Below are 223,448 nucleotides of genomic sequence, written 5' to 3'. Positions count from 1 at the left end.
GCGCCGCGCCCGGACCCTCGCCCGCCAGCGTGATCCGCGAGGCGGGCGTGCCCTCGTCGAGCAGCGCCTGGTAGGCGGCGGCCACGTCGCTCGGCCCGGCGGGGCCGACCTCCACCACGCCGCAGCCGAGGTCGGCGGCTCCCCGCTCGTCGTGGCCGTGGATGTAGAGGACGGTTCGCATGCTTCTCCTCGTGACGTTCAGTGGTTGTCCATCGTGAGCTGGTACTCGTGGGTACGCCGATGGGCGACGAAGCCCAGGCGCTCGTCGACCGCGAGCATGTGCGCGTTGCCGTCGGCGTTGTCGGTCTCGATCTCGGCGATCGACGGGTGCCGGGCGCGCGGCGACCTGACCGTCGCCGACTTCGGCCACAGGCCGACCCCATGGCCTCGATGCGGCGTCTCCTGTGGCAGGTCGCGGGCGATCGAGGCGACGGCGGCGGCGGCGGGCCAAGCGGCCGACTGCTCGGCCGACACCGAGGCGACCTGGGTGATACGGATCATGACGTCCACCCTAGGCGGCCCGCCGGGCCGCTTGCGACCTCCAACCGTATGATGTACGGTACAGCGTACCGAACATCGGAGGAGAGCGTCTTGCGACAGAACGACATCCGGCCCTTCCGCCTCGACATCGCCCAGGCCGACCTGGACGACCTGCGCGAGCGGCTCGACAGGGTCCGCTGGCCCGACGAGGTCCCCGGGCTCGGCTGGCAGTACGGCGTGCCCCTCGACCACCTGCGCGAGCTCGTGGAGCACTGGCGTACCGGCTACTCCTGGCGCGCCGCCGAGGCCGAGCTGAACACCCACCCGCAGTTCACCACCGAGATCGACGGGCAGAACGTCCACTTCCTGCACGTCCGATCCGCCAACCCCGACGCGTTGCCCCTCCTGATCACGCATGGCTGGCCCAGCTCCCCCGTGGAGTACCTCGACGTGATCGAGCGCCTGTCGGCCGACTTCACGCTGGTGATCCCGTCGCTGCCCGGCTACGGCCTCTCGGGCGGGACCAGGGAGATCGGCTGGGGCTCCACCCGGATCGCCCGGGCATGGCTCGAGCTGATGACGAGGCTCGGCCACGACCGCTTCGGCGTGCAGGGCGGCGACTGGGGCACCTGGATCTCCCGCGAGATCGGCGTCCTGGCCCCCGAACGCGTGGTCGGCATGCACGGCAACGGCATCATCTGCTTCCCCCTGGGGCTGCCGGGCGAGCTCGACGGGCTCACCGAGGTCGAGCAGGAGCGGATGGCCTTCCGCGAGCGGTACATGACCGAGCAGTACGGCTACAAGCTGATCCAGTCCGCCCGCCCGCAGACCTTCGCGTACGGCATGGCCGACTCCCCCGTCGCCCTGCTGGCCTGGTTCGCCGGCGTCTTCCACGAGTGGAGCGACGGCGGGATCCCGCGCGACCGGCTACTGACGACCGTGATGCTGTACTGGCTGACAAACACCGCGGGCTCGGCAGCCCGCTCGTTCGTGGAGACGCCGGACACCTCGGAGGACACCTCGATGGAGTGGGAGGTGAAGCCGGCGACCGTGCCGACGGGCGTCTCGGTGTTCCCGAAGGACATCCTGCGCCCGATCCGCCGCTTCGCCGAGCGGGACAACAACGTGGTGAGCTGGGTCGAGCACGAGCGGGGCGGCACGTTCGCCGCGCTGGAGCAGCCGGACCTCTACGTGGAGGACGTTCGCGCCTTCTTCCAGCGGCTCTGATCTGCCCGACAGGCCGGGGCCCGTCCACACGCCGAGGACGGGCCCCAATTAGAACAAAGCATTCCGTTCTGATACTATGGATCCATCGAACGCCGAACGCGAAGGATGGACCCCATGGCAACGCAGTTTCCCCCCGCCCCCGAGGGCTACACCACCGTCACGCCCTGGATCGTCACCAAGGACACGGCGGGCCTGCTCGACTTCCTCAAGGCCGCGTTCGACGCGGAGGAGCTCGGCCGCGTCGAGGTGGAAGGCGGCGCGATCGGCCACGCCGAGGCGCGGATCGGCGACTCCATCGTGATGATGTTCGACTCGCCCTTCCCCGTCGAGACCCCCGGCCTCCTGCGACTGTACGTGGCCGACGCCGACGCCGTCATCGAGCGGGCCGTGCGGGCGGGCGCCACCGTGGTGACCCGGCCGACCGAGCTGTTCTGGGGCGAGAAGGTCGGCCGCCTGCGCGACCCGCTGGGAAACATCTGGTGGGTCCAGGAGCGCGTCGCCGACCTGAGCCCCGAGCAGATCGGCGAGCGGGCCCAGGACCCGAAATACACCGAGGCCATGACCTACCTCCAGTCCACTCTCGGCCCCGCCCTTCCCGCGCCCCGCTAGCCTGGACGGGCGGCGCTGCCGGAGAGGTCGTCCGATCAGAGCCGCACGAGCATCTTGCCGACGTTGCCACCGCGTGCCACGTCCAGGAGTGCCGCGGGCGCCCGCTCGATTCCCTCGGCCACGGTCACCTCCGCGCGCAGGGAGCCGTCGGCCAGCCAGCCCGAGGCCCCGCCGATCCACTCAGCGCCGGGGACCGCGGCCGGATCCCGGCCCGCGCCGTCACCCGCCCAGGTTCGCCGACATCCTGGTCAAGACGTCCACGGTGGACAGGTACTCCTCTGGACTGATCCCGTCGGTCACCTTCGCGCGGGTGGCCGAGACCCGGTCCAGCAGGGCCGCGTGCGCCCGCCGTCCTTCCTCGGTGAGGTCGACGGGCTCGGCCCGCACCAGCCAGCCCTTCTCGCGCAGCTCCTCGACGTACGGCAGCAGCGACGGCTCCTCCTCGCTGAGGAAGGGGCTGAGCTCGGTGTCGAGGTCGGCCACGCTGCGCGCCCGCTTGGACAGGACGTTCATCACCTGCCAGTGGCGGCGCGTCAGCCCCTGCGTCGTGAGCAGGTCGTCGAGCGAGCCCTCGAACAACTGGTGCAGGTGCTTGATCCAGTAGCCGATGGGCCTGTCCATGTTCCGCATGTCTCCTCCACTGGTGCATGTGTTATGACAACTATATGTACAAATACATGTAGAATGGCAAGCATGGATGAGCCTGTCGCCGCCGTCGAGCGGGCCATGGTCGAGATCCGCCGCCGCCAGAGCCGTCGCAGCCTGCACAGACTTGGCGGCGGCGGTCTCGACCCCGCGCTGTTCGGGGTGGTCGACGCGGTGGAGGAGGAACCGGGCGCCACCGTCACCTCGATCGCCGACCGGCTCGGCGTCGACCAGCCGCGGGCCAGCCGCCTGGTCGCCAGGGCCGTCGACGAGGGGTTGCTGCGCAGGGTCGCCGACCCCGCCGACGGCAGGCGCAGCACGCTGGAGCTCACCGAGCTGGGCGTCGAGCAGGCCGAGCAGGTGCACAGGCTGCGCCGCCAGGTGTTCGGCGACGCGATGAGCGAGTGGTCCGAGCGGGATCGCCGCGAGTTCGCCCGCCTGCTCACCGCCTTCGTCGCCGCGCTGCGTCCCGGCTAGGCGAGCACCGGATGGTTGCTGCGGAAGACCCCGTCCGGGTCACGGCGGCGTTTGATGTCGCGCAGCCGCGCAAGGACCTCGCAGGGGAAGGCCGAGGCGGCCTTCTCGCCGTACCCGAGGTAGTTGAACGGCTTGCGGCCGGTGGCGTACGGCGTCAGCGCCCGCGAGATCGCCGCATGCCGCTCCTTGACGGCCTCCCCGACCTCGGGCGAGACCACGTCCCCGACCATGACGAGCAGGTACGGCTCGGCGAGGTGTCCGCAGGCCCCCTCGTTCTCGGCCCGGACGCGAAGCGCGCCGCCGAGGTGGCGCACCTCGACCCGGACGAGGGGGTCGACGGTGCCCGACTCGATGGCCGCCGACAGCAGCGTCGTGGCGGCGGCGTCGTCGAGCCTGGTCAGCACCTCGCTGCGCCACAGCGCAGGTCCGGGCTCGGCCGGCTCGGTGGAGACGCTCCCGAGCGCGTCCACGGGAAGCGCTGCGCGGGTGTCGAGAATGACGTCCGGGATCCGCTCCAGCCGGTGCAGCAGAGCCCGTCCCTCGGCCGGGTCGCCGAGGTAGGCGGCGTCGATCGCCACCGCGGACCGGCCTCGCAACGGCCCGGGGAGTTCCGGGAGCGGCGGGAACCGCAGAAGCACGAACCACACGGTCAGCTCCTGCGGAGCAGCCGCCGAGATGTCACGGAAGGCCGAAAGGACCTCCTCCGCGCGCGCCACCGGCCAGAGGACGCGTCCGCCGTACAGCTGAGGCGCGGGGAAGAGGTCGAACTCGATCGCGGTCACGAGCGCGAAGTCGCCGCCGCCACCGCGCAGCGCCCAGAACAGGTCAGCGTCGGCGTCGGCCGTCACCCGGTTGCGGGCGCCTTCCGCGTCCACCACGTCCAGCGCCCGAACGCGGTTGGCGGCGTAGCCGTACCTGCGGCTGAACCAGCTCAGGCCGCCCCCCAGGGAATAGCCCGTGGCGCTCACCGCGGGGGAGCTCGCCGCGAGCCCCGCGAGTGCGTGCTTGCTCGACGCGGCGAGCACCTCACCCCACTGGACGCCCGCCTCGACGCGTGCCAGCCGTTCGTCGGGGCGGATCTCCAGTCCGCGCAGCCGGGCGGTGTGAATGAGGATCGTGCCGTCGAGTTCGGCCGACGCGCCATGCCCGCTGGGCTGCGGGGCGACGCTGAGTCCGGCGAGCCTGGCGCTGCGGATGACGGCGGCCGCGTCCGTGGCGTCCTCCACCTCCACGACGGCACGGACCCGCTGATTCATGGAGCGGGCCCAGGGCAGCCGCGCGGTCTCGGATCCTTCGTCGCCCGGCGTGAGAACCCGGCCGCGGACCGTACGCCGAAGGTCGTCCCCGATGGTTGTCATGACTCCTCCTGCCGTGGAGGCGCTCCTGATCAACGTCTTCGACGACACCGCCGAGGAAGGCCTCAAGCCGGTGGTTTCGCGTTCAGAACTCGACGCGGCGGGATCACCTTCGATATTACCTGGCCGCGTGCGGGACGGCCGTCTCATGAAGGGGACCGCCTCGCCGTGGGCGCGTGGCTAGCGGGATGGAAGGGCGTCGGCGTGCGCGAACGCGTCGAGCAGGCAGCCGGTGAGGTTGCCTCGCGCGCTGCGGTCCGGGTCGAGCGCCGGGTTGTAGATCGTCACGTCGAAACCCGCGACCCGCTCGTCGGCCAGCAGCGTCCCGGCCAGGACGGCGAACTCCCGCCTGGTGAACCCGCCGGGCAGGCGGTAGTCGACCGCAGGCATCAGGGCGTCGTCGAGCACGTCGGCGTCGACGTGCAGGAGGAACCCCTCGACGCCGGCGCCGTCCAGGTGGGCGAGGGCCTGCCGCGCCGTGCACTCGGCTCCCGTCTCGCGCATCTCGGCGAGGGAGATGACGAGGGCGTCGGTGGCACGCAGGGACGCGCCGGTGTCGCACTGTTCGTCCTGGTCGCGGTGGCCGATCACCGCCGTGGCGCGGCTCTGGACGAGCGGCCGCGAGCCGTCCGGTCCGGCGATCAGGTCCGCGCCGAATCCGAACGCGAGGTACAGCTCGGAGTCCGACGCCTCACCGGTCGGCGAGTCCCCGGGCGGGTAGAAGTCGGTGTGCGCGTCGAGGAACACCAGGCCGTAGGCCCCTCTGCGGCGCAGCGCGAGCAGGCTGCCGAAGATGACGCTGTCGTCTCCGCCGAGCACGACGGGGAACCCGCCCGCGTCGAGCGCGTCCGCCACGGCCTCGGCCTGGCGCAGCGCCACGTCGGCGATCGCGTCGGCGTTCAGCAGCCGGCTCGGATGGGTGCGGTCCCTCGAGTACGGCGGCGCCTCCACCACCGGCCCGAGGCTCGCGCCGAGCGCCTCGGCGAGGCCCGCGTCGAGCAGCGCGCCGCCGAGCCGCTCCACACCGGGAACCAGGCCCAGGTTGGTCCGCACGTGGATGATCATCGGACGGTCAGGGCGCGACATCCCGCCTCCTCTCCCCTGCCCCCTACCCGCACCCGGCGGCCCGACTCCGGTCTCCCGAGCGGAGCGGCCGAACCCGACAGGGCCTGGGCCACGCAGGCGACCGGGGAGCGATCACCCGCGCAGCGACTCCAGCAGCCGCGACAGCGCGGCCTGGGTGTCGGCCAGGTCGCTGGGGTCGGCGGTGGAGGCCAGCCACAGCGCCGCCTCGTTCATCGCTCCCGACAACAGCCTGGTCAGCGGCGCGACCGGCTGCGCGACGATCACCCCCGCCGCCATCAGCTCGGTCAGCGCCTCGGCCAGGTGGCGGGCGGAGGCGGCCTCGTCCAGCGCCCGCCACTCGTTCCAGCCGAGCACGGCGGGGCCGTCGACGAGCATGATCTGCTGCACGTCGGGGTCGGCGCTGGCGGCGAGGAAGGCCTGGCAGCCTGCCACGAGCTGCGTCCACGGGTCCTCCTCGGCGTCGGCGGTGGCGGCCACGCGCTCGCCCACCTCCTGCTGCACCTGCTCGAGCACCGCGCGGAACAGCTCGGCCTTGCTGTCGAAGTGATGGTAGAGCGCGCCCTTGGTGACGCCCGCGGCGCGCACGATCTCCGACAGCCCGACGGCCGCGTAGCCGCGGGAGGCGAACAGCCGCCTGCTCTCGCGGAGCAGGGTCCGCCTGGTCTGCTCGCGCTGTGCCGCCCTGACGCTCTGCGTCGTCATCGTCTCGAACCCCTTTGACGTACCGCCGGTACGCGAACTAGGGTACTTCACCTACCAACGGTATGCGAAAGGGCCACCATGAAGGTCAGCAGCTTCTACCCCGTCCTCTGCACCAACCGCCTCCAGGAGTCGCGCGACTACTACACAGGGCTGTTCGGCTTCGAGATCACCTTCGAGGCCGACTGGTACGTCAGCCTGCGCCGCGAGCAGCACGAGCTGGCGCTGCTCGACCCTGCCCACCCGACCATCCCCGCCGGCTTCCGCGGCTCGGCGGCGCAGGGCCTGCTGCTCAACTTCGAGGTCGACGACGTCGACGCCGAGTGGGAGCGCCTCGTGGTGCGCGGCGGGCAGCGCGCCGAGCTGGAGCTGCGCACCGAGGACTTCGGCCAGCGCCACTTCATCGTCGCCGACCCCAACGGCGTGCTCATCGACGTGATCACCAACGTCCCGCCCGTGGGCGAGTACGCCGAGCAGTACCTCAGCTGAGCCCCGGCAGCATGGCGAGCTCGTCCGTGCCGAGCTCCAGGTCGGCGGCCGTCGCCGAGTCGCGGATGGAGCCGGGCCTGCTGGCCCCGGGGATCGGGACGACCCCTGGCGACAGGGACAGGTGCCAGGCCAGGCACACCTGCTGCGGGCTCACCCCGCGCTCCTTCGCGACGGTGTGGAAGGGCGTCTCGCCCGCCGGGCCCTCCTCCTCCAGCGCGCTGCGCGAGATGCCGCCCAGCGGGCTCCACGGCAGGAAGGCGATGCCGAGCTCCGCGCAGAGCAGCAGCTCGCGCGCGCTCTGCCGTACGGCGGGCGAGAACCGGTTCTGGACGGAGACCAGCCGCGCGCCGAGCTCGCGGCGCGCCAGCAGGATCTGGTCCGCGTCGACGTTCGAGATCCCCGCCATCCGGATCTTGCCCTCGTCGAGCAGGTCGCGCAGCGCGCCGACGGACTCGGTGAAGGGCACATGGGGATCGGGTTTGTGCAGCTGGTAGAGGCCGATGGCCTCCACGCCGAGCCGCTGGAGCGACGCCTCGCACGCCCGCCTGAGGTGGCGGGGATCGCCGTCGACGCTCCACGAGCCGTCGCCGGGACGCCCGCGTCCGCCTTTGGTGGCGATCAACACGTCGCGGCCGCGGGTGGCGCGGGCCACCAGGCGCTCGTTGTGCCCGACCTCACCGGCGTGCCAGTGGTAGGAGTCTGCGGTGTCGATGAGCGTGACGCCCGCGTCGAGGGCGGCGTGGACGGTGGCGATCGCGCGGGCCTCGTCGGGGCGGCCCTCGATGGACAGCGGCATCGCGCCCATGCCGACGGCCCCGACCTCCACGTCGCCGATCAGACGGCGGCGCATGCCACGGCCTCCTCGACGACGCCCGGGAGCCAGTCGCCGACCTGGGAGAAGGCGAATCCCAGGCCGGTCGCGCGGCTCGTGTCCATGGTGAAGGCCCGCTCGAAGGAGTACGGCGAGACGTCCTCGCCCGTGGTGTACGCGGCCCGGCCGATGGCCGCGCACAGCCGCCACACGTCCAGGTCGCCGTGCGAGGCGGCGTTGACGGGTCCGGTGAAGTCGGCGCGCGCGGCCCATGCGAGGAAGCGGGCGATCTCCGGTTCGTGGATGAACGACGACGGTTTCGGGTTCTCGTGCACGATCACCGGCAGGCCCTCGGCGATCCGCCTGACGTAGTGCTCCAGCCGCCCGGTGAAGTCCTCGCCGCCCAGCACGTGACCGCTGCGCACGCTGACGAAACCGAAGTCGCGCTGGGCGGCCAGCACCGCCTCGGCCTGGCGCTTGGCGCCGCCGTAACTCGCGTCGGGCGCCCCCTGCGCGGCCAGGTCGACCGCGTCCTCGGCGAACGGCGCGCCTTCGAGGCCTGCGTAGACCTCGATGGTGGAGGTCATCACATAGCGCGCCGTCCTGCCCGCGAAGACGCGCGCGGCGATCGCCGCCTGCCGCGGCGTGTAGCAGATCTGGTCGACGACGGCGTCGAAGCTCCTGCCCGCCAGCGCGCGGCGCAGCGCCTCCTCGTCGTCCCTGTCGGCCACCAGGTGGGTCACACCCTCGGGCGCGGGCGACGACCCCCTGTTGATCACGGTGACGGCGACTCCCTCGTCCCTGAGGTTCTCGACCATCCGCCTGCCGAAGTACCTGCTGCCGCCGATGACGCACAACTCGTTCATGCCGGCCAGCGTGCCCGTCCTATAGTCATCACCGGTAGTGGCGACTTCCTTAACCGGTCATAAGGAGAGCTGTTGATCGACGTGCATCGCCTCGGCATCCTGCGCGAGGTGGCGGGCCATGGCAGCTTCAACCGTGCCGCGACCGCCCTGCGCCTGACGCCCTCGGCCGTCTCCCAGCAGATCGCCGCGCTCGAACGCACCCTCGGCACCCCTGTCGTCGAACGGAGCACCCGCGGCGTCATCCTCACCGAGCCGGGCCGCCTGCTGGTGGAGGCGGCCGAGGCCATCGCCGCCGAACTGAGCGACGCCCAGGCGCGCATCGACCGGCTGGCCGCGGGCCGCGCCCAGCTCACCATCGCCTCCTTCGCCAGCGGCGGCCGTCCGCTGCTGCCGCCCGCGCTGGAGCGCTTCGTCGCCGACCACCCCTCCGTCGAGCTGACCATCCTCGAGCGCGAGCCGGAGGACAGCCTCCCGCTGGTCCGGCAGGGCAATGCCGACCTGGCTCTGGCCTACCACTTCGACGGACCGCCACCCGCCAGGCCCGGCGACCGTTCGGGCATGGACTGGAGGCCGCTGAGAGACGATCCGTTCCGCGTCGTCCTCCCGCGTGCCCATCGGCTGGCGGAACGGGCGAGCGTGCACCTGGCCGAGCTGGCGGGCGAGCGCTGGGTGCTCGGCTGCCTGAAGACCGTGGACCTGCTGCGGCACTACACCGACCTGGCGAGCTTCGAGCTGCGCGTCTCGTGCAGCGCCACCGACTACTTCTTCGCCCAGTCGCTGGTCACGGCCGGGGTCGGCGTCGCCCTCATTCCCGAGATCGCGCTGTTGCGCTCCCCCGACCTGGTCGCCATCCCCCTGGAGGCGCCCAGCCCGTCCCGCTTCATCGGAATCGCCACCTCTCGCCGCCACCGCGGGGCGGCGCAGCCGTACGTGGACATCCTCGTCGAGCTCCTGACTGCGGCTTGACGGGCCGCCTCGATCGCCACTCGTCGCTCTACCGCCGCGTGTCCGGCAGGACGCGCTGGTCACCGTGGCTGGAGACGGCCGTCCTGCTGGTCGACACGGTCGTGGACTGGCAGCCGACGTACAGGCGACAGGCGAGCGCATCGGGCGCAGTCGCGAGCTGCTGTGCGCGTCGTGGTCGAGCGAGCGGGCCGACGGTCCCGCCGACTTCCAGGCGCCGGTGCGCGATTCGATGACGGTCAGCCCGCGGGAGTGGTTCACCCACAAGCTGGCCCTCGTCCTCGACGGCGCCGCGACCCGCCGCACGGGTGAAGGGTGATCGACCAGATTCGAACTGGCCCGGCCAGAGTCACCGGCTACCTACAGCGTGGAGGCCCCGTCCTTAAAGGCGGGGAAGAAACGCGGAACGGGGGCACTTTGGTCTCCCGGTTTTGTCGGTGACGGTCGGTAGGTTGATCGATGTGTCCCGCTACCGCCTCCAGCCGACGCCTGCCCAGGAGGCGGCGTTGCTGGAGCATTGCGGGCACGCCCGGTTCGTGTGGAACCTGGCCGTTGAGCAGCAGGCGCATTGGAAGCCGGGCCGTAAGGGCGCGCCGGGCTTCGCCGAGCAGTGCCGACAGCTGACCGAAGCCAGAGCGGAGTTCGCGTGGCTGCGGGCGGGCTCGATCGTCGTGCAGCAGCAGGCGTTGAAGGACTTCGCGCAGGCGATGGCGAACTATTTCGGCAAGACCCACCGCAAGCCGACGTGGCGCAAGCAAGGCCGGGGTGAGGGTTTCCGAATCGTCGCCGTCAAGCCCGGGGATGTGCGGCGCTTGTCCCGCCATGTGGGCGAGGTCAAGATTCCGAAGGTGGGCTGGGTGCGGTTGCGGTGGAGCCGTGCCGTGCCCGAGGGCGTGAAGTCGTTCCGGATCACCCGCGACTCGGCGGGGCGCCGGCAGGTGGCGTTCGCCGCCATACCGGGTCCGATCCCGGCACCCGGCACGGGCGAGGTGGTGGGCGTAGACCGTGGCGTGGCTGTGTCGGCAGCGCTGTCCACGGGCGAACTGGTTTCCGCGCCGGCGCTGCGAGAGGCGGAGAAGACGCGCCTGTCGCGGTTGCTGCGCAAGCTCGCCCGCGCCAAGCGCGGATCGAACCGACGAGCGGAGGTCAAGCTGGCGATCGCCCGCTTGAAGGCCCGCGAGAGTGACCGGCGTAAGGACTGGATCGAGAAGACCACGACGGATCTGGCCCGCCGATTCGACGTGATCGCCGTCGAAGACCTCAACATCCGGAACATGACCCGCTCGGCGAAGGGCACCCTCGCCGAGCCCGGCCGCAATGTGCGGCAGAAGGCCGGACTCAACCGGGCGATCTTCGCCGCTGGGTGGGGCGCTCTGGTCAAGCGGCTGGAGCACAAGGCACCCGGCAGGGTGGTCAAGGTCAACCCGCGTTACACGTCGCAGACCTGCAACGCCTGCGGGCATCGCGCGGCCGAGTCGAGGGAGAGCCAATCTCGATTCGCCTGCGCCGCCTGCGGACACCAGGCGCACGCCGACGTGAACGCGGCCAAGAACATACGCGATACCGCCGCAGGGCATGCGGTGGCTGCGCGGGGACGCTCCGGGCTGCCGAGGCGGATGAACCGCGAACCTCGACCTGTCCTCCTCTCACTGTGAGATGGGTTGGAATCCCCGGCCTTCAGGCGGGGGAGGATGTCAAGGTCTGGAGTGCTTCCGCGACGCGACGATCACCGTACCGCCCCAGGGATTCGAACCCTGACTGTCCGCGCCCTGAACGCGGTGCCTCCTGCCGTTGGGCTAGAGCGGCTTGCGTGCTTTCACCGTCGGCCGGTGAATGCCCGTCGCGGCGCCCGCTCGGCAGCGGGCACCCACGGGCTCTGCCGATGCCGCCGCGTGGCCGGCGAGCGCTGGCAGCCATCGGGCAGCTCAGGAAACGGCAGATGCCGCCACCGCCCGGGCCTGGATCTCGCGCGCCCACTCACCGGGACATGGAGATCCGTCGAAAGGCATTCGCTATGGAGTTTCGTCAGACGAAAAACAACGGCCGCCGGGAGGATTCCCTGGCGGCCGTCGGGTGCGCTCAACCCTTGGGGGTTCACCCGATATGCCGCCAGAACAGGAGGGCGAGGCCGCCCGGGATCAGCTTGGCGTGAATCACGGCTCGTCCTTTCCTGAAATATCCGGCTTTCGACAAACTCGAGATTAAACGCGGCATTTCCCGAGCGCCACCCATTTAACGGCGGCCGTGCGGGACGCACGGAGGCGGCGGGAAGGCCGTGCACCCCGCACACCCGCGGGCGGCCAGGACCGCATACGGTGCCACCATGACTTTTCGCGTCGCCATGGACATCGGCGGCACCTTCACCGACGTGGTCTGCTACGACGAGCAGAGCGGTGCCGTCCTGGCCTCGAAGGCGCCGACCACCCCTGGAGACCTCGCCGAGGGCGTATTCGCCGCTCTCGGGCGCGTGGTCGACGACCCCTCCCAGATCTCCTTCTTCGTGCACGGCACCACCCAGGGCCTCAACGCCCTCCTCGAACGCAAGGGCGCCAAGGTGCTGCTGCTGACCAGCGGCGGCGCGCGCGACGTCTACCAGATCGCCCGCGGCAACCGCGACCGCATGTTCGACCTGCGCTACCGCAAACCGACCCCGCTGGTGCCCCGCGGCGACGTCATGGAGGCGGCCGGCAGGCTCGACTGGCGCGGCGAGGAGCTCCAACCGCTCGACGAGCGGGCCGTACGGCAGGCGGCCGACCGCGCCAGGTCCGAGGGCTTCGACGCCATCGCGGTCACGCTGCTGTTCTCCTACGCCAACCCGGCCCACGAGATCCGCGCGGGCGAGATCCTCAGGCAGGAGCTCGGCGACGACGTCCTCGTCGTGCTCAGCCACGAGGTGGCCAGGGAGTGGCGCGAGTACGAGCGGACGTCGTCGGCCGTTCTCGAGGCCTACACGGGTCCGGTCGTGCGTGCCTACCTGTCGCGGATCGAGCAGCGCTTCGCCGAGCGCGGCCTCGCCGTACCCGTGCACGTGATGCAGTCATCCGGCGGCCTGGTCAACGCGGGCTACGCGATGAGGCGCCCGCTGCAGACCCTTCTGTCCGGCCCGGTCGGCGGGACGATGGGCGGGGTCGCCGCGGCCCGGCTGCTCGGCCGCGACAACGCCATCTGCGTGGACATGGGCGGCACCTCTTTCGACGTCTCGCTTGTCGTCAACGGCCGCCCGGACGTCAGCGCCGAGGCGCACATCGAGGGCTTCCCCGTCCTGATGCCGATCGTGAACCTGCACACGATCGGCGCGGGCGGCGGTTCCATCGCCTACGCCGAGGCGGGCGCGCTGCGGGTCGGTCCCGAGTCGGCGGGAGCCGTACCCGGGCCCGCCTGTTACGGCAGGGGCGGCGCGCGGCCGACCGTGACAGACGCCAACGTCGTGCTGGGCCGCGTCGACCCCGCCTGGTTCGCCGGCGGCCTTATGGAGCTGGACGTCGAGGCGGCGGGGACGGCCGTCGCGACTCTGGCCGAGACCCTCGGCATGGAACCCCTCCAGCTGGCCGAGGGCGTCTGCGACGTCGCCAACGCCAAGATGGCCCAGGCCATCCGCACGCTCACGGTCGAGCACGGCGTGGAGCCGCGCGAGTTCGCCCTGGTCGCCTTCGGCGGCGCGGGCGCCATGCACGCCGTCTTCATCGCCCGCGAGCTCGGCATCGGCGAGGTGGTCGTGCCGCGCTTCCCCGGCGCCTTCTCCGCGTGGGGGATGCTGGAGGCCGACGTGCGGCGCGACCTCACCCATCCGTACTTCCGCCCGCAGGACGACCTCGACGGCGGGCACCTGTCGGCGCGGCTGGCCGAGCTGGAGCGCGACGCCATGGCCGCGCTCGACAGTCAGGGCGTCCCCGTCGGCAGGCAGCGGGTCGAGCACGCGGTGGACATGCGCTACGAGGGCCAGGACTACACGCTCACCATCCCGCTCAGGGACGCCGGCGAGCCCGCCGAGCCCGGCTTCCTCCAGGCGATCGCCGAGCGGTACGCCGCGGCCCACACCAGCAGGTACGGCCACGCCACCCCCGAGGCGCCGGTCGAGTTCGTCATGGTGCGCAGCACCGGCTTCGGCACCTTCCCCAAGGCCGCCACCGCGGCTCCGCCCGGCGAGACGCACCCGCCCGCCGTACGCGACGTGATCTTCGACGGGCGGGTCCACCGCACGCCCGTGCTGCGCAGAAACGCCATGGACAGCGAGATCGAGGGCCCCGCCATCGTGGTGGAGGAGACGGCCACCACGGTCATCCCGCCCGGCTGCCTGGCCACCCTCGACGCCAACGGCTTCCTGATCATCAAGGTGAACTCATGATCGACCCCGTGACCACAGAGATCATCCGCTGCGCGCTGCTCCAGGCGGCGGAGGACATGAACACCACGCTCATCCGCTCCTCCTACACGCCGGTCATCTACGAGGCCAAGGACTGCGCCGTCGCGCTCATGGACCGCGACCACAACGTCCTCGGCCAGTCGAGCGGCCTGCCGATCTTCCTCGGCAACCTGGAGGTGTGCACCCGTGAGACCGAGCGGATGTTCGGCCGTGACGTCTGGCGGGAGGGCGACGTCTGGGTGCTCAACGACTCCTACATCGGCGGCACGCACCTCAACGACGTCACCGTCTACGGGCCGATCTTCGTCGGCGGCGAGCTCGCGGGGTTCGCCGCGTCGCGGGCGCACTGGCTGGACATGGGCTCCAAGGACCCCGGCGGCTCCATGGACTCCACCTCGATCTTCCAGGAGGGCCTGCGCATGGGCCCGATGAAGATCTACGAGGACGGCGCGCCCTGCCGCGACCTGCACGAGGTGATCGCCCGCAACGTGCGCTTCCCCCACGCCACGCTCGGCGACATGCGCGCCCAGGTCGCCTGCGCGATGACGGGACAGCGCCGCCTGGCCGAGATCGTCACGCGGTGGGGCGTCGAGACCGTCATGGCGGCCCGTGACGAGATCTTCGCCCAGACCGAGCGCCTCGAACGCCAGGCGATCGCCGCCATCCCCGACGGCACCTACACCGCGGGGGGCTTCCTCGACAACGACGGCATCGACGTGGACACCCCGCTGCCGGTCAACGTGACCGTCACGGTCGAGGGCGAGCGCGTCCACGTCGACCTCACCGACTGCGCCGACCAGGCGACAGGGCCGGTCAACTGCGGGGCTGCCCAGGCGGTCGCCGCCGTCCGCGTCGCCTACAAGCTGCTCGTCAGCGCTGACGTGCCGCTCAACGGCGGCTCGTTCCGCCCTCTCGACGTGGCCACCAGGCCGGGTTCCATGCTCGCCGCCCAGTCGCCGGCGGCCTGCCAGTACTACTACTCCCACCTCGGCCTGCTCATCGACCTCGTCGTCAAGGCCCTGGCCCCGGTCGTGCCCGACCGGGCCGCGGCCGCCTCCTACGGCGACTCGCTCATCGTCCAGTTCACCGGCACCGACCCGCGCACCGGCAAGCTCTACGTCTCCCAGGAGGCCACCGTCGGCGGTTGGGGCGCGTGGGAGGGCGGCGATGGCGAGACCTGCCTGATCAACAACGTGAACGGCTCGCTGCGTGACATGCCGATCGAGGTGCTCGAAACGCTCTTTCCGGTCCGCGTCACCCGCTACGAGGTCCGCCCCGACACCGGCGGCCAGGGGCAGTGGCGTGGCGGCAACGGCGTGGTCCGCGAGTACGAGTTCATCGGCGACACCTCGCTGTCGCTGTGGTTCGAGCGCTCCGTCACCCCCGCGTGGGGCCTGGCGGGCGGTACGGCGGGCGCCCCTCCCCGCGTCACGCTCAACCCCTGCACCCCCGAGCGGCGCGAGATGCTCAAGGTCAACGCCCTGCCGGTCAAGGCGGGAGACGTCCTGCGCTGCGAGTCGGGAGGTGGCGGCGGGTACGGCCGGGCGGACCTGCGCGCCCCCGAGGCCGTGGCCGACGACCTCGCCCAGGGCATGGTCACCCGATAGCGCCCGGCACCCCGCCGCGCGGAGACCGTGCGCGGCGGGGGCCTGACCTCTACTCCTTGATCATCTCCACCAGCCTGGTGAGACTGTCGGCGCCGTGGCCCACCTCGACCGCCCTGTCGATCAGCCGCTGGATCGGCAGCAGCACGTCCGGCCGCAGGCCCAGCTCCTTGCTGGCCTCGATGAAGTTGGGGAAGGCCACCTGGTTCATCGCCAGCGCCGACACCTCGGTCGCGTAGTCGCCGGAGACGATCTGCTCGGCCGCCGCGGGCGTGCCCGCCATCATGGCCGACAGCCACGCCGTCAGCATCGGCGCGAACTCCCGCACGTCCCCTCCCGCCGCCCGCACCATCGCGAACGCGTGGTAGACGCCGCCGAACATGCCGTACATGCCGCTGAGCAGCGCCAGGTCGTACAGCGCGGCGGCGCCCGCGTCCTCGCCCATGAACCGCGCCTCGGCCAGCGCCTCCAGCGTCGTCCTATGCTCGGCGAACGCCTTCTCCGAACCGCTGTAGAGCACCAGCGCGCCCGGGCCGGCGATCATCTGCGGCACCGCCATGATCCCGCCGTCCACATACCTGCCGCCGAGCTCCGCCACCCGCGCCGCCACCTCGCGGGCCTGCGAGGGCGTGCCGTTGGTCAGGTTCACCAGCACCTTCCCCTCCAGCGAGCCCGCCTGCCTTACCACCTGGCGCACCGCGTCGTCGTTCACCACGCACACCACCACGAGGGGCGAGGCCGCGACCGCCGCCGCGACGCCGGGCGCGTGCTCCGCGCCGTCCACGTTCTTGCCCGCCGTACGGTTCCACACCGTCGTCCGGTGCCCCGCACGCACGAAGGCGCCCGCGAGCGCCTTGCCCATCAGGCCGAGCCCGATCACCGTCACTGAAGTCATGCCCACCACCCTGCGGCGAGGCCCTCTCGATCCGCTCTCGATACGGTGTCGGCCATGCGCTTCGCGATCCTCGGCCCCTTGGAGGTCCATACCGACGACGGCAGGCCCGTCCGCGTCCGCGAGCGCAAGGTCCGCACCCTTCTGGCCGACCTGCTCGCCCACGAGGGCCAGGTCGTGCCCGCCGACCGCCTCGTCGACGACCTCTGGGGCGACGAGCCGCCCGCCGACGCCCACGCCGCGCTGCAGACCAGGATCTGGCACCTGCGCCGCGCCCTCGAGAGCGCCGAGCCCGGCGCCCGCGACCTCGTCGTCTCCCAGGCGCCCGGGTACGTGCTGCGTGCCGCCGACCTCGACGCCGCCCGGTTCCGCGCGCTCGTCGCCGAAGGCCGCCTCGACGAGGCGCTCGACCTATGGCGCGGGCCCGCGCTCGCCGACTTCGCCGACGCGCCCTTCGCCGCGGCCACCATCACCCACCTGGAGGAGCTGCGCCTCACCGCGCTCGAGGACCAGGCCGAGCGCCGCCTCGCCCTCGGCCACCAGGTCGAACTGGCCGCTCTCGTCGCCGCCCACCCGCTGCGCGAACGGCTGCGCGCCCTCCACATGCGCGCCCTCTACCGCGCGGGCCGTCAGAGCGAGGCCCTCGACACCTATGCCAGGGGGCGCGCCCTGCTGGCCGACGAGCTCGGTCTCGATCCCGGGCGCGAGCTCACCGCGCTCCACGAGGCGATCCTCCGCCAGGACTCCTCACTCGATCCGTCGGCCTCACACCTACCCGCCGCGCTGACCGAGCTGGTCGGGCGCGACGCAGACCTCCTGCGCCTCCGTGCGAGCCTGGACAGGTTCAGGCTCGTCACTCTCACGGGCCCGGGCGGCGTCGGCAAGACCCGCCTGGCCGTCGAGGCGGCGCGCGGCCTGCCGGGCGCCCGCCTGGTCGAGCTCGCCGACAGCGACGACCCCGCCCAGGCCGTCGTCGAGGCCTACGGCCTGCGCGACGAGAGCGATCTGTCCGCCGCGCTCCGCGCCCAGCGTGCCTCGCTGCTCGTCCTGGACAACTGCGAGCACCTCATCGAGCCGACCGCCGCCCTGGCGGCCGCGTTGCTGCGCGCCGTGCCGAGCCTCCGCGTGCTGGCCACCAGCAGAGAGCCGCTCGCCATCCCCGGCGAGCACGTCCACGCCGTCCCGCCCCTCGACGCCGAGGCCGCCACGCGGCTGCTCACCAGGCTCGCCCCCAGCCTGTCCGCGGGCGGGGCCGCCACCCTCGTCCCCAGGCTCGACGGCATCCCGCTGGCCATCGAGCTGGCCGCCACCCGCGCGAGGACCCTCGGCATCCACGCCCTCGCCGAACGCCTCGACCAGCACCTGCTCAGCGCCGAACAGCGCGGCACGCCCTCGCGGCAGCGCACGCTTCGCGCCGTCATCGACTGGAGCTGGGACCTGCTCACCGAACCGGAACGGACCGTGCTGCGGCGCCTGGCCGTACACGCCGACGGGTGCACGCTCGAGGCCGCCGAGCGGAGCTGCGCCGAGCCCGGCGTCGACGTCGCCGACACCCTCGCCCGCCTCGTCGACCGCTCGCTGCTGACGCCGGGACCGCGCCACCGCCTCCTGCAGACGGTCAAGACCTACTGCCTCGAACGCCTCGACGAGGCGGGCGAGCTCGCCGCCGTCCAAGGACGTCACGCGGCCTACTACACCGCGCTCGCCGAACGCGCCGATCCCCACCTGCGCGGCCCCGACCAGCGGGCGTGGCTCGCCACCCTCGACGCCGAGGCCGCCAACCTGCGCGCCGCGCTCGACCACGCGCCCGCCGGCCTCGCCCACCGGCTCGTCGACTCTCTCGCCTGGTACTGGTTCCTGCGCGGACGCCTCACCGAGGCCCGCCGCCACCTCGCCCACGCGCTCCGGCGAGGCCCTGACGCGCGTGCCGCCGCATGGCTGGCCGCCTTCACCCTCCTGTCGGGCGAGCCGGCCGACCCCGACGCCGCGCTCGCCGGATTCCACGACGACGCCGCCGGTCTCGCCCGCGCCCGGTGGTTCCTCGCCTTCGCCCTGCGCGGCATCGGCGACGACGCCACCCACCTCACCGACCTCGCCCTCGCGACCTTCCGCGAGCTCGGCGACCGGTGGGGCCAGGCCGCCGCCCTCAGCACCCGCGCCGCCAAGGCGCTGCTCGCGGGAGACCTCACCGCCCTCCACGACGACGCCCTGGCCGGCCTCGACACCTTCCGAGCGCTTGGCGACCGCTGGGGTCGGACCCGAGCGGCCGACCAGCTGGCCACCCATGCCGAGATCACCGGCGACTACGCCCGCGCCACCGCGCTGCGCACCGAAGGCCTGCGCCTCATCGAGGAACTCGGCCTCACCAGCGAGATCTCCTGGCGGCTGTCGGGGCTGGGCCGTCTCGCCCTGCTGACCGGCGACCACGAACGCTCCCGCTCGCTCCACACCCGCGCCAAGCGGCTGGCCGCCGAGCAGGCCAACAAGCCCGCAGAGGAGTTCGCCCAGACCGGCCTCGCGCTCACCGCCCGCCGCCAGGGTCACCTCGACGAGGCCGAGGCCCACCTGCGCACCTGGCTCGACTGGATGCGCAGGCTCGACGCGAGACCGGGCACCGCCCTCGTCATGGCCGAGCTCGGTTTCGTCGCCGAGCAGCGCGGCGACGCCGCCACCGCCCTCGCCCTCCACCTGCAGGGGCTCGCCGCCGCCCGCGCCAGCGGCGATCCGCGCGCCGTCGCGCTCGCCCTCGAAGGCCTGGCGGGCGCGCACTCCCTGGCCGGGCGCCACGAGCTCGCCGCCCGCCTGCTCGCCTCGGCCGCCGCCACCCGCCGCGCCGTCGGCGCGCCGCTTCCCGCCGCCGAGCGCGGCGACGTCGACAGGATCGAGTCCCGGGTACGGCAGGCGCTGGGCGAGACGCGGGTGGAGGCGCTGCCGCTCGACCAGGCGGTCGCCCTCGCCGAAGGCGCCTAGCCTGCCCTGATCACGTGGCAGGCCAGCTGCAGCGCCAGCCGTGTGGCGCGGTCGTCCAGGTCGTAGCCGGCGTCCCTGATCCTGTCGAGACGGGCCGTCACGGTGTTGCGGTGCACACCGAGGCGTTCGGCGGCCTTCACCGCGCCGCCCTCGCCGAGTACCGCGCCGAGCGTCTCCAGCAGCGTCCCGTCCCTGTCGACGGCCAGCAGCGGCTGGAGCACCACGGTCGCGGGAGCCCTGAGCGCGCTTCCCGGGATGGCGGCCAGCAGTTCGGCCGGGCCCATCCGGTCGGAGCGCGCGACGTCTCCCACCGCCGCGAGGAACGCCGCCGCCTCGGCGCCGAGCAGCGACTCCCCCATCGCCCCCAGGTGGGCGACCGGCGCGCCGACGCCCGCCGCGCACGGCCACGGCAGCGCCCGCAGGGTCGCCTCGAGCCGCTCGCCCAGCCGCTCGGGGGGCAGCGGGGACCAGCCCGCCCAGCCGTCTCCCCTGCTGATGACCGGCGCCTGGCCTACGGTCGCGACGATCACCGCCCTTACCCGTTCGGCGTCGCCCGGTTCCGGTGTCCGTCCCTGCGGCCTGACCGTGAACGCCGCCACAGGCCCGCGCACCGCCCACCCGAGCGCCACCGCCCGCGCCCACACTCCTTCGTCCGCCGGATCGTCCACCCCTCCGGTCTCGGCCTCCTGGCCCCGTTCCGCGACGCCTCGCCCGTCCGGCCCCGCGGCCCCTTTCCCTGTCGCGGCTTCGAGCAGGAGGCGGTCGGCCAGGGCGGACTGGAGGGCGAAGTCGCCGGACGCGGCCAGCCGTTCGGCCGCCGCCCACGCCACGAGCGGGGCGACGGCCAGGCCGAGCACCGTCCGCACCACCGCGGGCCATCCGGCCGACCTCGCGGGGCCGCCGGCCAGCAGCCTGCCCAGCACCGTCCCGTCAGGCGCCCGCACCGCCACCTCGACAGGCCAGGGGCCCGAGGCACCCGGCGACAGCGCGGCCGCCCGCCCCGCCAGCCGCGTGCCGTACTGGTCGACGAAGGCGACCGACGTGCCGGGCAGCTCGGCGTTGAGCACCCCCAGCACCCGCCTGGCCGAGGCCCCCGCCTCGGCCAGCCTCGTCGCGCAGCGAGCGACGAGCTGGGTGCGCGCGGCCGAGGGACGCGCCGCCGCCGACGCCACCTCCACGGCCGTCACCAGCGGGTCGGCGTCCACGAAGATCAACGTGATGCCCAGGCGTTCGGCCAGCACCGCGCTCGACCCCATGGCCGATCCCGCGCCGGCCCCCTCGGCGGGCGCGATCACGCACGCCGCCGCCTGCTCCCACGCCCGCCGCATCGCCATCTCCACCGCCCAGCCGCCACCGGCGGCCTGGCCGATCAGCACCACGGCCGTGTGAGGGGCCACAGCGGAGAACACCGACAGGTCGTCGACGATGCGCACGTGGTGGACGGGGTGCTCGCCGGCGCCGTACATGCGCGCGCCCGCCAGCGGCCCCCCATTGACCAGCTCGGCCACCGTGACCGGCGCCTCCCAGCCCCGCGCCCCGCTCCCCTGCGGCCCGCTCCCGGGCGTCACAGCGGCACCCCGAACGCGCGCAGGCCGCCCAGCGCGCGGCCCTTGTCGGTGTGCCAGGCGGGGGCGGCGGGCAGCACCAGCACCTCGACGCTCATGCCCGGTCCCGCCTTGTCCACGTCCACCACCACCCCGTCGGCCGAGGAGATCATGCAGATCTGGTCGGGCGCCATCGCCACGGCAGCCCCGTCGGCCAGCGCGAGCACGATCTCGTTGTGCGCCTCCAGCCGCACCAGCCTGCCGAGTCCTCCCCTCTCCTCCACCACGATGCTCGACGGGACCGACGGCATCGCCAGGTCGGCGCCATGCCCGCTGCTGCCCTCGACCGCGACGATCCGCCCCTCGCACAACCTGCGCACGCCGTACGGCGCCGCTGCCGAACGCGACGCGCCCGGCAGGCCCGCCGCCATCAGCATCGACACGGTGCCGGGCACCAGCACCCGCGCGAGGTCGGCGGCCCGCATCGGGTAGCAGGCGGCCAGGCCCCACCCGCCGAACGACAGCACCACGGGCCGCAGCGTCTCCTCCACCCTGTCGGGCGCCGTCTCGATCAGCACGAGCTCTCCCCCGGGACCGGCCAGCGCCAGCGGGGTGGAGCTGATGCCGCCGAGGGTGTAGGTGGTCTGCTCCACCAGCGGGAACACCCTGCCCGTTCCGTCGCCGTCGACCAGCGGCAGGCCGAGCACGGCCGCGGTGATCAGCGGGAGGAGCGCGTTCTCGGCGGCCAGGTTCAGTGCCACGATCGCGCCCGCGCGCGTGCCGAGCCTGCGTTCCAGCGCCTGTACGGCTCTCGCGGGCTCGCCCCCTCCGGGAAGCTGCTCACCCAGTGCCGTCGTGGAGCCGACCAGGGTGACGGCGACGCACAGCATGTCCGGCGGGAGGTCGCTCGCCGCGATCAGCCGCACCGGCGTGTCGAGGACCGCGCCGGCCCAGTCGGCCGCCAGGTGGAAGGAGGACTCAGCGGCTCCGGTGGCGAACAGCCTCGACCCCGCGGCGAGCGCCCGCAGCTCCTCCCGCCCGATCACGACCGCCTCCGCCGTCGGGTGAGGTCGCGGGGGCCAGGGCGGCCGGTCATGGGGTGGTTCCCGCGGCGGTGACGCGGACCCGGTAGAGGCCGTCGGGCAGGTAGGACAGGGGGTTCACGGTCATCTCCTCGACGCGGGCCGAGCCGGGGGCGGCTCCCGCGCTCACCACCCGCGTCAGCGCCTCGTCGCGGGCGTCGTCCAGCGCCCTGTCCAGCTCGGCCCTTCCTCTCGCCCGCACGATGCGTTCCACCTCGGCCACCGGCGCCGCCAGCGTCGCGCCGAAGGCCACCGCGGCGCCTGGGCGATCCGCTTCGGAGTCAGAGGCGGCGGGGCCGGCCCCGCCGTGGAGGGCGGCGGCGGTGGCGCCTCTGGCGCACACCAGCGGGTAGCGGCGGAAGTAGTGGGCAGACACGAGGCCCTCGCCGGTCCGCGCGAAGTACACGGGGATGCCGGGCAGCCACGAGGCCGCCATGTCGGCCACCCGTTCCGCCTCGGGGCGCAGCGACGCGTTGCGGATCGCCTCGCGCTCCCTTTCGCGCAGGCCCGGCCTGCCGAACTCGTATGACAGCGTGATGCGTGCTCCCGGCACCTCGGCGGCCACCAGGCCGGCCACCGCCAGCTCGTGGTCGGCCAGCGCGGGTGAGCCGGTCGCCGTCACGGCGAAGTCCACCAGGCCGCACCCTGCGGCGAAGGCCCTGACGGCGTCGGCGTCGAGGGCGGCCAGGGAGCGGCCGGTGAGGCTGTGCCCTCCGCGCACGATCGTGGCCGTTCCGCCGGGGTGCGGGACGTGGGGGGCCAGGACGGGCGGGCACGGCCCTCCCACTCTGATCGCGGCCACCGGCGCGGCCGGCGCGGCGTCGAGATCCACCGCCACGCAGGCCGCGCGGATCTCCTCAGGCAGGCCCCCCGTGCGAGTCCCGGGACCGCCGTCCGGGGTCCAGGGGCGGCCGTCCGGAACGGCGCCCGCGAACGCGTCGAGCGCGCCGGCGAAGAGGGGCTCGGTGCCCACCGTGCCGGGCCAGGACCACGAGGACATCGGGACGCCGTCACGGACGGCCACGACGGTGGTCGCGAGCCGTCCGGGAGCGACGCCGAGGATCATTCCAGCTCGCGCCCCTCGGTCTCCGGCAGCGGCACCGCGAGCAGGGCCGTGACCACCATGAACGCGTTGATCACCAACATCGTCGTGGTGAACCCCGTCGCGTTGGCCAGCAGCGCGCCCACCGCCGACGGGGCCAGCGTCGTGGCCACCAGCTGCGAGGCCGTCGCCCACGAGTAGCCGGTGCCGCGCAGCGCGGTCGGGTAGAACTCGCCGTTCCAGGTGTTCCAGACGCCCCACGCGCCCAGGCTGAAGAACGACAGGACGAAGTTGCCCGCGTACAGCTCGAAGGTGGAGTCGGCCAGCGCGAACCACAGGCCGCCGAGCGCCGCCGCCACGACGTACACGAGGAAGACCTTCTTGCGCCCGAACCTGCCGGTCAGCAGAGACGCGCTGACATAGCCGGGGATCATCATCAGCGCGCTCAGCGCGGCGAAGCCGAGCGAGGCGTCGAGGGTGAGGCCCTTCTCCTGCAGCAGCGACGGCAGCCACGTCTGCAGGCCCCAGTAGCCCCAGTTGAAGGCGAAGTTCAGCAGCAGCATCGCCACGGTGATCTTCGTCAGCCTGCCGCGCAGCAGGTCGAGCGGGTTGCCCACGCGCTGGGTCGCGACGGTGAAGCTAGCGTCGGCGTCGGGGCTGCCCAGCGTGCGCAGCACCTGGCGGGCCTCGTCCTGGCGGCCGCGGGCGGCCAGCCAGTACGGCGACTCGGGCACCCACGCCCTGATCGCGAACGCCCACAGCCCCGCCGCCGCGCTGGCGATGACGACGACGTGCCAGCCGAGGTCGCCCAGCGCGACGGAGGCGCCGATGGCGGCGAGCATGCCGATGGGCCAGCCGATCGACAGGTAGACCGCCGCCCTGCCGCGGCTCCTGGTGGGCAGCAGTTCGAGGAAGTAGGGGAAGGTGATGGTGTAGACGCCCGCGAGGGTCAGCCCCGAGGCGACGCGGAGTGTGACGAGCGTGGCCAGGTTCGGCGCGAAGGCCGAGGCCAGGGCGATCGCTCCGTAGGCCAGCAGCGACCAGAAGCAGGCGGGCTTGCGGCCGATGCGGTCGGCGAGCGGCCCCCACACGAGCGCGCCAGGGATCATGCCGAAGGCCACCGCCGAGAGGGCCACGCCGATGCCCGCCTGGCCGATGCCGAGGTCCTCGCCCAGGTCACCGGAGACGTAGATGAGCGCGAGCTGCTCCCACGACTCGATGACGAAGGCGATGAACAGGGCCAGGGCGATGAGCACGTGCCGTCTGGTGAACGGCATGCGGTCGAACGCGGCCCCGATGGGCAGGGTCCTGGCGTCGGTGGCGGTCATGGGTACTCCTCGGAGGAGGGGGGCGCTGCTGGGATATGGCGCACCATAGGACCGCCCCCTCTCACTCCCTGTGTGCACAGCGCCCATGCGGGACGGGATCGCCTGTGCGCCCTGCCCTGATATTTCAGGATACGGCCAGGTCAGAGGCTGTTCTCGTGGACGTGGACGATGAGCCATTCGCCGTCGAAACGCCGCAGCACGGTCGTGGTCCGCACGATCTCCGGCTCGCCGGTGACGTAGTCGACACGCAGGAGGTAACGCGCCAGCGCGGCGTCACCCCACACGTCCACGACCTCGTCGTAGGCCGTCACACCGGTCTCCTCGGGCCCGTCGGCGGGTCTGGCGTCGCGCACCTTGTCCAGCTGGGTCCTGCTGGTGATCAGGTCGGGCGCCGTGGCGTCGAAGATCGTGGCCTCGGGGTGCAGCAGGCGGTCGATGCCCGCCCTGTCGCCTCTGGCGTAGGCGTCGTACATGCCGGTCACAACCGCCCACACTGCCTGGCGTGTCATTGTTGCCTCTCATTCATGCTCAATGTCCAGTCGACCCAGTCACTTTAGAACGCTTTGTCGGTACCGCCGACCCGGCGGGCCTGATGACCAGCACAGCGAGCAGGCCGGAGACCAGTCCCGCGGCCGCCGCGGCGACGGAGAACACCGTGGCCCGCCGCTACCGGCGTATGCGCGGCGAGGGGGTGCTGCGGGTGGTCGGGCCGTCAACTGCCGTGACACCCACCACCTCGGCCGCTACCTGACCGAGCGGATCGCCGCGCACGAGGGGATCACCGCGATAGAGACCGCCCCGATCGTCCGCACGGTCAAGCGGGCGGGCGCTCCGCTGTTCAGGTGAGCACCCCGAGCAGGTCCCTCAGCCCTTCGTGATGCGAGGGGAAGCGGGGCTGCCAGCCGAGCTCGCGCTTGGCCTTGTCGTTGGACAGCCTGATGCGCGTCGACACCATGAGCGCGTACAGGTAGGGCAGGGCGGCCAGCAGGCGGGCGGGCACCGTGAGCGGCGAGGGCGCGCCCGCGGCCGCCGCGACGGCTCTGACGTGGTCGGCGAAGGTCACCGGCCGGTCGTCGACGATGTTGTACGCCTGGCCGGGCCGCCCGCTGTCGAGCGCGGCGACGGCGGCCGTGGCGGCGTCGTGGACGTGGACGAGCGCCGTCGTCCCCGAAGGGCGCGGCACCGGCAGCGCCCGCCGCCTGGCGAGGGCGGCCAGCTTCAGCGTCGAGGGCTCGGGTCCGTAGAACATGCCGTAGCGCAGCGCGACGCCCTCGATGCCCGGGGTGCCGAACGCCTGTTCCTCGTTGGCGCGCATCGAGCGCATGTGCCGGTCGAACGCCCGGTGACCGGTCGGGCGGGCGAACGGGTGCTCCTCGGTCAGCGGTTGCCTTCCGTGGTCGCGGTAGCCGTACCCGAGGAAGAACGACTGGGTGACGAAGCGGCGGGCGCCCAGGAGGGCGGCGGCGCGCAGCAGGTTGGCCGTGCCCTGCTCGCGCAGCGCGTCGGTGGCGTACAGGTCGCGGTGGAACAGCGGCATGCCGGTGATCGCGGTCGCCTGGTGGATCACCGCGTCGGCCGTGCGCCCCTCGAGCGCGGCCAGCAGTCCGTCGGCGTCCATCATGTCGGCCCTCACCGGCTCGGCGCCCTCCGCGCTCAGCCGCGCGGCGCCGCGCTCCGACCTGGTCAGCCCGATCACCTCGTGGCCCGCCTCGCGAAGAAGCGGCACGAGTGCGCTCCCGATCGTGCCGGTGGCACCGGCCAGCAGCACCCTCATGCCGCCTCCTCCGCCCTCGCCCCGCTGGTACGGCGCAGCCGCAGCCACAGGCCCGCGGCCGCCACCACCGAGATGGCCAGCAGCGTCCACGGGTCGGACGCGTTGCCGCCCTCGGCCAGGTCGAGGGCGTGGTTGACGGCGTGGAAGGTGTTGGTGAACACGAACCCGGCCAGCACGAGCGCGACGACGTCACGCCACCACAGCGCGCAGAGCATCATCACGCCGATGCCGAGCTGGAAGACGCCCGCGTCGTGCAGGAAGTGCTCGTGGTTGGGCCAGTTGGTGAAACGGGCGAAGCCCGCCGGGTCGAGCCTGGCCCATCCGCCCGCGGCCAGCATGGGCAGAGCCGCCAGCACGACGGCGGCCTTGACAAGGGGTTGGGTACGCATGCGCGTCTGTCCTTTCTCCCGATCTGGCAACAGGGACGGGCCGGCGGCCGGTCCCTGTGACATCAGGGGAGTGTGAAGTGGCGCACACGAGATGTGTGATCGATCAGCCGCACCAGAGGCGGTGGAAGACGTAGCCGCGCGCCTTCAGCGTCTTGATGATCTTCGGGAGGGCGGCCACGGTCTGACTCCTGTCGCCGCCTCCGTCGTGCAGCAGCACGATCCCGCCCGGCTCGACCTGCTTCAGCGCCCGCCTGGCGATCGCCTTCGCGCCCGGCCGCGCCCAGTCGCTGGGATCCACCGTCCACAGCCGCAGCCGCTTGCCGAGCGCCGCCGCCCGCTTGCGGACCCTCTTGTCCACCGCCCCGTACGGCGGGCGCAGGCACTGCGGTGTGTAGCCGGTCAGCCTCCTGATCTCGGCGTCGGTGTTGAGCACCTGCCGCTTGAAGGCGGGCCACGACAGCCCGCGCATGTCGGGGTGCGACCAGGAGTGGTTCTGGACGCTGTGGCCCTGCTCGAACACCTTCCCTGCCAGCGCCCTGTGCTGCCTGATGTTGGCGCCGATCTGGAAGAACGTGGCGTGCACGCCCTGCGCGCGCAGGATGTCGAGCACCTGCGAGGTGTACTCGGACGGGCCGTCGTCGAAGCTGAGGTAGACCACCTTCTGCTCCGGCCCCGCGGCCTTCGGCTCCGCGTGCGCGGCGGGCGCCGAGCCCAGACCCGTCACCGTCACCGCCGCCACGACCGGCACCAGCGCACGCCAGCGCACCATCGTCCCCCCTTGCCCCTGCGTCTCGTATCCAGCTTTTCCATCCTCTCTCATACGAAGGGGGTGAATGATCTCCATCTGGACATTAGGTGTGTCACTCCCTGGTGAGCTCGTGCTCCAGCTGCTCCAGCTCGGCCCCTCCCGCCATGAGCGAGGTCAGCTCCTGCCGGGAGATGTCGGCCTTGCCGTACTCGCCGAGGCTGGTTCCCCTGTTGAGCAGCAGGAAGCGGTCGCCGACCGGGTAGGCGTGGTGCGGGTTGTGGGTGATGAACACCACGCCGAGACCGCGGTCGCGGGCTCTGGCGATGTAGCGCAGCACCACCCCCGCCTGCTTGACGCCGAGCGCGGAGGTGGGCTCGTCGAGGATGAGCACCCTCGCGCCGAAGTGGACGGCTCTGGCGATGGCCACCGACTGACGTTCGCCGCCCGACAGGGTGCCGACCGGCTGGTCGACGTCACGGATGTCGATGCCCATCGCGCGCAGCTCGTCGCGGGCGACGCGCCTGGCCGTGGCCACATCGAACCTGCCCAGCGACTTGACCGGCTCGGAGCCGAGGAAGAAGTTCCGCCACACCGACATCAGCGGGATCATCGCCAGGTCCTGGTAGACGGTGGCGATCCCCCTGTCGAGGGCGTCGCGCGGGCTGGTCAGCCGGATCTCGCCGCCGTCGATGAGCAGGGTGCCCGAGTCGTGCTGGTGGACGCCCGAAAGGATCTTGATGAGCGTGGACTTGCCCGCGCCGTTGTCGCCGAGCACGCACGTGACCTGTCCCGCCGCCACGCCCATCGACACCTCCCGCAGAGCCAGCACGCTGCCGAAGGCCTTGCCGATGGCCTGGGTCTGAAGGATCAATGTTTCACCTCTTCGGCGTAGCGGCGGACCATGCGGTTGGCGAGGGTGGCCAGCAGCAGCATCGCGCCGAGGAAGAACATGAACCAGTCGGCGTCCCAGCCGAGGAAGACGATGCCCTTGTCGGCCATGCCGAAGATGATCGCCCCGATGGAGGCGCCGATCGCCGAGCCGTACCCGCCGGTGAGCAGGCAGCCGCCGATGACGGCGGCGATGATGTAGATGAACTCCTGGCCGATGCCCGCGTTGGCCTGCACGGAGGTGAAACGCAGCGCCATGATCGAGCCGACCAGCCACGCCGCGAACGCGGTCGTCATGAACAACGCGATCTTGGTGCGGGCGGCGGGGACGCCGACAGCGCGGGCGGCCTGCTCGTTGCCGCCTACGGCGAAGATCCAGTTGCCCGCGCGCGAGCGCATCAGCACCCAGCTGGCCACGATCGTGACCAGGATCCACCAGATGATCGCCACCCTGAAGCCGCTGTCGCCGATGGTGCCGCCGAACACCACCCGCGCCGACTCGAATCCTGGAGCCTTGCGCAGGCCGGAGACCTGCACGGTGCCGGTGATCATCTTGGTGACGCCGAGGTTGATGCCCTGCAGCATCAGGAACGTGCCGAGCGTGACGATGAAGCTGGGCAGCCTGGTCCTGGTGACGATGAGCCCGTTGGCGAAGCCCACGGCCAGCGCGACGGCCAGGCCGACCAGCATCGCCAGCCAGACGTTGAGCCCGAAGCGGGTGGACAGCGTGACCAGCACCAGCCCCGTGGTGCCGGTCAGCACGCCCGCCGACAGGTCGAACTCGCCGCCGATCATCAGCAGCGCGATCGCCACCGCCATGATGCCGAGGGTGGCGGCGGGGTCGAGCCAGTTGGCGATGCCGCTGACCGAGCGGAACACCGCCGACTGGCTCGCGAAGAAGACGAAGACCACGATCGCGCCGACCACCGCACCGAGCTCGGGCCTGACGAGCAGGCGGCGCACGCGGCCGACCTCGCCCAGTCGTTCGTCGACGGCGACCGAGCTCATCTGGTGCCGCTCTCGGCCAGCTTGGCGACCTGCTCGGCGTTGTCCTTGGTCACGAACCCCGGCCCGGTGTTGACGGGCAGCCCGCCGCCGACGGTGTTGAGGTTGGTCTTGTACAGGTACAGGAACGTGATCGGCAGGTAGCCCTGCAGGTACTGCTGCTGGTCGACGGCGAACAGGATCTCGCCGTCCTTGATGGCGGTCACCACGTCGCCCGACAGGTCGAAGGTGGCCAGCTTGGCCTTCGAGCCCGCGTCCTTCAGCGCGTCGCGCGCCGCGACGGCCACGCCGGGGTTCAGCGCCAGCACGCCGTTGATCGACGGGTCGGCCTGGATGCGAGCGGTGACCTTGGAGCTGACGTCGGCCTGGTTGCTGCCGTCGACCTGCAGCCGTTCGACCGAGCCGCCGAGCGTCGCCTCGGCGCCCTTGCACCGCTGGTCGAGGCCGACGTTGCCGGCCTCGTGGATCACGCACAGCAGCTTGGTGACACCGGCGGCCTTCAGCTGCTCGCCCGCGCCGCGACCGGCCACGTCCTCCGACTGGCCGACGTGGGTGAGCGCGCCGAACTCCTTGGAGCGGTCGAGCCCCGAGTTGATGGTGATCACCGGGATCTTGGCGGCGACGGCCTTGCCGATCGACTCCTTCAGGGCGTCGGGGTTGGCCATGGAGACCACGATTCCGTCCACCTTCTGGGAGACGGCCTGGTCGATGAGCTGCGACTGCTTACCCGCGTCGCCGTCACCCTGGTAGGTGACGGTGACGCTGTACTGCTTGCCTGCGGCCTCGGCGCCGTTCTTCACCACGTCCCAGAACGCGTCGCCGGGTCCCGCGTGGGTGATGACGGCGAAATTCCCCGCGCCTGAGGGTGCGGCCGCGGTGGCCGGCGCGGGGCTCGCGGGTGCGGTGGCGGCGGCCTGTTCGCCGCCGCTTGCCGAGCATCCTGTGAGGGTCAAAGCCCCCAACAGGGCCAGCACGATCGGAGTTCGGTTCATGCGACACCTCCATGACCATCGGCTCGTCCTCGATGTAACCGCCGCATTAACCCCTGCGTCAACACTTTGTCGTGACATTAGGACTTATAGATGTTCTTGTTACCGCCGCGAGCCGAAACGGGCTGGATCGTATATGCGAGAAATGCCCATTGACTGTGCAGAAATGCGCAATGTAGGTTCCCGGACTAATCACCCCCTGCCTTTTTGTGCCAAGGAGAGCCCTGTGTCCTCATTCTCCCGCCGTGACTTGCTTCGCACCGGAGCCGCCGCAGCGACGGCGGCCGCGGGTTCCGCTCTGCTGTCGCCCTCCCCCGCCACGGCCTCGGCGAGGCCCGGCGCCTCGCTGCGTGTGGTGACCTGGAACATCTACAAGGGCGGCCTCGGCGCGGGCGCCGACAACCTGCCGCACGTGCTGGACCAGCTGGTGGAGCTGCGGCCCGACATCTACCTCGCGGTGGAGACCTACGGCGCCGGCGAGACGATCGCCCAAGCGCTGTCCCGCCGCGCGGGCCGGGGGAAGTACACGGGGGTGAAGATCACCGACAGGCCCGCGGGCAAGGACAACCTGTGGATCTTCACGCATCTGCCGATCGTGCACGTCTACCCCAAGCCGGTGGGCGGCCAGCACGTCACGGACTTCAACCTCGGCGGCGTCAGGGTACGGCTCGCGGACGGGCAGCAGCTCAACGCCTTCGTCGCCTGGCTCAACTACACCGACCCGTGGGTCGGCTACCTCATCGACGAGAACGCGGCGGGCATCAGGTCGGGGCTGACCCCCCGCCACACCGCCGAGGAGGTCGTGGCCGCCGACCAGCGCCAGACCGCCCACCTGAGGGAGATCGTCGACCAGCACCTGCCCGCCATGCTCGCGGGCAACGCCGACCCCCTCGTGCTCGGCGGCGACCTCAACACCGTGCCGGCCGAGGACTGGAGCGCCACCTGGGCGGCCGCCCCCAACCACTTCGGCATGAGCTACCCGCTCACCGCGACCAAGGTCGCCACCGACGCGGGCTTCGTCGACACCTTCCGCGCCGCGCACCCCGACGCGGGTGCGGTGGAGGGCAGGACGTGGTCGCCGCTGCCGACCGAGCGGCTCATCACCCCACAGCGCATCGACATGATCTTCGCCAAGGGGGCCGTCACCGTCGACGGGGCGCAGGTCGTCGACCAGCGGATGCGCCGGCACGGTCCCGGCACCTTCTACTCCGACCACGCCGCCATGGTCACCGACCTGCGCCTGCCGCGACAGGGCTGAGCAGGGGAACGGACGGGGCCGCCTCGCCGCCCCCCGGAGGAGGCCGCGGATCGTGGCGTCGGCGGCGAAGACGGCGACCCCGGTCGGCGGGCCCGCCTGCTCGCCCTGCCCCAAGATTGTCGGCGGGCTGCCCTATGGTCCCGATCATGATGAACGCCTGGGATGAGGTCCGCGCGGCGATCGACGCCGAGGACGCTGACGCCGTCGCGACGCTGGTGGCGGGGTTCGACGTGGATCAGCGCCGCCAGGTGGCGCGCGAGCTGCCCGGCCACCTGCCGATCGCGCGCCAGGCCGGGCAGCGCAGGGACGGGGAGCGGGAGCAGGAACGCGAGGCTCGCCGGAAGGAGCTCTACGAGCGAGCGGAGAAGACGGGCCGCTCGGTCTACGAGCTGGCCGAGGCGCACATCCTCCACACCTGGGAGGTGCGCGGCCGCTGGATGGAGCCCATGCGCGTCGCGGGCGCGGGCGTCATCTCGGGCGCCGCGGCCGTCGTCACCTGGCTCAACAAGCGCGACTTCGAGCGCGGGTGGGAACCGGCCGAGATCGACGACGTACCGCAGATCGTGCGGGCCGTGGCCGCCAGGCCGGCCGCCTGGCGGGAGGAGCTGGCCGTACGGCTGGCGCTGCGGCTGCGCGGCCTGCGCCCCCGCGGCGACCGCCGGGGCAGGCTGGCCCTGGAGCTACTGCGCGATACGGGAGCCCGGCCGCCGGAGCACGACCCGCTCACGCTCGCCTGGGTCGCCGCGACCCGCACCGAGGACCTGGCCGGTGACCCGCTGCTGGACGCGATGGTCCCGAGGCTGTTCGAGGCCGAAGGAGTGGGCAGGTTCCTGCGCGATGACCACGACTGGGCCGCCGCTCTCGCCGCGCTGGCCGACGACGGCCGGATCAGCCGCGAGGCTCTGTTCGGCGGCTGCCGCACCCGGTTCCTGTATGGCGGCCAGGCCGCCGACCAGCGGTTCTTCGTGCGCCTGCACGAGCTGCTCGATCCGGCCGCCGAGGAGGTCGCCCCGCACGTCCGCGACTACCTGGCGTTGCTTCCCTCCGCCCCCGCGAACGTCGCCGACCTGGCGTTAAGGCAGGTACGCCGACTGAGCCCGATACCGCCCGCCCAAGCCGGTGAGGCGGTCGAGGGGCTCCTGTTCCGCGCCGAGGGCAGGCTGGTGCGGGCCGGACTGGCCTGGCTCGGCCGGCTCATGAAGGCTCCCGCGGGAGACCTGGACGCCTACGCGCCCGCGCTGGCCGCCGCCATGGTGTGCGAGTCCGGCGGGGCCAGGGAGCGCGCGGTGAAGCTGGCGGTCAGGCACGCGGGACGGTTCGGCCCGCTGGGCGCCGAGACGATCAGGGACACCGTCGCGCTGCTGCCCGCCCGCCAGGGCGCGGAGCTGTCGGCGGTCTTCGGCGGTGAGGCGGTGGCCGAGCCTGAGCCGGTGCGGTTCGTTCCTTCGCCGCTCCCGAGCGTGCCCGAGCCGGAGCGGTGGCCGCCGCCGCGCGAGCCCGAGGCGCTGGCACGGATCAGACTGTCCGAGTTCGACTGGACGAGCTCCGAGATCTGGCTGGACGGCTTCGTGCGACTGGCGGATCAGCGTCGAGCCGGGGCGGAGCGAGCCCGGTTGACCACCGCGTTGGCTCCGCTCGCCGTGAACTGCAGGGACGACAGCTACAGATGGAGGCCGTGGTGGCACACCGCCGACTGGGCCGCGGCGATGGCCAGGGAGCTGGCCGAACCCGGTGCGGAGCGCGGTGCACCGGTGGGCGACCGTGCGACCGTCGCGGAGCGGGTTCCCGACATGGCGCACGGCCCCGCCGAGAAGATCATGCCCCTCGCCCGGTACGCCGAGGTCTACCAGGCGCAGGTGGAGGGGCGGCTGCCGCCGTACCTGCTGAGCACGCCGACGCGCGTCAACGGCGTGCTCGACGCGGACGTGCTGGTGGAGCGGCTGGAAGGCTACGAGCGTGGCGGAGTGGAGGCGCTGCCGCTGGACCTACGGCAGGCGTTGCTGCGGCTCGGCCGTACCGTCTCCGACGAGGTCGCCGCGCGGGCGGCGGGCCTGACAGGAGAGGCGGGCCGCAAGGTCGCCCGCTGGCTCACCGACCGGCCCGCCGAGCCGCGGGTCGTGCTGCGCTGGACGACCCACCAGGGCGACACCCGCATCACCTCCGAGTTCGTCTCAGGGCCGGAGTATCAGGAGGTGCTGGGCGATCTCCTCATCCCCCGCCTGCACGACGAGTCGTGCGCACGGCTGCTCGCCGTGCTGGCCGGGCACAGGGAGCTGGCCGCCGCCCGATCGGCCTACACCCTGAAGTCGCACTGGCCGCTGAACAAGCCCTCGCTCGAGGATCTGGACCTCCTGGTCTCCGCCGACGGACCGGCCGGGCCCGGCCTGGCGCTGGTGCTGGCGCACTACCTGATGGAGGGACCCGATGGCGGGGCCGTACCGCCGCTGCTACGTCTGGCCGCCACCGGCGGGCTGCCGGGCGAGGAGCTCGGCAGGCAGCTGGCCGACCTGCTCAGGCGGAGCGGGAGCAGCCCAGCCGACGCGGTCGCCGCGCTCAGGGCGGCGGCCGAACGGGGCGCGCACCGGGAGGTGTGGCAGGTGATGACGGGCCTGCTGCCCGCCTGTATGCCGGGTGCCGGCGAGCGGGCCACGAGCGCGCACACCCGGCTGATGACGTTCGCGGCCGAGGTGGCCGAATGGGCGGACGCGCGCGGCGAGCTGGCGGTGGTCGCGGAAGTCTCGGGCCGGGCGCGCGGCAGCGAGCTCGTACGGCAGGCCCGTCGCCTGCACGACAGGCTCACCGGCACGACGTGAGCTCGATCTATAGAACGGAATTGTATGTTCCGTTATATGGTGGTGCCATGACAGCTGCACCCATGAGCGGCCGCCGCGCCCAGGCCGCACGCAACGACGAACTGATCCTCCGGGCCGCCAGAGCGGTGTTCACCGCCGACCCCGGCGCCCCGATCGCGGCCGTGGCCGAGCGCGCGGGTGTCGGGATCAGCGCACTCTACCGGCGCTACGGCAGCAAGGAGGCGCTGCTGCAGAAACTCTGCGGCGACGGGCTCAAGCTCTACATCGCCGCCTGCGAGAAGTCGCTGGCCATGGACCACGACCCGTGGGAGGCCTTCGCGACGTACATGGTCGAGATCGTCGACGCCGACAGCAGCTCGCTGACCATCGCGTTGGCGGGCACCTTCCATCCCACCGAGGAGCTCTACCGTGACTCGGCCCGCGCCGCGGAACTGGCCATCGAGGTCCACCGCCGCGCGGTCGAGGCGGGGGTCCTGCGCCCGGACATCACCGTGGCCGACATCGCGCTGCTGTTCGAGCAGCTCGCCTCGGTCAAGCTCGGCGACGAGCCGCGCAACGCGGAGCTGCGCCACCGCTACCTCACGCTGATGCTCGACTCCATGCGGATGCCGCCCGCCCACCGTCCGCTGCCCGGCCCTCCCCCGTCGGACGAGGAGCTGGAGCAGCGCTGGGCGCCCCCCGCCTGAAGCCCGCGCCGGGTCACGACGGGGCGCTCCGCCCCCGGGCGCGGGTGCTCAGGTCGCGAGCCGGTCGGCGAGGGCCAGGGTACGGCGGGCGCGGGCGACCACCGGCGCGTCCACGAACCTGCCGTCGGGCAGCGCCACCGCGCCCACGTCCCCGGCTAGTTCGGCGGCCTCGGCGATCTCCCGCGCCCTCGCCACCTCCTCGGGCGTGGGCGTGAACGCCTCGCGGATCACCGGCAGTTGCCTGGGATGGATGGCCGCCCGGCCGAACAGCCCGAGCCCCCTGCCCCGCCTGGTGGAGGCCAGCAGGCCCCCCTCGTCCGTGACGTTGGCGTACACCGACATCGGCACGGGCGGCAGCCCAGCGGCCGCGGCGGCCAGCACCACCTGCAGCCGCAGGTGGTCGAGGGCCGCCTCGTCGGTGATGGACAGCTCGGCCGCCAGGTCCTGCTCGCCCAGCGCCACCCCCGCCACCCTGGGATGGGCGGCGATGGCGGCCGCGTTCACCACGCCGGCCGCCGACTCCAGCAGCGCGTGGATCGGCACGTCGAGGTCCACCAGGTCCAGCGTCGCGACCGACTCGACCTTCGGCACCCGCAGCGCGGCGAGCGGCAGCCCCGCCAGCGCCCGCAGGTCCCTACGACCCTGCTCCGTGGCGGGGTCGTTGACGCGCACGTGTGCGGCCGGCCGGCCGGCGCCCAGGTACTCGACGACGTTCCGCCTGGCCTCGTCCTTGCGGGCGGGCGCGACCGCGTCCTCCAGGTCGACGATGACCACGTCGGCCCCCGACGCCACGGCCTTGTCGAACCGCTCGGGCCGGTCTCCCGGCACGTAGAGCCAGGTCAGCGTCATGCGACCACCCCGTTCTCACGCAGTTCGCCGATCTCGTCGGGCGTGTAGTCCAGCTCGCCGAGCACCTCGTCGGTGTCGCGGCCGAGACCGCGACCCGTCCAGCGCACCTGACCCGGCGTCTCCGACAGCCGGAACAGCACGTTCTGGACGGTGACCGAGCCGAGCTCCTCGTCGGGCAGCTCGACGAAGGTGTCCAGCGCCGCGTACTGCGGATCCTCGGCGATGTCGCGCACGTCGTAGATCGGGGCGATCGCCGCCTGCGCCTCCTCGAAGCGGGCGATGACCTCCTCGGCGTCGCGCGCGGCGATCCACGCGCCGACCGCCTCGTCCAGCTCCTCCACGTGCTCGACCCGGCCCGAGCCGCTGGCGAACCACGGCTGGGCGATCAGGTCGGGCCGCCCCACGAGGGTGACCACGCGCTCGGCGATGGTCTGCGCGCTGGTGGAGATGGCCAGCCAGCGGCCGTCACGGGTGCGGTAGGTGTTGCGCGGCGCGTTGCTGCTGGAGCGGTTGCCCGTGCGCAGGGGGACCACGCCGAGCGCCTTGTAGGCGGTCATCTGTGGGCCGAGCAGGCCCAGGATCGGCTCGATGATCGCCATGTCGATCACCTGGCCGCGCCCCGTCCGCTCGCGGGCGTGCAGGGCGACCATCACGGCGTAGGACATGGCGAGGCCCGCGATGCCGTCGGCCAGGGCGAGCGGGGGCAGCGTCGGCGGCCCGTCGGGCTGGCCGGTCATCGACGCGAACCCGCTCATCGCCTCGGCCAGCGTGCCGAACCCCGGCTGCCTGGCCATCGGCCCGAACTGCCCGAACCCCGTCATCCTGGCCACGATCAGGCGCGGGTTGAGCTCTATGAGGTCCTCGGGCGCCAGGCCCCAGCGTTCGAGCGTGCCGGGGCGGAAGTTCTCCACCAGCACGTCGGAGCCGCGCACCAGGCGGCGCAGGATCTCCTGCCCCTCCTGCCTGGACAGGTCCACGGCCGCGGCGCGTTTGTTGCGCGACAGCGACTTCCACCACAGGCCGACGCCGTCCTTGGCCGCACCGTGTCCTCGGGAGGGGTCGCCGCGGCGCGGATGCTCGATCTTGATGACGTCGGCGCCGAAGTCGCCCAGCATCATCGCGGCGGAGGGCCCCGCGAACAGTGTCGCGGCGTCGATCACCCGGATATCGGCAAGACTGCTCATAATTCTATATCTTATAAGTTATGCGAGCACCGTTGAGCAAAGCGGACTACGTCTACGAGGCGCTGCTGGAGGAGATCCGTACCGGGCGGATTCCCGGCGGCACCGCGCTGCGCGCCGCCGCCGTCGCCGCCAGGCTCGGAGTGTCGGTGACGCCCGTCCGCGAGGCGCTGCGGCGCCTGGAGAAGGACCGGCTGATCAGCTACGAGGCGCATCACGGCGCGACCGTGGTCGACCTGGGCGACGAGGCGCTGGAGGAGTTCTACGGCGTGCGCGCCGTGGTCGAGGGACTGGGTGCCCGGCTGGCCGCCGCCCGCATCGGTACGGCGGAGCTCGCCCAGCTCAGGCGGCTGCATGAGTCGATGGTGGCCGACGCCGCCCAGGGACGGCACGACCTGCTCGGCGGCAAGTCCGAGGAGTTCCACCTGCGGATCGCCGACATCGGCGGGCCCGCCTTCCTCGGGCAACAGGCCAGGGCGATCAGGGCGAGCTTTCCCGTCCCGCCGGGGGCCTCTCTGTGGCTGGACGTCGAGCTGGCCGGTCGGCAGCTCGACGCGCACGAGAGGATCCTGCGGGCGCTGGAGACCGGCGACGGGGAGACGGCCGAGCAGGTCATGATCGAGCACGTCCGAGCAGGCGCCGCCCACCGCAGGACCTGACCCTCACCCCACGAGCCGAGCTCCAGGACCCTCGGGGGTTCGGTCAGCGGGAGGCGTCGGCGAGGGCCGAGCCCGCCAGGTCGAAGCCGTTCACGTGGGCCAGGTAGTCGCCGGGAACCAGCGGGTCGCCGAGGTAGACGCCGCCCGCCTGCCGTACCAGAAGCGCCCCCGCGGCCACGTCCCACGGGTGCGACAGTCGCCCGTAGGCCACGTCCGCCCAGCCGCCCGCGACGTGCGCCAGCTTGAGCGCCGCGCTGCCCAGGCGCCTGACCGCGGCGAAGGAGGTGATGAGCCCCGCGTAGCGCTCCAGCGCCGCCTGCCCGTGCTGCTCCAGGTCACGAGGGGTCGGATAGCTGCTCAGCAGCATCGCCTCCCGGTCGCGGGCGGCGCCGCGGGAGCGCAGCGGGGTCGCGTTGCACCAGGCGCCCTCGGTCGAGGCGGTGAACTCGTCCTCCCGCACCGGGTCGTAGACGACGCCCGCGACCAGTTCGCCGTCCACCGCCGCGGCGATCGACACGCAGAAGAACGGGATGCCCGCGGCGAAGTTGGCGGTGCCGTCGATCGGGTCGACGTACCAGGTCACCTCGCCGGATCCGGTGGTGCCTCCCTCCTCCCCCACGATCACGCTGTCGGGACGGTGCGAGAGGATCACCTCGCGGATCGTCTCCTCGGCGGCGCGGTCGTGCTCGGTCACCGGGTCGTGGAAGTCACGTTTGGTGTCGACGGGCGGGCGGGAGCGGAACGCCTTGCGCAGCGGCTCTCCCACCGCTCTGGCCGCCTCCGACGCGATGTCGAGTAGTTCCGTCATGTCTCATATCCTTGCCGCTCTGCACGCCAGCTGCAGCGCCAGGCGCTGCTGCGGGTCGTCGAGGTCGGCCTGCAGAAGCGTCTCGATGCGCCTGATGTTCCTGCTCACGGCGTTCCGGTGCATGCGCACCTCCTCGGCGGCCTTGGCGGGCGAGCCGTGGTGGTCGAGATAGGCCCTCAGGATGTCCAGCAACAGCCCTGCCCTCTTCTGTTCCAGTATCGGCTGGAGCAGTTCCCGCACGGCCTGCTGGGCGGCGTCGGAGGAGTACCACTCCTCCAGCATCCGGTCCAGGCCGGCCAGGTCGTAGGTGGCGAGCGCGGTGGAGCCGCGGCGCAACGCCGTACGGGCCTCCGAGGCGGAGGTGCGCAGGCCGAGTACGCCCTGATGGGCGGTGCTGACGCCGCAGCGCAGCTCGACGCCCGCCGGCCGCACCCTGTCGAGGAGCTGCTCGGCGTCGAGGGCGGCGGCGCGCAGGCCGGCCCGGCCCTGATCGCGCGGCGTGGTGCGGACCACGATCAGCGCGCCGTCGGCCATCGCGACGCTCCACTCGGGCCCGACCAGTTCCCTGACCACGCGGCTCGCCCGCGCGGCGACGGTGTCCAGCAGCGCGGAGTCCATGGACATCGACACCGGGTCACTGCCCGCCTACGCCAGGGGCTGCGCCGTCCTCGGTTCCGGCGGCGGCGGCCCTGTGACGATCACCAGGGCCGCCGCCCTCCAGGCCTTGTCCGACCACGGGCCCGTCCGCGTCGTCCAGCCCCGCGACCTCGATCCCGACGTGCTGGTGATGCCGGTCGGCAGCGCGGGCTCGTCCGCGGTGATGTCCGAGCGCGTCGGCGGCGCCGACGAGCCGCTGTACCTGCGCCAGAAGATCGAGCAGCTGTACGGCACGCCGGTCGGCGCCGTGCTGGCCAGCGAGATCGGCGGCGCGAACGGCTGCCTGGCGATGGCCTGGGCCGCCCGCCTCGGCCTGCCCATCGTCGACGCCGACGGCATGAGCCGCGCCTTCCCCCGCATGGACCAGACCGTCATGCAGCTGCACGGCATCTCCCCCACCCCCGCCGTGCTGTGCGACGGCCGCGGCAGGACCGTGGTCATCGACCATGTGGAGGGGCGCTGGCTGGAACGGCTGGTGCGCGCCGCCCTCGAACCGTTCGGCGGCCAGGTGGCGACCACGGAGTACGTCATGCGCGGCCACCAGGTCGCCGCCGCCACCGCGCTCGGTTCGGTCACGCGGGCGCTGCGGCTCGGCGCCGAACTGCCCGCCCCTCTCGTCTCCGGGAAGATCGCCGAGACGGGGCCGATCGTCATCGAGGGCCTGGGGGCCGACCTCGGCCGCCTGGTTCGGATCGAGGCGGGCACCGAGTTCCTGGCCGTCCTGGAGGACGGCGCGCCGCTGGCGGTGGTGCCCGATGTGATCGCGCTGCTCGACGCCCGCACCGGCGAGGTCGTGGACGCCGAGCACGTCAGGTACGGCCTGCGGGTGGACGTGGTGCGCGTGCCCTGCGACCCGATCTGGCACACCGAGGAGGGCCTGCGCCTGGCGGGCCCCGAGGCCTTCGGCCTGCTCGGCCTGCCCGCTCCCGCACGGGCCACGCGCGACTCCTCGTCGAACGCGCCAGGGCGGGTGAGCGCGTGAAGGCCGGAGTCGACGTCGGACCGACCAACACCGACGCCGCCCTGCTCGACGACGCGGGCGTGGTCCTGTCCACCGTCAAGGTCGCCTCCGTCCCCGGCGACCCGGTGGCCAGCGTCGCCGCCGCCCTTGCCGGCCTCGCCGCCCCGCCGCTCGCCCAGGTGGCCGTCGGCCTGCACGGCGCGGCCTCGGCCGTCGACGGCAGGCGCGGGCTGTTCAGGGTGGCGGTGCTGCGCGTCGGCGGTCAGGAGGCGCAGGCCGTCAGGCCGCTGTTCGGCTGGCCCGAGGACCTGCGGCGCGCCGTCGAGGCAGGCAGCGCGATCGTGGACGGCGGCGGCGGGCTCGAGCGCGAGGACTGGACCCCGCTCGACAGGGACGCCGTCGCCCGCTTCGCCGCCAGCGTCGCGGCCACGGCGCAGGCGGTCGCCGTCACCAGCCTCTTCTCTCCCCTCGACGGCGAGCAGGAGCAGGAGGCGGCCGAGATCGTCCGCGCGGAGCTCGGCGACCTCCCGATCGCCCTGTCCGCCGACCTCGGCACGCTGGGCCTGCTCGAACGGGAGAACGCCACCGTCCTCGACGCGGCCCTGTCCGGCTTCGCCGCCGGCGTGGCCGAACGCCTGGCGGCCGCGCTGGCTCCGGTCACCGCCGTCCACGTCACACGTGGCGACGGCACGCTGATGAGTCTGGAGCACCTGGCCAGGCATCCCGGCCTCAGCCTCGGCAGCGGCCCCGCCAGCATGCTGCGCGGCGCGGGCGTGCTGACCGGGCTCGAGGACGCCGTCGTCGCCGACGTCGGCGCCCGCCGGATCAGGGTGGGTGTGCTGGCGGGCGGATTCCCCGAGGAGGCCGTCACCGGCGCCCGCATCGGCGGGGTGCCCGTCGGCCTGCGCATCCCCGAGCTGATCAGGGTGGCCAGGCCCTTCGAGCCCGCCGACCTGGCCGAGGCCGTCGACCGCATGCAGCCGGGCGCGGGACGGTTGCCGCTGGTGGTGGTCGGCGGCGGGGCGCATGCCGTACGCGATGGGCTGCATCCCGAGCACGCGACCACGGCCGGCGCGATCGGCGCGGCCACCAGCCCCGTGGGCGGGCAGTACGAGCGCATCGTGCGCCTGCCCGACCGCGCCGACCTGCCCGCGGCGATGGAGGCGGTGGTCGAGCAGGCCAGGGCCAGCGCCGTCCGCGCCGGAGCCGACCCTCTGCACGTGCGGATCGTCGAGGCCGCCGACACCCGGCTGCCCTACCTCCCCGGCCCCTTCGTACGGCTGCGCGCCAGGGCCGCCGGCCCGCCCGCGCGGCTGTGACCACCCCCTGTGAAAGGCATGTTCTCCATGGCGACTACGACAACGGACGAGGACTACCCGCTGGAGCGGGTGCCACCGAGCGCCCGCTACCCCTGGTTCAACGTGGCGGTGCAGCGCTTCGGTCAACTGTCGGACCTGACCCAGTTCCTGCTCGGCGCCACCCTCGGCGCGGGCCTGTCGTTCTGGGGCGCGTTCTGGGCCTTCACGCTCGGCTCGGTGATCCTGGAGATCGTATGCATCTTCGTGGGCATCGCCGGCATGCGCGAGGGCCTGTCGACCTCGGTGCTGGCCAGGTGGACGGGTTTCGGCCGCTACGGCTCGACGCTGATCGGCGTCGTCATCACCCTCAGCCTGTTCGGCTGGTTCGGCGTGCAGACCGCGGTCTTCGCCGCCGGTCTCCACTCCATCATGAGTTGGCTCCCGCTGTGGACGTGGTCGCTGATCGCGGGCCTCGGCGTGACCGCGCTGGTCATCCGTGGCTTCAAGGCCATGGGCATGACCGCGTTCATCACCGTGCCCGCCTTCCTCGGCCTGGCCGGATGGGCGATGTGGGTGGAGATCTCACGCCACGACCTGGGAACTCTCGTCGCCTCGCCGCCGTTCGGCGAGCCCATCTCGATCGCCACCGGCGCCACGATCGTGGCCGGCTCCTACATCGTCGGCGCGATCACCACACCCGACATGACCCGCTTCAACCGCAATACTGGCGATGTGATCAAGCAGACGCTGGTGGGCATCTCGCTCGGCGAGTACGTGCTGGGCCTGGCCGGCGTCCTGCTGGCCTACGCGGTGAAGTCCTCCGACGTCATCGCCATCATCACCGCCTCCTCCGGCGTGATCGGCGTCATCGTGCTGATCTCCGCCACCGTGAAGATCAACAACTGGAACCTGTACTCCTCGGCGCTCGGCCTGCTCAACGCCGTCGAGTCCACGATCGGCAGCAAGCTGAACAGGGTGGCCGTGACCGTCGGCATCGGCGTGTTCGGCAGCGTCCTGGCCGCGATGGGCATCCTGGAGCGCTTCACCGACTTCCTGCTCATCCTCGGCGTCATCACCCCGCCGATCGCGGGGATCATGGTGGCCGAGTACTTCGTGGTCAAGCGCTGGCGGCCCGCGCTCGAAGCCTCGCGCCAGGAGGGCAGGCTGCCGGAGACCGAGCCGACCTGGGTCCCGGCGACGCTGGTCATCTGGGCCGCGGCGGCGCTGGTCGGCTGGCTGAGCGAGCACCACCAGTGGATCGGCATTCCGGCGCTGAACTCCCTCCTCCTGGCAGGCCTGGCCTACATCGTCGCGGGCAAGCTCGGCCTGGTCCGAGGCACCCGCGAACTCCTCACCGTCTGAAGGAACCCACCTCCATGCGCATCGGCATCGACGTCGGCGGCACCAACACCGACGCAGCCCTCATCGGAGACGGCGGCGACGTGCTTGCCACCGTCAAGTCCCCCACCACGGAGGACGTCACCAGCGGGGTCGCCGCGGCCCTCGCGGGCCTCGGCGCCACCCAGGTGTCCGCGGTCATGATCGGCACGACTCATTTCGTCAACGCGCTCGTCGAGGCGGCCCGCCTGGAACCGGTCGCCGCCGTACGGCTCGGCCTGCCCGCCACGGCCGCGCTGCCGCCCATGGTCGACTGGCCGCAGCGCCTACGCGAGGTCGTCGAGGGCGCCGTCTACCTGTGCCACGGCGGCCACGAGTACGACGGCACCCCCATCTCCGACCTCGACCCCGACGAGCTGCGGCAGGTCGCGGCCGACATCAGGCGCAGGGGACTGCGCTCGGTGGCGATCTCCTCGGTCTTCTCCCCCGTCAGCGACTCCTCCGAGCGCCGGGCCGCCGACATCCTGTCGGCCGAACTCGGACCCGAGGCGCACATCTCGCTGTCCAGCGAGATCGGCCGGGTGGGCATGCTGGCCAGGGAGAACGCCACGATCGTCAACGCCGCGCTGCGCCCCCTCGCCGCGCGCACCGTGGCCGCCTTCGCCCACGCTCTGGAAGTGGCGGGCATCGACGCGCCGCTGTTCCTCTCGCAGAACGACGGCACGCTCATGGACGTCTCCAGGGCGCTGCGCTACCCGGTGGCCACCTTCGCCTCCGGCCCCACGAACTCGATGCGCGGCGCCGCCTACCTGTCGGGGCTGACCGACTGCGCGGTCGTCGACATCGGCGGCACCACCACCGACGTGGGCATCCTGGTCGGCGGCTTCCCCCGGGAGGCCTCGGGTGAGGCGATGGTCGGCGAGGTCCGCACGAACTTCCGCATCCCCGACGTGCTGTCGATCGGCATCGGCGGCGGTTCCGTCGTCGCCGACGACGGCTCTGTCGGGCCACGCAGCGTCGGCTACCTGCTGCCGGAGGAGGCGCTGGTGTTCGGCGGCGGCACGCTGACCGCCACGGACCTGGCCGTCGCGGCCGGCCACGCCGCCATCGGCGACCCCGCGCTCGTCGCCGGCGTCGATCCCGCAGAGCCGCTGAAGGTCATCGCCGGCCGGGTGGCCGACGCCGTCGACAGGATGCGCACCTCGCCCGAGCCGCTGCCGGTGGTGCTGGTGGGCGGCGGCAGCATCCTGATCTCCGACCTGCCGGGCTTCGACGACGTGCGCAGGCCCGACCACTTCGCGGTGGCCAACGCCGTCGGCGCCGCCATCGCCCAGGTCGGGGGCGAGGTGGACAAGGTCTACTCGGGTCCGCGCGAGACCGTGCTGCGGGAGGCGAAGAACGAGGCCGTCGCCCGCGCCGAGCGGGCGGGCGCCCGCACCGGCAGCGTGCGCATCGCCGAGGTGGAGGAGGTCCCGCTGGCCTACCTGCCCGGCGACGCGACCCGCATCAGGGTGAAGGCCGTCGGCGACCTGGACTTGGAGAAGATCAATGCGTGAGATCGGCATCGAGCACCTGGACGACATGGCCAGGGGCGCGGGCATCCTCGGCACCGGCGGGGGCGGCGACCCCTACGTGGGCAAGCTGCTGGCCAGGGAGGCGATCAGGCGCCACGGGCCGGTGATGCTCCACGACATCGCCGAGGTCCCCGCCGACGCGACCGTCGTCCCCGTCTCCGGCATGGGCGCGCCCACCGTGCTGCTGGAGAAGCTGCCGGCGGGCACCGAGGAACTGGCCGCGCTGCGCGCCCTCGAGGCCGTCATCGGCCGCCGCGCCACCCACATCGTGCCGATCGAGGTCGGCGGCGTGAACTCGATGATCCCCATCGCCGCGGCCGCCCAGGCGGGGCTGCCGCTGGTCGACGGCGACGCCATGGGCCGCGCCTTCCCCGAGGCGCAGATGGTGCTGCCCACGCTCATCGGCGTGTCCAACACCCCGATGGCCATCGCCGACGACAAGGGCAACACGCTGGTGCTCGACGCCGTCTCCAACCACTGGGCCGAACGCATCGCGCGCGCCGCGTGCGTCCAGATGGGCTGCCAGGTCTCCTGCGCGGACACGGTGCTGCGCGGCGACCAGCTCGCCGACGGTCTCGTCCCCGCCACGCTGACCCTGGCGGAGGATCTCGGGCGGGCCGTACGGCAGGCCCGCGCCGCCCACGCCGATCCCGTCGCGGCGGCGACGTCCGCGCTCGGCGGCGTCACGCTGTTCACCGGAAAGGTCGTGGACGTCGAGCGGCGCACCACCGGCGGGTTCGCCCGCGGCAAGGCGCTGCTGGCGGGCGACGGGAGCTTCGAGCTGAGCTTCCAGAACGAGCACCTGCTCGCGCGCAGGGACGGCGCGATCGTCGCGACCACGCCCGATCTGATCTGCGTGCTCGACACGGACACCGGCGAGCCGGTGACCACCGAGGCGATGCGGTACGGCCTGCGGGTCACCGTGATCGGCGCGCCCTGCGACCCGCGGTGGGTGACGCCGGCGGGGCTCCAGCTGGCCGGGCCCCGCTACTTCGGCTACGACTGCGACTACCAGCCCCTCCCAATCCCCTGACCCCCTGACCCCCTGGCTCCGGGACCACGCCCCGGAGCCGCCCAGGACCGGGGCCGCAGCGCGACCCTCCACCACGCGATCCCAGCCCCGGGTCCCGGACTCCCGGACCCCCGGCGGGGGTCGGACGTTCACTCGCGGTGTGCAACGTCAACGAAATATTTGTCAGGACATTCTGACCTCGCTAACCTGATCACATGACCGCGAACCTGGCGATCGATCTGGACCGCTCCAGTCCCGTCCCCCTGTACTTCCAGGTAGCCGAGCAGATCGCCGAGGCCATCAGGCGTGGCGATCTGGCCCCCGGCTCCCGGCTCGACAACGAGATCCTGCTCGCCGACCGGCTGGGCCTGTCCAGGCCGACGATCCGCCAGGCCATCCAGTACCTCGTCGACAAGGGCCTGCTGGTCCGCAAGCGCGGTGTCGGCACCCAGGTCGTCCACGGCCAGGTCAAGCGCTCGGTCGAGCTGACCAGCCTCTACGACGACCTGCGCCGCGCAGGCCAGGAGCCCGCCACCCAGGTCCTCGCCCTCGAACCGCGGCCGATCGACGAGCAGGTCGCCCAGGTCCTCGGCCTGTCCCCCGGCGACGAGGCCCTCTATCTCGAACGGCTCCGCTTCGCCTCGGGCGAGCCGCTGGCCCTGCTGCACAACTGGCTGCCGGTCGGCCTGGCCCCCCTGACCCCCGAGGGCCTGCAGGGACGTGGCCTCTACGAACTGCTGCGCGCGGCCGGGGTTCGGATGCGCGTGGCCAACCAGCGCATCGGCGCCCGCGCCGCCTCCGCCACCGAGGCCAAGCTGCTCGACGAGCGCAGGGGCGCGCCGCTGCTGACCATGGTCCGTACCACCTACGACGACCAGGGCAAGGCCGTCGAGCACGGCTCACATGTCTACCGCGCGTCCCACTACTCCCTCGAGGTCACTCTCATCGAGCGCTGAGGCCCTGCTCGCCTTCCTCTTGACGTACCAGGTGGTGCCGATGCCGAACAGCACGGCAGCGGCCAGGCCCACCCACGAGAACCCCTTCAGCCACTTCTCGGCGACGATCCCCAGGGAGTAGATCACCGCCGTGGTGCCGCCCGCCCAGACGATGCCGCCCAGCACGTTCCCGACCAGGAACTTCCAGTACGGCATGCGCAGGGCCCCGGCCAGCGGCCCCGCCAGGATGCGCAGGAGGGCGATGAACCGCCCGAGGAACACCGTCCACATCCCGTAGCGGTGGAAGTAATGCTCGGCCTTGGCGATGTGGTGCGGCCCGAAATGCTTGGGGAAGCGCCTGCCGAGCCGGTCGAAGAGCGGTTTGCCGCCCTTGCGGCCGATGCCGTACCCGATGGAGTCGCCGATGATCGCGCCGACGCTCGCGCACACGCCCACCCAGACGGGGCTGACCACGCCCTTGGCCGACAACAGGGCCGAGCTGACCAGGACGATCTCGCCGGGAAGCGGGATGCCCAGGCTCTCCAGCCCGATCACCAGCCCGACCAGCGCACAGATCCACACCGGCGGGATCGCCTGCAGCCACTCGTCGATATGCATCCGGCCACATTAGTCAGTCGGCCGACCGCGTCGAACACCGTAGCGTTCACGGATGTCCGCCGAGCCGGAGGAGCTACCCTGTGAAAGGGTCTGTTCAGGCCGACTACCTGCGCCGACCGCCGAGAAAGGAGAGGCAGGTGATCGACAAGGTCGCATGGGTCCTCCTTGAGGACGGCAAGCTGCTGGGCACCCGTTCCCACGGCCAGGAGGCCTTCTACCTTCCCGGCGGCAAGCGCGAGCCGGGCGAGAGCGACACCGAGGCCCTGCTGCGCGAGATCGCCGAGGAGCTGACCGTCTCGCTCGTCCCCGGCACCTTCCACCACGTGGGCACCTACGAGGCGCCCGCCCACGGCAAGGCGGACGTCACGGTGCGGATGACCTGCTACACCGCCGACTACACGGGCACGCTCACGCCCAACGCCGAGATCGCGGAGATCGCCTGGCTCACCCACGGCGACCGCGACCGCGTCTCCGCCGCCAACCGCCTGGTCCTCGACACCCTCCACACCCAGGGCCTGCTCATCCCCTGACCGTCAGCACCGCCCCCGCCACCAGCGCGCGCAGCGCGGCCAATGCCTGCTCGGCGTCGACCCGGTCGGGCGCCAGCAGCCACTGCTGATGGATGCCGATCACGGCGCCGATGATCGTGACGGCCAGCGCCTCGGCGGACACCCCGGGCGGCAGCGGGAGGCGCTCCAGCCATCGCCTGCAGTGGCCGCGCAGGGTGTTGTGGATCTCGAAGTAGCGGCCTTGGATCGGCGAGCCCGGCTCCAGCGCCTCCACCAGGAGCGTGACGAAAAGCTTGGTGGTGGGCATGACGAACAGGGCGTTGGTGCCCTCCATCAGGCGGACGAACCCGGCCGCCACCTCCTCCACCGTGTCCATCTCCTCCGGCTCCTCGGTGAGGCCGGCGCGGAGGAGGTCCACCGAGCGTTCGAGCACGGCCAGCAGCAGGCCTTCCTTGCTGCCGAAGTGCCACGGGATGGACCCCCTGCTGATCCCGGACCGCTCGGCCACGTCGGCGAACGTGGTCTGCCTGTAGCCCTTCTCCGCGAACAGCTCCGCCGCCGCCGTAAGGATCAGCTCGCGGCTCTCGTGACTGGTCTGCTCTCGTCGCGTTGTCATGCCACCTCCTTCTGTGCTAGCAATCGTATTCTATGCTGGCCAACACAGGAGGTCATTTTGCGCTTCGTCACCTACACCTCGGCTGACGGCGACAGGGTCGGTGTCATCAACGGCGACCTGATCCACGCGCTGCCCCGGGGCACGACCCTGGTCGAGCTGCTCCCCTCGCTGCGCGAGGCGGGCGCGCGGGCGCTCGCCGAGCCCGACGAGACCGTCGCGCTCGCCGACGTCACGCTGAGAGCCCCCATCCCTAGACCGCCGTCCCTGCGTGACTGCCTCTGCTTCCTCGACCACATGCGCGGCTGCCTCAGAGCCGCCGGCGGCACGGGAACGCTGGAGCAGGTCTGGTACCAGATCCCCGCCTTCTACTTCGCCAACCCCGCCACCGTCATCGGACCCCACGACGACGTGCCCATCTCCCCCGGCAGCGCCTGGTTCGACTTCGAGCTGGAGATCGGCGCGGTGATCGGCGCCCCGGGCCGCGACCTGACCCCCGAACAGGCCGAAGGCCACATCGCCGGCTACACCCTCTACTGCGATTGGAGCGCCCGCGACCTGCAGGGCCTCGAGAGCCAGCTCAAGATCGGCCAGGCCAAGGGCAAGGACGGCGCGACCACCCTCGGACCGTGGCTGGTCACCCCCGACGAGCTGCCGTTCCTCGAGAACGGCAGGCTCGCGCTCCAGGTGCGGGCCGAGGTCAACGGTGAGCCGGTCGGCGAGGGCCGTACCGACGCCATGGACTGGTCCTTCGGTGAGGTCGTCTCCTACGCCTCACGCGGTGTCGAGCTCCAGCCGGGTGACGTCTTCGGCTCGGGCACCGTTCCCGGCTGCTGCCTGCTGGAGCATCTCGACTTCGGCGACCTCGGCGCGTTCCGCGGCTGGCTCAAGGACGGCGACGTGGTGTCCCTGCGCGCCGAGGGGCTGGGCGAGGTTCGGCAGACCGTGCGGGCCGGCGCCGCCCCGCACCCCCTCGCCGCCAGGCCGGACCCGGCCGCCCCGGTGCGCCGGCCCCGGGTGAACCCGGCCGAACCCGCCCTGCCGTACACGAAGGGACTGCACCAGGTCGGCGACGGCGTCTGGGCCTGGCTGCTGCCCGACGGCGGGTACGGCATGAGCAACGCCGGGCTCGTCGCTGGCGACGGCGCCTCCCTCCTGGTCGACACGCTCTACGACCTGCCGCTCACCGCCGAGATGCTCTCGGGCATGCGGCCGATCACCGATCGCCACCCGCTCAGCCACGCGGTGCTCACCCACGCCAACGGTGACCACACCCACGGCGGACAGCTGCTGCCCGGCTCGGTGCGCCTCATCGCCGCCGAGGGGACCGCGCACGAGATGCGCACCGAGATGCCGCCGGAGCTGACCGCGGCCCTGCAGGTCATGGACCTCGGGCCGACGCTCTCGCGGTACCTGCGCGACCGCTTCCGGCCGTTCGACTTCGGCGGCATCCGCCTGCGCATCCCCGACCAGACCTACGATCGGCGGCTCAACCTCGACGTCGGTGGGCGCGAGGTGCACGTGCTCAACCTGGGGCCCGCCCACACCGAGGCCGACACGATCGTGCACGTGCCCGACGCGGGCGTGCTGTTCGCGGGCGACCTGCTGTTCATCGGCTGCACCCCGATCGTGTGGAGCGGCCCCATCGCCAACTGGATCACCGCCTGCGACACGATGATCGGCCTCGACGCCGCCGTCGTGGTGCCGGGCCACGGCCCGGTGACCGACGCCGACGGGATCCGCGCCGTCCGCGACTACCTCCGCCATGTCGTCGAGCAGGCCGACGCCGCCTACGCCAAGGGGCTGGACTTCCAGGAGGCGGCGTTCGGGATCGACCTGGCCGAGTACGCCGACTGGCTGGACGCCGAGCGGGTCGTGGTCAACGTCTACCAGCGGTACCGCGAGCTTCACCCCGACCAGCCGGCGATCGACAGGTTCGCCCTGTTCGGCCTGATGGCCGAATGGGACCGCCGGCGTCAGTCGTGAACCCCGTGGTCCACGGTCTCCCCCGGAGGCGGGCCGACGGCTCGCCGGCCCGAGCCGCCGCGCTCGCCGCCGACGGTGCGATCAAGGGCGCAGTGATCGCATTCGCGGCCAGCGGCGCCGCCGGCGTACTCGGGATTGACCCCCGTGCCACGTACCCCTCTGCACTGAAGGTGGTCCACTAATGAAGATCCCGAATGCCGCACACACCTCGCGTCCCTGGCGGATCCACGCCCTCGCGCCCGACTTCCGGCTCGAGGACGTGTGGGCGCTGCCGACGCCTGGCGGTCCTGACGACCTCGCGCTGCTGGTCCGGCAGATGTCCTCCGGCGAGGGACGATTCTCCGGTGCCACCCGTACGCTCTTCGCGCTCCGCTGGAAGATCGGGGAACTGCTCGGCTGGGACCAACCCGGCACCGGCATCGGCGCACGCGTGCGGACACTGCGCGACAGGTTGCCGGCGGATCTCCGCGACGCCTCACCCGGACCGGACTTCCGTGCGGTCCCGTTCACCTCGGTCTACCTGACGGACAACGAGTGGGCGGCGGAGATGGCCAACCGGACCGTGCACACGGTGATGCACATCGGCTGGGTCCCGGACCAGGCCGGTGGCTACCGCGGCCAGATGGCCGTGCTGGTGAAGCCGAACGGGCTGTTCGGGAAGGCCTACATGGCCGCGATCAGGCCGTTCCGACACCTGATCGTGGATCCGGCACTGGTCCGAATGATCGGACGCGGCTGGCGGATGCGGGCCGGCGATCGAAGCGCGGGGTAACCGTACCCCGCCGAGCCCCACGTCGGCCGACGGCACACCGCCTTCCGAGAGGGCCTCCCCGGCTGGCCGACCGCGCCTCTGCACCCACCGCAACCGTGTCGCTCAGGGCCGCAGCCACCGCGCTAGGGAACCTGACCACTGAGTGGCGGTCCGACCCCACCTACCTGTGACAGCGGGCGTAAGCCGCCGTGGCCGACCACACCACGAACCGGTCCGGCCCAGGCGCCCGCCAACGATCCGAGCCACAACACACCATCGAGAGAGTCCAAGGAGAGCATCATGAAGGTTGGCATGGTGGCGAGCCACTATCCGCACGCTGCCCACCGCGAGGAGTTCATCTCCCGCGTCCACCAGGTCGCCGAGGAGTTCCGTCGGCACCCGGGATGCCTTTCGGCTGACTGCTGGGTGTCCGCCGACGCGGTGATTTCGATTGTGCAATGGGAGTCCGAGGACGCGTTCGCGGCGTCGCTCGCTGCCATACAGGCGGCAGGGCTCGACCTCGCCTATGACGAGCGCGAATCCCGCCCTCGCGAGATCCTTCAACTCGTGGCGTCCTAGCCCTCACATCGAGGCGCGCCGCGACAGTTCTCGCGCGTCTGAAGCCGCCCGCCGCAGAAACCCGCTCGCCCGAACGGCTCACCGGGCGAGCGGGCTCAATATTTGCACCGACCCATGAAACGGTGAACGCCCTGGACTCGCCTGGCCTCGGGTGTTTCATACGTGATCGCTGGTGAAACACAGGGTTCGCCGTGCTTGAGGCTGCGTCACGGGTCCGTGGCCCGCCGGGCGCGGAGAGCCCGGAGCTTGTGGCGGTTGCCGCAGCGCTCCATCGCGCACCAGCGCCGGGCGCCGGGGCGGGACGAGTCGACGAACACCAGCGGGCAGTCGTCGCTCGCGCACTCGCGGATGCGCCCGGAGAGTGGCCCTGAGAGCAGCTCGATCATCTCCCGTGCCAGCGTCGACAGCGCTTGCGTTGCCCGCACCGGCGGCGCCCACCCCGCGGTCGTGTCGGCGGCGGCGAGCTCGGGGACCAGCGGCGCCGCGGCCGCGGCCCGGTTGATGGTCGCGACCGCCGCGGCGGGCAGGGGGCGACGCCCCGCCTGGGCGTGCGCCGCGTCCCAGATCGCCTGGCGGAGGGCCTTGGCCGCGGTCAACTCTCGGGCAGTCACGGGGACCGTCGTGACCGCGGCCAGCGGCGGCTGGGCCAGCCATTCGCCTAGATCTGCAGGCGTATGGAGGGCCTCGAACACCGCGTACCGGCCCTCGCCGCCCGTGTGGGCGAAGTCCAGGCAGACTGCGCCGGCGTCGAACCAGAACGACCCTCCCTTGGGGTCGTGCAGCACGCGTCCGGTTGCACTCGCTCGCATGAAACCACTATAAATGGTTTCGTACGAAACCACTATAACTGGTTTCATTATCCGAGGAGGCAACACATGGGTGTACGGCACGTCAACCCCGAGGGACTCCATCGCAGCCCGGCCTTCAGTCAGGCCGTCGTGGTCGAACAGCCGGCGAAGACGATCTACGTCGGCGGGCAGAACGGCGTCGACGCCGACGGTAAGGTCGTCGGTCCCACGGTCGGGGAGCAGGCCAGGCAGGTGTTCCGCAACCTCGCGACCATCTTGGAGAGCGAGGGAGCGAGCCTGGCGAACATCGTGCACTGGCGCATCGCCGTGGTGGATGGCCACACGTTCGACGAGGGTGTGGCCGCCTTCCAGGAGGTGTGGAACCTGGCCGACCCGCCGCCGGCCATCACGGTCCACGTCGTGGCCGGCTTGGGCCCCGGGTTCCTCGTGGAGATCGATGCCGTCGCCGTCGTGTGACGCCCCGGTGGCGGGACCATCCACCGGTCATCGGGTCGGCCCGGTTTTTGCGGGCGAATGAACTTCTGGCGGGCGCCCAGGGCGGCGCAGGCCTGCTGAAAGGCAGGCTGATGCGGTAGTTCTTGGCGTTGTCGGCCAGCACCCGGTGGATGCGATCGAGCCGGGGGCGAATGTGCCGGGGAAGAAGTAGAGCACGGTCCAGACGCCACCCGGTGCGTTGGGCGCGACCGGCTCGCCGTCGTGTCGTTCCAGAACGACATCCGGCATCTTTCGATTGACCAGCTCATGCACCCGGCGGGTCACGGCCGACCCGTCCTCGCTGGTCGCGGTCAGCGCCCCATCGCCCATCACATGTCTGGTGCCCCAATCCTGTAGCGCGATGAGTGCCGGCAGCAGACCCTCACCCTTCGCGGTCAGCAGGTAGTCGTGGCGCGGCGGGCGATCGGAATAGGGCCGCTTCTCCAGTACCCCGTGTGCGACGAGGTGACCCGCACCTACCGGCAGACGGCCGGTCCGCCCGAACTGCTGCCCCCGGGTGATGGCGACGGTCCGCTTCGTCTCCTGGGGCGCGATCCCGATCGGTGGCTTGATCGCCGGCGCGATCGCATCGTCGGAGTTCGGCACTGACTCCAAACCGGCCTAGTGACTGTGATCGTCGTGCCATTGAGGGCGATCACCAGGGGTCGGTCATGGTCACTCGCGGGCTGCCCCTTGCCCAGGTCGCGGCCGTCTCCGCAGCGCGGCGGGCCGTGATCCGCTCCGCCGCTCCTGGCCGCCCCATCCTGGACCCGCGTCACTGACCGCCGGGATGCCGTGCTTTGCTGATCTCGCCTCAACGGTTTCGTGATGGAGAACGGCAGGGACCCCCGATGACGAGCTTCACCTTCGCCCTCGAACCGTTCGAGGTGCGCGTGGGGAGCCGCACGTACCACCGGTTCGGCCTGCGGGGCGAGTTGGGCCCGTTCGGCCAGGCGGAGGTCGAGTATCCGGTGGCGCGAGACGACGACACGAACCTCTTCGCGACCGAGGTGCGCGGCGAACACCTCCCGACCGCTCGCCTTACCGGACGCGCGTACTCCTACATGCCGTCGTTGGGCAGCGCCAGACTGGACATCGAAGGGCGCCAGGTGACCCTCCGGCGTCGCTGGTGGGCGCTGACCCGCGGCGGCCGCGGTCTCCGTCTCGACCACGAAGGCGCCTGCTACACCTACATCGCGGTGGGGTCCGGCAAGGACTTCGAACTCCGTCGCGCGGACACGCGCGTCCTGCTCCGGCGCCGGGGCTGGACCTGGGGGCGCGTACCCGTCGCGGGGCAGGCGTCAGGCCCGGTCAACGCCGTGGACATGGCGTTAGCCGTCCTGCTCGAAGGCGTCGACACCAGGAACCTCACCCTCACCAGAGCGCTGCGCTGGGGTCCGTACCGCCTGATGTACGCGCTGGTGTGACCCGGAGCCCGTCGGCCGGTTCCACGCTCAGTCGCTCCGCCAGACGTGCGATCGTCCGTCGCGGCACCGTCCCGTAGACGACCCGTTTCCGGGACGGCCGTCGACGACGGCATCCGCTCTGGCGATCGGGAGGACCCGCATCCTGAAGAGGACTCCGGCCGGCATGTAGAGAACGGGCGGACGGCTCCGACCTCCCCTTGAAGGCGGCGCCAGACGAGCGCCCGGAAACGCAGGAGGCAGTGAGATGAGCAAGGTCACCTGTGACATGGCGATGTCCCTCGACGGCTTCGTGGCGGGACCGAACCAGAGCCTGGAGAACCCGTTCGGCAAGGGCCTGGGCGAGCGCCTGCACCGGTGGATGTTCGACGAGCCCGAGCGGCACGCCGCGGTGATCGAGGGCATCACCGCAGCCGGAGCCTTCATCATGGGCCGCAACATGTTCGGCCCCGGCCGCGGCGTCTGGGACATGGACTGGAACGGCTGGTGGGGCGACGAGCCGCCGTACCACGCGCCGGTCTTCGTCCTCACCCACCACCCGCGTGAGCAGTTGACGATGAAGGATGGCACGACGTTCACCTTCGTCACCGACGGGATCGAGGCGGCACTGGCCCAGGCACGTGAGGCCGCCGGCGACCGCGACGTCGCCATCGCGGGCGGCGCGCGGACGGTGAACCAGTACCTGGCGGCAGGGCTCATCGACGAGCTGCGCCTGCATGTCGCGCCCGTGATCCTCGGCAGGGGCGAGCGGCTGTTCGACAACGTCGGGGACATCACTCTCGAACCCCTCAGTGACCCCTCGGGCACCAGCCTCATCACCCATCTGACATACCGGTTGATCCGGCAGAAGGGCCGTGGTCCGGGTCACAACCAGTCGATTCCGGCCGCGAACGTTCACCAAGGCCGGTAGATCACGCGCGCGCAGGGGGTGCCCGAAGTGTCCAGCGCCGCCTACCAGCGGCAATGCCACAGATGGCGGCCGGTGGCGCCAGCCTTACCAACAGGCCGTGCGCGAAGGGTGGCGCCCGTCAGCCGGAATGCGCTCCTTGGTCGAGAAGGGCGTTGATCATCTCCTGGATCCGGGCGTGCCCGGTGCGGCCGAGGGCGCTGCCGAGGGCGTCGGCGAGCTTGCCGAAGGGGTCGTCCATCGGCACCTCCGGTAGTTGCGCGGCGAGTTCGCCGACGGTCCACCGGCCGTCCTTGTGCACGTGCCCGCCACGCGACCAGCCGTGGTTGACCGCGACCGATCCGCCCCGCACCGAGAGCACCTGACCGGTGAGCGGGCACGCGGCGGTGGCCAGGTAGGCGGCGATGGGCGCGCTGGTGGACGGGTGCAACGGGTCGAAGCCGTCCGCCGGTGGCTCCTCACCCATGCCGGGGACCTCAAGGGTGAGCCTGGTACGGGCCATGGAGGGCGAGATGCAGTTGACGCGCACGCCGTACCGGCCGAGCTCGAGCGCGCCGATGATGGTCATCGCCGCGACGCCCGCGTTGCCGGCCGCGTAGGAGGCCTGGGTAGGCAGCGGGTTGAGCAGGCCGGAGCCCGAGGAGGTGTTGATGACGGCCCGGTCGACGCGGATGCCGGCCTCGAACCGTTCGCGCCAGTGCCGGGCCGCCCACCGCGTGACCGAGAACGTGCCCTTCAGCTTCACGGCGATGACGTCGTCGAACTCCTCCTCGTTCAGGTCGACGAGTGCCCGGTTCCGTTCGATGGTCGCGTTGTTGACGACGACATGCAGGTCGCCGTAGGTCCGCAGGGCCGCGTCCACCATGCGCTGGGCGCCGCGCCAGTCGGCGACGCTGTCGGTGTTGGCGACGGCCTGCCCGCCGCGGGCGACGATCTCCTCGACCACTGCGCCCGCGACCCCGGCGTCGCCGCCGGAGCCGTCGATGGCGACGCCGGGGTCGTTGACGACGACCTTGGCGCCCTCGGCGGCGAAGAACAGCGCCTCCTCGCGTCCGATGCCGCGACCGGCGCCGGTGATGAGGACGACGCGTCCGTCCAGGCTTCCCATGGTGACCTTCCCTTCATCAATTCGCTACATTCGATGTATCAATACATAGCATGAAGCAATGCATGGAGTGCAATAGGATGTGGGCATGAGTGAGAGCCTGGGGTTGCGAGAGCGCAAGAAGCGGCGCACGCGGCAGGCGCTGATCGAGGCGGCGGTCCGCCTGTTCGAGGACAAGGGCTACGAGAACGTCACCGTGGCCGAGATCGCCGAGGCGGCCGAGGTGTCCACCCGCACCTTCTTCCTCCATTTCCAGGCGAAGGAGGATGTGCTGTTCGCCAACGCCGACGTGCGGATCGACCTCGCCCTGCGCGTGATCGCCGAGCGCCGGCCCGGCGAGGTGTTCCCCGACGTCCTCGTGCGGGCGATGGACCAGATGATCGCCAACAGCTGGGACAGCGATCTGACCAGCGGGCTCGCTGCGCTACGGGTCCGCCTGGCGGGCTCGGCGCCGGTGCTGCAGGCGCGGATGCTGCAGCGATACGTCGCCGCGCAGGACGAGGTGGCCCAGGCGCTGCACGAGGCCTATCAGGACGACCTGGACGAGATCGCCGCCGCCACTCTGGTGGGCGCGATGGTGGGCGCGGTGAGCGCCGCGACGCTGGCCGCCCTGCGGCGCGGCGACACCCCCGAAGGCGTACGGCGGGCGATGCGGCAGGCCATGGATCTGGTCATGTGCTGCCGCCAGGAGGCGGGCTGAGGCGCCGCCCCGCGGCCATCTCAGGGCCGGCAGGTCGGCACGGGCACCGTCGCGCCGCTGACTGAGTTGGAGGGCGATGTCGGCGCCGACCGCCGAATCCGGAACGGTCATCATCACGGCGTCGGAGCCCGCCTCCGCCGAAGCCGTCCGCGACCGCGAGACAGGGCTGAAGCCCCATTTCGGAACCGTCGGCTGGACGGCTCCGCCCAGCTACCGGGCTTTCCTCGCCGAGCACAACACCTTTGCCTGTAAGCGCTGGGACGTCTCATCCAACGGGTACATCGAGTTCGTCGTCGTCGGTGACGATGCCATCGTTGAGCTGAACTCCGATCTCGTGCATATGCCCGAGCATGTGGACCGCGGCGACGGCCGGTGGCTGTCCACAACCACCTGGTCGGCTTCGCCCTCGCCGACGCAGACAACGAGGCGGTCTGGTGCTTCGATGTCACCCAGCCGGACGCAGACGGCGAATACCCGGTCTACTACCACCACTACGACGATCAGGAAGGGCGCGCACGCTACGTTGAGGGCGGGGACTGGGAGGACCTGGCCAACTCCACCCCAGACTTCCCCACGTTCGCCGCCTGGCTGGACGCGATGGCCAACGCGTTCACCGCGCCTGAGCCACCGAGCTGGTTCGAGCAGCTGGGCTCTACGGCCTTCTACCCGGGGCTGTAGGAGGCCGAACGGGTAGGGGTGCGGTCATGGTCGGCGATTCGGGCGTCCGTCCCAGCGGTGCCGCCGCGCAGCGGCTGACCGGCCGCGGCGGGCATGTGACCGTTCCTCCTGCTGGTGTCCTTCACGGCGCCTCGCCCGACCAATCAGTGCGGATGTGCGCCAGGTGAGCGCTTATCAGTACCTCGGGTTGCCGGGTGGGCGGTTGAGGATGAGGTCGCTGGCGCGGGCGATGACCTGATCGCGGGTGCGTCCGGGGTGGTCGGCGGCGATCAAGTGGCTGCCGATGGCCGCGCCGAAGGCGAGCAGGCTGCGGGCCTCGACCTCGTCGGGGTCGGGGCAGAACGTGCTGATCGCGTCGCGCAGCAGCCGCATGCGCCGGTTGTCCACGCGGCGTAGGCGCTCGGCGACGGCCTGGTCGCGGCGGGCCCAGTCGCGGATGGCCAGGTCGATGGGGAGCAGGCGGCCGCTGGAGAAGGTGAGCTGTCCGGCCAGCCGGACGTTGTCCAGCACGTCGCCGCACTCCCGCTCGACCCGGTCGAGGACGTCGTCGACGCTCTCGCGCTCCCAGGTGTCCAGCATCTCTGTCAGCAGCGCGTCGCGGTCGGCGAAGTAGCCGTAGAAACCGCCCTTGGTCACGCCGAGCGCCTTGGCCAGGGCCTCGACACGCACCGCGTCCACACCACCCTCGGCCAGTGCCTGCAGCCCCTCCTCGACCCAGGTTTCGCGCGGTGTGCGCAACGCACCCATCGTATGACCCACCTCACCCTTTCAATCCGTTGTACGGAGCCGTATAACCGGTCTAGCCTCGACTTATACGTCACCGTATAACAATAGAGGGGACAGTAGTCGTGTCATTCGGTTTCGTCGCCTTCCATTACCCGGCTCCCGGGCACGCCGAGGAGTTAGCCGGCCGCTGCCGCCAGGTCATCGACGCGGCGCGCACGCGGCCGGGCCTCCTGCGCGCCGAGATCTGGGGCGCTCCCGGCGGGGACGCCGTCGTCATCACCGGTGCGCTCGAGCCCGAGGATGCCTGCCGGGCGTCAGCCGACGCCGTCCGCGAGCTGGGCGCGGTGCCCGACGGCTTCAGCGACCGGCAGGTCAAGCCCCGCCAGGCCCAACGCTTCCTATCGCGGTGACGGGGAGGCCGACCATGACCAGGAGACTTCCCGACACCGAGCACACCAGCCGCCCGTGGCGAATCCACGAGATCACGCCCGACTTCCGGGTGGAGGACGAGACCGTTCACACCGTCTGCCACCTCGGGTGGATCCCCACCGACAACGGCGACCATGAGCTGCGGATGGCGGCCCTGGTCAAACCCAACGGCCTGTTCGGACGGCTGTACATGGCCGGGATCAGCCCGTTCCGGTACCTGGTCGTCTACCCGGCGATGACCCGGCAATGGGAACGCGCGTGGCGGGACCACGGTCACGCAGACAACCTCGACGGAGCCACGCGGTTCCGCGAAGAGAATGGAGAGTTCAAATGATCAAATGGGCTGGTTGGCTCATCACACTATTCGGAGCCGCGCACACGCTTCTTGCGCTGACGGTGGAGAAAGCCGCGAGCCACGCCGGGACGTGGTTCAGCGGGGGACTACGGGGGGACGACCTCGCCGCGATGAGCCCGGCGAACAGCGCGTACTGGCTGAGTGTGGCCAGCTTCGGCGTGCCGCTCGTCGTGGTCGGCCTGATCGTGCTGTGGCTGGACCGCCGCCGCATCACGCCACCGCAGTTCATCGCCTGGACACTGGGGATCTGGACCGTGGTCGGCGCCGTGGTCCTCGTGTCCACGCCTTGGCCGATCCTCCTGCTCGCGAACATCCTGCTGCTGGTCGGAGCCCGCCGCACCGCCCGCCACGGCAACCCCGCGCCCCACGCCGACACAACGCGGACCCCGTAGGAGACCGCGTTGTGACCAGCCCCTCAAAGACGACCCGAGCTGACGCCAGACCGCCGCAACCCCACGGCACCACCCCTGAGCAGCACCTGCGGCCCCTTCCGGATCGCTGTGGCGGATTTCTGGCGTATCTCGGAATGACGCGCGCGATCGTCGTAACGGAAAGGAAGTGAAGCCGGCGTCGCCGCGATCTTGCCAGTCGGCGAGCCGTTCAGTTGCGGAGAGTCTCCGGTAGTGAACTCTGTGATCCGCAGGGCGTGCCTCGCCGCGGGCGATACCTCCTACTGTTCGCCGGCGTGCGCGGCGATGCCCTGGCTTCATGGACTGACAGATTTTGAAATCTGTCAATCGATATGCCATAGTCGAGGCCATGAGAACTCTTGGAACCACCGGTCCGCGTGTCTCCGACCTCGGCCTGGGCGCCATGGGCATGTCCGACCTGTACGGCCCAGCCGACGAGGCCGAGTCCATCGCCACCATCCACGCCGCCCTCGACGCGGGCATCACCCTCATCGACACCGGCGACTTCTACGGCATGGGCCACAACGAGCTGCTCATCCACGACGCGCTCAAGGATCGTGACCGCGACGCCGTACAGATCAGCGTGAAGTTCGGCGCCCAGCGCGACTACGACGGCAATTGGCTCGGCTATGACGGCCGCCCCGCCGCGGTGAAGACGTCGCTCGCCTACACCTTGCGCCGTCTGCGCACCGATCACGTCGATATCTACCGGCTCGCCCGCGTCGACCCCGCCGTACCCATCGAGGAGACCATCGGCGCCATCGCCGAGGAGGTCGAGAAGGGCCACGTCCGGCACATCGGCCTGTCAGAGGTCGGCGCCGACACCATCAGGCGCGCGCACGCCGTCCACCCGATCGCGGACCTCCAGATCGAGTACTCCCTGCTGTCCCGCGACATCGAGGCCGACATCCTGCCCGCCTGCAGGGAGCTGGGCGTCGGCGTCACCGCGTACGGCGTGCTGTCCCGCGGCCTGCTCAGCGGCCACTGGTCCAAGGACCGCCAGCTCGCCGCGGGCGACTTCCGCTCGGTCAGCCCCAGGTTCGGCGGCGACAACCTCGCCCACAACCTGACCCTGGTCGACGGGCTGCGCGACCTCGCGGCCGCCAAGGGCGCGACCGTCGCACAGCTCGCGATCGCCTGGGTCCTGGCCCAGGGCGAGGACATCGTCCCGCTGATCGGCGCCCGTCGCCGTGACCGGCTGTCGGAGGCGCTCGGCGCGCTCGACGTGACGCTGACCGCGGACGACCTCGCCCGCATCCAGTCGATCATTCCGGCAGGCTCCGCCGCAGGAGGCCGCTACGCCGCCGCCCAGCTGGCCCACCTCGACAGCGAGCAGCCCTGAGCCGCGCCGCCCGCACAGACCTGCCCTCACACCGCCGCTCGAGCATCGCCTGGTCTTGCCGGTACGCGGGCGGGCTGTACCGCAGCGCACCGTTGGGAATCTCGGCGCCGCTCGTCCGACCCTCGACAACTGACAGAATTGGTCACATGACAGATGGCACCCTGACCGCCGAGCAGATCATCGCCGCCGCCCAGGACGTTCTGCGCAGGTACGGGCCGGCCAAGACGACGGTGGTCGATGTGGCTCGGGCTCTGGGGGTCAGTCACGGCAGTGTCTACCGGCACTTCCCCAGCAAGGCCGCACTACGAGAGGCCGTCACCCAGCGCTGGCTGGACGAGTCGCACTCGCCGCTGATGGCCGCGGTCAGAACCCCGGGGCCCGCTGGTCCTCGCCTGCACAACTGGCTGGCCGTGCTGTTCGCCGCCAAGAGGAAGAAGGCGCTCGACGACCCTGAGCTTTTCGCCACCTACATGGTCCTGGTGGCGGAGTCGAGCGAGGTCATCGAGCGGCACCTGGAGGATTTGGTCGGCCAGCTGGAGCGGATCATCGGCGACGGTGTGGCCAGGGGTGAGTTCACGCCGGTGGACGTGCGGGCGGCGGCGCGGGCCGTGTTCGACGCGACGGGACGCTTTCACGATCCCGTGTATGCGGCGGATTGGAGCAAGCCGGGCATTGAGCGCGCGTTCGACGCCGTGTGGGACCTCATCCACACAGGCCTGGCGAAACGCTGACCGAGAGTGCCCGGTGCCCGGACTCGTCACGGGGAGAGAGAGCGCCACAGGGCGTCACCACGGAGAAGGGCCTCCCGCAGGCGAGCGCCCCTGCAGAAGAGCGTCACAGCTGAAGAGCGTCACAGCTGAAGAGCGTCACAGTCGGCGGGCGTCAGTCACGACAGGCGAGCGTCACCACGAAGCGGGTGTCACCGCAGGCGAGCGTCACCACAAAAGGGCGCCGGCCGCCCTCACCCGATGACGTCGCGGACCGCCGTCTGCGCCACCTCTCTCAACTGCGCGTGCAGGGCCGCGTTCGACTCCCGATCCGTACGGACCTCCACCACGCGCAGGCCCTCCCCGCGAATCGCCTTGGGCAGGTCCGAGATCTCCTCCACCAGCTGGTACGGCGTCCCGCTCGCCGCAGCCACATACCCGAGGTCCACCCCGTGCGGCGTGCCGAACACCCGCTCGAACGGGTCCCTGATCCCCGCCTGCGGCAGCAGCGAGAAGATCCCGCCCCCGTCGTTGTTCACCACGACCAGGCACAGGTCGGGACGCGGCTCCCTGGGCCCAAGGATCAACCCGTTCTGATCGTGCAGGAACGTCAGGTCCCCCAGCAGCGCGTACGAAGGCCCGTTGTGCGCCAGCGCCGCTCCCATGGCCGTCGACACCAGCCCGTCGATCCCCGAAACCCCTCTGTTGGCCAGCAGCCGCAGCCCGCGCCTGGGCCGCATCGCCTGGTCGAGGTCCCTGATCGGCATCGACGACCCGCAGAACAGCAGCGCCCCGTTCGGCAGTGAGTCGGCCAGATCCCTGGCGATCCGCGGCTCGGTCATCCCGGAATCGTCAAGGAGAGAGTCGATCGCCGCTCTGGCCGCGGCGTCGGCCCTGCGCCACGAGTGCAGCCAGGCGTCATCGCCCGCGGCGACGGGGATCTCGACCGCCTGTGCCACCTGGGTCGCCGACCGGGTCGGGTCGGGCCAGTGCGCCAGGTCGGTGGCCACCACGATGTGCTCTTCCGCCCGCCGCAGCCACGACAGCAGCGGCCTGGACAGCCCTGGACGCCCGAGCGTCACGACCACGTCGGGCTGGTGGGCGTCGGCGAAGGACTGCATCCCGAGCAGGAAGTGGTAGGTGGAGATGGCGTGGTCACCGTACCGGCCGCCGCCGTTGGGCTCCGACAGCACCGGCCAGCCGGCCATGCCGGCCGCCGCGATGTAGCGCCGCACGTTCGCCGCCCCGTCGCCGACCACCAGCACGCCGCGCCTGGTCGGCGGCAGGTGCAGCGCCACGGGCGGCGGTGCGACGCGGGCCCGCACCCATGATCCCGCCGTGTCGCCGTCGAGGGACTCGACCCACGAGGTGTCGCCGTCGGGGATCAGGGGCTCCCTGAAGGCCAGGTTCAGATGGACCGGTCCCGGGTCGGAGGGCCCGAGCGCGCGCTGGTAGGCGCGGGCCGCAAGCGACCGCCAGTAGGCCACCTGGCCCGGCCGTTCCTCGGGCGCTCCGACCTCGGCGAACCACCTGGTGGAGTTACCGAAGATCTTCAACTGGTCGATGGTCTGGTTGGCGCCGGTGCCGCGCAGCTCCGGCGGCCGGTCCGCGGTCAGCACCAGCAGCGGCACCCCCGACTCGCTCGCCTCGATCACCGCGGGGTGGAAGTTGGCCACCGCGGTGCCGGAGGAGCAGATCAGCGCCACGGGCCGCTCGGACCTGCGGGCCAGGCCCACCGCCAGGTAGGACGCCGAGCGCTCGTCGATCCGCACGTGCAGCCGCACCCGCGACTCGGAGTGGAGGGCCAGCGCGAGCGGAGCCGAGCGGGACCCGGGAGCCATCACGACATCGGTGAGGCCGCAACGCACGAGCTCGTCCACCAGCACGGTGGCGAGCGCGGTAGCCGGGTTCACAGGTCCGCCTCCTGCATCCGCCGCAGCCACGACGGCGACTCGATCTCAAACTCCGACAAAAGCGAATAATCCACTGCCGGACGGGACACCGGCAAGAACCCGTCGGCAGGCGTCAGGGAGTCGCCCACCACGTCCCCCGACAGCAACGACATGGTCCCGAGCCCGCACGCGTACGGCAGGCTGGGCAGCGCGGCGGCCAGCGCGACCCCGGCCGCCAGCCCCACCGAGGTCTCCACCGCGCTGGAGACCACCGCGGGCAGCCCGCACGCCTCCACCACCCGCAACGCCGCTCTGACCCCGCCCAGCGGCTGCACCTTCACCACCGCGATGTCGGCGGCCTCCGCGGCCCGCACCTTCAGCGGATCCTCGGCCCGCCTGATCGACTCGTCCGCCGCGATCAGCACGTCGACCGCCCGCCGCACCGCGGCGAGCTCGTCCAGCGTCGCGCAGGGCTGCTCGGCGTACTCCAGGTCGAAGGCGTTCAACTTCTTCAGGTGGCGAACGGCCGTCGGCACGTCCCATGCGCCGTTGGCGTCGACCCGCAGCCTGCCCGAAGGCCCCAGCGCGTCACGTACCGCCTCGACCCTGGCCAGGTCGTCGGCGAAGCTCTGCCCCCGCTCGGCGACCTTGACCTTCGCGGTGCCGCAGCCCGCCTGCCGTACCAGCTCATGGGCCCGCTCGGCGGGGACGGCGGGGATCGTCGCGTTGACCGGGATCCGCGAGCGCACAGGTGCCGGCCAGCCCTCGAACGCCGCCTCACGCGCGCACGCCAGCCAGCGCGCGCACTCGCGGGGGCCGTACTCGGGGAAGGGCGAGAACTCCCCCCACCCGGCGGGCCCCTCGATCAGCACACCCTCGCGAACCGTCTGACCGCGGAAAGGGGTGCGCATCGGGATCCGGAAGACCCGCGGCCCAGAACCCATCAACGCACCTTCCCAGCTGACGCCTCGTCTGTCGCCACTAACCTTACGAGCATGTGGAGGAACCCGTCGCATCCGGACCGGCCCCTGCGGGCGCTCGTACTCCCGCCAGGTCCCCGGCTGTTCGAGGCGGTCGCCGCGGCGCTGTCCGGCGAGGGTCCCGCCGTCCTCCCCCTGTCCCCCGACCACGCGGACGCGGCCCTGCGCGCCCTGCGCCCGAGCGAGATCGAGACCGTCGACGGGGTACGGCAGGCCGCGGGCCCTGGCGTGCCCGCGGATGTCGCCGTCGTCATCGCCACCTCGGGCAGCACCGGCGCGCCCAAGGGCGTGATGCTGACCGCCGCCGCACTGAAGGCCTCGGCCACCGCCTCCCTGCGCCGCCTGGAGGCCTCGCCGGGCCAGCGCTGGCTGTGCTGCCTGCCGCCCTCCCACGTCTCCGGCCTGCAGGTGCTCACCAGGGCGCTGCTGAGCGGCACGGAGCCGATCATCCACGACCGCTTCGATCCCGAGGCCGTCGCCGGGTCCGGGGCCGAGCACGTCTCGCTGGTCCCCACCCAGCTCCACCGCCTCGTGGAGCGGGGCGCCGATCTCGGCGCGTTCGCCACCATCCTGCTGGGCGGCGCCGCGCCGCGACCGGGCCTGGTGGAGGCCGCGCGCGCGTCGGGCGCCAGGATCGTCACGACGTACGGCAGCAGCGAGACCAGCGGCGGCTGCGTCTACAACGGCCAGCCCCTTGACAATGTAGATCTGAAAATCCGGGAAGACGGCAGGATCCTCGTCGCCGGCCCTGTCCTCTTCTCCGGGTACCGCTCCGTCGAAGGGTCCCGCTCCAGCGACGGGTCCCGCTCCGGCCACGGGTACCCCTTCGGCGGCGGATCCCACTCCGACGACCGAACCCCCTTCGCCGACGGATCCCGCTCCGGCGGCGGCCCGGCGCAGGGCGGCTGGTTCGTCACCTCCGACCTCGGCACCATCGAGGACGGCAGGCTGCGCGTCCTCGGCCGCGCCGACGACGTGATCAACACAGGCGGCGAGAAAGTCGTCGCCGCCTCGGTCGCGAGCGTCCTGGCCCTCCACCCCGCGGTGGCGGACGTGGCCGTGGTCGGCTGTCCGCACCCGGAGTGGGGCGAGGCGGTCGTCGCCGTCGTCGTGCCCACGGACCCCGGCAACCCGCCCACCCTCGACCAGTTGCGCGCCTACTCCCGCGACCGGCTCCCCGCCTACGCCGCGCCGCGCGAGCTGCGGCTTCTGTCCGCACTTCCGCTGCTGCCAAATGGTAAAACCGATCTCGCGGCACTTCGGACCGGAACCTGACGGCCACCGGCTGCGTCTTATAGGAGCAGCTGGAAGAAGGAGGAGACCTTCATGACCCCAACCCGCAAGATGTGGGTGTCCGCGGCGGCCGTCGGCGTCATCGTCGTCGGTGGCATCTCTGTCGCGGCGGCCGCCTCGGCGGGCAGGCTCGAGAAGGTGAGTCAGGAGACGAGGGCCGACGTGAACACCCCGGCGCCGTCCGACCAGCCCGCTAAGACGAACAACACAGACAACAACAGCAACGACGACACGGTGGTCTCCCACGAGGTCAACCAGGACCCGCAGGAGGCCGTCGACTACTGGACCGACACGCGCATGGAAGGCGCAGAGCCGATGCCCATGCCGGAGGCCTCAGGCAAGCTGAAAGACGTGGACGACTAGACGCTCCACGTCCGACGGGCGGCCGCCGGCTCCGGCGGTCGCCCGTTTTTTCATCTTGTACGGGAACAAATAGCTGCCGACGACGTTATTGATACTGGTGCGATGAGCGGCCGGAGCCGCCCCACCACAAACTTTCTACCGACTGCGACTCCGTATGGAGGAGGTGTCCTCATGCCCCGAACCGCCGTGGCGACCTCGCCCGCAACCCTCGACCAGCTCCTTGACCGAGGGCGAGCTCAGGGTCACCTTTCCCTGGCGGAGCTGCGGGAAGCTTTTGCCGTAGCGGGGATCAGCCCGAACGAGGGCCGTTCCATCCTGCGTGAGCTCACGGAGGCCGGTGTGAGCCTGGCCGCCGAGAACGAGCCCGCGCTCGGGAAGGCCACCAGCGCGAAGAAGGCGACCACCACGCGCAAGAAGACCACGACCACCAAGAGCACCACCAAGACGACCACCACGAAGACGGCGAAGACGGCGAAGACGGTGGCCGCCGACGCGGTCCCCGAGCAGGCCGACCAGCCCGCCGAGCAAGTCGACGCGCCCGAGGACCTCGAGATGGCCGCGGAGGACGCGGACCTCGAGCAGGAGACGCTCGATCTCGACGACAACCAGTCGGTGATGGGCGACTCCGTCCACACCTACCTCAAGTCGATAGGCCGCCGTACGCTGCTGACCGCCGCCCAGGAAGTCGACCTGGCCAGGCGGATCGAGGCCGGGCTGTACGCCGAGTACAAGCTCGACAGCGACCCGAGCATCTCCCCCGCCTACCGCGACGACCTCGAGATGGTCATCGAGGACGGCAAGCGCGCCAAGGACCACATGCTGGAGGCCAACCTCCGCCTGGTCGTCTCGGTGGCCAAGAAGTACACCGACCGGGGCATGGCCCTGCTCGACGTCGTGCAGGAGGGCAACCTCGGCCTCATCCGCGCGGTGGAGAAGTTCGACTACACCAAGGGCTTCAAGTTCTCGACGTACGCGATGTGGTGGATCAGGCAGGCCATCCAGCGCGGCTTCGCCGACTCGGCCCGCACCATCAGGCTGCCGGTCCACGTCCTGGAGATGCTGTCGAAGCTGTCGCGCGTCGAGCGTGACATGCACCAGCGTCTCGGCCGTGAACCCACGCCCGAGGAGCTGGCCGTCGAGCTGGACAGGACGCCCGACCAGATCGAGGAGCTGCTGCGCACCAGCCGCCAGCCGATCTCGCTCAACGCCACGATCGGCGAGGACGGCGAGACGACGATCGGCGACCTGATCGAGGACGTCGACTCCCCCGAGGCGTCGGAGATCGTCGACCGACAGCTCCTGGGCGACCAGCTGCGCGGTGTCCTGGACAACCTGTCGCCCCGCGAGGCGCGCATCATGGCGCTGCGGTTCGGCCTGGTGGACGGCAAGCCCCACACCCTGGACGAGATCGGCAAGCACCTGGGCCTGACCCGCGAGCGGATCCGCCAGCTGGAGAAGGAGTCCCTCTCCAAGCTGCGTCACCCGAGTAACACCCGCCCTCTGCTCGACTGGGCCAGCTAGCCGGCCATCCAAGCGAACGCCTGGCACCACCCGTGAGGTGCCAGGCGTTCTTTCGTGCGTACGGCAGCCGGGGAGTACACGCGCCCGTGGCGACGGTCAGCACGTCCGGCGGCACGAACACCGTGGCGGCGCGCTCACGATCGACCCGTGATGGCAGGTCGGCCACAATGATCCCTGCACGCGCAACGTCGACCTCCTGTTGAGCCACGCCCGCGTCGCCACGAACCGCCCGGATCCGAGGAGAGTCGCATGAGAGCCCGTGACCTGCCGATCACGCTGGACGGTCGTCCCGGCCGCTGGAACGCGATCACCGACGTGCCGGGCGTCGAGGTCGGCTACGTCACCCTGACCGAGGGCGGGGCCCGCACGGGCGTGACCGCGATCCTGCCGAGGGGCCGCGACGCGGTCGGTGTGCCGTGCGCGGCGGCCACTCACGCCCTCAACGGCAACGGCGAGATGACCGGCACGGCGTGGATCGAGGAGATCGGCGCGCTGACCCTCCCCATCACGATCACCAACACCCACGCGGTGGGCACGGTCCATCGCGGGGTGATCGACTGGGTGGCGGGCGCGCACCCGCGCCTGGCCGCCGAGTGGCTGCTGCCGGTGGTCACCGAGACGTGGGACGGCTACCTCAACGAGATCAACGCCCCTCATGTACGGCCCGAGCACGCCGCCCAGGCCATCGAGGCCGCCGCGTCGGGCCCTGTCGCCGAGGGCAACGTCGGCGGCGGCACCGGCATGAACTGCTTCTCGTTCAAGGGCGGCTCCGGTACGGCGTCGCGGCTGGTCGAGCACGGGTCCGAGACGTACACGGTGGGCGCGTTCGTCCAGGCGAACTTCGGCAGCCGACACGAGCTGACCATCGCGGGGCACAAGGTGGGCCCACGGCTGCTCGACGACGACCCGATGGGCACCACGGACTGGTACGCCCCCTCGGGCGCGGGGTCGGTGATCGCGGTGATCGCGACCGACGCGCCGCTGCTGCCCGGACAGTGCAAGGCGCTGGCCCGCAGGGTGCCGTTGGGCCTGGCCAGGACGGGCACGACGGGCAGTCACTTCTCCGGCGACATCTTCCTGGCCTTCTCCACGGCCAACCATGGGGCGCTGACGAGCGGCTTCGTCACCGAGGAGGACTACCAGAGCCTGCGGTTCGTCCCGTGGGGACGGATGGACCCCTTCTACGCCGCGGTGGTGGAGGCGGTGGAGGAGGCCGTGCTCAACGCCCTCACGGGGGCGGAGGAGATGACCGGCAGGAACGGGCACCGCTCCCCCGCGCTCCCGCTCGCCCGCGTGATCGACCTGCTCAAACCCTGACGACGCGCGGCGCCGCCATGGGACAGCGGGGAGTCAACGGGCGGCGGGGACCGGGCGGGGCAGGCGGGGGATTCCGTTGAGCCTGTTGTCCTCGCGGAGCGTGCGGAGCTTGTCGACCTCGGCGGTCCAGCGCGCGCCCTCGGGCGTGGCCTTGGCCTTACGGCGGACGATGCGGTCGTCGTAAGACTTCACGCCGAACGTGGAACGCTGACCGGCCTCGGCTGCGCGCAGGGCGTCGGTGAGCGCCTTGTCGAACAGCAGGCCCGCCGCGCGCAGCTCCATCTCGGGCGCGTCGGCCTCATTCAGGTCGTGCACGACCGCCTCGGCCTGCCTGGCCTTCGCGATCAGGTCCGGGAAGCTCTTGGAGATCTCCAGGTCGGCGTGGAAGCGCACCTCGGCCTCACGGCTCACACGCGGACGGAAAAACGCCATCGGACAGCTCCCTTTCACTCGTTACGAGCGGTAGCGTACGCGGTTCCGTGCCCGAACACCCACTCGGGTGGATCGAAGCGGGCCGTACGAGAGCGCAGCAGCGGCGCGCCGTCCACGTCGGACGCGTGACCGCCTTTACAAAGTATGGCAAGATGATCTCCATGCCAGCCAAGCGACCGCCCGTCCCGCTGTCCCGCGAGCGCATCATCGACGCCGCCCTGCACATCGCCGACGGACAGGGCCTGCGCAGGCTGACCATGCGCAGGCTCGGCGACGCGCTCCAGGTGGAGGCCATGGCCATCTACCACCACCTGCCCCGCGGCAAGGAGGCGCTGATGGACGCGCTGGCCGAACACGTGACCGCCATCCAGGTCGATCCCGCCACCAGCTGGCAGGAGACGGCCAAGCAGTGGTGCAGGGCGCAGCGGGCGGCGCTCAGGGAGCATCCTGGGGTGCTCGCACTGGCCCTGACCAAACCCCCCAAAGGGGCTACGGCGATCGCCATCATGGAGCAGATCGAGCAGCTGACGGACGCGGGGATGCCCGACGCCGCCGAGGCCGTGCGCACGATGCGCGCCTTCGTCTTCGGCAGCGTCGCGGTGGAGGTCCAGCAGTCGGGGTGGGCCGACCCCGAACGGGACACGTGGACCCGCCGCGACGAACGCGCCGACGCCGACTTCGAGCGCGGTCTGGAGGCGATGCTGCGCGGACTGGCCGCGTAACCGAGGGTTTACCAGTCCGTCGGCGTGTCGACGTTGGGTCGTTATCTTGTGTAAGGCACCCTGTGTCGTGGGTCACATGGTCTGAACCACCCGGGGGGTCCTCCTTGAAATCGTCCGAACGGGCTATGTCGGAAAGTGTGACGCACGCCGCACACTTGGCGCAGAATACGAAACAGCCAAAAGCCGCTCCCCCGCCGCTTCCGGCGAAGGAGCAATCGAAGAGATATCGGAGGCACGCCGATGTGCCCGCACGACCCGGCCTGTCCGTCTGCTGAGGCGCCCGACCGCGAGGCGGCACGCACGCTCGCGTCGCATCCCGAGCAGGGATGGAGCCTTCTGTGCAACGGTGTGGTCCTGTTCGAGGACACCGGGGAGCTGCTGCCCAGTGGCGACGTCATCGCCCCCCACAGGCCGATGCCGCTGGTCGGAGCCGCCTGACCGTCAGTACCGCCCCGCGAGCCAGTCGGCGACCAGCTCACCGACCTTCGCGGGGTCTCTCTTGAGGTCGTGTCCCTCGCCCCTCAGCACAACCAGGCGTGCCGCGTCGGCGGCGTCGGGCACCCCGAAGGGATCCCGGTCCCCGTTCACCACCAGCACGTCCACCCCCGCGCCCCGCAGCTCGTCCGCTCGCGACCTTTCCGGCTTCCCCGGTGGATGCAGGGGGAAGGCCAGCGCCACCACCGCGTCCGCGCCCGCCGCCTTGGCCGTACGGCATGCGACCCTGGCGCCGTTGCTCCTGCCGCCCTGCACGAGCGGGATCCCCGGATAGCGCCCTGTCAGCTCCTCGATGACGGCCAGCCACGCCTCGTCCTGCCGGACGGGCGAGCCCGGCGCCCTGGCCCCCGCCCGCCTGAACGGCTGCGTCACCCTGGCCACCAGGGCACCCCTGGCCGTCGCCGCTTCCCGTACGGCCAGCAGGTCGGGCGCGTCCACCCCGCCGGCCGAGCCGTGGGTGAGGACCAGCAGGAACCTGGGCCGCTCGACCTCGTCGACGTCGACCAGTGCCGCCCCCCGCGGCGTCATGATCTCCACCCTCCAACGGTAGCCGCCCAGGTCACCCCCACTGCGCACCGACCCACCCGCTGAGGTCGGGACCGGCGCGGGGGTTCCGGTCTCGGCGCGGGATTCCGGTCCCGGCGCGGGATTCCGGTCCCGGCGCGAGGTCAGGGTGACCCCGTACATCGGGGGAAGGCGGTTCCTTCCGAGGAAGGATGGCGGCGCGTCAAACGCCGTGGGACATTGGCCGCATGTCAGACATTCGTGATGAGCTGCGAGCCACCATGGAGACCCGCAAGGACCTGGGCCCCGACTACGAGGCAGCCCTCGTCGAGTCCTTCGTGGCCAAGCTCGACGCCACCATCGCCGAGCGCGTCAGGGCCGAGGTGGACAGCCGGCGCCCGTCCAAGAAGAAGGGTGACAAGAACAGCGCCCCGATCGTGCCCCTCGCGCTGGGCTCCATGGCGCTGGCCATTCCTCTGTCGGCCATCGCCGGAGGTCAGGCGGGCTTCATCGGCCTGGCCATGGTGTGGATAGGCATCGTCATCATCAACGTGGCCGCCGCCGTCGCGCTCATCCGCCGGGATTGACCGAGTCCCTGTCGAGGTCCCCGTCGAGGTCCCTGCCGAGGTCCCGGTCGAGGCGGAGCCGTACCTGCGCGGCCAGTTCCTCGTCGGCGTGGGTGAGGCCGTAGTCCCAGACCCGCTCGGCGTCGTCGGCGCGCCCCCGCAGCGGCAGCGTGCGCGCGAGCAGCTCGATGGCCAGCGCGCTGGTCTCCGCCTCCTGCCCGAACTCCACCGCGCCCGCGAACTCCGCGCACGCCTGTTCGAGGTGGGCGATGCCGAGCAGGACCCGCAGCCGCCCCTCGTACGCGCCCTCGGCCAGCGGCAGCGCCTCGACGAGCACCGCCGCGGCCTCCCCCGGCTCGCCGCCGTCCAGCAGCAGCTCGGCGAGCTCCTGGGCGGCGCGGGAGCTCAGATCGGGGTCGCCGACGGAGATCGCCGCCCGCAGCTCCTGTTCCGCCTCCTCCTCGCCGGTGGCCAGGTGGGCCAGCGCGAGATGCGCCAGGGGAAGGTAGGCGGCCGTTCCCACGCCGATGACGGCCTGCCACGCGCCCCTGGCCTGCTCGTCGTTCCCTTCCCGCTCGAAGCCGCGCGCGAGGTGGCAGGCTGCCTGTGCGGCGTACTCGGGGTGTCCCGTGGCCAGCGCGGCCCTGGCGGCGGCCCTGGCGCCCGCCAGGTCGCCCCGCTCCTCCAGCACCACGGCGAGCCCGACGGCCGCCTGCGCCCTGTCGTGACCCTCGGGGTCGGCGGAAAGCTCGGCGAAGATCGCGGCCGCGCCCTCGAGGTCGCCGCTCTCGGCGAGACGGCGGGCCTGCTCGAGCGGGCCGGTGGTCAGCGGGGTGTCGAGCTCGGGGGACGTCAACAAGGCTCCTTCGACGGCGACCAACCGATGGCGATCAACGTCGAGCCTAACGATTTCAGGTCGCCGCGTCGCCCGACATGACCATCCTGTGCACCGGTGTTGGCTGCGTCCCAACGCCAGGCGGCGCCAGGATGCCGAACGGGCGGCTCCCCCCAGGGGAAGCCGCCCGTTACCGGTCGCTCAGTCCTCGTACGCCGACAGGGGCGGGCAGGCGCAGACCAGGTTGCGGTCGCCGTAGGCCTGGTCGATCCTGCGCACCGGCGAGAAGTACTTCCCGTCGCGCAGCCCCTGGACAGGGTAGGCGCCCTCGGTCCTCGTGTACGGGTGCGTCCACTCGTCGGCCACCAGCGACTCCGCGGTGTGCGGAGCGTTGCGCAGCGGGTTGTCGGTCTTGTCGTAGGAGCCGTCGGCCACCTTGGCGATCTCGCCGCGGACGGCGACCATCGCCTCGACGAACCTGTCGAGCTCGGCCAGGTCCTCGCTCTCGGTGGGCTCGATCATGAGCGTGCCCGCGACGGGGAAGGACATCGTCGGCGCGTGGAAGCCGTAGTCGATGAGGCGCTTGGCCACGTCGTCGACCGAGACGCCGGTCTCCTTGGTGATCTGGCGCAGGTCGATGATGCACTCGTGCGCGACCAGGCCGCCGCGCCCGGTGTAGAGGACGGGGTAGTGCGGGGCCAGGCGGCGGGCGAGGTAGTTGGCCGACAGGATGGCCTGCTCGGTGGCGGCCTTGAGGCCATCGCCGCCCATCATCCTGACGTAGGCCCACGAGATCGGCAGGATCCCCGCCGAGCCGTACGGCGCGGCCGAGACGGGGCCGACCGGCGAGCCGTTGTGCAGCGGGTGACCGGGCAGGTAGGCGGCCAGGTGTCCGCGGACGGCCACGGGGCCCACGCCTGGCCCACCGCCGCCGTGCGGGATGCAGAAGGTCTTGTGCAGGTTGAGGTGGGATACGTCGGCGCCGAACTCGCCCGGCTTGGCGAGGCCGACCAGGGCGTTGAGGTTGGCCCCGTCGACGTAGACCTGGCCGCCCGCATCGTGGACCTTGGCGCAGACCTCGGTGATCGTCTCCTCGTAGACGCCGTGCGTGGACGGGTACGTCACCATGATCGCGGCCAGCGCGTCGGCGTGCTTGGCGATCTTAGCGTCGAGGTCGTCCAGGTCGACGTTGCCGTCCTCGTCGCAGGCCACGACCACGACGCGCATGCCCGCCATGACCGCGCTGGCGGCGTTGGTGCCGTGCGCGGAGGAGGGGATGAGGCAGACGTCGCGGTGGGTGTCGCCGTTGGCGCGGTGGTAGGCGCGGATGGCCAGCAGCCCGGCGAACTCACCCTGCGAGCCGGCGTTCGGCTGGATGGAGACGGCGTCGTAGCCGGTCACCTCGGCCAGCCAGCCCTCCAGCGTCTCGACCAGCTCGATGTAGCCGCCCGCCTGCTCGACGGGGGCGTAGGGGTGGATGCCCGCGAACTCCGGCCAGGTGATGGGCTCCATCTCGGTGGTGGCGTTGAGCTTCATCGTGCAGGAGCCGAGCGGGATCATCGACCTGTCGAGCGCGATGTCCTTGTCCTGGAGCCTGCGCAGGTAGCGCAGCATCGAGGTCTCGGAGTGGTGGCTGTGGAAGACCGGGTGGGTGAGGTACTCCCCCTCCCTGACCAGCCCCTCGGGCAGCGCGTCCTCGGCGGCCAGGTCGGTCAGCGAGACGCTCACGCCGAAGGCGGCCGCGACCTGCTCCAGGTGGGACAGGGTGGTCTTCTCGTCGCAGGCGATCGAGACGTGGTCGGCGTCGGCCGCCCAGAGGTTGATCCCGCGCTCGGCGGCCGCGGCGACCACCTGGGCGGCCCTGCCGGGCACGCGGGCCAGCACGGTGTCGAAGAAGACGTCGTGGACGACCTCGACGCGGCCCGCGCGCAGGGCCTCGGCGAGCGTGACGGCCATGCGGTGGGTGCGCGTGGCGATCCGGCGCAGCCCCTCGGGGCCGTGGTAGACGGCGTACATGCCGGCGATGACGGCCAGCAGCACCTGGGCGGTGCAGATGTTGCTGGTGGCCTTCTCCCTGCGGATGTGCTGCTCGCGGGTCTGCAGGGCCAGGCGGTAGGCCGGGTCGCCGTCGGCGTCCACCGACACGCCGACGAGCCGTCCGGGCATCTGCCGCTGCAGGCCCTCGCGGACCGACATGTAGGCGGCGTGCGGGCCGCCGAAGCCGAACGGCACGCCGAAGCGCTGCGAGGAGCCGATCGCGATGTCGGCGCCCAGGTCGCCGGGGGCGGCGACCAGCGTCAGCGACAGCAGGTCGGCCGCGGCCACGACGAGCGCGTTGTGCGCGTGGGCCGCCTCGGCGAGGGCGCGGAAGTCACGCAGGCGACCGGAGGCGCCCGGGTACTGCACGAGCACGCCGAAACACTCGGGCAGCTCACCCTCGAGGGAGTCGACGACCAGCTCGATGCCCAGCGGCTCGGCCCTGGTGGCCAGGACGGCCTTGGTCTGGGGCAGCGCGTCGGCGTCGACGACGAAGACGTTGCTCTTGGACTTGCCCGCCCTGCGCGCCAGCGTCATCGCCTCGGCGGCGGCGGTGGCCTCGTCCAGCAGGGAGGCGCCGGCCACGTCGAGCCCGGTCAGGTCGGAGACGACGGTCTGGAAGTTGAGCAGCGCCTCGAGCCTGCCCTGGGAGATCTCGGGCTGGTAGGGCGTGTACGCGGTGTACCAGCCGGGGTTCTCCAGCAGGTTGCGCCGGATCACGGCGGGGGTGATCGTGTCGTAGTAGCCCAGGCCGATCATCGAGGTGAGCACCTGGTTGCGGTCGGCCAGCGCCCGCAGCTCGGCGATCACTTCGGTCTCACTGGCCGCGGCGGGCAACCTCAGCTGGTCCTTGGCCCTGATGGCCTCGGGTACGGCCACCGCCACCAGATCGGCGACCGACTCGAATCCGACCGCCTCCAGCATCTTGGCCTGCTCGGCGTCCGAGGGACCGATATGACGGGTCGCGAAAGGCGGTGCAGCGAGGTTGCTGAGGGGCTCGGTCATGGATCTGCCTCCCAAGGCTGATGGAGAGCGCACGGGCGTATGCCGGGTCTCCCCCTCTGTCATCAACCTGAGAGGTTCGCCCGCAATTCCGCGGGCTTGCACCGTCGGTGAGGCGCGCCTGGCTGGCGTGCCTGCTTTCCAGAGTTGCCTCACCCGAGCGGTACTGGGTGCCTGAGAGATTCCGGGGAGGTTTGCTCCTTCGGCGCCCCGGTCGCCCGGGGACTCTCCCGCACGGGGTCGTCAGCTTCAGCCCTAGGCTACCAGCGTTCGGGGATCAGCCCAGTCGGCGAGCCTTCCGGCGCTGGGCCAGTTCGTCAGCGGGGTGGTCGGCCGGGACGGTGTCCTCGACCGCCGCCCGTTCCCCCGGCAGCTCCGCGAGCGATCCCTCGACCTCGCGCCAGACCCTGCCGAGCGCGATCCCGAACACTCCCTGACCGCCCTGCAGCAGGTCGATGACCTCGTCGGCCGAGGTGCACTCGTAGACGCTGACTCCGTCGCTCATGAGCGTGATCCTGCTGAGGTCGCCGACCCCTCTGTCTCTCAGGTGTTGTACGGCGGTGCGGATCTGCTGGAGCGACACGCCGGTGTCGAGCAGCCGCTTGACGACTTTGAGCACCAGGATGTCGCGGAAGCTGTACAGCCGCTGGGAGCCCGAGCCCTGAGCGGCTCTTATCGTGGGTTCGACCAGGCCGGTGCGCGCCCAGTAGTCCAGTTGCCTGTAGGTGATGCCGGCCGCCGCACAGGCCGTGGGGCCGCGATAGCCGATGTCGGCGGGCAGAGTGGTGGGCTGCTCGTCGAAGAGCAGGCCCTGCTCACCCGCACGCTGGCGCGCACTCTCGCGCCGCACCGGGTCTTCCTGGCCGGCCGTCTTTCCCTCGCCGCTGCTGACCGCCACGCGGACCTCCGGCTTTCTCTCATCCCGTGGTCTGATCTGGGGGTTCGCAAAGGACAACCACAGGTTTCACTTGCACCGTAGGACCGTGACCATCCGCAGTCAACGATCCGGCTCGGCGCGTCGTGAAGCGTAAATGCAGTGAAATGCGTACCCCTGGTGTCGGCCAAGGGCATGAGCCTTCACAAAGGGGGTTCTACCCAGCGCGCCCGAAGTCCTCGGGCGTGATGGTGTCAAGGAACTCCCTGAACTTCTCCACCTCATCCTCCTGGTCATCAGGGATGATCACTCCGGCCTCCTGCACGACCTCCTCGCTGGCGAAGATCCGCGCACCCGTGCGCAGTGCCAGGGCGATGGAGTCGGAGGGGCGCGCGCTGACCTCGACGCCGTTGGAGAACACCAGGTCGGCGAAGAAAATCCCGTCACGCAGAGCGACGATGTTGACCGCGCGCAGGCCGACGCCCAGCGCGCTCAGCACGTCCCTGAACAAGTCGTGGGTCAGAGGCCTCGGCGGCGGCTCCTCGGCTTGGGCGAGCGCGATGGCCGTGGCTTCGGTCATTCCTATCCAGATCGGGAGAAACCTCTCACCCTGCGCCTCCTTGAGCAGAACGATCGGCTGATTTGTGGGCATTTCAACGCGAACGCCCACTACCTCCATCTGCAACACGGGCTGCTCCGAATTCACGATCCATGGGCCGCATCTTCCGCACTTCAACGTAACACCCACTGGGTAGGTAATATCCCCTGCCCCGGAGGCTCCCCGCCAACCTACCCGCCCTCGTGATCCCTTCGGTCGCCGCTCCACCCCTATGGGAGCGGCCGAGCGGGCTTTCCGATCACTTCGGCCGACCGCGTGGGAGCGTGCCAAATTACCTCAAACAGGCGATATCGGCCAGGGCGGCGGGGATCAGCCGCCGAGGAACGAGCGGACGGCGGTCCGCAGGAGAGCGGCGTGCAGGTCGAGGAGCTGTCCCGAAAGGTGCCTGGCCGCCTCGTCGGCCTCGCCGATCGCACCGGGGGCGCGCCGTTTGAGAATGGGGGCGACGGTCTGCTCGACCAGACCGGCCTCGCGCTCGGCCGCGGCCTTGACCGCGCGCAGGTGCCTGGCGTGCAGGCCGTACCTGGCCAGGGCGCCGACGCTGCGGGCCACCTTCAGCGCGTCCTCGTCGTAGCGCCTGGCGACCGGCGCGAGCAGGCCGTAGTCCTCGAGCTCGGTGAGGGTCTCGTCGTCGAGCCCGCTGGCCTCCAGCAGCTCGGCGCGGCTGAACCTGACCTCCTTGGCCTCGGGCAGGGCGCGCGGGCGGCCGAGCTCGTCGGCCATCTTGTCCTTGATGACCCGCAGGGGCAGGTAGTGGTCGCGCTGCTCGGTGAGGATGAAGCGCAGCTGCTCCACGTGCATGTAGGTGAACTTGCGAAAGCCCGAAGGGCTGCGCTCGGGCTCGATGAGCCCCTCGCTCTCCAAGAAACGGATCTTGGAGATGGTGACATCGGGGAACTCGCCCTGCAGGAGGGCGAGCACCTCCCCGATGCTCATGTGCGACCGCGCCGCCTGGGAGCTCATGCGCCCCGCGTGAGGAAGACGAGGCGGAACTTGCCGATTTGCACCTCGTCACCGCTGTGGAGGGGAACCTCCTCGATGCGCTCCCTGTTGACGTAGGTGCCGTTGAGGCTGCCGACGTCGCGGACGGTGAAGGCGCCACCGGGATGGCGGTAGAACTCCACGTGCCGCCGCGAGACCGTGATGTCGTCGAGGAAGATGTCGCTCTCGGGATGCCGGCCCGTCGTGGTCAGGTCGCGGTCGAGGCGGAAGCGGCTGCCCGCGTTGGGGCCACGCGTCACCACGAGCAGCGCCGCGCCCGGCGGGAGCTGCTCGACGGCGGCTCGCTCGGCCAGGAGGGCGTCCGCCGTCTCCGCCTCATACGCCTCGATTCCCGCGACGGAGATCGTCGAGGTGGTGTCCCCGGAGACCTCATGTCTGGTCAGCGGTGACCCACACCGGGAGCAGAAACGGGCATCCTCGGGGTTGGCATGACCGCACTGCGTACAGTAGACGTACGGCATCTATCGGCTCGGCCTCCTACCGCGAGAACGCGGCGACGGTTGATCAGGGCGCCCCACGCCTCTCGCTCGTTCACGATTGCGAATGCCGCAACTTACGCTGATCACTGGCAAAGGTCAAGGCGGGACGCCGCACGACGGGTTCGGACGGTGACAAAGTTACCGCCGAGCCGCCCCCAAGGTCCATGCCGCCGCGCCACTTGTGTTGTCACGTTCCTGCCGCCTGCTCGACGACCCGCGCCCATCTGTCAAGGAATGCCTCCGCTGTGTCGAAATCGTGCGCTTCGGCCCACAGGTCGGTGGCGGGTTCGGAGGCGGCGGGCAGGATCAGCGCCCAGCGTCCGTCCTCTCCGACGACCCGCACGCCGTCGGTGGTGTCGACGCGGAAGCCCTCGGCGGCCTCGATGACCGAGCGCATCACCGCCCCCTTGGTCGCCCACGGCGTCGGGACGGTCCGCTTGAGCAGCTTGGCCTCGGGGATCCGCGCGTCGATCTGGCTGAGCGTCAGGCGGGTGCGGGCCACCAGGCCGAGCAGGCGCAGGAAGGCGGCCAGGCCGTCCACCGTGGGCCCGAACTCCGGCACGATGAAGCCGCCCCTGCCGTCGCCCGCGAAGATCATGTACGGCTTGGCGGCCGCGGCGGTGAGCGCGTCGAGCGAGGTGGAGGTCCACTCGACCTGGACGCCGTGGAAGCGGCAGACCTGCTCGGCCACCCTGGTGGTGGTGACGGGCAGCGCCACCCTGCCGCGGCGCCGTTCGGCGGCGACCAGGTCGAGCACCACCAGCAGCGCCCGCTCCTCGCTGATGAGCTGGCCCATCTCGTCGACCAGGGCGATGCGCTCGCCGACAGGGTCGAAGCGGACGCCGAAGGAGGCGCGGGAGGAGCCGACGAGCTCCGAGAGGCGCTGCAGGTCGCGGCGGCGCTCGGCGAGCGTCTCGGTGGGCGAGGCGGAGTCGAGCCTGGCGTTGACGGTCAGCACCTCGACGCCGAGCCGGCCGAGCAGGGTGGGCAGGACCACCGAGGCGGTGCCGCCCGCGCAGTCGACGACCACCTTCATGTCGTTGACGCCCGTCATGTCGACGCAGCGCAGCAGCTCCTGCGCGTAGTCCTCGACGGCCCTGGCGGGGAAGCTCAGCTCGGCGATCTCTCCGGGGAAGGCCCTGCGGAACTCCTGGCGGGAGAAGACGCGTTCGAGCTTGCGCTGGGCGGCGGGGGTGAGGTCGGCGCCGTGGGAGTCCATGAAGACGATGTCGACGCTCTGCGGGTCGCCGGAGGTGGTGCGCAGCGCGATGCCGCCGCTGGCGGGCCTGCGGGAGGTGTGGAAGCGGGCCACCGGCAGCGGCATGGCCTCCAGGTCGAGCACGTCGATGGCGCCCGCGGTCAGGGCGCTGATCACGGCGCGTTTGAGCGCTCTTGCCGCGCGGGAGGAGTCGCGCGAGGTGATGACCTGGTCGCCCTTCTTCAGGGTGGTGGCGTAGGCGCTGGCCAGCCGTACGCAGAGCTCGGGGGTGATCTCGACGTTGACCAGGCCGCTGACGCCGCGCGGGCCGAACAGGCTGCGCTGGCCGCGCGACTCCCAGATGACGCTGGTGTTGACGACCGCGCCCGCTTCGACGGTCTTGAAGGGGTAGATCTTGACGCCGCTGGAGACGTAGGCCTCCGCCTCGATGACGCACTCGTCGCCGACGACGGCGTTCTCCTCGATGCGGGCGCCGGTCATCACGTCGGTGTTCTTGCCGATGACGCAGCCGCGCAGGTGGGCGCCCGGGCCGATGTAGACGTTGTCGTGGACGACGGCGCGGTGCAGGAAGGCGCCCTCGCGCACGACGGCGTTGCTGCCGAGCACGGTGTACTCGCGCAGCTCGGCCCCCGCCTCGATCTTGACGTAGTCGCCGATGAGCAGCGGGCCCTTCAGGACGGCCTCGGGGTCCACCTCCGCGCCCTCGCCGACCCAGACGCCCGGCGACATCTCGAAGCCGCCGATGTCGAGCTTGACCCGTCCTGACAGCGCGTCGGCCTGGGCCTTGAGGTAGCTCTCGTGGGTGCCGACGTCCTCCCAGTAGCAGTCGGAGACGTAGCCGTAGATGGGCGCGCCGCGTTCGAGCAGGCGGGGGAAGACGTCCGAGGACCAGTCGACGGCCTCTCCCGCGGGGACGTCGTCGAGGACTTCGGGCTCCATGACGTAGATGCCGGTGTTCACCGTGTCGGAGAAGACCTGGCCCCAGGTGGGCTTCTCGAGGAAGCGCTGCACCCTGCCCTGATCGTCGACGATGATGATCCCGAACTCGAGCGGGTTGGGGACGCGCGTCAGACCGATAGTGACGAGGGCCGAATTCTCACGATGAAATCGGATCATGTCCGATAAATCGATATCGGTCAGGGCGTCGCCGGAAATGACGAGGAAGCGGTCGTCGCGGAGTTTGTCGGCGGCGTTCTTGACGCTGCCCGCCGTACCGAGGGGAAGATCTTCGGTGGCGTAGTGCAGGCGCATGCCCAGTTCGTCGCCGTCACCGAAGTAGCTGCGCACCAGCGCGGCCAGGAACTGGACCGTGACGACGGTTTCGGTCAGGCCGTGTTTCCGCAGCAACCGGAGCACGTGTTCCATGATCGGGCGGTTGACAACGGGGAGCAGGGGTTTGGGCTGGTTCGCGGTCATCGGCCGCAGCCGTGTACCCTCCCCGCCTGCCATGACGACCGCCTTCACCCGATCACTCCTTCGTCGCAGTTTGCCCGGGTTCGCGCAGCTCCCCCTTGGCAGTGGTGACGAGCTGACGCACCTGTACCACATACAACACGCCCGCCCACCAGTACAGACCTGTTCCCCAAATGGCGAACGCCCATCCGATAATCCTCGCAATATCGGCATACCAGGAGCCGGTGTGCGAGGCCAGGAAGAGCAGCGGGAAGGCGTACATCAGATTGGCCATGGCTGCTTTGCCAAGGAAATGCACGGGCAGTGCCTTGTAACCGTATTTGCGGAGCACGGGAAAGAAACATCCGACGAAGATTTCCCGCGCCAGGATGATCGCGACCAGCCACCAGGGGATCACGTCCCTGAGCACCAGACCGACGAGGGTGGCGAAGACGTAGAGCTTGTCGGCGGCCGGGTCGATGAGGCGGCCCAGCCTGCTGGTCTGGTTCCACGCGCGGGCGATCTTGCCGTCGAGCCAGTCGGTGAACCCCGCGACCATGAGCAGCCCGATCGCCCAGCCGTCCGCCTTGGGTCCGAGAACCAGCCAAAGGAACACGGGCACGCCGAGGAGACGCAGGAAGCTCAGCAGGTTAGGAACCGTCCAGATCCGGTCCTCCGCTGACGAACGGGCGGAAGTTTCACTCACGCTTGCGACCCTACTGCGTCGCCAACCAGCGCACGCTTCGGCGTAAGACCCTGTTGAGCCCGGCCCAGTCCGGCCCTGGCATTTCGGGCACCCGAAGCAATCGGGGGGTTGCGCGGCACCCCGGTGATCGGGTTACGGTTGCGCCGACCAACGCGGGAGCCCGGTGTGACCGGGCTGAGAGGACGGCTACAGCCGCCGACCGCCAGAACCTGCTCCGGGTAATGCCGGCGAAGGGAGTTGCGCGATGAGTGGCGCGCGTTTTTCCAAGATCTACCAGGGCGAGCTCAGGGTTCCCATGCGCCGGATCGACCTGAGCGACGGAAGGGCCTTCACCGTCTACGACACCTCAGGCCCCTACACCGACCCGAGCGTGGAGACCGACGTCGCCCGCGGCCTGCCTCCCGTCCGGGAGGAGTGGATCCTCGGTCGCGGCGACGTCGCCAGGTACGGCGGCCGCCACGTCCAGCCCCTCGACGACGGCTACCGCGACCAGCGCGCGTGGAAGCGCGCGGGCACGAGCCTGTTCGCCGGTGCGCGCCGCGACCCCCTCAGGGCGGCGGGCGCGCCCGTCACCCAGCTCGCCTACGCCCGCAGGGGCGTGGTGACCAGGGAGATGGAGTTCGTCGCCGTCAGGGAGGGCGTGGACCCCGAGTTCGTCCGCGCGGAGGTGGCCGCGGGCAGGGCGATCATTCCCGCCAACGTCAACCACCCCGAGAGCGAGCCGATGATCATCGGCAGGAACTTCCTCGTCAAGATCAACGCCAATATCGGCAACTCCGCCATCACCTCCTCCGTCGAGGAGGAGGTGGAGAAGATGACCTGGGCCATCCGCTGGGGAGCCGACACGGTCATGGACCTGTCGACGGGCCGCGACATCCACACCACCCGCGAGTGGATCATCCGCAACTCCCCCGTCCCCATCGGCACCGTCCCCCTCTACCAGGCGCTGGAGAAGGTCGACGGGGTCGCCGCGCACCTGTCGTGGGAGGTCTACCGCGACACGCTCATCGAGCAGTGCGAGCAGGGCGTCGACTACGTCACCGTCCACGCCGGCGTGCGGCTGGCGTACGTGCCGCTCACCGTCGGCCGCAAGACGGGCATCGTCTCGCGCGGCGGCTCGATCATGGCCGCGTGGTGCCTGACGCACCACCGCGAGAGCTTCCTGTACGAGAACTTCGAGGAGATGTGCGAGATCCTCGCCTCCTACGACGTCGCCTTCTCCCTGGGCGACGGGCTGCGGCCCGGTTCGATCGCCGACGCCAACGACGAGGCGCAGTTCGCCGAGCTGCGCACGCTGGGCGAGCTCACCAGGCTCGCCCACGCGCACGACGTCCAGGTCATGATCGAGGGGCCCGGCCACGTGCCGATGCACAAGATCAAGGAGAACGTGGACCTGCAGCGCGAGCTCTGCGACGACGCCCCGTTCTACACCCTCGGCCCCCTGGTCACCGACATCGCGCCCGGCTACGACCACATCACCTCAGGGATCGGCGCGGCCATGATCGGCTGGTACGGCACGGCGATGCTCTGCTACGTCACCCCGAAGGAGCACCTCGGCCTGCCGAACAAGGACGACGTCAAGACCGGCGTCATCACCTACAAGATCGCCGCGCACGCCGCCGACCTGGCCAAGGGGCACCCGGGGGCGCAGGCGTGGGACGACGCGCTGTCGGACGCGCGCTTCGAGTTCCGCTGGGAGGACCAGTTCGACCTCTCGCTCGACCCCGACACCGCTCGGGCCTTCCACGACGAGACGCTGCCCGCGACTCCGGCCAAGACGGCGCACTTCTGCTCGATGTGCGGGCCGAAGTTCTGCTCGATGCGGATCTCCCATGACCTGCGGGCGCAGGAGGGGATGCGGGAGAAGTCGGAGGAGTTCGTGCGCAGCGGCGGCGAGGTCTACCTGCCGCTCCCCGAGCGACGCTGAGGCCTCCCCGGCTGTGATGCGCCCGCGCCGCCTGCCACAGGGGCCGGGCGGCGCGGGCCGGCGTCGTCCGGTTGCCAGGTGATGAGACCCTCGACACTGTCGATGGTTCGTGCCTGGAGATCCGGCGGGTACGGCCCGGCCCGTGCGGTGACCCCGCTCAGCCGGTCAGCTCGGCGTCGTGGGCGAGCAGGGCGATCTGGGTCCGGTTGTTGAGGTCGAGCTTGGTCAGCATGCTTGACACGTGCGCCTTCACGGTCGCCACGCTCAGGAACAGTTCTCCGCCGATCTCTGCGTTGGACTTGCCCTGCCCGAGCGCGACCGCGACCGCCCGCTCCCGCTCGCTCAGCCGGCTCAGCATGCTCCGGGCGTACTGCCGGCGGCCGTCCGCGCCGGTGCCGCCGACGTGCGTGAGGACCTGGCGGAGCACCGCCGGCGACAGGAACGGCTCGCCCGCCGCCACGCTGGTGACGGCGCGCAGGATCTCGGCCGGTGGCGTGTCCTTCAGCAGGAAGCCGCCGGCGCCGGCGCGGAGCGCGCGCAGCACGTACTCGTCGACGTGGAACGCGGTCAGCAAGATGATTTCGGGCGGGTCCGGGCGCCGGCGCAGCAGCTCGGTCGCGCCCAGGCCGTCGAGCCCGGGCATCCGGATGTCCATCAGCACCACGTCCGGGGCGTGCGCGTCGGCCGCCGCCAACACTTCCGCACCGTCGGCCGCCTCCCCGACGACGGTCAGCGCCGGCGGGTCGTCGAGGATGATCCGGAGGCCGGCCCGGACCAGCGGATCGTCGTCAACGAGCAGGATCCGCACGCCGTGGGCCGTCATGCCGGCCACGGCAGCCAGGCCCGCAACCGGAACCCGTTCGCGGTACGCCCGTGCTCCAGCCAGCCACCCGCGATCGCCGCCCGCTCGGCCAGCCCCACCAGCCCGGTACCGCTGCCCGGGATCGCGGTCACGGCGGCGCCGACCGGCGCCGGGTTGCGCACCTCGACGGTGATGCCCCCGCCGGCCGTGCCATGCACGGTCACCGTGACCGGCTGTCCGGGCGCGTGCTTGCGGGCGTTCGTGAGCCCTTCCTGCACGATCCGGTACGCGCCGCGTCCGGTCGCCGCCGGTACTGCCGAAGGATCGGCCACTGTGCAGTCGAGCGTCACCTGCTCGCCGGCGCGTCGGGACTCCTCGACCAGTCCGGGGAGCTCGCGCAGCCCGGGCTGGGGGCGCTCCGGTGGCCGGTCGGGCCGGTCGACGCGGAGCACGCCGATCACGTCCCGGAGGTCTTCCAGCACCTGGTGCGCGCTCTCCCTGATGACGCCTGCCGCACGGGCGATCGTCTCCGGGGACGCGGTCGGGCGCAGCTCCAGCGCCCCGGCGTGCAGGCTGAGCAGCGAGATCCGGTGGGCGAGCACGTCGTGCATCTCCCGGGCAATCCGGGTCCGCTCGAGGTGGCGGGCCTGCGCGACCCGCAGCTCCTGCTCGGCCTCCGCCCGCTCGGCCCGGTCCCGGAGCGAGGCCACGAGCTGGCGGCGGGCCCGGACGTACATGCCCCACGCCAAAGCGGCGGTCACGCAGACGATCCCGAGCGACACCTGCGACACGTCGGTCACGGCCGAGTCCGGCCGGACCAGCTGGGACAGCGGCGAGACCAGCGCGTACCCGGCGACGACCGGCGCCACGACGGCGAACCGCCGGTGCGCGGCGACGTTGAACAGCGCGATGAACGACACCAGCGACGCGCTCAGGGCGTACACGCTGAAAATGCCCACGACGACGGCGAAGCCGACCGGCCGGCGTCGGCGCAACGGAATGCCAAGGCAGCTCAATCCGCCGAGAGCGGCATCGACCGTCAGCGTCACCTGGTCAAGGTGCCGCTCGACCCCGTCGACCACTGCCACGGCCGTTAACCCGGCGGCGAGCAGGAACAGCAGGATGTCGACGAGCCAGCCAGGCACCAGGGCGCGCTTGGCCGGGACGACCGCGATAGTCACGCCCGACACAATAGGGCGGCGCGGGCACGGCCGGCATCCGCCCAAAGTCGGTTCCACGGTGCCGACCTCGGACCGAAGCGCCACACCGGCCGCCGGGTCCAGTCTTCTGGCCATGCATTCGAACCCTCGGGCTGCCGCCCGATTCATCGGCGTGCTGTTCCTGACCGCACTGATCGCCAACGGGATCGGCAGCGAGCTCGCCGAATCCACCACCGACCGCACGGTCATCCTGGTCGGTGAACTGCTGGAGCTGCTCTGCGGCGCCGCGGTGGTCGGCGTCGGCGCGCTGACGTACGTGGTGTTCAGGGACTGGAGTCCCGGTCTGGCCACCGGCTACCTCGGTTTCCGGATCACCGAGGCCGCGGTCAACGCGATCATCGTGGTGAGCACGCTCACCGCTGCCGGTCTGCCCCAGGAGTACCGCGACGTGCTGCTGGCGCAGCGGTACCAGGCGCAATTGGTGTACATCTTCGTCTTCGTGTTCGGCGCGGCGGTCTGGTATGTGCTGCTGCACCGGATGCGGGCGGTACCCCGGTTCCTCACGGTGTGGGGCCTGGGGGGCGTGGCGATCCTGCTGGTGGGGGCGCTGTTCGACCTCTTCGGCCTGCACATCGACATGCTGCTCTACGGCCTGCCGCTCGGGGTCAACGAGCTCGTCCTCGGCGTCTGGCTGATCACGCGGGGCTTCACCCCTCCCGCTCGCGCGACCCCGGAGCCCGTATGAGTGAAATCAATCCTCAGCCGAACCGCTCAGCCGACCACATGAAGATCGCGAAAGACCGAGGCTAGGAACGGGCCGCCTGGAGGAAGGAGCGGATGAGGGCGGAGTCCTTCACGCCCCTGGAGATCTCCACGCCGCTGGAGACGTCGACCCCCCACGGCCCCGCCTCGGCGATCGCCTGCCGTACGTTGCCGGGATCGAGGCCGCCGGCCAGCAGCCAGTGGCCCGAGGGCCTGCCGCGCACGGCCGCCCAGTCCCACGGCTCGCCGGCGCCGGCCCTGGGCGCGTCGACGATCAGCAGGTCCTCGTCGAACGCCCCGGTGCGCAGGTCGGCGTCGGCGGGGACGGCGCGCACGAGTGTGAGGCCGAGGTCCTTCAGCGCGGTGAAGTCGGCGTGCGGGTGGCGGCCGTGCAGCTGGACGGCCCGCACCCCCGCGGCCGTGGCGGCCTGCCGTACCTCCTCGACGGGCTCGCCCATGAAGACGCCGACGGTCAGCACGTGGACTGGGACCCGCGCGGCGAGCTCGGCGGCCCGCGCGGGGGTCACCCTGCGCGGGCTCGGGGTGAGCACGAGCCCGATCGCGTCGGCACCGGCCTCGACGGCCGTCTCGACGTGCTCGGGCTCGCTCAACCCGCAGATCTTCACGAACATGGGCAAAGCCTATCGGCGGCGGGTGGCCGAGGGCGACCACGCCCACACCGTGGTGAGGGCCAGCAACCCGAACATCAGGACGCCGTTGGGGACGTGCGCGCCGAGGCCGATGAATATCAGCAGGAAGTGCTGGGCGATGCCGAGCAGGAACAGGGCCAGGCTCGCGAGAGCGGGCCAGCCCGCTCCCCTGCCTGGACGCCAGTAGAGGACGGCGGCGATCACCTGGAGCAGGCCGACCAGGTGGGCGACCATGCCGATCATGACGTGGGTCTCGGCGGTCGCGAGGTCGGCCTCGATCGAGGTCTCGCCGTAGACCAGCGCCTGCCCCGCGAACGAGGCCGCCACCAGCAGCGAGACGGCGTGGGCGAGCACCAGCACGCGCAGGGTGTAGAGCAGGCCCGACGAGACGGGGGCGGACGTGGCTGAGCTCACGTCGTGCATGAGGGTGGTCCTTCCTTCTGAGGTGAGGACCACATCGTGGCCGGGTGGGGCGGGCGGGGTCGTCAGCCTGCCGGGTGACCTCCCGGTCACCCCCTGGGCGGATGGCGCACCGGGCGGAAGGCGGCGTCGACCAGGCCGATGCGGTGGGCGACGACCGCGGCCTGGATGCGGTTGCGCAGGCCGAGCTTCTCCATGGCCGAGCCGACGTGGGTCTTGACCGTGGTGACGCCGACGTGGAGGCGCTCGGCGATCTCGGCGTTCGACAGGCCGGTGCCGACCAGGGCGAGGACCTCGAGTTCGCGTTCGGTGAGCCCGGTGGGGGTGGGCGTGGCCTGCTGCTCGGCGGCCAGCGCCCGCTCGACCACCCTGCGCAGCACGGAGGGGGCGAGCAGCTGCTCGCCGGAGGCGGCCCTGCGCACGGCGTCGACCATGCGTTCGGGCTCGTCGTCCTTGACCAGGAAGCCGAGCGCGCCGACGCGCAGCGCGGCGTAGACGTTGGCGTCGTCGGCGAAGGTGGTCAGCACGACGATCTTCGCGGCCGGCTGGGCGGCCAGGATCCGCTTTATCGCCTCGAGCCCGTCGACCCGCGGCATGCGAAGGTCCATGAGCACGACGTCGGGCCTGTGGTGCTCGGCCAGGCGGACCGCCTCGGCGCCGTCGTCGGCCTCGCCGACGACCTCCATGTCGCCCGCCGCCTGCAGCAACATGCGGACACCCGCCCTGACCAGGGCCTGGTCGTCGGCCACCACCACTCGGATCACGTCGTCCCCTTGGTCTTGGGGTAGGGAAGGGTCACGGCCAGGCGCCAGCCGCCGCCCTCGGGGCCCGCGGTCAGCGTGCCACCGAGGGCCTTGGCCCGCTCGCGCATGCCCGCCAGGCCCTGGCCGGAGGAGGGCAGCGGTTCGCGGAAGGTGGGCGGGCGGCCGTTGGCCACCTCGACGAGCAGCTCGCCGTCGCCCGTTGCCAGCCCGACCCTGACGGCGGTGCCGGGGCCGGCGTGCTTCAGCACGTTGGTCAGGCCCTCCTGGACGATGCGCGCCGCCGAGGCCCTGGCCACCAGCGGCGCCTCGCCGAGCGCGGGATCGAGGTCGAGGTCGACGATCAGCCCGGCGGCGCTCATCCGCTCGGCGGACTCGGTGACCACGTCGGCGGGGTCGGCCGGCAGCATGGCGTCGCTGGCCGGGTCGCGCAGCACGTCGAGCAGGCCGCGCAGGTCCTCGAGCACCTGGTGGCCCGTCTCCCTGATGTCGGCGAGCGCGTCGGCGACGGGGCCGTCGGGCGCGGCGTAGCGGGCGGCGGAGGCGCGCAGCACCATGGCGCCGACGTGGTGGGCGACGATGTCGTGGACCTCGCGGGCGATGCGTTCGCGCTCGGCGAGCTGGTCGGCGCGCAGCTGGGCGATCGCCAGCCGTTCGGACTCGCGCACCCTCAGCCGCTCGGCCTCCGCGGCCGACTGCCTGGCCCCGGCGTACCTGCCGATCGCGATCGGCGTGGCGACGACCACGAGCAGCAGGACGACCCTGAGGGCGGTGACGTTGCCGTCTCCGTTGACCACCACCATCGCGGCCAGCGAGCTGGCGGTGACGTAGACCACGAGGTTCCAGAACCAGGAGGCGACGCGCATCGCGAACACGCCGACGGCGGCCAGCAGCGCGACCTGCACGGTGCTGGTGGCCTCGGGGATGAACTGGTGCCCGCTCAGCAGCAGCACGCCCTCGACCGCGAACACGGCGGCGGGCAGCCGCCTGGCCACGCCCAGCGCGAGTCCCGCCACCACGACGAAGGAGCCGATCACCCATGCGGGCTGGCTGCCGGTGTGCCAGTAGGGCCAGGTGCCGAGGACGGCGACCGCCACCCCCGCTCCCGCCAGCAGCACGTCGGGGGTGATCTCGGGTGCTTCGAGCCGTCCGGCGGGGCCGCGCAGGTAGCGGCCGACGAGGGCGGGAAGCAGGGCGATGCCGACGGAGTAGAACCAGGCGTTGCGGGTGAAGGCGATGCCGGGGTCGGCGATGTTGAACCCGGTGGCCAGCGCTCCCGCGGCCACGACGGCCAGGGTGGAGGGCCAGCCGCGGTGGTAGCCGGTGGCGCCGATCGCCACGCACAGCAGGATCTGCGCGGTGTTGGAGGTGAAGGAGCCGATCTGGTCGGTGAAGACGAGGAAGCCGACGAGGAAGAGGGTGACGTGGACGGGCCGGCGGCGCACCAGCCCCATCGGAGCGCCGACCAGCACCGCGAACAGGGGAACGCGCCATTCGGACTGCGGGCCGCCCGCCTTGCCGGACATCAGCAGGTCCAGGGCGATTCCCGAGACGGCCAGCAGCACGTCCGGGGCCAGACCACGCCATCGCATGGCACAACCGTATCGACGGGCGCGACCTGGTCGATCCTCCCGGCGGAGGAGTTCGCATCCTCCAAGTGGCCGGACCTTCGCCCGTAAGATGGAGTATCCGTCTTGACTCCGCACCGTAACGTTGTCCCATGCCCAACGACACCACGTTGTTCTTCGGCCAGTTCATGCGCTCGCCCGGCACGATCGGCGCCCTGGCGCCGAGTTCGCGGCGGCTGGCAGAGACCGTCTGCGCGCCCGTGCCCGAGCGTGGCGAGCCGACCGTGGTCGAGTTGGGTCCTGGGACCGGTCCTTTCACGGCGGAGATCCAGCGCCGGTTGAACGGGCGTGGCCACCATCTGGCGATCGAGCTGAACCCGAGGCTCGCCACGTTGCTCGCCGACCGTTTCCCCCGGGTGGACGTGGCGCAGGACGACGCGGCACGTCTGCCGGACCTGCTGCGGGAGCGCAATCTGACCAGGGCGGACGTGGTGGTCAGCGGGCTGCCGTGGGCGGCCTTCCCCGAGGAGCTGCAGCGGCGGCTGCTCGGCGCGGTCACCGCCACCCTGTGCCCTTCGGGGGCTTTCACGACGTTCTCCTACGTGCACGCGATGCCGCTGGCCTCGGCGCGCCGCTTCAGGGCGCTGCTCAGCGAGCGGTTCGAGGAGGTCGTCCTGGGGCGCACGGTGTGGCGCAACACCCCGCCCGCGTACGTGCTGCACGCGCGCCGGCCGCGCTGACGTCCCGACGTTCGGGGCACTGTCGAAGGCACAGAACTTCGTTCTACGATTGCGCACGCAACGAGAATGGAGTGATCACGTGGACTTCACGCTTCCCGAGAGCGCACTTGCCGTCCAGAAGGGCGTCGGGGACATCTGCGCACGCTACGACATGGACTACTGGCAGCGCTGCGAGGCCGACAAACGGTGGCCGGAGGAGGTGTGGGCGGAGCTGGCCAAGGGCGGGTGGCTGGGGCTGGCCGTACCCGAGGAGTTCGGGGGCGGCGGGCAGGGGCTGCTGGAGCTGGCGGTCGCGACCGAGACGCTGGCGGCCTCCGGCGCCGCGGGCGGCTCGGCGTTCACCTACGTGCTCACGCCCGGCTTCGGGGCGCTGACGCTGGCCCGGCACGGCAGCGACGAGCAGCGCGCCGAACTGCTGCCCAAGCTGGCCACGGGCGAGATCGAGACGTGTTTCGCGCTGACCGAGCCGGACGCGGGCTCCAACTCGCTGGCGATCACGACCTCGGCCAGGCGCGACGGCGGCGACTACGTGATCAACGGGCAGAAGATCTGGATCACCGGCGTCCAGCGGGCCACCTGGATGATGCTGGTCACCAGGACGATCCCAGCAGCAGAGGCCAGGCCGCGCACCAACGGCATGACGGTGTTCCTGGTGAACGTGCCGGAGGCGGTGGCCGCGGGCCAGCTGTCGTTCCGCCCGATCCCCAAGATGGGCGCCAACACCACGCCGTCGAACATGGTGTTCTTCGACGACCTGCGGGTTCCCGCCTCCGGCGTCGTCGGGCAGATCGACCAGGGCGCCCTGGTGCTGTGGGACATCCTCAACCCCGAGCGGATCCTGCTGGCGGCCTCCGCGCTGGGTGGCGCGGAGGTGGCGCTGCGGGTGGCGGTGAGCTACGCCAAGGAGCGGGAGGTGTTCGGGCGGCCGATCGGCGCGAACCAGGCGATCGCCTTCCCTCTCGCGCAGGTGAAGGCGAAGATCGAGCTGGCCAGGCTGATGCTGTACAAGGCGGCGTGGGCCTTCGACCGGCAGCTTCCGTGCGGGACCGAGGCCAACATCGCCAAGCTGACCGCGTCGCAGGCGGCGTGGGAGGCGGCCGACGCGGCGTTCCAGACGCACGGGGGGATGGCCTACTCCCTGGAGTACCCGGTGGCGCGGCTGCTGACGGACGCGCGGATCGGGAAGGTGGCGCCGGTGACGGAGGAGTTGCTGCTGAACTACCTGGCCACCCAGGTGCTGGGGCTGCCCAGGAGCTTCTGACCCGTTCGGTTCAGGAGAAGGACGGCGGGCGCTTCTCGCGGAGCGCCCTGACTCCCTCCTGGACGTCGGGCCCGGAGAAGCCGAGGAACTCCATGGCGAGGGAGGCGTCGAAGGTCGGCCCGGCCATGCGCAGCCAGTTGTTGAGCGAGTACTTGGTCAGCCTGATGGCCTCCTGCGAGCCCGCGGCCAGCCGTACGGCGATCTCCATGGCCTTGTCGTACACCTCGGCGTCGTCGACGCAGACGCTCACCAGGCCCATCCGCTCGGCCTGCTCTCCCGTGACGGGCTCGCACAGCAGCAGGTGGTACTTCGCCTTGGCCATGCCGCACAGCAGCGGCCAGATGATGGCCGCGTGGTCGCCCGCGGCGACGCCGAGCCTGGTGTGCCCGTCGATGATGCGGGCCGTACGGCCGGCGACGGAGATGTCGGCCAGCAGCGCGACGGCCAGGCCCGCGCCCACCGCGGGGCCCTGGATGGCGCTGACCACCGGTTTGGAACAGTTGAGCACGTTGTAGACGATGTCGCGGGCCTCGGCGAACACACGCAGCCTGGTGGCGTGGTCGCGGGTCATCTCCTCGATCATCGACAGGTCGCCACCCGCGGAGAAGGCCGCGCCCTCGCCCCTGACCAGCACGGCGCGCACCGCCTCGTCGCGGTCGAGGTCGCGCCAGATCTCGGCCAGCTCGCGGTGGCCGGTCATGTCGACCGCGTTGAGCCTGCTCGGCTCGCTGATCGTGATCCGCAGGACGCCGTCGGCCGCCCAGTCGACCTTGAGCTTGTCGTAGCCGTCGTAGCCGCTCATGACTCCAGCGCCGCCCTGAGCCTGTCCGCGACGAACCCGCGGGCCTCCTCCGCCTGGTCGAAGTAGCCCGGCAGGCCGAAGAAGCCGTGCACCATGCCGGGATGGCGGCGCACCTCGACGGGCACGCCCTCGGCGGCCATCCGCTCGCCGTACGCCTCGCCCTCGTCGCGCAGCACGTCGTGCTCGGCGGTCAGCACGGTCGCGGGCGCCAGTCCCGCGCAGGACCCCAGACGCAGCGGGGACAGGCGCGGGTCGAGCGGGTCGGCGGCGCCGGCGTAGCGCTGCACGAACCAGGCCATCTCCTCGGCGTCGAGCCCGTAGCCCTTGGCGTGGTCGCGGTAGCTGGCGGTGTCCATGGCCACGTCGGTGATCGGGTAGACGAGCACCTGGTGGGCCAGGGTGAGACCGGCGTCGCGGGCCTGCCACGCGGCCACCGCGGCCAGGTTGCCGCCCGCGCTGTCGCCGATCACCGCGACGCGGCCGTTGCTCTGGTAGAAGGCGGGGCGGGCGAAGATGTCGCGCACCACGCTCCACGCGTCGTCGGCCGCGGCGGGGAAGGCGTGCTCGGGCGCGAGCCGGTAGTCGACCGACACCACCACGGCGCCGGTCCTGACCGCAAGGTCCCTGCCGAGGGCGTCGTTGCGCCTGACGCTGCCGAACACCCAGCCGCCGCCGTGGAAGTAGACGACGACGGGCAGGGTGTGGTCGCCGGGATCGGCCCGGTAGATCCTGATCGGCACGTCGTCGGCCAGCGCGTCACGGACGAACGGCAGGCGCGACAGCGGGCCGCGCTTGTCGGCCAGGCCGTCGACGGCGCGCATCCGCTCGATCTCCGCCTGGCCGATGCTCGCCGGGTCGAGGCCGAGGTCGGAGGGGAAGAGCTCCAGATAGGCGCCGGCCTGGGGATGCAAGCTCATGATCCGAGCTTACTCATGAGGCACCCCATTTCTCATCAGTATCGGGCGGCCTCCACGAGTGCCTCGAACAGCCGCATATCATCGCCCCGCTCGGGGTGCCACTGGACTCCGACGCCGAACCTGTGCCCCTGCACCTCGATGCCCTCGACGATCTGGTCGTCGGCCCACGCCACGGCCTGCAGGCCGTTGCCGAGCCGCTTGACCGACTGGTGGTGCGGGGCGGTCACCTCGATCCGGTCGCCGATCGCCTTGCCGAGCTTGCTGGAGACGCTCACCTGGATGACGTGCGGAAGGCCCTGCGCGGCGTGCCGTTCGTGGTCGAGGACGTCGGGCAGCCACGGGATCAGCGTGCCGCCCTGGGCGACGTTCAGCACGTGCATGCCGCGCGCCACGGCCAGGATCGGCACGTCGGCCTGTACGGCGGCGCGGGCGAGCGACAGCTCGAACCTGTCGCGGTGCGGCTGCGGCTCGGCCACCCTGTCGTCCTGATCGGCCCCGTAGACGGAGGCGGCCACCTCGGCCCCTCCGGCCAGGACGATGCCGTTCAGGCCCCTCACGTAGTCGTCGATGGCGTGCAGGTTGAGCGGGGGCAGCAGGACGGGCGCCCCTCCCGCCCTTTCGACCGCCTTGGCGTAGGAGGGCGGCCCGAGGACCGCCTCCCTCACCCAGTCGCCCCAGCGGGCGGCCTCGAAGTAGGCGGTGATGCCGATCAGCGGTCGAGACATGCGCGCTCCAGAGGGCAAGCAGGAGGACGGGCGACCCACGTCGAAGATGGCGACCAGGTTCCTGGTCCATCATGGCGCACACGATTTCGGTTATGTCACCTATCCCGGGTATCAGTGCTGTCACTTCCGGCGCATCTGAGCACGGTCCCCGGGCCGATCATCCGGTTCGTCCCCACCCGGCTTCCCGGTGCCGCGTGGAGAGGTCAGGACAGCCGGCGGCCGGTCGAGGCGGCCTCTCAAACGCGCCGACTTTCCACGAAAAAGTGAATGCGATACTCATTCACTTTTTCGCTCGATAATGCATCAGGCGTCGATTGCGGAAAATAACGTTCCCGTTACGGATAGTTGAGGTTCGCACCGTATTGAGGTGAAACGGTTGTGGCTCCAGGGAGCTGGTGTAAGACTCCGAAATGAGCGTACGGACGCGCCGGGGCTCGCCGCACGCTCGCAACCCGGAGCCGTCAGGGAGGTGGAACGACAGACCGGAATCGCATTCTGGTCAAAGAGTGGGGTAAAAGGCATGTCGTTGAATCCGCGCCTCGTCAAGGAGAGTTTCTCCGTCATCGAACCCGTCGCCGACAGGGCGGCGGCCTATTTCTACGGCCGGCTGTTCGCGGAGAACCCGCACCTGCGCGGGATGTTCCCGCCCGCCATGGACGTCCAGCGCGACCGGCTCTTCAGCGCGCTGACCCGGATCGTGTGGAGCCTGGACAGTCCGGACAGCCTCGCCTCCTATCTGGGCCAGCTCGGCCGCGACCACCGCAAGTACGGCGTGATCGCCGAACACTACACCGCGGTGGGCAACGCCCTGCTGGCCACCATCAGACGCTTCGCCGCCGACATCTGGACCGCCGAGATCGAGGCCGCGTGGGTGGCCGCGTACACGGCCGCCGCCAACCTCATGATCGACTCGGCCGACGCCGACTCGGGCGTCTCGCCCGCCTGGTGGCTGGCCGACGTCATCGACCACGAACAGCGCACGGAAGACATCGCGGTCCTCACACTCAAGCCCACGCATCACCTGCCGTACGTCGCGGGCCAGTACATCAACGTGCAGACCGCGCGCTGGCCGCGGGTCTGGCGCACCTTCTCGATCGCCAACGCGCCGCGCGAGGACAACACGATCAGGCTGCACGTGCGCGGAGTGGCGGGCGGTTGGGTCTCGACCACGCTGGTACGGCACACGCGGATCGGCGACACCATCATGCTGGGCCCGCCGATCGGCACGATGATCCCGCACGAGGCGGGCGGAAGGGACGTGTTGTGCGTGGCCGGCGGTACCGGGCTCGCGCCGATCAAGGCGATCATCGACCACATCATCACCTCGGGCAGGCGGCCCAACATCCACCTGCTGTACGGCGCGCGCACCGCCGCCGAGCTCTACGACCTGCCCGACCTGATCCGCATGGAGTCGTCCTTCCCCTGGCTGCGGGTGCTGCCGGTGGTGTCGGACCAGCCGTCCTATGACGGGATGCGCGGGCATCTGCCGGAGGTGATGCAGCGCTTCCACTCGTGGGCCGAGCACGAGGTGTACGTGTGCGGTCCGCACGCGATGGTGCACGAGACGGTGCGCAGGCTGCAGATGGACGGCGTCCCACCGGCCCGCATCCACCGCGACATCGCCCAGGGCGAGCACTGAGCCAGGGCCGTTTCCCTGAGGGCCGGTGGGTCTCGGGTTCGGGGCCCGCGACGGCACCGGCTCTCCGAAGAACCTGAGGGGTCAGCGGAAGGCGGCCGCCGTCTCATCGTCGTTCGGCCAGAACGTCTCGATCGCCAGCTCCGACACCGTCACGTCCACCGGTGTCCCGAATGTCGCGATCGTCGTGAACATCGACAGCACCCTGTCGCCGTGGCTGATCCGCAGCGGCACGATGATGTCCGCGATCCCCGGCGCGTGCGCCACGTTCAGGTCCACTCCCGGGTAGGTATAGGCCGCCAGCTCGTCGTGCAGCTCGGCCAGCCGCCCGTGGCCCGAGGCCTCAGCCTGCCGCCGCAGCCTGTGCAGCAGGTGCGCCCGCACCTCCGCCAGGTTGAGCAGCCGCCCGCCCATCGCCTCGGGGTGCAGCGACAGCCGCATCACGTTGATCGGTTCCTTCAGCAGCTCGGCCGGCGCGCCCTCCATGAACATCGCCGCCGCGGCGTTGGCCGCCACCAGGTCCCACGCCGCGTCCACGACCAGCGCGGGGTACGGCTCGTGCCCGGCCAGGATCTTGTCCAGGGCCTGCCGTACCACCTGCATCTCAGGGGCCCGTACCTCCCGTTCGGGGAAGACGGGGGCGAACCCCGCCGCAACCAGCAGCGTGTTGCGGTGGCGCAGCGGCACGTCCAGTTCCTCCGCCAACCTCATCACCATGTCCCTGCTGGGCTTGGCCCTGCCCGTCTCAAGAAAGCTGATGTGCCGGGCCGACACCTCGGCCTCGATGCCCAGGTCGAGCTGGCTGACCCTGCGCCGCTGGCGCCAGGATCGCAGCAGATCACCAAATGTCTCGTCGTGTACGGCAAGCGCTCCCATGCAGCGAACGTTAGCGACAAAAAGGAATCGTCACGATTACCTGGGACGTCATCACCTCGCGCGGACGGGGGAACGCCCCAGGTCACAGGATCTGCTGCTCCTCCAGGTCGAGCCGGCGCTGCAGGGCCTGCAACGCCTCGTCGCCGATCTCGCCCCGCCGCCACATGCGCACGGCCTCCTCGCGCTCCAGCCGCAGCAGCTCCCGCCGGGCCTCGGAGTAGCTGGCCGCTGCGGTGACCGCCCCCTCCACCAGCTCGGGCAGGTGCTCGTCGTCCGCGCCTGGTCCCAGCATCGCGTGCGCCTTGCGAGCCCGTTCCTCCAGATCCCTGCGCAGGCGCTGTTCGACGTCGGCGGGCAGCGCGCCCTTCGCCGCCATCTGGTCCAGGCGCATCAGGGCCAGCCGGGCCGTGGTGTGCTCGGCGGTCGCCTGCTCCAGCCAGGGCAGATCGTCGTCCATGCCCGCGATGCGCAGCCGGCGGCTGACCCACGGCAGGGTCAGGCCCTGCAGCACCAGCGTCGCCACGATCACCGTGAAGGTCAGGAACAGGATCAGGTTCCGTTCGGGGAAGGGGCCCGCGCCGGCGGTCAGCGGGATGGCGAGCGCGGCGGCCAGCGACACCACTCCGCGCAGCCCGGCCCATGACACGATCGCGGGCGCCTGCCACGGCGGGAACGGATCACGGGCGCGGATGCCAGGGAAGAGCAGGCGCGGCAGGTAAGCGGTCGGGAACACCCACAGGACGCGCACGACGATCAGCGTGAAGGTCACCGCACCCGCGTACAGCGTGAGTTCGGCGGCGGAGTGACCGTGCAGCCCCGCCAAAATCTGCCGCAGTTGCAGGCCGATGAGCGCGAACACGACGCACTCGAGCAGATACGCGATCATCTGCCAGACCGCCTGGCCCTGCAGCCGGGTGGTGCTGGACACGATCAGCGGCGCCGCCCGCGCCACCACCAGCCCGGCGACCACCACCGCGAGCACGCCGGAGCCGTGCAGCGCCTCCGCACCCAGGTAGGCCGCGAACGGGGTCACCAGCGACACGGTGTTCTCCGTCAGCGGGTCGTCGATCCTGCGCCGCACCTGGACGCCGCCACATGGGTCAGGCGTGGGAGAAGAGCCGGTCGAGGTGGGCGGAGAGCAGGGCCACGGCCGCCTCGAGCACGCCGCCCGCGTCAGCCGTCGCTAGCCCGCATATCGGGCACTCCCAGGAAGTTGTCGGTATCGCGTGACACGATGGCCAGCACGTCAACATGGGAGACCAGCATGAGCGACGCACTGCTTGCCGTCGGCACCCGCAAGGGGCTCTTCCTCGCCCGGTCCACCGGCGGAGGCCCGTTCGACGTCGAGCCGATCCAGTTCTCCACGGTCGCGGTCCACTCGGTCGCGATCGACACCAGGGGCGAGCGGCCGAGGCTGCTCGCCGGCATCGAGTACGGCCATTTCGGGCCCTCCGTGATGTACTCCGACGATCTCGGCAAGAGTTGGAAGGAGGCGGAGAAGCCGCCCATCGCCTTCCCCGAGCCCACCGGAGCCACGCTGGAAAAAGTCTGGCAGCTGGCGCCCTCGCCGTCTGAGCCCGGCGTGGTCTGGGCGGGGGTCGAGCCGGGCGCGTTGTTCCGCTCGGAGGACGGCGGCATCACCTACTCCCTGGTCGAAGCTTTGTGGGAGCACCCGCACCGGGCGCAGTGGCAGCCGGGAGGCGGCGGCCTGTGCCTGCACACGATCCTCGGCCACCCCACCGACCCGAAGGTCATGGGTGTGGCGATCTCGTCGGGCGGCTTCTACCGCACGAGCGACGGCGGCCAGTCGTGGGAGGCGGCCAACCGGGGCATCAGGGCGCCGTTCATGCCCGAGGGGCAGCAGTATCCCGAGTTCGGGCAGTGCGTGCACAAGGTGGGCTTCCATCCGGCCAGGCCAGAGCGGCTGTTCCTGCAGCACCACTTCGGCGTCTATCGCAGCGACGACTTCGGTGGGTCGTGGACCGACATCGGCTCCTCGCTGCCGTCCGACTTCGGCTTCCCCATCGTCGTCCACCCCGGCAGGCCCGACACGCTCTACGTCCTGCCGCTGCACGCGGACATGGACCGCACCCCCGTCGGCCACCGCTACCAGGTCTTCCGCAGCGACGACGCGGGGGCGAGCTGGCGGTCCAACGGCGAGGGCCTGCCCGAGGGCCCGGTCTACGCCTCGGTGCTGCGCGACGCCATGACCGCCGCCGACCTCGACGACGGCAGGGCGAGCATCTTCTTCGGCACCCGCGACGGCTCGGTCTACGGCTCGCGCGACGACGGCGACACCTGGGGCGAGGTGGCCACCCACCTGCCCGACGTCCTGACGGTCAGGGCGGCGGTGCTCTAGAGCATGGCCAGGCGCGCCCTGCTCGTCGTCTTCGTGCTGCCCAGCATGCTGCGCCGCTGGGTGAGCGGCCAGAGCGAGGTCAAGGTCTTCGCGGTCGGACCCGATCACGACACGCCGCCCACCCTTGGCTCCGCCCTCGACACGCTGCGCCGTACCCACCCCTCGCTGGAGGAGCGGTTACGTGACGACTACGGCCGGATCAAGAGCCACATCAACATGTTCGTCTGCGGTGACGACTCCCAGGGGCTCGGCGGGCTCGACTACGCCCTTCCGCCAGGCGCGGAGGTCTATGTCATGACCGCCATCTGAGCCCCCGCGCCCCGAGCCGCCCGCGCGCCTAGCCCAGGATCTCCTCCCGCAGCCGCGCCCACTGCAGCGAGTGCGCGATGCCCTCGGCGACGCTGTGCCTGGCCTGCCAGCCGAGCAGCCGCCTGGCCAGGTCGGTGCGGGTGTAGGCCCCTGCGACGTCACCGGGGCGGGGGCCGGTCTCGACGACCTCGATGGGCCTGTCGGCCACCTCGTTGAACGCGGTCGCCAGCTCGCGCACGGTGGTGCCGGTGCCGGTGCCGAGGTTGATGACGTCCTCGGTGAAGGTGTCGAAGCGTTCGAGAGCGGCGACGTGGGCGGTGGCCAGATCCCACACGTGGATGTAGTCGCGGATGCCCGAGCCGTCGCGGGTCGGCCACGTGGTGCCGGTGATCTGGAACGGCTTGCCCTCGTCCCACGCCTCGATCATCTTGCCGAGCGCGTGGCTGGGCCTGCGCAGCTGCAACCCCGTGCGCATCTTCGGGTCGGCCCCGATCGGGTTGAAGTAGCGCAGCGACAGGATCCTGATCGGCTGGGTGGCGGAGATGTCGGCGAACATCGCCTCGCACACGGCCTTGGTGCGGGCGTAGGGGCTCTGCGGAGCCAGGCCCGAGGCCTCGTCGACGGTGAAGTCGGCGCCCGTCTCGTAGATCGACGCGGACGAACTGAAGATCATCTTCTGGCAGCCGTTGCGCAGCAGATGCGAGACGAAGTCGAGGCTCTTGGCGACGTTGGCCCGGTAGTAGCCGACGGGGTCGGCCACCGAGTCGGGCACCACGATGAGCGCCGCGCAGTGGACGACGGCCTCGATGTCGGGGTGCTCGGCGAAGACCCGGTCGACGAGCGCGCCGTCGGCGATGTCGCCCTCGTAGAAGGCGCGGCCCTTGGCGAACTCGCTGCGCCCCGTGACGAGGTTGTCGAGGATGACAGGGGTGATGCCCGCGTCGAGGCAGGCCGAGGCGACGGTGCTGCCGATGTATCCGGCCCCGCCGGAGATGAGGACCTTCACGGGGCGACCCGTCCGTTCGCCACGAACGCGGCATGGGTGAGCGGCATCAGCTCCGCCCACGCGGCCTCCATCTTCTCGGCGACCATCTCGATCTCCCGCTGCGGGAAGGAGGGCACCTTGGCCTGCTCGTTCTTGGTGCGCAGCGACAGGAAGTGCATGAGCGAGCGGGCGTTGCAGGTGGCGTACATCGTGGAGAACAGGCCGACGGGCAGCACCGCGCGGGCGACCTCGCGGGCGACGCCCGCCTCCAGCATCTCCTGGTAGGCGGCGTAGGAGTGCCGGTAGGCGCCCTCCATGGCCTCGGTGACCAGCTTGTGCTGCTCGGGCGTGCCGTCGACGAAGACGTAGCGGCCCGGCTTGCCCTCCTGAACGAGCTTGCGCTGCTCGCCCGGCACGTAGAAGACCGGCTCGAGCTCGCGGTAGCGTCCGCTCTCCTCGTTGTAGGACCAGCCGACCCTGTGCCGCATGAACTCGCGGAAGACCAGGATCGGGGCGCTGACGAAGAAGGTCATCGAGTTGTGCTCGAACGGGCTGCCGTGCCGGTCGCGCATCAGGTAGTTGATCAGGCCCTTGGACCGCTCGGGGTCCTTGTTGACCTCTTCGAGTGACTGCTCGCCCGCCGTCGACACCCTGGCCGCCCACAGCACATCGGTGTCTGACGCGCTGTGCTTGACGAGTTCGACCGTCACGTCGTTCAGGAAACGTGGCTCGTCGCTCACTTGGTGGATCCCCCTTGCACTCACCGTTCTGGCCGCCCGCCATCGTACGCCTGTCCTCCCTGCCGGAAGGTACGGCGCCGGTGGGTGGGCTAGTGTCTCGGGGCGTGAACGTGCTGTGGATCGGCGGGCCTCCGGGGGCGGGCAAGTCGACGGTGGCCAGGCGGCTGGCCAGGCGTCACGGCCTGCGCCTGTACGCGTCCGACGCCCGCACCTGGGCGCACAGGGACAGGGCGGTCATGGCCGGCCATCCCGGGGCGCTGCGGGCCGAGTCGCTGACGCCCGCGCAGCGGGCCGCCCTTCCCGTCGAGGAACAGCTGGCGATGTGGCTGCACGAGGAGCGGGGCCCGATGACGGTCGACGACGTGCGCGGGCTGCCGTCCTCGCCGCTGATCGTGGCCGAGGGGACGCAGGTGGTCCCGGCGATGCTGCCGCACGGCAGCAGGGCGGTGTGGCTGACGCCGCCCGCCGAGGTGCTGCGCGAGCGGCTGACGGCCAGGCACGGGCCCGGCCGGGTGCCCGAGCTCTACCTGCTGCTGGGCGAGCTGATCGCGGCCGAGGTGTCGCGGGCGGGCGTCCCCGCCATCACCGCCGCCGACGCGATGGACGAGGTCGAGCGCTTCTTCGCCGCCGACCTGGCCAGGGGGCCGCTGGCGGCGGGTGCGGAGGAGCGGAGGCGGCTGCTGCGCGAGGCCAACGAGGCGGTCGCCGAGCAGTACCGTGCGGCCTTCGCCCGGCCGTGGAACACCGCCGATTCCAGCGCCGTGGCGCGGCCCTTCGCCTGCGAGTGCGACGGCCACGAGTGCGACGAGGTGCTGTCTCTGGCGATCGAGGACCTCCCGCCCACTCCCCTGCTGGCGGCGGGCCACCGCTAGCGGCGCGGCCCTGGCGCGGTCGTCGGTGAACACGAACCTGGCGTTCGTGGTTCAGAGGCGGTAGACCCGGCGGGCATTGCCAGAGCCGATCATGTGGGCGACGCGGGCGGCGTCGGCGGCGGCCCACTCCCCCGACTCGATCCTGCCCGCCAGCGCCTCCGCCAGGCCCCGCCTGAAGTAGAGGGCGCCGAGGTGGCAGGTCTCGGCCGCGCCGAAGCAGTCGGAGCCGAACAGCTGCTTGTGGAACGGCACCAGCTCCAGCAGCTCGTCGAGCACCCTGGCCGACCCCGCGGCGGTGTGGGTGAGGGTCAGGCCGACGTCGACGTAGACGTGCGGGAACACCCCCGACAGGTAGGCGGCCTGCCGGTGGTAGGGGTAGCAGTGCAGCAGGACGACGGGGACACCGAGAGGCTGTAGCGCCCTGATGAAGCCCGTCATCTGGGCGGGGTCTGCGCGCGACAGGTCGAGGTCGGCGTCGCCGTACCCGGTGTGGAACTGGATCGGCAGCCCGCGCTCGCGGGCGACGTCGACGGCCGTCCACAGCAGGTGGCGCAGCAGGATCGGGTCGACGAGGCGCTCCTTGGGGTCGGAGAGCCTGCGGTTGGCGGCGGCGATGACCGAGCCGCGGCTGGGCCTGGAGGGGTCGAAGTCGAGGCCGCACCGGTAGGCGATGATCGATTTGAGGCCGACGGCGCGGGCCGCCCTGGCGACGAGCCGCTCGGCGAGGCTGTCCATGTAGTCGACGGCGACGGCGGCGCTCTCGGCGATGTCCTGCTCGATCTTCTCCAGGCGGACGATCTCGTCGGCCGCCGCGCCGCCATGGCGCGCCATCTCGGCCGCCGACAGCAGGTCGGGCGCCTCGAGGCCGGTGTCGACGAGGAAGGTGACCACTCCCGCGGCCCTCAGCAGCCGCCTGTTGACCTCGGCCGCGCCGAGCTCCTCGCGCCTCGCGAGGTAGACGGCGGGGGCGACGTGCGGGTCCAGGTCGAGAACGGGCGCGCACCAGCGGCGGATGGCCGCCCCGAGCGGGGTGTCGAAGTGGGTGGTGCCGGGCGGAGCCGGCACGCGTGACTCGCTGATCAGCAGCTCGAACTGGGCGCGGCTGAGGTCGTCGCGGCGCACCCCGTGGCAGTGGTGGTCGACGAGCGGGGCGAGCAGGGCTTCACGCACGGCGTCCGGGAGGGCTACGGGGAGCATGCGCCCGACTCTAGAGCGTGATCGCCGCGCCCACGGGGACTTTGCCGACAGCGAAGATCCCCGAGTGGGCGCTCCGTCCGGCCGTCCCGGAGGTTCAAGTCGCCGAGGGCCGGTCTTTCCCCTGGATCGACCCGCCTCGACGCGCGGCGGCTCCCCTGCGGAGCGAGCGGGACCCCGGCGAGTGCCGTCGCCGGGGTCCTTGCCCGTCAGGGCTTGCGGGCCAGCCGCAGGACGTTCGCGATGATCTTCGCGCCGGCCGCGCCCTCGGCCGTCAGGATCGACTCGGGGTGGAACTGGACGGCGAAGCGCCGGTTGGCCACGTCCTCGATCGCCATCACGTTGCCGTCGGGCGTGAGCGCGGTGGCGGTGAATCCGACCACGCCGGGCCGCTTGGCGTGCAGCGAGTGGTAGCGGGCGGCGACGAACTCGGCGGGCAGGCCTTCGAGCAGGGCGCTGTCGCCGAGCCTGGAGACGTGGCCGCGCTTGCCGTGCTCGGGATAGTCGAGCAGTTCCAGCGTGCCGCCCGCCTGCTCGACCATGGCCTGCAGGCCGAGGCAGACGCCGAAGACCGGCAGGCCCCTGGCGTAGACCTGGTCGATGAGGGCGGACATCCCGAAGTCGGACGGCCAGCCGGGCCCAGGAGACAGGACCACCAGGTCGGGGGCGATCCTGTCGATCATCTCGGCGGGGAAGCCGTGGCGCAGGGTCACGACGTCGGCGCCCTCCTGGCGGAAGTAGTCGGCCAGGGTGTTGACGAAGGAGTCCTCGTGGTCGACCAGCAGGACCTTCATGCCCTGGCCCGGCTGCTCCCGAACCGGGGCGCTCGCGACCGAGGACGGCTGGTTGACGGCGGCAAGGGCGCCGAGCAGGGCGCTGGCCTTGAGTTCGGTCTCGCGCTCCTCGGACTCGGGGTCGGAGTCGAACAGCAGGGTCGCCCCCGCCCTGACGGTGGCCACGCCGTGCTTGATCTGGGCGGTGCGCAGGGTCAGGCCGGTGTTCATGGAGCCGTCGAAGCCGATGAAGCCGATCGCTCCGCCGTACCACCTGCGGGTGGTGGCCTCGTGGTCCTCGATGAACTGCATCGCCCACGCCTTGGGGGCGCCGGTGACGGTCACTGCCCACATGTGGGTGAGGAAGGCGTCGAGGGCGTCGAACTCGGGACGCAGGCGGCCCTCGATGTGGTCGACGGTGTGGATCAGGCGGGAGTAGAGCTCGATCTGGCGGCGGCCGATCACCTGGACGCTGCCGGGGACGCAGACGCGCGACTTGTCGTTGCGGTCGACGTCGGTGCACATCGTCAGCTCCGACTCCTCCTTCACGCTGGACAGGAGGGTGCGGATGGCCTCGGCGTCCTCGACGGGGTTGGAGCCGCGGGCGATGGTGCCGGAAATGGGGCAGGTCTCGACCCTGTCGCCGTTGACGCGGACGTACATCTCGGGGGAGGCGCCGACGAGGTGCTCGCCGTCGCCGAGGTTGATGATGAACTCGTAGGGGGCGGGGTTGGAGTGGCGCAGGCTGCGATAGAAGGCCGAGGGGTCGGTGCAGGTGGCGTGGAAGACCTGGCCCGGCACGACCTCGAACAGGTCGCCGCGCTTGAACTTCTCCTTGGCCGCCGCGACGACCGTGGCGTAGGCGCCCTTCTCCGGGTCCTTCGGGATCTCGGTGGGGACGACCTGCGGGAAGGCCTCGCCGGCCCGCTCCAGGCCTCGGGTGGAGACGCCGTCCACGGTGAACTCGTAGCGGTACTCCACGCACGTCTCGCGCTGGCGGTCGATGACGATGATCCTGTCGGGCAGGTGGAGGACCAGGTCGCGCTGGTCGGCCGGCCGTTCGAGCTCGTGGCGGATCGGCTCGAACTGGAAGGCGAGGTCGTAGCCGAACGCGCCGTAGAGGCCCAGGTGCGGGTCCTCGCCCTTGAAGGCGGCGATGACCTCGCGGATGGCGGTGAACACCGTCGGACGGCGGCTGCGCAGCTCCTCGGGCAGCACCTCGCCAGGGTCCTCGCCAGGTTCGGCGATGTGCACCTCGACGTGGGTGTCCGTCGGTTCGGAGACGGGCTTGCCCGCCGCCAGCAGGCAGGAGGCCAGCGCGGGGAGCACCACCTTGCCGCGCTCGTTGAGCGCGCGGGCCGCGATCGTGCGGCCCCTGGCCACGAGCTCGACGCAGGGGTCCACGTAGCCGAACGCCCATCGGCTGTAGCGGCCCGGGTAGTCCATGCCGGAGGAGAACGCGCCGCCGCGCCGCTCGCCCAGCGCGGTCACGATCTCCTCGAGGGCCGCCTCGGGCACCTCACGTACCTCACGCTCGACGCTGACGCCACCAGCGGTGGTATATCCGCTCGTCTCCACTCAAAGCCCCTTGCTAGCTCATGAGCCCCGGGGCGGAGACAGGAAAGGCCGCCTTCCGGGGCGGCCGTCCGTTGAGGAATGCGAATCTCGCGCCGCCTAGGAGCGGCGCCACCACTGAAGCTGCAAGCGGATTCGCATGCCGCAAGGGTAACCGCCGCATCGGAGATCATGCAACGCGACACCCTGGTGGGCCGCCCCAGGACGGCGGCCGGTCAGGACACTATGTCGAGAGGGGCCAGTTCGGGGCGCTTCGGGTCGACGCCGTCGCCCGAGGAGCGGCCGTTGATCCGCCTGCTGATCCAGGGGGCGAGGAACTGCCTGGCCCAGCGCAGGTCGTCCCTGCGGGCGTGGGTCCACTGCGGCGGCAGCAGCGGCGGGTACGGCTCGCGCCAGTCCTCCCCGACCTCGACCCCGATCACCTCGGCCGCGTGCAACGCCACCCTGCGGTGGCCGTCGGGCGACAGGTGCAGCCTGTCCTGGTTCCACGCCCGCCTGTCGCGCAGCACCGCCATCGGCCACAGGTCGACCAGGAAGGCGTCGTGCCGTCGGGCGATGTCGTGGATGTGCAGGTTGAAGATCTCGATCTTGCTGTGCGCCAGCCGCATCACCGGCACCTCGCGCAGGTCGAAGCCGGTGAACAGCATCACCTTGGCCCCCGCCGCGTTCAGCGCCGCGACGCCCTCTTCCAGCCTGGCCGCGACCACGGCGGGTCCGCTGCCGGGGCGCAGGATGTCGTTGCCTCCCGCGCACAGCGACACGAGGTCGGGGCGGAGCGCGACGGCCCGCGGCACCTGCTCGCCGACGATCTCGTCGATCAGGCGCCCGCGCACGGCGAGGTTGGCGTAGCGCAGGCCGGGCTGTTCGGCCTCGATGTGCTCGGCCAGCCGGTCGGCCCACCCTCGGTACCCCACGTCGGCGGGGTCCTCCAGCCCTTCGGTGAAACTGTCCCCCAAAGCGACATACGAAGTGATTCGTCCCATGACCGGATAGCTTGCCAAGCGGCGAACTCCCTACGCGACCGTAGCCACCGCGCGACAGCGGGAGAATCGCGCGCCCAGGTCGTGCGTCGTGACGGGGGTCACGTTGTCCTGGTCCGATGGCGTATGTTACTGGTAGGTAATGCGAGTTCGAGCTCACAGGGACCTGCCCGTCCCCATGCCGGACGGGGTGACGCTGCTCGCCGACCGCTACGAGCCGATCGGGGCCGAGCGCGCGCCGGTAATCCTGATCCGCTCGCCGTACGGCAGGCGCGGGCTGTTCGGGCTCGTCTACGGACGCGGGTTCGCCCGCCACGGCTTCCAGGTCGTGATCCAGAGCTGCAGGGGCGGGTTCGGCTCGGGAGGGCTGCTCGACCCGCTCGGCGACGAGCACGACGACGGCATGGCGACCGTCGAGTGGATGCGCCGCCAGGAGTGGTACCCGGGTGCGTTCGCGATGCACGGGCCCTCCTACCTCGGCTACACGCAGTGGGCGATCGCGCCCTACGCCGGACCCGAGCTGAAGGCGATGGCCACGCAGATCACCGCCTCGCAGTTCAGGGACGCCGCCTACGTGGGCGGGGCCTTCGCGCTGGAGTCGGCGCTGAGCTGGACCACGCTGACCAACGGGATGTCGCGCAGGTTCGGCGGCGCCTCGGTGTGGACCGCGCCGCGGCTGACCAGAAGGGCGGTGCTGTCGGGGCGGCCGGTGGCCGAGCTCGACCTGGTGTCGGCCGGGCAGGCGCTTCCTTTCTACCGGGACCTCCTGACTCACCACGCCGATCCGGCCGTGCCGTACTGGCACAGGCGGGACTTCTCGGCGGCGGTCGGAGAGGTGGAGGCGGCGGTCACCATGCTGGGCGGCTGGTACGACGTGTTCCTGCCGTGGCAGCTGCGCGACTACCTGGCGATGCGGGCGGCGGGGCGGCGGCCGTACCTGACGATCGGGCCCTGGTGGCACATCGACGTCAGGCACGGGGCGGTGACCAGGGCCGAGGCGCTGGCGTGGTTCAGGGCGCACCTGCTGGGCGACCCGTCGGGGCTGCGGGACTCGCCCGTGCGGTTGTTCGTGACGGGGGCCAGGGAGTGGCGCGACTACCCCGACTGGCCGGTGCCGGGGATGCGCGCCGAGCGGTGGCACCTGCAGCGCGCGTTCGGGCTCGGGCCCGAAGGGCCGCCGGAGTCCGCGCCCGACGGCTACCGCTACCACCCCGGCCATCCGACGCCCGTGCTGGGCGGGCCCGTCCTGCTGGCCGACTCGCGGCCGCGCGACCAGCGCAGGCTGGAGGCGCGCAGGGACGTGCTCGTCTACACCTCGCCCGTCCTGCGCGAGGACACCGAGGCGATCGGGCCCGTGTCGGCCGAGCTGTACGTCAGGTCGAGCACGCCGTACGTCGACGTCGTGGTGCGGGTGTGCGACGTGCATCGGGACGGGCGGTCGATGAACGTCTGCGAGGGCGTGCGGCGGCTGACGCCCGGCGACTCCGGCGAGATCCGCAAGGTGCCGGTGGACCTGTGGCCGATCGCGCACCGGTTCGCCAGGGGACACCGGATCAGGGTGCACGTGGCGAGCGGCGCCTACCCGACCATCGCCCGCAACGCCGGCACGGGCGATCCGCTGGGACTCGCCGGGCCCATGGTGCCCGCCGACGTGGAGGTCTTCCACGATCCCGAGCGTCCTTCCGCGCTCGTTCTGCCGCTTGTGCGCGCTTGAGACTCCTGCCGGGCCGCCCGGGCGCTCGCGTCCTGTGAGCGCCCGCCTTCGTCCGGGACGGCCGGCAGGCGGGCGCGTCCGCTCCGGTTCGCCGGGCGCCGGGGTCGGTAGAGTCGGGGCGTGCGGGCCGCTCGGTTGATGTCGTTGGTGCTCCTGCTCCAGGGACGGGGTGGGATGACGGCGGCCGAGCTGGCCAAGGAGCTGGAGGTCTCCGAGCGCACCATCCACCGTGACGTGCTCGCCCTGTCCGAGGCCGGCATCCCCGTCTACGCCGACAGGGGAAGAGCTGGCGGCTACCGCCTGGTCGACGGGTACCGCACCAGGCTGACCGGGCTCGACAGGGCAGAGGCCGAGGCGTTGTTCCTGTCGGGCGTGCCCGACGCCCTGCGCGACATGGGCCTGCGCGACGTCGCCGCCGCCGCCAGGCTGAAGGCCGCCGCCGCGCTCGCGCCCGGCCTGCGCGACGCTCCGGCCACCGCCGCCCAGCGCTTCCATCTCGACGCGCCGGGCTGGTTCGCCAGCGACACCCCTCCGCCCGAGTCGCTCGCGCCACTGGCCAGGGCGGTGTGGGGCGACCATCCGGTGACCGCGAGGTACAAGGGGGCCGAACGGGCCGTCGAGCCGTACGGGCTGGTGCTGAAGGCGGGCGTCTGGTACCTGGCGGGCCGGGCGGGCGAGCGCCTGCTGGTCTACCGTGTGGACCGCTTCACCGACGTGAGCGTGGAGACGGGCGTGCGCTTCGACCGTGACACCGCCTTCGACCTGGCCGCCTTCTGGGGCGAGCGGTCGGAACAGTTCACCCGCTCCCTACTCAGGACCCAGATCACGCTGCGCCTGTCCCCCACGGGGATGCGGATGCTGCGGCACGTGGCCGACCCCGCCGCGCTGGCCGACGCGCTGGCCTCGGCGACCGACGACGGCACGGTGGTGCTGGCGGTCGAGTCGGTGGGCATCGCCTACAGCCAGGTGCTGGCCTTCGGCCCCGAGGCCGAGGTGCTCGAGCCGGCCGAGCTGCGCGCCCTCATGGCGGAGGCGGCGAGCCGGCTGTCGGCCCTGTACGAACAGCCGTGATCGATGCGGGACGCCGGGTGGAAGCCCGAGACCTCGCGCCCGGCCATCCTGCCCGGCACCACACACGTCACGCTCGCGCACAGGGCCGAAGGGCGCGCACCCGGGTGCGCGCCATCGTCCGTCGCTAGCGGTAGTCGGCGGGGTCGGCGGTCTTGCCTGCCTCGCGGACCTCCACGATCCATCGCCACACGTCGGGCCTGCTGCCGTCCAGGTCGGTGAAGCCGTACTCCTTGGCCAGCTCGCCGCTGGAGACCGAGGAGCCCGACCAGCGCATCCTGTCGGGGTCCGTGACCAGCGCGGCCACGGCCCTGCCAGTGAAGGCGGGAGTTTCGGACAGTATGAAATCCTCGTGAACCTTGGCCCCATCGCGCCAGTTGTCCTCGGTGACGCCGAAATGCTCCAGCATCATCTCCGAGCGCAGGAAGCCCGGCGTGATCGACACCGCGGCGCACCCGTGCGGGCGCAGCTCGTGCGACTGGGCGAAGGCCAGCCTGTTCACCGCGGTCTTGGCCAGGTCGTAGAAGATCGAGTTGCGGTAGTGGGTGCCGTTGAAGTCCGCCGTGCCGTCGGTGACCTCGACGACGAGCCCGCCGGGCCTGCGGATGAGCAGCGGCAGCGCGTGGTGGCTGGTGATGAGGTGGGTGTCGATCGCCAGCCGCAGCAGCCTCAGGCCTTTGTCCAGATCGTGCTCCCACACGGTCGTGTCGAACGTCCACAGCGGGTCGGCGCCCCAGACGTCGTTGACGAGCACGTCGAGCCTGCCCTGCTCGCGGTCGATCCGCTCGATCAGCTCCTTGACCTGGGCGGGGTCCAGGTGGTCGGTCCGTACGGCGATGCCCTTGCCGCCCGCCTCGGTGACCAGCTCGGCGGTCTCCTCGATCGTCTCGGCCCTGTTCATCTCCGAACGCTGCTGACGGGTGCTGCGTCCTGTGCAGTAGACCGTGGCTCCGATGGCTCCCAGCTGGACCGCGATGCCCCTGCCCGTTCCCCTGGTGGAGCCCGCCACCAGCGCGACTGTTTCGTTCATGGGACGATCGTCGCGCGAAAGCCCGACATCCTCTGTCATGTTTTCGACGAGTCCTCTGTGATAAGTAGTTGGTTACTATGAACAGCGAATTCGAGCTCCGCGGCGTCAACCACATCGCGCTGGTCTGCTCGGACATGAAGCAGACCGTCGACTTCTACTCCGGCGTCCTCGGCATGCCGCTGATCAAGACGATCGAGCTGCCCATGGGCTGGGGCCAGCACTTCTTCTTCGACTGCGGCGGCGGCAACGCGCTGGCCTTCTTCTGGTTCCCCGACGCGCCCGAGGGCGTGCCGGGCGTGTCGGCGCCGAAGAACCTGCCGGACAGGGGCGAGCTGCTGTCGGCCGTCGGGTCGATGAACCACCTCGCCTTCGACGTGCCGCCTGACAAGATCGAGGAGTACCGGGACCGGCTCGTCGCCAAGGGCATCGACGTCGGCGTGCTGCTCAACCACGACGACAGCGAGTTCGGCGTCGCCCCAGGCGTGCACGAGGGCGTGTTCGTCAGGTCCATCTACTTCAAGGACCCCGACGGGGTCCTGATCGAGTTCGCCTGCTGGCTGCGCGAGCTCGACCGCCCCGGCGACGTACGGCACGAGCCGAAGACCGCCAACGACAGGACGGTCTGATGCCGCGCCTTCGTCAGGTGCCTCGCGAGGAGGTGAGCGACGAGGTCGTGGCCTTCTTCTACGACCGGCTGCTGACGCCCGAGGGCACCGCGACCGGCTCGCCCGGCGACTGGTGGACGGTGTTCGCTCAGGACCCGGCGATCTTCCGGCACTGCGTGAAGGGCTTCCAGCTCTACCGCGAGTCGAAGCTGGACCCGGTGCTGCGCGAGCTGGGGCAGACCAGGGCGGGATGGGCGCGGCAGTCGCAGTTCGTCTACTCCCAGCACTGCAAGCAGCTGCGCGCGCTCGGCGTGCCGGAGGAGAAGGTGAGCGCGGTCGCGCACTGGCAGGTCAGCGAGGTGTTCGACGAGCTGGAGCGGGCCGTGCTCGCCTACACCGACGGCCTGGTGCTCGACGGCGGCCGCGTGCACGACGAGGTCTTCGCGGTGCTGAAGAGGCACCTGCCCGACGGGCAGATCCTTGAGCTGACCTACGTGACCTGCCTGTACGAGATGCACGCGACCATGGCCAGGGCGCTGCGGCTGGAGTTCGACGACCGCCCCGATCCGATCACCGAGGTGCCCGCCCCCGAGGGGTACGGCATTCGCGACATCGCCGACGAGCTGACCGTTCGGCGCGGGGACTCTACCGTTCGGCGAAAGGAGACCTGACCGAAACAGTTACATATTTACAGTGCCGGGCAACGGAAGGGAGAAGGCCTTGCCCGGCGACAACCGCGATCGCAGCCCCTGGTACCGGCTGCCGCCCACCCCGATCGCCTTACCGCCCATGGCGTTCCTCTCCCACGCCGCCGAGCCCCGGCTGTCCGGATCACCGCGGCCCCACCGGCTCCGGCTCGCCTTCATCTTCCCCGGCGTCGCGACGACGACCCTCGCTGCCCCGATGAACCCGGGCGGGCACCCAGGCCAACGGCGGCAAGCTCACCTCGCCGGTCGTGAAGGCCGGCGCGGCGCCGCTCATCCTGCTCATCGACCCCGGTTCCCCGTCATCCCGCGGACGCCGCTCGACCTGATCGTCGCGGTCGTGGTCACGCTCGTGGCCAGGGCGGCGAAGGCACCCGACGGCCAGACGGGACCGGTCCCGACCAGTGCACCGCCGACAAGGGCGCCGCCCGGTCAAGGATCTGAACCTCGACGCTTCCACATAATGAGACACCCCAGTTTAGGCCAAACCGTAATGTCTCAGTAATTGGGATCTATTACTGGGAAACGTTAGTGTGCGGGAATCTTACTCACGTTCCGGAGGATCTTTTGGTCACCCCCGAATCCGGGCAGAAACGCACCGACCGCAGTCCATGGAACTGGCTGCTGTTCGTGCCGATCGTGCTGCCGCTCCTGACGTTCCTGTTCAACGCCGACGAGCCGAGGCTTGCGGGCTTCCCGCTGTTCTACTGGCTGCAGCTTGCCTTCATCCTCGTCGGCGTGACCTGCACGACCATCGTGTACAGGATGACCAAGTGAGCGGGCACACGACCGAGCTGGTCGTCTTCGTCGTGCTGTTCCTGATCGTCAGCGGCATGGGCTTCGTGGCCGCCAGGTGGCGCAGGCCCGACAACATCGAGAGCCTGCACGAGTGGGGCCTCGGCGGGCGCAACTTCGGCACCTGGATCACCTGGTTCCTGGTCGGCGGCGACCTCTACACCGCCTACACCTTCGTGGCCGTCCCCGCCCTGGTCTTCGGCGCGGGCGCGCTCGGCTTCTACGCCCTGCCGTACACGGTGGTGGTCTATCCGCTGGTCTTCCTCGTGCTGGCGCGCATGTGGTCGGTGTCGCACGTGCACGGGTTCGTCACGCCCGCCGACTTCGTGAGGGCGCGGTTCGGCTCGCCGACTCTGGCGCTGCTGATCGCCATCACCGGCCTGATCGCCACCATGCCGTACATCGCGCTGCAGCTGGTCGGCATCGAGGCGGTGCTGAAGGCGATGGGCATCACGGGACACCTGCCGATCATCATCGCGTTCGCGATCCTGGCGGCCTACACCTACCAGTCGGGCCTGCGGGCGCCCGCGCTGATCGCCTTCGTCAAGGACACGCTGATCTACATCGTGATCCTGGCGGCGGTCATCTACATCCCCGCGAAGCTGGGCGGCTGGGACTTCATCTTCAGCAAGGCCGCGGAGAAGTTCGCCAAGACCCCGGCGCCGGGTGACGGCATCCTGCTCACCGGCGCCAACCAGCTGCAGTACATCACGCTGGCCTTCGGCTCGGCGCTGGCGCTGTTCCTCTACCCGCACAGCCTCACCGGCGTGCTGGCCTCCAAGAACCGCAACGTGATCAAGCGGAACATGTCGGCGCTGCCCGCCTACAGCTTCCTGCTCGGCCTGATCGCGCTGCTCGGCTTCATGGCGATCGCGGCGGGCACCAAGCCGGTCGTCAACCCGGCCACCGGCAAGGACGACAACAACACGATCGTGCCCGTGCTGTTCGACCAGATGTTCCCCGACTGGTTCACCGGCGTGGCCTACGCGGCGATCGGCATCGGCGCGCTGGTGCCCGCGGCGATCATGTCGATCGCGGCGGCGAACCTGTTCACCCGCAACATCTACAAGGAGTACATCAACAAGCACGCCAGCGACGCCCAGGAGGCCAAGGTCTCCAAGCTGGTCTCTCTGGTCGTCAAGGTGGGCGCGGTGCTGTGCATCCTGCTGCTCGACCCGCAGTTCTCCATCGACCTGCAGCTCATCGGCGGCGTGATCATCCTGCAGACGCTGCCGTCGGTGGCGCTGGGCCTCTACACCCGGTGGTTCCACAAGGGCGGCCTCATCGCCGGCTGGGCGGCGGGCCTGTCGGCCGGCATGTGGATGCTCTACCTCATCCCGAACCCCTCCAACGGCAAGCTGCACTTCGGCGGGTCCGCGTTCCCGCTGAAGAACCTCGGCTTCGACACCACGATGACGATCTACGCGGGTGCGATCGCGCTGACCGTCAACCTCGTGGTCGCCGCGGTGGTCACGCTGATCCTGCGCGCGGCCAAGGTGGCCGACGGCGAGGACGCCACCTCCCGCTCGGAGTACTTCGCCGACGAGGGCGACCCGCGGGTCAAGGACCTGGACCTGTCCGGCTCCCACTGATCCCTCCCCCGGCAGGGGGCGGTCCCGCCCGCGCGAGGCGACCACTTCCCGTGGTCGCCTCGCGTATTCATCTGGAGTCAGACGATCTGCGGCTCTACGATGGCGACCATGAACCGGGTGAGCATGGTGACGACGCTGCGAGCCATCGCCGGATACCGGCTCTCCGAGGCCCGGTGGGCGCGCGTGGACAGGGCGCTCACCGCCATGGAGGAGGCGCTCCAGGCGGGGGCGCGGGATCGGGTGACGCGGGCCGTACAGGATCTGGCGCTGATCGGGCCCGTGCGCATCAGCACCAGGTACGGCGACCCGCCGCGGGTGCCCGCCTCGGAGGAGACCAGGGAGCGGCTGAACCGGCTGATCTTCACCCTCAGCGAAGAGGAGCCCGCCGAGGATGGATGAGCGGGCGCTGGTCGTCCACCTGTTCGCGCCGGCCGGCCGGTCCACCGAGCCGCTGGAGAGGCTGTGGCGCGACCTCGGCGACCGGCTCGGCATGACCTGGTCGATCCCCGAGCTCGGGCCGTACGAGCTGCGGCCGGACGAGCCGCCCCGTGGGCGCGTGCTGGCCGCGCGGCAGTCGAGGTCGCGGTCGGAGATCTTCCAGGCGGTGGTGTGGCGCAGGCACGACGTGCTGGCGTTGCTGGTGGCGCTGGCGCCGCCGGCCCGGGACGGGACCGGCTGGGCGGAGCTTGAGGCGCGGTGGGCGCGGGTGGCGGGTGACACCTCGGCGTGGGCGCTGGGCGAGGCCCGCCTGCTGACCTGCGTGGGCCCCGGCCTGGACACTCCCCTCGACGAGGCTCCCCACGGATTCGCCGCCGAAGGGGCGAGGCTGGTGGCGGGCGGGCACACGGCGCTCATGGAGGAGCCGGGCGCCGAAGGACGGGCGCTGCGCAGATTCCTCGCCGTCGCCGCGGCCCGGGAGCGGGCCGCCTCGGACGCGTGGCTGTGGTCGCGCGGCACCGACGACTTCCCTCCGCTGGCCGCGCACCTGCTGCACGCGGCCAAGGTCAGGCACCAGCTGAGGGTGCGCGAGGGCTTCGACGCCGACCGGCTGCTCGGGCCGGCCGACAGGGCGCTGCGGCTCCGGCGCGACGGCGCCGACGGGGCCGACGGGGCCGACGACCTGGTGGCCGAGCGCAGGCGGCTGTCGGAGCTGCTGGCGGGCCCCGAAGGACTCACACTCGCCGCGACCAGGATGCGCGAGATGGAGCGGACGGTGCGGATCGCCGCCGCGAACATGCGCCAGGCCCACGGCGAGCTCGAGCGCGACCCCGGCCCCGTCCGCGACGACCTGGAGCTGGCCGGCTGGCTAGAGCAGCGGCTGGCCGACGACCTGCTGTACCTGGAGGCGGGACGGGAGCGGGTGCGTGACGCGCTCACCGAGGCGATCCAGGCGGCCGACGAGGCCGTGCAGGACCGGCGCGAACGGCTCCAGCGGCGGGAGGAGGCGGCGCAGCGGCGGCGCGAGCGGATCGACCTGCTGCAGACCGCCGTGATCGGCTCGGTGCTGATGGTGCTGGCCGCCGTCCAGGCCTTCCAGTACCGCGTGCCGCTCCCGGGTCCCGTCACTCCCGCCGTGATCGCGGCGCTGGGGTCCCTGGCGTTGCTGCTGGCCACCGTGACGCTGTGGCGGGCCGCCGACCAGGGCCGCGGGGCCGGGATGGCGGTGCGGGTGTTCGGCGGGCTGGCGTGCGCGGCGCTGGCGTGGGTGGGGTGCGCGGTCCTCACCCACCTGCTCGCGGGTACGGCGGCGCCGGTCTGGCTGACGTGGACGGTGGCGGTGCCGTCCTTCGGTCTGGGCGCCGTCCTGATCAGGCCCCGCTGACCGTCATGGGCCGATGTGGGTGAACGGCGCCCAGAGGATCGGGGCGTCGGGGTGCCGCTCTCGTAGCGCTCTGACCGCCAGATGGAGGCCGAGCGCGGCGGCGCGGGGGTCGGGTTCGCGGGTGCCGCCCGCGGTCATCATCGCGTAGACGTCCTCGACCAGGCCCGGCGCGTGCAGGTCGGCGATCGGCCACAGCGTGCCGATCACGCTGGGATATCCGGCGAGCTGCACCGTGGCCGCCAGGCTCACGCCCTCGTCGGCCAGCAGGTCGCCGCCGCGCGAGGTCTCGCACCCGCTGAGGAAGGCGAACTCGGCCCTGTCGAGGCGGGTCGCGGCCAGCTCCCTGACCGTCAGCGGGCCGTCGTGCAGCACCAGCCGTCCCTCCGACGGCGCGGCGGGATCCTGCTCGGCGTGGCAGGCGAAGTGCACCCACGGGCTGGAGGGCAGGGCGTCGAGGACGGCGGCGCGCACGGCGTCGGGCCCCACCAGCGGAAGCGTGTCCCTCAGCATCCGCCGTACCGCCTCGCTCTCGCGCTCGGCGCCCGGCAGGTCCTCCTCGCCTGGCGTGCTCGGCAGCGCGACCAGCAGCGGGCGGCCCTCGGCGTGCGGCCCCGCCTCGCGGCGGGCGTGCGCGAGCGCGCGCAGAGTCGGGGTGTAGGAGGAGACGGCGACGTCGAGCGCGACCGCGTGCAGCGGGAGCAGCGACAGGGCGCCCGTCGGGCACCACCACAGGCGGGGCCAGGTGCCCTCGGGCGGGGCGTGCAGGCCGATGGCGTCGAGGACGGGGCGGCCGACCCGTTCGGCGAGCCAATCGAGAGTGGCGGGGACGCGCTCGAGGACGCCGGGGTCCGGGTCGTCGTCATGGGTGTAGGCGTCCAGCGCGTCGACGAAGGCCGCGGCGCTCTCGGCGACGGCTGCCGAGCTCAGCCCGGGGAGCGGGACCAGCCGGACACCGCCGGCGGTGACGATGAGCGCGTCGCAGCGGTACACGCTGACGTTGACCACGACCACGGGGCCGTCCTGCGCGGCGGCGCGCAGCGTCGCGAAGGGCGGAGGGAGCAGGAAGCCGGCCAGCCCAGGCCGCGCCCTGATCTCGGTGAGCGTCTCCTCCCTTTCGCGGGCCAGGACGTGGCGCGTGTCGAGGTCCTCGACGGTGTCGAGGCCGTCCTGGATGTCGGCGAGCCTGGCGGCCAGCGAAGGGGCGTGGCGTTCGAGCTCGTCATGGACCGGGCGGGCGTCGATGATCTGGGCGAGCAGCACTCCCCTGCCCTGTTCGAGCAGCTCGACCGCGCGCTCGGGCAGGCCCGCCGCGATCGCGCAGGCGGCGGCGTCGCAGGCCAGCCCCTGGAACTCGGCCAGCGCCCGTTCCTGGTCCTGGCGCCGCATGCCGCGCCATGCCGCGGCGTCGAGCAGCCCGACGGCCGCGGCGAAGGCGTCCGCCGCGGCGGCGGGGCCGTCGTTCTCGGCCACGAACGCGCCCCACCGCTTGGCCACGCCCGCCCTCCACGCGGGGGCGGCCGTGGCGACGGCGGCGGCCGCGGCGAACTGCTCGACCGCCTCGATGCGGTCGTGTTCGTCGCCCGAGCGTTCCCACCTGTCGGCCAGCGCCTCGGCCAGGTGCAGCCGCGACACCGAGAGCACGGGTTCGTCCTCCGCCGCGCCGTCGACGGCCTCGCGCAGCGCGCGGATGGCGCTGTCGAGCTGCCTGCCCTTGCCTGTCATCAGCGAGCGCAGGCGCAGTGCCATGCCGAGCTGTCCGGCGGCCGTGACCTTGGCGTGATCGCCTCTGGGCGCCCTGCGGACGACCTCCCGCAGGATGGCGACGGCCTCGTCGAGCAGTTCGGTCTGCTGGAGCCTGCGCCCGGCGACCAGGTCAGGCACCGACGGCGGTGCGTCTTCCCGCAGCAGCGACAGCGCGAGCGCCAGCCGTTCGTCAGCGGTCAGCGCGCCGTCCTCCAGACTCACGAACCGCAGCTGGAGCGCCGTGGCCAGGCCGATCGCCGCCCCGGTGTTGGCGGCGGGCGCGGCGGCGGCCGCCGCGCGCGCCACCTCGACCGCCTCCTCCAGCGCCTCGGGCGTGTCCCGCCTGGTCAGCGCCCTGCCGAGGTTCGTGAGGATCATGTGGCGGTGCAGGTGACCCTTGGGCGCCCGCTCGAGTGCGCGCCGGTAGGTGTCGATCGCCTCCTCCAGCGCTTTGTGCTCCCCCGTCCTGTCGAAGCGCATGATCAGGACGGTCGCCAGCGCCGAGGCCCACCCGCCGCTGTGCGGGTGGACGGGCGGGGTGAGGGCGACGCACTCGCGCATGACGGCGATCGCCTCGTCCAGGTCGGCGACCGAGCCCGTCATCTCGTGCCTGCGGCCGAGGGCGGAGCCGAGGTTGGCCAGGTACAGCGGCCGGTAGTCGTGGCCGACCGGCGTGGCGTCGACGGCGGCCCTGTGGCCCTCGATACAGGCGTCGAGGTCGGCGCGCCTGCCCCACCGCTCATAGACGGCGAACCGCGCGGAGGCCAGCCCGGTCAGCGCGACGCCGCGCTCGGGATGGTCGGCCGCGGTCTGCTCGACGGCCTGCCGGTAGACGTCGGTCAGCCGCTCCAGCAGGGCGTCGCCGCCTTCGACGCCGTGCTTCAGCGCCAGCGCGTTGGCGAGGTTGGCCAGATAGAGGCCGCGCTCGGGATCTCCGGCGGGCGCGGCGTCCACCGCCTGTCCGAGCACGGCGATCATCTCGTCCGCCCCGCCCAGCTCGCCCGACCACTCCATCCGCTGGCCCAGCATCCTGCCGAGGTTGGTCAGCAGCGCGGCTCTGCCCGGATGTCCCTGCGGCGCCTCGGCGAGCGCGTCGCGCAGCATGGCGATCGCGCCGTCGACGTCCTCGATCCGGCCCGACCGCATGGCCTGCGCGACGATCCCGCTGCCCAGATCACTGAGTACGGCGGCGCGCAGCCCCGCTCCCGTGGTGCCCTGCTGCCGCATCGATACGAAGATCTCGCGCATCGCCGCCAGCTGCTCGGCGTCGAGGGAGGGCGGCTCGCCGTACAGAAGGGCGCCCGCGATCAGATGGATCTCCCTGCGCATCGGTTCGGGGACGCCGGGCAGGCCCGCGCGGACGGTGTCGAGAGCCCGCCCGAGCTCCTCCCGCGCGCCCGGCTCGTCGGAGACGAGCACGAGGGCGGAGGCGAGTTTGGCGGTCCTGAAGAGGAAGTAGGAGTCGTCCGCGGGGGTGGCCGCCACCACCGCGCGCAGCTTCGCGGCGTGTTCGCGCAGGTCCGCCATGTCGCCGTCGCGAGCGTAGCGCTGCCGGTGGGCCTCCGCGTGGTTGCTGAGCGCCAGGACGGCGAGCGGGTCACCGTCGGGCAGCAGCGCGACCGCCTCGCCGAACAGGTCGGCGGCCTGGTCGAGGTGCTCGGGCGGACCGCCGACGCGGAAGTCGTTCATCAGGACGATGCCCCTGCCGACGCGCGCCCTGCCCGCCGCAGGGTGGCCCGGAGGGGCGGCCCTGACCGCCCTGGCCTGCAGGACGAGCGCCTCGTCCAGCAGCGCCCTTTCCTCTGTCGAGTCGAAGGTCCTGGATAGGATGTCGCCCAGGTCCGACAGCCACTCGGGGTAGGCGGGGTCGTTCTCGGAGGTGAGCGCGAGCGCCCTGCGGCAGGCCGCCGCGGCCCGTTCCAGATCCCTGACATCGCCGCTGTACGCGAACCGCGTCGCGTGCGCGATGCCCGCCGCCATGGCCGCGCGTGCGCGTACCGCTCTGAACCCGCCCACGTTCATGATGACAGCGTCGGCCAGACGGGCCGTCCGCGCCTGAGTAGCGGGCTACTCAGCGTGCCTCGGGTTGGCCACCGCCAGCTTGTCGCGCACGATCTCGGCCAGCACGCCGAGCAGCGCTCCGCCCTCCAGGTCTCCTTCGCGGATCGCCTTGGCCAGCTCGGCGTCGTCGGCCACGCCGAGCAGCGCCAGGCGTTCGGCGTGGGAGGCGGTGTGAGAGGGGCCGAGCTCGATCTCGCGCTCGACCATGCCGAGAACATTGATCGCCACCCTGGTGTGGAAGCGCACCCGTCCCTCCACCTCCGGCAGCACGTCCGCCTGCAGGAACTCGCGGACGGCGGCGACGAGCTGGGTGGTCGTGGGCAGGTCGTGCGGAGCGCTCATAAGGAACCCCTTATTGACCAAGCAACGATTATCGGTTGTGATCCTGCCATGAGTTCCGCCGTGCCGGACAGCGTCAGGCAGGTCCGCGACGCCGTCCACGCCTTCATGACCGAGCGGGTGGAGCCCGCCGAGCCCGACCTGCTGCGCGACGACGGCTCGCTGCTAGCGCGGCTGCAGCAGGAGGCGAGGAAGGAGGGCCTCTGGGCGCTCGGGCACCCGCGCGAGCTGGGCGGCGGCGGGCTGCCGTTCATGGACTACGTTTACGTCAACGAGGTGCAGGGGCGCAGCGAGTTCGGGCAGTTGGTGCTCGGCACGTTCACCCTGCAGGACTCGCTGATGCTGCACGAGCACGCCTCCCCGGAGCAGCGCGAGCGGTACCTGGAGCCGCTGGTGCGCGGCGAGATCTGGCCGAGCTTCGCGATGACCGAACCTCTGGTGTCCAGCAGCGACCCGACCCAGCTGCGCACCGAGGCGGTGCTCGACGGCGACGAGTGGGTGATCAACGGGCACAAGTGGTTCACCACCGGCGCGTCACGGGCGGCGTACACGACCGTTATGTGCAGGACCGAGCCCGAGGACGCGCCGCCACACCTGGCGTTCTCGATGATCCTGGTGCCGACGGACACCCCCGGGTACACGATCGTGCGCGAGACGCCGGTGCTGGGCCTGTCGGGGGCGCACTGCGAGGTGCGCTACGACGACGTGCGGGTGCCCGCGGCGAACCTGCTCGGGCCGCGCGGACACGGGTTCGTGATCGCGCAGCGGCGGCTCGGGCCCGGACGGATCTTCCACTGCATGCGCTGGCTCGGGCAGGCGCAGCGGGCCTTCGACCTGATGTGCAGGCGGCTGCACGCGCGGTCGGCCTTCGGCGAGCCGCTGGCGCGCAAGCAGCTGATGCGGCAGCACGTCTTCGACTCCTACGCCGAGATCCAGTCGGCGCGGCTGCTGACGCTGCACGCGGCGCAGGCGCTGGACGCGGGCGAGGACGCGCGCGTGGAGATCGGGGCGATCAAGGTCGTGGGCGCGCGGATGCTGCACAACGTGATCGACAGGGCCATCCAGGTGTACGGCGCGGCGGGACTGACGCCCGACACGCCGCTGGACAGGATGTACCGGCACGCGAGGGCGGGACGGATCTACGACGGGCCCGACGAGGTGCACGTCGACTCGGTGGGGCGGCGGATCCTGGGGGCCTACACGGGCGGGGGCAACTGGGAGTTCGGGCTGCGATGATCGCGGAGATCGTGGCGGAGGTGTTCGGGCGGGGGTGCGAGATCCCGTCGCGCGCCCGGCTGTCGGGGGGAGCGTCGCGGGCGACGTGGGCGGTGGACGTCCTCGACCCCGCCGGCCGGCTCCACGAGCTCGTCATTCGCCTCTCCCCCGCTGCCGCGGGGACGCCCTCCGCTCCTCGGGAGGGCGTGGGCGGGATGGGGCTCGGCTTGCTCGAGGAGGCGCGGCTGCTCCGGGCCGCCTCGACGGCCGGGGTGCCGGTGCCCGAGGTGGTCGCGGCGACCGGGTCGTACCTGGTGATGCGCAGGGTCGAGGGCGAGACGATCCCCAGGAGGATCCTGCGCGACGACCTCTACAGCGAGGCCAGGCCCAAGCTGGCCGCCCAGTGCGGGAAGGCGCTCGCGGCGGTGCACAGGATGCCGCTCGACGCCGTGGCGGAGGCCGTACCGGAGGATCCGCTGGCCGCGTGGCGGGAGGTGCTCGATCTCACCGGGCAGCCGCACCCGGTCTTCGAGCTGGCCTTCCGCGAGCTGGCCCGCACCAGGCCGGCGAGCGGCAGGACCACCGTCGTGCACGGCGACTTCCGCAACGGCAACCTCATCGTCGGGCCCGAGGGCGTCAGGGCGGTGCTGGACTGGGAGCTGGCCCACGTGGGCGACCCGGTCGAGGACCTGGGCTGGCTGTGCGTGAAGGCGTGGAGGTTCGGCGCGCGGCCGCCCGTCGGCGGGTTCGGCGAGTACGACGACCTGGTCGCCGCCTACGAGCGGGCCTCGGGCCATCGGGTGGACAGGGACGCGTTGCGCTGGTGGGAGATGTTCGGCGTGCTGAAGTGGGGCGTCATCTGCGTCACGCAGGCGATGCGGCACCTGAGCGGGTCGACGCGTTCGGTGGAGCTGGCGGCGATCGGCAGGCGCGTCTGCGAGACCGAGTGGGACCTGCTCGAACTCCTCCGCGCCGTTCCCTGTCCCCCGGCGCCCGGCCGGCCGGGCGCCGGGCCGCTCAGGTCCGCCGCGCGCGGGGGACGGTCGCGCTCCGCGGGGTGAAGGCCGCCACGATCACGTCGACCAGCCCCTCCACCACCCGCCCGCGCTCGACCTCGGGGTGTTCGAGCCACCAGTCGCCCGTCGTCTGCACCATGCCGACGAAGGCGTGGCCGAGGATCTGCGCGCGCACGGGGTCGGCCACGACCTCCTCGGCCGCCAGCACCTCGCCCAGTTCCTCGCCGAGGCCGCGCACCAGCGCCGTCATGTGGGATCGGACGCTGGTGTCCTCGACGCTGGCCCGGTGGAACAGGAACCGGTAGAGGTTGAGGTTGGCCGAGATGAGGTCGAGGTAGATCTCGATGGCGGCGCGGGCGCGGCGGCGCGGATCGGTCCTCGCCCTGTCGAACTCGGTGCGCAGCTGCGAGATGACCCTGCGCACGTGGCGGTCGGCCAGCGCCTGGTAGAGGCCGCTCTTGTCGCCGAAGTGCCGGTAGAGGATCGGCTTGGTGATCCCGGCCTCCGCGGCGATGGCCGCCATCGACACCTCGGGCCCTTCACGCAGGATGGCCCGGTCGGCGGCGTCGAGCAGCGCCTTGCGCCGATCGGGGTCCCTGCCGTTCACTGGGCCAGGATAGCCCCGCCCACCTCGGCGTCCACCGGGTGAAGGCCGCGTGAGGACCGTCGTCAGCGCCACCTGGCGGGGAAGGCGGCCGAGACGAGCAGCAGGGCGCCGACCACCAGCGACAATCCCGTCACTCCCGCCACCACGCCGGGGGCCTCGGCCGTGCCGGTGAGCGACTCCATCGGCGGCAGCGCGCCCACCACGGGCGTCGCGGCCCACGGAGCGACGGCGAACAGCGCGCCGAGCACGGCCATCGGCAGCCCGCACACCAGCGCCGCGAGCGGCGAGAGCCACGGGCCGTGGGCCAGCACGGCGATGACGGCGACGACCGCCGCCAGGCAGCCCGCCCCGCGAAGGTCCGGCTGCTGCAGCGCGTAGCAGGAGCGCAGCCCCACCGCGCCCGCCTCGGTCAGGTAGTGGACAACGGGCAGCGCGGCCAGCCCGATCACCGCTCCGATCACATGACGCACCCTCCGAGGTTAGGGTCGGATCATGAACAGCGGAACGGGACCAGGAGCCATAACCCCCGATGGATCGCCGGTCGAGTTCTACACCCTGCTGCCTCCGGGCGAAGAGGCGGAGATCATCGGCGGGGCGGTGCCGGCGGGCGGCAGCATCCTGGAGCTGGGGTCCGGCGTCGGCAGGGTCACCCACCCGCTCGTCGCGGCGGGCTTCCAGGTGGTGGCCGTCGACGAGTCGGCCGAGATGCTCGCGCACGTGCGGGGCGTGCGGGCCGTCCACGGCAGAGCGCAGGAGCTGGCCCTCGACCGGCGTTTCGACGCGGTGGTCCTGGGCTCCTACCTGATCAACATCCCCGACGAGGGGCTGCGTCACGACCTTCTGGCCGCCTGCGCGCGACACGTCGCTGCCGGCGAGGCGGTGCTCATCCAATGGCAGCCGCCCGAGGCGCACGCCCGGTGGGCGGTGGGCAGGGGCCGTGAGGACGACGGCATCGGGATCATGATGACGGAGCTGGAAGAGGTCGCGCCGGGGACCTACGCCGCCACCATGCGCTACACGGCGGGCGAACGGGTGTGGACCCAGTCGTTCCTGTCGCAGCGGCTCACCGTGGAGGAGTTGGCGGCGGAGCTGGAGCGCGAGGGGCTCGCGCTCGACGGCTTCCTGACCGAGGACCGCACGTGGGCGCGGGCCGTACCGGCATGACGGGGGCCGACTTCCTGCGGAGCGTCGCCGACGGCACCGTGGAGTCCTCCCCTCATCTGGCGCACCTGGGGTTACGGCTGGTCAGCGTCGATCCCGGCAGGGTCGAGCTGGTCTGGCTGCCGGGGCCCGAGCTGACCAACAGGTCGGGCGTGGTGCACGGCGGCTACATCGCGACCGCGCTCGACGACGCTTGCGGCATGTCCAGCGGGAGTGCCGCCGAGCGGCCCACGCTGCACCTCACGATGAACCTCAACGTGGACTACCTGCGTCCGGTCCAGGCCGGGGAGGTCTACACGGTGGTCGGCTCCGTCACCCATCGAGGCAGGACACGCGTCCTGACGCTCGCGACCGTCACCGACGCGACGGGGCGGTTGTGCGCGCAGGCCACCGCCAGCCTCACCCCCAACCGGCACACCACCCCCGGCTGAGCGTCCGGCCGCTTTTTCCCACACGCTCCCCTCGGGCCGCGAACCACGGGTGGCGGGCCATTCGATCTGTCGGAGCAGGGCGGTAGTCTGCCGCACCAGGACCGCGATCGGAGGTGGACTGTGGCGCCCGAGGTGCCAGGCTACGAGGTGCTCGGCTTACTCGGCCAGGGCGGCTTCGGCGTCGTCTACCAGGCCAGGCAGCTGGCGGTGGGCAGGGAGGTGGCGCTCAAGGTCGACAGCAGGGTGCTGGTCTCCGAGCGCGACCAGCGGCGCTTCATGCGCGAGGTCACCTCGGCGGGCGCCCTGTCGGGGCATCCGCACGTGGCCGCCGTCTACGACGCGGGGGTGCTGCGCGACGGCAGGCCGTACATGGTGCTGGAGCTGTGCCCCGGCGGGTCGCTGTCCGATCGGATGCGGGCGGGCCTGCTGCCCGTGGCGGAGGTGCGCGACGTCGGCGTCAGGATCGCCGACGCGCTGGCGGCGGCACATGCGGCCGGGGTGCTGCACCGCGACGTCAAACCGGCCAACATCCTGATCAACCGCTACGGCCACGTGGTGCTGTCCGACTTCGGGCTCGCGACCATGCCCGAGCCGGGGGCCGAGGTGTCGGTGACGCGGGAGTCGCTGACGCCCGCCTACGCGCCGCCCGAGGCGTTCGAGCTGACCGAGCCGAGCGCGGCGGGCGACGTCTACTCGCTGGCCGCCACCCTCTACGCGCTGCTGTCGGGGCGTCCGCCGCGCTTTCCCGAGTCCGGGGTGGCGAACCTGGCGGTGATCATGGCGCTGCACCGGCAGCCCGTGCCCGAGATTCCCGGCGTGCCCGCGGCCTTCACCGAGGTGCTGCGGCGGGCGCTGGCGACCGATCCGGCCCTGCGCACCCCCTCGGCCGCCGCCTTCCGCGACGCCCTCGCCGCCCTGCCGCCCGACGCCTTCCTGGGCAGCGGCGCGTACGGGTCGCCGGAGGAGCCGGGGAGATGGGGCACGTCGCTGTCCTCGCAGGGCGGGGGCCCGCCGCTCGCCGGCTCGGGAGCGGGCCTGCCCGGGTTCGGCGGCCCGCAGAGCGGATGGCCGCCCGCGCCCACAGGTCCGCAGGGCGGATGGTCGGCGGCCCAGACGGGAGCGGGGCAGGCCGCGGCATGGTCGCACGCGCCCACCGGACCCGGCTCCGCGGGTCCAGGCCATGCGGGCCCCGGTCTTGCGGGCCCCGGTCATGCGAAGGCGCCGGTGGGTGGGTGGGGGGCCGCGCCGACCGGTCCAGGGCAGGGGCTCGGGCAGCCGGGTGGATGGGCCGGAGCGCCGGGCGGCGACCTGCACGGGGCGGGGACCGCGCTGTCGAGGAGGGCCGCGACGCGCGGCTACGCCGCCGCCTCCGCGCTGTTCGCCGTGATGATCGCCGTCGGGCTCGTGCTGATGATGCTCGAGGGCCGGTGAAGACCGTGCCCGACGACCTCGACACCCTCGAACGCCGCATCGATGGGCTGCGCACCCGCGTCCGCGCCGCCGTGCGGGACAGGGACCTCTCCCTCGCCCGCGAGCTGCGCGGCGAGCTGCGCAAGGCGGAGCGGGCATGGGATCTCCAGGTCAGCAGCCCGCCGGAGCCCCGGGGCGAGACGGCCGTCAGGCAGCAGGGCAGGGCCAGGACGGGCCCGCCGGTGCGGGAGCGGGTGCGCGACGCGCTCGGCCTGCTCCAGGTGCCCGCCGCGGGCAGGCTGGTGGTGAGCGTCTACGAGGCGTTCTTCTCCGAGTCGCTGAAGAGCTCCCAGCTCAGCACGCTCAGGCGCGACGAGGAGCGGACCTTTCGCCGCTCGCCGTACGGCAGGCCGCACTACGTGTGCGCGGCGCTCACCGACCGGCTCACCCCCTCGCGCGGGCTGCTCGCGGTGAGCACCTGGCCGCAGGAGCGGAGGGTGGTGGGGCCGCGCAGCCCGCGGGTCGACTTCCTCCTGTCGACCATGCGGGTGGCCGCGCGGGTCGGCGAGCTGGACGAGCCGTCGGAGAAGGCCTGGCGGCTGCTGGCCAGGATGGCGCGCAACGTGCCGGAGGCGGGCGGCGGGTTCGGCGAGCCGGAGCCCGACGTAGTGGTCATGGCGGCGGAGGCGGAGCTGGCCGTGCACCTGGAGGCCGACACGCGGGAACGCGCCGAGCTGGCCGAACGCGCCGGACGGCAGCTTGATGAGGCCGGTCGGCTGTTCGGCGCCACTACGCTGAGCGAGATCGCGAGGAAGGCGGCGTGCGCGTGAGACGGGCACGACCTGGCAGAGGAGCGGAGGCATGAGCGGGTGAACGGGCTCGACGCGCTGAGAGGCACCACCCCCGCCAAACCCCACGACGCCAGGGCCATCGCCGCGCTGGCCGCCAATCCCGGCTGCGCGCGCAGGGCGCTGATGGACGGCGCGGGTGTCGACAAGGACAGGGCTGCCAGGCATCTGGGCTTCCCCGCGCCCTTCGGACAGTCGCCTTTCGCGATCACCAGGGGCAACTCGTTCGAGGCGCTGGTGAAGGCCGACGGTTGCGCGGAGCTGCTGCGGATGCTGCGCGAGCTGCTGCGGCTGCCGATCGACGAGGTGGCCTACCAGGACGTGCACAACGTCGGCGCGCACCTGCGCCACGCGCACACCAGGGCGCTGTTCGACAGGGCGGCGCGGGAGGAGCAGGGCACGCTCTACGACCATCCGCTGCTCAGCCTGCGCATCGCGGGGCACACCGCCTACCTGGAGCCGGACGTGGTGGCCTTCCAGCGCGGCAGGCAGTTCCACATCGTGGAGATCAAGTCGTTCGCGGTGATCGACGGCCAGGCCGACCCCGCCGCGGTCGCGGCGGCGGCCAGGCAGGCGGCGGTGTACGTGCTGGCGCTGCGCACGCTGCTGGAGGAGCTGGGCCACGACCCCCTGCGGGTCGCCCACGACGTGGTGCTCGTCTGCCCGGAGAACTTCGCCAACCGGCCGATGGCGACGCTGGTCGACGTGCGCAGGCAGCTCGCGGTGCTGAAACGGCAGCTGGCCAGGATGACCTCCATCGACCGGTTGCTCGCTGAGCTGCCCGACGGCGTCACCTTCGACCTGCGGCCCGACGAGGAGGGGGTGCCGACCAGGCCGGCCGCCGAGCTGGCGGAGGCGCTGCACCAGGTCGCCGCCCGCTACGCGCCCGACTGCCTGTCCACCTGCGACCTGTGCTTCTTCTGCCGCGACGAGGCCCGCCGCGACGGCTCGTCGGACCTGCTCGGACGGCAGGTGCGCGACGCGCTCGGCGGGGTGGCGACGGTTGAGGAGGCGCTGGCCCTGGCCGAAGGACGCAGGGAGCCCGCCCCTGGGCAGGAGGAGATCGCCCGCCTGCTCAGAGACGCCGAACGGCTGCGCAGGGAGTGCCTGGCGTGAGCATCCTGACCTCGCTGGCCCGGCTGAGGGCTCTCCAGGAGGGGGTGGCGCAGCCGGCGGCCACCGTGCGCCACTGCCACCTGGGCGAGCGTCCGATGGTGTTCGTCCCGCTCAAGCTGTCGGGTGAGGCGGCGGCTCCGCTGGCGGCGATGCTCGGCACCGACCGCGACGCCCCCGAGCTGCTCGTGGTGGCCCAGCCGCGCAACAGGGACCTGCGGTTCGCGTTCATGGCCGAGCTCGCGGGGGTGCTGCTGCCGTACGTCGAGGGCTTCGCGACGCACACCGAGACGGTCGAGAGGAAGAACGCCGACCCCTACGAGCGGGCGCTCGACGCTCCGCAGCTGGTGCTGCCCAACCCGGCGGGCGTGGCGTTCACCAGGCTGCTCGGCCGTTCGACGAGGTTCCGCAGGACCGACGGGCCCTATCCGGTGCCTGAGGAGGTGCCGCTGCTGGGCAGGTGGCTGACCTACTTCGCCGAGCGGGCCGCCCATCCCGGCTCGTCGCTGACGTTGACCGCCACCGAGGAGCTCGGCCGCCACTGGGCCAGCGGGCAGAGCGGTCTTGAGGACGCCAACCTGGCCGCGCTGCTCGGCTGGATCACTCCTCCGCGGGGGCTGAGCGGCCCCGAAGCGGCCGAGGAGGCGGAGGACCCGCTGATCTGGCCGCCCGCCGGGCCCGCCACCGATCCCGGCTTCGACGCCGAGGTGCTCGCGCCCGCGATCGACGGCGGCACCGTCGAACGCGTCACCGAGGCGCTCCGCACCCAGCTCGCGCCGACGTGGGAGCTGCTGTGGCAGGCCATCGACCTGCTGAGGGAGCTGCCCGAGGGGGCGAGCGTGGCGACGCGGTGGGAGGGCGACAGGGGCTCCTTCAGCGCGATGGCCCAGCAGATCTCCGAGGGCGCGCCGCCGCAGGCCCGCCGTGACGGCGCGGTCGCCGCGGCCGCGCGCCTGTCCAGGATGGAGCGGGCGCAGGCGGCCTTCGAGGTGCAGCGCGCCTACGACGATCCGCTGATCATGGCCGAGTACCGGCTGACGGGCGAGGCGTTCGCGGGCGAGGTCATCGAGACCGATCCCGAGCACACCGAGGGCGAGGGCCGCTCCCGCAAGCTGCGCCCGGTCGTCCTGATCAAGACCGACGACCCGGTACGGCTGCAGCCCGGCGCCGTGCTCGGCACCCCCGACCGCCGCGGGCAGGCGGCCGAGCTGGTCGAGGTGCACGAGGGCCTGGTCACCCTGAAGATCACCAAGGGCATGGGCAGAGGCAGAACCCCCGCCCCCGGCTCGGTGCCCGAGCCGGGAGAGCGGGTCTGCTACACCTCGCTGACCGACGACTTCCAGGGTTCGGCGACGCTGCCCGACAGGGAGGCCACCCCGTGGACCCACGGCGGCCCTCCCCAGGAGTACGTCCCGAGCGACGAGGACGCCCAGGAGGAGTGGGCATGAGCCCCGAAGAGGTCATCCAGGCCGTGCTCGCCGACCTGCCCAGGCACAGGGGCGTGGTCGTCGACTCCCCTCCTGGCGCGGGCAAGTCCACCCTGGTCGTGCGGGCGGCCGCGCACCTGGCGGAGACCGGCGAGCCGCTGATGATCGTGGCGCAGACCAACGAGCAGGTCGACGACCTGATCGAGCGCATCGCCGACAAGCACCCCGACCTGGCGGTGGGCCGGCTCTCGGCCTCCGGCTACGTGCCGCCGCTGCGGCTGCTGGAGATCCCGAGCGTCACGGTCGGCACCAGGATCCAGGACCTCAACGACCCGGCCATCGTGATCGCCACCGCCGACAAGTGGGCGTGGATCAGCGGCCGCACCTGGCCGTGGGCGATCGTGGACGAGGCCTACCAGATGCGCTCGGACAAGCTGCTGCGCATCGCCGGGCTGTTCGAGCGGGCGCTGTTCGTGGGCGACCCCGGGCAGCTCGATCCCTTCTCCATCGTGGAGGCCGACAGGTGGGCGGGCCTGTCGTGGGATCCGCTGCAGAGCGCCGTGTCCGTGCTGCTGCGCCACAACCCCGACCTGCCCGTGCACCGGCTACCGGTGTCGTGGCGGCTGCCGGCATCGGCCGCGCCGGTGGTGTCGCAGGCGTTCTACCCGTTCACCGGTTTCAGGGCGGGCACGGGGCCCGGCGAGCGCGCGATGGAGCTCACCACGAAGGGCATGGGCACGGTGCACGACCGCGCGCTGGAGGAGGCCGCGCGGACAGGGTGGTCGCTGCTGGAGCTGCCCAGCCGCCACACGGTCCGCACCGACGCCGAGGCCGTGCGGGCGGTGGCGCTGCTGGCGACCAGACTGCTGCAGCGCGGTGGTGTGACGGTCTCGGAGAAGGGCGAGCGGCCGGTGACGGCCGACAGGATCGCGGTCGGCGCCGCGCACCGCGACCAGGTGGCGGCGATCAGGAACGCGGGCGTGCCGCCCGAGATCACGGTCGACACCGCCAACCGGCTGCAGGGCAGGGAGTACGACGTGACGGTGGTGCTGCACCCGCTGTCGGGCCGCAGGGACGCCACCGCCTTCCACCTGGAGTCCGGGCGGCTGTGCGTGCTGGCCTCGCGGCACCGCCACGCCTGCGTGGTGGTGGCGAGGGCGGGCATTCCCGAGCTGCTCGACGCCCATCCCTCGGCCGAGACGGTGCAGCTCGGCGTACCCGTGAAGTTCCCCGACGGCTGGGAGGCGAACCAGTCCGTCCTGGAGCACCTGGCGAGGCACCGGATCCGCGACGGCGACTGAGATCTCCGCGCTCGGCGGTGCCCGCCGCGTGGGCGACGGGCTAGATCCGCCTGCGCCAGACGTCGAACACGAGGACGGGGCGCATGCCCGCGGAGGTGTACAGGCCGAGGGCGGGCGTGGTGTTGTTCGCGTCGACCTGCAGCAGCGTTCCCCTCCGCCCGCGGGCGGCGTCGGCGGCGAAGGCCGTACGCAGCAGGAAGCGGCCCAGGCCGCGCCCGCGGAAGGCGGGCAGGGTGGCCAGGGTGAAGACGTAGCCGCGGTTCTCGTCCTCGGCGAAGTGGTCGGTGCCCACCAGCAGCGCGGCAGGCTCGCCGTCGACGCGGGCGACGAGCACCTGCGACCAGTCCGTGGCGGCCGAGGCGGCCTTGCGGTCCAGCCACTCCTCGTACGGCAGCGGCACGAAGCCGAAATGGTCGGCGAACCCCTCCTGGTGGATGCGGTGCGCCGCGCGCCTGAGCTCGTCGGTCAGCGCGGGGTGGAGGGTGAGTCCCTCGGGCGGCTCGGGCGTCTCGACGGGCCCGTCGAAGTCGATGCCGAGCCGGTGGAAGCTGGTGGCGGCCTCGAACCCGAGCCCCTTGGCCAGCGCCTGCTTGTCCTCGTCGGAGCGGTAGATGCCGATGTCGAGCGTGACGCCCTCGTGGCCGCGCTCGACGGCGAGCCGGCGGGAGCGTTCCACGACGGCCGCCCATAGCTCCTCGCTCACCCCGTCGCCGGTGCCGGGCCTGACGACGACCTCGACGTCGACCTGGTCGCTGTCGCCCTTGGGGAGAACCCACGCCCAGCCGTTCGGTGTGCCCGTGTCGTCCTCGGCCAGCCACGCGTCCCGCTCGGTGTCGAGTTCGCCGAGCTCGTCGGCGATGTCGGCGAGCGTGATGTCGGGGACGCCGATGACGGAGATGTCGTAGGCGGCGACGAGTTCGTGCACGGCGGCGGCGTCCGCCGGTCGCGGGCGGCGGACGGTGTGGCGATCCATGGCGACGATTGTCCACATTCGCCGGGACTTGCGCCTCTGGTTTTTCCGCTCACCGCGCCGTGCGGGGATAACGGGTGTCGTGGGCTCCCCCGTAGAGCACCACGACGGTGTAGACGGCGGTCGCCTCGCCCGCGTTGCGGTAGGCGTGCGGCCGGTCGCCGCGCAGGGAGAGGGCGTCGAGGGCGGAGACGGTGAAGGTGGCGCCGCCGACGTCGATGTGCAGCGTGCCCTCGGTGACGTGGATGAGCTCCCTCGTGCCCGTCGGGTGCCCGCTGTCGTCGATCTGGTCGCCCGGGTGCAGCGTGTGCTCCCACAGTTCATGGCGGCCGTCGGCGAGCAGCAGCGCGGCGGTGCTGCGGCCGTGGCGGGAGACGGCGGCGTCGGCGCGCCTGGCGAGGGTGCCGAGCTGGGTGGGCGTCTCGACCAGTTCGCTGATGGGGAGGTCGAGCGCGCCGCACAGGCGGGCCAGGGTCGCCACGCTGGGGTGCGTGCGGGCGGTCTCGATCTGGTGGATCATGCCGCGGCTCACGCCGCTGGCCGCGGCGAGGTCGTCCAGACGCCAGCCGCGAGCCGCGCGGGCCGCGCGCAGGTTGGCGGCCAGCGTCCTGCCGACCTCTTCGACCACGTCCACGACGCACTCCACTATGACAAAATAGTGTGATTGACGTCCTGAATACTATGACGGCATGACATGGTCTGGTAGATACGACGCAGTGTTGTTCGACCTGGACGGCGTGCTGGTCGACTCGTTGGACGTGATCGAACGCATCCTGCGGGAGTGGGCGCAGGGGCACGGTCTGGACGCCGGCAGGGCGGTGGAGCTGTCGCACGGCCGCCGCGACATCGATCTGATCGGGCTGCTGGCGCCGCACCTGGACGCCGAGGCCGAGACGGCTCGCATCGTCGAAAGGGAGGAGCACGACACCGCGGGACTGCGGGCCATGCCAGGGGCCGCCGACGCGCTTGCCGCCGTGCCGGCCAAGGCGTGGGCGGTGGTGACCTCGGGGACGCGCGCGGTGGCCGCCGCCCGGCTGTCGGCCGCGGGGCTGCCCGCGCCGGCGTTGCTGCTCGGCGCCGAGGACGTGCCGTGGGGCAAGCCCGACCCGACCGGGTACCTGTGGGCGGCTCGGCTGCTCGGGGTCGAGGCCCCGCGCTGCCTGGTCGTCGAGGACGCCGAAGCGGGGGCGAGGGCTGCGGGCGCGGCGGGCATGGACTGCCTGGGTGTGGGCCCCGCCCTGGCCGATCGCCCCGATCTGGTCCGCGCGCACGTGCCCGATCTGAGCCACGTGCGCATCTCCGCCGAAGGCGGCTCGGTGACCGTCGGTAGGCTGGGCTCGTGCTGATCCGCCCCGCCACCGCCGGCGACCTGCCGGCCGTGGCCGCCGTCTACGCCCACTACGTCGACACCAGCGTCGTCACCTTCGACGAGATCGCGCCAGAGCTGCCCTTCTGGGAGGCCAGGCTGCGGAAGCTCGGCGAGCGCGACCTGCCGTTCCTGGTGGCCGACGCGGACGGCGAGGTGGCGGGCTACGCCTTCGCGAGCCAGTGGCGGCCCAAGCCCGCCTACCGCCACACCGTGGAGGACACCATCTACCTGGCGCCGGGCCGTACCGGACAGGGCCTGGGCAGGGCCCTGCTCGGTGAGCTGCTGCCGCGCTGCGCTAAGGCGGGGGCGCGGCAGGTGGTGGCGGTGATCGCCGACACCGGTCAGGACGCCTCGGCGGCGTTGCACCGGGCGTTCGGCTTCACCTCCGCCGGGCGACTGACCGGGGTCGGCTTCAAGCTCGGCCGCTGGGTGGACACCGAGCTGATGCAGCTCGACCTCACCCGCTAGGGATCAGTCGAGGACCGCGGCCTGGAGCTTGGCCTCGTCCTCGGCGGCGGGGCCGCCGCGCAGCGGGATCTCCTTGATGAAGGCGGCCAGGACGGGTACCACGATCGCGAACAGGATCGCCCACCAGAAGATGCCGGAGATGGCGTCCGCCAGCGTCTCGAGGAAGCCGGTGCGCACCTGTGCCGGCATCTGGCCGAGGGAGGCGGCGTCCATCCTGCCGCCGCCGTTGACGATCTTGTCGGCGGCCTGGGCGCCGAACTTGTCCGTCAGCCCGGACAGCAGCTGGTTGTTGAAGATGGCGCCGAACAGCGAGACGCCGAACGAGCCGCCGATGGAGCGGAAGAAGGTCGAGGCGCTGCTGGAGACGCCCAGGTCCTTCTGCTCGACGCTGTTCTGCGCGATCAGCATCGTGGTCTGCATGAGGAAGCCCATGCCGAGGCCGAGGACGGCGATGAACACGCCGGTCTGCCAGGAGGGGGTGTCGACGCCCATCATCGACAGCAGGAACATGCCGAGCGCCATGACCACCCCGCCGAGCACGGGGTAGACCTTGTACTTGCCGGTGTTGGTGATCGCCTTGCCGACGAACAGCGACACGACCATCGCCGCGCCCATCATGGGCAGCAGCAGCAGGCCCGAGTTGGTGGCCGAGGCGCCCTGCACGGTCTGCTGGTAGAGCGGCAGGAAGTTGATCGCGCCGAACATCGCGAAGCCGAGCAGGAAGCCGACCGCCGAGATGAGCGTGAAGTTGCGGTTGCGGAACAGCTGGAGCGGCATGATCGGCTCGGCGGCGCGCCGCTCGACGGGGATGAAGGCGGCGATGGAGACCACGGCGAGCGCGGCGAGGCCGAGGATCTGCGGCGAGCCCCACTCGTACTCGTTGCCGCCCCAGGTGGTGATGAGAACGAGGGCGGTGATGCCGACCGACAGCAGGACGGCGCCGAGCCAGTCGATGCGGGCCTCGGAGCGGTGCTTGGGCAACTTGAGCTTGAGGGCGAGCAGGACGAGCGCGATGGCGCCGACGGGCAGATTGACGTAGAAGGCCCAGCGCCAGTCGAGGTGGTCGGTGATGAAGCCGCCGACGAGCGGGCCCGCGATCATGGCGAGGGACATGACGCCCGCCATGATGCCCTGGTACTGGCCGCGCTCGCGGGGCGGGACCAGGTCGCCGATGATGGCCATCGCGTTGACCATGAGGCCGCCCGCACCCAGGCCCTGCACCGCGCGGAAGGCGATGAGCTCGCCCATGCCGTCGGCCGGGCCGCCCAGCATCGACGAGCCCGCCATCCCGCACAGCACCGACCCGACCATGAAGATGATGATCGAGGCCATGAAGATGCTCTTGCGGCCGTAGAGGTCGCCGATCTTGCCCCAGATGGGGGTCGAGACCGTCGTTCCCAGCACGTACGCGGTAACCACCCATGACAGGTGCGTCAGTCCGCCCAGTTCCTCGACGATACGGGGCATCGCAGTGCCCACGATCATGTTGTCGAGCATCGCCAGCACCATCGCGAGCATCAGGCCCGGCAGTACCGCCATGACCTCCCGCCGTCGCTCCACGGAATCTCCCCGATCTTGACGTCTCACTTACTTGCCGACCGGCAAGCTCACGCTAAGCTAGAGTCTTACTTGCCGGCCGTCAAGTGAAATTGGACCGAAATGCGAGAAGACACACGGGCGAAGATCCAGGAGATCGCGCTCAGGCTCTTCACCGAGCAGGGCTACGAGGCGACCTCCCTGCGTGAGATCGCCGAGGAGCTCGGCGTGACGAAGGCGGCCCTCTACTACCACTTCAAGACCAAGGACGACATCGTCGCCAGCCTGGCCGCCGACAGGATCGCCGAGCAGGACGAGATCCTCGCCTGGCTGCGCTCCCAGCCGAAGACCGCCGAGACCCGCAAAGAGCTCCTCCTGCGCTACGCCGACCAGCTCGAGCGGTCGCACCACGACCTCGGCCGCTTCCTCGAGCGCAACCAGACCTCGCTGCGCGACCACCCGACCATCAAGGCGATGCGCACGCGGATGCTGGAGGTGGCCGAGGAGCTCAGCGCTCCCGACGACCCCGTCGGCCTACGGCTGCGCCGCTCGATGGCGCTGTTCGCTCTCCACTGGGGGATGTGGCTGACCCAGCAGTACGACATCACCGACGAGGAGCGGCGCGAGGTCTCCAGAAGCGTTGCGCTGGAGATTCTCGAAGACCCCTGCGGCGATTGAGACGCATCTCTCGGGGCACGGGCCATGCCATGACAGGGAAAGAGGAGATCACACGAGTCAAGGAGCTCATCGACGGGCTCTACACCGGCCAGGAACGGCTCAGCCGCCTGGAGATCACCGAGCGTATGACGGCCGCGGAGCTGCCCGCCGACCTGATGGTCTACTTCGATCGGCTGCCCGACGGGGACTACGACGAGGAAGAGCTCGTCGAGGCCCTCAACCAGATGATCACAGACAGGGGCGAGGAGCACGCGGTCGGCCACATCCCCGAGATCTAGGAGGCAGCAGTGGAGGCAACCATCGCACTTCGGCTGCCCAGGGACGCCGCGAGCGTACCGGTGATCAGGCAGACGCTCGACGGCACCCTGCGCTCGCTTCATGTCGTGCAGCCGATCAGGGACGACATCCAGCTCATGCTCAGTGAGGCCTGCGCCAACGTGATCAAGCACGCGGTGCCGAGCGACGAGTACACGGTCAGCGCGGGGGTCTATCACGACCGCTGCGTCATCAGGGTGGTCGACACCGGCGAGGGGTTCGACCCTCGCAGCGTGGCTGAGCCGAGTCCCGGCGCCGAACACGGCCGCGGCCTGCAGATCATGCGGGCGCTGGCCGACGACGTGCGCTTCACCCAGCGCCGGGAGCACGGCACCATCGTCAGCCTGGAGAAGAAACTGCGCTTCGAGAACGGGACTCCTTCGCCGACACCGCGGCCATGAGAGCGAGGATCACCAGGACGACGACGGAAATGGCGACCAGTGCGAGGGCGACCAGCCCGAGGATGATCGCCAGCGAGGCGGCCAGGCTGAGCAGTGTCCACAACATGACGTAGGCGCTGCCCGGTATCGACTAGCTCATGCAGCTATCTAGAGAAGTGTCGTTTCCGGGCGACCTGTCCAGGTCGATCCCACCTTGGACTCAGCCCAGCCGGCCTGGGAGCAGGTCGAGGCGGCGCAGGATGACACCCTCGCGCAGCGCCCACGGGCACACGTCGAGCCTGTCGATCTCGAACAGGTCCATGGTGGCGTCGGCCACGATGGCCCCCGCCGCGAGCTGGGCGGCGCGGCCCTCGGAGACGCCCGGCAGCCCGGCCCGCTCCGCGGCGCCCATCTTCGTCAGCTTCACCGCCCACTCGGCCAGGGCGGCCCTGGTCAGCGAGCGCGACACGTACGGGCCGTCACTGGAGGGCGGGGCTCCGGCGATCCTGGCCAGCTGCTTGAAGGTCTTGGAGGTGGCGACGGCGGCGTGCGGCACGCCGTACTTGACGACGTCGCCGACCCTCCGGGCGATCTCGGCACGCACATGCTTGCGCAGCTTGCGCACCTCGTCGGACGAGGGCGGGTCGGCGGTGAACCAGTCACGGGTCAGCCGCCCCGCGCCCAGCGGCAGGGAGGCGGCCCCGTCGGGCTCCTCGTCCATGCCCGCGGCGATCTCCAGCGACCCGCCGCCGATGTCGAGGGTGAGCAACCTGCCCGACGACCAGCCGAACCAGCGGCGCGCGGCCAGGAACGTCAGCCTCGCCTCCTCCTGGCCCGACAGGACCTTGATGTCCACTCCGCAACTGGCGTTGATCCGGGCCACCACGTCCTCGCCGTTGGCGGCCTCCCTGACGGCCGAGGTGGCGAAGGCCATGAAGTCCTCGACGCCCTTGTCCTCGGCGATCTGCAACGCCTCGGCGACGAACGCGCCCAACCGCTCGATGCCCCTCTTCGACAGGTGATCGCCGTCCTCGATGTGCTCCGAGAGGCGCAGCTCTTCCTTGTGGGAATAGGCGGGGATGGGCCGGGCTCCCCTGTGCGCGTCCACAACGAGCAGGTGAACGGTATTGGAGCCTATGTCCAGAACGCCGAGTCGCATGGGCGAAACGCTATCGTTCGCGCGGCCGTACGGTGAACCGGAGCCTGAAGTGGTCGAGCAGGGGCGGCTTCCCGATCACCCTGACCTCTCGCTCCCTGAGGATCTCCTCGAGCACGCGCGTCGCCGTGAGCATCACCAGCCCCTCCCCCGGGCATCTCGCCGGCCCGTCGCTGAAGGGCACCTGGTCGATGAAAGACGTGACGACCGCGACCATGCTGCCCGCGGGCACGGTGACCCCGCGCCACGTCGTGGGCGCCGTGGTGTCGCGCAGGATGGCCAGCGTCGTGGGCCAGCGCCGCAGCGACTCCAGCAGCGCCGCGCGCAGGCGTTCGGCGTCGTTGGGCCCTTCCTGGCCGGCCAGCAAGGCCAGCGCCCGCCATGCCGCGATGCCGGCGGCGTCGTAGGCGAACAGCCACTGCGGCGCCTGGCCTTCGGGATGCACGGCGGGATCGGCGCGCGTCTGGGCCAGCACGCCGGCCAGGCTGTCCTCCTCCGCCCTGCTCAGGTGCGCCTCCAGCCGCCGCTGGAAGGCCCCCCGCGCGTCGGTGCGGCGCGCCACCAGGTAGGACCAGTTGGCGTCGCCGCGCAGCCGGTCCAGCAGCAGGGTGAGCTGCTCGTCGTCGCGGGCCGAGTCGCCGAGCACGACGCGCCTGGCGATCCGCCAGTGCGCCGCGTGGAACTCGGGCCAGGAGATCACTCCCCGCGTGGGCAGCGTCGCCACCTCGTCGGCGACCTTCGTGCGCACGGCCTCGGCGATCCTGTCGGGCCTGAGCACCTCCTCGTTGAAGGCGCGTCGCTGGGCGCGCAGCTCGGGGTCCCTGGTGATGAGGACGGCGTCGAGCTCGAAGTGGCCGAGCGCCCCCTGCTTCTCCCTGTTGGCAGGGGTGAACTCGGCGCCGTGCAGCGTCCGCCGTACGTCGTCGCCGGTCAGCGGGATCACCGCCCAGCCGCGCAGGGGGATCCGCACCAGCAGGGGTCCGCCGTCGTGGCGCTCGCGCAGCCTGGCCAGCAGCCGGTTGGCCCGCTGGTCGGCCCTGGCCATGGCGGCGAGCCGGACGCCGAGCGGGCGCCGCAGGATGACGCCCTGGACGACGATCGGCAGCGCCACCTCCGCGGCGAGCCGCAGCGTCTCCCAGGGCGAGGTCCTGCCGAGCGTCCTACCGCGCCGCATTCGAAGCGGCCTGGTGGGCCGGAGGGCGGGATGGTGGTTGCCCTCGGGGTCGAAGTCGGGCATTCCGACGGCTCTGTCGCGCAGGCGCAGCAGGGCGATCCTGCGCTCGCCCGCCTTGATGGCGAGCACGTCCCGGGTGAGCCGGTGCGCGGTGAGCCTGAGCTTGCCGTGCCGGTGCCGGTAGCCGCCGGGCAGCGCCAGATCGAGGTCGTGTCCTTCGGCTCCGTCGAGGATCCGCACGAGCGACTTCTGGCCTGCCAGCCGGACGACGGCCTCGCGCGGGCCCGCGTCGAGGGCGGGCACGCCGAGCGGCGGATGCTCCAGGACCTCCAGCGTCGCGGTAAACAGGTCGCCCTGGGTGATTGTCGGCATATCTGGGCGAATACCCTTCCTGATGGGCGTGACACTCGAGGGTTCGCCCCGACCGGCGGGTACCCGACCGGGGCGCGACTGTCCGGCCGCGCCGCAATACTCTGACCTCGTGACACGAACCCTTCGTCTGCTGGTGACCGGTGGCGGCACCGGCGGCCACACCTATCCCGCCCTGACCACCCTGGCCGCGGTGCAGCGGCGACGCCTGCCCCACGACGTCCTCTGGGTCGGTACGGCCAGCGGCCTGGAGGCCAGGATCACCGCCGAGCACGGCATCCCGTTCAAGGCGATCACCACGGGCAAGCTGCGCCGCCGCCCGAGCCTGCGTGAGCTGGGCACCAACCTGGCCGACCTGTTCCGCATCCCCATGGGCGTCATGCAGGCGATCGGCCACGCGGCCCGCTACAAACCCGACGTGGTGCTGTCGACGGGCGGCTACGTCGCGGTGCCCATCGGGGTGGCGGCCAAGCTGCTGCGCCGCCCGCTGGTCATGCACGAGCAGACCACGGTCGTCGGCCTGGCCAACCGCATCCTGGCCAGGATGGCCACCCGCATCGCGCTCTCGCACGAGTCGTCGCTGGACCACCTGCCCGCCTCGGTGCGCGACAGGGCGGTCGTGACGGGCAACCCGGTACGGCCCGAGCTGCTCCACGGCGACAGGGCCGCGGCCTACGACCAGTTCGGGCTGACCTTCGAGGTGCCGCTCATCTACGTGACGGGAGGCGCGCAGGGCAGCAAGCAGATCAACACGATGCTCGCGGAGATCCTGCCGCGGCTGCTGCCGTACGCGCAGGTGATCCACCAGTGCGGGCCCGCGTGGATCGAGCAGATGCGCGCCATCGCGCTGCCGCCCGAGCTGGCCGACCGCTACCACCCGGTGCCCTACGTCGGCGCCGAGCTGCCCGACCTGTTCGCCGCCGCGGACGTCGTCATCGCGCGCAGCGGCGCGGGCACCGTCTCCGAGCTGACGGCGATCGGCAAGCCCGCCGTACTCGTCCCACTCATCCCGACCGGCGGCGACGAGCAGCGCAAGAACGCCTCCTACCTGGCCTCCGCCGGTGCGGCCAAGGCGCTGCTGGAGCCGAACCCGACCGCCGAGCTGCTGCTGGCCGAGCTGATGCCGCTGCTGGCCGACCCGGCGCTGCGTGCCGCGATGGCCGAGGCGGCCCACAAGCTGGGCAGGGTCGACGCGGCGGAGGCGCTGGCCGACTTGCTGCTGGAGGTCGCTCAGCCGTCCAGGTAACGGAAGGCCTCGTGCGCTTCGCCCACGCTCCTGCGCAGCGTCTCCTCCAACTGGTCGGCGTCGTCGGCCAGCCTGGAGATCTCCGGGACGGCGAAGCCGTCCGCGCCCGACTCGGCCACCAGCTCCTCGTAGCGGGGCAGGCGGGCGCGCAGCTCCTCGATCTGGCCGCGGGCGTGGTAGGCGCGTTCGGCGTCGGCCACGTGGCCCGCGTAGCGCTCCAGCGCCTCGACCCTGGCCACGACCGCCGCCTCGCTGTTGGCCAGCGCGCGTTCGAGCGGCTGGACGGCCTGGGCCACCTCTGGCGCGACGCCGCGCGCGATGAGCTGGTTGTGCTCGGCGCGCAGGGCCGACAGCTTGGCCAGCAGACGGGCGATCTCCCACTCCTGCTGGGGCAGCATGACCGCGTTGCGCACGTCGTCGAGCAGCCCTTCGGCGTTGACGTGGGAGCCGAGCACGGAGTTGACGGCCCGCTGGGTGCGCATCATCAGCGCCAGCGCCTCGGGGTCGAAGTCCTCGGGCAGGTGGTAGCGGCCGTCGTACCAGCGGGCCTGCTCGAAGATCTCGTGCTCGTCGGTGCGCTCGTCGTCGGGCTGCGAGCGCGGGGAGAGCACCTTGGCCAGGAAGAGGCACACGACCACGCTGAAGCTGAGGAAGGCCAGCTTGATCGAGCCCGCGACGATGAAGACGATCGCCAGTGCGAGCATCAGGGGAGCGCCCACGAGCGCGACGGCGCCGAACGGGCTGCCGGGCGCGGGATCGGGCTCGGGTCGCGGCCGCCATCCGGCCTTGATGCGGGACAGCAGCTGGGCGTTCGCCTTGAACGTCCAGGCCACCTCTTCGGGCACGCCAGGATCGACCACGACCGCCACGTCCTGTCCCGACATTCCCTGGATCATAAGCTCAGCCGTCGAGATGGCGGAAGGGTTCACGCTTTCGATCGGACGTTTCCCCCGTCACGGGGGCGATCATACGCCGCCGGGCCGGATCAGCCCGCTCTCATGGGCGAGAACCACCAACTGCGCTCTGTCGTGCAGGCCGAGCTTGGCCATGATCCGGCTCACGTGCGTCTTCACCGTCGCCGGCTCCGCGTCACTCCCGGTGACAGCAGCGCGTCTCCCCGCGCCGCCACCCTGACGGCCTGGCGCAGCTCGCCCGGCTCCGCGTCCTTCACCAGGAAGCCGCCGGCCCCCGCCCGCGGCGCCTCGTAGACGTAGCGGGCCTGTCGTTCAGCCAGGCCAGGCCGACCGCGGTGGCCGACGGCAGCACGGGACCGAGCGCGTCGAGCGGGCGGGCGTGCGGCTGGTTGCCGTACGCCATGACCGTGGAGACGATCACGGCGTCCAACCTGCGCGGTATTCAGGCCTTCATGAGGCCCAGGTCGAGCACGCCCCCGCGGCCCTCCAGCATGGCGCGTGCGGCGTGCCGTACGGCGTCGAGGGTGTTGCCCGCGGCGCTCGGCGAGTCCTCCACGCACATGCGCAGCTCGATCTCCAGGGAAGTGCCGCCGAACGCCTCGCCCTCCAGCCTGATGAAGGCGACCTTGCGGTCCTGGAGGAAGGGGATGTACTCGGCGCCGACGTGGACGTTGCCCTCGGCCGACATCCCCTGGGCCTTGGTGACCTTCTTGCCCGCCATCCTGGCGGGGTCGCGCATGGCGTGGAAGTCCATGTTGCCGCCCGCGTTGAGCTGGTAGGTGTTGCGCAGCCGCACCCCTCCGGCGGTCAGGGCGTCCACCAGCGCGCGGTGCACGAGCGTCGAGCCGAACTGGCTCTTGAGGTCGTCGCCGACCAGCGGCAGCCCCGCCTGCTCGAACCTGCGCGCCCACTCGGGGTCGCGGGCCAGGACGGCCGGCATGCAGTTGACGAACGCGCACCCGGCCAGCAGCGCCGCCTCCGCGTACAGCTCGGTGGCCCGCTGGTTCCCGACGGGCAGGAAGCTCACCACCACGTGCGTGCCCGTGGCCCGCAACACGTCGGCGACCTGGGCGGGCGTCCTGTCGCCCCGCGCGCCGTCGAGGTCGCCGAAGTCCTCGCCGAGGATGCCCTCCTCCACCCGCACTCCCAGGTACGGCACGTCGGCGAAGGCGTCGGCGTTGTTGGGCGCGGCCCAGATCGCCTCCGACAGGTCCTTGCCGATCTTCTCGGGGGTGACGTCGAAGGCCGCGGTGAAGGCCACCTGTCGTACGGCGAAGCCCGCGCACTCGGGGTAGTCGGTGTCGCGGTAGTACTCCACGCCCTGCACCAGCGAGGAGGTGCAGTTGCCGATGCCGATGAGGGCGACGTTCACAGTGCTCATGAACCATACATCTTGCCCAATTCGGCCACGGTGTCCCGCATCAGGTCGCGCAACTCGGCTGGAGCCAGCACCTCGACGCTCGCGCCCATCCGCAGCAGCAGCCATCGGGCGTGGGGGATCGACTCGATGGGCACGGTGACGGTGCGCCAGCCGTCCTGGTCGGGTTCGGGCAGCTCGATCGTGGTGCTCATGGTGTAGTCGAGCAGGCTCTCGGCGCCGGGCGCGACCCTGATGACGGCCTCGGCCTTGTACATCTTCTCGCGGAACTCCTTGGCGTACACCCCCCAGAACTCGGCCAGGTCGAAGCCGTGGGGCCGCTCGAACGAGCCGGTGAGCGTCTCCACCGTGAGGACGCGGGAGACCCTGTAGGTGCGCGGGGCGCCGTCGGACGGGGCGGCGATCATGTACCAGGAGCCGCCCTTGAGTACCAGTCCGTAGGGGTGGATCACCCGCTCCACCACCTGCTGGCCCCAGCGGCGGTAGGTCATGCGCAGGGGGCGCTGGTCCCACACCGCCTCGGCGACCTCGGTCAGGTGGGGGACGTCGTCGGCGTTGCGGTACCAGCTGGGCACGTCGAGGTGGAAGCGCTCGCGCATCCTCGCGGCCTGGGAGCGCGGCTCCGGCGGCAGGGCGGCGAGGAGCTTCAGCTCGGCGTTGGCCGCCACCTCTCCCAGGCCCAGTTCGGCGGCGGGTCCCGGGAGGCCGGCGAGGAAGAGGGAGGAGGCTTCGGCGGCGGTCAGGCCGTTGAGCCTGGTGCGGTAGCCGTCCAGGAGCTGGTAGCCGCCGGCGGGGCCGCGGTCGGCGTAGACGGGGACGCCTGCCGCCGAGAGGGCCTCGACGTCGCGGTAGACGGTCCTGATCGACACCTCGAGCTCCTCGGCCAGCTCGGTGGCGGTCATGCGGCCACGCGTCTGCAACAGCAGGAGGAGGGAGAGCAGGCGGCTGGCACGCATGCCCCCATTCTCCCGCCCTCACCGGCTCCCGTCATAAAGGGCTTGAGCCTCACGTAACGGGAGCCCCTACCGTCCCCACCATGGAAATCATCGTCCACGACACCTTCCGCGCCATGGCCGAGCTGCTGGGGAGCCCCATCGAGGAGCGCCCCGCCCTCCTGTCGGCCATGCTCGCTCCGATGCGCTCGGCCATCCCCATGCCGGGAGACATCGTCGACATCCACCACCGGGGCGCGGGCTTCCGCGTCGACCGCGACGACCCCCGCTATCTGCCTGCCGTACAGAAGCTCATCGACCAGGACGTCCGCGGGCAGATCGAGCGCACGCTCGCCAAGGCCGCCGACTCCCTGAGCGGCTTCGACGGCCCCGACACCATCCAGGTGATGTTCGTCATGGGCGACCCGGACGACGACTACCTCATGAACGTCACGGGCGGCTACTACGGCATGGGCGGCGCGGGCGACTGGCTCTACCTCATCGCCTGGCCGGACGACGACGTCATCGGCAGGATCGCGCACTGCGCGGTGCACGAGTTCCACCACAACGTCCGCTTCCGCAACGTCGAGTGGAATCCGGCGACCGTCACCGTCGGCGAGCACGTCATCGCCGAGGGCCTGGCGGAGGCGTTCGTGCGCGAGCTGTCGGGCCCCGAGGCGATGGGCCCGTGGTCGGCCCGCCCGCTCGACGACGAGGTGTTCGGCAGGATCGTCGCCGACCTCGGCATGCAGGGCATGGGCGTCACGTCCGCCTACGTGCTCGGCGACACGGCCGGGACCAGGTTCGGCCAGGAGCCTCGCGGCATCCCCGACCTGGCCGGATACGCCGCGGGGCTGCGCCTGGTCGACGCCCACCTCAGGGCGACGGGCAGGAGCGTCGTGGACTGCACGGGGCTGCCCGCCGCCGAGATCCTGTCAACCTGGGGAGACGAAGCCTGACTCGTAGGCGGCGATCACGGCCTGGGTGCGGTCGCGGGCGCCGAGCTTGGTGAGCACGTTGCCGACGTGCGTCTTCACCGTCTCCTGGCTGACCACGAGTTCGGCGGCGATCTCGCCGTTGGACAACCCCCTGGTCATCAGCCGCAGCACGTCGCCCTCGCGCCCGGTCAGCCTGCCGATGCCTGCCACCTCGCTCGCGGGCCTCCTGCGGGCGGCCAGTTCCCTGATCGCGGCGGGGAACAGCAGCGTGTCGTTGGCCGCGACCACCCTGATGGCCCGCACCAGGTCGTCGGGCCTGGTCCGCTTCAGCAGGAACCCGCTCGCGCCCGCCCGCAGCGCGTCGTAGACGTAGTCGTCGTTCTCGAACGTCGTCACGACGAGCACCTTGGGCGCCTCGGGCAGCCCGACCAGCTGCCTGGTGGCCTGGATGCCGTCGACGCGCGGCATGCGCACGTCCATCAGCACCACGTCAGGGCGCTCCCTGCGGACCACGGGGAGGACCTCCGCGCCGTCGGCGGCCTCGCCGACGACGGTGAGATCCTGCTCGGCGTCGACGATGATCCGCAGCCCGGTGCGGATGAGGTCCTCGTCGTCGGCTATCACGACCTTCAGCATCACGTACCCGACCGTAGCGGCAGCCGTACCGACACCTGCCACTCGCCCCGCTCCCCCGGACCCGCGTGGAGGGTGCCGCGCAGGAGCCCGACCCGCTCCTTCATGCCCGCCACCCCCCGGCCGCCGCCCCTTCCGCTTCTGGCGGAAGGGGCGTTGGTGACCTCGATGCTCAGATGGTCGTCCTGTACGGCGGCGGCCAGCCGTACTGTGCCCTGTCCGTGTTTGATGGCGTTGGTGAGCGCCTCCTGCACGATCCTGTAGGCCTCGCGGGAGACCACGGCGGGTACGGCGGACAGGTCGCCGACCTCCCGCCGCACGTCGGCGCCCGAGGCGCGGATCAGCTCGTCGAGGTCGGCGAGCGTCGCCTGGGGAGCGCGCGTCTGGGCGTCGTCCCTCAGCACGCCGAGCACGTGGTCGAGATCCTCGAGCGCGGACCTCGCCGACTGCTCGATGGCCTCGAGCGCCGTCCTGGCGGTCGCCGGGTCGCGTTCGATGACCCTGCTCGCTGCGGCGGCCTGCAGCGTGACGACGCTCAGCGCGTGGCCGACCGAGTCGTGCAGCTCGCGGGCCAGCCTGTTGCGCTCGGCCAGCCTGCGGGCCTCCTGCTCGGCGACGGCGAGCCGGTCGGCGGGCGAGGGGCCGAGCAGCCCTGGCGCCAGCCTGGCCAGCAGCGCGCCCGCGCCCGCCACCACGGTGACCAGGACCACCGCGATCGACAGCCCGGCGGCGGGCATCCACGCGAGAGGCGCGTTCCCGCCGAGGAGGCCGAGCGTGTCGCCGGTGAACGGCACCGCGAACAGCCACACGATGAACGGCACGACCGCCAGCGTGATCCCGCTCATCAGCCCGCCGACCCCCAGGTGCAGGGTGAACCACAGCGCGGTGCGCCGCCGCTCCCCCCAGGTGCGCCGCCCGCCGGGCACCGGGCCGACCTTCGCGCCGAGCAGCCCCTCGGCCGCCGACACCTCGAAGGCCCGCAGCGGCAGGAACAACCCCGTCACCGCGACCAGTGGCAGCACCGCCACGTAGACCAGGACGTCGACGGGGAAGAGCAGCTGCGCCCCGCTGCCGCGACCGGCGAGCGTGCCGCTGACCAGCACTCCGATCATCATGTACGGCATCAGCAGCGCCCCGCCGAGAATCAGGCAGGCCCATCTTCGGGCGAGGAGTCTCCATCTCACAGATCCCATTCTATGTCGACGTTCATTCACTCCCAGCAGAATGTGCTTTTAGCGAAATATGCTCACGGAGAAAGTCGGCGCCGCAATTAAGCCCTTCTCGATAACGTCGCATTCATAACGCGAGAGAAAGGTGTGCTGATGACGGAGACCACTCGCACGGCCTGGCCTGAGCAGCTCAGCCAGCGCCTGCTGAAGGAGCGCATTATCGTTCTCGGCCAGGAGGTCGACGACGACATTTGCAATCGCCTGTGCGGCGAACTGCTTTTGCTGGCCGCCGAAGACCCGGTCAGCGACGTCACTCTTTACATCAATTCACCCGGCGGTTCCGTGTCGGCCGGGATGGCGCTTTACGACATGATGCAGTTCGTCCCGTGCGACGTGGCGACGGTCGCGATGGGCTTCGCCGCCTCCATGGGGCAGTTCCTGCTGAGCGGCGGCACGCCGGGCAAGCGCTACGCGCTGCCCCACGCCAGGGTCGTCATGCACCAGCCGCTCGGCGGCATCGGCGGCACGGCGAGCGACATCCAGATCCAGGCGGAGAACCTGCTCTACACCAAGAAGCTGATGGCCGAGCTGATCGCTCAGCACACGGGCCAGCCTGTGGAGCGCATCCGGGAGGACTCCGACAGGGACCGCTGGTTCACCGCCCCCGAGGCCAAGGAGTACGGATTCGTCGACCATGTGGTCGCCCACGCCAACGGAGTGATCAAGCGATGAACGCTCGCTATGTGCTGCCCTCCTTCGTCGAGCGCACCAGCTACGGCGTCAAGGAGATGAATCCGTACAACAAGCTGTTCGAGGACCGGATCATCTTCATCGGCACGCCGATTGACGACACCTCGGCCAACGACGTGATGGCGCAGCTGCTCACTCTGGAGTCGCTCGATCCCGACCGGGACATCCAGCTCTACATCAACTCGCCCGGCGGCTCGTTCACCGCGATGACCGCGATCTACGACACGATGCAGTACGTCAGGCCGGAGATCCAGACGGTGTGCATCGGCGAGGCGAGCTCGGCGGCGGCGGTGCTGCTGGCGGCGGGCTCTCCCGGCAAGCGGGCGGCGCTGCCGCACGCGCGCATCCTGCTCCACCAGCCGGCCACCGAGGGCGGCAGCAGGGGACAGTCGAGCGACCTGGAGATCCACGCGAGGGAGATCCTGCGAATGCGCGACCAGCAGGAGGAGATCCTGGCCAGGCACACGGGGCGGACACCGCTCGACATCCGCAAGGACATCGAGCGGGACCGGTTCATGACGGTCGAGCAGGCGCGCACCTACGGGTTGATCGACGACATCTTCGCCGGCAGGAAGCGCACCCTCACCCCCGCCTGAGCCACCCCGGCTCCTTCGGTCACCGCACGGCCCTTCCTCCCGAGCCCCGGACCGAGCTTCGTCACCCGCTCTCCAGGGGCCGGGAGGCAGGGCGCCCTGCGGTTTTCCCCAGGGTTCCGGTTCCACGACGAGGCGCCTGACGCGGGTTTCCAGGGGTTTCGGGAGGTGGGGCATCCTGCGCTTCCGAGGTTCCGGGCCGAAGTACGTCACACGGCTCCCCGGGGTCGGGAAGATCGGACGTCACACGGCTCCCGGGGCTCGGGAAGACCGAATGTCACACGGCTCCCGGGGCTCGGAGAGGAGCCGGTCCAACGGGGGTAGGGCGGGGCGCTCGCCGGTCACAGCGGGCGCCCACACCGGTCCCGGCGCGCAAGATGGGCCGCGCCGGGACCGGATCCCGCCCCGCCTCACCCCAACGGACGCGATCCGCTCCCAGCCTCACCCCAGCAGGCACGATCCGATCCCCGGCCTCGCTCCAAGGGGCATGGTGCGATCCACCGCTTCCTCCCGTCCGATCTTCTTCCCCTCAGAACGCTCTCTCGCGGGGCTCGAGTGATGGCACCCGGGACGGGGTCGGAAATGTCAGGACATGTAGCCTGCTTTGCGTTTTGTGGCGTAAGCGGGGGGAGTGGCAGGCGTGTCGCTGGAACAGGTCGTCGTGCTTCTGGTGGCCGCCGCGGGAGCGGGCTGGATCGACGCCGTCGTCGGCGGCGGTGGGCTGCTCCAGCTCCCCGCTCTCCTGGTCGCGGGAGTCCCGACCGTGCAGGCGATCGCCACCAACAAGCTGGCCGCCATCTTCGGCACCGCCTCCGCCGCCGTCACCTACGTTCGCACGACCAAGCTCGACCGCGAGGTGGCCGTCCCCGCGGGTGTGCTGGCCGTACTGAGCTCAGGGCTCGGGGCGTCGGCGGCAGCGGCCATCTCCTCCGACGTCCTGCGCCCGCTGGTGATGGTCGTCCTGCTCGGCGTGGCGGCCTTCGTCACCCTGCGCCCTTCCTTCGGCGCGCTCCCCCAGCCGCACCTGCGCACCCGCGCGAGGGTGGGCGCGGCCATCGTGGCGGCGGGCGTGCTGATCGCGTTCTACGACGGCATCGTGGGCCCTGGGACGGGCACGTTCCTGATCATCGCGTTCACCACGATCCTCGGGCTCGACTTCGTCCACGCGTCCGCCACCGCCAAGATCATCAACACCGGCACGAACCTCGGCGCGCTGCTGGTCTTCGGCTACCAGGGCCACCTGCTGTGGGCACTGGGGCTCGGCATGGCGGCCTGCAACATCGCCGGGGCCCAGGTGGGTGCGCGCATGGCGCTCAAGCGCGGCACCGGGTTCGTCCGCGTGGTGCTGCTGTGCGTCGTGGTGGCGATGGTGGCCAGACTCGGCTGGCAACAGTTCGCCTGACCAAGACTTTACAAGACTGGCCAAGACCGGCTGAAGCCGCCCCAGGCTGACCCGGCCTCGGGCCTGGGCCTGGCACGGCATGGTCTGGCAGAGGCGGGGGTCAGATCGGGTTGCCCTCGCCGTTGTCGTCGCCGGGCGACTGTCCCGGGGTGCTCCTGCCCGTCTCGCCGGGCGAGGGGCTCAGCTCGGGCTCCTGCGGCTCGGGCGAGACTGGCACCGGCGGCGGGCTCGGCACGAACTCCGTCGGCGGCAACGGCCGGGGCATCGGCGAGCTGTCGTCGTCCCCGCCGAACAGCAGCAGCGCGATCACCGCCCCCAGCACCAGCAGCAGCGCCAGCGCCCCGGCCGCGACCAGCACCCTGGTCCGCGTCTCGGTGAGGGGCGCGCGCGGCCGTGGCGGCGCGGGAAGCGCGGGCATCCGGTCGGCCAGCCAGTACGGCACGAAGTCGGGCCCGTGCACCTCGCCGATCAGCGTGCCGCCCACCAGTACGGGCTCGAGGAAGCGCTCCGCTCCCGGCCGCCCCGGTACGTACGGCACGGCCACCCACGGAGCCTCTCCCAGCTCGGCGGCGATGACGGGCGGCCCGTCGCCTCCGACGCTCTTGCTCCTGGCCCTCGCGACCCACCCGCGCATTCCCGAGGCGGCGCGGATCGCCGTGACGAACCGCTCGCGCGCCGAGGGGTCGAACGCCGCCCCTCTGGTGAGCAGCGCGATCGACACCGCCCTGCCGTCGGCCGCCTGGCCGAGGTAGACCAGGCCCGCCGGTGCGGTGGACAGCCTGGCCTGCACGGCGAACCCACCGAGGCGCGGCGGGTCACCGTACTGCAGCGGAACGGCCATGCGAGTCATCAAAGCACGTATACCCGGCGCGCCGGGTCGTGCACCTATAAGCCTTGTTTGGTGGAATAGCACACATGAGCACTGCCGAAGAGCTGTCGACGAGTACCGACGCGGCCGTGCTGCGTCAGACCCTTGAGGAGGTCCGTCGCGTCATCGTCGGACAGGATCACATGGTCGAGCGCCTGGTGGTGGCGCTGCTGGCCCGCGGGCACTGCCTGCTTGAGGGCGTGCCGGGCGTGGCCAAGACGCTGGCCGCCTCCACCCTGGCCACGGTGGTGGGCGGCACGTTCGCCCGCATCCAGTTCACTCCCGACCTGGTGCCGAGCGACATCGTCGGCACCCGCGTCTACCACCCCTCCAGCGAGCAGTTCGACGTCGAGCTCGGCCCCGTGTTCGTCAACTTCCTGCTCGCCGACGAGATCAACCGCGCGCCCGCGAAGGTGCAGTCCGCGCTGCTGGAGGTGATGGCCGAGCGTCAGGTCACACTGGCGGGCATCACGCATCCGCTGCCCAAGCCGTTCATCGTGCTGGCCACGCAGAACCCGATCGAGTCGGAGGGCGTCTACCCGCTGCCCGAGGTGCAGCGCGACCGGTTCCTGTTCAGGGTCAGGGTGCCGCACCCGAGCGCGCACGAGGAGATGGAGATCCTGCACAGGATGAGCGTCGCGCCGCCGGTGCCCGAGCCGATCCTCGACCCCGAGCGGCTGCTGGCCCTGCAGCGGCAGGCCGAGCAGGTCTCGGTGCACCAGCTGGTCGCCGACTACGTGGTGCGCCTGGTCATGTCCACCCGCACCCCCGCCGAGTACGGCATGCCGGACCTGGCCGACACGATCGAGGTCGGCGTCAGCCCCCGCGCCACGCTCGGCCTGGTCGCCGCCGGCCGCGCCCTGGCGGTGCTGCGCGGGCGCGACTACCTGCTGCCCGACGACGTGCGCGACGTGGCGGTGGACGTGATGGGCCACCGGCTCATGCTCACCTTCGACGCCCTGGCCGACGGCATCGACCCCGAGCACGTGATCAAGCAGATCCTGCACGCCGTACCGCCGCCGCTCGTGGTCTGGAACCAGAACAGGTGACCCGCGCGCCGGACGGACCGGAGCGACAGGAGAAGGGGGCGTCGTGACGAACCAGGCCGAGCAGGCCCTGCGCAGGCTCGAGCTGACGATCACCAGGAAGCTGGACGGCCTGCTGCACGGACAGCACGGGGGCCTGCTGCCGGGCCCCGGCAGCGAGGCCGGCGACAGCCGCGTGTACGTGCCCGGTGAGGACGACGTGCGGCGGATGGACTGGGCGGTGACCGCCCGCACGACGATCCCGCACGTGCGGGATCTGATCTCCGACAGGGAGCTGGAGACGTGGGCGCTGGCCGACCTGTCGCCCAGCATGGACTTCGGCACCGCCGAGACCGACAAGCGGGACCTGGTGGTCTCGGCGATCGGCGCGATCGGGTTCCTGACCAGCAGGATGGGCGACCGGTTCGGCGCGCTGGTGCTGCACGACGACGCGCTGCACCGGATGCCCGCGAGGACCGGCCGCCCCGCCCTGTACGGCCTGCTGCACTCGCTGCTCGACGCGCCGCGCGGCCGGGCCGTACCCGACGCTCCCCAGCTGGCGGAGGGCATCGACGTGCTGGCGGCCATGCGCAGGCGGCACGGCCTGCGGGTGGTGGTCTCCGACTTCCTCGACGCCCGCCCCAGCCTGGACCCCGACGCCGAGCGCGAGTGGGAGCGGCCGATGCGGCGGCTGGCCGCCCGGCACCAGGTGCTCGCGGTGGAGGTCATGGATCCCCGCGAACTGGAGCTTCCGGACGTCGGTGCTGTGGCGTTCACAGACCCGGAGACTGGGCACGTAAGCGACGTACACCTTTCGCCGCGGGTGCGCGCCGCCTACGCCGAGGCAGCTGCCCTGCAGCGGGAGGGCACCCGGGCCGCGCTGCGCAGGGCCGGGGTGGCTCACCTGGTGCTGCGCACGGACCGGGACTGGGTGTTCGACATCGCGCAGTTCGCACTACGCCAGCGGCGCATGACGCACCTGGCACATCGGAGGGCGGGTTCGTGAGCGAGGATCGCGCGGCAAGCACCCCGGCGCGGGAGGGTTCGTGACGTTCCTCGCGCCGACGTATCTGTGGCTGTTCGCCCTGGTGGCGCTGGTGGTCACGGTGTACGTGGCCGCGCAGTTCAGGCGGCGCCGCTACACCGTGCGCTTCACCAACCTGGCCCTGCTGTCGCTGGTCGCCCCCAGCGCTCCCGGCTGGCGGCGGCACATCGCCCCTGTGCTGTTCCTCATCATGATGAGCCTGCTGGTCGTCGGCGCGGCCAGGCCGGCCGACCAGGTGCGCGTGCCGCGCGACAGGGCCACGATCATCGTCGCGCTGGACGTGTCGCTGTCGATGGACGCCGACGACGTGCAGCCCAGCCGCATCGCCGCCGCCAAGACGGCCGCGCAGTCGTTCGTGCGCGGGCTGCCCGAGCGCTTCAACGTGGGCCTGGTCTCCTTCGCGCGCTCCGCCAACGTGGTCATCTCCCCCACCACCGACCGCCCGGCCGTCGTGACCGCGATCGCGAACCTGACCACCAGACCGGGCACCGCGATCGGCGAGGCGGTCTTCAACTCGCTGGAGTCGATCCGCTCCTTCGACCAGCGCGCGGCCACCGATCCGCCGCCCGCCGCGATCGTGCTGCTGTCCGACGGCGACAACACCTCGGGGCGCTCGGTGAACGAGGCCGTCGACGCCGCCAAGCAGGCGCGGGTGCCGGTCTCGACCATCGCGTACGGCACGCAGGACGGCACCGTCATGATCGACGGCCGCCCGGTGACCGTACCGGTGAACAAGGCCACCCTGCAGTCGCTGTCGGAGGGCACCTCGGGCCGCGCCTACGCCGCCGAGTCGGGCACCGAGCTGCGCGAGGTCTACGAGCAGATCGGCACCTCACTCGGGTTCAAGACCGTCAGCCAGGAGATCAGCCAGTACTTCATCGTCGCGGCGATCGTCGCCGGCCTGCTCGTGGCGGCCGCGGCGATCCTGCTGGGCCATCGCATTCCTTGAGGGCGGTAACGTCTTCCCACGTGGCCCACTACTTCGAGGAGCAGCCGAAGGCGGCGAGCAGACCCGCGTCCGTCGACCTGGTCCTGCCCGACCTGCACCTGCGGCTGGAGACCGACAGGGGCGTCTTCTCCCCTGACCGGATCGACCTCGGCACCCGCATCCTGCTGGAGAGCGTGCCGAAGCCTCCGCAGGAGGGCGACCTGCTCGACCTGGGCTGCGGCTACGGTCCCATCGCGCTGACCATGGCCGCCCGCGCGCCGGGGGCGGCCGTCTGGGCCGTCGACGTCAACCGCCGCTCGCTTGAGCTGACCCGGCGCAACGCCGAGGTCGCCGCCCTTCCCCTGGTACGGCCCGCGCACGTCGACGAGGTGCCCGAGGACGTGCGCTTCGCGGCGATCTGGTCGAACCCGGCGATCCGCATCGGCAAGCAGGCCATGCACGAGATGCTGACCCGCTGGCTGACCAGGCTGACCCCCGACGGGGTGGCCTACCTCGTGGTGCAGAAGCACCTCGGCTCCGACTCCCTGCAGCGCTGGCTGTCCGACCAGGGGTGGCAGGCCACCCGCCACACCTCCCGCGCCGCGTACCGAATCCTGAAGGTGACCCGATGAGAAAGCAGCTGCGCCCGACCGACGTCAAGCGGCTCAACCGCACGTGGCGTCGCAGCACGGGGAACCGACTGTCGATGATCATCGAGTCGGTGACGGGCCCGTTCAACATCGGCTCGATCTTCCGCAGCGCGGCCGCCTTCGGCGTCGACCAGATCTGGCTGGCGGGCAACGCGACGCCGCCCACCAACCCGAAGGCGGGCAAGACCGCGCTCGGCACCGACAGGCTCGTGGCCTGGAAGGACGCCGTGCCCGTGCTCGACGCGGTGCGCGAGGCCAAGGACGACGGCTACACCGTCATCGCGATCGAGCTGACCGGCGAGGCTCAGCCCCTGCACAGGACCAACCTCGATCGCGACGTGTGCCTGGTCGTCGGCAGCGAGGACCACGGCTGCTCCCCGGCGCTGCTCGACGCCGCCGACCTCGCCGCCTACATCCCTCAGGTCGGCAAGGTCGGCTCCTTCAACGTCGGTGTGGCCGCAGCTATCGCCCTGTCCGAGGCCCGCCGTCAGGAATGGAGTAAATTGCCCGAGTCGTAACCCGGGTGACATGACGTGCCGGGCTCACAACCGGCATACTCGGCCTGTGTTCAGCCGTCGTTTCGCCTTTCTCGATCATCCAGGCCCGCTGGCCTTCGCGCATCGCGGCGGGGCCCTCGAAGGGCTCGAGAACACCTCCGCGGCGTTCGAGCGGGCGGTCGAGCTCGGCTACACCTACCTGGAGACCGACGCCCACGCGACCTCCGACGGCGTGCTGCTTGCCTTCCACGACCACACCCTCGACAGGGTGACCGACCATCGGGGCAAGATCGCCGAGCTGCCCTACAGGTTCGTCAGGCAGGCCCGCATCGGCGGCGTGCACGACATCCCCCTGATGGAGGACCTGATCGGCTCCTTCCCCGAGGCGCGGTTCAACATCGACGTCAAGGAGGCGGGCACGATCGAGCCGCTGGCCGCCATGGTCAGGCGGACCAACGCCTTCGACCGGATCTGCCTGACCTCCTTCTCCGACGAACGGCTGGCCAGGGCTCGCGCCGCGATGGGCCGCGAGGTCTGCTCGGCGCTCGGCCCGCGCGGCGTCGCGGCCCTGCGCGCCGCGGCCACCACCTCGGGCTACGGCCGCGTCCTCGCCCGCCTGGCTCGCTCGGGCGTGCCGTGCGCGCAGGTGCCGATCGGCTTCCGCGGGCTGCGGGTGACCACCCGCTCCCTCGTGCGTACGGCGCACGCGCTCGGCATGCAGGTCCACGTGTGGACCATCAACGACACCCTGCGCATGAACCAGCTGCTCGACCTGGGTGTCGACGGCATCATGACCGACAACATCTCCGGCCTGCGCGACGTCTTCGACCGGCGCGGCCTCTGGCACCCCGGCCAGCTCGCAGCCTAGGAGCCCTGCCTTGGCAGTCCCCCCACCCCCTGCCGTCCTCGACGACTCCCCCGCCGCCCGCCGCCGAGAGCAGCGTGGCTGGTACTGGTACGACTGGGCGAACTCCGCGTTCCCCACCACCGTGCTGACGGTCTTCCTCGGGCCCTACCTGACCGACATCGCCAAGACCGCCGCGGCGGGCGCGCCGTACGTGGACGTGCTCGGCTTCGACGTACGGCCCAGCGCCTACTACTCCTTCGTGGTCGGAGTGGCGGCGGTGCTGCAGATCGTGCTGATGCCGATCGCGGGCGCGCTGGCCGACCACACGGGGCGCAAGAAGCAGCTGATGGGCTTCTTCGCCATGCTCGGCGCGGCGGCGACCGTCTGCTTCTGGTTCGTCAGCGACGGGCGCTACCTGCTGGGCGGCGCGCTGTTCCTGGTCGCCAACATCGGGTTCGCGTGCGCGTTCGTCATCTACAACTCCTTCCTCCCCGAGATCGCCACACCGGCCGAGCGCGACAGGGTGTCGGGCATGGGCTGGGGCTTCGGCTACCTCGGCGGCGGGTTGCTGCTGGCCGTACACCTGGTGCTGTTCCTGCGGGCGGAGTCGTTCGGCCTGGACGGAGGCACCGCGGCGCGCATCGCGCTGAGCTCGGCCGGGCTGTGGTGGGGCGGGTTCACGATCATCCCGCTGCTGCGGCTGCGCAACCGGCGCACGGCGGCCGAGCGGGGCGAGTCGGCGGGTCAGGCGGTCGCGGGCAGCTTCCGCCAGCTCGCCAGGACGGCGATGGACCTGCGGCGCTACCCGCTCACGCTGGCCTTCCTGGTGGCCTACCTGCTCTACAACGACGGCGTGCAGACCGTCATCTCCTTCTCCGCGACGTTCGCCGACCAGGAGCTGGGGCTCGACAAGGACGTGCAGATCGGCGCCATCCTCATGGTGCAGTTCGTCGCGTTCGGCGGCGCGCTCCTGCTCAGCCGCCTGGCCTCGCTGTTCGGCGCCAAGCGGGTGGTGCTGGCCGCGCTGGTCGCGTGGACGGCGGTCGTGTGCGTGGCCTACTTCCTGCCCAAGGGGTCGGCCACGGCGTTCTTCGCGCTGGGTTTCGCGATCGCGATCGTCATGGGCGGCACGCAGGCCCTGTCGCGCTCGCTGTTCTCGCACGTGATCCCGCGCGGGAAGGAGGCCGAGTACTACAGCCTCTACGAGATCAGCGACAAGGGCTCGACCTTCCTCGGTTCGTTCACGCTGGGCCTGGCGCTTCAGCTGACCGACAGCTACCGGCTCGGCATCGTCTCGCTGGTGATCTTCTTCATCCTGGGCGGCGTGCTGCTGGCAGCGGTCAACCTGCCCAAGGCGATCCGCGCGGCAGGCAACGAGGTGCCGGAGAAGGTCTAAGGTGGACACCCGGGTGATCACTTCTGAGATGATCTTTGAATGGGTCGTGGTGACGCTGAAGTGGTTCAGCCTGCGATGCTCGAACGTCCAGTGGATCCAGCCCGTTACGGGGGTGTGGTCCGGCCGGACAAGACCGTGCGGTGGGCCAGGGACGAGCTCGAGCAGGTCAGGCGGTTGCGTGGGCGATCCCCGGACATGTGGCGCTTACCCGAGTCGCTGGGCCGACTCGCCAAATGGCTGACCGAGCTGGGATGGGACGATCTCGCCTGCCTGGCTCGCCGGGAAGAACTGGCGGTCTATCGCACTCTGTCCGCCGTCCAACCGGGCTTTTTCGCTGACCGGATCGTCCACGCCTTGGCTGCGTTACGCCGCAGCCTCGTGGAGTGCAGGCGGCATGAGGAAGCACTCGAGGTTGTCGAGGAGCTCCTGCGGCTGTCGGAAACCAACCGATCCGCGCAGGCAGAGGCCCCGGACACGCGCTACTGGCGGACGCTGCTCCTCGCCAGGCTCGGCCACGACCAGGAGGCGGTGGAGTCCGCGGCCGAGGCGGTGACCGAGGCCCGCGGAAGGCTACAGCACGCTGGGGCCACATCGGCGAGCTTCGAGCTCATCCACGCGTTGACGGCCTATGCGGATCGCCTGGACAAGGTCGGCCGCGTCGCCGAAGCCGCCGAGGTGAGCGCCGAGGTCATGGCCGCGTGGTGGCGACAGGCCGACTCGACGGTTCAATTCCTCCAGACGCTGGACCTGTGCAGCGAACGGCTCGTCCGGAGCGGGCAGATCGAACAGGCGCACGCGTGCATCGTCGAGGCGATGGGAAAGATGCGGCGCCGTAAGCGTGACACTTACCAGGCAGGGGCCTGGCACAACCTCGGCGTCCGCCTGCTCGCGCTGGGGGCGCCGGAAGCGGCGCTGACCGCCGGCGAGGAAGCGGTACAGCTCTACCGCGACAGGGGGCGCGCTCATCAGGAGCGGCACCGGGAGCTGGAGGCGGAGGACGACTGGGACGACGATCACCGCTACTCCGAGGCGTACCTGCTCAAGCGGCGACGCGAGGAGCTGAAGTCCTCGCGGAAGGAGGTCCGTCGAGCCGAGCAGGACCTGCACGACGCCCTGCTCACCCTGAGTGCCTGCCTGGAGCAGCTCGACCGCCCCGAGGAGGCGGCGGCGGCCCTCGCCGAAGCCGCCACGCTCCCCGGCTAGGGCCGGCTCAACCGGTGATCCACGCCTGAAACAGGCTCAGGGTGCGGAGGGCGCTGCCAGGACCATCGTGCCCGGGCCCTGGGCGGCGCCGGGGCCGCCCTGGACGGTGATCGTGTCGGCGCTCGCCTCGCCGCCGCAGTGCGGGCAGGTGACCACGGGCGTGAACAGTTCCCCGCACGAGTGCCGCAGCAGCGCCGGAGGGCCGCCGGGCGGGGTCGACCACTTGTCGCCCCACGCCATCAGCGTGATCAGCGCGGGCACGATCTCCCGGCCCGCCTCGCCCAGGTGGTACTCGTAGCGCACCGGACGCTCCTGGTAGGGCCGTTTCTCGACCACGCCCGCCTGGACGAGCCGCTCCAGCCTGGCCGTCAGCAGGTTGCGTGAGATGCCCAGGTCCTCCGCGAGCTCGTCGAACCTGCGCACGCCCAGGAACAGGTCCCGAAGGATCAGCGGCGTCCACGGCTCGCCGATCACGCCAACCGCCTGGGCGATCGAGCAGTGCATTTCCCCGAACCTGTTCATGACCCCAGCATAGTCAGTTGCTAAAGTGAACTCATGTCAGTTCAGTTTCAGGACTAACCTTTCCTGGGGGTCAAGGATGAACACCGCACTCCGCTACCGCGAAGCAGGCGAGAGAAAGGACCTCGACGCGCTCATGTCCACCCTCGCCCCCGAAGTGGTCTTCCACTCCCCGCTCAGCGCCCGAGCCGCGTTCCAGGGCCACGACGAACTGCGCACCCTGTTCGGCGTCGTGTTCGCCTCGATCGGCGAGCTCCGCTACCACACCGACGTGGGCGACGACAGGACCCGCATGCTCGCCGCCACCACCACGCTCGACGGCCACACGATGGAGGAGTCGGTACTGCTCAAGCTCGACGAGAACGGTCTGATCACCGAGATCACGATGTTCGTCCGCCCACTGCCCGCCCTCACCAGGCTCATGGCCGCGCTCGGACCCGGACTGGCGAGGGCACAGGGCAGGAAGGGCGTCGCCGCGCTGGTCGGCGTGGCGGCGGGGCCGCTGGTGTTCATGACGGAGAGCGGCGACAAGACCCTCGTACCGCTCGTCACCGCAGCGTCGCGGCGCACGACCCGATGAGGACGTGCCACTGAGTGCCGCGCGCTCACCACCGCACCTCGGCCACGACGGCGGCGGCAGTGGCACAACCGTCAGCCCCACCCGCGCGGACGCCGGGCGCCCCCTTCAGGCGCGGCCCGTGACCGTCACCCTGAACGAGCCTCTGGGTCAACGTAAGGTCCTCAGCCGCGCGGGTGGGGAGATCCACGTCCGCTCCACGACAGCGGGCTCACTCATCGAGACCATGCGACGGTGCAAGGAACGGCCTCGCCGACCGAGCGGCCGAGTCGGAGGTTCCTGGGCGAACGATTCCCCGGAGGCGCGCCCACGAGTCGTGAGGCCCGGGCGCCCTTCGGGGCAGGCGCACGAAGCCAAGCGTGCGTGCCGCTCGGCCCCCTCTGAGAAACGCATATCGATCCCGTGGTTCCGGCACCGCTCCGCGACCTCTTCATGCGGCCGTCCTGAGCGCGCGGTCTCGCGCACAGAGCAGCAATCCCCATAGAGAGCACCGCTCTTGACAACGCTGCCCCCAAAGGAGAGCATTGCTCTCACAACAGAGCACCTTCCCCCCTTCGCATGGAGTTCTCGTGAAGCTCACCCAGGCGTCCTACGCCATCACCGGGGTCCTCTTCCTCGTCTACCCGGCCGTCCGCCCGTCAGGGGACGACGCCGCCGCCATGTCCTCCACCGCGTGGGTGTTCGGCCATCTGGCGGCCATGATCGGGTTCATCCTTCTCGGCCTGGCGGCGCTCGGGATCCACCAACTGCTGAAGGACCGGCTCTCGCTGAGGGCCACGGTGGTCACCTGGATCGGCGCGGGGCTGACGCTCCCCTACTACGGCGCCGAGGACTTCGGTCTGAACGTGATCGCCAACCGCGCTCTCCGCGACAACACGCCCGCCCTGATGGAGCTGGCGACAGAGTTCCGCTACGGCGCCCTGGCGGTGACGATGTTCGCGCTGGGCCTGGCGCTGCTGGGCATCGGCACGATCATGACCGCGGTGTCGGTGTGGCGCTCGGGCACGCTGCCCGCGTGGAGTGCGGTGCCGCTGGCGGTGGGGTTCGCACTCTTCATCCCACAGTTCTTCGCGCCGGTCTACGCGATCCGCATCGCCCATGGCGCACTGATCGCGGTCGGCGGGGTGTGGCTGGCGATCGCTCTGGCCAGGGGACGCGCGAAGGCCGGCGTGCCCGCTTGAGGCACGAGGATCCGAAACCCCCGCCCGACGACCGACGGGGCGCGGGACAGCCGCGGAGGCGCGAGCCTGACGTGGCGCAGGGGTGAGGGAACCCCGGAATGGCAGGGCCGTGGAGCGCGTTCGAGGGAACGATCCAAGAAGTGGAGCGGCGGGACGAGGTGCCACTCCAGAGGACTGCGTGGCAGGCCGGGAGGCGGTGAGAGAGGCGCATGCCGAGGCCAGAGGGCTGATCCGCGGTCGATTGCCGGGCTTGGCGTGTCCGCCGACGATCTCGCCAGGCGCTCACAGCCCGGCCGAGTCGGCTCTCATCGCAAAAACCGCGATTGGATCACCCCTTGGGTGGGAATCCACTCACGGTATCAAGCGTTAGACACCGTGGGAGACAGACCCCTCACGATGGGGCCCTGTAGGAGGCATTAAACATGGGCGAGCGCGCACTTCGTGGCACCAGGCTCGGGGCAACCAGCTACGAGAACGACCGTAACACGGATCTGGCCCCGCGCCAGGAGGTGTCTTACACCTGTTCGAAGGGGCATCGCTTCGAGGTTCCGCTTGCAGCCGAGGCAGAGATCCCCGCGACCTGGGAATGCCGCATGTGCGGCGTCACCGCGGTCCGCGTGGACGGCGAGCAGCCGGAGGCAAAGAAGGCGAAGCCCCCGAGGACACACTGGGACATGCTGCTGGAGCGGCGGTCCATCGAGGACCTGGAAGAGGTTCTCAACGAGAGGCTGGCGATCCTTCGCGCGCAGCGACGCAAGAGCGCCTGACCTCCGACACGGTGACGCTGGAACGCCCCGGACCTCCCCGTCCGGGGCGTTTTTGCTGCCCTGAAAGCCACCGAGGGCCGCTCGCGCCAGGGCGGGGTCACGCCGTGCGGCGGGCTGCGCGTGGCCGAGTGGACGCCGCCCGAAGGCCCACGGCTCGACCGCACCCATGAGCCGCCGAGGCCGCGAGGGCGCGGATGCTCAGTTCCTGACGCGGCCGGTCGATCCTCGCGCGATGAGGGTGGGCGGGAAGACGTGGTCGACGTGGGGCGTGTGGTACCCCTGCAGGCGCTCCCACAGCGCGTTGGCCGCGGCGCCGGCCATCTGCTCGATGGGCTGATGGACGGTCGACAGGGGCGGGTTGCTGTGCGAGGCGAGGTACGAGTCGTCGTACCCGATCACGGAGAGGTCCCCCGGCACGGACAGACCCGCCTGGCGGGCCGCGGCGAGCGCGCCGAGCGCCATCAGGTCGCTGCCTGCGACGATCGCGGTCGCGCCGGCCGCAAGCAGCCGTTGGGCGGCGGCGTGCCCGCCCGTCAGCGAGTAGTCGGTCTCGGCGTAGAGCGCGTCGTCGACGGAGCCGAACCATTTGCGCATCTCCCTGCGGTAGCCGTTCAGCCGGTTCTGCGAGGGCCGCAGGTAGGCCTGGCCGCCCGCCAGGCCGATGCGGGTGTGGCCGAGGGAGCGCAGGTGGGCGACGGCCATCGCGGCGCCGGCCGCCTCGTCGGTGGTCACGGTGGAGACCGGCAGGTCGGGGACGTGCCCGCCGACCAGGACCATCGGCAGGTGCCGCTGGTGCAGCTGCCAGTAGAAGCCGTGGTCGGCCGAGGGGTTGGCGTGCCGTCCTGAGATCAGGACCAGGCCCTGGATGCGCTGCCGTACCAGGGAGGCGATGTAGTCCAGCTCCGTCGGCCCCTTCTTGGTGGAGCTGCCGATCATCGCGGTCACGCCGAGAGCGCCGAGCTTCGTCTCGATCGCGCCGGCCAGAAGCGGGAAGACGGGGTTGTCCAGCTCGGGAACGATGATGCCCACGAAGGGGTCGGAGACGGGCGCGGGCGCGACCATGCCCTGCTCGCGCATGGCGCGCAGCACGCGGTCGCGGGTCTCCTCGGCCACGCCCGGGCGGTCGTTGAGGACGCGGCTGACCGTCGCCGCGCTGACCCCCACGCGCTTGGCGATCGTCCGGACGGACAGCCTTGACATCGACCCTCCAGAAACCACTGAAACATGTTGCCGACTGTTGCGGCGGTATTCGGGAGCGACCTAGGCTCCCGGCCATAAAAGCAGGTGAACAGCGAATTGCGGAGCACTGACAGCATGTGGCAACCCGAAACACTTTGCAACATCAGCGCGCACCACGACGGTTCGCCGCTCTACGTGTCCGACCCGTCGCCGGGGTTGGGCGAGCGGGTCGAGGTGTTCGTGCGCACCGCCGCCGCGCTGGGTGTCGAGCGGTTGTACGTGCGCACCTCCCCTGACGGCGAGCCCAGGTTCACCGAGGCGAAGATCGACCGCGCCAGCGAGGACGAGACGTGGTGGCGGGTGCCGGTCGAGATCGTCAACCCGGAGTGCGGCTACCGCTTCCTGCTGCACACGGCCCGCGGGCCGCTCTGGCTGAACGCGTCGGGTCTGCGCCGTACCGAGGTCACCGACGCGGCCGACTTCACGCTCACCGCCTACCCGCCGCCGCCCACCTGGGCGGCGGACGCGGTGATCTACCAGATCTTCCCCGACCGGTTCGCCCGCTCCGGCCGGCCGCGCGGCCCGCTGCCCGGCTGGGCCAGGCCCGCGGCCTGGGACGAGCCCATCCCGTACGGCAGGCCCGAGGCGCTGCAGCAGATCTACGGCGGCGACCTGTGGGGGGTGGCCGACCGCCTGGACCACATCGCCGATCTCGGCGCCGACCTGATCTACCTGACGCCCTTCTTCCCCGCCAGGTCCAACCACCGCTACGACGCCACCACGTTCGACGGGGTCGATCCGTTGCTCGGCGGCGACGAGGCGCTCAAGGCGCTCACCGCGCGGGCGCACGCCCGCGGCATGCGGGTGATCGGCGACATCACGCTCAACCATTCGGGCGACGCGCACGACTGGTTCGTCAGCGCCATGGGCGAGCCGCGCGCCCCCGAGCGCGACTTCTACTATGTCGACGGCGACGACTACGCCACGTTCGCCGGCGTGCGGACGCTGCCCAAGTTCGACCACCGGTCGGCCGAGCTGCGCCGGCGCCTGGACAGGGTGATCTCCCGCTACCCCGACGAGTTCGGGCTCGACGGGTGGCGCGTCGACGTCGCCCAGTCGGCAGGCCGCCACGGCGGTGTCGAGCTCAACGACCGGGTGGCCGCGGACACCAGGGCGGCGCTGGGCGAGGGCAGGCTGCTGCTGGCCGAGCACCAGTTCGACGCCTCGGCCGCGCTGCGTGGCGGCGGCTGGCACGGCACCATGTCCTACGCCGGGTTCGCCCGGCCGGTCTGGTCGTGGCTGGCGCTGGAACGTGCCACCGAGTTCTGGGGCACTCCCGGCCCCATCCCCCTGTACGGCGGGCAGGACGTCGTCGAGGTGATGCGCGACCACGCCGCCCGGATCCCGTGGCGCTCGTACACCCACAACCTCACGCTGCTCGACTCGCACGACACGGCCAGGTTCCGGTCGATCGCGGGCCGCGACCGCCAGCTTCTCGGCGCCGCGCTCCTGTTCACGCTGCCCGGCCTGCCCATGGTCTTCGCCGGTGACGAGGTCGGGGTGGAGGGGGTCCATCTGGAGGACGGCCGCCGCCCCTTCCCGTGGGACGAGGAGAGCTGGGATCGGCGGACCTACTCGACGTACAGAGAGCTGGTGGCACTGCGCAAGAGCAGGCAGGCGCTGCGCCGCGGCGGCCTGCGATGGCTGCGCGCCGACGACGACGTCCTGCTCTTCGAGCGGGCCGTGCCGGGCGAGACGATGCTTGTCCAGGTCAGCAGGGCGAGCCACGCGCCTGCTCCGGCCCCCGCCGCTCTGTCCTGCCTGACCGGCGGCCCCGACCTGCGTCCCGGCGAGTCGATGCCCGCCGACGGACCGGCCTTCCACGTCTGGGAGGTCGCCCGATGATCGAGATTCTGGCCGGTGTGCGCTCCGAGGCGCTCGGCAACTCGAGGGACGTGTTCGTCTACCTGCCGCCCGGCTACGACCCGGCGGCCGGGCCGTACCCCCTGGTCGTCCTGCACGACGGGCAGCACGTGTTCGCGGGAGCGGGCCTCGCGCCGAGCTGGCGGGTGGACGAGACGCTCGACGGGCTCATCGGCGCGGGGCTGCTGCCGCCCCTGGTCGCCGTGGCCGTCGCCAATGCCGGTGACCAGCGCGGCAACGAGTACTCCCACGAGGTGCCCTACCCGCGTGACCCGAACGGGATCTGCCGCGGCGAGCTGTACGAGCGCTTCCTCGTCACGGAGCTGCTGCCGCTGGTGCGCGAACGCTACGCGGTCACCGACGATCCGGGCGCCACCGCGGTGATGGGCTCCTCCATGGGCGGCCTGGTCAGCTACCACCTGGCCTTCCGCCGTCCCGACGTGTTCGGGCTGTCGGCCGTACTCTCGCCGTTCCTGGTCTTCGTGGATCCGGAGACGCTCGCGCAGACCCCTGTCTTCCGCCGCTTCCCCGGGCGCGGGCCGCGCAGGATCTGGATCGACATCGGCGGCATGGAGGGTCTGATCATGGTCAGGCCGGTCCGCGAGCTGGTCGAGCACCTCATCGACGTGGGCTACGAGCCCGACGGGGAGCTGCGCTACCACCACGAGCCATCCGCGCCGCACCACGAGGACGCCTGGGCGGAGCGCGCGGGCAGCGCGCTGCTCCACCTGTTCGGAACGGAAGGGGCGCCCGTGACGCTGTCCGGCTCGGACGGCGAGGCCGCCGTGGGCCAGGCCGTCGACATCGCGCCCGTCGGCACGCGGGCGGACGGCTGCGTCTACTCGGTGCTGAGCGCGGACGTGACATGGCGGCCGCCCCACGTGCTGGAGGCCGCCGGCCACGCTCTGCTGACCGGCGCAGGGGCCGGCACCGCCGAGGTCGTCGCCAGGGCAGGCGAGCTGGAGGTGACCGAGCGGGTCACGGTCGTCGACGGCGCGCCCGACGCGCTGCTCGACGTCACCGTCGTCGTCCCGGTGGACACCCCCGCCGACTCCCCCGTCTACTTCTCCGGCCTGGTCACCACCCAGGTCGCGCCCGGCGTCCACCACGGCGCGTGGCGGCTGCCCCGCGGCATCGGCCTCAACGGCACCGTCGGCCGCGGCTGGCGCCGCGACGGGCTGGACGCCGACGGCCTCCCCATCCGAACCCCCCTACGGCACGACGGTGACCGGCGCGTGTGGGTGCGCGTCGCGGGCTGGAGCGATCCCGCCCAGGTCGATCCGCACGCCGGATCCTGAGGAGAACCCCGATGCGTACCCTTCCGATTCTCACCGCCCTCCTGCTGTCCGGATGCGCGCTGGCCGGTTGCGCGCCTGCCGAACGCGCGGACGAGCAGAAGCCTGCGGCCACACCGACACTGACCGTGTGGGCCGACGACGACAGGGCCGCCCCGCTGGCACGGATCGCCACCCGGTTCGAGCAGGACCGCGGCGTCAAGGTCAAGATCGTGCAGAAGGCGATGGGGAACCTGCGTGACGACTTCGTCTCGCAGGCGCCCTCGGGCCAGGGGCCTGACGTAATCGTCGGCCCGCACGACTGGCTGGGCAAGCTCGTCCAGAACGGCGTCGTCAGCCCGCTCGACCTGTCGGCCAAGGCCTCGCTCTTCTCGAAGGTGGCGCTGGACGGCATGACCTACCGGGGGCAGACGTACGGCCTGCCGTACGCGGTCGAGAGCGTGGCGCTCCTGCGCAACAACACTCTGGTCCCCGTCGCCCCCCGGACCTTCGACGAGCTGGTGGCCAAGGGGGAGGCGCTGGTGGCCGCGGGCAGGGCCGTCCACCCCGTCGGCCTGCCTGTCGATCCGAAGGCGGGCTCGCCGTTCCACCTCTACGCCCTGCAGACCTCCTTCGGCTCGCGGGTCTTCGGTGAGGGCGGCGAGCTGGAGATCGACGACGCGGGCGGGCTGCGGTTCGCCGCATACCTGCGGAAGCTGGCCCAGCGGAAGGCGGTGTCCACCTCGCTGACCGGGGACATCGCGACCAGTGCCTTCCTCAAGGGTGAGACGCCCTTCCTGGTCACCGGGCCGTGGGACGCGCCGGCCGTGGTCAAGGCGGGAGTGCCGTTCTCGGTGGATCCCCTGCCTCCGGCGGGAGACGGTCCTGCCAGGCCGTTCGTGGGCGTGCAGGGGTTCTACATCAGCTCCAAGAGCGCCAACCCGATCCTGGCCAACGACCTGCTCCTCAACTACCTGGCCACGCCGGAGGCGCAGAAGGCGCTCCACGCGGCGGGAGGGCGCCCGCCCGCGATGACGTCGGTGCGCGAGGAGCTCGCGGGCGACCTGGTCATGACAGGGTTCGCCAAGGCCGCCGCCGAAGGCGTACCCACGCCCAACGTCCCCCAGATGGACGCGGTCTGGGCCGACTGGGGGCTGTCCCAGCTGGGGATCATCGCGGGTGAGGGCGACCCCGCGGAGCTGACCAGGAAGGCCGCGGACAAGATCCGCGCCAAGATCGGCTCCTCGTGAAGCGCGCGCTGAGGCTGCTGCCGCTCGCGGTCGTGGACGCGCTGGCCCTGTACGGGCTGATGGCGCTCGGCGGGCAACGGCGGTGGTGGATGTTCGCGCTCCTGCTGGCAGGGTCGGCGGCGATCAACTGGATCTACCTGAGCAGGCGGGCCGTGCCCGCCAAATACCTGGCGCCAGGAGTGCTGCTGCTTCTCGTGTACCAGGTGTACGTGGTCCTCTACACCGGCTACGCGGCGTTCACGAACTACGGCGACGGCCACAACGGGACCAAGGCGGACGCGGTCGCGGCGATCCTGGCCGGCAGCGAGGTGAAGGTGGCGGGGGCCGTGCCGTACCCGATCAGGGTCATGGAGCGGGACGGGCGCCTCGGACTCCTGGTGGAAGGCCGGCCGGCGGCTGGATGGCGGCCGCTGACGTACGGCGAGATCGTCGCCAGGCAAGCGGAGATCGCGGCGCTGCGCCAGCCCGCGGACGGCGGCACGCTCAAGACCGCCGACGGCGTGACGGCGACGCTGTACCGGGCCACGCTCGCCTACGACGCGGCGACCGGCGGCATCACCGACGGGACCACCGTGTACCGCGACACGGGGCACGGTGCCTTCACCGCCGCCGACGGGCGCTCCCTGAGTCCCGGCTGGAAGGTCTTCGTCGGCCATGAGAACTTCACCCGCGTCCTGACCGACGCCGGGATCAGGGGGCCGTTCCTGGAAGTGCTCGCCTGGACGTTCGTGTTCGCGACCCTGTCGGTGGCGCTCAGTTTCGGCCTCGGGCTCGCGCTCGCGCTGGTCCTGGACGGGCACCGGGTCTACCGCTCGCTGCTGATCTTCCCCTACGCGTTCCCCGCGTTCATGGCGGCGTTGCTCTGGCAGGGGCTGCTCAACACCGACCACGGCTTCGTCAACGACGTGCTGCTCGGCGGCGCGCGCGTCCCCTGGCTGTCCGACCCGTGGCTGGCCAAGCTGAGCGTGCTGCTGGTGAACGTGTGGATCGCCTTCCCCTACATGTTCCTCATCTGCACCGGCGCCCTGCAGGCGATCCCGCCCGCGCTGTCGGATGCCGCGCAGATGGACGGGGCAGGGCCGTGGCGGGTGCTGCGGGCTATCAAGCTGCCGCTGCTGCTGGCCTCGACCGCCCCCGTGCTGGTGGCGACGTTCGCCTTCAACTTCAACAACTTCAACGTGATCTACATGCTCACCGGCGGCGGCCCGAGGGACGCGAGCGCGCCGGTCGACGTGGGATCGACCGACCTGCTGATCTCGTTGGTGTACAAGCTGGCCTTCGGCGGCACGTCCAGGAACTACGGCCTGGCGTGCGCGGTGTCCATCGTGATCTTCACGGTGATCGCCGCGGTCTCGCTGGCCGGGTTCCGCAGGGCGCGGCGGCTGGAGGCGGCATGAGGGTCTGGAGGCACGTGGTCGGCCTGCCGGCCGTGGCGGTCGCGCTGTTCCCGCTGGTGTTCGTGGTCGCGGCCTCGCTCAACCCCAGCGGCACGCTGACCGGGTCGAACGACCTGTTCGCGGCGGTGACGTGGGATCACTACGCCACGCTGTTCACCGACGAGCTGCATCCCTTCCCCCGCTGGTTCGCCAACTCCATGGTGATCGGGCTGACCACGGCGGCGGGGTCGGTGTTCCTCGGGGCGTGCGCCGCCTACGCGTTCTCGCGGTTCCGGTTCAGGGGGCGTAGGGCGGGGCTCATCGGGCTGGTGTTCATCCAGCTGTTCCCCCAGGTCCTGGCCTATGTCGCGATCTTCCTGCTGCTGTCGGCCATCAAGGAGGTGTTCCCGCCGCTCGGCCTCGGGAGCAGGCTCGGCCTGGTCATGGTCTACCTCGGCGGCGCGCTCGGCGTGAACACCTACCTGATGAAGGGCTTCTTCGACTCGGTGCCCAAGGATCTGGACGAATCCGCCCAGATCGACGGCGCCTCGCACGCGCAGGTCTTCTTCCTGGTCCTGCTGCCGCTGGTGCGGCCCATCCTGGTCGTCGCGATTCTCGTTCGTGGCGACCATGAACGACTTCGTCATCGCCGGTCTGGTGCTGACCGACCCCGACCAGCAGACGCTCGCCGTCGGCCTCTACCAGCTCGTCTCCTACCAGCTCGGCCAGAGCTGGGGCGTCTTCGCGGCCGGTGCGCTGATCGGCGCGCTCCCTGTGCTGATCCTCTTCCAGTTCCTGCAGCGCTTCATCACCGGCGGACTGACCGCCGGAGCGGTCAAGACCTGAGCGCGGACGTCAGTCCTCGCGCAGGACCTCGCCGTGCACGACCTTGCCGCCGGACGCTCCCGCGCCACCCGCGCCGCCGCCGCCGAGGCCGTCGGTGCGGGGGAAGGGCACCCCGAGGTTCGCGTACGGCGAAGAGGCCGCCATCGCCTTGACCCGCCGGGCGAAGAACCACGATCCGAGCCGACGCATCAGCGGCCGGGTGAACGGCAGCACGCACAGGAACCCGAACACGTCGGTCAGGAAGCCCGGCGTCAGCAGCAGCGCGCCGCCGACCAGGATGAGCGCGCCGTCGGCCAGCTCCTTGTCCGGCATCCGCCCCGACTGGATGGCGTCCTGCAGGCTGCGCCAGGCCCTGCGGCCCTCGCGGCGCACGATCCAGGCGCCGAACAGGCTGTCGGCGATCAGCAGGGCGACGGTGGGCCAGCCGCCGATCACCGAGCCGACCTGGATGAGCAGCCAGATCTCCAGGACGGGGACGACCAGGAAGGCCAGGAAGAGCAGGAGCCGGACCATCGTTTTCCTCATTCGCGCGAGCGGAAGGGGTTCATCTCGTAGTAACGTCCGCCGCCCCGCGGACGTTCCGGGAAAGCGTCAGTGCCGGCGGCGCAACCGGCCGGGGATGCCGCTGACGCCCCAGATGCCGACCCGCCAGAACGCCTCGTACATGACCTTGCCGCTCATCTTGCTGGTGCCGTGGGTCCGCTCGACGAACGTGATCGGCACCTCGATGACCCGCAGCCCGTGCCTGGCCGTACGCAGGGTGAGGTCGACCTGGAAGCAGTAGCCCTGCGACTCGACGTCGGACAGCCCGATCTTCTCCAGCGCCGTGCGGCGGTAGGCGCGAAAACCCGCGGTCGCGTCGCGGACGGGCAGCCCCAGCATCAGCCGCACGTAGACGTTCGCGCCTCTGGAGAGGAACTCGCGGTGGCTCGGCCAGTTGAGGACCTTGCCTCCTGGCACCCAGCGCGAGCCGATCACCAGGTCGGCGCCCTCGGCGAGCGCGTCGAGCAGCTTGGGCAGCTCCTCCGGCTGGTGTGAGCCGTCGGCGTCCATCTCGACGAGCACGTCGAAGCCCTCGGACATACCCCAGCGGAAGGCGTCGATGTAGGCGGCGCCGAGGCCCTGCTTCTCCGGCCTGTGCAGGACGTGGATGTGGTCGTCGGCGGCGGCGAGCTCGTCGGCGATCTCCGGGGTGCCGTCGGGGCTGTTGTCGTCGGCGATCAGCAGGTGCGCCTCCGGCAGGGCTTTGCGCAGCCGTCCGGCGATCAGCGGGAGGTTCTCCCGCTCGTTGTAGGTGGGGACGACGACGAGCACCCGGCCGAGCGTCTGCTCCATCATCGATCCTCTCCCTTACGTCGCCACGCGGCCACGCCGATCGCGGCCGCCCCCACTATCAACAGTGCCCACTCAGGCGCCGCGCCCACCCGCGTGGCGATCGTCGTCCCGGTGCGGACCGGCACCTTGACGACGTTCATGGCGGCGACGCGTTCCTTCGTCTGCCAGGCGACCCTACCCTCAGGCGTGACGTACGCGGAGATCCCCGTGGTCGCGGCGGTCACGACGGCCCTGTTGTGCTCGACGGCCCGCAGCTGCGACATGGCCAGCTGCTGCGGCGGCAGGTTCGACAGCGCGTAGGTGGCGTTGTTGGTCTGGACGACCAGCGGGGTGCCACCCGCCTTGACGGTGTCGCGCACCACCCAGTCGAAGGCGACCTCGTAGCAGTTGACCGCGCCGATGGTCACGGGTCCCATCTTCAGGGCGCCGGGCTTGTCGCCGGCGACGGACTGCCTGCCGACCAGGTTGGCCCGCTCGAACAGGGACAGGAAGATCTCCTTGAACGGCGTGTACTCGCCGAACGGCACCAGTTGCCGCTTGTCATAGTAGGCGCCGGGCCCGGTGATCGGGTCCCAGACGAGACTACGCGTGGCCCGGTGCTCGTCGCCGATCGCCACGACCGCGCCGACGAGCGTCGGCACGCCGACGTCCTTCACGGACTGGTCGATGATCTGGTTGGCCGTCTGGTCGCGGTAGGGGTCGATGTCGGTGGAGTTCTCCGGCAGGAACACCACGGCCGGTTTGAGCAGCTTGCCCTCTCGTACGGCCCGCGCCAGCGCGTGGGTGCCGTCGGCGTGGTTGCGCAGCACGATCGCCGGCTCGTCGCCGAGCGCGTACATCCCCTCCCCCGGCACGTTGCCCTGCACGATGCCGACGTTCACGCTCCTGCCCTCGTCGCCCGGGCGCGGGATGAGCAGCGTCAGCAGGGGCACGGCGAGCGCCAGCGCCACGGGCACGACCCGCCGCGGCCTGACGACGGCGAAGGCCAGCAGCGCGCCGCTGAGCGCCACCGCGAAGGAGACCAGCGGCACGCCGCCCAGCGCGGCGTAGCCGGTGAACAGCGTCTCGCCCTGGCTGAAGGCCACCCTCGCCCAGGGGAACCCGCCGACGGGGAACAGGCCGCGCGCCCACTCCATGGCGACCCACAGCGCGCCGAACCACAGCGGCCACAGCGGCAGCCTGAACACCAGGGCGACCCCGGCGGCCATGGCGGCGTAGAAGAGGCTCTCGACGGCGACCAGGGCCAGCCAGGCGTCGTAGCCGATCGGCCTGACCCAGGCCAGCGCCGGCAGCAGGAAGACGAGCGCGGCCACGTAGCCGAGCCACGCGGCGCGGCGGGGGCGGCAGCCGTACAGGGCGAGCACGACCAGGGCGATGCCGAGCGGCGCGCACGGCCACCAGCTGAGCGGAGGAAAGGCCAGGAACAGCAGCAGGCCGCCGAGGGCGGCGGCGGCGAGCCTGCCCCGCAGCGGCCACTTCGCGGCGCCGTCCGGCGCGGTGGGCGGCGGTACGACGCCCTGCTTCTCCTGCACCAAGGCCGGGGTTCTCCTCGCCATTCGCAACCTGATGGCGGAAACGCTACCGCCCGAGGCGGCCGACCCCCAAAGAGCACACGCTTGCAGGGTGATCCCTTGGCAGACGGATGCCATGGGATCACCCGCTAGCGGTGCGATCCGAGCGCACGGGAGCGGGAAGAGGGCCCGGAAACCCTTCGGACCGGATCCGTCTCGTCGGCGGCGAGCGCGGAGTTCCGTTGTCTACTGGGCGACCGGGCCCGTCCCGGGTCCAACCCCCCGCCCGGTTGGGGTGCCCCGACTCGACGGACCGACGGCCCTGCACCTGGCTGTATGGACGGAGTCACGCTCCGTCACGGACGCAGGATCCGACGATGTCAGAGACGGCCAACCGGCCAAGTCCCGTGCTGGACTGGGCAGCAAACTACCGACTCCAACTCAGATGTCAACCGTGTCCCGATCAGCGGAAACCTCAAGTTTTCGCAGCTAGGACATGCTCGGCGAGCTCAGTCTAATGCGCTCATCTCCCCGCGAGTCCGCGAAGGGGTTCGGGCAGCGTTCCGTCGTGGACGACGCCGAGCCGCTGGGTGGCCCGGGTGAGCGCGACATAGAGGTCACTGGCGCCGCGCGGCGACTGGCCGAGGATCTGGCTCGGCTCGGTGACGATCACCGAGTCGAACTCCAGGCCCTTGGCCTCGGTGACGCCGAGCACCGCCACCGAGGCGTCGAGCACTCCCCTGCCGGTGACGCCGCCGACCAGTTCGGCCACCTTCTCCAGCAGCGCGTCGGGGGCGAGCACGGCGACCCTGCCGCCGTCCTCCGTCTCCCCGCGCACCAGCTCGGGCAGGTCGGCCATCGGCGCCGCCCACGGCTGGGCGCCGCTCTCGCGCACCGACATCGGGGCGCGCAGCGTGGGGTCGATGGTGGCCAGCACTCTCGAGGCGACCTCCATCAGCTCGACGGGGGTGCGGTAGTTGATGGTGAGCGTCTCCTCACGCCAGCGGCCTGCGACGTAGGGGTCGAGCACCTGGCCCCACGAGCGGGCGCCGGCGCTGGATCCAGTCTGGGCGATGTCGCCGACGATGGTCATCGACCTGGTGGGGCAGCGCCGCATGACCACGCGCCAGGCCATTGGCGACAGCTCCTGCGCCTCGTCCACGATCACGTGGCCGAAGGCCCAGTTGCGGTCGGCGGCCGCCCGCTCGGCGGTCGTCAGGTACGGCTGGTCGCCACGCTGGCGCTCGGCCAGGCGTTCGGCGTCCATGACGTCGGACAGCCCGGTCAGCTCCAGCACCTCGCGCGCGTAGGCGAGCTCGGACTCCTTCTCCCTCTCCTGCGCGGCGCGGGCGGCGGCCAGCTCCTCCTCGGCCTGCATGGCGGTGGCGCGCAGCACCTGCTCGTCGATGTCGCCGAGCAGTTCGGCGGCCTCGTCGAGCAGCGGCACGTCCGATTCGGTCCACTCGGTGGACGTGCGGAGGAGCAGAGCGCGTTCCTGGCGGCTGAGGTTGCCCGCGGCGTAGTCGAGGCGTTCGGCCGAGCCGTACAGGCCGAGCAGCAGCCGCTGGGGCGTCAGGTAGGGCCACAGCCTGTTGAGCGCCGACTTGACCACGGGCTCGGTGCGCAGGTCCTCGCGCAGGTCGGCCAGCTCGTCGTCGTCGATGAGGCCCTTGCCGAGGTTCCTGGCCAGCTGCCTGGCCAGCGCGTTGAGCACCGAGCGCACGAACACCGCGCGGGCCTGGTTGTGGCTGCGCCGCGACTTGATCGCCTTGCTCCTGGCGTTCTCCATGGTGCGCTGGTCGAGGGTGAGCGTCTGGCGGCCGAGGGCGAGCTCGATCGGCTGGCGCGGCACCCGCTGCCTGTCGCGTACGGCACGCGCGATCACCTCGGCCATGCGCGCGTCGCCCTTGACGGCCGCGACCTCGGGCCGATCCCTCGCGGTGGCGCTCACGCCGGGGAACAGCTCGCCGACCGTCGACAGCAGCACGTCGGTCTCGCCGAGCGAGGGAAGCACCTGCTCGATGTAGCGCAGGAACGTGAGGCCGGGGCCGATGATGAGCACGCCGCGGCGTTCGAGCCGCTCGCGGTGGGTGTAGAGCAGGTAGGCGGCGCGATGCAGCGCGACGACGGTCTTGCCGGTGCCGGGACCTCCCTGCACGACCAGCACTCCGTTGAGGTCGGCGCGGATGACGCGGTCCTGCTCGGACTGGATGGTCGCCACGATGTCGCGCATCCTGCCGGTGCGCTTCTCGTCGAGGGCGGCCAGCAGCGCGGCCTCGCCGTTCAGCGTGGCCCTGTCGTCGTCGGTGAGTCCGTCGAGGTCGAGCAGGTCGTCGTCGACGCCGATCACGGTGCGGCCGCGGGTCTGCAGGTGGCGGCGGCGGGTGACGCCCATCGGGGAGGTCGGGGTCGCGCGGTAGAAGGGCTGGGCGACGGGGGCGCGCCAGTCGATCAGCAGCCGGTCCTGCTCGTCGTCGCTGAGGCCGAGCTTGCCGATGTAGAGCCGGCCCTCCTCGGTGTGGTCGAGCCGGCCGAAGACCAGGCCGCGCTCGACCGCCCACAGCCTGGCCAGCCTGGCGGCGTACATGCCCGCGAAGGAGTCGCGTTCGGACCTGTTCTGCAGCGTGCCGACCGCCCCCGTGGCCAGCACGTCTTTGAGCTGCTGTTGCGTGCGCTCGCGGAGGACGTCGAGGCGCCCGTACAGCCGGGAGACGTAGTCCTGCTCTCTGGCCAGCTCGGTTTGACGAGTCACCGCCGAACCGTTAGTGTTGGTAGTAATGGGACGCTCCGGGCCTTTCTGACTGTTGTGGCAACAAATCGCTACCTTATCAGGTCCGTTGAGCAGCTGACATCACGTATTCATCTCACCGCTTGACTCTATGGGTTCTTCGCCTCCATTGTGAGTTAGGAAAGTTTCCTAACTCCAATGGGAGCGACGAGTGAGCGGTCCGGTTCCTGGAACACCCAGCCTGCTGCGCGCGATCAACGATCGCGCCGCCCTGCAGGCGTTGCTGGACCGAGGGCCGCTGACCAGGCCCGAGATCGGCACCCTCACCGGGCTGTCCAAGCCGACCGCCTCGCAGCTGCTGTCCAGGCTCCAGGACGCCGGCCTCGTCGTGCTCGACGGCATCAGGGAGGGGCTGCCGGGCCGTACGGCCGAGCTCTACCGGATCAACCCGTCCGCGGCGTACGTGGCCGCGCTCGACGTCACCCCCGACCGCATCGAGGCACGCGTCGCCGACATCACCGGCGAGATCGTCGGCTCGCACGTCCTGCCGACCTCCCGCCGCCCCAGCGACGGGCTCATCGACAGGCTGCGCGCCGCGCTCGACGGCGCAGGCTCACCAGGGCCGCTGCGCAGGATCGTGATCGGCGTGCAGGCCGCGATCGACCCCTCGACCGGCCGTCTCGGCTACGCCACAGCCAAGGACATGCCGGGCTGGCAGATCCCCAACCTGGTGCCGACGCTCCGATCGGGGCTCGGCGTGCCGGTCGACGTGGAGAACAACGTCAACCTGGTGGCCGTGGCCGAGCAGGCCCACGGCGCCGCCCGCGACCACCAGGACTTCGTGCTGCTGTGGGCCGACGAGGGCATCGGCTCGGCCGTCGTGCTCGGCGGGCGCATGCACCGCGGCGCGACGGGCGGCGCAGGCGAGGTCGGATACATGCCCACGCCCGGCGCGCCGACCGCGCGCGAGGCGGGGCACTACGCCAACCACGGCTACCAGGCGCTCACCGGCGGCCCCGCCGTGCTGAAGCTGCTGCGCTCGTACGGCGTGCGCGGCACCGACTTCCGCCAGGCCGTCTCCGCCGCCGTCCGCACGGCCGCCGGCACCGGCAAGAAGGCCGACGACGCCCGCGCGGGACTGCGCGACATCGCCGCCCGCCTGGCCGTGGGCCTGGCCGCCGTCACCTCCGTGCTCGACCCCGGCCTCATCGTCCTGACCGGCGGCATCGTGCTGGCCGGCGGCGAGACGCTGCGCGAGCTCATCGAGCACGAACTGCACGCCCTCACCATCCCGCGCCCGCACGTGCGCCTGTCGACCGTCGAGGGCAACCCGGTGCTGGCCGGCGCCCTCGACCTGGCGCTCGACGCCACGCGCGAAGAGGTCTTCAGCTCAACCGTCCCAACCCCTTAGAAGCAGGGAGGCACCCCCCGTGCGTTTTGTCCCTATTGCGGCCGCAGGACTCACCGCTCTTGCGTTGACCGCGTGTACGGCGGGCAAGGAGGCGCCGCCCTCACTCGGCGCCCAGCCCAAACCCTCGGGCGCGGCCTCGCAGGCCCTGCCCGCGGCCACCGTCGAGCTCTGGCACGGCTTCCAGACCGACGCCGAGGTCAAGGCCTTCGACGAGGCGATCGCGGGCTTCAACAAGAAGTTCCCGCAGATCACCGTCAAGGTCACCAAGGCCGTCCAGGACGACCAGATCACGCAGGCCATCCGCAGCGGCAAGGCGCCCGACGTGGCGGCCTCCTTCACCACCGACAACGTCGCCCTGTGGTGCAAGACGGGAGCGTTCCAGGACCTCACGCCGGTCATCAAGCAGGACGGCATCGACCTGACGGTGCTGCCCGAGGCCTCGCGCTCCTACACCGAGTTCGACGGCAGGCGCTGCACGATGCCGCTGCTGGCCGACGCCTACGGCCTCTACTACAACAAGGCCCTGATGAAGGGCAACGAGCCGCCCAAGACGCTGTCGGAGCTGACCAAGCTCACCAAGGAGCTGACGGTCAGGGACCCCGACGGCACGATCAAGGTGGCCGGCTTCATCCCGAGCTTCCAGTACTACGAGAACTCCCCCTCCCACCTCGGCCCCATGGTCGGCGCCACGTGGTACAACGAGGACGGCACCTCGGCCATCGGCACCGATCCCGCCTGGAAGCAGCTGCTGACCTGGCAGAAGGAACTGGTCGACTGGTACGGCTACGCCAACCTGGAGAAGTTCCGCCGCAGCCTGGGCGATGAGTGGGGCAGCGCGCACCCGTTCTTCAAGGGCAAGGTCGCGATGATCCTCGACGGCGAGTGGCGCAACGCCATGATCGCCAACGACTCCAAGGCCAAGTCGCTCGGCTACGGCACGGCGCCGCTGCCCGTCGCCGACGACAAGCCCGACCTCTACGGCAGCGGCTTCACCGCCGGCACCGTGATCGGCGTGCCGAAGGGCGCCAAGAACCCGCAGCACGCGTGGGAGCTGATCAAGCACCTCACCACCGACACCGACAGCCTCGTGACGCTGTCCAACGCGCTGCGCAACGTGCCCACCACCAAGGCCGCGATGGAGTCGCCGCAGCTTGCGGCCGACGCCAACTTCAAGACCTTCCTGAGCATCTTCGCCCACCCGAAGACCAGCACGCTGCCCGCCTCGGTCAACAGCGTCTTCAACCAGGACGCCTTCTCCACCTTCCTGACCAACTGGGAGAAGGGCGCCGTCAAGGACCTCGACGAGGGGCTCAAGGGCGTCGACAAGCGCATCAACGACAAGCTGAAGCTGTCGGGCGGATGACAGCCGGCCCGAAGCGGCGGGAGGGCCTGCGGGCCCTCCTGTGGCTCTCCCCCTGGATCGCGGGATTCTCGATCTTCTTCGTCTACCCGCTGATCTCCATCGTCTACTTCTCCTTCACCAGGTACGACCTGTTCACGCTGGAATGGGTGGGCCTGGACAACTGGCGGTACCTGCTGCAGGACGAGCGGGTGTGGATCTCGGCGAAGAACACGCTGTGGCTGGTGGTCTTCATGGTGCCCGCCCAGGTGATCTTCGCGCTGGCCGTCGCCCAGCTCCTCACCAAGGTGAAGGCGGGGGCGGGCTTCTTCCGCACCGTCTTCTACCTGCCGACGCTGGTGCCGATGGTGGCGGGCACGGTGGCGTTCGTGTTCCTGCTGAACCCGGTCGGCCCGACGAACCAGATCCTGTCGTGGATCGGCGTCAGCGGGCCCGACTGGTTCGGCGACGCCTCGTGGTCGAAGCCGAGCCTCACCCTGCTGGGCATCTGGGGGTGCGGCAACACCATGGTGATCTTCCTGGCGGCGCTGCTCGACGTGCCCAAGCACCTGTACGAGGCGGCCTCGATCGACGGGGCGGGCGCGTGGCGGCAGTTCCGGAGCATCACGCTGCCGACGATCTCGCCCGTGCTGATGTTCTCGGCCGTCACCGGCGTCATCTACGCCCTGCAGTACTTCACGCAGGCGATGATCGCCTCCAGGGTGGCCTCGGGCGCGACCGACTCGGCGGGCAGCACCTTCACCCCCGGCTATCCCGACCAGTCGCTGCTGACGCTGCCGCAGTGGCTGTTCCACGTGGGCTTCCGCGACTTCAGCATGGGCTACGCCTCGGTGCTCGCGCTGGTGCTGTTCGGCACGTCCATGATCTTCACGCTGATCCTGCTGCGCCAGTTCCGCAAGGCCGAGGAGGTCCTCTCTTGAGCACCACGCTGACCGCTCCGCGGCCCACCAGGGCGACGCGGCCGGCGCGGGTGGGAGCCAGGCGGCGCAAGACGCTGACGTGGATCGCCACCCACGCGATCGCGGTGGCGATGGCGGCCATGTTCCTCGGACCGCTCGTCCTGGTGAGCCTGACCGCGCTGATGAGCGACGAGCAGGCGCTGACCGGCAACCTGTGGCCCGAGTCGTTCGCCTGGTCCAACTTCGCGGACGTCTTCGCCAAGTCGCACCTGCTGGGCTGGACGCTGAACACGCTGCTGTACGCCGGGCTCGGGACTCTGTTCATGCTGGTGTCCTCGGTGCCCGTCGCCTACGCGCTGGCCAGGTTCCGCTTCCGCGGCCGCGGGCTGGCCTTCCTGCTGGTGATCACCGCGATGATGCTGCCGCCGCAGGTCATCGCGGTTCCGATCTACCTCGTGTGGGCCAGGGTCGGCCTCACCGACACGCTCTGGCCGCTCATCCTGCCGATGCTGCTGGGCGACGCGTTCTCCATCTTCCTGCTGCGCCAGTTCCTCATCTCGATCCCTCGTGATTACACCGACGCGGCCAGGGTCGACGGCTGCTCGGACTTCAGGACCCTGGTCAGGGTGATCCTGCCCATGGCCAGACCCGCGATCGCCGCGGTGGCGCTGTTCCAGTTCTTCTACTGCTGGAACGACTACTACGGCCCGCTGCTCTACACCGGCATCAACCAGGACAACTGGACGCTGTCCCTGGGCCTGGCGACGTTCAAGGCCTTCCACAGCGTGCAGTGGAACCTGACCATGGCTGCCACGCTCCTGGTGACCGCACCGGTGATCATCGTGTTCTTCTTCGCCCAGAGAGTCTTCATCGAGGGCGTTACTTTGACAGGAGTGAAGGGTTGAAACTCGCCGTTGTCGGGGGCGGCTCGACGTACACGCCGGAGCTGATCGACGGGTTCGCCCGGCTGCGCGACGAGCTGCCGCTCACCGAGATCGCGCTCGTCGACCCGCACGCCTCCCGCCTGGAGCTGGTGGCGGGGGTGTCACGCAGGATGCTGGCCCGCGCCGGACACCGGGCCGAGGTGGTCGCCACCTCCTCCGTGGAGGAGGGCGTGGCGGGCGCGCAGGCGGTGCTGTTCCAGCTACGGGTGGGCGGGCAGGCCGCCCGCGAGGTCGATGAGACACTGCCGCTCCGTTGCGGGTGCGTCGGGCAGGAGACGACCGGCGCGGGCGGCCTGGCCAAGGCGCTGCGCACCGTGCCGGTGGTGCTCGAACTGGCCGAGCGGGTGCGCGAGCACGCGCCCGAGGCGTGGATCGTCGACTTCACCAACCCCGTCGGCATCGTGACGCGGGCGCTGCTCGACGCGGGACACCGGGCGATCGGGCTGTGCAACGTCGCGATCGGCTTCCAGCGACGCTTCGCCGCGCACCTGGGAGTGACCCCCGAGCGGGTGTCGCTCGGCCACGTCGGGCTCAACCACCTGACGTGGGAGCGCTCCGTCCTCGTCGACGGCGTCGACGTGCTGCCGAAGCTGATCGCCGAGCACGGGCAGGAGCTCGCCGACGACATCGGGCTGCCGGTGGAGCTGGTGCGCAGGCTGGGCGTGGTCCCCTCCTACTACCTGCGCTACTTCTACGCCCACGACCTCGTGGTCGAGGAGCAGCGCTCCAAGCCTTCACGGGCCGCCGAGGTGGCCGCCATGGAGACCGAGCTGCTCAGGCTGTACGCCGACCCCGCCGTCGACACCAAACCCGAGCTGCTGGAACGGCGGGGCGGCGCGTTCTACTCCGAGGCGGCCGTGGCGCTCATCTCCTCGCTTCTCGGCGACCGGTGCGACGCCCAGGTGGTCAACGTGCGCAACGCGGGGACGCTGCCGTTCCTGCCCGACGAGGCGGTCATCGAGGTGCCCGCGACGATCGGGGCGGCGGGAGCCGTACCGTTGCCGGTGCCGGCGGTGGAGCCGCTGTACGCGGGACTGATCGCCAACGTGTCGGCCTACGAGAGCCTGGCCCTGGACGCCGCGCTGCGCGGCGGCGAGGAACGGGTCCGCAACGCGCTGCTGGCCCACCCGCTGATCGGCCAGGAGGCCGTCGCGGGCGAGCTGACCCGCCTGCTGCTCGAGGCCAACAGGGCGCACCTGCCGTGGGTGGTGTCGTGAGGACCGTGCTCGCGGTCGACGGCGGCAACAGCAAGACCGACGTGGCGCTCGTGGCCGAGGACGGCACCGTCCTTGCCACGGGCCGCGGCGGGGCGTTCCTGCCGCAGAGCGCGGGCGTGACCGCTGCCGCCGACGTCGTCGAGGAGGCCGTACGGCAGGCGCTCGACCCGCTGACGCGGGCCCTCGGCACGTCGCGGACTCCGCCGTACGCCGACCTGCTGGCCGCCTACCTGGCGGGGGCCGACCTCCCCGCGGAGGAGGAGACGCTGAGCGACGAGTTCGCCGCGCGCTCCTTCGCCAGGGAGGTCGTCGTGGGAAACGACACCTTCGCGCTGCTGCGCGCGGGGGCGTCGGGGCCCTGGGGCGTGGCGGTGGTGTGCGGGGCGGGCGTCAACGCGGTCGGGGTCTCCCCCACAGGGCAGGTGGCCCGCTTCCCCGCACTCGGCAAGATCAGCGGCGACTGGGGCGGCGGCCTCGGCATGGCCGAGGAGGCGCTGTGGCACGCCGTCAGGGCCGAGGACGGCAGAGGCGCGCCCACCGAGCTCGCCACGCTGGTCAAGGAGCACTACGGCACCTCCACCGTGGAGGAGGTCGTGCTCGGCCTGCACTTCGGCGACTTGGACGAGGGCAGCCTGCACGGGCTGGCCCCCGGGCTCTTCGGGGTCGCCGCCGCCGGTGACGCGATCGCCAGGTCACTGGTCGAGCGGATGGCCGGGGAGATCGTGGTGATGGCCGAGGTGTGCCTGCGCCGCCTGGAGCTGCTGGAGACGCCGACGGAGGTGGTGCTCGGCGGCGGGGTGCTGCGCGCGCGTCACCCGATGCTGAGCGAGCTGCTCGACGAGCGGTTCGCTGCGCGGGCGCCGCAGGCCAAGCTGGTCGTGGCCGACGTGCCGCCGATCGTCGGCGCCGCCCTGAGCGGCCTGGACAGGATCGGGGCGAGCGAGGAGGCCAAGGCTCGCCTGCGCGGGCACTTCGGCGACGCCCTCTGACCGGCAGCCACCCATCCGGCTGACAGCACGGCGACAGCCCCGCAGCTCATCGCCGTGCTGGAGGGGATCCCCCGTCCCGCGAGCCGCCATCGTTCCCGGCCCTCGCTCTGCCCGCCGACATGCGGCGGGGTCTTCAGGCCTCGCCCAGCTCCGGGGGCCGGTGCTCGTACGGCGTGCTCAGCACCACCGTCGTGCGGGTGGAGACGTTCGCGGAGGCACGGATGTGCTGCAGCAGTTCCTCCAGCGCGAGTGGCGAGGCGACGCGCACCTTGAGGATGTAGCTCTCGTCGCCCGCCACGCTGTGGCACGCCTCGATCGCGCTCAGATGGGCCAGGCGCTCAGGCGCGTCGTCAGGTGCCGACGGGTCGATCGGCTTGATCGACACGAACGCGGTCAGCGGCAGTCCGATGGCGTCGTGGTCGACCAGCGCGGTGTAACCGCGCACGACGCCGCGTTTCTCCAGGCGGCGGACCCTCTGGTGCACCGCCGAGACGGACAGCCCTGTCTCCCTGGCCAGGTCGGTGAAGCTCATCCGGCCATCCCTGGCCAGCAGCGTGACGATCCGGCGGTCGATCTCCTCCATCCGATCAAAGGTAGCGGGCGATGGTCACGAGGTGGTCCCGACGGGGGCGCGCACCTTCATCGCGTGCTCGACCAGCGTGATCAGCACCTCACGGCTGGAGTCGCGCTTGCGGGCGTCACACAGGACGATCGGGATCGCCGGGTCGAGGCCGAGCGCCAGCCGTACCTCGGCCAGCTCGTAGACGGGCGAGCCGTCGAAGCAGTTGACCGCGACCACGAACGGCGTGCCGCGCCGCTCGAAGTAGTCGACTGAGGGGAAGCAGTCGGCCAGCCTGCGGGTGTCGGCCAGGATGACCGCGCCGAGCGCGCCCAGCGCCAGCTCGTCCCACACGAACCAGAACCGCTCCTGCCCTGGCGTGCCGAACAGGTAGAGCATGTAGTCGTCGCCCATGGTGATGCGGCCGAAGTCCATGGCGACGGTCGTGGTCCGCTTGGCCTCCACGCCGAAGGTGTCGTCGACGCCCGTCGAGCGGTCGGTCAGCGTCTCCTCGGTACGCAGCGGCCTGGTCTCGGAGACCGAACCCACCATGGTCGTCTTGCCCGCGCCGAATCCCCCGGCGATCAGGATCTTGATGGCGGTCGGCAGCCGCCGCCGCTCAGAGCGACCGAAGACCATCGAGCACCGCCCTGTACATCTTCTCGTCTTGCATGTCCACCTCGGGTTGAGGATCTTGCACGGTGACGAACCCCTGGTCGAACAGGTCGCCCAGCAGGACACGGATCGTGCCCGCAGGCAGGTCGAGGGTGGCGGCGATCTCCGCCACGGAGATCGGCTCACGGCAGAGCCTGACGATCGACAGGTGCTCGGGGTCCAGGCCCGCGCCGGCGCCCGGCGGGTCGCCCACGGCGACGGCCAGCGAGATCAGGTCGAAGGAGCCCCTCACGGGCTCGGTACGGCCGCGCGTCACCACGTACGGTCTGACGATCTCGGGGTCGACCCACTCCTCCCCCGTCATCGGGCCGCCTCTCCGCGCGCGGGCGATGTGAGGTACTGGCCGACCCTGGCCACGAGCATGGCCATCTCGTAGGCGATCAGGCCGATGTCGGAGTCCTGCAGGCAGAGCACGGCCAGGCACGCCCCCTCGCCGGCGACGGTGACGATGAGGTAGCGGGATCGCCACTCCACGATCGTCTGGCGTACGGCTCCCCCGCCGACGTGCTCGCTGACGCCTCTGGCCAGGCTCTGCAGCCCCGAGGCGACGGCGGACAGGTGCTCCCCTTCTGTCCTGTCCAGGTCCCTCGACGAGGCCATCAGCAGCCCGTCGGAGGAGAGCACGATCGCGTGCTCCACCTCCCTGACGCGGTCTCCCAGATCGTCGAGAAGCCAGTTCAGATCGGTCGTATGGCCTGCTGCTCTCACGTCTCCCCCTCGGTCAGCTTGGCCGCCTGCGTCCTGCCCAGGCGCGTACCCGACTGGAACGAGCCCATGATCGCGCGGATCTCCTCGGGCGAGCGCTCGTCGTCTTCCTGCTCCTGCGGCGTCGTGTCCTCCTCGGTCATGAGCCCCGGTGCCAGGTTGGCCTGGGGCACCCTGAACGGCAGGCCCGACGGGGTGAACGCCGGCCGCGCCTGCTCCACGACGGTCTCCCGCGACGCCGGAACCGGCCGCGCACCGGTCTCCTGCGACGCCGGAACCACCTGCGCACCGGCCTCCACCGACGCGAGGACCACCCCCGCATCAGCCTCCGCCGACGCGAGGACCACCCGCGCACCGGCCTCCGGCGACGCCACGCTCACCCCCGCATCAGCCTCAGGCGACACCGGGCTCCTCGGCACCTCGGTCTCCTGTCGCGCGGCGGGCTCGTGCGCGTTCGCCGGGTCGGGGAACTCGCGGGCGAGGCCGACGTCAGACCGCGCGGGCGCGTCCTCGGAGTCCGCCGCGTCCCCGGCCGCCCGGCCGGGCGCGACGTCCCCGTGCGGGCTCGCGGTCCGCAGGGCCTCCTTCTCGGAAAGCACCGGGTCGACGGACGTCAGGGGATGCGCGTCAGCGGGGACGCTCCTGGTGGGCAGCGGCGGCCTGGGCCCCCTCACGACCGGCTGCTCCGTCACCGGGACGGACCGCAGCGCGAGGGCGGTGCCGCCGGGCGGGCCGTTCGGCGCGGACCTGGGCGCGGGAATGCCCGGCACGAGGTCGTCCTCGCGCACGTCCCGCCCTTCGCGCCCGAAGTCCTCGAGGAGGGCGAACCTGGCGTCCTCGACCGCGGGCATGGGCGCTTCCGCCTCGGGCTCGAGGCCGATCAACTGAAGGGGGACGACCACCACGACCGTGGTCCCGTCGTACGGCGAGGGCCGCAGCCGTACCCGGATGTCGTGCCGCTCGGCCAGCCTGGCGACCACGTAGAGCCCGAGCCGCGCCGTATCGGTGAGCCTGAACTCGGGCGGCTCGGCGATGCGCCTGTTGGCCGCCTCCATGTCCTCCCGCGTCATGCCGAGGCCGCGGTCCTCGATCTCGATCACATAGCCGTTGACCGCCATCTGCCCGCTGACCCGCACCATCGTGTACGGAGGCGAGAAGGAGACGGCGTTCTCGATCAGCTCGGCCAGCAGGTGGACGACATCGCCCACGGCCTTGCCCGCCAGCGTCGCCTCGCCCACGGGCTGCAGTTGGACGCGGGTGTAGTCCTCGACCTCGGCCAGCGCGCCGCGCACCACGTCGATCATGGGCACGGACCTGCGCCACGTGCGGCCCGGCGAGGAGCCCGACAGCACGATCAGGTTCTCGGCGTTGCGCCGCATGCGGGTGGCCAGGTGGTCCAGCTTGAACAGGTCGCGCAGTTCCTCCGGCTTGTGTTCCCTGCGCTCCATGACGTCCAGGACGGTCAGCTGCCTGTGCACCAGGCCCTGCGTCCTGCGGGCGAGGCTGAGCAGGATGTCGCGGATGCCACGGATGTTTCGGCGTAGCTCGGCCTGCTCGGCCGCGACCCTGATGGCGGTCTCCTGGACGCTGTTGAAGGCCCGCCCGACCTCGCCGATCTCGTCGTCGCCGAACTCCAGCGGCGGCGCGTCGACGGCGAGGTCGACCTCCTCGCCGCGGCCGACGCGTTCGACCACGCGGGGCAGCCGCCGTTCCGAGAGCTCATGAGCGGCGTCGCGCAGCTTCTTGAGCTGGGCCAGGATGGCACCGGTCGTGGTGACCGACACCACGATCGAGGCGATGACCGCGATGAGGCCGAGACCGCCCGCCAGGACGAGCCTGACGATGACGCCGAGGGCGACGGGACCGGCCCGCTCGACGAGGTCGGCGGCCGCCTTCCGCACGGTCGCGTCGAGCGCCACGAGCACCGGCTCGATGGTGGACCTCCACTGCTCGGGGCCGACCGGGGCGGTGCCCTGGATGAGATGGTCCTCGAGGTCGCGCAGCGCGGAGAAGGCCGAGCCCGCGACGAAGGCGTCGTAACCGCGCCGGTCGGCGGCGGGCAGTTCGGCCGCGGCTTCGGCGCGGGCGAAGCGCTGGGCGCCGACGAGCTGCGCGAACCGGCCACGCTCGGCGACGCTCAGCCCACCCGCGGCCAGCGCGCCGGCGACGAGCGCGTCCTCCTGGGAGAGGAGCTCGACGGCTCTGCTCATCTCGATGAGGGTCCCGGCGTCCCTGACCGTCTCCTCGTCGTCGACGATGGCCAGCGAGTCGTAGGCCCGGTAGATCGTGTCGATGACGCCGGTGTAGGTGCCGGCGGCGCGGACGCGGTCGAGTACACCCGCGTCGAGGGCCGCACGGACCTCCTTCAGCCCTTCGAGGCGGGCGAACACCTGGTCCAGGCGCAGGTCGAGAGTGTCGGACGCGGCGAGGGCGACACTGGAAGAGCCCGCCTGCTCGATGAAGGCGGCCGCGGCGGCGTCGGTCTCGGCACGCTGGGCGCGCAGCGCCTGCTCGTCCGCGGGTCCCCTTGCTCCCAGGTGGATCAGCGACAGCCGGCGCTCGCGCTGGAGCTCGATCACCAGGGGGTCTCCGGGGGTGGCGACGCCGCTGTCGAGCGTGGCGACCCAGAGCAGGTTGGCCCCGTCGCGGAGGGTGACCCACGCGGCGAAGGCCCAGAGAGCTGCGAGGGAGACGAGAAGGGCGGCTACCTTGGTTCGCAATCGCGAATCACGCAAGCGCATATGCACACCCGGGGAAGATATTCGCTAAGGGACAATCACATACCCGGCGCCCCAACACTCCGGACACCCTAGCAACGCCACATACCTCACTCAAGCCGCAATAATCGATAAATGTCGCAATTGTCGGATTCGCTGACATTTAGGTTCATGATCGTATCAGGAAGGCCACTCCGGTCGCACTCGCCACGTGGAAAGCAGCCAGCAGTGCTGCCCTGACCAGGGCCCGCGTCGGATTGAAGACCTTGCCATACGAGAGCGCCGGCCGATCACCCAGGCCACCATCACGCAGAAACGAGCACCCCGTGGCGAACGCGCCGGCGCACGCGCCGATCCTGCCCCGGTGCGGCGCCGCGGCCTGCTCCGCGGTCATCCGGCGCCCAGCATGCGCTTCACCGGGTCCCGGGGTGGTGAAGCGGGGGGTGAAGGCAGTGTCATAAGCTGGCACAAACCTGGAGATATCCACCGCGGAGATCTGCCCCATGATGGTCTCGGCGCTGGTCCGGCAGCCAACGCCGCGATCACCGAGTCTTCGCATACCGGGCGGCCGGTCGACATCTACTCCTCCTTCGCAATATTCATGATTGCTCGCGTGGAGTAACGCATGATCGCCCGTTACTGATCAAGGTAGGAGATTGATGGCGACTTACAGCGTCACGCCAGTGCATCGGCGGACCGATGGCTGACCACGCGCTTCCTGCCGACGCCCTCTCCCGCTGCCGTGAGCTGCTCGAACCCGCGATGCGCGCGGCGGTGGCCGACCTCCACCCGTGGGGCGAACGGATGGCGGCCTTCTCCCTTGGCTGGTCGGACATCGACGGCACCCCCATCGAGGGCCACGCGGGCAAGGGGTTGCGCCCCGCGCTGGCCATGCTGTGCGCGCAGGCCGCGGGCGGCACGCTGGAGACGGCACTGCCCGGCGCCGTCGCGGTGGAGCTCGTGCACGCCTTCTCGCTCGTGCACGACGACATCATCGACAGCGATGAGCATCGCAGGCACAAGCCCGCCGTGTGGAAGGCGTACGGGGTGGGGCCCGCGATCCTGGCCGGGGACGCGTTGCTGGCGCTGGCGATCAGGTCGGTGGCGACCGGCCCGCACGCCGCGGCCGCCACAGGACACCTGTCGTCCGCGCTGGTACGGCTCGTGCATGGCCAGACGCAGGACATGGCGTTCGAGGAACGGCCGTGGACCGGCCACGACGCGGTGAGCGTGGCCGAGTACGCCGACATGGCCGCCGACAAGACCGGCTCGCTGCTGGCCTGCGCCGCCGCCCTCGGCGTCACGCTCGCCGGCGCGCCCGAGCCGCTGGCCGCGCGGATGCACGACATGGGCCGCGAGCTGGGTCTGGCCTTCCAGATGGTGGACGACGTGCTCGGCATCTGGGGCGACCCGTCGCACACCGGCAAGCCCGTCTTCGGTGACCTGCGCCGCAGGAAGAAGGCGCTGCCCGTGCTGGCCGCGCTCGCATCGGGGTCCGCGGCGGGCCGCGAGCTGTCGGCGCTGCTGGCGTGCGGCGCCGACGACGAGGAGTCGGTACGGCTGGCCGCCGACCTCATCGAGGCGGCGGGCGGCAGGACCACGACCCTCGCCATGGCCGCCGGTCACGCCTCCCGAGCGCTCGACATCCTCGACCGCGTCTTCCCCTCGGCCGCCGACCTGCGCGCGCTGTGCACCTCACTCATGAACCGCACCCACTGACATGCCCCCCGATCGCTCGCGCCCCTGCGGCGGGTCCTGAAACACACGCACCACCCCCGCGGGTCACTCCCGGCCAGACGGGCCCCTGCGGGCGGGCCCTGAAAGTCCCGCGCCGAGAGCCAGGGAGCGTTGGAGGGGCGGGGCCGCCCCATCATCGCATCGGCCCTGCGGCAGGATCATCGGCAGCCAGGCGGGCCGCTCTTCGGCGAGCGCCGCGCCGATCGGCGCGGCGAAGGCATGAGGTCACTCGGCCTCGGCCATCGCGGCGAGGACCTGCTCGCCGTACTTGGCCAGTTTGCTCTCCCCCACCCCCGAGATCCCCGACAGCTCCGCCAGCGACCCCGGACGGCGGGCGGCGATCTCGCGCAGCGTGGCGTCGTGGAAGATGACGTACGCGGGCACGCCCTGTTCCTTCGCCGTGGCCCCGCGCCACGCGCGCAGCAGCTCGAACAGTGGCTGGGCCTCGGCGGGCAGCTCGGCCGCCGCGGCCTGGCGGGCCGCCTTGGCCGGCTTGTCGGCCTTCTTGGCCACCGGGTCGTGCCGCAGCATCACCTGGCGCTCACCCCGGAGCACCGACCCGGCCGCGTCGGTGAGGACCAGCGTGCCGTAGTCGCCCTCGACGGCCAGCATCCCGAGCGCCAGCAGCTGCCGCACCACCCCGCGCCACTGCGTCTCGCTCAGCTCGGTGCCGACGCCGAACACCGTCAGCGAGGCGTGGTCGAACTGCAGCACCTTGTCGGTCTTCTTGCCGAGCAGGATGTCGATCAGCTGGCCCGCGCCGAACCGCTGGCCCCGTTCGCGCTGCAGCCGCAGCACGGTCGACAGCAGCTTCTGGGCGGCGATCGTGCCGTCCCAGGTCTCGGGCGGGGTCAGGCAGGTGTCGCAGTTGCCGCACGGCGCGCCCTCCTGCCCGAAGTAGGCCAGCAGGCGCACCCTGCGGCACTCGGCCGTCTCGCAGAGGGCGAGCATGGCGTCGAGATGTGCGGACTGCCGCCGCCGGTGGGCGTCGTCGCCCTCGGAGGTGTCGATCATGCGGCGCTGCTGCACGACGTCCTGCAGGCCGTAGGCGAGCCACGCGGTGGCGGGCTGCCCGTCGCGCCCCGCCCTGCCGGTCTCCTGGTAGTAGCCCTCCATGGACTTGGGCAGGTCGAGGTGGGCGACGAAGCGCACGTCGGGCTTGTCGATGCCCATGCCGAAGGCGATCGTCGCCACCATGATCATGCCGTCTTCCCTGAGGAAGCGGGCCTGGTGGGCGGCGCGCGTTCGGGCGTCGAGCCCCGCGTGGTACGGCAGCGCGCCCACTCCGTTCTCCTGCAGGAACGCGGCGATCTTCTCCACCGAGGCGCGCGAGAGGCAGTAGACGATGCCGGCGTCCCCGTCGTGCTCGGCGCGGATCAGCCGCAGCAGCTGCCGTTTCGGCTCGTTCTTCGGCTCGATCCTGTACTGGATGTTGGGGCGGTCGAAGCTGGCCACGAAGTGGCGCGCCCGCTCCAGGCCGAGCCTGGCAGTGATCTCCCTGTGCGTCTCCGGCGTCGCGGTCGCCGTCAGCGCGATGCGCGGCACGTCGGGCCAGCGCTCGTGCAGCGTGGACAGCGCCAGGTAGTCGGGCCTGAAGTCGTGGCCCCACTGCGCCACGCAGTGGGCCTCGTCGATCGCGAACAGCGAGATCGACCCCCTGGCCAGCAGCCGCAGCGTCTGCTCGGAGCGCAACCGCTCGGGCGCGAGGTAGAGCAGGTCGAGCTCGCCCGCCACGAACGCCTCCTCGACCGCGGCCCGCTCCCCCGGCTCCTGCGTGGAGTTGAGGAACCCGGCCCTGACGCCCGCCGTGGTCAGCGCGTCGACCTGGTCCTGCATGAGCGCGATCAGCGGGGAGACGACCACGCCCGTGCCCTGCCGTACCAGGGCGGGGATCTGGTAGCACAGCGACTTGCCGCCGCCTGTCGGCATGAGCACCAGCGCGTCGCCGCCCGCGACCACGTGGTCGATGATCTCCTGCTGCCCCTCCCTGAAGGAGTCGTAGCCGAAGACGCGCCGCAGCACGTCGGTTGCCTGGGGAACGAGGTCGGGGGAAGTCACCGGGCCACTCTAGGAGAGGTCGCCGACGAAAACGGCCGCACGGGCGAGGTGCGCGACACCTGGCGCTCCAATCCGCGTCAGCCGATGGCGGGGGAGGCGATGACGACGGTGACGTCGGCGGGCTCGTCGTCGGTCCGGTAGCCGTGAGGAGCGTCCCCCGCGAAGGCCAGCAGGTCGCCTGCCCCGAGCGTGCGAAGGTCATCGGCGGGACCCGCGTGGAGCCGGCCCGAGGCGACGAGCAGGTGCTCGGTCGTGCCCGGGGCGTGGGGCACCCCGTCGACGGCCGTGTGCGGGGGCAGGCGCAGCCGCCACAGCTCCAGGCTGTGGCCGCCGCTGATCCGGCGCAGCAGTTCCTCGTGGACGGGTCGCCTGCCCGACCTCGGGCACCTGGCCCACCTGCTGCGCGGCGCCGGGACCGGGCCGTGGCCGGCGTCATGAACGGAGACCGGCGTGTCGTCCGTCAGGTCGGGGTCGCGCACGACCACCGGCGTCGGAGACACGCGCCGCGTCAGCCGCGTCGACCCCGTTCCGCCCGGTCGGCCGACGCGTGCGTCCCGCTGCGGCGAGGCCCGCGGCCAGGCAGGTCAACGGGATGGCGGGGACGACGTAGCGGACGTCGAACCCGGTCAGGAACGGCGGTGCCAGGACCAGCGCCGCGGCCGCCAGGCCCGGCAGCAGGGCGTCGTGCCGCCGCCGTACCGACGCCAGGACTACGGCGCCCCCGAGCAGCGCGACCAGCAGCGGGAAGGGCAGGTATCCGAAGCGCTGGTAGACGCGCAGCCATCCGGCGTAGGGCTCGGCTATCCGCGTCGCCGCCGGGCCGCCCTCGTACGCCTCCGCCGCCGCACTGGCGGACTTCTTCAGCGCTCGCTCCTCGAAGGGGAACCAGTAGGGGTTGGTGTTCTTCATCGACGCCGTCCTGGCCGCGGTGCGTTCCCAGCGCAGCAGCCGGCGCAGGTCACCGCCCGCGGCGGTCAGGTAGTCGAAGGGCTGGGCCATGATGGCGGCACGGGCGAACCGTCCTGCCAGCGCGTTCTTGTCGCGTGGCATGCCGGCCAGCGGGGAGGCCGGTCCCCACAGCCAGAAGGCGGGCGCGGGCCGCCCTGCCACCGGCGTCGAGGGACAGAGCGGCGCCAGCTTCGGCTCCGGCCGTATCACCGAGCAGTCGGCGAAGGTCATGGTGCGCGCCCACAGGAAGAGCCCGTCGGCTCGGGTCAGCCCGAACGTGCCGCTGGTGCCGTACATCCAGGTGGCGTACGCCACCAGCGGCAGCGCCCCACCGAGCACCAGCCCCGCCAAGGACCGCCATCCGGTACGGCGCAGCAGCAGATGCCCCACGGCCAGCACGAGCACGGCCACGCCGATGGTCCTGGTGATCGCCCCGAGCCCGAGCAGCGCCCCGCCGACGCCCGCCGACAGCGGTGTGACGGCCCGGCGCGACAGCATGATCACCCCTGCCGTGACCAGGACGGTGAACAGCGCGTCCGCCATGATCATGTGTTCGAGCAGGATCAGGAACTCGTCGTACAGCAGGGGCATGGTCACGACCGTCGCACCCCAGCCCGGCAGGCCGCGCCGGCGCAGCACCACGTACACCGCGACCGCCAGGCCCAGCCCCAGGACGTGCTGGACCGCGGTGACGAGGGCAAGGCTGTGGCCCGGCGCGAGCGCGGCGAGGAACAGGGGGTATCCGAGGGGCCGGAACGTTCCAGGGACAGGGTCGGCCGCCGCTCCGAGGTAGGAGAAGGAGTCCGCCCAGAACCACAGCGTGGGCCGGTAGCCGACCATCGCCAGGACGCGCAGGACGAGGGCCGGGATCAGTGCCGCCAGGAACGCGAGATGGCGGTTTCCGGGCAGCACAAAACCAAACGACGGCACGCGCACGACGAGACTCCCAGGAGATGGCCGGCCGGGGTCCCCCGTGCCGACGTGGTCTCCTTGGTTTCACCACTTGTCGCGGAAAAGGTTCACAGCTCGCCGGGAAATCGGTTCGGCCGCCCTAGAAGCGGAAGCGGAGCATCCTCCCGACATCCCGCAGCCTCGGGATCCGCGCCAGCACCCACATCTGCGCCCGCCCCACCGGCGGCAACCGGTCCACCCCCGGCATCTCCACGCTCCGCACCGAGTCCGTGCACACCAGCCGGTCGTGCCACTCTTCGATCACCCGAGGGTCGTCCACCCCCCAGTACAGACGCGCCCCCGAGTTCCGCACCGCGGGCACCAGCTTCTGCAGCCTGATCCCCATCGTCCCGTACACGTCGAACAGCAGCTCCCCCGAAGGGAACCGCCCCGTGATCCGCTCGATGAGCCGCCGGCCGTCCTCCTCCCGCAGGTACATCGTCAGTCCCTCGAACACCGCGACGGTCGGCCGGTCGGCGGGCACCCCTTCCAGCCACTCCTCCCCCGTCACCGACGTCGCGATCTGCGTGTAGTCGCCGTCAGGCGTCGACAGCAGCCGCTCACGCAGCGAGATCACCTCGGGGAAGTCCACGTCGACCCACCTGACCGTGGCGGGCCTGGCCACCCGGTGCGCCCTGGTGTCCAGGCCGCACGCCAGATGCAGCACGGTCGCCGAGGCGTTGGCCGCCAGGAACTCCTCGAGCCAGTCGTCGAGCTGCTTGGCGCGCAGCGCGACGCCCGCCGCCGTGGTCGCGTTGACGCCGGTCCTGCGGAAGTCGTAGTCGATCCGGCGCACCGCGGTGACGGCCTGCTCGTCGCCCAGGATGGGGTCGCGGGCTCGGGCGTCGAGCGCCCTGCCGTACAGGGTGGCCAGCAGGGTCTCCTGGGCGCCTGTGAGGGTGACCCTCTCGCGGTTGTCCATGCTTGCGACGGTAATCCCGTTGCCGTGAGTTGTGCGGGTTCGGCACGCTGATGGCCATGAACGTCCCATACCGGCAGATCCGAGCCGCTTACACCGAGGAGTCCATCACCGTCTACCAGGCCTACGATCCGGCCATCGCCGCTCCCGCCGTGGCGGCGCAGCGGTTCGTCCCGCCGTTCAAGCGCGAGCGGATGACCTGGATCAAGCCGTCGTTCCTGTGGATGATGTACCGCTGCGGCTACGCCACCAAGGAGGGCCAGGGCCGCGTGCTGGCGATCGAGCTGACCCGCGAGGGATTCGAGTGGGCGCTGGCGCACTCCTGCCTGTCGGACCGGCGGGACATGCCGGTGCGTGTCCAGTGGGATCCCGAACGCGACCCCCGCCACAACGCGCTGCCGTACCGGTCGATCCAGATCGGCCTGTCGGGCGAGGCCGTCGACCGCTACGTCGGCGAGTGGACGCTGTCGATCACCGACCTGACCGAGCGGGTACGCGGCCTGCACGCGGCACTGCGTGAAGGCCGCGACCTGACTCCTCTGCTGCCGGCCGAGCGCCCCTACCCGCTACCGAGGGAGCTGGCCGAGGTCATCGGCGCGACTCGGGAGTGAGAGCGCGGCTGATGACCAGGCGCTGGATCTGGTTGGTGCCCTCCACGATCTGCAGGACCTTGGCCTCGCGCATGTAGCGCTCGACGGGGAAGTCCTCGACGTAGCCGTAGCCGCCGAGCACCTGCACCGCGTCCGTGGTCACCTTCATGCACATGTCGGTGGCGAACAGCTTCGCCATCGCCGCCTTGGTCCCGTACGGCCTGCCCGCGTCACGCAGCCGCGCGGCCTCCAGGTAGAGGGCGCGGGCGGCGGCGATCTGGGTGGCCATGTCGGCCAGCATGAAGCCGATGCCCTGGAAGTCGATGATCCGCGAGCCGAACTGGCGCCGATCCCCCGCGTAGGCGGTGGCGGCGTCGAAGGCGGCCTGGGCCACGCCGACCGCGCACGCCGCGATGCCGAGCCGTCCGCCGTCGAGCGCGGCCATGGCGATGCGGAAGCCCTCGCCCTCGGCGCCGACCAGCGCGGACTGCGGGAGCCGTACCGCGTCGAAGCGGACCTGCGCCGTCGGAGAGGAGCGCATGCCCATCTTGTGCTCGGGCACGCCGTAGGAGAGCCCTTCGAGCCCGGACGGCACGCGCAGGCAGGAGATGCCGCGGGCGCCCCGGTCGCCGGTGCGGGCCATGAGCATGTAGAAGTCGGCGACGCCGCCGTGGGTGATCCACGCCTTGACGCCGTCGACGGTGTAGCCGTCGGGGCCCGGCACCGCGCGGGTGGTCAGCGCGGCCGCGTCCGAGCCCGAGGAGGCCTCCGACAGGCAGTAGGCGCCGAGCAACTCGCCGCCGACCATGTCGGGCAGCAGCTCCTCCCGCTGCTCCGGCGTGCCGAAGGAGGCCACGGGGAAGCACGACAGCGTGTGCACCGACACACCCAGGCCGACGGCCAGCCATCCGGCCGCCAGCTCCTCGACCACCTGCAGATAGACCTCGTACGGCTGGTCGGCCCCGCCGTACTCCGAGGGGTACGGCAGGCCGAGCAGTCCCGTCGCGCCGAGGGTGGTGAACACCTCGCGGGGGAAGCGTCCAGCCGACTCGTCGGCGGCCGCGCGGGGCGCGATCTCCTTGGCGATCAGGTCTCGGGTCAGGTCGATCAGGTCGTGCGCCTCAGGGGTGGGCAGGGCACGCTCAACGGTCATCGCGACACGCTCCAGTGATGGGCTCGGGGTCTCCGATGTCCCGATTCTGTCATCGCCGCCGGCCGCGGAGACCGGTCGGTCGGCCGCACGCCCGTCCCGCGGAAGGACGCCATTGCCGAAGCCGCGGGAGCCCCCGGGCACGGCTCGGGCCCTGACGGCGCCCGAGCCGGCCGATCCGTCAGACGATCACGAGCTCGCGCGTGGTGTTGTTGAGCCGCGTCCCGCCGTCCTCGGTGCAGACCACGATGTCCTCGATCCGCGCCCCGTGCCGCCCCGGCAGGTAGATGCCGGGCTCGACCGAGAACGCGAACCCGGCCTGCATCGGCTCGGTGTTGCCCGACACGATGTACGGCTCCTCGTGCGTCTCGATGCCGATCCCGTGCCCGGTCCTGTGGATGAAGTACTCGCCGTAGCCCGCGTCCTCGATCACCGACCTGGCCGCGGCGTCGATCGACTCGCAGCTCACGCCGGGCCGTACCGCGGCGCAGGCCGCCTCCTGCGCCTGCCGCAGCACCTCGTAGTAGGCGGCGAAGTCGGCGGGCGGCTCTCCCACGCAGTAGGTGCGGGTGGAGTCGGAGCAGTAGCCGTTGTGCAGCTGCCCACCGATGTCGACGACCACGGGCTCGCCCGCCTGGATGACCCGGTCGGAGACCTCGTGGTGCGGGCTGGCGCCGTTGGGCCCTGAGGCGACGATCACGAAGTCGACAATGGAGTGTCCCGCCGCGAGGATCGCGTCGTGGATGTCCTTGCCGACCTCCCGCTCCGTACGACCGGCCTTGAGGAAGCGGGGAACCTGCCGGTGCACGGCGTCGATCGCCTCCCCCGCCTCGCGCAGCGCGTCCACCTCGACGGCCGACTTGCGCATGCGCAGCTCGCGCAGCACGGTGCCGGCCAGCACCTGCTCGGCGGAGGGCATGGCGGCGCGGAAGCGCAGCGAGGCCATCGCCCACATCCGGTCGGCGAGCCCCACCTTGGCGACCTGGCCGAGGCGCGCGGCGACGATGCCGTAGGGGTCGTCGGTCTCGTCCCATGCCACGAAGTCGAGGCCGAGGCGCGCGGCAGGCGAGGCCTGCGCGGCGGGAAGCTCCAGGCGTGGCACCATCATGAACGACTCGCCGCTCGCGGGCACCACCAGGCAGGTCAGCCGCTCCAGCGGGAGCGCCTCGTATCCGCTCACGTAGCGCAGGTCGGGGCCGGGGGTGAGCAGCAGAGCGTCGAGGCCCGCCTTGGCGGTGGCCTCCTGGGCGGCGGCGAGGCGGGACACGGGGTAAAGGTCTTGGGACGTCACATGGGCCAATCTACCGTTGTCGAATTCCATGAAAAGCTCTCACAACTCGCAAGCCAATCGCTACACTCCGTACCAGGACGATCACTTATTGTGGGGCAATTGTCCCGTTCCAGCGATTCGAGAAGTGAGCCCCTTATGGTCGGCGTCGTGGGCGGCCCTCAGCCACCCCTTCACTCCCCTGACGACCAGCGGCCCGGCGGGCCGATGGCGGCCGGCGAGCTCCTGCGACAGCTCGCCGATCAGCTCCAGCAACGCGAGGCGGCCGACGCCCTGGCCGTCCAGCTCGCCCACGCCCAGCGCCTGGGCAACATGGGCTGGGCCGAGTGGAACCTGCGCACCGGCGCGGCGGCCTGGTCCGACCACGTCTACGTCATCTTCGGCAGGGACCCCTCCGAAGGGCCCATCAGCCTGCCCGACCTGGCCGCCTACGTCGAGACGACCGACCTGGCCGCGCTCGACCAGCTGCTGTGGACGGTCGTGCAGGGCGTCGAGCCCGTCCAGGCGGAGTTCAGGATCAGGCGCGGCGCCGAGCTCCGCAACCTGCGCGTGGTACTCGAACCGCTCATGGGCGCGGGCGGCCCCACCGGCGTCCACGGCGTCGTACAGGACATCACGGGGCGGCGAAGAGCCGAGCGCATCATGACCGAGTCGCGCCGCCAGCTGCTCGAGGCCCGCGAGCGGGCGGCGGAGGAGCGGCACGTGATGATCGCGATGCGCGAGGCGATCCTGCCCGAGCCCATCGGCTGCCTCGACCTGCCGCAGGCGCGCGTGGCCGTCCGCTACGTGCCCGCGGGCAACTCCGCGAACCTGGGCGGCGACTGGTTCGAGGTGGCGGGCCTGCCCGACGGCAGGCTGCTGCTGGCCATCGGCGACGTCTCCGGGCACGGACTGCCCGCCATCGCGCACATGGCCCAGCTCCGCCACGCGCTCATCGGGCTCACCATGACGGGACAGCCGGCCGACCAGCTGCTCCGCTGGCTCAACGAGCTGGTCCTGCACCGCCTGGCCGAGACGACGGCGACCGCGGTCATCGGCCACCTCGACACCGCCACGAACGTGTTCACCTGGGGTCAGGCGGGCCACCTCGCGCCGATCCTGGTGCGTGACGGTACGGCCAAGCAGCTCGACCCGCCGCACGGGGTGCTGCTGGGGGCGACGGGCGAGCAGCCGTACGAGCTGGCCAGCATCGAGTTGCTGCCCGACGACCTGCTGCTGCTGTTCACCGACGGGCTGGTGGAGCGGCGCACCCGCGACCTCGACGAGGGGCTGGCCCTGGCGGTGGCGGCGGCGCGCGAGCTGCCCGCCTACGACCTCGACGCGGGCCTCGACCGGCTGCTGGCCGGCATCGGCGGCCCCAACCCCGAGGACGACGCCTGCCTGCTGGCCGTCGGCGTCGTGGGTCCCGGGGTGCGACCATAGACGGGTGCTGATGCTTCTCGACACCCCGTCGCTCTACTTCAGGGCCTACTACGGCATCCCAGAGTCGATGACGGCGCCCGACGGCATGCCCGTCAACGCCGTGCGCGGCCTCATCGACATGATCGCCACGCTGGTCCGCAAGCACTCGCCCGCCGAGCTGGTCGCCACCATGGACGCCGACTGGCGGCCCGCCTTCAGGGTGGCCGCCATCCCCACCTACAAGGCGCACAGGGTCGCCTTCGGCGACACCGAGGAGGTGCCCGACACGCTGGTGCCGCAGATCCCCGTCATCGAGCAGGTGCTCGACGCGGTCGGCATCGCCAGGCTCGAGTCCGCCGGCTACGAGGCCGACGACGTCATCGGCACCCTCACCCACCGGGCCGGCGGCGCGGTCGACATCGTGACCGGCGACCGCGACCTGTTCCAGCTCGTCGACGACTCCCGTCCGGTCCGTGTCCTCTACACCGCCAGGGGGGTGCGCAACCTGCAGGTGGTCGACGAGGCGTTCGTCACCGCCAAGTACGGCATCCCCGGCCGCGGCTACGCCGACTTCGCCACCCTGCGCGGCGACCCCAGCGACGGCCTGCCCGGCGTCGCGGGCGTCGGCGAGAAGACGGCGGCATCGCTGGTCACCCGCTTCGGCTCGCTGGAGGCGATGCTGGCCGCGCTCGACGAGGGGCGGACCGACGGGTTCCCCGCGGGGTGCCGCACCAAGCTGGCCGCCGCCCGCGACTACCTCCTCGTCGCCCCCGCGGTGGTGAAGGTGGCCGACTCCGCGCCGCTGCCGGAGACCGACCTCACGCTGCCGGTCAAGCCGCGCGACCCCGAGGAGCTGGTACGGCTGGCCGATCGCTACGGCCTCGACGGCCCGCTCAACCGCCTCCTGGACGCCCTGTCCCGCTGACCCGGCCCTTTCACCGTCGATCGCCATGAAACGGGACGAAACGGTGACGTAAAGTCGGTCGGAGAAGACCTCCCCCCGAGAGGCCGCGGCGTTCGCCGCGCCGGAATCGAGGGGTTATGGCACAAGACGTGGTTCATTCGCAGACCTCCGTGCCGCGCGTCGGGGTGACCCTGACCGTCAACGGCGTCGACCACCGGCTCGACCTGGACTCCCGCGTGACCCTCCTCGACGCGCTGCGCGACGCGCTGGAGCTGACCGGCACCAAGAAGGGCTGCGACCAGGGCGCCTGCGGCGCCTGCACCGTGATGGCGGACGGCAGGCGGATCCTGTCCTGCCTGACGCTGGCCGCGCAGTGCGAAGGCCGGGAGATCACCACCGTCGAAGGCCTCGCGGCCGGCGGCGCCCTCCATCCGGTGCAGGAGGCGTTCGTCCGCCACGACGCCTTCCAGTGCGGCTACTGCACCTCCGGGCAGATCATGTCGGCGGTATGCCTGCTGGCCGAGCGGCGCGCCGGGTCGGACGCGGACATCCGCGAGTTCATGAGCGGCAACCTGTGCCGGTGCGGCGCCTATCCGAACATCGTCGCGGCCATCCGCGAGGTCGCGGGGGCGGGTGGCGGCGATGCGTGAGTTCGAATACGTCAGGGCCGGCGAGGTGGGCCAGGCCGTGGCCGCGGCGACCGCCGATCCGGCCGCGTCCTACCTCGCCGGCGGCACGACCCAGCTGGACCTGATGAAGGACGGGGTCCTGGCGCCCGACCGGCTCATCGACATCACCCGGTTGCCACTCGGCGGCATCACCCGCAGCGGTGACATGCTCCGGGTCGGCGCGCTGACCACGATGGAGGAGCTGGCCACCGACCCCACGGTGGCCGAGCGCCTGCCGTTCCTGCGCGAGTCGCTGCTGCTGAGCGCCTCCGTCCAGCTGCGGAACATGGCGACCATCGGCGGGAACCTCCTCCAGCGCACCCGCTGCAGGTACTTCCGCGACCCCGCCGTCCCCGCCTGCAACAAGCGGCGCCGTGGTACCGGTTGCGCCGCGGTGGAGGGGGCCGCCCGGATGCACGCGATCCTGGGCGCGAGCGAACACTGCATCGCCCTGCACGCCTCCGACATGGCGGTGCCGCTCGTGGCACTGGACGCGGTCGTGCACCTTCAGGGAAGGGACGGCGGGCGTTCGGTTCCGCTGACGGAGTTCTACCTCGTGCCCGGCGACACTCCGGATGTGGAGAACGTGCTCGCGAGGGGCGAGCTGATCACCGCCGTGGAGATCCCGCTGCTCCCCGCCGACGCGCGCTCCACCTATCTCAAGATCCGCGACCGGGTCTCCTACGAGTTCGCGCTCACCTCCGCGGGAGTGGCCCTGCGGCTCGACGGCGACGTGATCCGCGAGGCACGCGTGGCCCTGGGCGGTGTCGCGACGATTCCATGGCGCGCACGGGCGGCCGAGGAGGTCCTGCGCGGAGCACCCGCCGACCTGCGGACCTTCACCGCGGCAGCCGATGCCGCCATACGGGACCCGTTCACCGTGGAGGGCACCGCCTTCAAGGTCGAGCTGGCCGGACGCACCCTCGTGCGCGCCCTGCGAACCGCCGCGGGAGGAGTGTCATGACGACTGTGGAGCAGGTCGCGCTGGTCGGCGCGGGAGTGGACCGGATCGACGGCCCGCTGAAGGTCACCGGCGCCGCGCACTACCCCAACGACTTCACCTTCCCGAACCTGGCACACGCCGCGCTCGTGCGCAGCACCGTCGCCGCCGGGCGGATCAGCCGTCTCGACACGAGCGCGGCCCAGGCCGCGCCTGGCGTGCTGGCGGTCATCACCCACGAGAACGCGCCCTCGCTCGGGCACGCGCCCGACACGTTCCTGTCCGCGCCGCCGCCCCCGCTGCAGGACGATCGAATCCTGCACCACGGCCAGTATCTGGCCGTGGTGGTGGCCGGCACCGCCGAGCAGGCGACCGCCGCGGCCCGGCTGGTCGAGGCGGACTACGAACCGGCCGAGCCGGTGATCGACATCCACGATCCGCGAGCGGAGCGGCTCACCGACCCGTGGGGGATGGACACCCGGCGCGGCGACGCACAGGCCGCCCTGGCCTCCGCCGAGGTGAGGTTCGAGGCGACCTACACCACCGCGGACAACACCAACAACCCGCTGGGCCTGTTCGCCACCGTGGCCGCGTGGGACGGCGACGCCCTCACCGTGCACGACGCCACTCAGTGGCCCGGCTATGTGCGCACGGCGCTCGCGCGGGTGTTCCAGGTACCGGAGAGCGGCGTGCGGGTGCTGGCACCGTTCGTCGGCGGCGGTTTCGGGGCAGGGCTGCGCGCGTGGCCGCATGTCATCCTGGCGGCGCTGGCCGCGCGCACGGTGGGCCGTCCCGTCAAGCTCGTGCTGACCCGTCCGGAGATGTTCACCGGCATCGGCCACCGCACGGCCACGGAGCAGCGCGTCAGGATCGGCGCCGCACGCGAGGGCCGGCTGGTGGCGATCGACCACGAGAGCACCACGACGCTGCAGATGGAGGGCGACAACCTCGAACCGTGCGCGGCGGGAACGGCGGCCGCGTACGCCTGCCCCAACGTCTCCACCCGCGACCAGCAGGTCCGGCTGAACATCGCGTGGTGCAACTCGATGCGCGGGCCCGGCGAGGCGCAGGGCAACTTCGCGCTGGAGTCGGCCATGGACGAGCTGTCCTACGCCCTGGGCATCGACCCGCTCGACCTGCGGCTGCGCAACTACGCCGAGAACCACCCGCAACTCGGCCTGCCGTGGTCGAGCAAGGCCCTGCGCGAGTGCTACGAGGTCGGCGCCGAACGGTTCGGCTGGTCGCGGCGCACGCCCCAGCCCGGGTCGATGCGCGACGGCGACTGGCTGATCGGCTACGGCCTGGCCGGCGTCTCCTTCTTCTGGTACCAGCCGCCATGCCAGGCCGGCGCGACGCTGCGCAGGGATGGGACGGCCCTGGTGCGCAGCGCGGTGACCGACATCGGCACCGGCACCTACACGGTGATGACCCAGCTGTCGGCCGAGCTCCTCGGACTGGACCTGGAGCAGGTGACCTTCGAGCTCGGTGACAGCGACCTGCCACCAGGGGCCCAGGCGGGCGGCTCAGGCCTCACGGCGGGTCTCGGCAGCGCGGTCCACGCGGCCTGCCGCGACCTCGTGCGGGCCTTCCTCGACATGGTTCGCGACGATCCCACCTCACCTCTGGCGGGGTGCGGCGTCGACGAGGTCACCGTCGCAGGCGGCCGCATCCACCGCACGGGAACGCCGCAGCGCGGTGAGTCCTACACCGACATCCTCGCGGCGCACGGGCTGGAGGAGCTGACCGCCGGCGGTGCCAGCACCCCTGCCGATCCCCAGGAGCTCGGCCTGGCGCCGGCGGGCCCCTTCGGCGCGAGGTTCGTGGAGGTACGGGTCGACCCCGACCTCGGGCTGCTGCGGGTGGCCCGGATCGTCTCGGTGATCGACGCCGGCCGGATCCTGAACGAGAAGACCGCGACCAGCCAGATCATCGGCGGCACGGTCGGCGGCATCGGCATGGCCATGTTCGAGGAGACGGTCACCGACGCGAAGACCGGGCGCATCGCCAACGCCACCTTCGGCGACTACCTGATCCCGGTGAACGCCGACGTCCCCGACATGGAGGTGATCTTCGTCGGGCGGCCCGACCGGTTCAATCCCATCGGGGTCAAGGGCGTCGGCGAGATCGGCCTCGTCGGCGTGGCGGCCGCCATCGCCAATGCCGTCCACCACGCCACCGGGAGGCGGATCCGCTCCCTGCCCATCACGATCGACCAGCTCTTCTAGCGCGTCCAGCGGGAGCGCACCGCCTGAGGTCGCTAAATCGGTTCAGCTCCTCGCCGAGGTGCTCTCCCGCACGGTCAGCCTGGGCGTCGGCGTCTTGACGTTCAGCGGAGCGGCCGGGTCGGCGATCGTCTCCAGCAGCGTCTGCGCCACCTGCCTGCCCAGCGCGAACGTGTCCCGCGACAGCGCGGTGAGCGTGGGATGCACGATCCTGGCCAGCACCGAGTCGTCGAAGGCCACGATCGACACCTCCTCAGGCACGGGGACGCGCATCTCTGCCGCGACGCCGAGCCCCGCCACCGCCATGACGTCGCTGTCATAGATGATCGCGGTCGGTCTGCGGCCGCGCGACAGCAGCGTCCTGGTCGCCGCCGCCCCCTGCGCGTCGCTGAAGTCGGTCGGGACCGAGACCACCTCCTCCAGGCCGAGCCTGCGCGCCGAGTCGCGCAGCGCCCTGATCCGCCGCTGGGTGTGACGAAAGGCGGGCAGCCCGGCCACGTGCGCGATCCTGGTGTGGCCGAGCGCGGCCAGGTAGTCGGCGATCGACAGCATCGCCCCTCTGTCGTCGGCCCACACGCACGACAGCGATCCGTGGGGGCCGGGCCCGCCCAGCACCACGGCGGGCACCCCGAGCCCGTCGAGCACCTCGACACGCGGGTCGCGCACCTGCAGGTCGACCAGGATGAACCCGTCCACGCGCCCCTCGGAGGCCCAGCGCCGGTAGATCTCGATCTCGGCCGCGGTGTCCTCCACGACCAGCAGGTGCAGCGCCACCGCGCCCGCCGACAACCCCGCCTGCAGGCCCGACAGCAGGTGGGCGAAGAACGGCTCCACCCCGATGGTCCTGGCCGGCCTGGCGATGACCAGGCCCGCAGCCTCGGCCCTGGCGCCGCCGAGCGCCCTGGCGGCGCTGTGGGGACGCCAGTTCATCTCCTCGGCCACCCGCAGGATGCGCGCCCGAGTCTCCTCGCTCACGCCCGGCCTGCCGTTGAGCGCGAAGGAGACCGCGCCCTTGGACACCCCCACCCTGCGGGCGATGTCGGCAATCGTCGGTCGCCCCACGGCTCCCCTTCCTCTTGACACGGGAGTCTATCGGGAGAGCGCGCAGGCACTAGAACGGTTTAGCGACTGCACTGACGGCCGTACGGCGGGACCAGCGGCGTTTCTTCTTCCACGGCGTCGAGGAGGGCTCGCATCAAGGGATAAGTTTGATCAGGTGAGCACGAACATCCGATTGTCCGGAGATGTCCACCCGCGGCTCGCGGACGGATTCGAGCGGATCAGGCGCGAGATCAAGCTGCCGGAGGAGTTCCCCAAGGCCGTGCTGGCGGAGGCCGCACGCGTGGCCGACGACCCCGCGCCCGCGGTCAGGCAGGACCTCACCGAACTGCCGTTCGTCACCATCGACCCGCCGGGCTCCATGGACCTGGACCAGGCCCTCTTCATCGAGGCGCTCGGCTCGGGCTACCGCGTGTGGTACGCCATCGCCGACGTCGGCGCCTTCGTCAGGCCGGGCGGCGCGCTCGACGCCGAGGCGCGCCTGCGCGGGGAGACGGTCTACCTGCCCGACGGCAAGGTCCCGCTGCACCCGCAGGTGCTGTCCGAGGGCGCGGCCAGCCTGCTGCCCGGCGTGACCAGGCCCGCGGCCGTGTGGCGGATCGACCTGGACGCCGAGGGCGGCCTGATCGGCGTGGACGTGCAGCGTTCGCTGGTGCGCAGCCGCGAGCGGCTCGACTACGACTACGTGCAGGCCGCCGTCGACACCGGCACCGCCGACGGCACGCTGAAACTGCTGGCCGAGGTCGGCCGCCTGCGCCTGGGCCTGGAGCGCGCCCGCGGCGGCGTCACGCTGCCCACCCTCGAGCAGGAGGTCGTCGCCGGCGACGGCGGCTACCGCCTGGAGTACCGGGCGCCGGTGCCGTCGGAGGCGTGGAACGCCCAGATCTCCCTGCTGACCGGCATGTGCGCGGCCTCGATGATGCTGGACGCGGAGATCGGCGTGCTGCGCGTGCTCCCGCCGCCGCAGCCAAGCGACCTGGCCACTGTTCGCAGGGCCGCCCTCGCGCTCGGGGTGCCATGGCCTGAGGGCGCCTCCTACGGCGACGTCGTGCACGACCTCGACCCCAAGGTGCCCTCCAACGCCGCCTTCCTCAACGAGTCGAAGATCCTGCTGCGCGGCTCCGGCTACGTCGCCTTCGACGGCGAGCCGCCGAAGCTGGCCGAGCACTCGGCGGTGGCCGCGCCGTACGCGCACGTCACCGCGCCGCTGCGGCGCCTGGTCGACCGCTACGCGACCGAGGTGTGCCTGGCGATCGCCGCGGGCGAGCCCGTGCCCGACGACGTCCAGGCGGCGCTGGAGGACCTGCCCGAGATCATGTCCATCACGGGCCGCCGCGCGAACGCGGTCGAGCGGGCCTCGATCGACCTGGTGGAGGCATTCGTGCTGCGCGACAGGATCGGGCAGAGCTTCGACGCCGTCGTACTCGACATCGACGAGCGCCGTCCCGGCGGCCTGGTCCAGCTGACCGACCCCGCCGTCATCGCCCGCTGCGACGGCTCCCCGCTGCCGCTCGGCCAGTCGGTCAGGGTCCGGCTCACCCAGGCCGACCCCAACACCCGCGAGGTCCGCTTCACCGTCGCCTGAACATGCCGACCGCGCCTTCACGCAAGCGAGAGCCGCGCGCGGTGCCGGGGGGTGCCGCACGCGGCCCGGTTCGGGGTGCTACCGGTGACTCACTTCTTGAGCGGGCTCCAGCCTGCGCCGATGCCCATGAGGTGGAGGGCGACGCACAGCAGGCCGGCGGTGCCGAGCGTGGCGACGGTGACCACACCACCTACCGCCACATCGGCGATCTCGAACACGAGGGCGAGCACGAACAGCAGGGCAGCGATGAGAGCGAACATCCCAACCTCCAGGCGTGGGAGACCTTCCGACATGGGGATTTCCGCTGTGATCACCCGGAAAACTGGCGCGAAGGTGACCTTAGGTGAACCTACGACCACGTCACCTTGACCGGGCGGTCAGCCGCCCGCGTTCGCGGCCTGTACGGGCCCGCCCGCCGTACCGCACGGCGAGCGGGCGCGCTCACGACAGGGAGGAGTAGGCGACGACGCCGCGGCGCATGGCGTCCATGGCCTTGTTCGCCGTCTGCTTGACCTTGCTGCCGGGAGGGGCGGCGTTGCCGAGCTGGCTCAGCAGGTCCATGAGCTGCTTGACCCAGCGCACGAAGTCGCCCGCCGCCAGCTCGTTGCCGTTGATCCCGTCCATCAGCACCGCGTCGAGGCTGTGGCCCTTGGTCCAGCGGAATGCCGCCCAGGCGAACCCCAGGTCGGGCTCGCGGATGACCGACAGTCCGTTGTCCTGCTCGATGCCCTCCAGCTCGCCCCACAACCTGATCATCGCCGTGAGCGTGTCCTGCGCCCTGCCCGCGGGGATCTTGGGGCGCCTGGCGTCGTCCGCCTGGCGGGACTCGAACACCAGCGCAGACACGCACGCCGCCAGTTCGGCCGGGTCGAGCTCCTCCCACAGCCCCGCCCTCAGGCATTCGGCGGTCAGCAGGTCGAGCTCGGTGTAGAGGCGGCCGAGGCGGCGGCCCTCGCCGGTGACGGTCTCGCCCTCCAGGTAGCCGAGCTGCTCGAGCACCGCGCAGATCCGGTCGAAGGTTCGCGAGATGACGTGGGAGCGGCCCTCGACGCGGCGGCGCAGCCCCTCGGTCTCGCGAAGCAGCTTGTAGTAGCGCTCGGCCCAGCGGGCGTGCTCCTCCCTGTCGGCGCAGCCGTGGCAGGGGTGCTGGCGGATCAGCCGCCGCAACTCGGTGATCTCCTCGTCCTCCACCGCGTGGTCGCGGGCCCGCGCCGGCTTGCCGAGGTCGCGGTCGCCCATCTTGGCCAGCAGCGAGGAGACGAGGTTGGCGCGCTCCTTGGGGGCGCGGGCGTTGAAGTTGCGCGGGATGCGGATCTTGTCGAGCGGCTCGACCGGCACGGGGAAGTCGGCCGGGTCGAGCTTCTTGACCTGCTTGCCGATCGTCAGCACGAGCGGGTTGGGCCCATGTCCCCGCGGGTTGAGTCCGGGGTCGAGCACGATGGCCAGCCCGGCCCTCCGCCCGCCGGGCACGCGGATCACGTCGCCGGGCTTCAGGTCCTCCAGCGAGCGCACCGCCGCGGCCCTGCGGGCGGCGCCGCGCTGCTTGGACAGCTCGGTCTCGCGGTCGGACAGGCGGCGGCGCAGGCCCGCGTACTCGGTGAAGTCGCCCAGGTGGCAGTGCATCGCCTCCTGGTAGCCCTCCAGCGCCTCCTCGTGCTTGCGCAGCTGCTTGGCGATCCCGACGACCGCCCTGTCGGCCTGGAACTGCGCGAACGACGCTTCCAGCAGGGTCTTGGCGCGTTCGCGACCGAACTGGCCGACCAGGTTGACGGCCATGTTGTAGGAGGGCTGGAAGCTGGAGCGCAGCGGGTAGGTACGGGTGCCCGCCAGTCCGGCGACCGAGATCGGGTCCATGCCCGGCTGCCACACCACGACCGCGTGGCCCTCGACGTCGATGCCGCGCCGGCCTGCGCGCCCGGTCAGCTGGGTGTACTCGCCCGGCGTGAGGTCGGCGTGGGTCTCGCCGTTCCACTTGTCGAGCTTCTCGATCACCACGCTGCGCGCGGGCATGTTGATGCCGAGCGCGAGGGTCTCGGTGGCGAAGACGGCCTTGACCAGGCCGCGGGTGAACAGCTCCTCCACGACCTCCTTGAAGGCCGGCAGCATGCCCGCGTGATGGGCGGCCAGGCCGCGCTCCAGGCAGTCGCGCCACTCCAGGAAGCCGAGCACCGCCAGGTCCTCGTCGGGCAGATGGGCGGTGCGCTCGTCGACGATCTGGCGGATCTCGTGGCTCTCGCGCTCGGTGGTGAGCCTGATGCCCGCGTACAGGCACTGCATGACGGCCGCGTCGCAGCCCGCCCGGGAGAAGATGAACGTGATCGCCGGCAGCAGGCCCTCGGAGTCGAGCTTGTCGATGATCGCTGCCCGGTCGGGCGGGCGGAAGCGCTGCGGCCTGCCGTACCCTCTTCTGCCCCTGCCACCGGCCAGCCGCTCCTCGTCGCGGGTCAGGCGCATCAGCGTCGGATTGATCCGCATGAGGTTGTCGCCGTCGTCGGAGGAGAACAGGTCGTAGATCCTGTTGCCGACCATCATGTGCTGCCACAGCGGCACGGGCCGGTGCTCGTCGACGATCACCGTGGTGTCGCCGCGCACCTCGCCCATCCACTGGCCGAACTCCTCGGCGTTGCTGACCGTCGCCGACAGCGCCACCAGCCTGACCGAGTCGGGCAGGTGGATGATGACCTCTTCCCACACCGCGCCGCGGAAGCGGTCGGCCAGGTAGTGGACCTCGTCCATCACCACGAAGCCCAGCCCCGACAGCGTGGACGAGCCCGCGTAGAGCATGTTGCGCAGCACCTCGGTGGTCATGACCACGATGGGCGCGTCGCCGTTGACGCTGTTGTCGCCGGTCAGCAGGCCGACCTTGGCGGTGCCGTACCGCTTGACCAGGTCGTTGTACTTCTGGTTGGACAGCGCCTTGATGGGGGTGGTGTAGAAACACTTCTGGCCCTGCTCCAGGGCCAGATGGACGGCGAACTCGCCGACGACGGTCTTGCCCGAGCCGGTGGGGGCCGCCACGAGGACACCGTCTCCCGCCTCCAACGCTCGGCAGGCGTCGATCTGGAACTCGTCCAGCTCGAATTCGTAGTGCCCCCGAAACGACCCGAGTGCGGCGCCGTCGTCCCCGTACTTTTCACGGAAGGCCGCGTAGCGTTCCGCTGGCGTTGTCATACCGCCAGCCTACCGAAACCGCCATTCCGGTCAGGCCAGGTAGTCGCCGAGCCCGTTCGCCAGGACCGCGAACCCCTTCTCCGCCGCCTCGACGGCCGCGGGGTAGGCCTGCTCGGCGCTCTGGCCCAGGTAGATGCGGGTGGTGTTCTGCGTCTGCAGGGTGCGCCACAGCGCGTGGATCATGCTGGCCGCGTACGGCGCGCGCTCGTCGCCGCCCAACGCCGCGGCGAGCCTCATCTCGGCCTTGACGTGGAACAGCAGCATCCGCGCCCCCAGCGAAGGCGTCTGGCGCAGCAGGTTGAGCAGGCGCAGGAACTCGGGGCCGTCGCACAGGCCGGTCTCCGGGGCGTGCCTGGCCAGCGCGTCGAGGAACTGCCGCCTGGCCGTGGCGGCGACGGACTCGCCGGGCAGCCGGTCGGTCATGAGGGCGGGGATCTCGCCGAGGTCGTCCTCCATGGGCGCGAGGACGATGTCCTCCTTGGTCGGGAAGTAGTTGAAGACAGTCATCTTCGAGACCTTGGCCCTGGCGGCGATCTCCACGACCGACACCTCGGCGAAGCCGCGCTCGCCGAACAGCTCCATCGCGGCGTCGTGGATCGCCTGCCTGGTCTCCAGCTTCTTGCGCTCGCGCAGCCCCACTCCGCGAGCATACCCATATTGACTTGGTCGAAATATTGACCCAGTCTATATTCATGTCAGAAGCACGGAAGGGCTGGGCCATGGTGGGCGTACTGATCACGCTCATCATGGCCGTCCTCGACCAGAACATCGTCTCCACCGCCTCGTGGGCGATCGTCTCCGATCTCGAGCCCGCACACGGCCTCGAACGCCTGCCGTGGCTGGTCACCTCCTACGCCCTGGCCGCCACGGCCGCCCTGCCCCTGTACGGCAAGCTGTGCGACGTCTACGGCGCCAAGCGCGTCTACCTCGCCGCCATCGCCCTGTTCCTGCTCGGCTCGGCCCTGTGCGGGCTCGCCCAGGACATGCCGCAGCTCATCGCCTCCCGCGCGATCCAGGGCCTGGGCGGCGGCGGTCTGATGAGCGTCACCCTCGTCGTCGTCGCCCACCTGACCCCTCCAGGACAGCGCGCCACGGCGGGCGGCGGCGCGGGCGGCCTGCTCGCCGGGCTCGGCCTGGTCGCAGGGCCACTGCTCGGCGGCGTCTTCACCGACCAGGTCAGCTGGCGGTGGATCTTCCTGATCAACCTGCCCTTCGGCCTGCTGGTACTGGTCAGCGCCGCGATCTCGCTCGACCTCGGCGACGGGGGGCGGCACCGCCGCATCGACTACCTCGGCGCCGCCCTGGTCGCCGCCACCGCCAGCCTGTTCCTGCTGATCGTCGAGCACGACCTGACCGACCTGATCGTCGTCGACGTGGCGCTGCTGGCGGCCTTCCTGTGGCGCCAGGCCACCGCCCCCGAGCCGATCCTCCCGATGTCGATGTTCCGCGACCCCGTCCTGCGCGTCGCCCTGCCCCTGCAACTGCTGACGGGCCTCGGCATGACGGGCGGCCTGTTCTACACGATCGTCTACCTGCAGGCCGTCGCCGGAGTCGACGCGGCGAGCTCGGGCCTGTACCTGCTGCCTATGGCGGCGGGCATGGTCGTCTCCGGCGTGGTGTCGGGGCTGGTGATCGGCAGGGGCCGCTCCAGCAAACCGTTCCTGCTGGCCGGCACCGCCATGGTCACCGCCGCGATGGTCCTGCTCGGGCAGCTCGCCGTCGACACCTCCCCCTGGACGCTCGGCCTCGACCTGCTGCTGTTCGGCCTGGGCCTCGGCCAGATCCTCGGCATCGTCATCTTCCTGGTCCAGAACGCCGTGCCCGCCTCCGAGCTCGGTGTGGCCACCACCGCCATCCGCTTCGCCCAGATCCTGGGCTCGGCCTTCGGCTCCGCGATCTTCGGCGTGATCCTGACCAGGGTGGCGGCGGCCGACTCGCTCATCGCGGGCATCGACGTGGTGTTCCTGTCAGGGGCGGGCGTCATGGCGCTGGCCCTGGCACTGACCGCCCTCCTCAGGACCGGGCGGCAGGCCGAGCCCGTCGACGCACGGCGCTGAGTCCGGGTGTCCGTCGCGGCGGCGGGCACCCGGACTCAACGCCTTTACAATGTAGATCAAAGGCCGATCAGCCGCAGGATCGGCGCTCCCATGGTCCCCAGCCAGTTGGCCAGCGCCGCCAGCGGCTCGCGCAAGGCCGTGCCCGCGCCCGCGACGGCGCCGACCGCCTGCGCGATCGTCGTCAGCCTGCCCGCGATCGCCTGCCGGTCGGGCTCGGGCCGCGCCAGCTCCGCCTGCACGGCCTCGGCCTGCGCCGCCTCCTGCCGTAGCCCTTCGCCACGCAGCGCCTCGGCCAGCCGCGCCGCCCAGTCGGTCGGCCGGCCGGCGACGAAGGCCTGCTGCCCGCCGTAGATGGTCTGGTCCCCCGCGACGTTGTTGATGTTGCCCTGCTGCGAACCGATGTTGAAGACCACTGCTATCTCCTCCCTACGGCGGGCGAGTTCCACGAGTGTCTGGGATCCACGTCCACCCTGCGCGCCCGCGCCGCGGCGACGATCTGCATGATCAGCCCCACCCAGAACAGGATGTTGCCCACGAACCCGACCGCGAAGGCGATGAGCCCGATCGGCACACCGAGCCCCACGTCGGGCCCGAAGGGGAAGTCCTCGGGCATGCGCCCGCTGGCGAAGGAGCTCTGGATGTCACCCATCCCCTTGATGATCACCGCCGCGTAGCCTGCCCCGCCCCCGAACATCAGCAGGATGCCGAGCCAGAACACGCTCCTGGCCTTGCTGCGGTAGGCGGCCACCTGGCGCAGGAAACTGTCACGCTGGTGGACGTAGTGGTTGTACTGGTTGCCCGCCACGTTGTTGAGCTGGCCCGCCTCCTGCCTGCCCACGTGATAGCTGACCGCCGCCGGCATCGCCTCGGTGTGGCCGCGCCCGCCGCCGCCGTCGTCCTCGAAGCGGGCGTGGACGGTGCCGAGCCTGACGACGTCGCCGTCCCTCAGCCGCCGAGGTCGAGACACCCGCTCCTGCCCCACCACCGTGCCGTTGCGGGAGCCGAGGTCCTCGATCGTCACGCCGCCGCCCGCGGGAACGACGGCGGCGTGCACGGCACTCAGATGCGGGTCGTCCAGCCGCAGGTCGGCCGCGGAACCGCGGCCGATCACCTGCCGCCGCTCCCCCACGAGCAGCACGGTCCCCTCCAGCGCCGGAGGGTGGATGACGATCAGGCGAGGCATGCGTCCATGGTGAACCGCCTGGCGGGGCGGCGCCTGAGTAGGCCACTACTCAGATCAGGACGCGCAGCGCTCCCGGCGAGACCGTGCAGGTGAGCGGCAGCGGGCCGACGCGCTCGCCGTCGGCGTAGGCGACCACGTCGGGCGCCTCCAGCGTGACGCTTCGCGCCTTCAGCATGGTGACGGCGGGATGGCCGGCGTGGGCGCCGCGATAGACGCCGGCGAAGGCGCGGACGAACGCGCCCTTGCCGACGGCCCCGAGGATGGTGACGTCGAGCAGGCCGTCGTCGGGCTCGGCGGTGGGGCAGATGCGCATGCCCGCGCCGTAGGAGGTGGTGTTGCCGACGGCCACCAGCATCGCCTCCTGCTCGATCACCTCGCCGTCGACGGTGAGCCTGAAGGGGATGGGGCGGAAGGAGCGCAGCTCGCCCGCGGCCGCGACCAGGTACTTGGCCATGCCGGGCGGCCAGGTGAGCGCGTTGGCCCGCTCGTTGACCCTGGAGTCGAAGCCGCAGCACACCACGCTGGCGAACCACTCGTCGGGTCCGATGCGGGCCGCGTCGACCACGCGGGTCCTGCCGCGCAGGATCGCCCTGACCGGGTCACGGCCGGTGAGGCCGAGCGCGGCGGCGAAGTCGTTGCCGGTGCCCGCGGGGACGATGCCCAGCGGCACCTCGGAGCCGGCCACCGCCTGCACCGCCAGGTGGACCAGGCCGTCGCCGCCGAAGGCGACCAGCGCGTCAGGGCGCTCGGCGACCGCCGTACAGGCTCGCTCCAGGGCGTCGGCCGGGCCGTCGCCCACGATCACGCTCACGTCGGCGCCGCCCGTGCGCAGCCTGCGCACGATCGGTTCGAGCAGGCGCAGCGTCCTGCCGCCCCGGGCGGAGGGGTTGACTAAGAGGGCCAGATCCACCCGTCAGTCGTCCAGGTTGAGCGGGGCTGCCTCGTCGTCGGACAGCAGCTCGTCGGGATCCCGCGGCATGCGCCGCTCCCTCAGGAAGATGAAGCCCTCGGCCATGAAGTAGAGGACCACCATCGGCGCGGCCAGCGCCATCATCGTCAGCGGGTCGCCACCGGGGGTGATGACGGCGCCGAAGACGAACATGCAGAACACGACCGTACGGCGGTGCCTCTTGACCGTCGCGTACGACAGCACCCCGATGATGTTGAGGAAGACCAGCAGCAGCGGCAGCTCGAACGACACCCCGAAGATCACCAGCATGATCAGGACGTAGTCGAGGTACTCGTCGATCTGGATGGCCGGGACGGTGTCGGCCGGGGTGAAGCCCAGCAGGATCGCCAGGCTGGTGTCCATGATGATGTAGGCCAGCGCGGCGCCGCCGAGGAACAGCGGGATCGCGATCGCCATGAAGGCCACGCTGTAGCGCTTCTCGTTACGGTAGAGCGCGGGGGTGACGAAGGCCCAGATCTGGTAGAGCCACACCGGCGAGGACACCAGGATGCCCACCATCGCCGACACCTTCAGCGTGGTGAAGAAAGGCTGGAAGATTCCGCCGGTGACCAGGGTGCACTGTCCAGGGCGCAGTTGGTGGGCCGCTGCGTTCTCGCAGAAGGGTTCCTTGAGGAAGTCCCATACCGGGTTGAAGAGGAGGAACCCGATAACGATACCGACGATCAACGCGAGGAGCGCGTAGACGAGCCTGTTGCGCAGCTCGCGCAGGTGCTCCATGAGAGGCATGCGCCCCTCATCGTCGACGGCGGCCTTGTTCGGCCGTTTGAGCAGCGCCATTCAGCGGTCCCTGGTGAGGTGAGGGGGTGAATTCAGGCGTTCTTGTTGGTGGCGGCCTGCGCCCGCAGCTTGGCGGCCTGCTCCTCGAGCTGGCGGGCCTGCTCCTCGGGCGAGAGGACCGGTGCGGCGGCCGGCAGCGGCTGGACGGGCTGAGCCTGCGGCTGAGCCTGCGCCTGCACGGTCGTCTGCGGGGCGTCGTCGTCCTCCTCGCGCAGCTTGTTGGTCTCGGCCTTGAAGATACGCAACGACTTGCCCACGCCTCGGGCCATCTCCGGCAGCTTCTTCGCCCCGAACAGCAGGACCAGCACGCCGGCGATGATCAGAAGCTCGGGCACTCCGAGATTTCCCATGAAACATCCTTATTGAGCGAGGTGCAATCTCACCGACGATCGTACGCTGCCGGGAGCCCAGACTCATCCCCTGAGCTCTCGTTCGCCCCCTTTTGGGCACGCAATGTTATCCCACCGGCCGTGAGCTGGGCACTTGCCCTCCGGATCTCCGCGCTCAGCTCCTTCGCGGCGACCAGCACACGCACGGCCACGAACCCCAGCACGGCCAGGCCCGCCACGCCGGCGGCGACCGCCACGTAGATCCAGGCCATCAAGGTCATGACGCCTGAGCGTACAGCGACAGCGCCCGCTCGGCCTCCTGCTGCACCCTGACGGCCATCGCCTCGGGCGAGACGATCCTGCCGGTGTCGCCCAGGCGAAGCGCGAGCTTGAGCGTCCAGTCCTCGTCGCGGGCGCGCAGCGTGACCCGCAGCCGCCCCTCCCCGAGCTCCTCGGCCCGCTCGTACGGGTAGTACTCGGCCACCCACCTGCCCGCCGCCGTCACCTCGAGGACGACGAGCTCGTCGGTGGGCGACGGCCTGAACACGCCCTGGGTGACGTCGATCGGCTCGGCGTCGGCGGGCGGGTCGGCGGGGACGTCGAGCACCTCGACGGTCAGCATGCGGTCGAGCCTGAACAGCCGCATCGCCTCGGCCCTGTAGCACCAGCCCTCCAGGTAGGTGCGGCCGTCGGCCACCACGAGCCTGGTCGGGTCGACCTCGCGCGGGGTCACCTCGTCGCGTCCCGGCACGTAGTAGCGCAGCGACAGCCTGCGCCCGCCGACGAGCGCCTCACGCACCCTGGCGGCGGCGTCGGGCGCCGACTCCACGTCCACCGCGAACTGGCTGCTGACGGCCGCCGCGCCCTCGCCGGCCGCCTGCTCCAGCTTGGCCATCACGCGCGGCAGCGCGTCGCCGTGCGCGAACTCGGCCAGCTCCGGCGTGGCCGACAACATCCGCAGCGCCACCAGCAGCGCGCTGGCCTCGTCGATGCCCAGGCGCAGCGGGCGGGCGATGGTCTCGGCGTTGTCGATGATGATCTCGCCGCCGTCCCAGGAGACGTCGATGAGGTCACCGGGGGTGTGGCCGGGCAGACCGCACATCCACACCAGCTGCAGGTCGTCGATGAGCTGCTTCTCGCTCAGCCCGAAGACCTCCGCCACCTCGTCCACCTGCGCCCCGGGGTGCGACATCAGGTACGGCACCAGCGCCAGCAACCTGGGCAGCCTGTCCGCCGTGGAACTCATGACTTCTCCCTCGCCGGCTCCTCGAAGCCGTGTCCGGCAGTCGGCTCGCGATGCTCGCTCATGCCAGCGCCCCCTTCAGTCGCGCGATCACGGCCTCCCTGGCGTCGGGCGGGCCCAGCACCACCACGCCGGCGCCCAGGCTGGCGATCCAGCCGGCCAGCCGTTCGGGGTCGGCGAAGACCAGCTCCACCATGTCCCACCCGTCCTCGCCCTCCCGCACCGAGCGGGCGACCTGGCGCAGGCCCTCGCACGCGCCCTGCCGTACCTTGAGGACGGCGGTGCGCTCCTCCATCGCCTCCTCGGGGAAGCCGACCATCGAGCGCAGGTCCACCCCCTCGGGCACCTCGACCGCGCCCGGCCTGCCCACCGCGGCCACCTGGCCGGAGATGCGGCTGAGCCGGAACACCCGCGGCGCCTGCCTGTCGCGGTCGAAGCCGGCGACGTACCATCTGCCGCGCCTGCTGATGACGCCCCACGGCTCGACCGTGCGCGTGCGCACCGACTCGCCCGCCGCCGGCCGGTAGTCGAAGCGGACGACCCGCCTGTCGCGCACCGCCTCCCACAGCGGGGGGAAGGACGGGTCGCGGGTGTCGACGCGCAGCTCCAGCGCCTCACCGGGGCCCGCGTCGGTGGCCACGCCGCCCGCGCGCAGCTTCAGCAGCGCGCCGCTGGCCGCCTCGGCGAGGCTGGCCCGCTGCCACACCTGCGCCGCCAGGCCGAGCACCGCGGCCTCGTCGGGCTCCAGCGTGATCTCCGGCAGCTCGTAGGCCTCGCGCTGGATCCGGTAGCCCGGCTCGTCCTCCCACGGGTCGCGGTGCACCTCGATGGGGATGCCGATCTCGCGCAGCTCGTTCTTGTCGCGCTCGAACATCCGCTGGAAGGCCTCGTCGCCGTCGCGGTCGTAGCCGGGCACGGCGTGGCGGATCTGCTCTGCCGACAGCGGGCGGCGCGTCGCGAGCAGGCAGATCACAAGATTGAGCAACCGCTCTGTCTTACGGCGCGACATCTGCCCTTCTCCTCACTCGTTCGACGCTACCCTGCCTCCGTGATCAGATGGCGCAAGGGCGAGGTTGTCCGGATCCGGCGCGAGTGGCCGGGAGCTGTGGAGCTCGAGGTCACCGTCCCCGAGGGGACGTGCAGGGCGCTGGCCTATCCCCTCCTGGTGGGGCGCCCAGAACCAGGTGACGAGGTGCTGCTCAACACGACCGCACTCGCGATGGGTCTCGGTACGGGAGGTTACGCCATGGTGGTGGCCCTCCCGAACAGATTGCCGGAAGATCCTGAAGGTCCCGGCCACCTGGTGAAGGCGCGCTACACCCCGCTGCAGGCCACCGTGCTCGGCGCGGACGAGCAGGACTCCCCCTTCCACGAGGTGCTGCGCGAGGCCGACTCCCTCGACGGGATGCCGGTCGTGGTGGCCGATCTGCACTCGGCGCTGCCCGCCATCCTGTGCGGGATGTCGCCGCGGCCCCGGGTGGCGTACGTGATGCTCGACGGCGGCGCGCTTCCCGCCTGGTTCTCGATGGCGTGCGCGAAGCTGCGCGAGGTGGGCTGGCTGGCGGGCGTGGTCACCGTCGGCCAGTCCTTCGGCGGCGACGTCGAGGCCGTCACCACCCACACGGGGCTGCTGGCCGCCAGGCACGTGCTGAACGCCGACGTGGCGATCGTCACCCAGGGGCCCGGCAACCTCGGCACCGGCACCCGCTGGGGATTCTCAGGGGTGTCGGCGGGCGAGGCGGTCAACGCCGCGGCCGTGCTGGGCGGGCGGCCGGTGGCCGCGCTGCGTATCAGCGAGGGTGACAGGCGCGAGCGGCACATCGGGGTCTCGCACCACTCGCTGACCGCCTACGGCAGGGTGGCGCTGTCCGAGGCGCAGGTGGTGGTGCCCGAGCTGCCGGGCGAGTTCGGCGAGCGGGTGCGCGACCAGGCCGAGCTGCTGGCCGTACGGCACGAGCTGGTCTCGGTCCCGGTCGACGGGCTGTACGAGGCGCTGCTGGACTCGCCGGTCAAGCTGTCGACGATGGGGCGCGGTCTGGAGGAGGACCTGGCCTACTTCCTGGCCTCGGCGGCCGCGGGACGGCACGCCGTCACCCTTCTGGGGTAGGGGGCAGATCCTCCCGTGGAGGGAGGACGGCGGGCCGCCTGTCGGCGATCGTGAAGCGATGAAGCGAACACGCATCGCGCTCCTCACGATCCTGGCGCTCGTCGCGACTGCCTGCGGCGCGAGCGGGGTCGCGAACAAGCCGCACGCCGGGCAGCACGGGGGTCTGCACGGCACCACCACGGCCGCACCGGTCAGCTCTCCCGCACGGACGGGAGAGCGCTTCGTCACGCTGACGATGCCCGAGCCGTACACGCCCAAGCCGCCGAACGGGGGCACCGACGAGTACCGCTGCTTCCTCATCGACCCGAAGCTGACCGGGCCCGACACCTTCCTGACCGGCACCCAGTTCACCGCGCAGAACGGCGACGTCGTCCACCACGCCATCCTGTTCAGGATCGACGCCGACAAGGTGGCGGAGGTGCGCGCCTACGACGCCAAGCAGCCGGGCGAGGGCTGGGGCTGCTTCGGCGACGCGGGCGTGGGCGACGCCGACTGGATCGGCCACTGGGCGCCGGGCACCAGCGAGATCCTGCTCGATCCCAAGCTCGGCTACCCGATGGCGGCGGGCAGCGCGCTGGTCATGCAGGTCCACTACAGCACGCTGGCGATCGGTGACCAGCCCGCGGGCAGCGACCAGTCCAGCGTCAGGCTGCGCCTGACCACGGGCAAGCTGACGCCGCTGCGTACCGTGCTGTTCATGGCGCCGATCGAGCTGCCCTGCACGGCCGAGGAGAAGGGCGCGCTGTGTGACCGCGAGGCCGCCATCGCCGACGTGAGCCGCCGCTTCAGCACCGACGCCAAGGAGCTCACCTCACAGCTGGTCACCTTGTGCTCGGGCGGCAAGCCCGCGCCGGGCCCGACCCAGCACTGCGACATGCCGATCGAGAAGCCCGCCACCCTGCACGCGCTGGCGGGGCACATGCACCTGCTCGGCCGCGCCATCAAGGTGGAGCTGAACCCCGGCAAGCCCGGCGCCCAGACCCTCCTCGACGTCCCCCAGTACAACTTCGACAACCAGGCGCTGCAGCCGCTGGCCAAGCCGGTCACCGTCAAGCCCGGCGACACGATCCGTACCACGTGCACCCACGACGCCTCCCTGCGCGCCCAGTTGCCGCTGCTGCGCGACCTGCCGCCGCGTTACGTGGTCTGGGGCGAGGGCACCCAGGACGAGATGTGCCTGGGCATCGTGGTGGCCTCGTAGAAGTCCTTGAACGTGAACGCCTCGGGGCCGGGCCCCTCGGCCCTGAGGCGTTCGAGCCTGTCCATGCCCTCCGCGAGCGTCGGGATCGTGCCCTCGGGGATCCACCACATCACCGTGTACGGCTCGGCCACGCGCAGGAACCACTCCCTGCGGCGCTTGAGCACCGCCATGTGCCTGCTCTTGTAGACGAAGTTCCACAGCGTCTCGCGCGACTCCCACACCGAGAAGTTGATCACCAGGTGGTCGCCGTAATCGTGCTGGACGGTCGCGGTCGGGTCCTCCTCGCTCTCCTTCAACCGCCATACGAAGCCGGGGGCCGCGTCGGAGATCAGGTTGATGGGTTCGAGGTTGGCGACGAAGTCGGCGAGCTCGGGCGTGTCGAGGGGCGCGCGCAGGTGCGCGACGTTCAGTTGGGCGAGATACATACGGCCCACTATGTCAATCGTCGTTATTTTTAGAAAGGGTGACGCAGCATTCGCCCGGCCGTGGATCGAGCGCCGCCCTGCCCGGATCCTCCCCCAGCCCCTCCAGCAGCCCCTGGCACAGGGCCAGGTTCATCGAGCAGACCAGCAGCGGGTAGTCCTGGGCGAGGACGTGAAAGGGGCAGTTGCGCTGCCTGACGACGCCCTCCTCGACGTAGGGTTCGTAGCCGCGGGCCCGCATCGTCTCGACCGGGTCGCCGCCGCCCGCCGCGATGCGCCGCCCCGCCGCCCGCGCCGCCTGCTCGGCCTGCTCCTCGCCGCCGAGCAACTCCACGACGTCGGCCAGCACCGAGGCGAGCGAACCGTAGTCACGTGGCGGCAGGCTCACCGACAGCTCCGCCGCCGCCCGCCGGTAGACCTTGGCGGGCCGCCCGCTGCCGGGGCCCTTGCGCTCCTGCGGCCTGAAACCCGCCTCCAGCAGCCCCGCCTCCACCAGTTTGTCCAGGTGATGGGCGGCCAGCGTCCTCGACACCCCCGCCGCCTCCGCGGCCTCGCCGCGCCCCACCTCGCCGCCGCGGCCCGCGACATAGGCGTACAGGCTGCGGCGGACCGGATCGCTCAACTGGGACAGTGCCTCGAGGTCGCTCACAGCGGGAGTCTACGAGCCGAAGTGCCTGACCACGTGCCGGTAGACGCACCCGCGGCTGGGCGCATGGCCCAGGTACCTGCGGTAGCAGGTCCTGCCCTTGACCACCCAGATGTCGATGTCCTCCGGCGCGCCGGCCGCCTTGCGCACGGCCTTCGCGTTCGCCAGCAGCGTGGCGGCCAGCTTCTTCGCCGACGACGCCGAGGTCGCGTAGGCCATCGCCCAGGCCGCCCCGACGTCGCCGCCGTAGGCGCAGCGCGAATCGGAAACCCCTGAACAGAAGGTGCGCGGGGCCGCCGCGGCGGGCGCGGCGGGCGCCATGCCAAGAGTCACGACAGTCGCGGTCACCAGGGACACGAAGATACGGATCATCGTCACATCGAATCCCGGCACGGCGGGGCGCACAACCTTGGCCTAGTAGGCGGCCAGGACGTCGACGACGAACACCAGCGTGTCGGCGCCGGTGATGCCGAACCGCGGGTGGCCCGTCGCGCCGTACCCCGAGGAGGAAGGGACGATCATCAGCACCCTGCTGCCGGTCGGCACGCCCACCAGCGCCCGGTCCCAGCCCTTGATGACGCTGCCCTCGCCGATCGTGAACGCCTTGGGCTGGCCCGACTTCCACGTGGAGTCGAAGACCTTGCCGCTGCCCCACACCGCGCCCTCGTGCTGGGTGACCAGCAGCTGCCCCGCCTCGGTCCGCGGCCCGTCGCCGCGCTTGACCACCTTGGCCGCGAACGCGCGCGGCGCGGGGCCGGACGGGATCGACAGCTTGGGCCGCTCGGAGCCACTGACCCTGACGCCGCCCAGGGCGCCGGCTCCCGAGGCGTGCGCGTTCCTGGCATGGGAGCCGAGGATGTCGACCACGTAGAACAGGTCGTCGTCAGGGCTGATGCCCTGCGGCGGGTTGGCGCCGAAGCCCTCGGCGGGCGGGATCGAGGCGATCACCCTGCTGCCCACCGCACGACCCCGCAACGCCTTGTCCAGGCCCGGCAGCAACTGCCCCACGGGGAAGGCGGCCGGGGTGCCGCGGTTGAAGCTGGAGTCGACCAGGCGGTTCTCCTTGCCGTCCCACACGTGGGCGGTGTACTGCACGATCGCCACGTCGTCCTTGGCCAGCCTGGCCCCCTTGCCCGCGGTGAGCTCGTCGATCTGCAGGTCGGCCGACGGCTTACCCGCGGGAAAGACGATGGTCGGCTTGCGGCCGAACTCGCCGCCCACCTTCAGGTCGAGATCGTCACCGGCCGACGCGCCCGTGCACGCGGTCAGCAGCGCCAGCGGAACCAGCAGCAGGAGCAGGCGCACGGACGTCCTCCCTGATGAACCAGCGGCCTGAGGGCAGGCCACTGGTTTATCAGATTTCGCGTCAGTAAGCGCCCAGAACGTCGACCACGAACACCAGCGTGCTCTTGGCGGGGATCGCACCCGACGGGGCGTCGCCGTAGCCGAGGTTCGGCGGGATCACCAGCAGCAGGCGGCTGCCGACCTTGGCGCCCTCCAGCGCCTGGTCCCAGCCCTTGATGACCTGGCCGGTGCCGACACCCTGCAGGGTGAAGGGGTCCTTGCCCCAGCTGGAGTCGAACTGCTTGTCGGTCCCCCACAGCTTGCCGGTGTAGTGGACGACGACCGACTGGTTCTTCTTCACCTCGGCCCCGGTGCCCTCGATGACCGTCTTGTTGATCAGCTCGGCCGGCGGCTTGGCGGAGGTCTTCGTGGTCAGCGTCGGAGCCGCGTCACCGCCGGGGCTGGTCACCGTCACGCCCTTGACGCCCGGGTCGGTCGCCTTGCCGGTGGCCGCCTTCGGCAGCGTGGAGATCAGGTCGAAGACGAACACCCGCGGCTTGGAGGTGTCCATGCCGTTCTGCTTGGCCTGGGCCAGCTCCTGAGCGGTGTAGCTGTCGTTGGCCACGACCGTCATGAAGCGGCCGCCGAGCTTGGTCTTGCCGAAGCCGTCGATCATCACCTTCGGCATCTGCTCGTTGACGGTGATCGGCTCGGTCTTCTTGGTGTCGTAGGTCGAGCCCTCGAGCGTGTTCAGCTTGCCGTCCCAGCTCCAGACGGACAGATTCACGAACACCGTGTCGCCCTTGGCCACGCTCGCGCCGGTGCCCGCGCTGAGTACCTCCACCGACGACTTGCTGGCCGGGTTGCCCTGAGGGAAGGTCACCGAGGGCTTGGCGCCCACGTTTCCCGTGACCTTCGGGCTCGTGGCGGCTTCGCCGCCGCCGGTCTGGCCGGTTTGCGTGCCGCAGGCTGCGGCGAAGATCAAAGGTGCTGCTGCTAGTACGGCCAGGCGGCGGCGCATGGAGTTCCCCAAGAAAGTCGGACAGGTGCGCGCCACACTATCCGAAGAGCGTGTACGAGCCCGATAAGTAAACCGCAAAAGCCCCGCTACATTCCGGCGATCAACTTGTCCACCCTCTCGTCGACGCTGCGGAACGGGTCCTTGCACAGCACGGTGCGCTGCGCCTGATCGTTCAGCTTGAGGTGCACCCAGTCGACCGTGAAGTCGCGCCGCTTCTCCTGCGCCTTGCGGATGAACTCCCCGCGCAGCCTCGCCCTGGTGGTCTGCGGCGGCACCGACTTGGCCTCGAAGATCTTCAGATCGGAGGCCACCCGCTCGACCGCGCCGCGCTTCTGCAGCAGGTAGTACAGGCCGCGCCGCCGGTGCACGTCGTGGTAGGCCAGGTCGAGCTGGGCCACGCGCGGGCTGGACAGCGGCAGGTCGTACTTCTTGCGGTAGCGCTCGATGAGCTGGTACTTCGTCACCCAGTCGATCTCGCGGGAGACGAGGTCGAGGTTGCCGGTCTCGACCGCGTGCAGCGTGCGCTCCCACAGCTCCAGCACCCTGCGGGCGATGGGGTCGCCGCCGCGCCTGTCGACGAAGTCCTTGGCCTTGGTGAGGTACTCCTGCTGGATCTCCAGGCTGGAGGCCTCCCTGCCGTTGGCCAGACGGACCCTGCGGCGGCCCGTCATGTCGTGGGAGACCTCGCGGATGGCCCTGATCGGGTTCTCCAGCGACAGGTCGCGCATGACCGTGCCCGCCTCGATCATCCGCAGCACCAGGTCGGTCGCGCCCACCTTCAGCAGCATCGTCGACTCGCTCATGTTGGAGTCGCCGACGATGACGTGCAGCCTGCGGAAGCGCTCGGCGTCGGCGTGCGGCTCGTCGCGCGTGTTGATGATCGGCCTGGACCTGGTGGTGGCGCTGGAGACGCCCTCCCAGATGTGCTCGGCCCGCTGCGAGACGCAGTAGACGGCGCCGCGCGGCGTCTGCAGCACCTTGCCCGCGCCACAGATGATCTGCCGGGTGACCAGGAAGGGGATCAGCACGTCGGCCAGGCGGCCGAACTCGCCGTGCCTGCCGACCAGATAGTTCTCGTGGCAACCGTAGGAGTTGCCGGCCGAGTCGGTGTTGTTCTTGAACAGGTAGATGTCACCGGCGATGCCCTCTTCGCGCAGTCTCTTCTCCGCATCGACGAGCAGGCCTTCGAGGATCCGTTCGCCCGCCTTGTCGTGGGTGACGAGCTCGATGACGTTGTCACACTCTGGTGTTGCGTACTCGGGGTGGCTGCCCACGTCGAGGTACAGACGCGCGCCGTTGCGGAGGAAGACATTGCTCGATCGGCCCCAGGACACGACCCGGCGGAACAGGTAGCGGGCGACCTCGTCCGGCGACAGCCTGCGCTGCCCCCTGAACGTGCAGGTCACGCCGTACTCGTTCTCCAGCCCGAAGATGCGACGATCCATCACCTCACACTAGTTCCCCGAAATCGCCGGCGGGAGAGATCTCCGCGTGTTTCGATTTTCTTTCAATCGAAAGCCACCTGCGGGGCGCGCCCGCGAGGGACGGCCACCAGCGGGCCGGGACCGCTGGGCCTGGTGCCGAAACCCCTGGTACGGCACGCGGACACGGACGCCGTTCCACCGGCAATGCCCAGCTCGGACACGTCCCCGTGCCTGGCGCTGCTCGCCTCCGTAAGAGCAGCGCGGGAGCACAGGAAGAACCGTGAGAACTGTGAAAGCAGCGCGCGGGACCGCCGCCCCCGCGGACGGTCCCGTCACGCTCACGGCGTGAAGATCTCCTGAACCTTCACGATCTGCCCCTTGTGGACCGTGATGAGCGAAGGCATCTGGTGCTGCTCGACCCGCTTCAGGAGCACCGAACGCGAGCAGCTCTTGTTGCCCAGCCCCGTCCTGCGATCGACCGTCATGGCCGACATGCGCTTGCCGCACCCGAAGGCGCTCAGATAGACCGCCTTCTTGGCGATCGGCGAGGCATAGGCCATCACGTCGCCCTCCGGCGGACCGACGAAGAAGCCCTCGGTGTACTTGTCGCGCTTCCACTTGATCGGCTCGTACTCGGCGGTGCCGTCACTCTGGACATCGGTGATCCAGCCGCGAAGGATGCCGTCGCGCCTGGAATGGATGCCCTTGGTGAAGTCGTGGCCCGGGTCGGCCTGGAAGGTCGTTCCGAAGATCTTCGGCGGCTCGAACTTCGGGACGGCGGTCGCCGCCTGCGCCGCTCCGCCCACCGTCACCAGCGAACAGGCGACCGCGGCCACACCGGCCGCGAGGTTTCTCGTCTTCACACCGGCTTTGATCCCGAACCTGGGGTCACGGTTCTACGAAGATCGTGTGATCCCGGTCACATTTGTACGTTTGGGGGTTTGACGGGCGACGTGACGGCGCCCGTCCGGAGTCCCGCTGGGAGCACGCGTGAAAGACGGACGGCCACCGGGTGACCCCGGTGGCCGTCTCATGGCTGCCGTACGGACCCCTCCGAAAGGGGTGCGGCAGGCTACTCCGTGCCGTCACCCGCGCCGGGCTCCGGCGCCGTCGGCGTCTCGTCCTCGGCCGGAGCCGGCGCCTCAGGCGCGGCGCGCAGCAGCCGCTCCAGGCGAGGCCCCGCCAGCCGCAGGAACTTGCGGTGCTCCCTGTTGCGGTCGAGCACCGCCACCTCCAGCTGACCCGCCGGCGGGCGCTCCCCGCCCGGCTCGGTCAGCGCCACCAGCGCCACCTCCAGCGCGTCGCCCAGCGACATCCCCTCCTGGTAGCGCTCCTTCAGCCTGGCCGCCACCGCCTCGGCCTGCCCGCCCATCGCGGCGAAGCCGTGCTCATCGAACACCGAACCGTCGAACGTCAACCGGTAGATCGCGTCACCGTCAGGCGCGTCGCCCACTTCGGCCACCACCACCTCCACCTCGAGCGACTTGATCGACTCGGTGAAGATGCGGCCCAGATTCGACGCGTAGAGGTTGGCCAGCCCGCGACCCGTGACATCCGAACGGTCATAGGTGTAGCCGTTGATGTCGGCATAACGGATGCCGCCCAGCCGCAGTTCCTCGAACTCGTTGTAGCGGCCGACCGCGGCGAACCCGATCCTGTCGTAGATCTCGCTCACCTTGTGCAGCGCGCGCGACGGGTTCGGCGCGACGAACAGGATGCCGTCGGCGTACTGCAGCACCACCACGCTGCGGCCACGCGCGATGCCCTTGCGCGCGTAGTCGGCCTTGTCGCGCATGATCTGCTCGGGCGAGGCATATCCAAAAGGCATGGACACGTCGGGAGGTCCTTTCTAGGACAGCGGGGCGATGGGGCCGTCAGGGGAGATCATCCGTTCCGCGAG

The 223,448-nt window shown here is 71.3% G+C and carries 225 protein-coding genes, 1 tRNA gene, 2 pseudogenes and 2 riboswitches (2 of these 230 cut by a window edge); of the genes and pseudogenes, 112 read left to right on the top strand and 116 right to left on the bottom strand.

Translation table 11 applies throughout. The annotated features are described in order from the left end of the window. A protein-coding gene (locus AB0B45_RS10210; protein WP_358128055.1) for a hypothetical protein crosses the window boundary here: on the bottom strand, positions 1-181 show its 5' end (the start). The gene continues 1,100 nt to the left of window position 1, outside the view; the window shows 181 of its 1,281 coding nt (coding positions 1-181); it begins with the start codon at positions 179-181; its stop codon lies off the left edge, out of view. Between the two features lie 17 nt (positions 182-198). Further along, positions 199-501 (bottom strand): hypothetical protein, encoded by a 303-nt coding sequence (locus AB0B45_RS10205; RefSeq protein WP_358128053.1) that lies wholly within the window; start codon positions 499-501, stop codon positions 199-201. Between the two features lie 90 nt (positions 502-591). Between AB0B45_RS10205 and AB0B45_RS10200 the strand changes: the two genes are divergently transcribed. Both AB0B45_RS10200 and AB0B45_RS10195 read left to right on the top strand, forming a co-directional pair. Further along, positions 592-1,707 (top strand): epoxide hydrolase family protein, encoded by a 1,116-nt coding sequence (locus AB0B45_RS10200; protein WP_358128051.1) that lies wholly within the window; start codon positions 592-594, stop codon positions 1,705-1,707. Between the two features lie 114 nt (positions 1,708-1,821). Continuing rightward, positions 1,822-2,316 carry a VOC family protein gene (locus tag AB0B45_RS10195; RefSeq protein WP_358128050.1) on the top strand — a complete coding sequence of 165 codons (495 nt, stop codon included), beginning with the start codon at positions 1,822-1,824 and terminating at the stop codon, positions 2,314-2,316. Between the two features lie 219 nt (positions 2,317-2,535). Here AB0B45_RS10195 and AB0B45_RS10190 read toward each other — a convergent pair whose 3' ends face one another. Beyond that, complete coding sequence (locus tag AB0B45_RS10190; protein WP_358128048.1) at positions 2,536-2,946, bottom strand: MarR family winged helix-turn-helix transcriptional regulator; 411 nt, start codon at positions 2,944-2,946, stop codon at positions 2,536-2,538. Between the two features lie 63 nt (positions 2,947-3,009). On the opposite strand from AB0B45_RS10190, the gene AB0B45_RS10185 reads away from it, so the two are divergent. Further along, on the top strand, positions 3,010-3,438 hold the full coding sequence (locus tag AB0B45_RS10185; protein WP_358128047.1) for a MarR family transcriptional regulator: 429 nt from the start codon (positions 3,010-3,012) through the stop codon (positions 3,436-3,438). Here the strand turns inward: AB0B45_RS10185 and AB0B45_RS10180 are convergent. Then, a complete protein-coding gene (locus AB0B45_RS10180; RefSeq protein WP_358128045.1) occupies positions 3,435-4,796 on the bottom strand; it encodes an FAD-binding oxidoreductase in 1,362 nt (453 codons plus the stop codon). The two genes, AB0B45_RS10185 and AB0B45_RS10180, sit on opposite strands and share 4 nt — an antisense overlap. Here AB0B45_RS10180 and AB0B45_RS10175 point away from each other — a divergent pair. Next, a complete protein-coding gene (locus AB0B45_RS10175) occupies positions 4,795-4,977 on the top strand; it encodes a hypothetical protein (protein WP_358128043.1) in 183 nt (60 codons plus the stop codon). The genes AB0B45_RS10180 and AB0B45_RS10175 overlap by 2 nt on opposite strands. Here AB0B45_RS10175 and AB0B45_RS10170 read toward each other — a convergent pair. Both AB0B45_RS10170 and AB0B45_RS10165 read right to left on the bottom strand, forming a co-directional pair. Beyond that, entirely contained in the window at positions 4,974-5,879 is a 906-nt protein-coding gene (locus tag AB0B45_RS10170) for an arginase family protein (RefSeq protein ID WP_358128041.1), read from the bottom strand. The genes AB0B45_RS10175 and AB0B45_RS10170 overlap by 4 nt on opposite strands. A 111-nt stretch (positions 5,880-5,990) precedes the next feature. Next, positions 5,991-6,581 carry a TetR family transcriptional regulator gene (locus AB0B45_RS10165; RefSeq protein ID WP_358128039.1) on the bottom strand — a complete coding sequence of 197 codons (591 nt, stop codon included), beginning with the start codon at positions 6,579-6,581 and terminating at the stop codon, positions 5,991-5,993. Between the two features lie 78 nt (positions 6,582-6,659). Here AB0B45_RS10165 and AB0B45_RS10160 point away from each other — a divergent pair, with 78 nt between their 5' ends. Then, on the top strand, positions 6,660-7,067 hold the full coding sequence (locus AB0B45_RS10160) for a VOC family protein (RefSeq protein ID WP_358128037.1): 408 nt from the start codon (positions 6,660-6,662) through the stop codon (positions 7,065-7,067). Here the strand turns inward: AB0B45_RS10160 and AB0B45_RS10155 are convergent. Beyond that, entirely contained in the window at positions 7,060-7,917 is an 858-nt protein-coding gene (locus tag AB0B45_RS10155) for an aldo/keto reductase (RefSeq protein WP_358128036.1), read from the bottom strand. The two genes, AB0B45_RS10160 and AB0B45_RS10155, sit on opposite strands and share 8 nt — an antisense overlap. After that, complete coding sequence (locus tag AB0B45_RS10150) at positions 7,902-8,744, bottom strand: NAD-dependent epimerase/dehydratase family protein (protein WP_358128034.1); 843 nt, start codon at positions 8,742-8,744, stop codon at positions 7,902-7,904. The genes AB0B45_RS10155 and AB0B45_RS10150 overlap by 16 nt, the downstream gene beginning before the upstream one ends. Before the next feature lie 81 nt (positions 8,745-8,825). Between AB0B45_RS10150 and AB0B45_RS10145 the strand changes: the two genes are divergently transcribed. The 3 genes from AB0B45_RS10145 to AB0B45_RS10135 all read left to right on the top strand — a co-directional run bounded on the left by AB0B45_RS10145 (position 8,826) and on the right by AB0B45_RS10135 (position 11,362). Beyond that, a complete protein-coding gene (locus tag AB0B45_RS10145; RefSeq protein ID WP_358128372.1) occupies positions 8,826-9,710 on the top strand; it encodes a LysR substrate-binding domain-containing protein in 885 nt (294 codons plus the stop codon). 64 nt (positions 9,711-9,774) lie between these two features. Beyond that, on the top strand, positions 9,775-10,026 hold the full coding sequence (locus AB0B45_RS10140; RefSeq protein ID WP_358128032.1) for a hypothetical protein: 252 nt from the start codon (positions 9,775-9,777) through the stop codon (positions 10,024-10,026). 142 nt (positions 10,027-10,168) lie between these two features. Further along, positions 10,169-11,362, top strand: coding sequence for a transposase (locus AB0B45_RS10135; protein ID WP_358128370.1), 1,194 nt, complete (start codon positions 10,169-10,171; stop codon positions 11,360-11,362). Positions 11,363-11,439: 77 nt separating this feature from the next. Here the strand turns inward: AB0B45_RS10135 and AB0B45_RS10130 are convergent. Next, positions 11,440-11,513: transfer RNA gene (locus AB0B45_RS10130), tRNA-Leu, on the bottom strand. 517 nt (positions 11,514-12,030) lie between these two features. On the opposite strand from AB0B45_RS10130, the gene AB0B45_RS10125 reads away from it, so the two are divergent. Then, positions 12,031-14,052: a hydantoinase/oxoprolinase family protein gene (locus AB0B45_RS10125; protein ID WP_358128030.1), complete on the top strand. Its 2,022-nt coding sequence runs from the start codon at positions 12,031-12,033 to the stop codon at positions 14,050-14,052. Then, a complete protein-coding gene (locus tag AB0B45_RS10120; RefSeq protein ID WP_358128028.1) occupies positions 14,049-15,677 on the top strand; it encodes a hydantoinase B/oxoprolinase family protein in 1,629 nt (542 codons plus the stop codon). Before AB0B45_RS10125 ends, AB0B45_RS10120 begins: the two co-directional genes overlap by 4 nt. 49 nt (positions 15,678-15,726) lie before the next feature. On the opposite strand, the gene AB0B45_RS10115 is transcribed toward AB0B45_RS10120, so the two are convergent. Continuing rightward, entirely contained in the window at positions 15,727-16,569 is an 843-nt protein-coding gene (locus tag AB0B45_RS10115) for an NAD(P)-binding domain-containing protein (protein ID WP_358128026.1), read from the bottom strand. Between the two features lie 54 nt (positions 16,570-16,623). Here AB0B45_RS10115 and AB0B45_RS10110 point away from each other — a divergent pair, with 54 nt between their 5' ends. Continuing rightward, positions 16,624-19,536, top strand: a complete 2,913-nt coding sequence (locus tag AB0B45_RS10110; RefSeq protein WP_358128025.1) for a BTAD domain-containing putative transcriptional regulator — start codon at positions 16,624-16,626, stop codon at positions 19,534-19,536. Here AB0B45_RS10110 and AB0B45_RS10105 read toward each other — a convergent pair. The 5 genes from AB0B45_RS10105 to AB0B45_RS10085 all read right to left on the bottom strand — a co-directional run bounded on the left by AB0B45_RS10105 (position 19,533) and on the right by AB0B45_RS10085 (position 25,041). After that, complete coding sequence (locus AB0B45_RS10105) at positions 19,533-21,104, bottom strand: helix-turn-helix domain-containing protein (RefSeq protein ID WP_358128024.1); 1,572 nt, start codon at positions 21,102-21,104, stop codon at positions 19,533-19,535. The genes AB0B45_RS10110 and AB0B45_RS10105 overlap by 4 nt on opposite strands. Beyond that, positions 21,101-22,126, bottom strand: coding sequence for a DUF917 domain-containing protein (locus AB0B45_RS10100; RefSeq protein WP_358128022.1), 1,026 nt, complete (start codon positions 22,124-22,126; stop codon positions 21,101-21,103). Before AB0B45_RS10100 ends, AB0B45_RS10105 begins: the two co-directional genes overlap by 4 nt. A 46-nt stretch (positions 22,127-22,172) precedes the next feature. Further along, positions 22,173-23,228, bottom strand: coding sequence for a hypothetical protein (locus AB0B45_RS10095; RefSeq protein ID WP_358128020.1), 1,056 nt, complete (start codon positions 23,226-23,228; stop codon positions 22,173-22,175). Continuing rightward, positions 23,225-24,532, bottom strand: coding sequence for an MFS transporter (locus tag AB0B45_RS10090; RefSeq protein ID WP_358128019.1), 1,308 nt, complete (start codon positions 24,530-24,532; stop codon positions 23,225-23,227). Before AB0B45_RS10090 ends, AB0B45_RS10095 begins: the two co-directional genes overlap by 4 nt. A gap of 140 nt (positions 24,533-24,672) precedes the next feature. After that, entirely contained in the window at positions 24,673-25,041 is a 369-nt protein-coding gene (locus AB0B45_RS10085; RefSeq protein ID WP_358128017.1) for a nuclear transport factor 2 family protein, read from the bottom strand. 83 nt (positions 25,042-25,124) lie between these two features. On the opposite strand from AB0B45_RS10085, the gene AB0B45_RS10080 reads away from it, so the two are divergent. Then, the gene (locus AB0B45_RS10080) at positions 25,125-25,283 is read left to right on the top strand and encodes a hypothetical protein (RefSeq protein ID WP_358128015.1); all 159 of its coding nucleotides are present in this window, start codon (positions 25,125-25,127) and stop codon (positions 25,281-25,283) included. Positions 25,284-25,370: 87 nt separating this feature from the next. Here AB0B45_RS10080 and AB0B45_RS10075 read toward each other — a convergent pair whose 3' ends face one another. The 6 genes from AB0B45_RS10075 to AB0B45_RS10050 all read right to left on the bottom strand — a co-directional run bounded on the left by AB0B45_RS10075 (position 25,371) and on the right by AB0B45_RS10050 (position 30,328). Next, the gene (locus AB0B45_RS10075; RefSeq protein WP_358128013.1) at positions 25,371-26,306 is read right to left on the bottom strand and encodes an NAD(P)-dependent oxidoreductase; all 936 of its coding nucleotides are present in this window, start codon (positions 26,304-26,306) and stop codon (positions 25,371-25,373) included. Further along, positions 26,303-26,695 carry a hypothetical protein gene (locus AB0B45_RS10070; RefSeq protein ID WP_358128012.1) on the bottom strand — a complete coding sequence of 131 codons (393 nt, stop codon included), beginning with the start codon at positions 26,693-26,695 and terminating at the stop codon, positions 26,303-26,305. Before AB0B45_RS10070 ends, AB0B45_RS10075 begins: the two co-directional genes overlap by 4 nt. 103 nt (positions 26,696-26,798) lie before the next feature. Beyond that, positions 26,799-27,464: a polysaccharide deacetylase family protein gene (locus AB0B45_RS10065; RefSeq protein ID WP_358128010.1), complete on the bottom strand. Its 666-nt coding sequence runs from the start codon at positions 27,462-27,464 to the stop codon at positions 26,799-26,801. A gap of 91 nt (positions 27,465-27,555) precedes the next feature. Beyond that, a complete protein-coding gene (locus AB0B45_RS10060; RefSeq protein ID WP_358128008.1) occupies positions 27,556-28,314 on the bottom strand; it encodes an ATP-binding cassette domain-containing protein in 759 nt (252 codons plus the stop codon). Further along, positions 28,311-29,339, bottom strand: coding sequence for an ABC transporter permease (locus AB0B45_RS10055; RefSeq protein ID WP_358128006.1), 1,029 nt, complete (start codon positions 29,337-29,339; stop codon positions 28,311-28,313). The genes AB0B45_RS10060 and AB0B45_RS10055 overlap by 4 nt, the downstream gene beginning before the upstream one ends. After that, positions 29,336-30,328 (bottom strand): sugar ABC transporter substrate-binding protein, encoded by a 993-nt coding sequence (locus AB0B45_RS10050; protein WP_358128004.1) that lies wholly within the window; start codon positions 30,326-30,328, stop codon positions 29,336-29,338. The genes AB0B45_RS10055 and AB0B45_RS10050 overlap by 4 nt, the downstream gene beginning before the upstream one ends. A 223-nt stretch (positions 30,329-30,551) precedes the next feature. Here AB0B45_RS10050 and AB0B45_RS10045 point away from each other — a divergent pair, with 223 nt between their 5' ends. The 3 genes from AB0B45_RS10045 (at position 30,552) to AB0B45_RS10035 (ending at position 35,082) form a co-directional block, all read left to right on the top strand. Next, positions 30,552-31,583, top strand: coding sequence for an endonuclease/exonuclease/phosphatase family protein (locus AB0B45_RS10045; protein ID WP_358128002.1), 1,032 nt, complete (start codon positions 30,552-30,554; stop codon positions 31,581-31,583). Between the two features lie 146 nt (positions 31,584-31,729). After that, a complete protein-coding gene (locus AB0B45_RS10040; protein WP_358128000.1) occupies positions 31,730-34,396 on the top strand; it encodes a hypothetical protein in 2,667 nt (888 codons plus the stop codon). Positions 34,397-34,443: 47 nt separating this feature from the next. Further along, positions 34,444-35,082: a helix-turn-helix domain-containing protein gene (locus tag AB0B45_RS10035; RefSeq protein WP_358127999.1), complete on the top strand. Its 639-nt coding sequence runs from the start codon at positions 34,444-34,446 to the stop codon at positions 35,080-35,082. Positions 35,083-35,130: 48 nt separating this feature from the next. Here the strand turns inward: AB0B45_RS10035 and AB0B45_RS10030 are convergent, their stop codons facing one another. Further along, entirely contained in the window at positions 35,131-35,931 is an 801-nt protein-coding gene (locus AB0B45_RS10030) for a CoA ester lyase (protein WP_358127998.1), read from the bottom strand. Then, a complete protein-coding gene (locus AB0B45_RS10025) occupies positions 35,928-37,115 on the bottom strand; it encodes a CoA transferase (RefSeq protein ID WP_358127997.1) in 1,188 nt (395 codons plus the stop codon). Before AB0B45_RS10025 ends, AB0B45_RS10030 begins: the two co-directional genes overlap by 4 nt. A 20-nt stretch (positions 37,116-37,135) precedes the next feature. Between AB0B45_RS10025 and AB0B45_RS10020 the strand changes: the two genes are divergently transcribed. Further along, positions 37,136-37,771 carry a GntR family transcriptional regulator gene (locus AB0B45_RS10020; protein WP_358127995.1) on the top strand — a complete coding sequence of 212 codons (636 nt, stop codon included), beginning with the start codon at positions 37,136-37,138 and terminating at the stop codon, positions 37,769-37,771. 43 nt (positions 37,772-37,814) lie between these two features. On the opposite strand, the gene AB0B45_RS10015 is transcribed toward AB0B45_RS10020, so the two are convergent. Together AB0B45_RS10015 and AB0B45_RS10010 are read right to left on the bottom strand one after the other, a co-directional pair. Further along, complete coding sequence (locus AB0B45_RS10015; protein ID WP_358127993.1) at positions 37,815-38,579, bottom strand: inositol monophosphatase family protein; 765 nt, start codon at positions 38,577-38,579, stop codon at positions 37,815-37,817. 3 nt (positions 38,580-38,582) lie between these two features. After that, positions 38,583-39,203, bottom strand: a complete 621-nt coding sequence (locus tag AB0B45_RS10010) for a helix-turn-helix domain-containing protein (protein WP_358127992.1) — start codon at positions 39,201-39,203, stop codon at positions 38,583-38,585. Here AB0B45_RS10010 and AB0B45_RS10005 point away from each other — a divergent pair. From AB0B45_RS10005 to AB0B45_RS09980, 6 genes are all read left to right on the top strand, one after another. Continuing rightward, positions 39,196-40,218, top strand: coding sequence for a DUF917 domain-containing protein (locus tag AB0B45_RS10005; protein ID WP_358127991.1), 1,023 nt, complete (start codon positions 39,196-39,198; stop codon positions 40,216-40,218). The genes AB0B45_RS10010 and AB0B45_RS10005 overlap by 8 nt on opposite strands. Beyond that, a complete protein-coding gene (locus AB0B45_RS10000) occupies positions 40,215-41,516 on the top strand; it encodes a hydantoinase/oxoprolinase N-terminal domain-containing protein (RefSeq protein ID WP_358127989.1) in 1,302 nt (433 codons plus the stop codon). Before AB0B45_RS10005 ends, AB0B45_RS10000 begins: the two co-directional genes overlap by 4 nt. A 27-nt stretch (positions 41,517-41,543) precedes the next feature. Beyond that, the gene (locus AB0B45_RS09995) at positions 41,544-42,857 is read left to right on the top strand and encodes a cytosine permease (protein ID WP_358127987.1); all 1,314 of its coding nucleotides are present in this window, start codon (positions 41,544-41,546) and stop codon (positions 42,855-42,857) included. A gap of 14 nt (positions 42,858-42,871) precedes the next feature. Then, positions 42,872-44,389 carry a hydantoinase/oxoprolinase family protein gene (locus AB0B45_RS09990; RefSeq protein ID WP_358127985.1) on the top strand — a complete coding sequence of 506 codons (1,518 nt, stop codon included), beginning with the start codon at positions 42,872-42,874 and terminating at the stop codon, positions 44,387-44,389. Next, positions 44,382-45,440, top strand: coding sequence for a DUF917 domain-containing protein (locus AB0B45_RS09985; RefSeq protein WP_358127984.1), 1,059 nt, complete (start codon positions 44,382-44,384; stop codon positions 45,438-45,440). The genes AB0B45_RS09990 and AB0B45_RS09985 overlap by 8 nt, the downstream gene beginning before the upstream one ends. Before the next feature lie 194 nt (positions 45,441-45,634). Next, positions 45,635-46,375 carry a GntR family transcriptional regulator gene (locus tag AB0B45_RS09980; protein WP_358127982.1) on the top strand — a complete coding sequence of 247 codons (741 nt, stop codon included), beginning with the start codon at positions 45,635-45,637 and terminating at the stop codon, positions 46,373-46,375. On the opposite strand, the gene AB0B45_RS09975 is transcribed toward AB0B45_RS09980, so the two are convergent. Further along, on the bottom strand, positions 46,319-46,972 hold the full coding sequence (locus AB0B45_RS09975) for a DedA family protein (RefSeq protein WP_358127980.1): 654 nt from the start codon (positions 46,970-46,972) through the stop codon (positions 46,319-46,321). The two genes, AB0B45_RS09980 and AB0B45_RS09975, sit on opposite strands and share 57 nt — an antisense overlap. Before the next feature lie 137 nt (positions 46,973-47,109). Between AB0B45_RS09975 and AB0B45_RS09970 the strand changes: the two genes are divergently transcribed. Next, positions 47,110-47,502, top strand: a complete 393-nt coding sequence (locus tag AB0B45_RS09970; RefSeq protein WP_358127978.1) for an NUDIX domain-containing protein — start codon at positions 47,110-47,112, stop codon at positions 47,500-47,502. Here AB0B45_RS09970 and AB0B45_RS09965 read toward each other — a convergent pair. Continuing rightward, on the bottom strand, positions 47,492-48,097 hold the full coding sequence (locus AB0B45_RS09965) for a TetR/AcrR family transcriptional regulator (protein ID WP_358127976.1): 606 nt from the start codon (positions 48,095-48,097) through the stop codon (positions 47,492-47,494). The two genes, AB0B45_RS09970 and AB0B45_RS09965, sit on opposite strands and share 11 nt — an antisense overlap. Positions 48,098-48,154: 57 nt before the next feature. Between AB0B45_RS09965 and AB0B45_RS09960 the strand changes: the two genes are divergently transcribed. From AB0B45_RS09960 to AB0B45_RS09950, 3 genes are all read left to right on the top strand, one after another. Further along, on the top strand, positions 48,155-50,080 hold the full coding sequence (locus AB0B45_RS09960; protein ID WP_358127974.1) for a fumarylacetoacetate hydrolase family protein: 1,926 nt from the start codon (positions 48,155-48,157) through the stop codon (positions 50,078-50,080). Between the two features lie 181 nt (positions 50,081-50,261). Next, positions 50,262-50,852, top strand: a complete 591-nt coding sequence (locus AB0B45_RS09955) for a DUF2867 domain-containing protein (RefSeq protein ID WP_358127973.1) — start codon at positions 50,262-50,264, stop codon at positions 50,850-50,852. 279 nt (positions 50,853-51,131) lie between these two features. Then, positions 51,132-51,410, top strand: coding sequence for an antibiotic biosynthesis monooxygenase (locus tag AB0B45_RS09950; protein WP_358127971.1), 279 nt, complete (start codon positions 51,132-51,134; stop codon positions 51,408-51,410). A 206-nt stretch (positions 51,411-51,616) separates the two neighbouring features. Here the strand turns inward: AB0B45_RS09950 and AB0B45_RS09945 are convergent, their stop codons facing one another. Continuing rightward, a complete protein-coding gene (locus AB0B45_RS09945) occupies positions 51,617-52,219 on the bottom strand; it encodes a CGNR zinc finger domain-containing protein (RefSeq protein ID WP_358127969.1) in 603 nt (200 codons plus the stop codon). 66 nt (positions 52,220-52,285) lie between these two features. Here AB0B45_RS09945 and AB0B45_RS09940 point away from each other — a divergent pair, with 66 nt between their 5' ends. Further along, positions 52,286-52,675, top strand: coding sequence for a RidA family protein (locus AB0B45_RS09940; protein ID WP_358127968.1), 390 nt, complete (start codon positions 52,286-52,288; stop codon positions 52,673-52,675). Positions 52,676-52,702: 27 nt separating this feature from the next. Here the strand turns inward: AB0B45_RS09940 and AB0B45_RS09935 are convergent, their stop codons facing one another. Continuing rightward, a complete protein-coding gene (locus tag AB0B45_RS09935; protein WP_358127966.1) occupies positions 52,703-53,299 on the bottom strand; it encodes a winged helix-turn-helix transcriptional regulator in 597 nt (198 codons plus the stop codon). 245 nt (positions 53,300-53,544) lie between these two features. Here AB0B45_RS09935 and AB0B45_RS09930 point away from each other — a divergent pair, with 245 nt between their 5' ends. Together AB0B45_RS09930 and AB0B45_RS09925 are read left to right on the top strand one after the other, a co-directional pair. Beyond that, positions 53,545-54,120 (top strand): hypothetical protein, encoded by a 576-nt coding sequence (locus AB0B45_RS09930; protein WP_358127964.1) that lies wholly within the window; start codon positions 53,545-53,547, stop codon positions 54,118-54,120. A gap of 244 nt (positions 54,121-54,364) precedes the next feature. Continuing rightward, positions 54,365-55,027, top strand: a complete 663-nt coding sequence (locus AB0B45_RS09925; protein WP_358127962.1) for a dihydrofolate reductase family protein — start codon at positions 54,365-54,367, stop codon at positions 55,025-55,027. Positions 55,028-55,145: 118 nt separating this feature from the next. Here AB0B45_RS09925 and AB0B45_RS09920 read toward each other — a convergent pair whose 3' ends face one another. Beyond that, positions 55,146-56,132, bottom strand: a complete 987-nt coding sequence (locus AB0B45_RS09920) for an SDR family NAD(P)-dependent oxidoreductase (protein WP_358127960.1) — start codon at positions 56,130-56,132, stop codon at positions 55,146-55,148. Between the two features lie 85 nt (positions 56,133-56,217). Here AB0B45_RS09920 and AB0B45_RS09915 point away from each other — a divergent pair, with 85 nt between their 5' ends. Both AB0B45_RS09915 and AB0B45_RS09910 read left to right on the top strand, forming a co-directional pair. Further along, positions 56,218-56,829 (top strand): helix-turn-helix domain-containing protein, encoded by a 612-nt coding sequence (locus AB0B45_RS09915; RefSeq protein ID WP_358127958.1) that lies wholly within the window; start codon positions 56,218-56,220, stop codon positions 56,827-56,829. 372 nt (positions 56,830-57,201) lie between these two features. Next, positions 57,202-57,507 (top strand): hypothetical protein, encoded by a 306-nt coding sequence (locus AB0B45_RS09910; RefSeq protein WP_358127956.1) that lies wholly within the window; start codon positions 57,202-57,204, stop codon positions 57,505-57,507. Positions 57,508-57,681: 174 nt separating this feature from the next. Here AB0B45_RS09910 and AB0B45_RS09905 read toward each other — a convergent pair whose 3' ends face one another. After that, complete coding sequence (locus AB0B45_RS09905; RefSeq protein WP_358127955.1) at positions 57,682-58,254, bottom strand: TetR/AcrR family transcriptional regulator; 573 nt, start codon at positions 58,252-58,254, stop codon at positions 57,682-57,684. 101 nt (positions 58,255-58,355) lie between these two features. Here AB0B45_RS09905 and AB0B45_RS09900 point away from each other — a divergent pair, with 101 nt between their 5' ends. The 5 genes from AB0B45_RS09900 (at position 58,356) to AB0B45_RS09880 (ending at position 61,500) form a co-directional block, all read left to right on the top strand. Further along, positions 58,356-58,643 (top strand): hypothetical protein, encoded by a 288-nt coding sequence (locus tag AB0B45_RS09900; protein WP_358127953.1) that lies wholly within the window; start codon positions 58,356-58,358, stop codon positions 58,641-58,643. 14 nt (positions 58,644-58,657) lie between these two features. Continuing rightward, positions 58,658-58,996: a DUF2867 domain-containing protein gene (locus tag AB0B45_RS09895; protein WP_358127951.1), complete on the top strand. Its 339-nt coding sequence runs from the start codon at positions 58,658-58,660 to the stop codon at positions 58,994-58,996. Continuing rightward, complete coding sequence (locus tag AB0B45_RS09890) at positions 58,993-59,409, top strand: DUF6463 family protein (RefSeq protein ID WP_358127949.1); 417 nt, start codon at positions 58,993-58,995, stop codon at positions 59,407-59,409. The genes AB0B45_RS09895 and AB0B45_RS09890 overlap by 4 nt, the downstream gene beginning before the upstream one ends. A 367-nt stretch (positions 59,410-59,776) precedes the next feature. Next, positions 59,777-60,769, top strand: coding sequence for an aldo/keto reductase (locus AB0B45_RS09885; protein ID WP_358127947.1), 993 nt, complete (start codon positions 59,777-59,779; stop codon positions 60,767-60,769). 146 nt (positions 60,770-60,915) lie between these two features. Beyond that, positions 60,916-61,500: a TetR family transcriptional regulator gene (locus tag AB0B45_RS09880; protein WP_358127945.1), complete on the top strand. Its 585-nt coding sequence runs from the start codon at positions 60,916-60,918 to the stop codon at positions 61,498-61,500. A 230-nt stretch (positions 61,501-61,730) separates the two neighbouring features. Here the strand turns inward: AB0B45_RS09880 and menD are convergent, their stop codons facing one another. Then, on the bottom strand, positions 61,731-63,389 hold the full coding sequence (gene menD, locus AB0B45_RS09875; RefSeq protein WP_358127943.1) for a 2-succinyl-5-enolpyruvyl-6-hydroxy-3-cyclohexene-1-carboxylic-acid synthase: 1,659 nt from the start codon (positions 63,387-63,389) through the stop codon (positions 61,731-61,733). Then, complete coding sequence (locus tag AB0B45_RS09870) at positions 63,386-64,312, bottom strand: o-succinylbenzoate synthase (protein ID WP_358127941.1); 927 nt, start codon at positions 64,310-64,312, stop codon at positions 63,386-63,388. Before AB0B45_RS09870 ends, menD begins: the two co-directional genes overlap by 4 nt. A gap of 51 nt (positions 64,313-64,363) precedes the next feature. On the opposite strand from AB0B45_RS09870, the gene AB0B45_RS09865 reads away from it, so the two are divergent. The 4 genes from AB0B45_RS09865 (at position 64,364) to AB0B45_RS09850 (ending at position 68,842) form a co-directional block, all read left to right on the top strand. Further along, the gene (locus AB0B45_RS09865) at positions 64,364-65,623 is read left to right on the top strand and encodes an AMP-binding protein (protein WP_358127939.1); all 1,260 of its coding nucleotides are present in this window, start codon (positions 64,364-64,366) and stop codon (positions 65,621-65,623) included. 51 nt (positions 65,624-65,674) lie between these two features. After that, complete coding sequence (locus AB0B45_RS09860) at positions 65,675-66,004, top strand: hypothetical protein (protein WP_358127937.1); 330 nt, start codon at positions 65,675-65,677, stop codon at positions 66,002-66,004. A gap of 171 nt (positions 66,005-66,175) precedes the next feature. Beyond that, a complete protein-coding gene (locus AB0B45_RS09855; protein WP_358127935.1) occupies positions 66,176-67,525 on the top strand; it encodes an RNA polymerase sigma factor in 1,350 nt (449 codons plus the stop codon). A gap of 249 nt (positions 67,526-67,774) precedes the next feature. Next, the gene (locus tag AB0B45_RS09850; protein WP_358127933.1) at positions 67,775-68,842 is read left to right on the top strand and encodes a P1 family peptidase; all 1,068 of its coding nucleotides are present in this window, start codon (positions 67,775-67,777) and stop codon (positions 68,840-68,842) included. 33 nt (positions 68,843-68,875) lie between these two features. On the opposite strand, the gene AB0B45_RS09845 is transcribed toward AB0B45_RS09850, so the two are convergent. After that, positions 68,876-69,274 (bottom strand): hypothetical protein, encoded by a 399-nt coding sequence (locus AB0B45_RS09845; RefSeq protein WP_358127931.1) that lies wholly within the window; start codon positions 69,272-69,274, stop codon positions 68,876-68,878. A gap of 161 nt (positions 69,275-69,435) precedes the next feature. Between AB0B45_RS09845 and AB0B45_RS09840 the strand changes: the two genes are divergently transcribed. After that, a complete protein-coding gene (locus AB0B45_RS09840; protein ID WP_358127930.1) occupies positions 69,436-69,996 on the top strand; it encodes a TetR/AcrR family transcriptional regulator C-terminal domain-containing protein in 561 nt (186 codons plus the stop codon). 240 nt (positions 69,997-70,236) lie between these two features. Next, positions 70,237-70,434: a DUF5999 family protein gene (locus tag AB0B45_RS09835; protein WP_358127928.1), complete on the top strand. Its 198-nt coding sequence runs from the start codon at positions 70,237-70,239 to the stop codon at positions 70,432-70,434. Between the two features lie 3 nt (positions 70,435-70,437). On the opposite strand, the gene AB0B45_RS09830 is transcribed toward AB0B45_RS09835, so the two are convergent. Then, positions 70,438-71,019, bottom strand: a complete 582-nt coding sequence (locus tag AB0B45_RS09830; RefSeq protein ID WP_358127926.1) for an alpha/beta family hydrolase — start codon at positions 71,017-71,019, stop codon at positions 70,438-70,440. Between the two features lie 224 nt (positions 71,020-71,243). On the opposite strand from AB0B45_RS09830, the gene AB0B45_RS09825 reads away from it, so the two are divergent. Then, entirely contained in the window at positions 71,244-71,582 is a 339-nt protein-coding gene (locus AB0B45_RS09825; RefSeq protein ID WP_358127924.1) for a hypothetical protein, read from the top strand. On the opposite strand, the gene AB0B45_RS09820 is transcribed toward AB0B45_RS09825, so the two are convergent. The 8 genes from AB0B45_RS09820 to AB0B45_RS09785 all read right to left on the bottom strand — a co-directional run bounded on the left by AB0B45_RS09820 (position 71,566) and on the right by AB0B45_RS09785 (position 81,726). Next, the gene (locus AB0B45_RS09820) at positions 71,566-72,417 is read right to left on the bottom strand and encodes a hypothetical protein (protein ID WP_358127922.1); all 852 of its coding nucleotides are present in this window, start codon (positions 72,415-72,417) and stop codon (positions 71,566-71,568) included. The two genes, AB0B45_RS09825 and AB0B45_RS09820, sit on opposite strands and share 17 nt — an antisense overlap. A 180-nt stretch (positions 72,418-72,597) precedes the next feature. Next, complete coding sequence (gene gcvP / locus AB0B45_RS09815; protein ID WP_358127921.1) at positions 72,598-75,438, bottom strand: aminomethyl-transferring glycine dehydrogenase; 2,841 nt, start codon at positions 75,436-75,438, stop codon at positions 72,598-72,600. Positions 75,439-75,586: 148 nt separating this feature from the next. After that, positions 75,587-75,678: riboswitch (glycine riboswitch) on the bottom strand. 34 nt (positions 75,679-75,712) lie between these two features. After that, the gene (locus AB0B45_RS09810) at positions 75,713-76,333 is read right to left on the bottom strand and encodes a MerR family transcriptional regulator (protein ID WP_358127919.1); all 621 of its coding nucleotides are present in this window, start codon (positions 76,331-76,333) and stop codon (positions 75,713-75,715) included. A 193-nt stretch (positions 76,334-76,526) separates the two neighbouring features. Then, on the bottom strand, positions 76,527-76,997 hold the full coding sequence (locus AB0B45_RS09805) for a bifunctional nuclease family protein (protein WP_183661379.1): 471 nt from the start codon (positions 76,995-76,997) through the stop codon (positions 76,527-76,529). 240 nt (positions 76,998-77,237) lie between these two features. Next, complete coding sequence (locus tag AB0B45_RS09800; RefSeq protein ID WP_358127917.1) at positions 77,238-77,864, bottom strand: MerR family transcriptional regulator; 627 nt, start codon at positions 77,862-77,864, stop codon at positions 77,238-77,240. Between the two features lie 23 nt (positions 77,865-77,887). Then, complete coding sequence (locus AB0B45_RS09795; RefSeq protein ID WP_354906861.1) at positions 77,888-78,391, bottom strand: FHA domain-containing protein; 504 nt, start codon at positions 78,389-78,391, stop codon at positions 77,888-77,890. 205 nt (positions 78,392-78,596) lie between these two features. After that, positions 78,597-81,092, bottom strand: a complete 2,496-nt coding sequence (locus AB0B45_RS09790; RefSeq protein ID WP_358127915.1) for a mannose-1-phosphate guanyltransferase — start codon at positions 81,090-81,092, stop codon at positions 78,597-78,599. A gap of 4 nt (positions 81,093-81,096) precedes the next feature. Further along, the gene (locus tag AB0B45_RS09785; RefSeq protein ID WP_358127914.1) at positions 81,097-81,726 is read right to left on the bottom strand and encodes a CDP-alcohol phosphatidyltransferase family protein; all 630 of its coding nucleotides are present in this window, start codon (positions 81,724-81,726) and stop codon (positions 81,097-81,099) included. A gap of 142 nt (positions 81,727-81,868) precedes the next feature. Beyond that, positions 81,869-81,979: riboswitch (TPP riboswitch) on the top strand. On the opposite strand from AB0B45_RS09785, the gene thiC reads away from it, so the two are divergent. Beyond that, complete coding sequence (gene thiC, locus AB0B45_RS09780) at positions 81,971-83,653, top strand: phosphomethylpyrimidine synthase ThiC (protein ID WP_358127912.1); 1,683 nt, start codon at positions 81,971-81,973, stop codon at positions 83,651-83,653. It overlaps the preceding riboswitch by 9 nt. 157 nt (positions 83,654-83,810) lie before the next feature. Here thiC and AB0B45_RS09775 read toward each other — a convergent pair whose 3' ends face one another. Together AB0B45_RS09775 and AB0B45_RS09770 are read right to left on the bottom strand one after the other, a co-directional pair. Beyond that, positions 83,811-84,476, bottom strand: coding sequence for a response regulator transcription factor (locus AB0B45_RS09775; RefSeq protein ID WP_358127910.1), 666 nt, complete (start codon positions 84,474-84,476; stop codon positions 83,811-83,813). Further along, the gene (locus AB0B45_RS09770) at positions 84,473-85,636 is read right to left on the bottom strand and encodes a histidine kinase (RefSeq protein ID WP_358127908.1); all 1,164 of its coding nucleotides are present in this window, start codon (positions 85,634-85,636) and stop codon (positions 84,473-84,475) included. The genes AB0B45_RS09775 and AB0B45_RS09770 overlap by 4 nt, the downstream gene beginning before the upstream one ends. 112 nt (positions 85,637-85,748) lie before the next feature. On the opposite strand from AB0B45_RS09770, the gene AB0B45_RS09765 reads away from it, so the two are divergent. Beyond that, positions 85,749-86,360 (top strand): DUF4386 domain-containing protein, encoded by a 612-nt coding sequence (locus tag AB0B45_RS09765; protein ID WP_358127906.1) that lies wholly within the window; start codon positions 85,749-85,751, stop codon positions 86,358-86,360. A gap of 61 nt (positions 86,361-86,421) precedes the next feature. On the opposite strand, the gene AB0B45_RS09760 is transcribed toward AB0B45_RS09765, so the two are convergent. The 4 genes from AB0B45_RS09760 to AB0B45_RS09745 form a co-directional block, all read right to left on the bottom strand. Continuing rightward, positions 86,422-87,009, bottom strand: a complete 588-nt coding sequence (locus tag AB0B45_RS09760) for a phosphoribosylanthranilate isomerase (RefSeq protein WP_358127904.1) — start codon at positions 87,007-87,009, stop codon at positions 86,422-86,424. 9 nt (positions 87,010-87,018) lie between these two features. Continuing rightward, complete coding sequence (locus tag AB0B45_RS09755) at positions 87,019-87,450, bottom strand: hypothetical protein (RefSeq protein ID WP_358127902.1); 432 nt, start codon at positions 87,448-87,450, stop codon at positions 87,019-87,021. Positions 87,451-87,536: 86 nt separating this feature from the next. Further along, complete coding sequence (locus AB0B45_RS09750) at positions 87,537-88,211, bottom strand: response regulator transcription factor (RefSeq protein WP_358127900.1); 675 nt, start codon at positions 88,209-88,211, stop codon at positions 87,537-87,539. Next, positions 88,208-89,800 carry a histidine kinase gene (locus AB0B45_RS09745; protein ID WP_358127898.1) on the bottom strand — a complete coding sequence of 531 codons (1,593 nt, stop codon included), beginning with the start codon at positions 89,798-89,800 and terminating at the stop codon, positions 88,208-88,210. The genes AB0B45_RS09750 and AB0B45_RS09745 overlap by 4 nt, the downstream gene beginning before the upstream one ends. Positions 89,801-89,928: 128 nt before the next feature. Between AB0B45_RS09745 and AB0B45_RS09740 the strand changes: the two genes are divergently transcribed. Further along, a complete protein-coding gene (locus tag AB0B45_RS09740) occupies positions 89,929-90,516 on the top strand; it encodes a methyltransferase domain-containing protein (RefSeq protein WP_358127896.1) in 588 nt (195 codons plus the stop codon). A 79-nt stretch (positions 90,517-90,595) separates the two neighbouring features. Next, entirely contained in the window at positions 90,596-91,777 is a 1,182-nt protein-coding gene (locus AB0B45_RS09735) for an acyl-CoA dehydrogenase family protein (RefSeq protein ID WP_358127894.1), read from the top strand. A gap of 10 nt (positions 91,778-91,787) precedes the next feature. On the opposite strand, the gene AB0B45_RS09730 is transcribed toward AB0B45_RS09735, so the two are convergent. The 3 genes from AB0B45_RS09730 to AB0B45_RS09720 are packed head-to-tail and all read right to left on the bottom strand — an operon-like array spanning position 91,788 to position 94,221. Continuing rightward, complete coding sequence (locus AB0B45_RS09730; protein ID WP_358127891.1) at positions 91,788-92,579, bottom strand: enoyl-CoA hydratase/isomerase family protein; 792 nt, start codon at positions 92,577-92,579, stop codon at positions 91,788-91,790. Continuing rightward, complete coding sequence (locus tag AB0B45_RS09725; RefSeq protein ID WP_358127889.1) at positions 92,576-93,496, bottom strand: alpha/beta hydrolase; 921 nt, start codon at positions 93,494-93,496, stop codon at positions 92,576-92,578. Before AB0B45_RS09725 ends, AB0B45_RS09730 begins: the two co-directional genes overlap by 4 nt. Positions 93,497-93,531: 35 nt before the next feature. Continuing rightward, the gene (locus tag AB0B45_RS09720; RefSeq protein WP_358127887.1) at positions 93,532-94,221 is read right to left on the bottom strand and encodes a gamma-glutamyl-gamma-aminobutyrate hydrolase family protein; all 690 of its coding nucleotides are present in this window, start codon (positions 94,219-94,221) and stop codon (positions 93,532-93,534) included. Positions 94,222-94,741: 520 nt separating this feature from the next. On the opposite strand from AB0B45_RS09720, the gene AB0B45_RS09715 reads away from it, so the two are divergent. After that, positions 94,742-95,860, top strand: a complete 1,119-nt coding sequence (locus AB0B45_RS09715) for a globin domain-containing protein (protein WP_358127885.1) — start codon at positions 94,742-94,744, stop codon at positions 95,858-95,860. A gap of 81 nt (positions 95,861-95,941) precedes the next feature. Here the strand turns inward: AB0B45_RS09715 and AB0B45_RS09710 are convergent, their stop codons facing one another. Next, entirely contained in the window at positions 95,942-96,733 is a 792-nt protein-coding gene (locus tag AB0B45_RS09710) for a helix-turn-helix transcriptional regulator (protein WP_358127883.1), read from the bottom strand. A gap of 82 nt (positions 96,734-96,815) precedes the next feature. Further along, complete coding sequence (locus tag AB0B45_RS09705; RefSeq protein WP_358127881.1) at positions 96,816-97,814, bottom strand: cation:proton antiporter; 999 nt, start codon at positions 97,812-97,814, stop codon at positions 96,816-96,818. A 183-nt stretch (positions 97,815-97,997) separates the two neighbouring features. Between AB0B45_RS09705 and AB0B45_RS09700 the strand changes: the two genes are divergently transcribed. Together AB0B45_RS09700 and AB0B45_RS09695 are read left to right on the top strand one after the other, a co-directional pair. After that, positions 97,998-99,092 carry an exo-alpha-sialidase gene (locus tag AB0B45_RS09700; protein WP_358127880.1) on the top strand — a complete coding sequence of 365 codons (1,095 nt, stop codon included), beginning with the start codon at positions 97,998-98,000 and terminating at the stop codon, positions 99,090-99,092. Positions 99,093-99,095: 3 nt separating this feature from the next. Then, on the top strand, positions 99,096-99,401 hold the full coding sequence (locus AB0B45_RS09695; protein ID WP_358127879.1) for a hypothetical protein: 306 nt from the start codon (positions 99,096-99,098) through the stop codon (positions 99,399-99,401). Positions 99,402-99,429: 28 nt separating this feature from the next. On the opposite strand, the gene galE is transcribed toward AB0B45_RS09695, so the two are convergent. Further along, positions 99,430-100,407, bottom strand: coding sequence for a UDP-glucose 4-epimerase GalE (galE, locus tag AB0B45_RS09690; RefSeq protein WP_358127877.1), 978 nt, complete (start codon positions 100,405-100,407; stop codon positions 99,430-99,432). Beyond that, the gene (thyX, locus tag AB0B45_RS09685; protein WP_358127875.1) at positions 100,404-101,126 is read right to left on the bottom strand and encodes an FAD-dependent thymidylate synthase; all 723 of its coding nucleotides are present in this window, start codon (positions 101,124-101,126) and stop codon (positions 100,404-100,406) included. Before thyX ends, galE begins: the two co-directional genes overlap by 4 nt. 104 nt (positions 101,127-101,230) lie before the next feature. Between thyX and AB0B45_RS09680 the strand changes: the two genes are divergently transcribed. Next, positions 101,231-101,998: an AAA family ATPase gene (locus AB0B45_RS09680; RefSeq protein ID WP_358127873.1), complete on the top strand. Its 768-nt coding sequence runs from the start codon at positions 101,231-101,233 to the stop codon at positions 101,996-101,998. 51 nt (positions 101,999-102,049) lie between these two features. Here the strand turns inward: AB0B45_RS09680 and AB0B45_RS09675 are convergent, their stop codons facing one another. From AB0B45_RS09675 to AB0B45_RS09665, 3 genes are all read right to left on the bottom strand, one after another. Next, positions 102,050-103,195, bottom strand: a complete 1,146-nt coding sequence (locus AB0B45_RS09675) for an amidohydrolase family protein (RefSeq protein WP_358127871.1) — start codon at positions 103,193-103,195, stop codon at positions 102,050-102,052. Positions 103,196-103,401: 206 nt separating this feature from the next. Next, on the bottom strand, positions 103,402-105,543 hold the full coding sequence (locus tag AB0B45_RS09670; RefSeq protein WP_358127869.1) for an anthranilate synthase component I: 2,142 nt from the start codon (positions 105,541-105,543) through the stop codon (positions 103,402-103,404). Positions 105,544-105,755: 212 nt separating this feature from the next. After that, on the bottom strand, positions 105,756-106,523 hold the full coding sequence (locus tag AB0B45_RS09665; RefSeq protein ID WP_358127867.1) for an SGNH/GDSL hydrolase family protein: 768 nt from the start codon (positions 106,521-106,523) through the stop codon (positions 105,756-105,758). Between the two features lie 139 nt (positions 106,524-106,662). Between AB0B45_RS09665 and AB0B45_RS09660 the strand changes: the two genes are divergently transcribed. Continuing rightward, on the top strand, positions 106,663-108,234 hold the full coding sequence (locus tag AB0B45_RS09660; protein WP_358127865.1) for a CocE/NonD family hydrolase: 1,572 nt from the start codon (positions 106,663-106,665) through the stop codon (positions 108,232-108,234). Positions 108,235-108,354: 120 nt separating this feature from the next. Next, the gene (locus tag AB0B45_RS09655; protein ID WP_358127862.1) at positions 108,355-109,305 is read left to right on the top strand and encodes a WYL domain-containing protein; all 951 of its coding nucleotides are present in this window, start codon (positions 108,355-108,357) and stop codon (positions 109,303-109,305) included. Positions 109,306-109,429: 124 nt separating this feature from the next. Here AB0B45_RS09655 and AB0B45_RS09650 read toward each other — a convergent pair whose 3' ends face one another. Further along, on the bottom strand, positions 109,430-110,332 hold the full coding sequence (locus AB0B45_RS09650) for an SDR family oxidoreductase (protein WP_358127861.1): 903 nt from the start codon (positions 110,330-110,332) through the stop codon (positions 109,430-109,432). Positions 110,333-110,409: 77 nt separating this feature from the next. Between AB0B45_RS09650 and AB0B45_RS09645 the strand changes: the two genes are divergently transcribed. The 6 genes from AB0B45_RS09645 (at position 110,410) to AB0B45_RS09620 (ending at position 115,850) form a co-directional block, all read left to right on the top strand. Next, complete coding sequence (locus AB0B45_RS09645; protein ID WP_358127859.1) at positions 110,410-110,958, top strand: VOC family protein; 549 nt, start codon at positions 110,410-110,412, stop codon at positions 110,956-110,958. Continuing rightward, complete coding sequence (locus tag AB0B45_RS09640) at positions 110,958-111,608, top strand: carboxymuconolactone decarboxylase family protein (RefSeq protein WP_358127857.1); 651 nt, start codon at positions 110,958-110,960, stop codon at positions 111,606-111,608. Before AB0B45_RS09645 ends, AB0B45_RS09640 begins: the two co-directional genes overlap by 1 nt. A 600-nt stretch (positions 111,609-112,208) precedes the next feature. After that, a complete protein-coding gene (locus AB0B45_RS09635) occupies positions 112,209-112,418 on the top strand; it encodes a DUF3311 domain-containing protein (RefSeq protein ID WP_358127856.1) in 210 nt (69 codons plus the stop codon). Continuing rightward, positions 112,415-114,028: a monocarboxylate uptake permease MctP gene (gene mctP / locus AB0B45_RS09630; RefSeq protein WP_358127854.1), complete on the top strand. Its 1,614-nt coding sequence runs from the start codon at positions 112,415-112,417 to the stop codon at positions 114,026-114,028. Before AB0B45_RS09635 ends, mctP begins: the two co-directional genes overlap by 4 nt. A gap of 108 nt (positions 114,029-114,136) precedes the next feature. Then, a complete protein-coding gene (locus AB0B45_RS09625; RefSeq protein ID WP_358127852.1) occupies positions 114,137-114,427 on the top strand; it encodes a CATRA system-associated protein in 291 nt (96 codons plus the stop codon). Then, positions 114,420-115,850 carry a CATRA conflict system CASPASE/TPR repeat-associated protein gene (locus AB0B45_RS09620; RefSeq protein ID WP_358127850.1) on the top strand — a complete coding sequence of 477 codons (1,431 nt, stop codon included), beginning with the start codon at positions 114,420-114,422 and terminating at the stop codon, positions 115,848-115,850. The genes AB0B45_RS09625 and AB0B45_RS09620 overlap by 8 nt, the downstream gene beginning before the upstream one ends. 3 nt (positions 115,851-115,853) lie before the next feature. On the opposite strand, the gene AB0B45_RS09615 is transcribed toward AB0B45_RS09620, so the two are convergent. Continuing rightward, positions 115,854-119,615 (bottom strand): CHAT domain-containing protein, encoded by a 3,762-nt coding sequence (locus AB0B45_RS09615; protein WP_358127848.1) that lies wholly within the window; start codon positions 119,613-119,615, stop codon positions 115,854-115,856. A 45-nt stretch (positions 119,616-119,660) separates the two neighbouring features. Next, entirely contained in the window at positions 119,661-119,996 is a 336-nt protein-coding gene (locus tag AB0B45_RS09610; protein WP_358127846.1) for a DUF6285 domain-containing protein, read from the bottom strand. A 48-nt stretch (positions 119,997-120,044) separates the two neighbouring features. Here AB0B45_RS09610 and AB0B45_RS09605 point away from each other — a divergent pair, with 48 nt between their 5' ends. Both AB0B45_RS09605 and AB0B45_RS09600 read left to right on the top strand, forming a co-directional pair. Next, entirely contained in the window at positions 120,045-121,229 is a 1,185-nt protein-coding gene (locus tag AB0B45_RS09605; RefSeq protein ID WP_358127844.1) for an acyl-CoA dehydrogenase family protein, read from the top strand. Further along, on the top strand, positions 121,226-122,269 hold the full coding sequence (locus tag AB0B45_RS09600) for a phosphotransferase family protein (protein WP_358127842.1): 1,044 nt from the start codon (positions 121,226-121,228) through the stop codon (positions 122,267-122,269). The genes AB0B45_RS09605 and AB0B45_RS09600 overlap by 4 nt, the downstream gene beginning before the upstream one ends. On the opposite strand, the gene AB0B45_RS09595 is transcribed toward AB0B45_RS09600, so the two are convergent. Continuing rightward, on the bottom strand, positions 122,226-122,831 hold the full coding sequence (locus AB0B45_RS09595) for a TetR/AcrR family transcriptional regulator (RefSeq protein ID WP_358127840.1): 606 nt from the start codon (positions 122,829-122,831) through the stop codon (positions 122,226-122,228). The two genes, AB0B45_RS09600 and AB0B45_RS09595, sit on opposite strands and share 44 nt — an antisense overlap. Before the next feature lie 62 nt (positions 122,832-122,893). After that, positions 122,894-123,301, bottom strand: coding sequence for a hypothetical protein (locus AB0B45_RS09590; RefSeq protein WP_358127838.1), 408 nt, complete (start codon positions 123,299-123,301; stop codon positions 122,894-122,896). Between the two features lie 22 nt (positions 123,302-123,323). Between AB0B45_RS09590 and AB0B45_RS09585 the strand changes: the two genes are divergently transcribed. The 7 genes from AB0B45_RS09585 to AB0B45_RS09555 all read left to right on the top strand — a co-directional run bounded on the left by AB0B45_RS09585 (position 123,324) and on the right by AB0B45_RS09555 (position 130,522). After that, a complete protein-coding gene (locus AB0B45_RS09585; protein ID WP_358127837.1) occupies positions 123,324-123,995 on the top strand; it encodes a class I SAM-dependent methyltransferase in 672 nt (223 codons plus the stop codon). Next, complete coding sequence (locus AB0B45_RS09580; RefSeq protein WP_358127835.1) at positions 123,971-124,423, top strand: PaaI family thioesterase; 453 nt, start codon at positions 123,971-123,973, stop codon at positions 124,421-124,423. The genes AB0B45_RS09585 and AB0B45_RS09580 overlap by 25 nt, the downstream gene beginning before the upstream one ends. Positions 124,424-124,543: 120 nt before the next feature. Then, entirely contained in the window at positions 124,544-125,854 is a 1,311-nt protein-coding gene (locus AB0B45_RS09575; protein WP_358127833.1) for a serine/threonine-protein kinase, read from the top strand. Beyond that, complete coding sequence (locus tag AB0B45_RS09570) at positions 125,851-126,663, top strand: hypothetical protein (protein WP_358127831.1); 813 nt, start codon at positions 125,851-125,853, stop codon at positions 126,661-126,663. Before AB0B45_RS09575 ends, AB0B45_RS09570 begins: the two co-directional genes overlap by 4 nt. Before the next feature lie 39 nt (positions 126,664-126,702). Further along, positions 126,703-127,797 (top strand): hypothetical protein, encoded by a 1,095-nt coding sequence (locus AB0B45_RS09565; protein WP_358127829.1) that lies wholly within the window; start codon positions 126,703-126,705, stop codon positions 127,795-127,797. Beyond that, complete coding sequence (locus AB0B45_RS09560) at positions 127,794-129,242, top strand: hypothetical protein (protein WP_358127827.1); 1,449 nt, start codon at positions 127,794-127,796, stop codon at positions 129,240-129,242. Before AB0B45_RS09565 ends, AB0B45_RS09560 begins: the two co-directional genes overlap by 4 nt. Beyond that, complete coding sequence (locus AB0B45_RS09555) at positions 129,239-130,522, top strand: AAA family ATPase (protein WP_358127825.1); 1,284 nt, start codon at positions 129,239-129,241, stop codon at positions 130,520-130,522. The genes AB0B45_RS09560 and AB0B45_RS09555 overlap by 4 nt, the downstream gene beginning before the upstream one ends. 40 nt (positions 130,523-130,562) lie before the next feature. Here the strand turns inward: AB0B45_RS09555 and AB0B45_RS09550 are convergent, their stop codons facing one another. Both AB0B45_RS09550 and AB0B45_RS09545 read right to left on the bottom strand, forming a co-directional pair. Next, complete coding sequence (locus AB0B45_RS09550) at positions 130,563-131,495, bottom strand: N-acetyltransferase (RefSeq protein WP_358127824.1); 933 nt, start codon at positions 131,493-131,495, stop codon at positions 130,563-130,565. A gap of 49 nt (positions 131,496-131,544) precedes the next feature. Further along, on the bottom strand, positions 131,545-132,126 hold the full coding sequence (locus AB0B45_RS09545) for an XRE family transcriptional regulator (RefSeq protein WP_358127822.1): 582 nt from the start codon (positions 132,124-132,126) through the stop codon (positions 131,545-131,547). A gap of 55 nt (positions 132,127-132,181) precedes the next feature. Between AB0B45_RS09545 and AB0B45_RS09540 the strand changes: the two genes are divergently transcribed. Further along, entirely contained in the window at positions 132,182-132,838 is a 657-nt protein-coding gene (locus tag AB0B45_RS09540) for an HAD-IA family hydrolase (protein ID WP_358127820.1), read from the top strand. Beyond that, positions 132,832-133,329 (top strand): N-acetyltransferase family protein, encoded by a 498-nt coding sequence (locus AB0B45_RS09535; protein WP_358127819.1) that lies wholly within the window; start codon positions 132,832-132,834, stop codon positions 133,327-133,329. The genes AB0B45_RS09540 and AB0B45_RS09535 overlap by 7 nt, the downstream gene beginning before the upstream one ends. 3 nt (positions 133,330-133,332) lie before the next feature. Here AB0B45_RS09535 and AB0B45_RS09530 read toward each other — a convergent pair whose 3' ends face one another. Next, a complete protein-coding gene (locus AB0B45_RS09530; RefSeq protein WP_358127817.1) occupies positions 133,333-134,889 on the bottom strand; it encodes an MDR family MFS transporter in 1,557 nt (518 codons plus the stop codon). Between the two features lie 99 nt (positions 134,890-134,988). On the opposite strand from AB0B45_RS09530, the gene AB0B45_RS09525 reads away from it, so the two are divergent. From AB0B45_RS09525 to AB0B45_RS09515, 3 genes are read left to right on the top strand one after another with little or no spacing between them, the layout of a single operon-like run. Beyond that, positions 134,989-135,543: a helix-turn-helix domain-containing protein gene (locus AB0B45_RS09525; RefSeq protein WP_358127815.1), complete on the top strand. Its 555-nt coding sequence runs from the start codon at positions 134,989-134,991 to the stop codon at positions 135,541-135,543. A 29-nt stretch (positions 135,544-135,572) separates the two neighbouring features. After that, a complete protein-coding gene (locus AB0B45_RS09520) occupies positions 135,573-135,821 on the top strand; it encodes a hypothetical protein (RefSeq protein ID WP_358127813.1) in 249 nt (82 codons plus the stop codon). Positions 135,822-135,830: 9 nt separating this feature from the next. Beyond that, positions 135,831-136,259, top strand: a complete 429-nt coding sequence (locus AB0B45_RS09515; RefSeq protein WP_358127811.1) for an ATP-binding protein — start codon at positions 135,831-135,833, stop codon at positions 136,257-136,259. Positions 136,260-136,458: 199 nt separating this feature from the next. Here AB0B45_RS09515 and AB0B45_RS09510 read toward each other — a convergent pair whose 3' ends face one another. Beyond that, positions 136,459-137,397, bottom strand: a complete 939-nt coding sequence (locus AB0B45_RS09510) for a Ppx/GppA phosphatase family protein (protein WP_358127809.1) — start codon at positions 137,395-137,397, stop codon at positions 136,459-136,461. Between the two features lie 10 nt (positions 137,398-137,407). Beyond that, positions 137,408-138,940, bottom strand: a complete 1,533-nt coding sequence (locus tag AB0B45_RS09505) for a hypothetical protein (RefSeq protein ID WP_358127807.1) — start codon at positions 138,938-138,940, stop codon at positions 137,408-137,410. Between the two features lie 109 nt (positions 138,941-139,049). On the opposite strand from AB0B45_RS09505, the gene AB0B45_RS09500 reads away from it, so the two are divergent. Then, on the top strand, positions 139,050-140,183 hold the full coding sequence (locus AB0B45_RS09500; protein WP_358127805.1) for a UDP-N-acetylglucosamine--N-acetylmuramyl-(pentapeptide) pyrophosphoryl-undecaprenol N-acetylglucosamine transferase: 1,134 nt from the start codon (positions 139,050-139,052) through the stop codon (positions 140,181-140,183). Here AB0B45_RS09500 and AB0B45_RS09495 read toward each other — a convergent pair. The 5 genes and pseudogenes from AB0B45_RS09495 to AB0B45_RS09475 all read right to left on the bottom strand — a co-directional run bounded on the left by AB0B45_RS09495 (position 140,168) and on the right by AB0B45_RS09475 (position 143,431). After that, positions 140,168-141,067, bottom strand: coding sequence for a hypothetical protein (locus AB0B45_RS09495; protein WP_358127803.1), 900 nt, complete (start codon positions 141,065-141,067; stop codon positions 140,168-140,170). The two genes, AB0B45_RS09500 and AB0B45_RS09495, sit on opposite strands and share 16 nt — an antisense overlap. 81 nt (positions 141,068-141,148) lie before the next feature. Continuing rightward, positions 141,149-141,396 (bottom strand): annotated as a pseudogene (locus tag AB0B45_RS09490) (LuxR C-terminal-related transcriptional regulator); the annotation flags it as partial. Next, positions 141,351-141,518, bottom strand: a complete 168-nt coding sequence (locus AB0B45_RS09485; RefSeq protein WP_358128388.1) for a hypothetical protein — start codon at positions 141,516-141,518, stop codon at positions 141,351-141,353. The gene AB0B45_RS09485 and the pseudogene AB0B45_RS09490, both read right to left, overlap by 46 nt. Before the next feature lie 21 nt (positions 141,519-141,539). Beyond that, positions 141,540-142,478 (bottom strand): inositol-3-phosphate synthase, encoded by a 939-nt coding sequence (locus tag AB0B45_RS09480; protein WP_358127801.1) that lies wholly within the window; start codon positions 142,476-142,478, stop codon positions 141,540-141,542. Further along, positions 142,475-143,431 (bottom strand): YafY family protein, encoded by a 957-nt coding sequence (locus AB0B45_RS09475; RefSeq protein ID WP_358127799.1) that lies wholly within the window; start codon positions 143,429-143,431, stop codon positions 142,475-142,477. Before AB0B45_RS09475 ends, AB0B45_RS09480 begins: the two co-directional genes overlap by 4 nt. Before the next feature lie 80 nt (positions 143,432-143,511). Here AB0B45_RS09475 and AB0B45_RS09470 point away from each other — a divergent pair, with 80 nt between their 5' ends. Continuing rightward, complete coding sequence (locus AB0B45_RS09470; RefSeq protein WP_358127797.1) at positions 143,512-144,366, top strand: DUF2268 domain-containing putative Zn-dependent protease; 855 nt, start codon at positions 143,512-143,514, stop codon at positions 144,364-144,366. On the opposite strand, the gene AB0B45_RS09465 is transcribed toward AB0B45_RS09470, so the two are convergent. Together AB0B45_RS09465 and AB0B45_RS09460 are read right to left on the bottom strand one after the other, a co-directional pair. Then, positions 144,343-144,981 (bottom strand): response regulator transcription factor, encoded by a 639-nt coding sequence (locus tag AB0B45_RS09465; RefSeq protein WP_358128368.1) that lies wholly within the window; start codon positions 144,979-144,981, stop codon positions 144,343-144,345. The genes AB0B45_RS09470 and AB0B45_RS09465 overlap by 24 nt on opposite strands. Then, on the bottom strand, positions 144,981-146,162 hold the full coding sequence (locus AB0B45_RS09460) for a histidine kinase (protein ID WP_358127795.1): 1,182 nt from the start codon (positions 146,160-146,162) through the stop codon (positions 144,981-144,983). The genes AB0B45_RS09465 and AB0B45_RS09460 overlap by 1 nt, the downstream gene beginning before the upstream one ends. 138 nt (positions 146,163-146,300) lie before the next feature. Between AB0B45_RS09460 and AB0B45_RS09455 the strand changes: the two genes are divergently transcribed. The 3 genes from AB0B45_RS09455 (at position 146,301) to AB0B45_RS09445 (ending at position 148,892) form a co-directional block, all read left to right on the top strand. Then, positions 146,301-146,879 (top strand): ATP-dependent Clp protease proteolytic subunit, encoded by a 579-nt coding sequence (locus AB0B45_RS09455; protein WP_358127793.1) that lies wholly within the window; start codon positions 146,301-146,303, stop codon positions 146,877-146,879. Then, the gene (locus tag AB0B45_RS09450; protein ID WP_358127791.1) at positions 146,876-147,493 is read left to right on the top strand and encodes an ATP-dependent Clp protease proteolytic subunit; all 618 of its coding nucleotides are present in this window, start codon (positions 146,876-146,878) and stop codon (positions 147,491-147,493) included. The genes AB0B45_RS09455 and AB0B45_RS09450 overlap by 4 nt, the downstream gene beginning before the upstream one ends. A 637-nt stretch (positions 147,494-148,130) precedes the next feature. Then, the gene (locus tag AB0B45_RS09445; protein ID WP_358127790.1) at positions 148,131-148,892 is read left to right on the top strand and encodes a TSUP family transporter; all 762 of its coding nucleotides are present in this window, start codon (positions 148,131-148,133) and stop codon (positions 148,890-148,892) included. A 100-nt stretch (positions 148,893-148,992) separates the two neighbouring features. Here AB0B45_RS09445 and AB0B45_RS09440 read toward each other — a convergent pair whose 3' ends face one another. Continuing rightward, entirely contained in the window at positions 148,993-149,733 is a 741-nt protein-coding gene (locus AB0B45_RS09440; protein WP_358127788.1) for a hypothetical protein, read from the bottom strand. Between the two features lie 74 nt (positions 149,734-149,807). Here AB0B45_RS09440 and AB0B45_RS09435 point away from each other — a divergent pair, with 74 nt between their 5' ends. The 8 genes from AB0B45_RS09435 to AB0B45_RS09400 all read left to right on the top strand — a co-directional run bounded on the left by AB0B45_RS09435 (position 149,808) and on the right by AB0B45_RS09400 (position 157,351). Next, a complete protein-coding gene (locus tag AB0B45_RS09435; protein WP_358127787.1) occupies positions 149,808-150,809 on the top strand; it encodes a MoxR family ATPase in 1,002 nt (333 codons plus the stop codon). Between the two features lie 43 nt (positions 150,810-150,852). After that, positions 150,853-151,791, top strand: coding sequence for a DUF58 domain-containing protein (locus AB0B45_RS09430; protein ID WP_358127785.1), 939 nt, complete (start codon positions 150,853-150,855; stop codon positions 151,789-151,791). A 40-nt stretch (positions 151,792-151,831) separates the two neighbouring features. Continuing rightward, positions 151,832-152,779 (top strand): VWA domain-containing protein, encoded by a 948-nt coding sequence (locus tag AB0B45_RS09425; RefSeq protein ID WP_358127783.1) that lies wholly within the window; start codon positions 151,832-151,834, stop codon positions 152,777-152,779. Between the two features lie 20 nt (positions 152,780-152,799). Next, a complete protein-coding gene (locus AB0B45_RS09420) occupies positions 152,800-153,390 on the top strand; it encodes a methyltransferase (RefSeq protein ID WP_358127781.1) in 591 nt (196 codons plus the stop codon). Then, a complete protein-coding gene (locus tag AB0B45_RS09415) occupies positions 153,387-153,926 on the top strand; it encodes a TrmH family RNA methyltransferase (RefSeq protein ID WP_358127779.1) in 540 nt (179 codons plus the stop codon). The genes AB0B45_RS09420 and AB0B45_RS09415 overlap by 4 nt, the downstream gene beginning before the upstream one ends. Before the next feature lie 46 nt (positions 153,927-153,972). Then, a complete protein-coding gene (locus AB0B45_RS09410; protein ID WP_358127777.1) occupies positions 153,973-154,773 on the top strand; it encodes a glycerophosphodiester phosphodiesterase in 801 nt (266 codons plus the stop codon). A 10-nt stretch (positions 154,774-154,783) separates the two neighbouring features. Then, a complete protein-coding gene (locus AB0B45_RS09405) occupies positions 154,784-156,148 on the top strand; it encodes an MFS transporter (RefSeq protein ID WP_358127775.1) in 1,365 nt (454 codons plus the stop codon). 75 nt (positions 156,149-156,223) lie between these two features. After that, a complete protein-coding gene (locus tag AB0B45_RS09400) occupies positions 156,224-157,351 on the top strand; it encodes a hypothetical protein (RefSeq protein ID WP_358127773.1) in 1,128 nt (375 codons plus the stop codon). Between the two features lie 36 nt (positions 157,352-157,387). On the opposite strand, the gene AB0B45_RS09395 is transcribed toward AB0B45_RS09400, so the two are convergent. Next, positions 157,388-157,873 carry a helix-turn-helix domain-containing protein gene (locus tag AB0B45_RS09395; protein WP_358127770.1) on the bottom strand — a complete coding sequence of 162 codons (486 nt, stop codon included), beginning with the start codon at positions 157,871-157,873 and terminating at the stop codon, positions 157,388-157,390. 76 nt (positions 157,874-157,949) lie between these two features. Between AB0B45_RS09395 and AB0B45_RS09390 the strand changes: the two genes are divergently transcribed. The 3 genes from AB0B45_RS09390 (at position 157,950) to AB0B45_RS09380 (ending at position 160,395) form a co-directional block, all read left to right on the top strand. Beyond that, positions 157,950-158,450, top strand: coding sequence for a nuclear transport factor 2 family protein (locus AB0B45_RS09390; protein WP_358127768.1), 501 nt, complete (start codon positions 157,950-157,952; stop codon positions 158,448-158,450). Between the two features lie 566 nt (positions 158,451-159,016). Further along, on the top strand, positions 159,017-159,628 hold the full coding sequence (locus AB0B45_RS09385) for a hypothetical protein (RefSeq protein ID WP_358127767.1): 612 nt from the start codon (positions 159,017-159,019) through the stop codon (positions 159,626-159,628). Between the two features lie 422 nt (positions 159,629-160,050). Beyond that, positions 160,051-160,395 carry an RNA polymerase-binding protein RbpA gene (locus tag AB0B45_RS09380; RefSeq protein ID WP_358127765.1) on the top strand — a complete coding sequence of 115 codons (345 nt, stop codon included), beginning with the start codon at positions 160,051-160,053 and terminating at the stop codon, positions 160,393-160,395. A gap of 198 nt (positions 160,396-160,593) precedes the next feature. Here the strand turns inward: AB0B45_RS09380 and AB0B45_RS09375 are convergent, their stop codons facing one another. Continuing rightward, positions 160,594-161,595 carry a LacI family DNA-binding transcriptional regulator gene (locus AB0B45_RS09375; RefSeq protein WP_358127763.1) on the bottom strand — a complete coding sequence of 334 codons (1,002 nt, stop codon included), beginning with the start codon at positions 161,593-161,595 and terminating at the stop codon, positions 160,594-160,596. A gap of 114 nt (positions 161,596-161,709) precedes the next feature. Between AB0B45_RS09375 and AB0B45_RS09370 the strand changes: the two genes are divergently transcribed. The 6 genes and pseudogenes from AB0B45_RS09370 to AB0B45_RS09345 all read left to right on the top strand — a co-directional run bounded on the left by AB0B45_RS09370 (position 161,710) and on the right by AB0B45_RS09345 (position 168,243). Next, entirely contained in the window at positions 161,710-163,479 is a 1,770-nt protein-coding gene (locus AB0B45_RS09370; protein WP_358127761.1) for a glycoside hydrolase family 13 protein, read from the top strand. Continuing rightward, the gene (locus AB0B45_RS09365; RefSeq protein WP_358127759.1) at positions 163,476-164,795 is read left to right on the top strand and encodes an alpha/beta hydrolase-fold protein; all 1,320 of its coding nucleotides are present in this window, start codon (positions 163,476-163,478) and stop codon (positions 164,793-164,795) included. The genes AB0B45_RS09370 and AB0B45_RS09365 overlap by 4 nt, the downstream gene beginning before the upstream one ends. Positions 164,796-164,806: 11 nt before the next feature. Continuing rightward, on the top strand, positions 164,807-166,021 hold the full coding sequence (locus AB0B45_RS09360) for a maltose ABC transporter substrate-binding protein (protein ID WP_358127757.1): 1,215 nt from the start codon (positions 164,807-164,809) through the stop codon (positions 166,019-166,021). Continuing rightward, entirely contained in the window at positions 166,018-167,418 is a 1,401-nt protein-coding gene (locus AB0B45_RS09355; RefSeq protein WP_358127755.1) for an ABC transporter permease subunit, read from the top strand. Before AB0B45_RS09360 ends, AB0B45_RS09355 begins: the two co-directional genes overlap by 4 nt. Further along, positions 167,415-167,954: pseudogene (locus tag AB0B45_RS09350) on the top strand (ABC transporter permease subunit); the annotation flags it as partial. The gene AB0B45_RS09355 and the pseudogene AB0B45_RS09350, both read left to right, overlap by 4 nt. Before the next feature lie 73 nt (positions 167,955-168,027). After that, positions 168,028-168,243 (top strand): hypothetical protein, encoded by a 216-nt coding sequence (locus AB0B45_RS09345; protein WP_358128386.1) that lies wholly within the window; start codon positions 168,028-168,030, stop codon positions 168,241-168,243. Between the two features lie 9 nt (positions 168,244-168,252). On the opposite strand, the gene AB0B45_RS09340 is transcribed toward AB0B45_RS09345, so the two are convergent. The 4 genes from AB0B45_RS09340 to AB0B45_RS09325 form a co-directional block, all read right to left on the bottom strand. Further along, positions 168,253-168,768 (bottom strand): FxsA family protein, encoded by a 516-nt coding sequence (locus AB0B45_RS09340; protein ID WP_358127753.1) that lies wholly within the window; start codon positions 168,766-168,768, stop codon positions 168,253-168,255. A gap of 66 nt (positions 168,769-168,834) precedes the next feature. Beyond that, the gene (locus AB0B45_RS09335) at positions 168,835-169,581 is read right to left on the bottom strand and encodes a polyprenol monophosphomannose synthase (RefSeq protein WP_358127751.1); all 747 of its coding nucleotides are present in this window, start codon (positions 169,579-169,581) and stop codon (positions 168,835-168,837) included. Then, on the bottom strand, positions 169,578-171,134 hold the full coding sequence (lnt, locus tag AB0B45_RS09330; RefSeq protein WP_358127749.1) for an apolipoprotein N-acyltransferase: 1,557 nt from the start codon (positions 171,132-171,134) through the stop codon (positions 169,578-169,580). Before lnt ends, AB0B45_RS09335 begins: the two co-directional genes overlap by 4 nt. A 478-nt stretch (positions 171,135-171,612) precedes the next feature. Continuing rightward, on the bottom strand, positions 171,613-173,841 hold the full coding sequence (locus AB0B45_RS09325) for an ATP-binding domain-containing protein (RefSeq protein ID WP_358127748.1): 2,229 nt from the start codon (positions 173,839-173,841) through the stop codon (positions 171,613-171,615). 187 nt (positions 173,842-174,028) lie between these two features. On the opposite strand from AB0B45_RS09325, the gene AB0B45_RS09320 reads away from it, so the two are divergent. From AB0B45_RS09320 to AB0B45_RS09295, 6 genes are read left to right on the top strand one after another with little or no spacing between them, the layout of a single operon-like run. Beyond that, positions 174,029-175,228, top strand: a complete 1,200-nt coding sequence (locus AB0B45_RS09320) for an ROK family transcriptional regulator (RefSeq protein ID WP_358127746.1) — start codon at positions 174,029-174,031, stop codon at positions 175,226-175,228. A gap of 19 nt (positions 175,229-175,247) precedes the next feature. After that, complete coding sequence (locus AB0B45_RS09315; protein ID WP_358127744.1) at positions 175,248-176,591, top strand: extracellular solute-binding protein; 1,344 nt, start codon at positions 175,248-175,250, stop codon at positions 176,589-176,591. After that, positions 176,588-177,508 carry a sugar ABC transporter permease gene (locus AB0B45_RS09310; protein ID WP_358127742.1) on the top strand — a complete coding sequence of 307 codons (921 nt, stop codon included), beginning with the start codon at positions 176,588-176,590 and terminating at the stop codon, positions 177,506-177,508. The genes AB0B45_RS09315 and AB0B45_RS09310 overlap by 4 nt, the downstream gene beginning before the upstream one ends. Further along, positions 177,505-178,392 (top strand): carbohydrate ABC transporter permease, encoded by an 888-nt coding sequence (locus AB0B45_RS09305; protein ID WP_358127741.1) that lies wholly within the window; start codon positions 177,505-177,507, stop codon positions 178,390-178,392. The genes AB0B45_RS09310 and AB0B45_RS09305 overlap by 4 nt, the downstream gene beginning before the upstream one ends. Continuing rightward, entirely contained in the window at positions 178,389-179,648 is a 1,260-nt protein-coding gene (locus AB0B45_RS09300; protein WP_358127740.1) for a 6-phospho-beta-glucosidase, read from the top strand. Before AB0B45_RS09305 ends, AB0B45_RS09300 begins: the two co-directional genes overlap by 4 nt. Then, a complete protein-coding gene (locus AB0B45_RS09295) occupies positions 179,645-180,637 on the top strand; it encodes a BadF/BadG/BcrA/BcrD ATPase family protein (RefSeq protein ID WP_358127739.1) in 993 nt (330 codons plus the stop codon). The genes AB0B45_RS09300 and AB0B45_RS09295 overlap by 4 nt, the downstream gene beginning before the upstream one ends. A gap of 133 nt (positions 180,638-180,770) precedes the next feature. Here the strand turns inward: AB0B45_RS09295 and AB0B45_RS09290 are convergent, their stop codons facing one another. From AB0B45_RS09290 to AB0B45_RS09265, 6 genes are all read right to left on the bottom strand, one after another. Beyond that, positions 180,771-181,220 (bottom strand): Lrp/AsnC family transcriptional regulator, encoded by a 450-nt coding sequence (locus tag AB0B45_RS09290; RefSeq protein WP_358127735.1) that lies wholly within the window; start codon positions 181,218-181,220, stop codon positions 180,771-180,773. Between the two features lie 24 nt (positions 181,221-181,244). Beyond that, positions 181,245-181,835, bottom strand: coding sequence for an ATP/GTP-binding protein (locus tag AB0B45_RS09285; protein ID WP_358127733.1), 591 nt, complete (start codon positions 181,833-181,835; stop codon positions 181,245-181,247). Beyond that, positions 181,816-182,175 carry a DUF742 domain-containing protein gene (locus AB0B45_RS09280; protein ID WP_358127731.1) on the bottom strand — a complete coding sequence of 120 codons (360 nt, stop codon included), beginning with the start codon at positions 182,173-182,175 and terminating at the stop codon, positions 181,816-181,818. Before AB0B45_RS09280 ends, AB0B45_RS09285 begins: the two co-directional genes overlap by 20 nt. Next, on the bottom strand, positions 182,172-182,579 hold the full coding sequence (locus AB0B45_RS09275) for a roadblock/LC7 domain-containing protein (protein WP_358127729.1): 408 nt from the start codon (positions 182,577-182,579) through the stop codon (positions 182,172-182,174). Before AB0B45_RS09275 ends, AB0B45_RS09280 begins: the two co-directional genes overlap by 4 nt. Beyond that, entirely contained in the window at positions 182,576-185,296 is a 2,721-nt protein-coding gene (locus tag AB0B45_RS09270) for a nitrate- and nitrite sensing domain-containing protein (RefSeq protein WP_358127727.1), read from the bottom strand. Before AB0B45_RS09270 ends, AB0B45_RS09275 begins: the two co-directional genes overlap by 4 nt. A gap of 166 nt (positions 185,297-185,462) precedes the next feature. Then, entirely contained in the window at positions 185,463-185,687 is a 225-nt protein-coding gene (locus AB0B45_RS09265; protein WP_358127725.1) for a hypothetical protein, read from the bottom strand. 305 nt (positions 185,688-185,992) lie between these two features. Here AB0B45_RS09265 and AB0B45_RS09260 point away from each other — a divergent pair, with 305 nt between their 5' ends. Next, the gene (locus tag AB0B45_RS09260) at positions 185,993-187,012 is read left to right on the top strand and encodes a polyprenyl synthetase family protein (RefSeq protein ID WP_358127723.1); all 1,020 of its coding nucleotides are present in this window, start codon (positions 185,993-185,995) and stop codon (positions 187,010-187,012) included. A gap of 243 nt (positions 187,013-187,255) precedes the next feature. Here AB0B45_RS09260 and recQ read toward each other — a convergent pair whose 3' ends face one another. From recQ to AB0B45_RS09240, 4 genes are all read right to left on the bottom strand, one after another. Then, positions 187,256-189,088, bottom strand: a complete 1,833-nt coding sequence (gene recQ / locus AB0B45_RS09255; RefSeq protein WP_358127721.1) for a DNA helicase RecQ — start codon at positions 189,086-189,088, stop codon at positions 187,256-187,258. Between the two features lie 77 nt (positions 189,089-189,165). Beyond that, entirely contained in the window at positions 189,166-189,567 is a 402-nt protein-coding gene (locus tag AB0B45_RS09250) for a cupin domain-containing protein (RefSeq protein WP_358127720.1), read from the bottom strand. After that, the gene (locus AB0B45_RS09245) at positions 189,521-190,966 is read right to left on the bottom strand and encodes a hypothetical protein (RefSeq protein WP_358127718.1); all 1,446 of its coding nucleotides are present in this window, start codon (positions 190,964-190,966) and stop codon (positions 189,521-189,523) included. The genes AB0B45_RS09250 and AB0B45_RS09245 overlap by 47 nt, the downstream gene beginning before the upstream one ends. Before the next feature lie 121 nt (positions 190,967-191,087). Further along, a complete protein-coding gene (locus tag AB0B45_RS09240; RefSeq protein WP_358127717.1) occupies positions 191,088-191,909 on the bottom strand; it encodes a class I SAM-dependent methyltransferase in 822 nt (273 codons plus the stop codon). A gap of 56 nt (positions 191,910-191,965) precedes the next feature. Here AB0B45_RS09240 and AB0B45_RS09235 point away from each other — a divergent pair, with 56 nt between their 5' ends. Next, positions 191,966-192,517, top strand: coding sequence for a DUF4291 domain-containing protein (locus AB0B45_RS09235; RefSeq protein ID WP_358127715.1), 552 nt, complete (start codon positions 191,966-191,968; stop codon positions 192,515-192,517). Here the strand turns inward: AB0B45_RS09235 and AB0B45_RS09230 are convergent. Both AB0B45_RS09230 and AB0B45_RS09225 read right to left on the bottom strand, forming a co-directional pair. Continuing rightward, positions 192,495-193,649 (bottom strand): acyl-CoA dehydrogenase family protein, encoded by a 1,155-nt coding sequence (locus AB0B45_RS09230; RefSeq protein WP_358127713.1) that lies wholly within the window; start codon positions 193,647-193,649, stop codon positions 192,495-192,497. The two genes, AB0B45_RS09235 and AB0B45_RS09230, sit on opposite strands and share 23 nt — an antisense overlap. Positions 193,650-193,827: 178 nt before the next feature. Continuing rightward, positions 193,828-194,967: an aminopeptidase P family protein gene (locus tag AB0B45_RS09225; protein ID WP_358127711.1), complete on the bottom strand. Its 1,140-nt coding sequence runs from the start codon at positions 194,965-194,967 to the stop codon at positions 193,828-193,830. 117 nt (positions 194,968-195,084) lie between these two features. On the opposite strand from AB0B45_RS09225, the gene AB0B45_RS09220 reads away from it, so the two are divergent. The 5 genes from AB0B45_RS09220 (at position 195,085) to AB0B45_RS09200 (ending at position 201,072) form a co-directional block, all read left to right on the top strand. Further along, a complete protein-coding gene (locus tag AB0B45_RS09220) occupies positions 195,085-196,356 on the top strand; it encodes a SpoIIE family protein phosphatase (protein WP_358127709.1) in 1,272 nt (423 codons plus the stop codon). A gap of 10 nt (positions 196,357-196,366) precedes the next feature. Beyond that, positions 196,367-197,260 carry a 5'-3' exonuclease H3TH domain-containing protein gene (locus tag AB0B45_RS09215; protein ID WP_358128366.1) on the top strand — a complete coding sequence of 298 codons (894 nt, stop codon included), beginning with the start codon at positions 196,367-196,369 and terminating at the stop codon, positions 197,258-197,260. Positions 197,261-197,388: 128 nt separating this feature from the next. Beyond that, a complete protein-coding gene (locus tag AB0B45_RS09210) occupies positions 197,389-197,889 on the top strand; it encodes a (2Fe-2S)-binding protein (protein WP_358127707.1) in 501 nt (166 codons plus the stop codon). Continuing rightward, positions 197,882-198,871, top strand: a complete 990-nt coding sequence (locus AB0B45_RS09205) for a xanthine dehydrogenase family protein subunit M (RefSeq protein WP_358127705.1) — start codon at positions 197,882-197,884, stop codon at positions 198,869-198,871. The genes AB0B45_RS09210 and AB0B45_RS09205 overlap by 8 nt, the downstream gene beginning before the upstream one ends. Then, entirely contained in the window at positions 198,868-201,072 is a 2,205-nt protein-coding gene (locus AB0B45_RS09200; protein ID WP_358127703.1) for a xanthine dehydrogenase family protein molybdopterin-binding subunit, read from the top strand. The genes AB0B45_RS09205 and AB0B45_RS09200 overlap by 4 nt, the downstream gene beginning before the upstream one ends. A gap of 42 nt (positions 201,073-201,114) precedes the next feature. On the opposite strand, the gene AB0B45_RS09195 is transcribed toward AB0B45_RS09200, so the two are convergent. Continuing rightward, positions 201,115-202,131 (bottom strand): LacI family DNA-binding transcriptional regulator, encoded by a 1,017-nt coding sequence (locus AB0B45_RS09195; protein WP_358127702.1) that lies wholly within the window; start codon positions 202,129-202,131, stop codon positions 201,115-201,117. Between the two features lie 154 nt (positions 202,132-202,285). On the opposite strand from AB0B45_RS09195, the gene AB0B45_RS09190 reads away from it, so the two are divergent. Beyond that, positions 202,286-203,713, top strand: coding sequence for an RNB domain-containing ribonuclease (locus AB0B45_RS09190; RefSeq protein WP_358127700.1), 1,428 nt, complete (start codon positions 202,286-202,288; stop codon positions 203,711-203,713). Positions 203,714-203,802: 89 nt separating this feature from the next. On the opposite strand, the gene AB0B45_RS09185 is transcribed toward AB0B45_RS09190, so the two are convergent. The 3 genes from AB0B45_RS09185 to AB0B45_RS09175 all read right to left on the bottom strand — a co-directional run bounded on the left by AB0B45_RS09185 (position 203,803) and on the right by AB0B45_RS09175 (position 207,523). Then, the gene (locus tag AB0B45_RS09185) at positions 203,803-203,973 is read right to left on the bottom strand and encodes a hypothetical protein (RefSeq protein WP_358127698.1); all 171 of its coding nucleotides are present in this window, start codon (positions 203,971-203,973) and stop codon (positions 203,803-203,805) included. A 181-nt stretch (positions 203,974-204,154) separates the two neighbouring features. After that, positions 204,155-206,884: a DEAD/DEAH box helicase gene (locus AB0B45_RS09180; protein WP_358127696.1), complete on the bottom strand. Its 2,730-nt coding sequence runs from the start codon at positions 206,882-206,884 to the stop codon at positions 204,155-204,157. A 30-nt stretch (positions 206,885-206,914) separates the two neighbouring features. Next, positions 206,915-207,523, bottom strand: coding sequence for a TetR family transcriptional regulator (locus AB0B45_RS09175; RefSeq protein ID WP_358127694.1), 609 nt, complete (start codon positions 207,521-207,523; stop codon positions 206,915-206,917). A 53-nt stretch (positions 207,524-207,576) separates the two neighbouring features. On the opposite strand from AB0B45_RS09175, the gene AB0B45_RS09170 reads away from it, so the two are divergent. Continuing rightward, positions 207,577-208,941 (top strand): MFS transporter, encoded by a 1,365-nt coding sequence (locus AB0B45_RS09170; protein WP_358127692.1) that lies wholly within the window; start codon positions 207,577-207,579, stop codon positions 208,939-208,941. 56 nt (positions 208,942-208,997) lie between these two features. Here the strand turns inward: AB0B45_RS09170 and AB0B45_RS09165 are convergent, their stop codons facing one another. Genes AB0B45_RS09165 through AB0B45_RS09130 form a run of 8 tightly spaced genes read right to left on the bottom strand, consistent with a single transcriptional unit; the run spans position 208,998 to position 214,452 of the window. Beyond that, positions 208,998-209,354, bottom strand: a complete 357-nt coding sequence (locus AB0B45_RS09165) for a hypothetical protein (RefSeq protein WP_358127690.1) — start codon at positions 209,352-209,354, stop codon at positions 208,998-209,000. Between the two features lie 2 nt (positions 209,355-209,356). Then, positions 209,357-210,124: an FHA domain-containing protein gene (locus AB0B45_RS09160; RefSeq protein WP_358127688.1), complete on the bottom strand. Its 768-nt coding sequence runs from the start codon at positions 210,122-210,124 to the stop codon at positions 209,357-209,359. A 49-nt stretch (positions 210,125-210,173) separates the two neighbouring features. Continuing rightward, positions 210,174-211,034 (bottom strand): YegS/Rv2252/BmrU family lipid kinase, encoded by an 861-nt coding sequence (locus AB0B45_RS09155; RefSeq protein ID WP_358127686.1) that lies wholly within the window; start codon positions 211,032-211,034, stop codon positions 210,174-210,176. 3 nt (positions 211,035-211,037) lie between these two features. Further along, positions 211,038-211,871 carry a twin-arginine translocase subunit TatC gene (gene tatC / locus AB0B45_RS09150; RefSeq protein WP_358127684.1) on the bottom strand — a complete coding sequence of 278 codons (834 nt, stop codon included), beginning with the start codon at positions 211,869-211,871 and terminating at the stop codon, positions 211,038-211,040. A gap of 32 nt (positions 211,872-211,903) precedes the next feature. Then, the gene (gene tatA / locus AB0B45_RS09145; RefSeq protein WP_358127682.1) at positions 211,904-212,221 is read right to left on the bottom strand and encodes a Sec-independent protein translocase subunit TatA; all 318 of its coding nucleotides are present in this window, start codon (positions 212,219-212,221) and stop codon (positions 211,904-211,906) included. Positions 212,222-212,250: 29 nt separating this feature from the next. Continuing rightward, complete coding sequence (locus AB0B45_RS09140; RefSeq protein WP_358127680.1) at positions 212,251-212,481, bottom strand: hypothetical protein; 231 nt, start codon at positions 212,479-212,481, stop codon at positions 212,251-212,253. Next, positions 212,478-213,446, bottom strand: coding sequence for a WYL domain-containing protein (locus tag AB0B45_RS09135; RefSeq protein WP_358127678.1), 969 nt, complete (start codon positions 213,444-213,446; stop codon positions 212,478-212,480). Before AB0B45_RS09135 ends, AB0B45_RS09140 begins: the two co-directional genes overlap by 4 nt. 58 nt (positions 213,447-213,504) lie before the next feature. Next, positions 213,505-214,452, bottom strand: a complete 948-nt coding sequence (locus tag AB0B45_RS09130; RefSeq protein WP_358127675.1) for a WYL domain-containing protein — start codon at positions 214,450-214,452, stop codon at positions 213,505-213,507. A gap of 39 nt (positions 214,453-214,491) precedes the next feature. Between AB0B45_RS09130 and AB0B45_RS09125 the strand changes: the two genes are divergently transcribed. Together AB0B45_RS09125 and AB0B45_RS09120 are read left to right on the top strand one after the other, a co-directional pair. Further along, the gene (locus tag AB0B45_RS09125) at positions 214,492-215,550 is read left to right on the top strand and encodes a DUF3866 family protein (RefSeq protein WP_358127673.1); all 1,059 of its coding nucleotides are present in this window, start codon (positions 214,492-214,494) and stop codon (positions 215,548-215,550) included. Between the two features lie 58 nt (positions 215,551-215,608). After that, positions 215,609-216,751 (top strand): monooxygenase, encoded by a 1,143-nt coding sequence (locus tag AB0B45_RS09120; protein WP_358127671.1) that lies wholly within the window; start codon positions 215,609-215,611, stop codon positions 216,749-216,751. Here the strand turns inward: AB0B45_RS09120 and AB0B45_RS09115 are convergent. The 9 genes from AB0B45_RS09115 to prcB all read right to left on the bottom strand — a co-directional run. Next, entirely contained in the window at positions 216,688-217,176 is a 489-nt protein-coding gene (locus AB0B45_RS09115) for a DUF3291 domain-containing protein (protein ID WP_358127669.1), read from the bottom strand. The two genes, AB0B45_RS09120 and AB0B45_RS09115, sit on opposite strands and share 64 nt — an antisense overlap. 13 nt (positions 217,177-217,189) lie before the next feature. Continuing rightward, positions 217,190-217,822, bottom strand: coding sequence for a helix-turn-helix domain-containing protein (locus AB0B45_RS09110; RefSeq protein WP_358127667.1), 633 nt, complete (start codon positions 217,820-217,822; stop codon positions 217,190-217,192). Between the two features lie 9 nt (positions 217,823-217,831). Next, on the bottom strand, positions 217,832-218,191 hold the full coding sequence (locus AB0B45_RS09105) for a hypothetical protein (RefSeq protein WP_358127665.1): 360 nt from the start codon (positions 218,189-218,191) through the stop codon (positions 217,832-217,834). A gap of 42 nt (positions 218,192-218,233) precedes the next feature. Further along, a complete protein-coding gene (locus AB0B45_RS09100; RefSeq protein ID WP_358127663.1) occupies positions 218,234-219,124 on the bottom strand; it encodes an FKBP-type peptidyl-prolyl cis-trans isomerase in 891 nt (296 codons plus the stop codon). A 61-nt stretch (positions 219,125-219,185) separates the two neighbouring features. Then, positions 219,186-220,088 carry an FKBP-type peptidyl-prolyl cis-trans isomerase gene (locus AB0B45_RS09095; protein ID WP_358127661.1) on the bottom strand — a complete coding sequence of 301 codons (903 nt, stop codon included), beginning with the start codon at positions 220,086-220,088 and terminating at the stop codon, positions 219,186-219,188. A 122-nt stretch (positions 220,089-220,210) separates the two neighbouring features. Further along, the gene (pafA, locus tag AB0B45_RS09090; protein WP_357674121.1) at positions 220,211-221,569 is read right to left on the bottom strand and encodes a Pup--protein ligase; all 1,359 of its coding nucleotides are present in this window, start codon (positions 221,567-221,569) and stop codon (positions 220,211-220,213) included. 317 nt (positions 221,570-221,886) lie between these two features. Further along, positions 221,887-222,411, bottom strand: coding sequence for a hypothetical protein (locus AB0B45_RS09085; protein ID WP_358127659.1), 525 nt, complete (start codon positions 222,409-222,411; stop codon positions 221,887-221,889). Positions 222,412-222,620: 209 nt separating this feature from the next. Continuing rightward, positions 222,621-223,376, bottom strand: coding sequence for a proteasome subunit alpha (prcA, locus tag AB0B45_RS09080; protein ID WP_358128365.1), 756 nt, complete (start codon positions 223,374-223,376; stop codon positions 222,621-222,623). A gap of 21 nt (positions 223,377-223,397) precedes the next feature. Beyond that, positions 223,398-223,448, bottom strand: the 3' end of a protein-coding gene (gene prcB, locus AB0B45_RS09075) for a proteasome subunit beta (protein ID WP_358128363.1). 765 nt of this gene lie beyond the right edge of the window; the window shows 51 of its 816 coding nt (coding positions 766-816); its start codon lies off the right edge, out of view; the stop codon is at positions 223,398-223,400.

Source organism: Nonomuraea sp. NPDC049152 (genome assembly GCF_040648355.1).
In the GTDB taxonomy this organism is placed as follows: Bacteria; Actinomycetota; Actinomycetes; order Streptosporangiales; family Streptosporangiaceae; genus Nonomuraea.
Note: the sequence above shows the minus strand (reverse complement) of the source record. Positions and strands in the feature narration are given on the sequence as shown.

Bases quoted from the DNA above. Each gene is read 5' to 3' on its own strand.
- AB0B45_RS10205 (WP_358128053.1), bottom strand. From the start codon at position 501: ATGATCCGTATCACCCAGGTCGCCTCGGTGTCGGCCGAGCAGTCGGCC.
- AB0B45_RS10195 (WP_358128050.1), top strand. From the start codon at position 1,822: ATGGCAACGCAGTTTCCCCCCGCCCCCGAGGGCTACACCACCGTCACG.
- AB0B45_RS10190 (WP_358128048.1), bottom strand. From the start codon at position 2,946: ATGCGGAACATGGACAGGCCCATCGGCTACTGGATCAAGCACCTGCAC.
- AB0B45_RS10185 (WP_358128047.1), top strand. From the start codon at position 3,010: ATGGATGAGCCTGTCGCCGCCGTCGAGCGGGCCATGGTCGAGATCCGC.
- AB0B45_RS10175 (WP_358128043.1), top strand. From the start codon at position 4,795: ATGACTCCTCCTGCCGTGGAGGCGCTCCTGATCAACGTCTTCGACGAC.
- AB0B45_RS10180 (WP_358128045.1), bottom strand. From the start codon at position 4,796: ATGACAACCATCGGGGACGACCTTCGGCGTACGGTCCGCGGCCGGGTT.
- AB0B45_RS10170 (WP_358128041.1), bottom strand. From the start codon at position 5,879: ATGTCGCGCCCTGACCGTCCGATGATCATCCACGTGCGGACCAACCTG.
- AB0B45_RS10165 (WP_358128039.1), bottom strand. From the start codon at position 6,581: ATGACGACGCAGAGCGTCAGGGCGGCACAGCGCGAGCAGACCAGGCGG.
- AB0B45_RS10160 (WP_358128037.1), top strand. From the start codon at position 6,660: ATGAAGGTCAGCAGCTTCTACCCCGTCCTCTGCACCAACCGCCTCCAG.
- AB0B45_RS10155 (WP_358128036.1), bottom strand. From the start codon at position 7,917: ATGCGCCGCCGTCTGATCGGCGACGTGGAGGTCGGGGCCGTCGGCATG.
- AB0B45_RS10150 (WP_358128034.1), bottom strand. From the start codon at position 8,744: ATGAACGAGTTGTGCGTCATCGGCGGCAGCAGGTACTTCGGCAGGCGG.
- AB0B45_RS10125 (WP_358128030.1), top strand. From the start codon at position 12,031: ATGACTTTTCGCGTCGCCATGGACATCGGCGGCACCTTCACCGACGTG.
- AB0B45_RS10120 (WP_358128028.1), top strand. From the start codon at position 14,049: ATGATCGACCCCGTGACCACAGAGATCATCCGCTGCGCGCTGCTCCAG.
- AB0B45_RS10115 (WP_358128026.1), bottom strand. From the start codon at position 16,569: ATGACTTCAGTGACGGTGATCGGGCTCGGCCTGATGGGCAAGGCGCTC.
- AB0B45_RS10110 (WP_358128025.1), top strand. From the start codon at position 16,624: ATGCGCTTCGCGATCCTCGGCCCCTTGGAGGTCCATACCGACGACGGC.
- AB0B45_RS10095 (WP_358128020.1), bottom strand. From the start codon at position 23,228: ATGATCCTCGGCGTCGCTCCCGGACGGCTCGCGACCACCGTCGTGGCC.
- AB0B45_RS10090 (WP_358128019.1), bottom strand. From the start codon at position 24,532: ATGACCGCCACCGACGCCAGGACCCTGCCCATCGGGGCCGCGTTCGAC.
- AB0B45_RS10085 (WP_358128017.1), bottom strand. From the start codon at position 25,041: ATGACACGCCAGGCAGTGTGGGCGGTTGTGACCGGCATGTACGACGCC.
- AB0B45_RS10080 (WP_358128015.1), top strand. From the start codon at position 25,125: ATGACCAGCACAGCGAGCAGGCCGGAGACCAGTCCCGCGGCCGCCGCG.
- AB0B45_RS10075 (WP_358128013.1), bottom strand. From the start codon at position 26,306: ATGAGGGTGCTGCTGGCCGGTGCCACCGGCACGATCGGGAGCGCACTC.
- AB0B45_RS10070 (WP_358128012.1), bottom strand. From the start codon at position 26,695: ATGCGTACCCAACCCCTTGTCAAGGCCGCCGTCGTGCTGGCGGCTCTG.
- AB0B45_RS10065 (WP_358128010.1), bottom strand. From the start codon at position 27,464: ATGGTGCGCTGGCGTGCGCTGGTGCCGGTCGTGGCGGCGGTGACGGTG.
- AB0B45_RS10055 (WP_358128006.1), bottom strand. From the start codon at position 29,339: ATGAGCTCGGTCGCCGTCGACGAACGACTGGGCGAGGTCGGCCGCGTG.
- AB0B45_RS10050 (WP_358128004.1), bottom strand. From the start codon at position 30,328: ATGAACCGAACTCCGATCGTGCTGGCCCTGTTGGGGGCTTTGACCCTC.
- AB0B45_RS10040 (WP_358128000.1), top strand. From the start codon at position 31,730: ATGATGAACGCCTGGGATGAGGTCCGCGCGGCGATCGACGCCGAGGAC.
- AB0B45_RS10035 (WP_358127999.1), top strand. From the start codon at position 34,444: ATGACAGCTGCACCCATGAGCGGCCGCCGCGCCCAGGCCGCACGCAAC.
- AB0B45_RS10030 (WP_358127998.1), bottom strand. From the start codon at position 35,931: ATGACGCTGACCTGGCTCTACGTGCCGGGAGACCGGCCCGAGCGGTTC.
- AB0B45_RS10025 (WP_358127997.1), bottom strand. From the start codon at position 37,115: ATGAGCAGTCTTGCCGATATCCGGGTGATCGACGCCGCGACACTGTTC.
- AB0B45_RS10020 (WP_358127995.1), top strand. From the start codon at position 37,136: ATGCGAGCACCGTTGAGCAAAGCGGACTACGTCTACGAGGCGCTGCTG.
- AB0B45_RS10015 (WP_358127993.1), bottom strand. From the start codon at position 38,579: ATGACGGAACTACTCGACATCGCGTCGGAGGCGGCCAGAGCGGTGGGA.
- AB0B45_RS10005 (WP_358127991.1), top strand. From the start codon at position 39,196: ATGGACATCGACACCGGGTCACTGCCCGCCTACGCCAGGGGCTGCGCC.
- AB0B45_RS10010 (WP_358127992.1), bottom strand. From the start codon at position 39,203: ATGTCCATGGACTCCGCGCTGCTGGACACCGTCGCCGCGCGGGCGAGC.
- AB0B45_RS09995 (WP_358127987.1), top strand. From the start codon at position 41,544: ATGGCGACTACGACAACGGACGAGGACTACCCGCTGGAGCGGGTGCCA.
- AB0B45_RS09990 (WP_358127985.1), top strand. From the start codon at position 42,872: ATGCGCATCGGCATCGACGTCGGCGGCACCAACACCGACGCAGCCCTC.
- AB0B45_RS09985 (WP_358127984.1), top strand. From the start codon at position 44,382: ATGCGTGAGATCGGCATCGAGCACCTGGACGACATGGCCAGGGGCGCG.
- AB0B45_RS09980 (WP_358127982.1), top strand. From the start codon at position 45,635: ATGACCGCGAACCTGGCGATCGATCTGGACCGCTCCAGTCCCGTCCCC.
- AB0B45_RS09975 (WP_358127980.1), bottom strand. From the start codon at position 46,972: ATGCATATCGACGAGTGGCTGCAGGCGATCCCGCCGGTGTGGATCTGT.
- AB0B45_RS09965 (WP_358127976.1), bottom strand. From the start codon at position 48,097: ATGACAACGCGACGAGAGCAGACCAGTCACGAGAGCCGCGAGCTGATC.
- AB0B45_RS09955 (WP_358127973.1), top strand. From the start codon at position 50,262: ATGAAGATCCCGAATGCCGCACACACCTCGCGTCCCTGGCGGATCCAC.
- AB0B45_RS09950 (WP_358127971.1), top strand. From the start codon at position 51,132: ATGAAGGTTGGCATGGTGGCGAGCCACTATCCGCACGCTGCCCACCGC.
- AB0B45_RS09945 (WP_358127969.1), bottom strand. From the start codon at position 52,219: ATGCGAGCGAGTGCAACCGGACGCGTGCTGCACGACCCCAAGGGAGGG.
- AB0B45_RS09940 (WP_358127968.1), top strand. From the start codon at position 52,286: ATGGGTGTACGGCACGTCAACCCCGAGGGACTCCATCGCAGCCCGGCC.
- AB0B45_RS09930 (WP_358127964.1), top strand. From the start codon at position 53,545: ATGACGAGCTTCACCTTCGCCCTCGAACCGTTCGAGGTGCGCGTGGGG.
- AB0B45_RS09925 (WP_358127962.1), top strand. From the start codon at position 54,365: ATGAGCAAGGTCACCTGTGACATGGCGATGTCCCTCGACGGCTTCGTG.
- AB0B45_RS09920 (WP_358127960.1), bottom strand. From the start codon at position 56,132: ATGGGAAGCCTGGACGGACGCGTCGTCCTCATCACCGGCGCCGGTCGC.
- AB0B45_RS09915 (WP_358127958.1), top strand. From the start codon at position 56,218: ATGAGTGAGAGCCTGGGGTTGCGAGAGCGCAAGAAGCGGCGCACGCGG.
- AB0B45_RS09905 (WP_358127955.1), bottom strand. From the start codon at position 58,254: ATGGGTGCGTTGCGCACACCGCGCGAAACCTGGGTCGAGGAGGGGCTG.
- AB0B45_RS09895 (WP_358127951.1), top strand. From the start codon at position 58,658: ATGACCAGGAGACTTCCCGACACCGAGCACACCAGCCGCCCGTGGCGA.
- AB0B45_RS09890 (WP_358127949.1), top strand. From the start codon at position 58,993: ATGATCAAATGGGCTGGTTGGCTCATCACACTATTCGGAGCCGCGCAC.
- AB0B45_RS09885 (WP_358127947.1), top strand. From the start codon at position 59,777: ATGAGAACTCTTGGAACCACCGGTCCGCGTGTCTCCGACCTCGGCCTG.
- AB0B45_RS09880 (WP_358127945.1), top strand. From the start codon at position 60,916: ATGACAGATGGCACCCTGACCGCCGAGCAGATCATCGCCGCCGCCCAG.
- AB0B45_RS09870 (WP_358127941.1), bottom strand. From the start codon at position 64,312: ATGGGTTCTGGGCCGCGGGTCTTCCGGATCCCGATGCGCACCCCTTTC.
- AB0B45_RS09865 (WP_358127939.1), top strand. From the start codon at position 64,364: ATGTGGAGGAACCCGTCGCATCCGGACCGGCCCCTGCGGGCGCTCGTA.
- AB0B45_RS09860 (WP_358127937.1), top strand. From the start codon at position 65,675: ATGACCCCAACCCGCAAGATGTGGGTGTCCGCGGCGGCCGTCGGCGTC.
- AB0B45_RS09855 (WP_358127935.1), top strand. From the start codon at position 66,176: ATGCCCCGAACCGCCGTGGCGACCTCGCCCGCAACCCTCGACCAGCTC.
- AB0B45_RS09850 (WP_358127933.1), top strand. From the start codon at position 67,775: ATGAGAGCCCGTGACCTGCCGATCACGCTGGACGGTCGTCCCGGCCGC.
- AB0B45_RS09845 (WP_358127931.1), bottom strand. From the start codon at position 69,274: ATGGCGTTTTTCCGTCCGCGTGTGAGCCGTGAGGCCGAGGTGCGCTTC.
- AB0B45_RS09840 (WP_358127930.1), top strand. From the start codon at position 69,436: ATGCCAGCCAAGCGACCGCCCGTCCCGCTGTCCCGCGAGCGCATCATC.
- AB0B45_RS09835 (WP_358127928.1), top strand. From the start codon at position 70,237: ATGTGCCCGCACGACCCGGCCTGTCCGTCTGCTGAGGCGCCCGACCGC.
- AB0B45_RS09830 (WP_358127926.1), bottom strand. From the start codon at position 71,019: ATGACGCCGCGGGGGGCGGCACTGGTCGACGTCGACGAGGTCGAGCGG.
- AB0B45_RS09825 (WP_358127924.1), top strand. From the start codon at position 71,244: ATGTCAGACATTCGTGATGAGCTGCGAGCCACCATGGAGACCCGCAAG.
- gcvP (WP_358127921.1), bottom strand. From the start codon at position 75,438: ATGACCGAGCCCCTCAGCAACCTCGCTGCACCGCCTTTCGCGACCCGT.
- AB0B45_RS09800 (WP_358127917.1), bottom strand. From the start codon at position 77,864: ATGAGCATCGGGGAGGTGCTCGCCCTCCTGCAGGGCGAGTTCCCCGAT.
- AB0B45_RS09795 (WP_354906861.1), bottom strand. From the start codon at position 78,391: ATGCCGTACGTCTACTGTACGCAGTGCGGTCATGCCAACCCCGAGGAT.
- thiC (WP_358127912.1), top strand. From the start codon at position 81,971: ATGAGTGGCGCGCGTTTTTCCAAGATCTACCAGGGCGAGCTCAGGGTT.
- AB0B45_RS09775 (WP_358127910.1), bottom strand. From the start codon at position 84,476: ATGACGGCCCACGGCGTGCGGATCCTGCTCGTTGACGACGATCCGCTG.
- AB0B45_RS09765 (WP_358127906.1), top strand. From the start codon at position 85,749: ATGCATTCGAACCCTCGGGCTGCCGCCCGATTCATCGGCGTGCTGTTC.
- AB0B45_RS09760 (WP_358127904.1), bottom strand. From the start codon at position 87,009: ATGTTCGTGAAGATCTGCGGGTTGAGCGAGCCCGAGCACGTCGAGACG.
- AB0B45_RS09755 (WP_358127902.1), bottom strand. From the start codon at position 87,450: ATGCACGACGTGAGCTCAGCCACGTCCGCCCCCGTCTCGTCGGGCCTG.
- AB0B45_RS09745 (WP_358127898.1), bottom strand. From the start codon at position 89,800: ATGCGATGGCGTGGTCTGGCCCCGGACGTGCTGCTGGCCGTCTCGGGA.
- AB0B45_RS09740 (WP_358127896.1), top strand. From the start codon at position 89,929: ATGCCCAACGACACCACGTTGTTCTTCGGCCAGTTCATGCGCTCGCCC.
- AB0B45_RS09730 (WP_358127891.1), bottom strand. From the start codon at position 92,579: ATGAGCGGCTACGACGGCTACGACAAGCTCAAGGTCGACTGGGCGGCC.
- AB0B45_RS09725 (WP_358127889.1), bottom strand. From the start codon at position 93,496: ATGAGCTTGCATCCCCAGGCCGGCGCCTATCTGGAGCTCTTCCCCTCC.
- AB0B45_RS09720 (WP_358127887.1), bottom strand. From the start codon at position 94,221: ATGTCTCGACCGCTGATCGGCATCACCGCCTACTTCGAGGCCGCCCGC.
- AB0B45_RS09715 (WP_358127885.1), top strand. From the start codon at position 94,742: ATGTCGTTGAATCCGCGCCTCGTCAAGGAGAGTTTCTCCGTCATCGAA.
- AB0B45_RS09710 (WP_358127883.1), bottom strand. From the start codon at position 96,733: ATGGGAGCGCTTGCCGTACACGACGAGACATTTGGTGATCTGCTGCGA.
- AB0B45_RS09700 (WP_358127880.1), top strand. From the start codon at position 97,998: ATGAGCGACGCACTGCTTGCCGTCGGCACCCGCAAGGGGCTCTTCCTC.
- AB0B45_RS09695 (WP_358127879.1), top strand. From the start codon at position 99,096: ATGGCCAGGCGCGCCCTGCTCGTCGTCTTCGTGCTGCCCAGCATGCTG.
- AB0B45_RS09675 (WP_358127871.1), bottom strand. From the start codon at position 103,195: ATGCTCCCCGTAGCCCTCCCGGACGCCGTGCGTGAAGCCCTGCTCGCC.
- AB0B45_RS09665 (WP_358127867.1), bottom strand. From the start codon at position 106,523: ATGGGACGAATCACTTCGTATGTCGCTTTGGGGGACAGTTTCACCGAA.
- AB0B45_RS09660 (WP_358127865.1), top strand. From the start codon at position 106,663: ATGCGAGTTCGAGCTCACAGGGACCTGCCCGTCCCCATGCCGGACGGG.
- AB0B45_RS09650 (WP_358127861.1), bottom strand. From the start codon at position 110,332: ATGAACGAAACAGTCGCGCTGGTGGCGGGCTCCACCAGGGGAACGGGC.
- AB0B45_RS09645 (WP_358127859.1), top strand. From the start codon at position 110,410: ATGAACAGCGAATTCGAGCTCCGCGGCGTCAACCACATCGCGCTGGTC.
- AB0B45_RS09640 (WP_358127857.1), top strand. From the start codon at position 110,958: ATGCCGCGCCTTCGTCAGGTGCCTCGCGAGGAGGTGAGCGACGAGGTC.
- AB0B45_RS09625 (WP_358127852.1), top strand. From the start codon at position 114,137: ATGAACCGGGTGAGCATGGTGACGACGCTGCGAGCCATCGCCGGATAC.
- AB0B45_RS09620 (WP_358127850.1), top strand. From the start codon at position 114,420: ATGGATGAGCGGGCGCTGGTCGTCCACCTGTTCGCGCCGGCCGGCCGG.
- AB0B45_RS09615 (WP_358127848.1), bottom strand. From the start codon at position 119,615: ATGAACGTGGGCGGGTTCAGAGCGGTACGCGCACGCGCGGCCATGGCG.
- AB0B45_RS09610 (WP_358127846.1), bottom strand. From the start codon at position 119,996: ATGAGCGCTCCGCACGACCTGCCCACGACCACCCAGCTCGTCGCCGCC.
- AB0B45_RS09605 (WP_358127844.1), top strand. From the start codon at position 120,045: ATGAGTTCCGCCGTGCCGGACAGCGTCAGGCAGGTCCGCGACGCCGTC.
- AB0B45_RS09600 (WP_358127842.1), top strand. From the start codon at position 121,226: ATGATCGCGGAGATCGTGGCGGAGGTGTTCGGGCGGGGGTGCGAGATC.
- AB0B45_RS09585 (WP_358127837.1), top strand. From the start codon at position 123,324: ATGAACAGCGGAACGGGACCAGGAGCCATAACCCCCGATGGATCGCCG.
- AB0B45_RS09555 (WP_358127825.1), top strand. From the start codon at position 129,239: ATGAGCCCCGAAGAGGTCATCCAGGCCGTGCTCGCCGACCTGCCCAGG.
- AB0B45_RS09550 (WP_358127824.1), bottom strand. From the start codon at position 131,495: ATGGATCGCCACACCGTCCGCCGCCCGCGACCGGCGGACGCCGCCGCC.
- AB0B45_RS09540 (WP_358127820.1), top strand. From the start codon at position 132,182: ATGACATGGTCTGGTAGATACGACGCAGTGTTGTTCGACCTGGACGGC.
- AB0B45_RS09525 (WP_358127815.1), top strand. From the start codon at position 134,989: ATGCGAGAAGACACACGGGCGAAGATCCAGGAGATCGCGCTCAGGCTC.
- AB0B45_RS09520 (WP_358127813.1), top strand. From the start codon at position 135,573: ATGACAGGGAAAGAGGAGATCACACGAGTCAAGGAGCTCATCGACGGG.
- AB0B45_RS09510 (WP_358127809.1), bottom strand. From the start codon at position 137,397: ATGCGACTCGGCGTTCTGGACATAGGCTCCAATACCGTTCACCTGCTC.
- AB0B45_RS09505 (WP_358127807.1), bottom strand. From the start codon at position 138,940: ATGCCGACAATCACCCAGGGCGACCTGTTTACCGCGACGCTGGAGGTC.
- AB0B45_RS09495 (WP_358127803.1), bottom strand. From the start codon at position 141,067: ATGTCGGGACAGGACGTGGCGGTCGTGGTCGATCCTGGCGTGCCCGAA.
- AB0B45_RS09480 (WP_358127801.1), bottom strand. From the start codon at position 142,478: ATGAGCACTGTGAACGTCGCCCTCATCGGCATCGGCAACTGCACCTCC.
- AB0B45_RS09475 (WP_358127799.1), bottom strand. From the start codon at position 143,431: ATGCGTGCCAGCCGCCTGCTCTCCCTCCTCCTGCTGTTGCAGACGCGT.
- AB0B45_RS09470 (WP_358127797.1), top strand. From the start codon at position 143,512: ATGGAAATCATCGTCCACGACACCTTCCGCGCCATGGCCGAGCTGCTG.
- AB0B45_RS09465 (WP_358128368.1), bottom strand. From the start codon at position 144,981: ATGCTGAAGGTCGTGATAGCCGACGACGAGGACCTCATCCGCACCGGG.
- AB0B45_RS09455 (WP_358127793.1), top strand. From the start codon at position 146,301: ATGACGGAGACCACTCGCACGGCCTGGCCTGAGCAGCTCAGCCAGCGC.
- AB0B45_RS09450 (WP_358127791.1), top strand. From the start codon at position 146,876: ATGAACGCTCGCTATGTGCTGCCCTCCTTCGTCGAGCGCACCAGCTAC.
- AB0B45_RS09440 (WP_358127788.1), bottom strand. From the start codon at position 149,733: ATGGCCGTTCCGCTGCAGTACGGTGACCCGCCGCGCCTCGGTGGGTTC.
- AB0B45_RS09435 (WP_358127787.1), top strand. From the start codon at position 149,808: ATGAGCACTGCCGAAGAGCTGTCGACGAGTACCGACGCGGCCGTGCTG.
- AB0B45_RS09415 (WP_358127779.1), top strand. From the start codon at position 153,387: ATGAGAAAGCAGCTGCGCCCGACCGACGTCAAGCGGCTCAACCGCACG.
- AB0B45_RS09400 (WP_358127773.1), top strand. From the start codon at position 156,224: ATGCTCGAACGTCCAGTGGATCCAGCCCGTTACGGGGGTGTGGTCCGG.
- AB0B45_RS09395 (WP_358127770.1), bottom strand. From the start codon at position 157,873: ATGAACAGGTTCGGGGAAATGCACTGCTCGATCGCCCAGGCGGTTGGC.
- AB0B45_RS09390 (WP_358127768.1), top strand. From the start codon at position 157,950: ATGAACACCGCACTCCGCTACCGCGAAGCAGGCGAGAGAAAGGACCTC.
- AB0B45_RS09380 (WP_358127765.1), top strand. From the start codon at position 160,051: ATGGGCGAGCGCGCACTTCGTGGCACCAGGCTCGGGGCAACCAGCTAC.
- AB0B45_RS09375 (WP_358127763.1), bottom strand. From the start codon at position 161,595: ATGTCAAGGCTGTCCGTCCGGACGATCGCCAAGCGCGTGGGGGTCAGC.
- AB0B45_RS09370 (WP_358127761.1), top strand. From the start codon at position 161,710: ATGTGGCAACCCGAAACACTTTGCAACATCAGCGCGCACCACGACGGT.
- AB0B45_RS09365 (WP_358127759.1), top strand. From the start codon at position 163,476: ATGATCGAGATTCTGGCCGGTGTGCGCTCCGAGGCGCTCGGCAACTCG.
- AB0B45_RS09360 (WP_358127757.1), top strand. From the start codon at position 164,807: ATGCGTACCCTTCCGATTCTCACCGCCCTCCTGCTGTCCGGATGCGCG.
- AB0B45_RS09345 (WP_358128386.1), top strand. From the start codon at position 168,028: ATGAACGACTTCGTCATCGCCGGTCTGGTGCTGACCGACCCCGACCAG.
- AB0B45_RS09340 (WP_358127753.1), bottom strand. From the start codon at position 168,768: ATGAGGAAAACGATGGTCCGGCTCCTGCTCTTCCTGGCCTTCCTGGTC.
- AB0B45_RS09335 (WP_358127751.1), bottom strand. From the start codon at position 169,581: ATGATGGAGCAGACGCTCGGCCGGGTGCTCGTCGTCGTCCCCACCTAC.
- lnt (WP_358127749.1), bottom strand. From the start codon at position 171,134: ATGGCGAGGAGAACCCCGGCCTTGGTGCAGGAGAAGCAGGGCGTCGTA.
- AB0B45_RS09310 (WP_358127742.1), top strand. From the start codon at position 176,588: ATGACAGCCGGCCCGAAGCGGCGGGAGGGCCTGCGGGCCCTCCTGTGG.
- AB0B45_RS09290 (WP_358127735.1), bottom strand. From the start codon at position 181,220: ATGGAGGAGATCGACCGCCGGATCGTCACGCTGCTGGCCAGGGATGGC.
- AB0B45_RS09285 (WP_358127733.1), bottom strand. From the start codon at position 181,835: ATGGTCTTCGGTCGCTCTGAGCGGCGGCGGCTGCCGACCGCCATCAAG.
- AB0B45_RS09280 (WP_358127731.1), bottom strand. From the start codon at position 182,175: ATGACGGGGGAGGAGTGGGTCGACCCCGAGATCGTCAGACCGTACGTG.
- AB0B45_RS09265 (WP_358127725.1), bottom strand. From the start codon at position 185,687: ATGACCGCGGAGCAGGCCGCGGCGCCGCACCGGGGCAGGATCGGCGCG.
- AB0B45_RS09260 (WP_358127723.1), top strand. From the start codon at position 185,993: ATGGCTGACCACGCGCTTCCTGCCGACGCCCTCTCCCGCTGCCGTGAG.
- AB0B45_RS09240 (WP_358127717.1), bottom strand. From the start codon at position 191,909: ATGGACAACCGCGAGAGGGTCACCCTCACAGGCGCCCAGGAGACCCTG.
- AB0B45_RS09235 (WP_358127715.1), top strand. From the start codon at position 191,966: ATGAACGTCCCATACCGGCAGATCCGAGCCGCTTACACCGAGGAGTCC.
- AB0B45_RS09230 (WP_358127713.1), bottom strand. From the start codon at position 193,649: ATGACCGTTGAGCGTGCCCTGCCCACCCCTGAGGCGCACGACCTGATC.
- AB0B45_RS09225 (WP_358127711.1), bottom strand. From the start codon at position 194,967: ATGGAATTCGACAACGGTAGATTGGCCCATGTGACGTCCCAAGACCTT.
- AB0B45_RS09215 (WP_358128366.1), top strand. From the start codon at position 196,367: ATGCTTCTCGACACCCCGTCGCTCTACTTCAGGGCCTACTACGGCATC.
- AB0B45_RS09205 (WP_358127705.1), top strand. From the start codon at position 197,882: ATGCGTGAGTTCGAATACGTCAGGGCCGGCGAGGTGGGCCAGGCCGTG.
- AB0B45_RS09200 (WP_358127703.1), top strand. From the start codon at position 198,868: ATGACGACTGTGGAGCAGGTCGCGCTGGTCGGCGCGGGAGTGGACCGG.
- AB0B45_RS09185 (WP_358127698.1), bottom strand. From the start codon at position 203,973: ATGTTCGCTCTCATCGCTGCCCTGCTGTTCGTGCTCGCCCTCGTGTTC.
- AB0B45_RS09180 (WP_358127696.1), bottom strand. From the start codon at position 206,884: ATGACAACGCCAGCGGAACGCTACGCGGCCTTCCGTGAAAAGTACGGG.
- AB0B45_RS09170 (WP_358127692.1), top strand. From the start codon at position 207,577: ATGTCAGAAGCACGGAAGGGCTGGGCCATGGTGGGCGTACTGATCACG.
- AB0B45_RS09160 (WP_358127688.1), bottom strand. From the start codon at position 210,124: ATGCCTCGCCTGATCGTCATCCACCCTCCGGCGCTGGAGGGGACCGTG.
- tatC (WP_358127684.1), bottom strand. From the start codon at position 211,871: ATGGCGCTGCTCAAACGGCCGAACAAGGCCGCCGTCGACGATGAGGGG.
- tatA (WP_358127682.1), bottom strand. From the start codon at position 212,221: ATGGGAAATCTCGGAGTGCCCGAGCTTCTGATCATCGCCGGCGTGCTG.
- AB0B45_RS09140 (WP_358127680.1), bottom strand. From the start codon at position 212,481: ATGACCTTGATGGCCTGGATCTACGTGGCGGTCGCCGCCGGCGTGGCG.
- AB0B45_RS09135 (WP_358127678.1), bottom strand. From the start codon at position 213,446: ATGAGTTCCACGGCGGACAGGCTGCCCAGGTTGCTGGCGCTGGTGCCG.
- AB0B45_RS09130 (WP_358127675.1), bottom strand. From the start codon at position 214,452: ATGTCGCGCCGTAAGACAGAGCGGTTGCTCAATCTTGTGATCTGCCTG.
- AB0B45_RS09120 (WP_358127671.1), top strand. From the start codon at position 215,609: ATGAAGCGAACACGCATCGCGCTCCTCACGATCCTGGCGCTCGTCGCG.
- AB0B45_RS09115 (WP_358127669.1), bottom strand. From the start codon at position 217,176: ATGTATCTCGCCCAACTGAACGTCGCGCACCTGCGCGCGCCCCTCGAC.
- AB0B45_RS09105 (WP_358127665.1), bottom strand. From the start codon at position 218,191: ATGATCCGTATCTTCGTGTCCCTGGTGACCGCGACTGTCGTGACTCTT.
- pafA (WP_357674121.1), bottom strand. From the start codon at position 221,569: ATGGATCGTCGCATCTTCGGGCTGGAGAACGAGTACGGCGTGACCTGC.
- prcA (WP_358128365.1), bottom strand. From the start codon at position 223,376: ATGCCTTTTGGATATGCCTCGCCCGAGCAGATCATGCGCGACAAGGCC.